The sequence below is a fragment of the Brevibacterium pityocampae genome (genome assembly GCF_039541555.1).
GTDB classification, from domain to species: Bacteria; Actinomycetota; Actinomycetes; order Actinomycetales; family Brevibacteriaceae; genus Brevibacterium; species Brevibacterium pityocampae.
Map to the genome: position 1 here is coordinate 1 of NZ_BAABGL010000015.1, position 187,157 is coordinate 187,157.

Here is a 187,157-nt window from a genome sequence, read left to right on the forward strand (position 1 = left end):
CGCGGCCGAGGCCCACACTCGAGTTGCAGACCCCGGCCGACATGTTCGAAAAGCTCCTGATGCGTTAGAAGCTTGACACCACCTGAACAGATCCTTCAGAAATTGCACTCTCACCCCGGCTGCGGCAACTGGTGCCGCGGCAGGGGAGTGGTGGGGGTGCGTTCTTCCTGCGAAAGGAGTTCCGATGTCCGGACAGCTGACCAAGCGGCGGTTCGCCGCCTTCCTCCGCGGGGTCAACGTCGGCGGTGCACACCGCCTTCCCATGGCCGAGGTTCGTGCCGTGCTCGGCGAGCTCGGCGCCTCCGACGTGGCCACGTACATCCAGTCGGGGAACATCGTCTTCACCGCGGAGGCCGGTGCGGGTGATGACCCTGCGGGCGACGATCCTGCGGGAGCAGGTCTGACAGCCGGCGGCGGCGAGCACGACGGTGACAGCGGCACCGATGCCACCGCGGCCGAGGCGTGGGCCGTGCGCATCGCCACCGCCCTCGAACAGCGCGTGGGCTTCCCGGTCCCGGTCGCGGTGCGCTCCGCCGAGGTGCTCGCCGCCGCCCGGCAGGCCTGCCCCTATGCGCCGGACGACCCGCGGTTCTGCCACCTGATCCTCCTCGAGTCCGCGCCGTCGGCCGGTGTGATGGACGAGATCCGGGCTCTCACCTCGGGCACGGACACCGAGGTGGCGGTGGAGGGGACGACGGCCTACCTCCTTACCCCGGGCGGGTTGGCGGCGTCGAAGCCGGCGGCGGCGATCAGCCGGCGCCTCGGCGGGACGGCCCGCAATCTGCACACGGTCGACGCGGTCATCGAGCGGTTGTGAGCGGGGCGGAGCGCACGCGAACTGCGGAGTATCCCGTTCGGAGCGCTCAATTGCGCGCTCGGTTCCGGATACCGCGCAGTTCGCGCACTGCTCCGCGGCGAAGTGCATCTGGAGGCGGCGCATCCGCGCTCAGTGCATCTCTTGCAGGACCCGCTGCAGCGCACTGACTGTGCGAAAAACGGCGTTTCCGCTCTCAGGAACCTTCGAAAATTGAGGTCTCAGGGGCGGATGGTGATGGTGATCTTGGCGGCTCCCTCGCCGTGGGCGCGGGTCGCCTCGAGCGCACGAGGCACGTCCTCGAGCCCCATCCGCACCTGCGTCATGTGGTCGACCCTGACTGCGCCGGTGCGGATCGCCTCGAGCGCCTCGTGGAAGCACCACTGACCGGGTTCGCCCTGCGCGTTGGAGAACCATTCGACGGTGACCGACTTGCGGAACGCCGCCATCGTCGGGAAGGTCCCCTCCCAGGTCTCGGGGTAGCCGAAGGCCCCCACGACACCGCGGTGACGCGCGAGCTCGACGGCCTGCGCGCGTGTGGCGTCGAGCCCGGCGGCCTCGACGACGAGGTCGACACCCTCCGGATGCGCCCCGGCGACGAGAGCGTCGAGCTCATCGGCGTGGACGGCCCGCGCCCCGAGCTCGCGCCCGAACCCGATCCGCGCGGCATCGACGTCGGAGGCGTACACCTCGACTCCGCGGGCCCGGAGCAGCTGGGTGAAGAACTGGCCGGCGGAGCCGAGGCCGAGCACCGCGGCGGTCCGCGTGCCCTCACGCCAGTACTTGGCGAGCGCGGCGATCGTGCAGCCGAGCTGCTGGGCCATGAGGGCCCGCTCGAGCACGTCGTCCTCTCGCAGCGGGATGACGGAGCCGGCGTCGATCGCCTGGTACTGAGCGAAGCATCCGCCGAGGCGCCCGCTCGGCACCGTGATGACGCGCATGCCTGGGGAGAGCGCGCCCGGGGTGGTCTCGCCGTCCGCGCCTGCGAGGTGGACGTCTGCGCCCACCGCGACGATCGTGCCCGCGCCCTCGTGTCCCGGGTAGCCCGGTGCGTCGAGCATCTCCGGGCGGTGGAAGCCGTCGAGCGCGAGGTGCACGTCGGATCCGCACACGGAGGCGTACGCCATCTCGACGAGCACCTGTCCGGGTCCCGGCACGGGCACCGGGAAGTCGGCGACCCCGTAGCTCAGGCCCCGGCCCTCCAGCCCCGTCCCGGAACGGGCGGGCACGGGCTGCTCGGCCGCGAGGTTCTCATCGAGTGTGAGGCGCGCCGCCCGCATCGTCGCCGGCAGCGGCTGCGCGGCAGTCACTGCTTCGCCTCGATCCACAGCCCCTCCGCGCGCACCCGCACCTCGCCGTGGCAGGTGACCTCGCCCTCGAGGAAGCGCTTGCGGCCCTCCTGCCGGACGACTCGGCCGGTGACCACGAGCGGCTCACCCACCGGGGTCGCCGCGTCGTACTGCACGTTGAGGTAGCGGGTGTAGGCGCGCGGCGCATCCCCGGAGTTCGCCGCATTGCCGAGCACGTGGTCGAGCATGAGCGCGACGACCCCGCCGTGCACCCGACCGGGAGGGCCCTGGTACTGCAGCGGCAGCGTGAGCGAGCAGCGGGACTCCTCGCCGTCCCAGCGGATGTCCATCGGCGGGGCGATCGGATTCCGCGCCGAGGACGCCGGGGTGATGTCGTGCTCGATGTGGCTGCGCTGCGGGTGCGGGTCGTCGAGGGTGACCGCCGCCGGGTCGGCCGCCGCGGCCGCGAGCTTCTCCGCGATGAACGCGGTGTGCTCGGCGAGGCGGGCGTCGTCGGTCTCCGAGACGAGCGTGTGGATGAGCTCGCGGGTGAGTCGGGCGGTGTGTTCGGCGAAGTGCGATGCGGTCATGATCCTCATCCGGGTCGAGGGCGGGGTCTGGGCTGGTCGGGGGTTGGTCGGGTCGGCCAGTGTCGGTCTGTCCGGTCCGACCCGTCCCGGCAGGTCCGGCCGGACCGACCGGGCCGAGGGCGGGTCTTGTGTCCGGCCGGGTTTCCTACTAACGTTTCTGAACAAGCGTTCGGTAAGATTGATTGTAGTCCTCAACCGCCGGTCCACAAGGGTGTGCCGGCGACGCGCTCGGTCGGTCCGTCCGGACGCCCGGCCGACGCGGCAGTTCTCCGATCACGAGGAAGTGATGTGCATGTACCCAGGCAAGTGGGCGGCGACGACCCCCGACAAGCCGGCCGTGATCATGGCCGACACCGGTGAGACCCTCACCTACGCCGAGCTCGAGGACCGCTCCCTGCGGCTCGCCAACCACTTCCGTGCGCTCGGTCTGCAGCCCGGGGACCACGTCGCGATGATCGCGGAGAACCGGATGGAGATCATCGAGGCGTACTGGGCGGCCCTGCGCAGCGGCACGTTCATCACCGTCGTCAACCAGCACCTCACGCCCGCGGAGAGCTCCTACATCATCCACGACTGCGACGCCTCCGTCGTCCTCGTCTCCACCGGGCTGAAGTCCGCGCACGAGCTCAACGAGGAGTGCGCCGACATCCCGCAGCGGATCGCCGTGGGCGGCCCGCTGCCGGGTGCGGAGGAGTACGAGGCGGTGCTCGCCGCCGCGAGCCCCGAGCGCCCGGACCACGAGCCGCGCGGCGACGACATGCTCTACTCCTCGGGCACCACCGGCCGGCCCAAGGGGATCCTGCCGACGCTCAAGGACCAGTCCGTCGAGGACGAGAACGTCCCGCTCATCCAGCTCTTCACCGCCCTCTACGGGTTCGGCGAGGACACCGTCTACCTGTCCCCGGCCCCGCTCTACCACGCCGCCCCGATCCGCTTCGTGATGACGACCCACGCCCGCGGCGGCACCGTGATCGTGATGCCGAAGTTCGACGCGGAGACCGCGCTCGGCCTCATCGAGGAGCACGGCGTCACCCACTCGCAGTGGGTGCCGACGATGTTCATCCGGATGCTCAAGCTGCCCGCCGAGGTGCGCGAGAAGTACGACGTGTCCAGCATGAGGGCCGCCATCCACGCCGCCGCGCCCTGCCCGATCGAGGTCAAGCGCGCGATGATCGAGTGGTGGGGCCCGGTGATCAACGAATACTACGCCGCCACGGAGTCCAACGGCATCACCGTGATCAACAGCGAGGAGTCCCTGCGCAAGCCCGGCTCCGTGGGCCGCGACGGCCTCATGGGCATCGCCCACATCTGCGGGCCCGACGGCGAGGAGCTGCCGCCCGGCGAGGTCGGCACGATCTACTTCGAGGCCGACCCGGACAAGGACCTCTTCGTCTACTACAAGGACGAGGCGAAGACCGCCGGCACCCGGCATCCCGTCCACGAGCACTGGACGACGATCGGCGACCTCGGCCACCTCGACGAGGACCGGTTCCTCTTCATGGCCGAGCGCAAGAGCTTCCTCATCATCACCGGCGGGGTGAACATCTACCCGCAGGAGGTCGAGAGCGAGCTCGCGCTCCACCCCGACGTCAAGGACGTCGCGGTGATCGCCGAACCGGACGAGGAGCTCGGCGAGATCGCCGTGGCCTACATCGAGGCCGAGGACCACGTGCGCCCCGGCGAGGATCTCGCCGAGCAGATCCGGATCCGGACCTGGCTGGCCGACCACGTCGCCCGCTACAAGATCCCGCGGAAGTTCTACTTCATCGACGAGATGCCCCGCACCCCCACCGGCAAGCTCGTCAAACGCAAGCTCACCGAGCAGGCGCCCGCCTAGCCGGACCCGCGGGCACCTCGGCGCCGGCAGCCCGGCCCGAGGCACCCACCCCCAACCTGACACCCCGCACCCGAACCCCGACAGAGAGAAGACAGACACATGAAGGCCATCCACGTCACCCGCCTCGACGGACCCGAGGCCGTCGAATTCGTCGACGCCGAGCGTCCCGTCCCCGGCCCCGGCGAGGTCCTCATCGAGGTCGCCGTCGCCGGCGTCACCTTCCCCGAACTGCTGCAGACCCGCGGCATGTACCAGGTGCGCCACGAGCTGCCGTTCGTGCTCGGCTCCGAGGCCGCGGGCACCGTCGTCGAGGTCGGTGAAGGCTCCCGCTTCGCCGTCGGCGACCGCGTCGCCGCGATCACCGGCAAGGGCACCTTCGCGGAGTACCTCGTCGCGGCCGACCAGCAGACCGTCAAGGTCCCGGACCCGGTCAGCCTCGCCCACGCCGCCGGGATGCCGATGAACCTCCTCACCGCCGACTTCTCGCTGCGCGTGCGCGGCAACGTCCAGCCCGGCCAGACGGTGCTCGTGCACGGGGCCGCCGGCGGACTCGGCTCGGCCGGCGTGCAGCTCGCGCTCGCGATGGGCCTCGAGGTCGTCGCCGTCGTGTCGACCGACGACAAGGCCGCGATGGTCAAGGAGCTCGGCGCGCACCACGTCGTCAAGGCCGAGGGCTTCAAGGACGCCGTCCTCGAGATCTTCCCCGACGGCGTCGACGTCGTCTACGACCCGGTGGGCGGCGACCGCTTCACCGACTCGCTGCGCTGCCTCAAGCGCTTCGGGCACCTCCAGGTGCTCGGCTTCACCGCCGGCGAGATCCCCACCGTCAAGGTCAACCGCCTGCTGCTGAAGAACATCTCCGTCGTGGGCGTGGCCTGGGGCGAGGCGACCCGCGGCAACCCGAACCTCATCGCCGAGCAGTGGGAGGTGATCTCCGAGCACGTCGCCGCCGGCCGCCTCAACCCGCACATCCACGCGACCTACCCGCTCGAGCAGGCGGGTGCGGCGATCTCCGAGCTCGACAACCGGGCCGTGCTCGGCAAGGTCCTCCTCGAGGTCAAGCCCGAGGCCTGAGCCGGCGACCCGCTCGGCGCCGGCATTCCGGCCCCCGGGCGGGTCCTCCCGGCCCGGCCCGGCCGAGCCCTCACCCGCACTCCACAGACGAAAGGTCCGATCATGGCCGATCAGCACGATCAGCACCTCAAGGTCACCGTCGACGACGGTGTCATGACCATTCAGTTCATCCGCCCGCAGGCGCTCAATGCGGTCACCCGCGAGGTCGCCGCCGCCCTCGAAGCGGCGGTCGACCGGGCCGCGACCGAGGCGCGCGCGGTCGTCATCACCGGCGACGAGCGCTCCTTCTGCTCCGGTGCCGACCTCGGCGGCGACTCCGCGGCCGGCGGTGAGCGCAAGGGCGTCGGCCTCGACATCATCAACGCGATCATCCGCAAGATCCGCGACCTCAAGGTCCCGACCATCGCCGCGGTGTCCGGTCCGGCCGCTGGCGTGGGCTGCTCCTTCGCGCTCATCTGCGACTACGTCGTGATGAGCGAGGACTCCTACCTCATGCTCGCCTTCACCAAGATCGGCCTCATGCCCGACGGGGGCGCGACCGCCCTCGTCGCCGCCTCGGCCGGGCGCCACCGCGCGCTGCGCATGGCGCTCACCGCGGAGAAGGTCAAGGCCGCCACCGCCCTCGACTGGGGACTGGCGACCGAGGTCGCTCCCGGTGGGACCTACCTCGAACGGGCGCGGGAGATCGCCGCCCGGTTCGCCACCGGCCCCACGCTGTCGCTCGGGGAGACCGAGTACGCCGTCAACCAGGTCGCGCTGTCCGAGCTCGACTCCGCCCTCGACCGCGAGGCCGAGGGCCAGTCGCGCCTGCAGGGCAGCGCCGACTTCGCCGAGGGCGTCGCCGCCTTCCGGGAGAAGCGCGCCGCGAAGTTCGAAGGGAAGTGACCGACGATGGCTGATTTCCTCAACCTCGAAGGTCACGTCGCCGTGGTCACCGGCGGCAACAACGGCATCGGCCTCGGGATGGCCCGCGGGCTCGCGCAGGCGGGCGCCTCGGTCGCGATCTGGGGCCGGAACACCGAGCGCAATGCCGCCGCGGAGTCCGAGCTCTCACAGCTCGCCCCCGTCAAGTCCTTCGCCTGCGACGTGTCCGACCCCGCCCAGGTCGAGGCCGCGATGGCGGGCACGATCGAGGCGTTCGGACGCGTCGACTCGCTCATTGCGAACGCGGGGATCGGCGGGAAGAAGGGGCCGTTCCACGAGATGACGATCGACGAGTTCCACGACGTCGCGGCGGTCAACGTCGACGGCGTGGTGTTGAGCTTCCAGGCCGCGATCAAGCAGATGATCGCTCAGGAGTCCGGCGGCTCGCTTGTCGCGGTGAGCTCGCTCGCCGGCATCGAGGGCGCGGCGACGAACGTCCACTACGGCGCGACCAAGGGCGCGGTGCTCGCGATCATGCGCGGTCTGGCGACCGAGTACGCGCGCTACGGCATCCGCACCAATGCGATCCTGCCCGGCTGGATCGCGACCGACATGACGAGCGCGGCGGTGGGCAACGACACCTTCACCGAGAAGGTCATCAAACGCGTGCCGATCCGCCGCTGGGGCACCCCGGAGGACTTCGCGGCCGCCGCGGTGTACCTCGCCGGGCCCGGCAGCGCCTACACCAACGGCCAGCAGTTCGTCATCGACGGCGGGTACTCGGTCTTCTGAGCGCGCGCCCGCGCCCCAGCAGCTGCGCTCCAGCACCTGAGCGCCACCCCACCCGAGCGAGAGGACGAGGATGTCCGAGTACACCCACATCACCTACGAGGTGAGCGAGCAGATCGCCACCATCACCATCGATTCCCCGCAGACCAAGAACGCGTTCACCGCGCTCATGGGCCAGGAGCTCATCGCGGCGTTCCGGAAGGCGGACGCCGACGACGGCGTCAAGGTCGTCGTGTTCACCGGCAAGGGGCGGTTCTTCTGCCCCGGCGCGGACCTGTCCGGCGGCGCGGACACCTTCGACTACGACGCGCGCGAATCCGCCGCGGTCGACGTCGCCGGTGACGGCGGGGAGACGATCGAGGGCGTGCGCCGCGACGGCGGAGGCCGGGTGTCGCTCGCGATCGCGGCGATGCGCAAGCCGGTGATCGTCGCGTTCAACGGCGCCGGCGTGGGCGTCGGCTCGACGATGACGCTGCCGTGCGACATCCGGATCGCGAGCGAGGACGCGAAGTTCGGCTTCGTGTTCGCCAAGCGCGGGATCATGCCCGAGGCGGCCTCGACGTGGTTCCTGCCGCGCGTCGTCGGCATCAACCGGGCACTCGAATGGGTGTACACCGGGCGCGTGTTCGGCCCGCAGGAGGCGCTCGAGGCGGGGCTCGTGTCCCGCGTGGTGCCTGCCGGCGAGCTCATGGACACGACCTACGCGGTCGCCCGGGAGCTCGTCGAGGGCTCCTCGGCGCTCACCATGGCCGCCGGTCGCAAGATGCTGTGGGGGATGCTCGGTGCGGATTCGCCGTGGGAGGCGCACCGCCTCGACTCGCGCGGGATCTACGAGCTCGGCCGGATGTCGGACGCGAAGGAGGGCGTGACCTCGTTCCTCGAGAAGCGTCCGCCGGAGTTCCCCGCCCGCATCCCCGCGGACTACCCCGAGTGGCTGCCCGACTTCCCGGGACCGCAGCCGGTGGAGTGACGCTCGCCGAGGTGCTGGTCGCCGAGGTGCGGGCCAGTGCCGAGAAGTGAGCCGGGATCGAGGTGTCGTCACGGTTCGAGTCGGGCCGGGGACCGCAGCGGCGATCCCCGGCCCGTTCTCGTCGCCGCGGGATATGTCAGGGTGCACGAACAGCCTCGCCGATGTGCACCTCGGCGGCGGTCGATGAGGAAATGTCAGCTGTTTGTCCGGAATTCGAGCGTGATGCCGATCACGCGATACGATTTCATTCGCACCACCGCACCACCGCACCACCGCACCACCGCACCACCGCACCACCGCACCACCGCACCACCAGCACCGCCAGACCCGCCAGACCCGGACACAGCGAAGTGAGAAGGAGCTCCGATGCTCAGAGGAATCCCGTCGACCATGGGTGACGACTACCCGTTGAACATCAGCTCCTTCCTCACGCACGCGGCGACGGTGTTCCCGGACACGGAGATCGTCCACCGCAGCATCGACGGCGCCTGGCACCGCACGGACTACGCGCAGATGCGCCGCCGCGTCGCGCAGCTCGCCCACGCCTTCGACGAGCTCGGGATCGGGGCGGGCACCATGGCCGGCGTGCTCGATTGGAACCAGCTGCGCCACTTCGAGCTCTACTTCGCCGTCCCCTCGGTGGGCGCGACGATGCTCCAGATGAACCTCCGCCTGGCCCCGGCCGACCTCGTCTACGTCGTCGAGCACTCGCAGGCGGAATGGGTGTTCGTCGACGAGTCACTCCTGCCGATTGCCGAGCAGCTCGCGCAGAAGGAGGAGGTCCGCTCCACCGTCAAGGGCTGGGTGGTGATGACGGACAAGCCGTCCTCGGAGATCTCCACCAGCCTGGAGAACGTCCACTTCTACGAGGACCTCATCGCCGACCGCCCGGAGGAGTACGACTGGCAGTTCGTCGAGGAGACGACCGCCTGCTACGCCGGCTACACCACCGGCACCACTGGTCGACCCAAGGGCATCTACTACTCCAACCGCTCGATGTACCTCCACACCCTGGGCATCATGAACGCCCTGAAGATGGGCTACACCGACACCGTCATGCCGGTCACCCCGATGTTCCACGTCGTGTCCTGGGGCATCCCGCAGGCCGCGGTCGCCGCCGGAGCGCGCGTCGTGCTGCCCGGCCGGTTCACCGCCGACAACATCGGCGACGTCGCCGAGGCGCTCATCAGCGAGGGCGTGACCGTCGCCAACGGTGCGCCGTCCCTGTTCGCGCCGATCCTCGAGTACATCAAGGCGCTGCCCGAGGCCCCCGACCTGTCCCGCGCCCGCCTGGTGTCCGGGGCCACCGAGCCGCCGCTGTCGCTCATGAAGGGCTTCTCCGACCTCACCGGCGCGCAGATCATCCACGCCTACGGAGCGAGCGAGACGAGCCCGGTGGTGTCCGCGAACTGGCAGATCAAGCCCGACCTCGGCGAGCTGTCCGAGGCGGAGCGCTGGGACCTCAAGCGCGCGCAGGGCCTGCCGGTCGCCGGCGTCGAGATGAAGATCGCCGACCCCACCGGCGTCGAGCTGCCGCGCGACGGCACGAGCGTCGGCGAGGTGTTCCTCCGCGGTCCGTGGATCACCACGAGCTACCATCAGCTCGCGGACAACGACGAACGGTTCCACGACGGCTGGTGGCGCTCCGGCGACGTCGGTGTCATCACTCCGGCGGGCTACCTCAAGCTCACCGACCGGCTCAAGGACGTCATCAAGTCCGGCGGCGAGTGGATCTCCTCGATCGACATGGAGAACGGGATCCTCGATCACCCGAACGTGCTCGAGGCCGCCGTCATCGGCGTGCCCGACGAGAAGTACCAGGAGCGACCGGTCGCCTACGTCGTCCCGCGGGACGGCCAGGACGTCACCCGCGAGGACATCGCCGAGGTGCTCGGCGAGCGCTTCGCCAAGTGGCAGCTGCCCGACCAGGTCATCATCGTCGAGGAGCTGCCGCGCACCTCGGTGGGCAAGCTCGACAAGAAGCTGCTCCGCGCGAACTGGAGCGAGTGATCGCGGTGGTGCGCAGGAGTGGACCGGTGCACGTGGACGGATCGGAGCAGGCGACATGAACGGCGACCCCGCGGGCGGGCCCCGCACCGAGCTCGAGTTCGTCGACACCGCCGAGGTGACCACGGCCGTCGTCAAGGCCGCCGGGTACCCGATGGCCGAGCTCCGCACACTGTTCGACACCGCGTTCTCCGGGCTGTTCCCGGTGCTCGGGCAGCGCGGCGTCCACCCGGCGGGCCCGGCGTTCGCGCTCTACCACCGGGCGCCCGACGACACCGTGGACATCGAGGTCGGCGTGCCGATCGAGGCCGACCTTGGCGAGCCCGCGGAGCTCGACGGCGACTTCGTCGTCGAGCAGTCGCGGATCCCGGCCGGGCGCGTCGCCGCGATCAGCCACCTCGGCGGCTACGAGGGCCTGGGGCAGGCGTGGGACGACTTCATGGCCGCGGTCGGGAGCAGCGGGGCGACCCCGCAGCTGCCGTTCTGGGAGGTCTACGTCACCGAGCCGAGCCCCGAGGCCGACCCCGCGACCATGCGCACGGACCTCTTCACCTTCGTGGAGTAGCGGGAAGCCGGTCAGGCAGAGCGCCCTCAGGCGCGGGGGCCGGCCTCCTCGGCGGTGCTGATCTCGTCCTCGGCGAGCGGGCCGTCGTCGGGGTGCGTGAAGAGGTAGACGCCGGTCTTGAGGAATCCGCTGACCTCCCAGCCGTCGCCCAGCAGACCCGTCGCCGCATCGCGCAGCGCCATCCGCCAGCGAGTGGCGAGCTCGGCGTCGTCGCCGCGCAGCGATTCGACGTCGGCGGGGATCCGCACCGCGGCGACCTCGGTGCTGCGAGGCACCTCGCTGAGCACCGGCTCGCCGGCCTCGCCCAGGTCGAGGGCGTAGACCGCGCGCTCGAGCGCCTCCTCGTCGAGCATCGACCGCTTGGACGGGCGGTCGAGCCGCCACGACACGAGGAGCCGGTCGGAGGCCTGGCCCTCGTTGACGCCGTCGCGCATCTGGCCGTAGAAGTCCTCGAAGTACTCGAGCGCGTTGACGCCCAGGCGGGTGAAGTTGAAGTACGCATTGCGGGAGATCAACGGGTCGAAGGTCCAGGTCATCTGCCGGATGCCGCGGTTGAGGCACCACAGCCGCTGGTGGAGCTTCATCGCCGCCCCGGTGCCGCGGCCCACCTGCTCGTGGCGCACGCCGGCGATGTGCGAGTGCATCATCTTGCCCAGCGGCTCGCCGAAGAAGCCGACGGTGACACCGATCATCGAGCCGTCCTCGGAATCGAAGGCCCCGGCCACGTAATTCCCGGAGTGGGAGAGCGCGATGAGCAGCCCCGGCTCGAGCTGCGTGGTGCCGGCGCGGCCGACGTTCCACACCTCGTCGAGGAGGAGGGACGCCTCGGCGGCCTCCTGCGCGGAGTGCAGTGCCCGCATGGTGATCCCGGCGGACTCCTGGGCGGCGGCAAGTTCGTCCTCGGCGATCGCGAGGACCTTCGAATCTACAGAGCTCATGGCCTCATTCTGCCACTCGTCGGCCGGTCGAGGTACCGCCCGGCCCGACGGCGGTTCCGACAACGGCTCGGTAGCGGACGGCGAGCGAGCGAGTACCCTGCTCGCATGAGCGATTCGGATCTCGATCTGACCAACGTCGACGTGCCCGCCGCCGGTGGCGCCCCGCCCTCCGGTGGATCCGATCAGCCCCCCGCCGGGAACCAGGCGGCCCGTGCCGGGCAGCCCCGGCTCGGCCCGGTGGCCGTGGTGGGCGCCGGCACGATCGGACTGTCATGGGCGCGGCTGTTCGCCTCCTGCGGGGCGCCCGTGCGGATCTTCGACCCGCGCCCCGACCTCGCCGAGGTGTGCGCCGGGATCGCTGACGAGGCACCCGAGTGCGAGGATCTGCTCATCGTGGCCAAGTGCCTCGGCGAGGCGGTCGACGGGGTGCGCCTGGTCCAGGAGAGCGGGCCGGAGGACTCGGCGGTCAAGATCCAGCTGTTCGCCGACCTCGCCGAGTACGCCCCGGACGAGGCGCTCCTCGTGTCCTCGTCCTCGGCGATCACCGCGTCCACGATCGCAGCCCGGATGACCGATGCCGACGCCGCCCGCGTGCTCGTCGCGCACCCCTTCAACCCGCCCCATGTCATGCCGCTCGTCGAGATCGTGCCGGGGGAGCGGACCGCACCGGAGTCGGTGGAGCGCGCACTCGCGATCTACCGGCGCTGCGGCAAGGAGCCCGTCGTGCTGCAGGCCGAGGCTGCCGGCTTCGTGGGGAACCGGCTGCAGAACGCGGTGCTGCGGGAGGCGGCCGGGCTCGTGCAGCGCGGTGTCGTGTCCCCGGCCGACGTCGACGCGGTGGTGCGGAACTCGCTCGGTCTGCGCTGGGCGGCCGTCGGCCCGTTCGAGGGCATGCACATGGGTGGCGGCGAGCAGGGGTTCCGCGGATTCATGGAGCACATCGGACCGTCGTTCGCCGCCATCGACATCCATGAGCCGGACATGTCGCCGGACGGGATGGCGCCGGTCGTCGAGCAGGTCGAGGAGGCCTACGGCCCGCACGCCTCGGCCGAGGCGATCCGGCGCCGGGACGCGATCCAGGCCGGCGTGCTCCGGGCGCGGGAGGAACTCGATGCGGGTCCTCCCCGCCGCTCCGGGCCCGGTGATCAGACCGCAGCGCGGAAGAAGTAGCTCGTGCGCTTCGCGATGAGGCCGGCGTCGTCGAAGTCGAAGAAGTCGGCGAACCCCTCGTGCGCCTCGGCGCCGGACTTGAGCACGCCGTCGAACCGGCCGCGGACGGCCGCCCGGTTGCCGTCGGTGATGATCTCGTCGAGCGTGTGCGCGCCGGACTCGATGACCCGCGCGCCGTGGTAGAACTCGCTGATCTGCGCGCCGGTGAGGGTGTCGTAGCCCGGCCGGTCGTAGGTGCCGTCGGGTGCGAACAGCGCCGCGGTGGCGGCCGGGTCCCCGGCATCGACGGTGTCGTAGTAGGTGCGGGCGAGCGCCTCGGCGGCGGCCATGTGAACTCCTTCGTCCGGATGCGGCGGGACTGCCGGCGCACGGTGCGCGCGAGCCGTCGTCAGCAGTCTACTCATCCGACTCGTCCCGCGATCGCTGTGACCTGTCTCACCAGGCGGGCGTCGGTGGCTTCGCGGTTGCCAGGCCTGGAATGCGGGGCATAGCGTGGGTAGAGGACCTTCAACGCAGAGGAGCGTGCACATGTCGCAGTACCAGGTCGTCAATCCTGCCACCGGCGAGGTGGTCGAGGAATACCCCACCGCCACCGATGCGCAGATCACCGATGCGCTCGAGCGCTCGCACCAGGCCTACGCCTCATGGCGTGAGACCCCGATCGAGGAGCGCACCAAGGTGCTGGCCCGCGTCGCGGAGATCTACAACGAGCGCTCCGAGGAGCTCGCGAAGATCATCCAGCTCGAGATGGGCAAGGCGGTTCCGGAGGGCCAGGGCGAGATCGCGCTCGTCGGCCTCATCTACAACTACTTCGCCGACAACGCGAAGGCCTTCATCGAGGAGGAGAAGCTCAAGGGCCCCAAGAACGCCGAGGCCTACATCCTCCGCCGTCCGGTCGGCTCGCTGCTCGGCATCATGCCGTGGAACTTCCCCTACTACCAGGTCGCCCGCTTCGCCGCTCCGAACCTGGCGCTGGGCAACACGATCATCCTCAAGCACGCGCCGCAGTGCCCCAAGTCCGCGGCCGTGATGGAGCAGATCTTCCAGGATGCCGGCCTCCCGGCGGACGCCTACATCAACGTCTACGCGACCAACGAGCAGGTCTCCGACGTCATCCTGCCCGACCCGCGCAACCAGGGCGTGTCCCTCACCGGCTCCGAGCGCGCCGGTTCGGCCGTCGCCGCGGCGGCGGGCAAGAACCTCAAAAAGGTCGTGCTCGAGCTCGGCGGATCCGATCCGTACATCCTGCTCGACTCGCCGGACCTCGACGCGACGGTGAAGACCTTCTTCGGCACCCGCATGGGCAACACCGGCCAGGCGTGCAACTCGCCCAAGCGCATGATCGTCATGGACGACATGTACGACGAGTTCGTCGAGAAGCTCACCGCCGTCGCCAAGGAGGCGACGCCGGAGGACCCGAGCGCGGAGGGCTCGAAGCTCTCGCCGCTGTCGAGCCTCGCGGCCAAGGAGCGCTTCATGGAGCAGGTCCAGGCCACGATCGCCGACGGTGCCACCATCCACGCCGGCGAGGGCGACTACGACACCCCCGGCGCCTTCGTGAAGCCGGTCGTGCTCACCGACGTCAAGCCCGGCAAGCGCGGCTACCACGAGGAGCTGTTCGGCCCGGCGTTCATGGTGTTCAAGGCATCGAGCGAGGAAGAGGCCATCGAGCTCGCCAACGACACCCCGTTCGGGCTCGGCTCTGCAGTGTTCTCCGCCGACGTCGACAAGGCCGCGAAGGTCGGTTCGCAGATCGACGCGGGCATGGTCTTCATCAACAGCCCCGAGCAGTCGCGTGAGTTCCTGCCCTTCGGCGGGGTCAAGCGCTCCGGCGTCGGCCGCGAGCTCGGACCGCTCGCGATGGACGAGTTCTGCAACAAGCAGCTGTTCTACAAGCAGCAGTGATCGCGCAGCTCCTCGCGCGGGCCTGATCGGGTGGACCGATCGGTTCGGGTGAGGTGCGAACCGCACCCGAGGCGCCCGCCGGCATCGTGCCGGCGGGCGCCTCGTGCGTGGGGCGGGAATGCCTGATCGCGGGGTGCTGGGCGCTGGGACATGCTGTGTCGCTGGGCGTGCTGGGGCGCCGGGCGTGCTGGGCAGCTGGGACATGTTGGGGCACCGGGCGTCGGGGCGCCGGGCGTGCTGGGCAGCTGGGACATGCACTACCGTGATGCCGTGACCCGAACCGCTGACTCGCCGGCCTGGACCGCTGGAGCCTCCCGATGACCGCGGGGGCGTGGGCCGTGCTGCTCGGCACCTGGGCGGTGGCGGTCGCCTCGCCCGGGCCGGACTTCGTCGCGGTGCTGCGCGGCTCGATGGCCGGCGGCACCGCGCGCGGACTCCGCGTGGCAGCAGGTGTGGTGGCCGGGATCGCGGTGTGGATCGCCGCCGCGCTCATCGGGATCGTCGCACTGATCTCCTCGCACCCGACGGTGTTCCTCGCGGTGCGCTGGGCGGGTGCGGTGTTCCTCGTGCTCTACGGCGGGTACATCCTCATCGCGCTCGTGCGAGCGCGGAAACAGAAGAGCGGTCACGTGGGGGACCCCGAGGCGGATCGTGCGCGGGATCGAGCCGGGAGTGCGAGCACCGGCTCGTCGGGCCCGGGCTCGGCATCCGAGTCGACAACCGGGTCGACGTCGGCTCAGGTGCCCACGTCGACTCAGGTGGCTGCCTCGGCTCAGGTGCCCACTTCGACTCAGGTGCCTGCCTCGGCTCCGGGAACCGCCCCCGCACCCGCCTCGGCCCCGGGAACAACCCCGGCTCCGGCACCCGCCCCCGCATCCACCTCGACTCCGGCGCGGTCGGGCTGGGCCGATGTGCGCCTCGGCTTCCTCACGAACACCGTGGGCAACCCGAAGGCCGTCGTGTTCTTCGGGGCGCTGTTCGCCGGCATCCTGCCCGCCGGGATCGAGGCGGGGGAGTCCGTGGCGGTGGGCCTGGCGATGGCGGGGATCGCGCTCGTGTTCTTCGCCGCGCTCGCCTTCGCCACCGGCCGGCCGCTCGTCATCCGCGCCTACGAGCGGGCGCAGACCCTGATCGACACGGTCGTGGGTCTCGTGTTCATCGTGCTCGGCCTCGCCCTCCTGCCGTGGGGCGGCGTGTGAGAGGGCCGGCCTCCACCATCGGACCGCGCCCGTAGACTCGCATCCATGAGCGCACCGCAGGAACCCCGTCAGACCGACGAGACGGCAGAGCCGGCTGCGACAGAGCCGGCTGCGACAGGGCCGGCCGGCAGCCCCGGTGCGGCACCGACCGAGCTGCCGGCCTCCGCAGGAGAACCTGCCCCGGGGTCGGTGAGCCGGCAGGTTGCCGATGAACCCGGCGGGCCGGTTGTCGGCGAGGACGGGAAGGCGCGGACGCCGTGGGCGTACGGGCACCCGCTGCTGCTCGACTACTACGACACCGAGTGGGGGCTGCCGGTCACCTCGGAGGCGGGGATGTTCGAACGGCTGAGCCTCGAGGGGTTCCAGGCGGGGCTGTCGTGGCTGACGATCCTCCGCAAGCGCCCGCGGTTCCGCGAGGTGTTCGCCGGCTTCGACGTCGACGCGGTCGCCGAGTTCGGGAGCGGGGACGTCGCGCGGCTGCTCGAGGACCCGGGAATCATCCGGCACCGCGGCAAGATCGAGGCCTGCATCCGGAATGCCCGCGCCACGATCGCACTCCGTGACGGAGGCGGTCTCGTGGCGTTCATCGAGTCATTCGCGCCGGGGACGACGCCGCAGCCGCGGACCTTGGCGGAGGTGCCCACGGTGAGCGCGGAGTCGACGGCGTTGTCGAAGGCGCTGAAGAAGCGCGGCTTCGCGTTCGTCGGTCCGACGACCATGTACGCGCTGTTCGAGGCGGTCGGGATCGTCGACACGCACCTGCTCGGTTCGCACCGACGAGGGGTGTCAGGGCGGTGGCCGGAGTGAACATCGGCGTGTCCGCGCTCGTCGTCGTGCACCCGGACGGGCAGCGCCTGCTCATGGTGCGGAAGTCCGGGACGACGTCCTTCATGCTGCCCGGCGGCAAGCCGGAGCCGGGAGAGACCGCAGTGCAGGCGATCGTGCGGGAGATCGCTGAGGAGCTCGGGCCCGCGCTCGACCCGGTCGATCTCGAGGAGCTCGGGACGTGGACGGCGCAGGCGGCGAACGAAGCGGGGTTCTCCGTCACCGGCACGGTGTTCCTCCACGACGGGATCCCGGACGGGCTCGACGTCGAGGACCCGCAGGTGCTCGAGGAGATCGAGGAGGCCGGCTGGTTCCCCTGGGACGCGCTGCCGGCGGACACCTCCGCGCGGCAGTTCGCTTCTCTCACCCGCGACCACGTGATCCCGCACCTGCGAAAACGGCTGCGCGCGCGATCGGTGCAGGCACCGCGGGATTCGACGCCGGGTTACTGGGCATCGGACCAGGCGTAGAGGGCGCGGTAGAGCTCGACGGGTGAGCAGCCGCAGGCATCGGCGAGGGTCATGAGCGTGGAGATGTAGTCGAGGTAGTCGATCCGGGCCGGGTTGTCCGAGTCGAGGTGACCGGCGGCGTGGAGTGCTCCCACGGCTCGGGCGTCCATGATTGTGAAGCGCTCGGGGTACACCGCGGACAGGAGCGAGCTGGCGAGCGGCACACCGACGCCGTCGAGGCTACGGAGGATGTCGATGCGGAACTTGTCCGGGGTGTCGTCGTCGAGCGCGACCGAGGTGATGAACCGGATGTCGTGCTTCGCGTGGTGCTCGAGGCGGTTGAGCACGGCGAGGCCCTTCCACTGACCCACGCGGAGGAAGCCCTTGCGCTTCATCCGGCCCTTCTTGCGGGCCTTCGGCCCGTCCTTCTCCAGGACGCGCTGCTCGATCCCAGTGATCTCGTAGCGCGGCGCGAACTCCGCGACGAAGGAGCTGTCGATGACGGGCGCGGCGGAGCCCCGTCCCGTGCTCGTCGCCGGCGCCGATGCGGATGCCGATGTCGACGAGCTCGGCTTCTCGGCTGCGACCGGTGCCGCGGTGGCCGGGGACTTCGATCTCGTCGGCGACTTTGACTTCGCAGGTGTCTGCGAGGGCGGGCCGGACTTCGTCTGCGACGACGTCGCTGACGGTGTGGAGGGGGTCGACTGCGCGGTCGACTCGGCGGTCGACTTCGCCGAGGACTTCGGCTTCTTCACCGACTTCTTCGCTGACGACTTCGGCTTCGCGCTCGTCGACTTCGCACCTGCCTTCGGGCTGGACTTGGCGGTAGCGGTCTTCTTCGCGCCGGCCTTCTTCGTTCCGGCCTTCTTCGCGCCGGTCTTCTTCGATGTCGAGGTCGATGTGTCCTTCTGGGTCGACTTCGCCTGCGAGGTCGTCGCCGATGAGGACGAGGCGGAACCCGACTTCGCCGATCCGGACGAGGCGGATGCAGAGGTGGGCTTCGCGGATGCGCTCGCGGTCGAGTCGGGGGTGTCAGACATGGATCAAGTCTACGCGGGCGTAGGAGCTGGTGGTCAGGCCGACGCTGGGCGAATCAGAGCATCCCGAATGCCGATGCCGCGACCGGCACCCCGAGCCCGAGGCCGCCGAGCACGGCCACGAGCAGGAAGGTGCGGATCTTCCGCGAGGGGCGCCTGCCGGCAGCGGCAGGAGTCGGCACCGAGGTGGAGCCGGGGATGACGGGAATGCCGTAGAGGTCGCGAGGGATGTCGCGCGATGTGGGGGAGTGCCGATAGTGCTGCACGGGGTCTCCTCGGTGTGGCGGCGGGTGCTGGGACCAGTCAACCCCTCGGCGCGCTTTCGAACGTGGCGAACCTGTGCCGGTTCCGACACACGGGCCGCATCGACCTGCCGATCCCGCCGACCTGCCGCTCGGGCTCGAACTCCCAGGCAGAAATCGTGCGCACATGGCAGCTCGAAGAGCCGACCGAGCATGAGTGACACCTCGACGAGCTGAGTAGGTCCTGGAATCAGCGCGCTGCTCCGCCCGAGTCCTGGGGTCGGCGAGTCGGACCGGCTGGGCACAAGTGTCAGCACTTCGGGCGGACTGACTGCCAGACTTGGCTCGCTGAGCTTCCATCAGCCCAGCACTGCATACCCGCCATCTCTGAATCACCACCAACACGCCAGCTCACGCACCCCCTGAAACCGTAATTTCCTGCGGTTTCGTTCACAGAAACCGCAGGAAATTGAGTGGTGAGTAGTGGGCCGTCGGGTCAGCTCGGGCGGGTGTCGGGGGAGACGGTCTTCGCCGGATCGGTGACTGCGAGGTTCCCGACGACCGCGTCGATGCGGGACAGGACCTCGGGCTCGAGCTTCACCCCGGCGGCGCCGACGTTGTCGGCCACCTGCTCCGGCTTCGACGCACCGACGAGCGCAGAGGCGACGTTGTCGTTCGCGAGCACCCACGCCACGGCGAGCTGCGCCATGGACAGCCCCAGATCCGCGGCGATCGGCTTGAGCTGTTCGACCCCGGCGAGCACCTCGTCGGTGAGATAGCGCTTGATGCTCTGGGCACCACCGCCCTTCTCGTCGGTCGCTCGCGATCCGGCGGGCAGCTCCCCGCCGGGAGCGTACTTGCCGGTGAGCACGCCCTGCGCGATCGGCGACCACACGATCTGGGAGATGCCGAGCTCCTCGCACGCGGGGATGACCTCGGCCTCGATGACGCGCCACAGCATGTTGTACTGCGGCTGCGAGGAGATCAGCTGCACGCCGAGGTCCTCCGCGAGCGCATGCCCGGCGCGGATCTGCTCCGCCGTCCATTCGCTCACCCCGATGTAGAGGGCCTTGCCCTGCCGGACCACGTCGGCGAAGGCCTGCATGGTCTCCTCGAGCGGGGTCTCGTAGTCGAAGCGGTGCGCCTGGTAGAGGTCGACGTAGTCGGTGCCCAGCCGCCTGAGCGAACCGTTGATCGACTCGAGGATGTGCTTGCGCGACAGGCCGGAGTCGTTGTGGCCGCGGGGCCCGGTGGGCCAGTAGACCTTGGTGAAGATCTCCAGGGACTCGCGCCGCTGCCCGGCGAGCGCGTCGCCGAGCACCTGCTCGGCACGGGTGTTGGCGTAGACGTCGGCGGTGTCGAAGGTGGTGATGCCGGCGTCGAGCGCGGCGTGCACGCACTGCGTGGCGATGTCGTTCTCCACCTGGGAGCCGTGGGTGAGCCAGTTACCGTAGGTGATCTCCGAGATCTTGAGACCGCTGTTGCCGAGATACCGGAATTCCATGTGTTCCTCCTGCTGGTGAGGGTGGGTGCTCACGGGTGCGCGAGCGCATGCGTGCCATGTGCGAGCCTACCGAGGCGACGGCACCGCGGAAAGGGTGCCGGGCCTCAGCCGTGGTCGGGGCGCAGGGCCAGAGTGACGCCGGTGCCGGTCCGGAATCCGGGGAAGAGTCCGGGCAGCGGCGGTGCCGTTCGGCCTCGGGCAGGCTTGCGCGCCGTTCACCCCGGCGACTCCTGCCGGTCATCGCCGCTCGTATACTCGCTCACTGTGGACACCTCACGAACCCTCACCCCGCAGATCACGCTCGAGGCGACGAGCGTGCGCCGGCCCGAGGTGCAGGCGCAGTACCAGCACGACGTGCTCGAGGAGAAGGCGATCTTCCCCGAGCGGCGGCCCTGCGCGATGGGGAAGATGATCCGCAAGGCGCGTGACGCCGGTCTCACCGATCCGAGCGAGCCGATCCTCGGCGAGAACATCTACCCTTACGCGCACTTCGCCGACCAGGAGGTGCTCCACCACCAGCTCCTCACCCCGAGCTACCACGTGCCCGACATCGACGACCTCCGCGAGATCGACCCGGTGGCGTGGGAGAAGTTCTACCTCGAGCAGGGCGAGCTGCGCCGGGCTGGGCGCGCAATCTTCATCCACGGCCTGGGATCCTCGGCGATGTCGGTCGCCGCCCACGTGCACGCCCACGTGTTCACGCTGGGCGCGAAGATCTCCGTCTTCGACTACGACCAGGAGGAGCAACGGGTGCGGATCCGCGCCGGCGACTGCTGGCTCGTCGACACCGAATCGGGAGAGCCGCTGCCTGCGCCCGAGCCCTGGGAGCCGGAGGCCAGCGTGTGCGACCACGTCTACCAGGACCGATTCGGCTGGGCCTGAACCGCGCTCCGTCCGAGGCGCCCCGCGTGAGCTGAGACGTGCCGTGCCGCCGTCGGTGCCCGCGGTCGAGCCGGGTGGAGGGGAGGCGTCCGAGACTGTGCCCGTCGCCTGAGCGCTGTGGCCGGGCTGGCCGGGAAGCACTCTGCGAAACGAGCGCATCGCTCATCTGTGTTCGATGGGGTGGTCCGGGCATACTGGGCTCATGTCGACTGATATCGAGATCGCGTCCCGCGCCGAGCTCAAGCCGATCGGTGAGATCGCCGCGTCGATCGGGCTGAGCTATGAGGACATCGTGCCCCATGGTCACCACGCGGCGAAGCTGCCGCTGGGCGTGCTCGCGACCGGGGCCGAGGCGGTCGCCGCTCCCGGCAGGCTCGTCCTCGTCACCGCGATGAGCCCGACGCCTGCCGGTGAGGGCAAGACGACGACGAGCATCGGGCTTGCCGATGCGTTCGGACACCTTGCGCGCGAGGAGAACTGGCCGGCGGTCGAGGGCAAGGCGCCGGCGGTGCTCGCGCTGCGTGAGCCGAGCCTCGGCCCGGTGTTCGGGATGAAGGGCGGAGCAGCCGGCGGCGGCTGGGCTCAGGTGCTGCCGATGGAGGACATCAATCTCCACTTCACCGGGGACTTCGCCGCGATCGCGCTCGCGAACAACCTCGCGTGCACGATGCTGGACAACCACATGCACTTCGGCAACGAGCTCGACATCGACCCGCGGCGCATCACGATCCGGCGCGTCGTCGATCTCAACGACCGTGCCCTGCGGCAGATCGCGATCGGGCTCGGCGGCTACAACGGTGGGATCCCGCGCGAGGACGCCTTCGACATCGTCGTCGCGAGCGAGGTCATGGCGATCTTCTGCCTGGCGACCTCGCTCGAGGACCTCAAGGAGCGCCTGGGCCGGATCGTCGTCGCGCGCACCCGTTCGAAGAAGGCTGTGACCGTCGACGACCTCGGCGCGGCCGGAGCGATGACTGCGCTGCTGCGCAATGCACTGCGACCGAATCTCGTGCAGACGATCGAGCATACGCCGGCGTTCATCCATGGCGGGCCGTTCGCGAACATCGCCCACGGCTGCAACAGTGTGCTCGCCACGGCCGCCGCTCGCCGGTTCGGCCAGTGGGCCGTGACAGAGGCGGGATTCGGCGCCGACCTGGGTGCGGAGAAGTTCCTCGATATCACCATGCGGGCCATGGACTCGTGGCCGGATGCGGCGGTGGTCGTCGCGACGGTGCGCGCGCTGAAGTATCACGGCGGGGTGCCGCGGGCCGACCTCGAGCTGGAGAACCTCGAGGCGCTCGAGGCGGGGCTGCCGAACCTCCGGCGGCACCTGTCGAACCTGAGCGAGGTGTTCGGCGTGGCCACGGTGGTGAGCATCAATCGGTTTCCCTCGGATACCGACGCCGAGGTGGACCGCCTCGTCGAGCTGCTCGCCGCCGAGGGGATCGCGGCGGTGCCGGCGACGCACTGGGCCGATGGCGGCGCGGGCGCGGTCGACCTGGCGCGGGCTGTCGTCGGCGCGGTGGAGGGTGGCGCTGCGGTAACCGGTGGCGCTGCGGCCGGGGGTGCTGCCGCCGGTGCCAGCACGGGTGCCTCTGCCGGTGCCGCGGGAGCCACTGAATCCGAATCGAATGCACCCACGTCGATTGCTCCCGCACCGAATGCTCCCACGCCGCAGTACTGCTACGACCTCGACGAGTCCCTGGAGGACAAGATCGAGGCGATCGCGGTGCGGACCTACGGGGCATTGGGCATCGAGATCCTCGCCGCCGTGCGGAAGAAGCTCGACATGTTCACCGAGGAGGGTTTCGGCGGGCTGCCGGTGTGCATCGCGAAGACGCAGTACTCGTTCTCGACGGATGCCGCGCAGCTGGGCGCGCCGACCGGCCACACGCTCACGGTGCGCGATGTCCGGCTGTCCGCAGGCGCGGGATTCGTCGTCGTCATCTGTGGTGAGATCATGACGATGCCGGGGCTTCCACGCAATCCGGCGGCGCTGAAGATCGATGTGGACGGCGACGGGCGGATCACCGGATTGTTCTGACACTGCCCGGGTGTCCCGACCGATGACGATGACGACATGAACGCACAGAGACGGAATCCACCGGGGTGCCTGGTGGCCTAGGGAGCCGTGGCCGTAGGCGGGATCATCGTGCTCCTCGTCGGGCCGCAATCTGGATCATGCTGGGGTCGTCGCCGATGTTCTACGACTCCGAAGATCCGTGGTTCGACAACCCGGTCACCTTCGACCTGGGTGGCGGCGCGGACGAGGACGGCGAATCCGACGGTGATTCCGACGGCGGGGATCCCGATGGTGACGGTTCAGGTGGTGAGGATTCCGAGGACCGCGGCCAGGGCACTGGTGATGGCGAGCAGAACCCCGGCGATGGCGACTCCGATGGTGAGGATGACAACGGTTGATGCGGTTGCACCGAAGCCACGGCTGACGAACCCGCCGCGGATCGACGTTTCCGCAGTCGTCTCCCAGGAAAACACGGGGTGGTCACGGATGGTGATCGTCGAACCCTGGGCAGGTCGGGGTTGCACCTCCCGCGCCGGGTCGGCCCGGTTCCCGGGCCACGGCATAATGGACCGCATGAATCGCCCCGAGCCGTCCCCCTCTTCGCGTCTGCGCCTGGCGGCCCGGGTCGCTCGATCCGCAGCCCGCGCCGGCTCCCGCCTCCTCGCCGAGCGCACCGCTGCGGCCCGGCTCCCCGCCGCCTACCGCCCGCAGCCCGCGGATACCTTCATCGCAGCCGCCCACCACGCCGGGGACGACGGCTCGCTCTACCAGCTCGAGCAGTGGCTGTGGCCCTTCGAGCGCCTCGCCGAAAGGCTGCGGGAGGAGACCGGGATCGCCGAGCCCTTCGGGATCCTCACCCGCTCGGCCCCCCATGCCCAGCGCCTCACCGAGCGCACGGACCTGCCAGTGCGCTACTCCAGGCACTCCTCCGGGCTCGACGCCTTCATGTCCGCGCCGGGTCTGCGGGTGGTCTACTACGCCAACCAGGCGACCCAGAACTTCCAGGCCCTGCGGTACCCGCGGCCGGCCCACGTCCATCTGAGCCACGGGGAGAGCGAGAAGATCTCGATGATCTCCAACCAGCTCAAGGCCTACGATCGCGTGTTCACCGCCGGGCCCGCGGCGCGGGCCCGGCTGCTCGGCACGCTCATCGAGCTGCCCGCCGAGCGCCTCGTCGACGTCGGCCGTCCCCAGCTCGACGCCCCGCGCGCGACGCCGGAAGACGTGCTCGCCTGCATCTTGGGCGGAGGCGATCACCCAGCCGCCGATCCCCGCCCGCTCGTGTTCCTCGCCCCCACCTGGGAGGGTGATTCCCCGGCGATGGCCTACGGCACACTCCCGGAGTCGGGGGAGGCGCTCGTGGAAGCGCTGCACGCGGCCGGGATGCGGGTGCTCTACCGGCCGCACCCGCGCATCGGCCGGATCGATCCGCGGTTCGCCCGAGCGCACGAGCGGGTCTCCGCGCTCGTCTCCGCCGCCCCAGGCTCGCGTGTCGACGACTCCCCGAACGTGGGCTGGCAGTTCGACGCCGCGGACGCGTGCATCGCGGAGATGTCCTCGGTCGCCTTCGACTGGCTCGCGACGGGCAAGCCGCTCGTCATGCTCCGCCCCGTCCATCCCGGGGCCGAGGTGCTCGCCGGCGGGCTGTTCGACCGGGTCCCCGCCGTGCGGCCGAACATGCCCGGTGCCGCCGCCGAGGTAGTGGCGGCGCTGTCCGTTGAGCTCACCGGGGGCACCGGCCGGGAGGAGCGCCTCGCCGCCGGTCGCCACTACCTGGGCGACACGAGCCCCGGTGCCCAGCAGGCGCGCTTCGAGGACCGCAGCCTCGAGCTCCTCCGCCTGCGGGACGCGCAGCTCGCAGACTCTTGAGGGGTGACCGCCCGGCCCCGCGGATCGGACGGTGTTCGGCCTCTCCCGGCGGCCCAGGGGAGGCCCCTGCCGCCCAGGTGAACGCACGATGACGAAACAGGGACTATACTGCGACCTATCCATGAACGTCTGAGCTCCCTCGACCGGCCGATGATGCCGGTGCGGAGCCAGTGGAACACCACCACCGCGGAGGCACGTATGCGCCGGGTCATCACCTACGGCACCTTCGACCTGCTCCACTACGGCCACATCCGGCTGCTCCAGCGCTGCAAGGAGCAGGGCGACTACCTCGTCGTCGCGCTGTCGACCGACGAATTCAACGCCGGCAAGGGCAAGGAGTCCTTCTTCTCCTACACCGACCGCAAGAACATGCTCGAGGCCATCCGCTACGTCGACCTCGTGATCCCGGAGGAGACCTGGGACCAGAAGGAGGCCGACGTCGACCGATTCCACATCGACACCTTCGTCATGGGCGACGACTGGACGGGCGAGTTCGACTTCCTCAAGGGCCGCTGCGAGGTCGTGTACCTGCCGCGCACCCCGGAGATCTCCACGACACGGATCAAGAACGACCTCGCGAGCCAGCCGCGCTGATCGATGGCGGCAGTACAACGGACGGGAGAGGGGGACGCGATGACCATGCAGCAGGAGCGCAGCACAGCCGCACCCCGCCCTGCCCGTCCCACGCTCGAACAGCTCCGCGCCGTCGCCCAGCCCCCCGAGGTCCGCAGCCGGAAGAACGCCGAGCACTGGACCGCTCAGCTGTACCTGCGCCACATCTCGATCTACTGCACCGCACTCCTCGTGCGGACCCGGATCTCCGCCAACGGCGTCACCGCGCTCATGATCCTCGCCGGCTGGTGCATCGCCGCCTCCCTGCTCATCCCGGGGCTCTGGGGTGCGGTGCTCGCCCTCGTGTTCTCCCAGGTGCAGCTCTACCTCGACTGCTGCGACGGCGAGGTGGCCCGCTGGCGCGGCACCTCGGGCGCATCCGGGGTCTTCCTCGACAAGGTCGGTCATTACACCACCGAGGGTCTCGTCGCGCTCGCGCTCGGCGTCCGCGCCGTCGGAGAGCTCGGCCTGCTGCGCACCGATCCCGGCACCGCCTACCCGTACCTGCTCGCCGGCGCCCTGCTCGCCTCCCTCGTCCTCTTCAACAAGGCGCTCAACGACATGGTGCACGTGTCCCGCGCCTTCGCCGACTTCGGCCGCCTCGCCGACACCGCGCAGGCCACCGCCGTGGACGGGGGAGTCCTCGGTGCGGCCCGGCGCGCGGTGCGGTTCGTCCCGTTCCACCGGATCTACCACTCCGTCGAGCTCTCGATGCTCGCCGTCGTGGCCGCCCTCGTCACCGCCGGCGCCGCGGTCGTGGGTGTCACCGGGCCCGTACCCGTCGTCGGCGACCCCGGCCTGCTCGGCGAGCGGTGGCTCGTGCTCCTGCTCGTGCCGCTGTGTCTGCTGTCGGTGATCGGCCACTTCGTGGCGATCATGGCCTCGAGGAGGCTGCGCGCATGAGTCCTGATAGCGCCTATCCGCTGTCCCCGGACGACCTCGGGGGCTCGCGCACCTCGCGCCAGCACGACATCGCCCGTGCGCGGCGGGCGCGCGAGCGCGCGGTGCGCGGAACCCACGAGGCCCCGGGCGCGACCCCGCGCCGCACCCCGGTGCTGCGGCCCCCGCGTTCGCGGAAGTACCGCTTCGGGGTCGTCATCCTCACCCAGGGCAAGCGCCGCGGCGAGCTGTGCCGTGCCGTCGACTCCGTGCTCGCCCAGCGCGGCGTCGAGCTCGACGTCGTGTGCGTGGGCAACGGCTGGAAGCCCACCGGGCTGCCCGACGGCGTCAAGACCCTCGAGCTGCCGGAGAACATCGGGATTCCCGCCGGGCGCAACGAGGGCGTGCCGCACGTGTCCGGTGAGTTCATCTTCTTCCTCGACGACGACGCCTGGCTGTCCGACGACACGACGTTGATGAAGATGGCCCAGCTCATGCGGACGAAGCCGGGGATCGGCCTGATCCAGCCCCGCGTCCTCGACCCGGATGCCGCCACCGCGCCGCGCCGCTGGATCCCGCGCCTCTACAAGCGCTCCGCCGCGCACTCCTCCAACGTGTTCTCCGTGTGGGAGGGCGCGGTGTGCCTGCAGCGTGCCGCCTTCGACAAGGCCGGCGGCTGGCCGGCCCCCTTCTGGTACGCGCACGAGGGCATCGAACTCGCCTGGCGGATCTGGGACGCCGGCTACCAGGTCTGGTACATGGGGGACGTCTCCGTCGCCCACCCCGTCATCGATCAGCGCCGCCACGACGAGTACTTCTACATGAACGCCCGGAACCGGGTGTGGCTGGCCCGCCGTAACCTCCCATGGCCGATCGGCCTGGCGTACGTGGGCTCCTGGACGGTGATGCAGACGCTCGCCTGGTCCGGCAAGCCCGATCGGCTGCGCCCGTGGTTCGAGGGCTGGCGGGACGGCTGGAAGGACGACCCCTGGGCCGAGGGCGAAGCGCGCACCAAGCTCACCGGCATGGGCGTGATGAGAATGGCCATGCACGGCCGTCCGCCGATCGTCTGACGAGGAAGGACCCACCATGACTGCGACCACGCGGTTCAAGCGTGCGCTCCGCGTGCTGCTCGGCTCCGAGGCCGAAGCCGAGGCCCTCGGTGCGGCTCCGCGCACCCTCGCGGGATCCGGGGCAAGCGACCCGGCCGGCGCGGGTGTCGCCGATGCCGACGCCCCGACCCCGGGCGAGAAGCGGATCATCGAGCTGCTCACCGATATCAAGGGGGAGCTGCGCGGGCACCGGCGCAACCTCGAGTCGCTGCGGATCGCGACGACCGCCCCGGTGCTCCATGAGGTCGCCGGCGTCCTCGCCGACATCCAGCTCACGGCACCGGAGACGCTGCGCCGGCTGGCCGAGAGGAAGGCGAGCATGGCGCGGTTCGGCGACGGCGAGCTGCGCCTCATGACCCGTTCGGAGTTCAACCTCGGCTTCCAGACGAACAGCGGCCGGCTCCAGGCCGCGCTCCGCCGCACCCTCGTCCCGCAGCCCGAGGACGGCGATCTCCTCATCGCACTGCCGCACCTGTTCCGCGACGCCCACTGGTCGGGGGTGTGGGCGGAGCTGTGGCCGGACGTCCGCGCGCTGCTCGACCCGGCGACGACCTACGGCAACGCCCACATCACCCGCCCGAACTTCTTCCGCACCCACGGGCAGGCCGGGGTGGAGATGTGGCGCGAGGTGTGGCGCGACTCCTCCGTCGCGGTCATCACCGGCATCGGAGCCCGGTTCGACGTCATCCCCGAACTGTTCGACAGCGCCGCGTCCGTCGAACGGATCGACGCCCCGGCCACCGACGCCTTCGATGCCCTGCCCTCCCTCATCGAGGCCGCCGAGGCGTCCGATGCCGACATCTTCCTCCTCGCCCTCGGGCCGAGCGCCACCGTGCTCGCCCGTGAGCTGGCCGCCCGGGGCCGGCGCGCACTCGACGTCGGCCACATCTCCGCGAGCCACCGCACAGTGTTCGCCGGTGCCGGCCGGCCCGAGCACCAGACCGGCGGCTGAGCCGACACCGCACCTCGCCGCGACCGGACGCACTGCGCCGCCGCCCGTACAGCCCGCACCGCCCGCACCACTGACCGCACCCGTCGTCGACAAGGATCCCTCCGCACACCATGAGCCGCACCGCAGCCGTCCTCCGCCGCATCCGCCGTCAACCACCGCCGGTCCGGCTCAAGCAGCGGCTCACGGTGTCGCAGACGGGCGGCGAGCTCGAACTCGCGCTCCGGCTGGAACCGGGAGTCGCGGCGAGCGGCCTGTGGTTCCTCGTCGACGAGGAGCACTGGGTGTCCGCCGGCGAGGTCGTCGCAGGGGCGGACGGGGAGCACCGGGGGACCGCCCGGCTCGGCGCGCTCGCCGAGTCAGGGATCGCGTTCCGCACCGCGGAGGAGCAGGCGGAGCACGGGAACCACTCCGCGCGACTGTTCGTCGGGATCCGCGGTCGCAACGAGCGGGTGCCGCGCGCAGCTCTGGAGCGCAGCGCCGAGCGTGAGGACCTCGAGCCCGCCGAGGAGGTCACCGGCCGGGTGCCGGTGGGCCGCTTCGCCTCCACCGAGCTCGGCCGGCTGCGCCCGGTCGAGGAGGCCGGCCACCGCCTCCACCCCTATGTCAGCCGCCGCGGGAACCTCGTCGTCGCGATCGATCGCGAGGTCGTTCCCTATGCGCGCGTCCACATCGACCGGATCTCCGTGGGCGGGCGCCGTTTCCGGCTCGACGGCCGGATCTACAGCCGCCACTCGGAGCTCGAGCGCGCGGTGCTCGTGCTCAACGGGCGCGTGACCGGTACCCGCCTGCGCGTCCCCGCGGTCCTCACTCCCGACCTCGCTGGGGCGCGCGCGGCGTTCGGCCTGCGCCGCTGGGCCGTCACGGCGCAGGCACCGCTCGACACACTGTTCGACGACCCCGAGCTCGTCGACGACACCTTCGACGCCTGGCTCGAGTCCGAGGTCGCCGGGGCCGCCGAGATCCACCGCTCCCGGGTGGGCCGCAACCGGTACCTCGTGCGCCTGCGCGCGCGACCGGGCGAGGCGTGGATCGGACCCCGCCGCGTGTCGATCGTGCCGTACTTCACCGTCAAGGCCCGCAACCTGTCCTTCGCCGTCGAGGTGTTCGACCGCCAGGCGTTCGCAGCGCTCCGCCGGCCCGAGGGACGCCTCCGGCGAGCACTGCCGCACCCCGCCCCGGCACCCTCACCTGCCACGGCGACATCGGACGAGCGGGGTGCGCGCACCTCGGCCCCGGCCTCCGCCCGGTCCGAGCGCCGCCCGGAGGCGGGCGAGCGGCGCCCGGTCTGGCTCGTCGGGGAGATGCCGTTCCGCGCGCAGGACACCGGGCTCGCCTTCTTCCGGCACGTCGCCGACACCCACCCGGAGATCGACGTCCGCTACGTCATCGACCCGCGCTCGCCCGAGCGCGCCAACCTCGCCGGCTACGAGGACCGGATCGTCGACCACCGCTCCGCCGAGCACGTCCGGCTCACGCTCGCCGCCGAGAGGATCATCGGCTCCCACCACCCCGACTACCTCTACCCGAGCCGGCGCCCCGACTTCGTCCGTCGGATCAGCGCGGTGCGGGTGTTCCTCCAGCACGGGGTCATGGGGATGAAATGGATGACCCCGACCTACGGGCGCTCCGCCCCGGGCTTCGACACCGACCTCTTCATCGCGAGCTCGGAGCGGGAGAAGCGTATGCTCGTCGAGGACTTCGGGTACGCGCCGGACGACATCGCGGTGACCGGGCTGTCGCGCTTCGACACCCTGTTCGACGACTCGCGGCCGGTCCGCCCGCAGCAGGTGCTCATCCTCCCGACCTGGCGCGACTGGCTCACCACGCCCGAGGCCGTGAGCACCTCGGAGTTCACCGCAGCGTGGCGCTCCCTCCTGTCCTCGCCCCGGCTCGCCGAGCTCAAGGAGCGCTACGGGCTCGACATCGTGTTCGGCCTGCACCCGAACATGCGGCAGTTCATCGGGGAGTTCGCGGACCTGCCGGTGCGGGTGTTCGTCCAGGGCGAGGTGCGGGTCCAGGACCTGCTGCGCGAGAGCGGGATGATGATCACCGACTACTCGAGCGCCGGCCTCGATTTCAGCTTCCTCCACCGCACGCTCGTCTACTACCAGTTCGACCGCGAGCGGTTCTTCCGCGGCACCCGCTCGCACTTCGACCTCGAGACCGAGCTCCCGGGCCCGGTCCGCTTCGACGAGGCCGCGGTGCTCGAGGAGATCGAGCGCCACTACGCCTCCGGCGGGGTGACCGACCCGGAGTACATCGCCCGCGCCGACGCGCTCGTCGCCCACCGGGACCGCGGCAGCTCGGAGCGGATCGTCGAGGCGGTGCGTGCAGCCACCCGGACGCGGACCCCTCGCGACCTCCTCCGCCATGAGGCCGTGCAGGCCGGCTGGCGCCGGATCAGGCGGAGCCGCGCGTACTTCCCGCTCATGCGGCGGATGTTCCGGCTGGCCCAGCAGCTGCCCGTCGACGACGAGCTCATCGTGTTCGAGAGCGGGGTCGGCCGCCAGTACGCGGACAGCCCGCGCGCGATCTACGAGGAGCTCGTGCGGCGCGGCGACACCCGCCGGAAGGTGTGGATCCACCGCGGCCCGATCCCGGTCACCGATGCGCACACGACCGTCGTCGAGCGCCTGTCCCCGGCGTACTTCTGGCACCTCGCCCGCGCCCGCTACTGGGTGAACAACCAGAACTTCCCGTTCTACATCACCCGCCGGAGGAACGGCGTCTACCTGCAGACCTGGCACGGCACCCCGCTCAAGCGCATGCAGCACGACCTCGATGCGGTCGTCGGCCGCGACGAGGACTACCTGTCACGGGTGAGTCGGGCGACCGCCCAGTGGACGCACCTCGTGTCCCCGAGCCCGTACGCGAGCGCCGCGTTCGCCTCCGCGTTCCGGCACCGGGCGGAGGTGCTCGAGCTCGGCTATCCGCGCAACGACGTGCTCCGCGCACCCGACCGGGACGCGATCCGGGCCTCGGTGCGCGAGCGCCTGGGCATCCCGGAGGACCGGACCGTCGTGCTCTACGCGCCGACCTTCCGGGACGACGCGAACGTCGGCGGGAACCGCTTCGACTTCGCCCTCGAGCTCGACCCGGTCCGGTTCGCCGCGGAGCTCGGCGCGGACTTCACGCTGCTCCTGCGGATGCACGTCGTCGTCCGGCATGCGGCGGAGATCCCGGAGGACGCCGCCGAGGCGGTGCTCGACGTGTCGTCGTACCCCGACATCCAGGAGCTGTTCCTCGCCGCAGACGTCCTCGTCACCGACTACTCCTCGGTGTTCTTCGACTACTCGATCCTGCGCCGGCCGATGGTGTTCTACGCCTACGACCTCGAGCGCTACCGCGACGACCTGCGCGGCTTCTACCTCGACTACGAGGCCGAGGTGCCCGGCCCGGTGGTGCGGACCGAGGACGAGCTCTACGCCGCCCTGCGTCGGATCGGCGCGGAGCTCGCGACCGGGGGCGGGGAGTCGGCGGAGCGCGCGGCGGAGTTCGCGCGGCGCTTCGCACCCCACGACGACGGCCGGGCCGCCGCACGGGTCGCCGACGCGGTGTTCGGCGCGGTGCCGCCGGCCGTCGAGGCGGTGCCCGAGGACGCGGTCCCGGAGGAAGCGGCGTCTGCAGAATCCGCGTCCGACCCGGTGTCGGCCGATGCCCCGCCGTCCGATGCCGCGCTGTCCGACGCGTCGGTTGCCGGGGCCGAGGCCCCCGCCGCCGGCGAGGAGTGATCCGCTCGGCCCGCGAGCAGGGCCGCGGGGTCGATCACAGCGGGTCGATCAGAACGCGGGGATGACCTCGCCCTTGGGCCAGGTCTCCTCGATGAAGGACCGCACCGAGTCGTCGTGGGCGATCTCGTTGAGCTTTTGGATCGCCTCGTTCTCCTCGTCCCCGGCGCGCACCACCAGCACGTTCTGGTACGGGTTGCCCTCGGGCGACTCGACGAGCAGGCCGTCCTCCTTCGAGGACAGGCCGGCGTTGAGCGCGTTGTTGCCGTTGATCACCGAGGCATCGGTGTCGGCCAGAGTGCGGGCGAGCTGCGCGGCCTCGGCCTCGACGAACTCGAGGTTCTTCGGGTTCTCCGCGACGTCGTGGATCGTCGCGGTGATCGGGTCGACGCCGTCGGCCAGCTCGATCAACCCGTTGTCGGCGAGCAGCTTGAGCGCACGCCCCTGGTTCGCCGGGTCGTTGTTGATGCCGATCGTCGCGCCGTCGGGCAGCTCCGCGACGTCGGTGTGCTTCTCCGAGTAGAGCGCGAACGGCTCGATGTGGAGGCCCTGCTCGAAGTTGTAGAGCTCGTAGCCCTGGTTCTCCCGCTCGGAGTCGAGGAAAGGCAGGTGCTGGAAGTAGTTCGCGTCGAGCTCGCCGTCGACGAGCGCCCGGTTGGGAAGCGAGTAGTCGGTGAACTCCTTGATCTCGAGGTCGAGGCCGGCGTCGGCGGCGAGGTTCTCGTCGATGTAGCGCCAGATGTCGCCGTGCGGGGTGACCGAGGTGCCGATGGTCAGCGTTGTGACGCCGTTCGACTCGGTGCCGACCTCGTCGGCGCCGCCGCCGGTGAGGCCGCAGCCTGTGAGGGCGAGGACGGTGGTCGCGGCGAGTGCTGCGTATGTGAGCTTCATGGGTCTCCTTGGATGAGGACGGGGTGGATGAGGACGGTGGAGCGGGAGGACGGTGCGCCTCAGCGGTGGTCGACGAGGCGGGCGAGGCGGTCGCCGACGAGCTGGATGATCCCGACGAATGCGACGAGGAGCACCACGCAGGCAAGCATGACGTCGGCCTGGTAGCGGTTGTAGCCGTAGGAGATTGCGAGGTCACCCAGGCCGCCGCCGCCCACCGCACCGGCCATCGCCGTGTAGTTGACGAGCGCGACCGCGGTCACCGTGGCGCCGCTGATGAGCGCCGGCAGCGCCTCGGGGACGAGCACCTGGCGGATGATCTGCCCGCGTGACGCCCCCATCATCTGGGCGGCCTCGACCTTGCCGCTCGCCACCTCGTGGAGGGCGATCTCGACGAGCCGGGCGTAGAACGGGATCGCGCTGATGGTGAGCGCGACGACCGCCGCCTGCCAGCCGAGCGCGGTGCCCACGACGAACCGGGTGAACGGGATGAGCGCGATGATGAGGATGATGAACGGAATCGAGCGCCCGATGTTGACGATCGCGCCGAGCACCTGGTGCACGACGACGTTGGGGGCCAGGGAATCCCGGGTGGTGACGAACAGCCAGATCCCCAGCGGCAGGCCCAGCAGGATCGCGATCGCGGTCGACCATGCGGTCATCGCGATCGTCTCCCCGAGCGAGGGGAGGAGCTCGACGGTGATCGCGGGGTTGTCGAACCAGGTCGGTGCGTTCATCGTGTTACCTCCGCGTGGATGCCTGCCGTGGCGAGGTCCGCGACGAGCGCCTGGGCGGCGCCGGGGTCGTCCACGGTGAACTGGAGCCGGCCCACCTGGGAGCCGGTGATGGTCTCGATCGCCCCGGAGTCCACACGCGCATCCACAGCGTGGCGGTCGACGATCTCGAGCAGCGCGCGCAGCGGCACGTCCGTCAGCAGCACCTCGATCACGGTGCCCTCGCCGGGCTGCCGGGGCGGCAGGGGGAGGAGCTCGCGGCCGAGTGGGGAATCGGTGTCCCGGATGACCTCGAGCAGGGTGCCGGTGCGGGCGATCCGGCCGTTCTCCAGCAGGGTCACCGAATCGCACACCTCGCGCACCACCGACATCTCGTGGGTGATGATGAGCACGGTGATGCCCAGGCGCTCGCGCAGCGAGCGGATGAGGCCGAGGATCTGCCGGGTGGTGCCGGAGTCGAGGGCGGAGGTGGGCTCGTCGCACAGCAGGATCTTGGGGTCCGCGGCGAGCGCCCGGGCGATCCCGACGCGCTGCTGCTGGCCGCCGGACAGCTGGGAGGGGTGGTTGCCGGCCCGGTCGGAGAGCCCGACGAGCTCGAGGAGCTCCCGGGCGCGCTCGCGGCGCTCCCGCTTGCCGACCCCGGCGATCTCGAGCGGGTGCTCGACGTTGCCCAGCGCGGTGCGCGAGTCGAGGAGGTTGGCGTGCTGGAACACCATGCCGATGCTCCGGCGGGCCCGGCGCAGCTCTTCGCCGCGGCGGCCGCTGATCTCCACGCCGTCGATCGCGACGGTTCCGGCGCTCGGCCTCTCCAGCCCGGTGAGGCAGCGGATGAGGGTCGACTTGCCGGCGCCGGAGCGGCCGACGATGCCGTGGATCTCGCCGGCGGGCACGGACAGGTCGATGTCCTCGAGTGCCACGACGCCGGCGAACTCCTTGCGCAGGCTGCGCAGTTCGATCACGGGGTTCTCCTGGGTCAGGTGTCGGGGTGGTCCGTGTGCCGCGTCCGTGTCGGCCCGGTGGGGGCAGGCGCCGCGAGGCGGGGACCGTCGTCCATGATGCGCCGCACGTGGGGGAGGCGAGGACCGGAATGACACGGAACGACGCATTCGGGGGCGAACGTCGGCTAGATCACACCGATGCCAGCGACCGAGATGGGATGACACGGGTCGGCCGGTCGGTCCCGGCGCGTCCGGACGCGGTACCGTGGAGACCTATGCAGGATGAAGAGGCCCGGAGCGCCGCTGAGGACTTGGCGGACACGGCTGGACGCAATGCCGCACGCTTCGGCCGATGGCGTCGCCTGCTCACCGAGATCCTCCAGTTCCTCGCAGTCGGCGGTGCTGCCTATCTCGTCGACGTGGGGCTCTCGAACCTCCTGGTCTACGGCTTCCTCGGATTCCCCGCCGTGCTCCACGACGGGCCGCTCAAGGCGAAGATCGTCTCCACGGTTGTGTCCGTCGGCGTCGCCTGGATCGGCAACAAATTCTGGACCTATGGCAAGCGGAGCACGGGTTCGTCGACGACCGGCCTGTGGTCGTTCCTCGTCGTCAACGCGCTCGGCATGGTCATCGTCATCGCACCGCTGGGCCTCACCTGGTACGTCCTCGGGCTGCGCGACCCCATCAGCTACAACATCTCGACGAACATCGTGGGCATCGGGCTGGCAATGGTGTTCCGGTTCTGGGCCTACCGCACCTTCGTCTTCCGCGATCGCCCACGGGTGGAGAAGCTCGATCTCGACACCAGCGCGGGCGTCGAGGCGCACTCTCACTGACCAGGGCTCTGCGGAGTCGGTGGCGGCCCGTGCAGTACGGAGCATGTCCGGCCTGCGGTGTCCGGAACGCGGCTTCTTCGACTAAGAGGTCCGCGAGCTCCCTGTGACTTCGGTTACGATTAGCCGAATATCGGTGCATGGCGATCAGGCACATGCCCGCCCCACCGAACTGCGGGCTCGTAACCCGCCGCGAGGAGATCTCATGCAGCGGTAGCTCGTCATCCCCCTGCTCATCACAGGCCTGGTGTTCGCGCCAGCCACCGCATCCGCGGCGACGGGCCTGCCGGAACTCGGCAGCACCGATCCCGGCGAACGCGGTACCCCTGAGGCCCCGGCCGAATCGGCCCCTCCGGAGAGCGGGTCGTCCTCGGAACCCTCGCCGGGTGCAGGCCCGCAGGAGGCGGAGGCCCGCACGGATTCTCGGGCCGTCGACGGCGATGACTCCTCGGTCATCGAACTCGACGGCGACGCCGGGGGAGGGGCGGGCGAAGACTCCGTCACCGTGATGGGAGCGGTGTGGGACGGTGCGCACACCCCGGATTCCATCAGCTACCGTACGCAGGACCCCGAAGGTGCGTGGAGTTCATGGGAGCAGTTCGAGGTAAGCGATGGTGCCGGCCCCGATGCCGGCACTTCGGAGTCCGGCGGCGCCACCGCCGGCACGGAACCGGTCGTGGTCGCCGAGGGCGTAGCCGTGGAGGTGAAGGTCGATGGTCCGGCCGACGCGGAGGTGAGCGTCGAGACCGTGACCACTCCCACCACGGGCGCAGACGAACAGATCGCGCAGAATTCGTCCTTCACCGGCGGAGCTTGGGACACCGGGATGGGTCTTGTGCCACGCAGTGAAGCTGCTGCCGCGGTGGTCGACAGCGATGCGCACCGCTTCGGCGCCGCCACGGTCGCGGTCAACGCCGGCCTGACATATGTCTCCCGTGCTGAATGGGGTGCGAACGAGAGCCTCAAGAAGTGCCGACCGGACACGACGTCCACGAACCGGGCGATGGTCGTGCACCACACCGCGGGTGCGACGAGCTATACCCGTGCTCAGGTGCCCGGCATCCTGCGCGGAATCCTGACTTACCACACGCAGAGCCGCGGCTGGTGCGACATGGGGTACAACATGCTCGTCGACCGCTACGGCACGATCTACGAGGGCCGATCCGGCGGGCTCGACCGGGCCGTCGTGGGAGCGCACGCCTCCGGCTTCAACTCCGGGACATTCGGGGTGTCGGTCATGGGCACCTACTCGTCGCCCGCTCCTGGGGCGGTAGTGAACGCCCTCGGCAGGGTCGGCGCATGGCAGGCGAACAAGTGGGGATGGGACCCGACCAGCCGGGTGACCCTGACCTCGGGAGGCAGCGACACCTCACGCTATCCGGCAGGTCGGAAGGTCACGCTGCCGCGGATCTTCGGTCATCGCGATACCTCCCATACGTCCTGCCCGGGTAACGGCCTCTACGGCCAGCTCCGCCAGGTGCGCACCAAGTCCCTTGCCGGGTTCACCCCGCCGACGAACGCCTCGGCCATCACGAAGTTCTACTACGCCAACACTGCGAAGACCGGCTCCCCGACCACGGACGAGCGGTGCGGCCTGAAGAACAAGGGGTGCTAACGGAAGTTCCAGAATGGCTCCGTCCACTGGAGCTCTGTATCAGGTGCTCACTTCACGAAGGCCGGCGGTCCGATCCAGCGGCAGTGGCGCGTCCAGTCGTACGAGCGCGGGAAATTGGGGTATCCCAAGAGTGAAGAGGAGCCATTCAAGTTCCGCTCCGGTGCGAATGTTCAATCTTTCATGAGCGGCATCATCTCTTACTCGGCGGGGACCGGCGCGTGGTCGATCTACGGTCCGATCGGAAGGGCTTGGAAGGCCGATGGATGGGAGCGCAGTGCGGCTAGGCTGCCGACCTCGAATCAGGATTGTGGCCTGATTCGTGGCGGGTGCTACCAGAAGTTCGAAGGCGGGTCGATGCACTGGACCCAGAGCACGGGTGCCCACTTCACTCAGGGGAGAATCCAACGTGCGTGGCGCACCCAGGGTTATGAGCGCGGTCGTCTGGGTTACCCGACGAGCGACGAATACAGTTCCGGTGCGAACAAGCGCCAGAACTACGAGGGCGGCTACATCCTCTGGTCCTCGAAGGCCGGGGCGCGGATCTTCTACTCCTGAGCCGACTGATCGGGGCGGTGTCGACGCATGCGCGAACTCTCGTCGGCACTACCCCGATCTGCCTCAAGAGTCGGTGATCCTCCTGCCGATCTGCCGGGCACGGTTGGCAACAGCGCGGTAGCCGCGCACCACCGGGTCCGGGGCCAAGGTTCGGAGTTCGGCTCGGATCCGGCGGAAGTCCTGCACCCGTGCGGCGGTACGGATGTCGGGCAGCTGGCGCTCGCGGGAGCGCACCGCCAGCAGCGCGATCGAATCCGCGAGCTCGGTGCTGGGCGGGTGGAAGTAGTTCGCGAGCAGCCACTCGCGATTCGGGAATCCGATATTCCCGGCCACCAGGTCCTGCAGGGTGCCGATCGCCCCGGAACCGGCGAACGCGAGGTTGAGCATCTCCTCGCCCACCCCGAAATCTCCGAGCACGAGCGTCGGCAGGCCGTGGTCGATCGCTTCGAGCGCCGCGGTCGACGAGACCGTGACGAGCGCCGTGCCGGGGGAGAGGAACGTCGACATCGCTCCGACGCCGACGGTGAGCTCGCCGGGCTGCATTCGCCCGTCGGCGACGAGCTCGTCGATGAGGGACATGTACGTGTGTTCCTCGCGATGCGTCTCCTGCTCACCCGGGCGCGAACGCACCTTGACGATGACTTCGCTCCCAGGGTGGCGTCTGCGGTACTCCGCGAGCGCCAGCAGGATCCGCACTCGGTCCTCTTTTCCGTGCGGCACCTTCGCTTGGGTGGCGAAGACGATCCGTTCCGGGGGACGACCGAGATCGGATGCAGGAGTCGGCGGTTCAGCGGACGCCAGCAGGGGCAACCGGTTGACGATCACCTCGGCGGGAATCCGAAGCTCCCGGGTGATGCGCAGGTACTCCTCGCGCTCTCGTGAAGAGTGGGTGATGAACGTATCGCCGATCCGCCGATAGCGCATCCCCTTCGACGTGGCTGGGAGACCCACTCCGGGGAGACCGGACACGAGCCCGGGCCGCCGGGGCAGCCGTGCGGCGCTCGCGTAGATCTGCTGCACCACGGGGCCGGTGGCCGCCGCCAGGACGACATCGGGGGTGAGATTCAGGAAACCGTCCGCGAGATCGCCGCGCTTGACCACAGGAATCGTGCGTCCTGCCCACGACGATCCGAGAAGAGCATTCCGAGTCTGCTCCGCGGTGGGCAGGATGGGAGTGTCGATCAACCAGAGATGGCTGTCGGCATCAGGTCCGAGCGCGTCCATCGTGCGTGCAGCCCACTTGAGATAGGACTCGCTGTCGCACATTGCGACGATAGTGAATCGATCCACGCGCTCATTGTACTGCCGTATGTTGAATGACCTGTTCAGAGCTCGGCGGAGGCCGTCGGGAGCCGCATCTGTCCACCACGACGACGGGATAGGTGTCACCTCGATCTGTGGGGAGTCCATGGTGAGCCGCAAGGTGCTCGCCGCCGTGGTCGGAAGGCTGAGGAGTCGTGCACCGCGCGGGGCAGATGCGAGCCGCAGCTCGACCGGCAGCCCGGGTGCAAGGACAGTGACCCCGGGCAGTGCTGCGATCCGTGCGAGATCCTCGGGCTTCTCTCTGCGGTGGGGGAGGTAGGCGCAGGTGCGGCCGGCCGTCGCCGTCTCCACCCAGGACATGTACGCGTCGTCATGGATCAGGCCGTCGACGGCCAGCGACGAGCCGAGCACGATCTCGCCGTGCAGATCCGGTGCAGGCAGATCCAACGATCGGAGACGTTCGAAATCGTGCCGGGCAACGGTTCCGCCGAGCGCGGTGAAAGCGGCGATGAGGTATCCGGGGAGCGGTAGGGCGGTGGTCCAGCTCATGCGGCCCGAGCGCAGCGCTGAACGCAGATTGAGCGCAGTGCTGTACGCCAGAGCCGCTCGAGTGGGAGACAGCTGCTGCCGCGCTCGGCGAAGCGGTGTGGGATAGGTCGTGGTGAGCAGACGAACTGCATGCTCAGTGGCCAAACCGTCATCGATGAGAGTGATGTGCTCCGGCCGCCCGAGGGATCCGTTCGCCAGCGCAGACTGGAACCGTCCCGAGCAGGGATCCCCGACGAGAAGACGCACAGGATGCCGCGCCCGGGTGACGGTGGCCTGGGGCGGTCGGGCAGGGACCTCCGGCCGGGCCATTGCTGTGCGCAAGGTCACCTCCGCGGGGAGCCACCTGGTCTCGAACGACTTGAGGAAGGATTGCATTCCACTCGCGTCGCCTCTCACCTGCAGTTCCATGAACTCACCCTCAGCGCGTGCTTCGAGTGCCGAGAGGAACTGCAGCGGTGACTCGATCCACGCGAACGACTGCATCGCTCCTGTCTCCTTCCTCGCCGTGGGGCGAATGCTCTTGGCCCGGTCGCCGGGCTGCACGCTTTCCATCGGTGTTCGGTCACATGGTCGGGCTGCTGCTGGTTCAGAAGCGGAGTGCCTTCCGTGCCTTCCGGTAGCTCCGCAGAACAGGTCGCGGTGCAGATGCGCGGATCTGCTGACGAAACCGTCGCAGTTTGTATATCTCAATCGCCCAGGGCACTGATCTCAGACGGCCTGCCGAGGCGAGTTTCGCGAGCCCGGACAGCTCTGCGTGGACTTCCTCGGTGCGCGGTTGGAAGTAGTTGTCGAGCAGCCACTCCTCACGGGCGAACTGAAACCTCCCGGCGGCCACGTCGAACAGTGATCCGATGATCCCGGACCCGATGAAAACCTTGTTCAGGTTGCGGAGGGTCACGCCGAAATCACCGATGATCAGAGTCGGCAGCCCGCGGTCCAAGGATTCGAGTGCGGCTGTAGAACTCACCGTGACGAGGGCGGTGCCCGGTTGCAGGAAGTCGGTCATCGGACCGGCCATGACGTCGATCGCGGATTCGGGGACCACCCCGTCGCAGACGAGTTCGTCGAGGATCTCGATGAAGCTGTGCTTCTCCCGGTGGGTCTCATGCTCTCCTGGGAGGCTGCGCACTTTGAGAATCGCGCGATGGTCAGGGTCTCGGCGGGCGAACTCTGCGAGCGCCAGGAGGATCTGTCGGCGCTGTCCCCTTTGGACGGGTACTTTCGCCTGGGTGGCGAAGACCACCGTCGTCACTGGGTGATCATGCTGCGACACGATGTGGGGGAGACCCGCGGACTTGAGCATCGGTAGGCGCGCCACAGCCTGTCTGGTGCCGATCCCTGCCCGTTCGGCGGCAATGGCGTACGCTTCCCGTTCGACCTCAGAATGCGCGATGAAGAGATCGCCGAGTCGGCGGTACTTCTGGCCTTTGACCGTGGCCGGCAGCCCCATCCCGGGCAGCCCCGAGACGAGGGCAGGTCGTTGCGGCCTCGAGGCTGCAACGGAGAAGATCCGTTCGACGACCGGGCCGGTCGCCGCGGCGAGGATGACGTTCGGCTGCGATTCGTCGAGTTCCTGTGTGAGCTGCTCGCCGTCGAGTACGCGCACGCGGCCGTGCGCCCACTGTGTTCCCGCGACCGCATGCTGAACCTGGGCGGCAGTCGGACGGATCGGCGAATCGATGAGCGCCACGTCCACGGAAGCGTCGGCGTGGTTGTCGGTGAGCGCCTGGAGCAGGTGCGCCGCCCACTTGAGGTAGGACTCACTGTCCGCAATGGCGAGAAGACGGATCGAGGACATGTTCTCCTTCAGGGTTCTGTCGGATTCACGACTGATCTCGGGGTTCCGGGAAGATCTGGTAGGGTCCCGGCCGATGAGCGAGGTGGGGGTGTCGGCGTCCGGTCTAGCCGGATTCGGCGGCCCCATCACTGCCGCCGGCCGAACAGTCGCCGTCCGATGGACGCGAGGGGGGACCGCTCGGCGCGCTGCGCGACGGAGTTCTCACTGGGCCGGTCGAGGCCGGCGTCGGTGGGCGGTCGCGGAGATGAAGCGCTGCTCAGCAGGTCACGAGCTTCTGGGGTGAAATATCGGGTGAGAATGTCATCGTCGGCTGCATCCGCAGCTGCCGTGGCAGCCGTTCTCAGTGCTCTTCGATCCTGCGGAGACATTGCGTAGACGACCGCATCGAGAATTTCCGAAGCGCCGGAGCGCTCGATGCCCGGACGTCCTGGATCCGTGCTCGGGCCGTACAGGATGTCGAGGACCGTCAATGGCACACGGTGCGCGTCATTCATCTGTGTCAGGCCGGACAGGAGTTTCCCGGCCTCGGGCGCATCGATCCGCCGAGCGCCGGCGGATCGCGCCTCCGCCAACCCCCGCCCTGTCATGCAGATGGTGATCTCAGGTTCTGCGATCCTGTTGAGGAATGACAGTGGAACCGACGGGGATGCCACGAACAGGTCCAGACCCCGTTCTTCCGCTCTGCTGTGCATGGTCGTGGCCGGGCCCGTCGATGAGGGCGGGTCGCAGAGGATCACCTCATCTGCGCCCGCGTCTGCGGCGTATGCGAGCATCCTGTCGAGCAGGGCGCGTTCTTCGGATTCGGTAGCCAGTTTCATGCCGATGAGGTCGGCTCGCTCGATCAGGGCTCGTCGGCGTCCCGGGCGGAGTGCCGGGACGACGTCGGCATCGGGGTTCTTGCGTACCGCCTCGTCGATCACCGTTCCTATCGAATCGATGCTCCTCACCTGCCATGCAGGCGATCCCCCGCGCGGCGTGCGCGGCTCGAGCCGGGGAACGAGATCCCACGTAATGCATGCCTGCACAGGTCGCGACAACGACCGGTTCTCAGCCGTGAGCGGGCCGTAGACCTCGGGACCGTTCATGTAGACGGTCAGCTGAGAGGAGGACCAGATGCGCGCGATCGTCTGCGCTGGTCGGTCGGAGAAGCTGTTGAGCACGAGCGCAGTGGGAGAACCGTCCAGTTGCCACGCGCGCTCGATCAAGCCTCGCAGTTGGGCAGCTCGGTTCTCGTCGTCGACGTTGAAGTGAGCTGGATGGGATGGCCAGCAGACGGCGTTCCAGTCGACGACCGCATCGAAGTGCGTGAGCATCGATTGCGCGAAAGGAGAATCCTGGAGCGGGACATTGAGCTCCGGGGCGTAGGTGCTGTCGTATGCCACCAGGACTTTCTCATCGTCGGGCGGAAGCGCAGAGCCGTTGCGCAGGAGCTCTGTCAGACAGACGAGGTCGTAGATTCCGGAAGCCAGATACAGAGTGGTCATCGGTCTGTCTTCGCGCTTTCGAGGATCGGAGAGATGGTGTCGAGCCGATCGCGACCGAAACGGAGGAGGGCCCGGTCGAGGACTTCCTCGCCGAACATCCCGATCGGGACGGGCGCGTCTTCGAACATCTTCGTGCGGAGGACGTCAGGCAGCTTCGCGACCCTCTTCTCAATATGGTTGTTCACCAATGCGAGGTAGGACCGCAGGGCCTTCGGATAGAACTCCTCCAGCTCAGGGTGCTCGATCAGGAGCTGGAAAATATGGGTGAAAGCCGGGATGAAGTCGAGCTGCCGATCATCGATGACGCTCACCAGGCTCGACTCCAGGTCTCGTCGGTGGAAGACATCTGGGCAATCGACTACAGCGAACGATTCCGCAGCAATGTGGTGGTGCCATGTCCAGGCGCGGTCCTCGCAGGTCCGGAGGTCCGGGCGCATGTGCAACAGGCCCTTCTCCTTCATCGCTCGCGAGTACAGACCGTTCCACACCTGCGGATAGTCGACCATGGTCCGAACTGTGAGCGGGTTGATGAAGTCCCGAGGGTCCAGTGCCTCGTAGCGCCGCCGCAGCGGAGCGGCGGAGAGCAACCGCTGGAACCCGCGAACACGGACGTAATCAGTCCGGATGAATTCCACGTCGAGGCGCGTGATCTCGTCGACCAGTGTTCGCAGCCGATCAGGGCCGAACCAGTCGTCGGAATCGAGGAACGCGATGTGCTCGCCACCGGCGATGTCGAGACCCTGATTGCGTGCGGTCGAGACACCGCGGGGCTCGGCATTGTCGATCACGGTGAGGTTCAGGCGCTCCGAGAACTCCGCGACGATCTCCGGTGTCCAGTCCGTGGACCCGTCATTGATGACGACGACCTCGAACGCGTCGGTGCCGATGGTTTGAATTTCAAGACTGTGGAGTGCCATTCCCAGCAGATTTCCGGCGTTCCTCTGCGGGACGATGACACTGACGAGCGGGTCGGTCATGTCAGCCCTTCTGCGCCAGGGCAGTGCCGAATGTCGCATCGGCACTGCCCTGGACCGGAGTGTTCATTTCACGACGCGCAGCGATTCGATCTTCGACTCCTCACCGGGCATGACGCGCTTCTTGCCGTCGCCCAGTGCGGTCTCCACGGTGCGGATGTCCGCCACGAGCCGGATGAACTCCTCGGGCTCCATCGAGGCCTTCTGGTCCGATCCCCACATCGAGGTGTCCAGGGTGATGTGGCGCTCGACGGTGACCGCGCCCAGGGCCACGGCGGCAACGGAGATCGCGGTGCCGATCTCGTGGCCCGAGTAGCCGACCGGCACGTTGTAGCGCTCACGCAGGGCCGGGATCGCCAGGAGGTTGACCTCCTCCGGGGGCAGCGGGTAGGTCGAGGTCGCGTGCATCATCACGAGGTTCTCGGTGCCGAGGGTCTCCACGGCCTTGTCGATCTGCTCGAGCGTCGACATGCCGGTGGACAGGATGACGGGCTTGCCGGTGGCCTTGACGGCCTCGAGCAGCGGGATGTCGGTGACCGAGGCGGAGGCGATCTTGAAGGTCACGGCGTCGAAGCGGTCGAGGAAGTTCACCGAGTCGATGTCCCACGGGGAGGCGAACCACTGGATCCCGAGCTCCCGGGCGTAGCGGTCGATCTCCGTGTACTCCTCGTCCTCGAACTCCACCCGGAACTTGTACTCGAGGTAGGTCATCTCGCCCCAGGGGGTGTCCCGCCGCTTGGACTTCTGGTCCTCCGGGACCGCGACGTCGGGGTTCCGCTTCTGGAACTTCACCGCCTGCGCGCCGGCCTTGGCAGCCACGTCCATGAGCTGCTTCGCGATCTCGACGTCGCCGTTGTGGTTGATGCCGATCTCACCGATCATGTAGACCGGCTGGCCGGGACCGACGAGGATGTCGCCGATGGCGACCGGCTTGATCTCGTTCACAGACATGAGACCTTCTTTCTGGTGGTTGAGCGGGCTGGGTGATTCGGGTGCTGGATCATTCAGTTGTCCGGGATAAGGTCGCATACTTCGCGCACCGCCCCGTGGCCTCCGCGTTGCGACAATACCAGCCGCGCGGCGAGGAGGACCTGCGGATGGGCATCGGCGACCGCGATCGGCCAGCCGACCACGGAGAACGCCTCGAGATCGTTGATGTCGTTGCCGACGTAGGCCACGCGGGAGGGGTCGAGGTCCTTCTCGCGCATCCATTCCAGGAGCACGTCGGCCTTGTTGTCGATGCCCTGCGCGACCTCCACGCGGAGCTTCTCCGCCCTCCGGGTGACGACGGGATTCCGCTCCTTGGACAGGATGAGGAACGGCAGGCCGCTGCGGACCAGGCGGCTCACGCCCATCCCGTCGCCGCGGTGCACGCGGACCATCTCGTCGCCGTGTTCGTTGACGTAGCCGGCATCATCGGTGTGGACCCCGTCGAAATCGGTGACGAGGGCGTCGACATCGAGGACGGTGGGCTGCCCGCCGGCCGCGGCGACCGCGCGGACGAGCGTGAGGTCGGCCATCGTGTCGATCTCACGCGCCTGCTCGAGCGGCACCTCTTCGATCTCGATGCGGCCGAAGAACCGGTGGCGGTGCTCCTGCAGGCCGGAGGTGCGCATGATGTAGAACGCGCCGGTCTCGTTGTAGTGGATCTTGCGGTCCTGCCGGCGCGGGCGGAACGCGGCATCGTGGCCGACGGCCTGCGCGTGGCCCTCGTCATCGAGCGTCCACAGGAAGCTGTGGTCCTCGACGGCGGAGAACACGACGTCCGCGGCATCGGCGGCGACGCGCTCGATCGCGTTGCCGATCGACTGCGGGTCGATGAATGGCGAGGTGCACTGGAGGAACGCGGTGATCGCGTACTGCTCCGGCAGCTGCTCGAGGGTGTAGAGGAGGGCGTCCTCGCTGCTCGCGAAGTCCCCGGAGATCTCGTCGGGGCGGCGCACCACCGTGGCGCCTGCACGCTCGGCCTCGGCGGCGATGCCGTCGTGATCGGTGGAGACCACGACGAGGTCGACGCCGGTCGCCTCGGAGGCGGCCTCGACGGCGCGGGCGAGGAGCGTCTTGCCGGCGACCTTCTGGAGGTTCTTGAGGGGGATGCCCTTCGATCCACCTCGGGCGGGGATGATCGCGACGGTGCGCGGGAGCTCATTCTGGACAGTCACAAGGCCTCCAGGATACCTGTTCGGGTGTCAGTCGGGTGTCCGGGAGGTGGACTGCAGGTGACGTCGCCGGGTCCCACCGGGGCCGGAGGGAGACGGCCGCGGAGTCGGAGTGGGGAGGGTCACACCCAGGTGGGGTTCCACATGCGGGCGCGCCAGGCGTCGTGGGGGATGAGCTGGCCGGTGTAGATCGGGTAGAACCACGCGAAGGCGAGGATCGCCGCGGCGACGATCCCGGCGACCGCGAGCCGGCGACCGAGCAGCCGCCCGTCCGGCCGGGACCGGTCTCCGGAGGTCTCGCCCCACAGCAGACCCAGGCAGTAGGCGACGGCGAGCACGACGAACGGCGCCATGACGATGGTGTAGAAGGTGAAGATCGTGCGGTCCTGGTAGAAGAACCATGGTCCCCAGGTGGCGGCGAGTCCGGCGAGGATGCCGCCGGCGCGCCAGTCGCGTCGCAGCAGCCAGGCGCCGAGCAGGATGATGATCGCGACCGGTGCGAGGCCCCAGATCACCGGGTTGCCGAGCGAGGTGATCGCCTGGGCGCACTTCTCCACCGTGCAGCCGGCCTCCCCGTTCTCCACCGATTCGTAGAAGAACGAGGTGGGCCGCCACTGGACGATCCAGCCCCAGGGGTTCGACATGTAGGGGTGCTCGGAGTCGAGGCCCACATGGAAGGTGTAGGCGGTGTAGTGGTAGTGGCCGAGGCCGGCGAGCCAGTCGGGGAGGAACGACCACCAGCCCTCGTTGTCCGCGGCCCACTCCCGGTCCCAGCCGCCGGGGTTGAGGATCCAGCCGAGCCAGCACAGTACGTAGACGACGAACGCCACGGGCACGAGGGAGAGGAACGCCGGCACCGCGTCCTTGACGAGGACGGCGCGCCACGGACGCGCGATGCCGGCCTGCCGGCGGGCGGCGACATCCCACAGCACGGTGAGGATCCCGAACACGGCGAGCGCGTAGAGACCGGACCACTTGACGCCCATCGCCAGGCCCAGGCTGACACCGGCGGCCAGCCGCCAGGGGCGCCAACCGAGCCCGGGGCCGTGCTGGGCGGAGACGAGCCAGCGGCGGGCGGCGGCGAGCTGGCCGGCGAGGCCGCGCAGCTTCCGGGGGGAGAGGAGGTGGAGCGGATCCGTGGCGGCGGGGGTGCCGCCGTGCCGGGCGTCTGCGCGGTCCGCAGATCCCGTCGAGGACTGTCGGCGGTGCGCGGCGAGGACCGCGGGGTGGTCCTTCATCCGTTCGGCGAGGCGGCGTCGGGCCCACGCCCGGTCGCGGACGAGGCACCCGAAGCCCAGGAGGATGAAGAACATGAGGAAGATGTCGAGCAGGCCGGTGCGCGAGTGCACGAAGTGCTCGCCGTCGACGGCGAGGAGCAGGCCGGCGATCGACCCGATCCACACCGAGGAGAACAGGAGGATCGCGATCCGGGCGAGGAGGAAGATCGAGAGCGCGCCGACGAGCGCGGCGCCGAACCGCCAGCCGAACGAGGAGTCGGCGCCGAACAGCTCGATGCCCGCGCCCAGGATCCACTTGCCCAGCGGCGGATGGACGACGTAGGAGGGGGAGTCGAGGATGATCGAGGTGTCGCCGGACTCGAACGCGGGGTTGGGCTCGTCCGGCCAGTCCTTCTCGTAGCCGAACCGGGTGAGCGAGTAGGCGTCCTTGACGTAGTAGGTCTCGTCGAACACGAGGCGGTGCGGGAAGTCGAGGCGGATGAACCGCATCACCCCGCCGAGCACTGCGAGCAGCGCCGGGATCAGCCACGCGAGCGGCCCGCGCGGGGAGCGCAGGGGCAGCAGGCGGGACTCGAGGGTGGAGAAGCTCACACGGCACAGTGTAGACAGGCGCGCGGCATCCGCCGGAGGCGCGGCGGTGCGCGAGCCGCTGGTCCGCGGTCCGGACGGCACCTACGCTGGGATACAACATCCCCTTCACGAAAGAAGCTGACGCGACGATGTCGTTCAACCCGCAGGACCCGTACGCTTCGCAGGATCCCTCCGCCGGCGGCGTGAGGCAGCCGTACCCCGGTCCCCCGCAGGATCCCTCCGCGGGCGGCCCGCCGCAGCCGTACCCCGGTGCGCAGCAATCCCCGTTCGGCGCTGCGCCGCAGCCGTATCCCGGCGCCGCCCAGCCGGATCCCTACCCGGCCGCACCATCGTCGTACCCCGGGCAGCCGGGAAGCACGCCTGGACCGCAGTACGGATGGCCGCAGTACGGGGCACCGCAGTACGCATCGCCGCAGTACGCTGCGGCTACGGGAGGCATCGCCGGGCAGCAGCAGTCGAACCCGCTTGCGCTGACCTCGCTGATCCTCGGCGGCGTCGCCGCGTTCCTCACGCTCGTCGGTCTCCTGATCGGGATCCTCATCATCCCGGCCTTCCTCGCCGGGGCAGGAGCGGTCGTCACCGGCCACATCGCGCGGTCCCAGATCTCGCGGACCGGTCAGAGCGGCAGCGGCTTGGCGCTCGCCGGCATGATCACCGGTTACGTGGTCGTCGGCTTCTGCGTGCTGTTCACCGTGATCGCGTTCATCATCGGGTTCGCCTACGGCTTCGCCGGAGCACTCTGAGCCGCTGCGAACGATCCGGAACGACTCGTCCTCGCCCCGGCTCCGGACAATCACCCGCAGCCCCCGGTTCCGGCCGCACCTCGGCTCCGGGTCCATGCGGGCGGGCGCCTGCGCCAGGATCGGCGCGAGTATGGCCGAACCGTGACATCCGCCGATTGCCGCGGGACCGGTGAAGTCCTACCGTTGATTGCAGACGCCCGCAGAGAAGAAGGTCACCACCATGTCGAGCCACGGCTACCACTCCGATCCCTACGCCACCTCCGGTGGCGGCCAGTACGACCCCTACGCCGTGCAGAGCGATCCGTACGCCGCAGACCCCTACGCTGCGCAGGCCGGCTACTCCGCGCCCCAGCACTACCCGGCCGGTGGCGGATACGTGCAGCCGCCCCCGACGAACACCATGGCGCTGCTGTCCCTCATCATGTCGCTCGTCGGCATCGCGACCGGCGGCATGACCTCGATCCTCGGCATCATCTTCGGCCACATCGGCCGCAAGCAGATCAAGCGCACCGGCGAGGGCGGCGACCAGATGGCGCTGTGGGGCCTCATCGTCGGCTACGTCGTGCTCGGCCTGTGGATCCTGTTCTGGATCGTCTACATCCTGATCATCGTCGGAATGTTCGGACTCGCCATCTGGGGCTCCCAGGCCACCACCTACTGACCCGACACCGTGAACCCATGACCCCCACCCCCACCGCGCCCGAGGTGCCCGCTCCCCATCCCGGGGAGGGGCGCCTCGTCCTCGTCGGCACCCCGATCGGCAACCTCGGCGACGCCTCGGAGCGGATGCGCGCCGAGATCGCCGCCGCTGACCTCATCGCCGCCGAGGACACCCGTCGCTTCCTCGGGGTCGCCGACCGGCTCGGGATCACCCACACGGGGTCGGTCGTCAGCCTGTTCGACCACAACGAGCAGGCGAAGGCCGGCGAGCTCGCCGATGCCGTGGCCCGAGGGCAGCGTGTCGTTCTCCTCACCGACGCCGGCATGCCCGCCGTGTCCGACCCCGGCTACCGCGTGGTGCGCGAGGTCGCCGAGCGCGGGCTGCCCGTCACCTCGGCCCCGGGCCCGTCCGCGGTGCTCACCGCGCTCGCCCTGTCCGGTCTGCCCTCGGACCGGTTCGCGTTCGAGGGGTTCCTGCCGCGCAAGGCCGGCGAGCGCGCCCGGGTGCTCTCCGCGCTCGCCCGCGAGGAGCGCACGCTCGTGCTGTTCGAGAGCCCCCACCGGATCGCCGATGCGCTGGCCGACATCGCTGCGGCGTTCGGCCCCGAGCGGCGGATGACGATCTCCCGCGAGCTCACCAAGACCTACGAGGAGGTGCTGCGCGGCACCGCGGCCGAGCTCCGCGAGCGCGCCGCCGACGGCCTGCGCGGGGAGCTCACCCTCGTCATCGCCGGGCACTCCGGGGAGGCCGAAGCGCCGGCGGACCACCTGGAGGAGATGCAGCGGCTCGTCGACGCCGGGATGCGCGCGAAGACCGCTGCTGCCGAGGTCGCCGCCCGCCACGGGATGTCGACCCGCGCGATGTACGAGGAGCACCTCCGGGCCAAGGGCTGAGCGCCCGCCGGCCGGGGCCCGAGCATACCGGCGCGGTCGGTAGACTGGGTGCCCATGAGCTTCTACATCACCACCGCCATCGCGTACCCGAACGGCACCCCGCACATCGGGCACGCCTACGAGTACATCGCCGCGGACACCATCGCACGGTTCCAACGGCTCGCCGGCGAGGACGTCTTCTTCATGACGGGCACCGACGAGCACGGCCTCAAGATGCAGCAGACGGCGCAGAAGCTCGGCGTGAGCACCCAGGAGCTCGCCGACACGAACTCCGCGGCGTTCAAGGCGCTCGATGACATGCTCGGCATCTCCTACGACCGCTTCATCCGCACCACCGACGCGGACCACACCGCCGCCAGCCAGGAGCTGTGGCGGCGGATGGAGGCCGCCGGCGACATCTACCTCGACTACTACTCCGGCTGGTACTCGGTGCGCGACGAGGCGTACTTCACCGAGGACGAGACCGAGCTCGTCGACGGCGTGCGGGTCGCGCAGTCCTCCGGCGCGGAGGTCACGTGGACGGAGGAGGAGTCCTACTTCTTCCGCCTGTCGAAGTACCAGGAGCCGCTCCTCGAGCTCTACCGCGAGTGCCCGGAGTTCGTCGGCCCCGAGGTGCGTCGCAACGAGGTCGCCTCCTTCGTCGCCTCCGGGCTCAAGGACCTGTCGATCTCGCGCACGACCTTCGACTGGGGCATCCCGGTGCCCGGCGATGAGAAGCACGTGATGTACGTGTGGGTCGACGCGCTCACCAACTACCTCACCGGTGCCGGCTTCCCCCACGACGCGGAGGCGTTCGAGCGCTGGTGGCCGGCCGACGTCCACATCATCGGCAAGGACATCGCCCGCTTCCACGCGATCTACTGGCCGGCGTTCCTCATGAGCGCCGGGATCGAACTGCCCCGCCGCGTGCACGTCCACGGCTTCCTCTTCAACAAGGGCGAGAAGATGTCGAAGTCCGTCGGCAACGTCGTCGACCCCTACGACCTCGTCGACGGCTACGGGCTCGACACCGTGCGCTTCTTCCTGCTCCGCGAGATCTCCTACGGCCAGGACGGCTCCTACTCCCACGACGGGATCGTCACCCGCAAGAACACCGACCTCGCCAACGAGTACGGCAACCTCGCGCAGCGCTCGCTGTCGATGGTCGCGAAGAACTGCGACGGCGCGGTGCCCACCCCGGGACCGCTCACCGCCGAGGACGAGGCGCTGCTCGCCGCCGCCCGCGGCGCCTACATGCAGGCCCGCGAGCACATCGGCACGCAGAGCCTCCACCTCTACCTCGAGGCGTGCTGGAAGGTGCTCGCGGCGGCGAACAAGTACTTCAGCGCGCAGGAGCCGTGGAAGCTCAAGAAGACCGACGAGGCGCGCATGGCCACCGTGCTGTGGGTGACCATCGAGGTCGTGCGGATCATCACCCTGCTCGTGCAGCCGGTGATGCCGCAGTCCACCGCGCAGCTTCTCGACCTGCTCGCGGTGCCGGCCGACGCCCGCGACTTCGCCGCCCTCGACACCCCGCTCGTCGCCGGTACCCCTTTGCCCAAGCCCGTGCCGGTGTTCCCCAAGTTCCAGGAGGACTGATGGCATCCCGCGCCGCCGGAGACTACCCCGAGGTGCCCGAACCGCTCCCGCACCCCGGCGTCGACACCCACACCCACCTCGACATCTGCACCGGGGCCCGCGGACCGATCAAGACCGGGGAGCCGGACCCGGAGGTCGAACCCGGCGACGACGAGGAGTTCCCGCCGCTGTCGTTCTTCCACGACACCGCGATGCAGGCCGGGATCACCCGGATCATGCAGATCGGCTGCGACATGCGCTCGGCGCGCTGGACCGCCGAGCTCGTCGCCGGCGAGGCCGCCGCCGGCCGGGACTGGATGCTCGGCGGAGTGGCGATCCACCCCAACGAGGCCCCGCGCCTGGCCGCGGTGGGCCTCCTCGAGGAGTCGCTCACCGAGATCGAATCGCTGACCGCCGGCCCGCGGATGCGGGTGGTGGGGGAGACCGGCCTCGACTACTTCCGCACCGAGGGCGAGGGCGTGATCGCGCAGCAGGAGTCGTTCCGCGCCCACATCGAGATCGCCAAGCGCCGGGGGCTCGCTCTGCAGATCCACGACCGCAACGCCCACGCCGACGTGCTGCGGATCCTCGCCGAAGAGGGCGCGCCGGATGTCACGGTGTTCCACTGCTTCTCCGGCGACGCCGCCTTCGCCCGGGAGTGCGCCGAGCGCGGCTACTACATGTCCTTCGCCGGGAACATCACTTTCAAGAACGCCGCGGACCTGCGGCACGCGGCGGCAGTGGTGCCCGCGCACCTGCTGCTGAGCGAGACCGATGCCCCGTTCCTCACCCCGCACCCGCACCGCGGCCGGCCGGGCGGGCCGTACCTCACCGCGGTGACGCTGCGGAAGCTCGCCGAGGTGCGCGAGACGCCGCTCGCCGAGCTCTGCGCGCAGATCACCGCCAACGCCGAGCAGGCCTTCGGCACCTGGGACCTGTGAGGCGGGCGCGCTGACTTCCTGCCGCTCCGGCGGCAGTGACAGGAAAACGGGGAGCAGGCAGCTGGGAGCGGATAGTCGGGAGCGGCCTGCGACACCCTTTCGTGACCCGCGCCGTGACGCGGTGCGAGGTCCACGTCGCGGCCCTGACCTCGGGCGTTGTCTCGCGCATGTAACAGGATTGCCATTTTGATAACGAACCGGTTACGCTTGGTGCAGTCTTTTTCCTGCCCTCAGACTCCCTCGGAGGAACACGCGTGCACTCGATTCTGCGCAATCGCAAGGTCCAGATCGCCGGCCAGGCCGTGGTCATCACGGCGCTCGTCGGCGGTGCCGGATCGTTCGTCGCGCTGAACAAGTCGGTCAACCTCACGGTCGACGGGCAGTCCGAGCAGGTGCGCACCTTCGGGTCGACCGTGGGCGACGTGCTCGCCGCGCAGGGCCTCGAGGTCGATGAGCGCGACGCCGTGCAGCCGGGTGCCGACACCCGGATCGAGCGCGACATGAACATCGTGCTCAACACCGCCAAGGACCTCGACCTCACCGTCGACGGCATCGCCCTCGACGAGTGGACCACTGCGAACACCGTCGGCCAGGCGCTGGCCGACCTGGGTGTCGAGGCCGAGGGCGCCGAGGTGTCCCTGCCGCTCGACGAGACCCTCACCGAGGACGGAGCCACCGTCGACGTCGTCACCCCCAAGGGTGTGACCGTGGTGGCCGACGGTGAGCAGAAGATCGTCGAGGCGACCGCCGCCACTGTGTCCGAAGTCCTCTCCGAGGCCGGCATCGAGGTGGCCGGCGAGGACATCGTTTCCGCGCCGCTCACCGCCCCGGTCACCGACGGGCAGGTGCTCGACGTGCTCCGCGTGAAGTCGGAGACCAAGTCCGTCGAGGAGAAGATCGAGAAGAAGACCACCGTCAAGGAGTCCGCATCGCTCGACCGCGGTGAGACCAAGGTCGAGGAGAAGGGCAAGGATGGCGTGCGCGAGGTCGTGTACGACATCCGCACCGTCGACGGCGCCGAGGTCAAGAAGGAGAAGGTCTCGGAGAAGGTCGTCGCCGAGCCCGTCGATGCGGTCGTCGTCAAGGGCACCCGAGCGCCCGAGCCCACACCGGCCCCCGAGCGGGATTCGAGCTCGGACTCGAAGAAGGACTCCCAGGACTCGACCGGCGGTTCGGAGAAGAAGAAGGACTCCCAGGACTCGACCGGCGGTTCGGAGAAGAAGAAGGATTCCTCGAAGAAGACGGACTCCGACGAGGGCGGCAACTCCGGCAAGAAGGCCCCGGACGTCGATGACGGCAGCGTGTGGGACCGCCTCGCGCAGTGCGAGTCCGGCGGCAACTGGTCGATCAACACCGGCAACAGCTACTACGGCGGCCTGCAGTTCAGCTCGCAGACCTGGAAGGGATTCGGCGGTGGGAAGTACGCCCCCAACGCCCACCAGGCCACCCGCGAGCAGCAGATCGACATCGCCAAGAAGGTCCAGAAGCAGCAGGGCTGGGGCGCCTGGCCGGCCTGCACCCGCAAACTCGGGATCCGCTGAGCGGACCCGGAACACTTCCCCGCAGCCCGGAGCTGCTGAGCGCCACGGCACGACTGCACCACCGAGCACAACAGCACCACCGAGCACCACCGCACCACTGAGCACGACGACGGAACACGAACGCACCGCCCGCGGGCACCTCGGCAGGGGCCGCGCGGAGCACGGAAGCGCGACCCGGTGAGCGATCCTCACCGAGCGCATCTGGAGGAGACACATGGACATGCTGCGCAACCGCAAGGTTCAGATCGCCGGACAGGCAGTGATCATCACCGCCCTCGTCGGCGGCACCGGTGCGTTCGTCGCGCTGAACAAGTCGGTCAACCTCACCGTCGACGGGCAGTCCGAGCAGGTGCGCACCTTCGGCTCCTCGGTGGGCGACGTGCTCGCCGCGCAGGGCCTCGAGGTCGATGAGCGCGACGCCGTGCAGCCGGGTGCCGACACCCGGATCGAGCGCGACATGAACATCGTGCTCAACACCGCCAAGGACCTCGACCTCACCATCGACGGCGTGCCCGTCGAGGAGTGGACCACCGCCAACACCGTCGGCCAGGCACTGGCCGACCTGGGTGTCGAGGCCGAGGGCGCCGAGGTGTCCCTGCCGCTCGACGAGACCCTCACCGAGGACGGCGCCGCGTTCGAGGTCGTCACCCCCAAGGGTGTGACCGTGGTGGCCGACGGCGAGCAGAAGGTCGTCAACGCCACGACGACGACCGTGTCCGAGGTGCTCGCCGAGGCCGGCGTCGAGGTCTCCGGTGAGGACATCGTGTCCGCGCCGCTCACCTCCCCGGTCACCGATGGGCAGGTGCTCGACGTGCTCCGCGTGAAGTCGGAGACGAAGGCGGTCGAGGAGAAGATCGAGAAGAAGACCACCGTCAAGGAATCCGCATCGCTCGACCGCGGTGAGACGAAGGTCGAGGAGAAGGGCAAGGACGGCGTCCGCGAGGTCGTCTACGACATCCGCACCGTCGACGGCGCCGAGGTCAAGAAGGAGAAGGTCTCGGAGAAGGTCGTCGCCGAGCCCGTCGACGCAGTCGTCGTCAAGGGCACCCGCGCGCCCGAGCCCACACCGGCCGAGGACTCCTCCACCGGCGGCGGCTCCGATTCCGGGTCGTCCGAAGACTCCGGCTCCAGCGGCTCCGGCTCCAGCGGCTCCGGCTCCGGGAATTCCGGCGGCACGATGAGCAAGCAGGAGATCATCGACATGCTCGGCGGCCCCGGCACCCGCTGGTACAAGATCGTCAAGTGCGAGTCGGAGTTCAACCCGCGTGCCGTCAACCAGCAGAACCGGGCGCACTTCGGGCTCTTCCAGTTCAAGCTCGCCACCTGGCAGTCGGTGGGCGGCAAGGGCAACCCGGTCGACGCCAGCCCGCAGGAGCAGTTCAAGCGCGCCAAGATCCTCCAGGAGAAGGCCGGCTGGGGACAGTGGGCCTGCGCCTGAGCGACTGACCCCGCGTCCGCGGTATGTGCTGCGGACTCCCGACTCCCTCGGCCCGGCACGCATGTGCCGGGCCGATAGTCTGTGCGCATGGTGGATCAGCAGGCACAGCGCGAACGGATGGGCGACACCGACCTCGACATCGAGGAGGAGCTGCTCGGCGAAGCGGCATTCACGGTGACCGAGGGCACCGAGCGTCTCAACCGGACGTGGATCGAGCTCGTCGTCACCGGGCTGTTCGGCGGCATCGACATCGGCCTCGGCATTCTCGCGATGATCCTCGTCAAGCAGGCCACCGATTCCGACATCCTCGCCGGGATGGCGTTCGGCGTCGGTCTGCTCGCGCTGAAGATGGCCCACTCGGAGCTCTTCACCGAGGAGTTCCTGCTGCCGATCAACGCGATCGTCGCCGGGCAGGGGACGTGGACCCAGCTGTTCCGGCTGTGGTCGGTCACCCTCGTGTGCAATCTGGCCGGCGGTTTCGTCTTCGCCTGGCTCACCGTGCTCGCGCTGCCGGACTACCACGACACCCTCATCGACACCGCCTACGGCTATCTCTACCCCGAATCCGTGGGGACGATGATCGGGCTCTCCCTGCTCGCCGGCGCGACGATCACGCTCTCGACGCGCATGCAGCAGGGGACCTCGAACGACGTCGTCGTCGCGCTCATCTGCATGATCTCCGGGCTGCTCGTGATCGGCCTCGGCATGCTCCACGGCGCGCTCAACGCGATCGTGATCTTCGGCGCGATGCTCGCCGGCGCATCCGTCACCGTGGGGGACTTCCTGTCGTGGTTCGTCGTCGTCATCCCTCTCAACATGCTCGGCGGGCTGCTGATCATCACCCTGCCGCGCCTGCTGCGCACCCGCCGCATCCTCTCCGCGGTGCGCCGCGGTGACCTCTCGCTCGAGGACCTCGAGAAGGAAGCGAGCTGAGGGGCCGGGCGGGGCTGCCCAGGGGCGGATCGAGCGGCCCGGAGATCCGGTAGGCCCGACCCGCCCAGCCGTCCGGTCAGCCGATCGAGCGGTCGCGGCCCTCCCAGTGCGGGGCGCGCAGCGCCTTCTTGTCGATCTTGCCGAACGGCGTCTGCGGCAGCTCGGCGACGAACTCGACGGTCTTGGGGCGGGCGTAGTTCGCGAGCTTGTCCCGGCTGAACTCGATGAGGGCGGCATCGGTGAGGGGCGCCTCGGGCACGGTGCGGGCGACGATGATGGCGTGGACGGCCTCGCCCCAGTCCGGGTGCGGGACCCCGATCACCGCGGCCTGCGCCACCTGCGGGTGGCCGGCGAGCACGTCCTCGACCTCGCGGGAGTAGACGTTGAAGCCGCCGGAGATGATCATGTCATTGCGGCGGTCCTTGAGGTAGACGTAGCCGTCGGCGTCCATCACGCCCATGTCGCCGGTGCGGACCCACCCGTCCCAGAACTTCTCCGCCGTGGCCTCCGGGTTGCCGACGTACTCGGTGAGCGCGAACGGCGTCTTCACCGTGATCTCGCCGAGCTCGCCGAGCGGCAGCTCCGCACCGGTGTCGTCGGTGACCTTGACGAAGGTGAAGAGCGTCGGGTTGCCGCACGAGGCGAGGAGGTGCGGGCGCGCGGGGTCGTGGTCGAGCTTGGACAGGCGGGTGCAGAACTGCGGCGCCTCGGTCTGGCCGAACAGCTGGATGAACACCTGACCGAAGATCCGCAGGCCGTGCTCCAGGCGGGTGGGCGACATCGGGGCGGCGCCGTAGACGATCGTGCGCAGGCGCAGATCGGGGAGCTCGTTGAGGGCGTCGATGATGTCGAGCACCCGATAGATCATCGTCGGGACCATGAAGGTCCAGGTGATGCCCTCCTCGATGAGGAGATCGACGACGCGCTGGGCGTCGAAGGCCGCGAGGATGCGCACGGTGGCGCCGCGGCCGATCCCGGCGAGCGCGAGGGCGCCGGCGGCGTGGGCGAGCGGGGACATGACGAGCATCTGCTCGCCGACGGCGATGTCCGCCTCGATCATCTGGATGTAGAACGCGGCGGCCGCCGAGCGGCGGGTGTGGGCGACCGCCTTGGGCCGACCGGTGGTGCCGCCGGTGAAGTTGAGCTGGGATCGGACGTCCGGGTCGGCCGGGATCTCGCCGGCCCGCGGGGTGTAGTCGGCTCCCGGGACCTCGGGGAAGGGGATCGCGCCGGGGATCGTGCGGCCGGCCGGATCGGAGAGCTGGACGATCCGCGGGCGGCCGGGGGTGGTGGTGCCGGCGGGGGCCTCGGGGTTGCTGGCGAGGCGCTCGGCGAGCGCGCTGCCGAGCTCGTAGTCGGTGATGACGACGGAGGCGCCGGCGAACTCGAGCTGGTAGAGCACGGTGTCGAGCGCGGACATGTAGTTCGCCGGGGTCTTCACCGCGCCGAGCCGGGCGACGGCGGTGTCGAAGACGATCCATTCGGCGCGGTTGCCCGCGTACATCGCGACGACGTCACCGGGGCCGACGCCGAGCTCGCGGAGCAGATCGATCGTGGCGTCCGACCAGGCCCAGATGTCGCGATAGGTGAACTCGCGGTCGTCCTCGCGGACGGCGGGGCGGGTGGCGTGGATCCGGAACGAGTGCTCGTAGATCTCGGCGGGCGTGGTGAACATGGGGCCTCCAAACGACTGTGTTCAGCGGTGACGGGTGGTGCGTGCGGCGGTGCGGGTGCTCGTGGACGGGGGCTCCGCCCGGCGGGCGAGCGCGAGCTGAGGCAACGTGCCCGGTGACCGGGCCGGCACCTCGGCGACAGAATCAGTGAATGATCGCTAGGGTGATTTTAGACCAGGTGTCAAGGGCGCGCACTATGGTGTCCACGCGCAGGAGAGCGGTTCGCGCCACCGGGTCCTCGGCTCCATCACGCTTCTCGCTGCCTCGCGGTTCTGCCTGCATCGCGGTTCTGCCTGCATCGCGCTTCTGGACGCATCACGACCTCCGAAGGGCCCATTCGCGGGCGGTGGGTGATAGAACTCCTGCCGGAACTGCAAACTCCCGCGAAAACAGGTCTGTTCGAGTGGGCGGCTGCAGGAATCGCGGGAGTCTCCAGCCCCAGACTCGTTCCGGTCGCGCTTTCAGGTCAGGCGTGCGACGGAGTCTGCAGTGCCGGCTGCAGCCTTGACGGGCAGGGCAAAGGCCCCCATCGTCTCAGGCCCCGCCGGCCCGACCGCAGGTCCTCGCGACCCTGTTCCCTGTGGGCCGACTCAAAATCCGACACTCGATCTGGCACTCGAGTTGACCGAGTGCCAACCCCGTCCTAGAGTCGAATTAGCACAGCACACCAGTGAGTGCTAACAGGACTCAGAAACGGCTCCGGCCACTCGGCACCCGCGACGACGAGAGGTCGACCGGACGTCCACCGGTCACGCGCGCACCGTGCGCGTGCCCGTCGGACGCCCCCGGATCTGAGAATTCGGAACGACTACACACGAAGGAGAGTGCCGAACATGTCGGTCTCCATCAAGCCGCTCGAAGATCGGCTCGTCATCCGTCAGGTCGAGGCCGAGCAGACCACTGCTTCCGGTCTCGTCATCCCCGACACCGCCAAGGAGAAGCCCCAGGAGGGCGAGGTCGTCGCTGTGGGCCCCGGCCGCGTCGCCGACAATGGCAACCGCGTCCCGCTCGACGTCAACGTCGGCGACAAGGTCATCTACTCCAAGTACGGCGGCACCGAGGTCAAGTACCAGGGCGAGGAGTACCTCGTCCTCTCGGCGCGCGACGTGCTCGCCGTCATCGGCTGAACCGCTTCCGACCGGATTCCATCCGCTCACCGGATTCCACCAATCTCTAAGGAAGTGACGTATGCCCAAGACTCTGCAGTTCGATGATGACGCCCGCAAGGCGCTCGAGCGCGGCGTGGACGTCCTCGCCAACACCGTCAAGGTGACGCTCGGCCCGCGCGGCCGCAACGTCGTGCTCGACAAGCAGTGGGGTGCGCCCACCATCACCAACGATGGTGTGACCATCGCCCGCGAGGTCGAGCTCGACGACCCGTACGAGAACCTCGGCGCCCAGCTCGCCAAGGAAGTCGCCACCAAGACCAACGACGTCGCCGGCGACGGCACCACCACCGCGACCGTGCTCGCCCAGGCCCTCGTCCACGAGGGACTGCGCAACGTGGCCGCCGGTGCCGCCCCCGGCCAGCTCAAGATCGGCATCGAGAAGGCCGTCGACGCCGTCGAGGAGCAGCTGAAGAAGATCGCCCGCGAGGTGGCCGACTCCCAGGAGATCGCCCACGTCGCAGCCCTGTCCGCCCAGTCGCAGGAGATCGGCGAGCTCATCGCCGAGGCCTTCGACAAGGTCGGCAAGGACGGCGTCATCACGATCGACGAGAGCCAGGCCTCCTCGGTCGAGCTCGAGTTCACCGAAGGCATGCAGTTCGACAAGGGCTTCCTGTCTCCGTACTTCGTGACCGACGCCGATCGTCAGGAAGCCGTCCTCAGCGATCCCTACATCCTCATCAACCAGGGTAAGATCTCGAACATCCAGGACCTGCTCCCGGTGCTCGAGAAGGTGCAGCAGGCCGGCAAGCCGCTGTTCATCGTGGCCGAGGACATCGAGGGCGAGGCCCTGTCCACCCTCGTGGTCAACAAGATCCGCGGCATCCTCAACGTCGCCGCGGTCAAGGCCCCGGGCTTCGGCGATCGTCGCAAGGCGATCCTCGAGGACCTCGCCGTCCTCACCGGCGGCCAGGTCATCACCGCGGACATGGGCATGAAGCTCGACCAGGTGACCCTGGATCAGCTCGGCAGCGCCCGCACCGTGACGATCACCAAGGACAACACCACCGTCATCGACGGTGCGGGGTCCGATGACGACGTCGCCGGCCGGGTCGCCCAGATCCGCGCCGAGGTGGCCAACACCGATTCCGACTGGGATCGGGAGAAGCTGCAGGAACGCCTGGCGAAGCTCGCCGGCGGAGTCGCCGTCATCAAGGTCGGCGCCGCCACCGAGGTGGAGCTCAAGGAGCGCAAGCACCGCGTCGAGGACGCCGTGTCCGCGACCCGTGCCGCCATCGAGGAGGGCGTCGTGGCAGGCGGAGGCTCCGCTCTCGTCCACGCCGTCAAGGCGATCGAGGGCACCGACCTCGGCCTGAGCGATGACGCCGCCACCGGTGTCGCCATCCTCCGCAAGGCCGTCGTCGAGCCGCTCCGCTGGATCGCCGAGAACGCCGGCCAGGACGGCTACGTCGTGGCCTCCAAGGTCGCCGAGCTCGAGTCCGGCCAGGGCTACAACGCCGCGACCGGCGAGTACGGCGACCTCATCGGCGCCGGCATCATCGACCCGGTCAAGGTGACCCGTTCGGCGCTGCGCAACGCGGCCTCGATCGCGGCCCTCGTGCTCACCACCGAGACCCTCGTGGTCGAGAAGAAGGAAGAGGAGGACGACGACTGATCGTCGCCCCCGACACCCTTCGGTGATCACCGCACGGTGATGCGCCTGCGGGCCCGGAACTGCGGTTCCGGGCCCGCAGTGCATTCACCGGCGGCCGGCGGGCGGTGGGCAAAGGCGACGGCCTGCGGCCGGTGGCTGCCGGCTGGTGGGCAAGGGCGGCGGTCGGCGGCGGGCGGCGGGCGGCGGCCGGCGGGCAAAGGCGGGTGCGCGGCAGAAGAGCGCCGGTCGGCGGCCGGCGGGCAAGGACGAGCCGTGTGCCTGGGCGGGCCGTGTGCATGGGCGGCAGGAGGGCGGCGTTTCCCGGTCACTCCGGCGCTATCGACTGCGCTCCGCCGCCACTTCGGTGCGGTTGCGGAGCTTCCGTGGTCACTCCAGTGCGGTTGGTTCGTTCCGTGGTCACTCCAGTGCGGTCGTGGAGCTTCCCTCGTCATCGTGGTGCGCTTACCGGCGGGTAATCGCACTGCAGTGCCTCACGAACCGGTTGTCCCCACGCACCGTCCGTCCCCACGAACCGGCTGCCTAAGTGCCCCACGCGCCAGGTGTCCCCCGAACCGACTGCCCCCGAACCGGTTGTCTCCATGACCCGGCTGCTTCCACACACCGGCGTGAGTGAACCGAGGCCTCGTGCGGCCCTATCCTCGGGATTCCGGCGTCAGGCGGCCCGGCTCACCGTGCCGCGCCGCCGCTCGAGCGCCGAGCGGATCAGCCGGATGATCGTCTCCGGGCGCGTGGACTGCGTGACCCGGATGTATTCCCAGCCGGCCTCCCGGAACACGCGCTCCCGCACGATATCGATGTCCCATTGGCGAGGGTCGGTCCGGTGATGCTCGCCTTCGTACTCGATGGCGATGCGCAGCTCCGGGTACGACAGGTCGGGGTGCAGGGTCTCGTCGTCGAACCGCACGGGGTGCGCCACCACCGGTTCCGGAAGCCCGGCTGCCACGATGAGTAGGCGGAGGTCGGTCTCCCGCGGAGAATCCACACCTGCCCGTGCAGAGGCGAGGGCGGTGCGGAGAGCTTCGCTGCCACGGAACCGAGGGGAGTCCTCGATCATCTTTCTGATGTCGTCCGGGTGAGCTGCCGGCGGGCCGTGCCATCTGCCGCAGATCGTATCGAGCACCGTGATGAGCTGACGAGGAGTGGACGAGGCGCTGATCCCGCGCAGCACCTCGGACTGCCGGGCCATCATCACTCCGCGGTGCACCGCTGTCGCCACGTCGCGAGGTCCGTGCCCCCGCACGCCCGCTCGGCGCATCCGCGACCTCGGCGTCGTCACGTCGATCGGGCCGCGGACGACATACGGGATGGGCCACCCGAGCAGGAACGCGGCGGTCGCGTGGGAGACCACGGCGTCCGGTCTCTGCAGCTGCAGCGCGCGAACGCGGGTGTGGATGTCGAGCCAGTGGTCGTCGACCCAGCTCGGCACCCGCAGAGGCTCGGTTTCGGAGGGGTGGATGTAGACGCCCGGGAACGGCTGGGCCGTGTCGCCGCGTCCGGACAATGCGTACTCGGACAGACCGAGGCGCTTCGCATCCTGCCGTCGTGCCAGCACCGGCATCCGAATGAGGATCTCCTTGTCATGTCTCATCTGTCCAGGGTGCGGCTCCGAGCCCTGCGTGTCCGGTGTGGCCTGCTGCCTGTGGATGGAGCGGTTCAGTTCCACAGCCCGGCAGTGCACCGGAACGGTCGCCTGTGACCAGCGGTCGGATGCAGCCGGCCGGCTCCGGCAGTGCCGCGCCCGGGCGCTTGGGTTACGCGGACGCCAGGGTACTGGAGCCGCGGGAGACCCGGGTGCGAGAGCTTCGTCGGTGGCAGGGCGCCAGGATGCTGGAGTTTCGGCTCGCGATGAGCGACTGCGCCTCGGGCTCCGGTGAGCTCTGCGGAATCACGGCAGCATCTGCGATCCTGGTGGCATGTGGATGGGATGGATCGAGATGGACCTCCGCCTGGGCGATGTGCATTCCCTCAAGGCCAAGCGCTCGGTCGTCCGGCCGATCATCGCCGAGGTGCGCAAGCGCTTCCAGGTCAGCGTCGCCGAGGTCGACCACCTCGACCTGCACCGGCGTGCGGCGATCGGGGCGGCGGTGGTGAGCGCAGATCACCAGCACACTGTCGAGATGCTCGATGCCGTCGAGCGCCTGGTCGCAGCCCGGCCCGAGATCGAGCTGCTTTCGGCCCGGCGCGGACTGCGCACGAGCGACGACGAGTAGCGGCAGGAGCCGAGCGCCGGAACCTCAACGCCAGGCGCCCAGTGCCGAGCGCCGGAACAGTCTCTGCATCCTCGCTCGAACCGCCCGGTCCTCGACCCCGCCGGTTCGAGGTGCAGCGCAGTGCGGATACTCGCGGGGAACCGCACTGGAGTGGCTGTGAAACCCGGGGTGCCGCACGGGATTGACCCCGGAACTGGCGAACCGCACTGGAGTGGCCGGCGAACTGCGAGCCAGTGAGTTGGCGTGCCGACCCGGCCGGAGACGCAGCGTTCGACCCGCTGATCCCTCCGGCCGGTTCGATCCGCTGGTCCCTCCGGCCGCCGACCCGGTCCTCCCCGCCCCCCCCCGGCGCCCCTCGGGCACCGGCCTGGTTCGGTGCTGTGATCGTGATTACACTGGTCCCACCTGCACCCACCGGGACATCGCCGTCCGCCGGGTGCACGCCTCGACCGAGGCGCGGATCCAGACCCCTGTGAGGTGCCGACGATGGCGAACCCGTCGAACGTGCTCCGAGCCCACGAACAGCTCGACACCGGAGAGCTGACCGCGGTCAGCGGCCTGCGTGAGATCGTGCGCTCCTCCTGGCAGCGCTCGCTCGAGCACCACCGCGACCCCGACCGCAGCCGCCCGGCCCATGCCCTCGACTCCCGAGCCCTGGCCGCGGCACGCAGCTCCCATCCGCTGCGCCTCGTGCTGCCGGTGTTCGAGCAGCTCCTCGCCGCCCCCGCCGCCGGCACCGGCCTGCTCGTCGCGATCGCCGACGAGCACGGCCGCATGCTGTGGGTGCTCGGCGATGACGACGCGCTGCGCCGCGCCTCGGGCATGGGGTTCGAGGCGGGGATGGACTGGTCGGAGGAGTCGATCGGCACGAGCGCCCCGGGCACCGCCCTGGTCACCGGGGAATCGGTGCAGATCACCGGGCCGGAGCACTTCGCCAGGTCCGTCCACCCGTGGAGCTGCACCGCGGTGCCGATCCGCGACCCGCGCACCCGCCGGCTGCTCGGCGTCGTCGACCTCACCGGCGACGAGAAGGCCGTCGCCCGGCACAGCCAGCCGCTCGTCGAGGCCGCCGTCGCCGCCGCCCAGGCCGAGATGCGGGCGCTGCTCCACGACAGCGCCCCGGCCTCGGCGCCCGCGGACGGTTCGGCACAGACATCGGCCCCTGCACCGGGGGCCGGGTGGGTGCCGAGGTCGGTGCCGGACCCCAGGCGGACGCAGCACGCGGGACCGGTGCGAGGTCCGCAGCCGGCGCAGGCCGGGGAGTCGGCAGGAGGCGCGAAGCCGGCACCGGACGCGGAACCGCCGGGGCTCCGGTTCGCGCCCAGCGCGCACGAGGCGCCTGTCGACCAAGTCCCACCCGGCGACCAGGCGGCACCCCGAGGCCGAGGTGCTGAGGGGGCGCCCCACCGCCGAGGCGCGCAGGACTCTCCCCGGACCGTCGCCGTGCTGCGGACGACCGGTCTGCAGGTGCCCCTCCTCGACGTCGCGGGCGGGCCGGTGCAGCTGCGCCAGCGCCATGCGGAGATACTCTCGATCCTCGCCCTCCACCCCGCCGGGGTGTCGAGCGCCGAGCTCGCCGCGCTGCTCGCCACCGACGGGGAGCCGCTGGCGGCAGTGACCCTGCGCGCGGAGATGACGCGCCTGCGCAAGGTGCTCGAGCGCTGGTGCCCCGAGCTGCCCCTGCTGTCCCGGCCCTACCGCCTGCCCGCGGGGATGAGCGCGGACTTCCTCCGCGTCACCCGGGCGATCGCCGCCGGGGAGCTCGACGCCGCCCTGGCCGATTACCGCGGCGAGCTGCTCCCGTGCTCGGACTCCGCCGCGATCGACTCCGAGCGCCACCGGCTCGCCGCGGCGCTGCGCAGCGCCGTCCTCGAATCGGGCACGCCGGAGCAGCTGTGGGAGTACCTCCAGCTCCCGGAAGCCGCCGCGGACGAGGAGGCCTGGCGACTGGGCCTGCGGATCCTGCCCGCCCGCTCACCCAAGCGCAGCCTCGTCGTGTCCCACCTCGAGGAGCTCCTCGCCGGAGCATGACCGGCCGGCGCGCACCTCGGCCCCGGCTCCCTGCCATGGTGCCCGTGCTCCGTCGGCGGGCGTGCGCACCGCTCCCACCTCGCCTGCAACCTTGAGGCAACCCCCGTCGCATTAGCGTGGACGCATCTCCCGGCAACGAGGCCGGACGAGTACACGATGACGACGAAGGAGTTGGCATGGTCGTATACGCACAGCCCGGCACCGAGGGTTCGAAGGTCACATTCAAGTCCCGCTACGACAACTGGATCGGCGGCGAATGGGTCGCCCCGGTCAAGGGGAACTACTTCGAGAACATCAGCCCGGTCACCGGCAAGCCGTTCTGCGAGGTCGCCCAATCCACCGCCGAGGACATCGAGGTCGCCCTCGATGCCGCGCACGGCGCCGCACCCGCCTGGGGGAGGACCTCGCCGGCGGAGCGCGCGGTGATCCTCACCCGGATCGCCGACCGCATCGAGGAGAACCTCGAGATGATCGCCGTCGCCGAGACCTGGGACAACGGCAAGGCGATCCGGGAGCCGCTCAACGCGGACCTGCCGCTCGCCGTCGACCACTTCCGGTACTTCGCCGGGGCGATCCGCGCGCAGGAGGGGACGCTGTCGCAGATCGACGAGGACACCGTCGCCTACCACTACCACGAGCCCTTGGGCGTCGTCGGCCAGATCATCCCGTGGAACTTCCCGATCCTCATGGCGGTGTGGAAGATCGCCCCCGCGCTCGCCGCCGGCAACGCGATCGTCCTCAAGCCCGCCGAGCAGACCCCGGCCTCGATCCTCGTGCTCGTCGAGCTCATCGGCGACCTGCTGCCCCGGGGCGTGCTCAACATCGTCAACGGATTCGGCGTCGAGTGCGGCAAGCCGCTCGCCTCGAACAAGCGGATCCGCAAGATCGCGTTCACCGGTGAGACGACCACCGGCCGCCTCATCATGCAGTACGCCTCGCAGAACCTCATCCCGGTCACCCTCGAGCTCGGCGGCAAGAGCCCGAACATCTTCTTCGCCGACGTCGCGCAGGAGAAGGACGCCTTCTACGACAAGGCGCTCGAGGGCTTCGCAATGTTCGGCCTCAACCAGGGCGAGGTGTGCACCTGCCCGTCCCGCGCGCTCGTCCAGAAGTCGATCTTCGACGACTTCGTCGCCGCCGGTATCGAGCGCGTCAAGTCCGTCAAGCAGGGCAACCCGCTCGACACCGACACCCAGGTGGGCGCGCAGGCCTCGAACGACCAGCTCGAGAAGATCAAGTCCTACCTCGACATCGGCAAGCAGGAGGGCGCGAAGGTGCTCGTCGGCGGTGAGCAGGCGCAGCTCGACGGCGACCTCGCCGACGGCTACTACGTCGCCCCGACGGTGTTCCAGGGCGACAACTCGATGCGGATCTTCCAGGAGGAGATCTTCGGCCCGGTCCTCGCGCTCACCTCGTTCGAGGACTACGACGAGGCAATCTCCGTGGCCAACGACACCCTCTACGGCCTCGGCGCCGGGGTGTGGAGCCGCAACGGCAACATCGCCTACCGGGCCGGCCGGGCGATCCAGGCCGGGCGCGTGTGGGTGAACAACTACCACAGCTACCCGGCGCACGCGGCGTTCGGCGGGTACAAGAGCTCGGGCATCGGCCGCGAGAACCACCTGATGATGCTCGACCACTACCAGCAGACGAAGAACCTGCTGGTGAGCTACTCGGACAACGCGCTCGGCTTCTTCTGAGCCGCGTCCGCCGAGCCTCCGGCCGGGCTGCGTGACGCCTGCGCGGCGCGGCCGGAGGGCACCGGTACCACCCCTCGGTCCCGGGCGCGTCCCCGGACCGCCCCCGGACGGGGCCACCCGTCCCACCCCGATCCACCTGTCCCCGGGCGGCTCCGCCGTCCCCGACGTGACCCCTTCCCATCCCTGAAGTGAACCGCTACGAGAAGGATTCAGTGACATGTCCACCATGAGAGCAGCAGTAGTCGAGCAGTTCGGCGACTCCATCACCGTCGATGAGGCCGTCGAGACCCCCACACCCGGACGCGGACAGGTGCTGGTGAAGCTCATCGCCAGCGGCGTCTGCCACACCGACCTCCACGCCCTCCACGGCGACTGGCCGGTCAAGCCCGAGCCACCCTTCATCCCCGGCCACGAGGGCGTGGGAGTCGTCGAGGCCGTCGGTGAGGGCGTGACCTCACTCGCGGTCGGCGACATGGTCGGCAACGCCTGGCTCGCCTCGGGCTGCGGGCAGTGCGAGTACTGCCGCACCGGCTGGGAGACCCTGTGCGAGCAGCAGACCAACGGCGGCTACTCCGTCGACGGCTCGTTCGGCGAGTACATGCTCGTCGAGGCGGACTACGCCGCGAAGATCCCCGAGGGCGCCGACCCCTACGAGATCGCCCCCGTGCTGTGCGCCGGCGTCACCGTCTACAAGGGCCTCAAGCGCACCGAGGTGCGGCCCGGCCAGTGGGTCGTGATCTCCGGGATCGGCGGCCTCGGGCACATCGCGGTGCAGTACGCGGTGGCGATGGGCATGCGCGTGATCGCCGTCGACGTCGCCGACGACAAGCTCGCGCTGGCGAAGAAGCACGGCGCGGAGATTACCGTCAACGCCTTCGCCGTCGACCCGGCCGAGGAGATCCAGTCGAAGACCGGGGGCGCGCACGGCGTGCTCGTCACCGCCGTCCACCCGGCGGCGTTCCGCCAGGCGATCGACATGACCCGCCGCGGCGGCACGATCGTGTTCAACGGGCTGCCCCCGGGCGAGTTCCCGGCGCCGATCTTCGACATCGTCCTCAAGGGACTGACGATCCGCGGCTCGATCGTCGGCACCCGCCAGGACATGGACGAGGCGCTCGCCTTCTACGCCGCCGGCAAGATCAAGCCGACGTACAGCAAGCGCCCGCTCGAGGACATCAACGCCGTCTTCGACGAGATGGAGCACGGCAAGATCGAGGGCCGCGTCGTCATCGAGTACTGACCCGCACCCCGGCCGAGGCGCCGGCCCGGCTCCTGCCGGCCGGCGCCTCGGCCCCGGGACACGTCAGGTGGTCACAGATCCACGATTCCGAGCCTACGGATCGTGGATCTGTGACCACCTGAGTGCGTTGAGGCGATCCCGTGCCCGAGGTGTCCGTGCCGTGCCCGAGGTGTCCGCGGCGGGGCCGACCGTGTCGGGCTGCCCGAGGTGCCCAAGGCTGGGTGCCCGCGCCGGGCTGGCGGCTCAGGCGGGGGAGCCGGAGAAGGCGGGTGCCGGGGTGGGGGTCGTCGCCTCGGTGTCGCCCGAATCGGTATCGCGCGACTCGCTTCCGCCCGCCCCGGCTGCTCCTGCTGCCCGATCACCGAAAGCGCCGCGGTAGCGGGCGGCCGGGTGGCGGTCGGGGAGCCGGTCGTGACCAAAGATCCGGCCGCGCAGCGTCGTCGCCTCGCCGTAGGAGGTCTTCGCCAGGCCGCGCTCCTGCAGCGTCGGCAGCAGGTGGTCGATGAAGTCGGTGTACGACTCCGGCAGGCGCCAGTTGACGACGTTGATGCCGTCCACCCCCGCCCGCTGCCACTCGGTCAGCCGGTCGGCGATCTGCTCCGGGGTGCCGACGAGCGACTGGCCGATCATCCGGTTCCGCGCGAGATCGCCGAGCACCGGCTCGCGGCCCGGGGTCGCCGCCCGCAGCCACTCGACGTGCCCGCGGCCGCCGTTGTTCGGGATGTCCTTGAGCGGGGTGTCGGCCGGCAGTCGCGTGCCGTCGGGCAGGACGCCGATCGAGGCGTGAGTCGCGTACCCGGTGTCCGAGGCGTAGTCGAGGAGGTCGCGGTTCTTCGCCTGCGCCTCGGCCTCGGTGCTGCCGATGACGAAGCTCATGCCCTGGAAGAACCGGATGTCGTCGCCGTGCCGGCCGTTCGCCACCGCCTGCTCGCGCGCCCCGTCGATGTGCTGCCGGGCGACATCCGGGTTCGGGGTGGCGATGAACACCGCCTCCGCGTGTCGGGCGGCGAACGCGATGCCGCGCGGGGAGCCGCCGGCCTGGAACAGCAGCGGCGTGCGCTGCGGGCTCGGCGCGGGCAGGTGCGGGCCCTCGACCCGGTAGCGCTCGCCGACATGGTGGATCTTGTGGATCCGGGCGGGGTCGGCGAACCGGCCGCCGGCCCGATCCTTGAGCAGCGCGCCCTCGTCCCAGGACCCCTCCCACAGCTTGTACACGACGTCGACGTACTCGTCGGCCCAGTCGTAGCGGGCGTCGTGCTCGACGAGTCCGGGCAGCCCGAAGTTCCGGGCGGCGTTCTCCTGCGTCGAGGTCACGATGTTCCAGGCGATGCGGCCCTTCGACAGATGATCGAGGGTAGAGATCTGGCGGGCGAAGTTGAACGGCGGGTTCTGCATGACGTTCGAGGTCGTCGCCAGCCCGATGTGCTCGGTCACGGCGGCGAGCGCGCTGAGCAGCACGGTCGGGTCGTTGCTCGGGATCTGCAGCCCCTCGTGGACGTTGTCGACGTAGGAGCCGTCGGCCGGCCCGTAGAGCCCGGACACGTCGGCGAAGAACATCGCGTCGAACAGTCCGCGCTCGAGCGTGCGCGCGAGGTCGAGCCACAGGTCGAGGCCCTGGTACTCGACCTGGCCGGCGTCCGGGTGGCGCCACTGGCCGTGCTGGATGTGCGAGGGGGTGTTCATGAGGAACGCGTTGAAGAGCAGCGGGCGGGTCATGGTGGACTCCTTCGTGGGTGTCGGTGGACGGCGGAAGACGGTGTCGGTGGGTGTGGGGTGGTCCGTGTGTGTCGGACGATCGGTGGGTCAGAAGGTCACAAGGTCAGGAGGCCAGTGGGCTCAGGAGGCCAGTGGGCTCAGGAGGTCAGTGGGGTCGGGCGGATGCCGGTGCCGTCGCGGCGGCGGCCGAGCGGTCGAGCGTGTGGAGGGACTCGACGAGCGTGCGGGTGTAGGGGTGCGCGGGGGCGTCGAAGATCTGCTCGGGCGTCCCGGACTCCACGACCCGGCCGTCCTTCATCACGAGCACCCGATCGCTCAGGTGGCTGATGACGCCGAGGTCGTGGGAGATGAAGAGGCAGCTCGTGCCGAGGTGCCGCCGCAGGTCCGCGAGCAGGTCGAGGATCTGGGCCTGCACGGACACGTCGAGCGCGGACACCGCCTCGTCGAGCACGAGGACATCCGGCTCCGGGGCGAGCGCCCGGGCGATCGACACCCGCTGGCGCTGCCCGCCGGACAGCGTGGCAGGATTCCGCCCGGCGACCTCCGGGGCGAGCCCGACGAGCCCGAGGAGTCGGAGCACCTCGGCATGCGGCCCGGCGCCGCTGCGCCCGGCCGGATCGGCGCCGGAATCCGCAGCACCCGACCCGGCTCCGCCCGAACCTGCAGCGTTCGAACCCGCAGAGTCCGAGCCGGAGGAGCGCACGGAGAGCGCGTCGCGGAGGATCCGTTCGACGCTCCAGCGCGGGTCGAAGGAGCTCAGCGGGTCCTGCTGGACGACGGAGATCCGGGAGCGCAGGGCCCGCCGCCTCCGCTCGGGGAGGGCCGACCAGTCGTGGCCGAGGAGGGTCACGGTGCCGGAGTCCGCGGACTCGAGGCCGAGCGCGATCCGAGCCGTGGTCGACTTCCCCGACCCGGATTCACCGACGATCCCGAGGACCTCGCCCCGGTGGAGCCGGAAGGACACGCCGTCGACCGCCCGGTGCACCCTCCCGCGGCGTCCGCGGAAGGTCCGGGTCAGCTCGCGCGCCTCGAGCACGATCTCCGTCGGGGTGCCCACCGGACCCTGAGCGCCCACCGGACCCTGAGCGCCCACCGGACCCGGGGCGCCCACCGGAGCCGAGGTGCGCTCCGGCCGGGCACCGATCGCCGCCCGGCCGGAGGCTCTCACGGAAGCGGCGTCCGCCTCGTCCGGCCCTGCGCTCAGGCGCCGGCCGCGGGTGGCCGCGCTCGGCACCGCCCGGATGAGCGCCCGGGTGTAGGGGTGCGCGGGCCGGGCGAGGACCTGCGCGGTGGGTCCCTGTTCGACGACGTGCCCGCCGCGCATGACGAGGACCTCGTCGGCGAGGTGCGCCACGACTGAGAGGTCGTGGCTGATGAGGATGATCGATTCCCCGGCCGCCTTCATCTGCTCGAACACCCTGAGCACCTGTGCCTGGACGGTGACGTCGAGCGCCGTTGTCGGCTCGTCGGCGATGAGCACCTGGGGGCCGAGTGCGATCGCCGAGGCGATGAGGGCGCGCTGCCGCAGCCCGCCGGACAGTTCCCCGGGACGCTGCCGGGCGCGGACCTCCGGGGTGGGGACGCCGGCGGCGGCGAGCAGCTCGACGGCGCGCCGGGCGCGGACCGCGCGCGGACCGACGCCGTGGAGGCGCAGCGCCTCGGCGATCTCCGCCCCGACCGGGCGCAGCGGGTCGAGGGAGACGAGCGCGTCCTGGAGGACGAAGCCGATCTCCGCGCCGCGGATCCGCTGCCAGGTGCGCTCGCCGGCGGTGAGCAGGTCGTGGTCGCCGAGGCGCAGGGCGCCGGCGCGGACCTCGGCGCCGTGGCCGGGGAGGCCGACGAGCGTGCGGGCGGTGACGCTCTTGCCGGAGCCGGATTCGCCGACGATCGCCACGCATCGCCCCGGGTGGAGTTCGAAGGACAGGCCGTGGACGATCTCCCGGAGCTCGCCGTCCCGGCGGAACCCGACGTGGAGGTTCTCCACCCTCAGCCGAGGCGCGCCGGTACCCGGGGCACCGCCGGGCGCGCCGGTGGCTGCGGCGGCAGGGGAGTGCTGGGCGCCGGCAGGCGCCTCGGCGCCGGTGCGGGCAGGGCCGGTGCCGGTGAGCCCATCGGGAGGGCCGCCGACCGGTGGGCCGGGGCGGACGCTGCCGGCCGGGCCGGACCCGCCACCGGTGGGGGTGGTGGTCGTGAGGAGTTCGGGGGTCATATCAGCGTCCTGTCTCGAGGCGGGTCTGGATGTGCTTGCCGAGCGTCGTCGCGGCGAGCGCGAGCACGGCGATGACGAGGCCCGGAACGACGACGAGCCAGCCGGCGGCGGTGAGATAGGCCCGCCCGGCGTCGAGCAGGGCACCCCACTCCGGCGACGGGGGTGCGACCCCGAGGCCGAGGAACGCGAGGCTCGAGGCCCACACGATCGACTGACCGATCGACATCGTGAAGATCCCGACGAGCGGGCGCAGCGCGTTCGGCAGGATGTGCGCCGCGACGACCCGCAGGCGCCGGTGGCCGAGCCCGGTGGCCGCCTCGACGTAGCCTGAGCTGCGGGCCGAGAGCAGCTGCCCGCGCACGATCCGCGCGTACCCCGGCGCGGTCCCCACCCCGACGGCGAGCACGAGGCTCAGCGGCGAGGGGCCGAGCGTGGCGATGAGGAGCAGCGCGAGGAGCAGGGTGGGGAAGGCGAAGAGGATCTCGATCGTGCGGTCGGCCGCGCCGGACAGGATCCGGCCGGTGAGCGCGGAGGCCGCGGCGAGCAGCACCGCGAGCGTGAGGCTCACCGCCGCCGCCCCGAGCCCGATGAGGAGCGACAGGCCGGTGCCGTGGACCACGCGGGTGTAGAGGTCGCGGCCGAGTTCGTCGGTGCCGAACCAGTGCGCGGCCGAGGGCGCCTGCAGGGTGGCGCCGAGGTCGAGCGACTCCGGGCTGCCCGGGGCGAGCAGGCCCGGCGCCACCGCGGCGAGCGCGAACATCGCGAGCGTCGCCGCGGCCGCGAGCGGGCCGAGGGGCAGGCGGGGCGAGCGCCCGGCCGGGGTCGTCGGGTGCGGGGCGGGCGCCCCGTCGCCGGGAGCCGGAGTGCCGGGTGTTGGAGCGCGGAGAGCCTGAGCGCCGGGAGCCGGAGCGCTGGGTGCCGAGGAGACACGCGCCGGACTGCCGACCGGCGTCGACGGGACGGGGGCAAGGGGTGGGGTGGTCATGCTTTCAACCTCGGATCGATGAGGGCGGCGAGCGCGTCGACCGCCAGGTTGACGAGGACGTAGAGGGCGGCGATGAGGACGATGATCCCGGTGGCGACAGGCAGGTCCTGGGCCTCGATCGCGGACACGAGGACCCGGCCGATGCCGTTGCGGTTGAACACCGACTCGACGATCACCGCCCCGGACACGGTGGCGCCGAGCGCCCAGCCGGACAGGGTGAGCGGCGGGATCGCGGCATGGCGCAGCACGTGCCGCAGCCGCACCCCGAGGTCGCCCATGCCGCGCACCCGGGCCGACAGCACGAACGGCCGGCTCAGCGCGAGCTCGAACTCCGCCCGCGTGGCCTGCCCGAGGAACCCGGCGAGCGGAATCGCCAGCGTGAGGGCGGGCAGGACGAGTGCCGCCGGCCCGCTGCCGCCCACCACCGGCACCCAGCCGAGCTCGAGGGCGAACACCAGGAGCAGGAGCACCCCGAGCCAGTACTGGGGCACGCTCGCGGCGAACACCTCGACCGTGGAGGCGAGACCGCGGACCCGCGGGGACCGGCCGGCGGTGAGCGCCACCCAGGCCACCATGAGGACCCAGGCGAGGGCGAGCGCGGTGAGCGAGAGCGCCACGGTCGCGCCGAGCTGTTCGGCGATCATGTCCCACACCGGCCGGTGCTGCTGGTAGGAGACGCCGAGGTCGCCGCGGAGCAGCCCGCCGAGGTAGGACAGGTACTGCTCGAACGGTGGGGCGTCGAAGCCGTACTCGGCGTTGACCGGGGCGAGCTCGGCCGGGGTGCGCTCCTGCGTCTGGCCGGTGCGGAGGTTGAGGATCACCGCCGCCCGGTCGCCGGGCTGCGCGAGCTGGGCGAGGAACGCCACGGTGACCGCGCCCCACATGACGAGGAGCGCCGCGGCGAGGCGTCCCGGCCAGCGGCCGAGGCGCCGCGTCCACGTGACGAGGCGGGCGGGCCCGGTGCGGGGCCGGGAGGGCCGGGAGCCGAGTCGGCCTGCGGCGGGGCCGGTGCCATCGGGCAGGGCGCCTCGGCGGCGGCCGGGGTCCGTGGTGCCTGCCGGGTGCGTGTCAGTCGACGAGGTGGGCGTCATGGAAGACCGGTCCTCCCTGTGAGTTCTCCTGGCGGATGCCGTCGACGTGCGGACCGACGGCGAGCGTGCTCAGCCGGTCGTACACGCCGATCGACAGCGCCCGGTCGGCGATGTACTCCTGAGCCTGCCGGTAGAGGGCGTCCTGCCCGTCGGGGTCGACGGCGGAGTTCGCCTCGCGGATCGTGGCCTCGAGCGCGGGGTCGTTGTAGAAGGCGGAGTTGGACGGGTTGGGCGAATCCGGGAGGTTCTGCCGCCAGTTGACGAGCAGGATGCCGGCGTTGACGGAGGTCCAGTAGCCGATGCTGACGTCGTAGTCCTCGGGCCCGGAGTAGGCGCCGGCGGCGGCCGCGCTCGGTGGGAAGGGGATGAGCTCGACCTCGAAGCCCACCTCTTCGGCGTACTGCTGGAGCCCCTGGATGATCGCCGCGCCGTCCTGGTTGATCGTGCGGTTGATCGCGTAGGGGAAGTCGATGTGGAGGCGCGCGCCGTCCTTGACGCGCACCCCGTCCGCGCCGACCTCCCAGCCGGCGTCGTCGAGGAGTTCCCGGGCGCGCTCGGGGTCGTAGGAGTAACGGGCCGCGGCCTCCTCGCTGTAGGCCGGGGTGGAGCGGCTCACCGGGCCGTTGCCCTCGTAGGGGATGACCCCGCGGCCCACGGCCTCGACGACGGATTCGCGGTCGAGGCTGTAGGCGAAGGCCTGCCGGACGCGCTCGTCGGCGAACGGCCCGCGGCTGGTGTTGAAGCTCAGCTGCTGGGGGCGGCCCGGGGTGACGTAGCGGTGGAGCTCGTAGCCCTCGGATTCGAGAGCGGACCATTCGAAGGCCTGGATGTCGTAGATCGCGTCGACCTCGCCGGAGCGCAGGGCCGCGGTGCGGGCAGTGGGGTCGGTGATGAAGCGCCAGTCTACGCGCGCCACCCGGGCCGGTCCCTGGACGGCGGCGTTCGCCGGCGCCCAGTCGTAGTCGTCGCGGCGGTCGAGCACGATGTTCTGTCCGCGGTTCCATGCGGCGACGGTGAACGGGCCGGAGCCGATCGGCTGCCGGCAGTTCTCCTCCGCGGTCCGCTCCGCCAGTGCGGCCGGCGACTGGAGACCGAAGTAGGGCTGGGTGAGGTTCTCCGCGAACCGGGGGTAGGGCTGGGAGAGCGCGACCTCCACCGTGGTGGCGTCGAGAGCACGGGCGGAGTCGACGTAGGGGCCGATCCACACCTGCGCGGTGCCGTTGCCGCCGGCGAGCCAGTAGTCGATGTTGTCGACGACCGCCTGCGCGTCGACCGGGGTGCCGTCGGAGAAGGTGGGCCCCTCCTGCAGGGTGAAGGTCCAGGTCAGGTGGTCGGCGGACTCGTGCCAGTCGGTGGCGAGCCAGGGGACCACCTGCCCGTCCTCGTCGAGGGAGACGAGGGCGTCGAGCACCTGGTGGGACAGGTAGCCCTGCTCGATCCAGCCGCCGTGCACGCAGGGCGGCTCCTGCTGGTGGCCGTAGACGAGCGTGCCGCCGGCGGAGTCGGCTGAGCCGGGGCCGGTGCCGGGCCGGGAGGCGGCGGCGAGCTCGGTGCCGGGTGCAGCGCAGCCGCCGAGCAGCGCGAGCATCGCGAGGCCGGCTCCGAGGAGCGCGGACGGTCTCGGTGTGCGCATGGGCTGACCTCCTGGTCGGTGGGGGCGGTGATGTCGGGTGGCCGGTGGGGTGCTGTCGTGCGATCGGTGGGGTGCTGTGCACTCCTGTGCTCGGTGTGAGCTGTGTCGCCACCGTAGGGAGGCGGCGGGGTCCGGTGGAGCGGACCGGGACGCAGAGCGACGCGGTGCGTCACACCGGCGTCATCCCTCGTCGCACAGTGACGCCGGATGACGGCATGCGTCGCCCTGACGACCGGCTGGGGCCGGCTGTGGCACGGCAGCCGGCGGACGCCTCGGCGGCGGGGCCGGGCAGGTGCGGGGCCGGGGGAGCCGGCGGGCGCCTCGGCGGCGGGCGCCGTCGATAGACTGCCCGCATGGCTGATTTCGTCGACCGCCGCTATGCCGCCGTCCGCTCCCTCGCCGCCGAATCCCTCATCACCGCAGAGCAGCCGGTCGTCGGGATCATCGACACCGAGGCGGTCGAAACCCAGATCGAAGCGCTGAGCTGGGCATTCAGTTCGATCCCGGACACGATCCACCTCGTGGCGTGCAAGGCCGTCACCCTCGTCCCGCTGCTGCGGTTCCTCGCCGACCGCGGGATGGGCGTCGAGGTCGCGAGCCCCGGGGAGTTCGCGATGGCCGAGGCCGCCGGCTTCCCACCGGAGCGGATCGTCCTCGACTCGCCGGCGAAGACCGTGCCGGAGATCCGTCACTGCCTGACCGTGGGCGCGGCAGTGAACATCGACTCCTACCAGGAGCTCGCCCGGATCGAGGAGCTGCGGGCGGAGATCGACACGCGCTCGGTGATCGGAGTTCGGGTCAACCCGGTCGTCGGCTCCGGGTCGATCGGCGAGATGAGCACCGCGACGACCACGACGAAGTTCGGCATCCCCCTCATCGACGAGGAATCCCGGCAGGCGCTCGTCGACACGATCGTCGCCCGCCCCTGGATCACCCAGCTCCACGTCCACTCCGGGTCGCAGGGCGTCGGGCTCGACCTCGCTGCGGAAGGCATCAGCCGGATCGTGTCGCTCGCCGAATCCGTCACGGAGGGCGCCGGGTTCCAGCAGATCACCCGGATCGACATCGGCGGCGGGCTGAGCGTGAACTTCGGCTCCGACGAGATCACCCCGACGTTCCACACCTACGCCGAGGTGCTCGAGCGCGCGGTGCCGGAGCTGTTCAGCGGCAGGTACACCGTGCTCACCGAGTTCGGCCGCTCGCTGCTCGCCAAGGCCGGGTCGATCGCCACCCGCATCGAGTACACGAAGAACGTCGGGCAGCGGGCGTTCGCGATCGGTCACGCGGGTGCGCAGACCGCGACCCGCACGGTCTTCATGCCGCAGGCCTGGCCGCTGCGGGTGAGCGCCTTCCACGCCGACGGCACACCCAGCCGGAACCCGAACCGGATCCAGGACCTCGCCGGGCCGTGCTGCTTCAGCGGCGACATGATCGGCCGCGAATTCGTGATCCCCGGCCTCGACCCCGGCGACATCGCGCTCATCCACGACACCGGTGCCTACTACTTCTCCACCCCCTTCGCCTACAACGCGCTGCCGCGCATCCCGGTCTACGCCTACACCTCGGACGGGTCGACGGCGAAGTTCACCTGCATCCGCCGTCAGCAGACCGTCGCCGAGCTCCTCGCCGAGGCGGGGGAGGACGTCCGCCTGTGAGGCGCGGTCAGGCTGCTTCGAAGGGACCGCCCGAGGTGCCGCCGTGCCGGTGAGCCCGCTGCCGCCGCGTCAGGGGATCTCCGCGAACCGGCTGCGCGCCCCCGGCGGCCACCAGACCCACACGCGGTCGGGCGATCCTGTGCCGGCGACTGTCGGGGAGTGGCTGCGCGCGGAGTTCCCGGACGCCTCCGCGGCGGACATCGCCGGGCTGCTCGCCCAGGATCCGCAGACGGTCTCGGACGCCGGGTGCCTGTGCGACGGGACCGGACGCCCGATCGCGGCGACGGATCCGGTGATCCCCGGCGGGTTCTACTGGTTCCACCGCCCGGTGCCGCCGGAGGCCCGGATCCCGTTCGAGATCGGCATCGTCCACTCGGACGCCGACCTCCTCGTCGTCGACAAGCCCCACTTCCTCGCGAGCACCCCGAACGGCCGGTTCGTCCGCGAGTGCGCCGTCACCCGGCTGCGGGTCGAGCGCGAGGAGCCCGACCTCGTGGCGATCCACCGCCTCGACCGCGTGACGGCCGGGCTGCTCGTGCTGTCCCGCCGGCCGGAGACCCGCGGCGCCTACCAGCGGCTGTTCCAGGACCGGCGGGTGCACAAGACGTACCGGGCGCTCGCCGAGCTGCCCGCCGGGTTCGGTTCCGGCGGCTGGGAGGCCGCGCGGCCCGGTGAGGAGTGCGTGCGTCGGGTCGAGCGGTGGAGCCGCCTGGAGAAAGAGCCGGGGACCCGGCAGATGCTCGAGGTGCCCGGCGAGCCGAACGCACACAGCACCATCGAGCACCTGGGCGCGGCAGGTCGCCTCGGCGATTTCCGACTCACCCCGCACACCGGGAGGACGCACCAGCTGCGGGTCCACATGAATGGCCTGGGCCTGCCGATCCTCGGCGACCCCGTGTACCCGGTGGACCTCGCGCCGGACCCCTACGACTTCTTCTCGCCCCTGCAGCTGCTCGCCGAGCGGCTCGCCTTCACCGACCCGCTCACCGGCGAGCCCCGCGAGTTCACGAGCCGGCTGGGTCTGAGCGGCTGGGGCTGACCGGCTGGGACCGACCCGCGGTGCAGCCGGGAGGGCTGCTGCGGGTGTCGGTGCAGATCCGCAACACCCTCGCCACACCACAGCCGGCCCCACACGGAATACTGGACGCATGACCGATCGCCACGGACCGCCCTCGCACCCGGACCCAACCCGACGTCCGCGGCAGGGTCGACCCGGGCCCGTGCCCGGTCGCAGTCCGGGCGTTCCCGGCTCGCACCCCTCTGTGCCGTTGCCCCCGCGGCCCCCGGGACCACCCGCGATCGCTCCGCCCCACGGATCTCCATCGCAGCAGCGCGGGTCGGGCCACCGCACTCCCTCGCCTCGGCGGCCTCCTGACCGGCGGGGCTCGGCGGACCGCATCCCGCTGCCCGCGCCGGCTCGCGAACCGGACGGTCACGGTGCGGGCAGAAGCGTGAAGCCCCGAGCACACGACGACACCCGGACCCCGGCCTGGGGTCACGACCTCGGCCGGAACGTCATCCTCTCCGTCATGGTGACCGCGCTCGCCGCCTTCATCGTCTTCGCCACCTCGTCGGGCCTCATGAAGGACAAGCAGTGGGAGGAGATCACCGAGGTCGGTCTGTTCGCGGCGATCATGACAGCGGTGTTCGGGTGGATGTTCCCGTTCCTCATGGCCGAGCACAAGCGCGAGGACTCCGGGTTCCGGAGCGAGGGGCTGTTCCCGCTCCTCCTCGTATCCGCTCTGCTCGGCACCGTCATCCTCACCGCCTCGAGCGTCCTGTGGCCGTGGATCGGGACCCTCCACCCGGAGACCGGGCAGCTCGCCGAGCTCGTCGGTCACCACCCGGTGGGCCTGTTCTACACCGCGGCGATGTACTTCACCGCCGCGATGATCTCCTGCGCGTTCTTCGTGCTCATGGCGACGGCGCCGTTCGCAGTCATGGTCCCCGCATCCGCACCCTGGCTCGGGATGGTCCTCACACTGCTCGGCTATTTCGGGCTCAGCGGCGGGTACATCGGCGTGGCGATCTGGCTCGGACTGCGCGAACCGAGTGCCGGGGGCCTCCTGTTCCTCGCGGTGTGCGTGCCGGTGAGCGTGCTCCTCTGCGCCGCCGGCATCGGACTCGTCCAGCGCCTGCGTCGCCGTCTCCCCGACACCGTGGTCAGATGGTGAACGGCCCGGCACCCCGACCACCCCGACCGCCGCATCCTCGCCGGCCGCTGCAGCACGGTGGTCCGCCGAGCCCTCCCCGAGTACCGGCCCACCGGCGACAGCCGGGTCCCGACCTCGGATACGGTGACCCCGCGCCGGTTCTTCGTGCTCCTCAGCGTGTTCCCGTTCCCGCACCCCGGGGCCTGGCTGGGCCTGCTCGGCTGGCTGGGTGTGAGCGGAGTGTTCGCCGTCATCGCGTTCGAGATCGGCCTGGGTCCGCCCACACACGGCCGTCTGCTCGTGCTCGCGGCGTGCGTGCCGGCGGCCGCGCTCGTCTGTGTGCGCGGCCCCGGCCTGGCCCAGGGCCTGCGGGTGCGGAGCTCTGCCGCGATGCCGTACCGGGCCTGAACCCGCCAGGAGTCAGCTCAGGCGCGCGAGCCGGTGCTCGAGCCCGAGCTTCACCGTCGGCCACTCGGCGGCGATGATCGAGTAGACCGCGGTGTCGCGCAGCACCCCGTTGAACAGCTGGTGCGAGCGCAGGACCCCGTCCTGCTTGGCACCGAGCTTGGCGATCGCCGCGCGCGACTGGAAGTTGTGGAAGTGCGTGCGGAACTCCACCGCGATGCAGTCGAGCTCCTCGAACGCACGGGAGAGCATGAGCAGCTTGGCCTCGGGATTGACCCGAGTGCCCTGCACCGCCGGCGACAGCCAGGTCGAACCGATCTCGAGGCGCCGGTTGGCCGCATCGATGTTCATATAGGTCGACATGCCCACCGGGGTGCCGCCGTCGAGCACGGTGAACGGCGCCATCGCGCCCTGCTCCTGCAGGCCCAGGCGCCGGTCGATCTCCGCCGGCATCGCCTCGGCGGTGGGCACCGAGGTGACCCAGGTCGAGGTGAGCTCGCCGGCCGCCCGGCTCAGCGCCTCGGCGTGGGCGGGGGTGAGCTGTGTGAGGGTGACGCGCTCGCCGGTGAGATCCGGGGCGGAGGCGAAGGCGCGGGCATCGGGCGAGGTCATGCTCGCAGTGTACGCGCGGACCGCCGCCCAGGGAAGGTCGCCCGACCCGGTCCCGAGGCGGCCCGCCGGGGGCGATGCCGAGGCGGGGGCGCCTCAGCCGATCATCGCACCGGCCATCCCGGTGAAGTAGGGGACGAGCCAGATCGCCCACACGATGAGCGAGAACCGGTGGAAGGTGGCGCGGGCCTGCTCGGTGCCGCGGATCATGACGACGATCGCCCAGATGAGGTGGACCGCCATAAGGACGAGCGCGAGGGCCCCGGTGATCGCCATGACCGAGGTGAGGATGCCGGCGGTCGAGCCGGAGAAGTCGGCGCCGCCGGAGGCCGCGATTCGCCGCATGAGCTCGGTACCGGTGACATCGCAGACGAGGCCGAGGGCGAACAGGACGACGTGGGACCAGCGGAGCTCCTTCTTGAGGTGCTCGGCCCAGACGCCGGCGGTGTAGAAGAGGAGGGCTGCGGTGATGAAGACGATAGCGGGTGTGAGCATGTCTCCATGCTCGTCCGCAGGCGGGGGCCGGCACATCAACCGGAAGGTTGATTCCCGGACGCTGCGACGGCGCGAAGAGGGCCGCCGCTGGGTCCCGGCGTGCGCCTCGGGAGCGGTCCGCGCGGCCGGGGCGCGTTCCCGCCGTGACGCGTGCGGGTGCCCAGCATCACAGCGGGCGGGCGCCTCGTGCTGTTCCCGGAATCGGAGGGACGGCATAGGATGGCCGATACCGAAGTCGAGCGCGTGGAAGAGGTCATTCATGGGTGATGTGGAAGAACACTTCAGGGCGGCCGGAGACCCGTTCTCCCTGACCGGACTCACATACGACGACGTGCTGCTGCTGCCCGGAGACACCGACGTCATCCCCTCCGAGGCCTCGACCCGCACCCGGCTCACCCGCGAGATCGACATCAACATCCCGCTCGTGTCCGCGGCGATGGACACCGTCACCGAATCCCGCATGGCGATCGCGATGGCGCGCATCGGCGGCATCGGCATCCTCCACCGCAACCTCAGCAAAGAGGACCAGGCCGACCAGGTCGACTACGTCAAGCGCAGCGAGTCGGGCATGATCACCGACCCGCTCACCATCACCGCCGACCGCACGCTCGCCGAGCTCGACGAGATCTGCGGCCAGTACCGGATCTCCGGGCTGCCCGTCGTCGACGAGAACGACGTGCTGCTCGGCATCGTCACCAACCGCGACCTGCGCTTCGTGCCGCGCCGCGACTACGCCACCGCCACGGTCGGCGAGACGATGACGAAGATGCCGCTCATCACCGCGCCCGTGGGCGTGCAGCCCGAGCGTGCGCTCGAGATCCTCGCCGAGCACAAGGTCGAGAAGCTCCCGCTCGTCGACGAGAACAACGTCATCCGCGGCCTCATCACCGTCAAGGACTTCGTCAAGAGTGAGGAGTACCCGCTCGCCACGAAGGACGACGAGGGTCGCCTGCGCGTGGGCGCGGCCGTCGGCTTCTACGGCGATGCGCTCGACCGGGCGGGCCTGCTGGCCGAGGCCGGCGTCGACGTGCTCGTCGTCGACACCGCCAACGGCCATGCGCGCGGCGTGACCGAGATGATCCGCACGCTGAAGTCCGACCCGGCGTTCTCCGCGGTCCAGGTGATCGGCGGCAACGTCGCCACCCGCGAGGGCGCCCAGGCGCTCATCGACGCCGGCGCGGACGCGATCAAGGTCGGGGTGGGCCCCGGCTCGATCTGCACGACCCGCGTGGTCGCCGGCGTCGGCGTGCCCCAGGTGACCGCGATCCACCTCGCCTACCAGGCCGCGGCCGAGGCGAACGTCCCGGTGATCGGCGACGGCGGCCTCCAGTACTCCGGCGACATCGGCAAGGCGCTCGTCGCCGGCGCCGAATCCGTCATGCTCGGCTCCCTGCTCGCCGGCTGCAACGAGAGCCCCGGTGAGCTCGTGCTCGTCAACGGCAAGCAGTACAAGGCCTACCGCGGCATGGGATCGCTCGGAGCAATGGCCCCGCGCAAGGGCAAGTCGTACTCGAAGGACCGCTACTTCCAGGCCGACGTCGCCACCGACACCGACCTCATCCCCGAGGGCGTCGAGGGTCGGGTCGCCTACCGCGGCGAGCTCAAGAACGTCGCCTACCAGCTCACCGGCGGCCTGCGGCAGACGATGTTCTACGTCGGCGCGCGGACCATCGACGATCTCCGCTCGAAGGGCCGGTTCGTCCGCCTGACCTCCGCCGGTCTCAAGGAGAGCCACCCGCACGACATCCAGATGACGGTCGAGGCGCCGAACTACACCGTGCGCTGACGCCCCCGTGGGCTGAGGTCCACCGGAACATGAATGGAAGCGGCCCCTGCACGCGCGTGCAGGGGCCGCTTTCGTGCGCCCAGGGGTGCGGTGGGGTCGGCCGTGCCGCAGGCAGGACGGCGCTCACCGGGCTGTGCTCATTGGAGAGTGCTCACCGGACCCTGCGGAACAGCGCCTCCTGCGCGACCGAGGCGACGAGGGTGCCGTCAGCGGTGGTCATGTCGCCGGTGTAGAGGCCGCGGCCGCGGGCGGCGGAGCGCGGCGCGAAGTCGGTGAGCACCCACTCGTTCATGTTCACCGGTCGGTGGAACCACAGGGAGTGGTCGAGGCTCGAGCCCGACTTGTACTCGTCGGTGTTGAAGGCGCCGAGCCCGCTCGAGATGTCCGACAGGTAGGCCAGAGCGCAGTAGTGCATGAGCGGGGAGTCGCCGAGGTCCTCGGTGCACCGGCCCCAGAACCGCACCGGGTAGTCGGTGACCTCGAAGGCCTGGTCGGTGCTGCGGCCCTCGAAGGAGAACATGCGGGGGATCGGAGTGGGCTCGCCCATCCGGATCTCCGTGCCCTGGGCGGCGGTCGTGCTCTGGAGGTCGGGGCTGTCGGTGCCGCTGGTGAACGAGGCCGACATGTTGAAGATGACCTTGCCGCCCTGGAGCGCGATGACGCGGCGGGCGGAGTAGGAGCGGCCGTCGCGGTCTCGGAACACTTGGAACACCGTGGGCTGGGCGGCGTTGCCGGGCCGCAGGAAGTAGCCGTGGAGGGAGTGCGGCGGGCGGCCGTCCTCGACGGTGAGTGCAGCGGCGAGCAGCGACTGCGCGGCGACCTGGCCGCCGTAGAGCGCGTAGGGCTCCTCGAAGACGTATCCGGCGCGGTAGATGTTCGTGTCGATCTCCTCGAGCTCCATCATCGCGGTGAAGGACCCCTCGAGGGGCTCGGCATTGCTGAACAGGACGTCGCTCATCGGTTCCTCTTTCTCGGTTCGGGCGGCTGGCCCGATTCTGGTTGTGCTTAACCAGTGAGACGGGTGCGCCTGGATGCGATCCTAACCGGCCCGGCCGCCCGGCCAGCGAGAGGTGCCAGAACTTGCTAGGGTGAGCGTCAGTGACATGGGGTGCTGAGCACCTGCGGACCGGCCCGAGCCGGACCGTGGGGAATCGGCTGAGATCACACCCATCGAACCTGATCTGGATAACTCTAGCGAAGGGATCGTCATGCAGACGCCTCATTCGAATGCCCTCGACATCGTCGCCGCACGGGCGCGCGTGCGCACCACCACGCCGCTCATCCAGTGCATCACCAATACCGTCGTGCAGCAGTTCACGGCGAACGTGCTGCTGGCGATCGGCGCCTCTCCGGCGATGCTCGACCACGAGGCCGACTCCGGCCAGTTCGCCTCGATCGCGTCGGGCATCAACATCAACTTCGGCACCGCCTCCTCCCACCAGTTCCTCGCCGCCGACGCCTCGATCGAGGTCGCGAACGCCGCCGGCACCCCCTGGGTCCTCGACCCGGTGAGCGTGGGCGGCGTCGAGTACCGCACGAGTCGCATCCGCGCCGCCGCCGCCCAGCACCCCACCGCCGTGCGCGGCAATGCCTCCGAGGTCGCCGCACTCGCGGGGATGGGCCTGGGTGGCCGCGGGGTCGACGCCACCGACGCCGTCGACGACGTCATCACCGCCGCCTCGGCGCTGTCGGCCACCACCGGAGGCGTCGTCGCGATCTCCGGCGAGGTCGACGCGATCGTCCTCGCCGAACCCGGCGCCGCACCGGGCGACGATGCAGGCACCGCGACAGTGGTCCGCGTCCACGGGGGGCACGGGCTCATGCCGCTCGTCATCGGCACCGGCTGCTCGCTCGGCGCCGTCACCGCCGCCTACCTCGCCGCCGCGAAGGCCGCCGGCCTGCCGATCACCGGCCCCACCGGGCTCGAGGCGGTCGTCGCCGCGCACGCCCACTTCGCCGCCGCCGGGCTCAAGGCCGGGCAGGTCGCGCAGGCACCGGGCAGCTTCGCCGTCGCCTTCCTCGACGCGCTCTACTCCGTCACCGACTCCGAGCTCGCCGCCGTCGAGATCACCGCCGCCGCAGTCGAGGTCCCCGCATGAGCGCGCCGGCCCCGCACCTGCCCGTCGGCACGGACCCGTCCCTCTACCTCGTCACCGACACCCGGCAGTGCACGGACGCCGGCCGGACCGTCGCGGCGACCGTCGCCGAGGCCGTCGCCGGGGGAGCAGGCATCATCCAGATCCGCGACAAGCACGCGAGCGACGCGGAGTTCCACGAGCTCACCCTCGAGGTCCTCGCCGCGATCGCCGAGGTGCGCGAGGCCGAGTCGATCACCCGCCCGATCCCGGTGTTCGTCAACGACCGGGTCGCCGTCGCCCGCGTGCTGCGTGCCGCCGGCCACGAGGTCCACGTCCACGTCGGCCAGTCCGACGAGCCGCCCGCCGAGGTGCGCGCGGCCCTCGGGACCGATGCGCTCATCGGGCTTTCGGCCGCGACGCCCGAGCAGTTCGCCGCGGCCCGGGAATCCGGGGCCGTCGACCTCCTCGGCGTCGGCCCGGTATACGACACGAGCACGAAGGCCGACGCCCCGGCCGGGATCGGACCCGCACGCCTGCGCACTCTCGTCGCCGAGGCCGGTCTGCCCTGCGTGGCGATCGGCGGGATCACCGCCGAGCGCACCCGCGAGCTCACCGACACCGGGGTGATCGGCGTGTGCGTCGTCTCCGCGATCTGCGCCGCACCGGATCCGCGCGTTGCGGCCCAGGAGATCCGCGTCGCGTTCGCACAGGGACGGGCCGCGGGAGACCCCGGGGCGGGCACCCCCGCCCGTTCCGCCGTTCCCGGCCGGCCCGCCGATTCCGGGCAGGAGGCCTGATGCGCCCGCCCGTCGCACTCACCATCGCCGGCACGGACCCCTCCGGCGGCGCCGGCATCCAGGCCGACCTCAAGACCTTCACCGCGCGCGGCGCCTACGGCACCTCCGTCGTCACCGCGCTCGTCGCGCAGAACACCCACGGGGTGAGCCGCGTGTACGGCATCGATGAGGACTTCGTCGCCGACCAGATCGCCTCGGTGTTCGACGACATGCCCGTCGACGCCGCGAAGATCGGCATGCTCGGCACCCGCGGCCTCGTCGAACTCATCAGCGAAGAGCTCCGCACCCGCCGGCCCGGCCGCCTCGTCGTCGACCCCGTCATGGTCGCCAAGTCCGGCCACCGGCTCCTCGATGCGGACGCCGTCGACGCCGTGCGCACCCTGCTGCTGCCGCTGGCCGACCTCATCACCCCCAATCTGCCCGAGGCCGCGCTCCTGCTCGGCGACGACGTGCCCGAAGCCGGGACACCGGAGCAGATGCGCGCCCAGGCCCGCGAGCTGCTGGACCGCGGGGCCCGCGCCGTGCTCCTCAAGGGCGGGCACCTGCCATCCGGTGAGCTCGTCGACATCCTCGCAGTCGGCACGGACACGGGCCCCGAGCTCACCGAATACACCCACCCGCGGCTCGACACGCCCCACACCCACGGCACCGGCTGCACGCTGTCGGCCGCCATCGCCGCCGGCCTCGCGCACGCCCACCACGGTGACTCCGCCGCACCGGCGGCGGACCACATGGCCGACGCCGTCGGGCCGGCGCTCGACTACCTGGGCCGGGCGATCGCCTCGGGCGCGGAATGGGACCTCGCCCACGACCCGGAGGGCTCTCACGGCCCCGTCGACCACCTCGTCGACCTCCGCACCTGATCCACTCCCACCCCGACACCCCGACATCACTCGCAGCCGACGCCCGCCACCGGCACCGCCGCCGGTGATGCCGCACACCATCAGGAGACGCACCGATGACCCGCACCTACCACTCCGGCCCGCACTCGCAGGAGGTCTGGGACTCCGCAGCCGACACCCTGCGCGCGATCGAGGACCTGCCGTTCCTCGCCGAGCTCGCCGCCGGCACGCTCGACGCCCGGGTGTTCACCCACTACATCCTCCAGGACGAGATCTACCTCGCCGGCTACGCGAAGGCGATGACGATCCTCGCCTCGAGGGCCGCCACCCAGGAGCAGACCCGCTTCTGGGCCGAGGCCGCCGGACTCGCCGTCCATGAGGAGCAGCTCATGCACGCCCAGCTGCTCGGCGCAGACCGCCTGGGCCCGCACGTCACCGCGCTCACCGACGGCACCGGCGTGCCCACCGCCTCGCCGACCACCCTGGGCTACACCTCCTACCTCATCGCACAGGCCGCGACCGCGCCCTACGAGGTCGGGGTCGCGGCCGTGCTCCCGTGCTTCTGGGTCTACGCCCACATGGGCAAGGTCCTCACTGCGCGCGTCGGGGAGGGGATGGGCGAGCACCCCTACCGGGAGTGGATCGAGACCTACGACTCCCCGGAGTTCGACTCCTCCGTCGACCGGGCCGTCGCGATCTACGAAGACCTGGCCCGGTCCGCCGGTCCCGAGGTGCGCGCTGCGATGGCCGCCGCGTTCCGCCAGGCGACCGTGTACGAATGGCACTTCTGGGCCGCCGCCCACGTCCGCGAGAGCTGGGATGCGCCCCGCTGCTGAGGGGTGCAGCGATCCCGCGGTCGCCGAGGGGCCCCGTCGCCACTCGGCGGCCGCGCACGCCTCCGTGTTCCCGAACGGTGACAGCGCGGTCACGTGTGCAACCCCGGGGTGCGACAGGGTGGAACCATGATCTGGATCGCCCGCATCACCGCCACCGCCGCACTGCTCATCCAGCTCGCCGCGGTCCCGCTCCCGGTGCTCCGCTACCCGAACCGCGACTTCGCCGGCAGCGACTTCGGCCTCGCCGAGGCGGCCGTCGCCTCGTCCGGCGGCCTCCTCCTCATCCCCGGGTTCCTCCTCACCGTGGCCTGCGCCGTCCTCGCGTGGTTCGGCCTGCGCTCCCGAGCCTGGGGGTGGCTCGCGGGGACCGCGAGCCTGATGCTCATCTTCGGCGCGATCTCCACGGTGTCGGCGGCGGACCAGTTCGTCATCATGTGGGACGGATTCGACGAGGAGCACGGCCTGCCGATCGGCGGCATGGAGGTCCCCGAGCCGAGCTGGGGCCTCGCGCTCATCGGGCTCGCCGCGGTCGCGCTCGCGATCGGCGCGATCATCCGCCTGCTCGCCCACCCGGGGAAGGCCGCCGGCCGGACCCCGCGGGGCCGGTCGGCCTCGACCTGAGCAGGCGCTGGAAGCCGTGTCCGGGCCCTGGGATACCCTGGAAGGGTGAGCAACGAAATCGAGATCGGCAGAGGCAAACGGGGCCGCAGGGCCTTCTCACTCGACGACATCGCCGTCGTCCCGGCACGGCGCACGCGTGACCCCAGGGACGTCTCCCTCGAGTGGCAGATCGACGCCTACCGCTTCGACCTCCCCTTCATCAGCGCCCCCATGGACTCGGTCGCCTCGCCGGCCACCGCGATCGCCCTCGGGCGGCTCGGCGGGCTCGGCGTGCTCGACCTCGAGGGCCTGTGGACCCGCTACGAGGACCCGCAGCCCCACCTCGACGAGATCGCCGCGCTCCCGGCGGACCGCGCCACCGCGCGCATGCAGGAGATCTACTCCGCCCCGATCCGCGCGGAGCTCATCACCGCCCGCCTCGCGGAGATCCGCGAGGCCGGGGTCACCGTCGCCGGCGCCCTGACCCCGCAGCGCACGCAGGAGTTCTGGCGCACCGTCGTCGACGCCGGGGTGGACCTCTTCGTCATCCGCGGCACCACGGTGTCCGCCGAGCACGTGTCGACGAACACCGAGCCGCTCGACCTCAAGCGCTTCATCTACGAGCTCGACGTCCCCGTGATCGTCGGCGGGGCCGCGACCTACACCGCCTCCCTCCACCTCATGCGCACCGGCGCGGCCGGCGTGCTCGTCGGGTTCGGCGGGGGAGCGGCGGCCACCACGCGCCGCACGCTCGGCATCCACGCCCCCATGGCCTCGGCGATCGCGGACGTCCACGCCGCCCGCCGCGACTACATGGACGAGTCCGGCGGCCGCTACGTCCACGTCATCGCCGACGGCGGCCTGGACACCTCGGGAGACATCGTCAAGGCCTTCGCGATGGGTGCCGACGCCGTCATGCTCGGCACCGCGCTCGCCCGCGCCGCGGAGGCGCCGGGCGGCGGATTCCACTGGGGTGCGGAGGCGCACCACTCCCAGCTGCCGCGCGGCCACCGCGTCGAGGTCGGCAGCGTCGCCCCGCTCGAACAGCTCCTGTTCGGCCCCGGCACCACCGCGAACGGCGAGGTCAACCTCGCCGGCGCCCTGCGTCGGGCGATGGCGACCACCGGCTACCTCGATCTCAAGGAGTTCCAGCGGGTCGACGTCGTCGTCTCCCCGTACCAGCCGCAATCGGAGATGTGACCGGTGCTGCGTCTGGCCCTGACCCCGCGCTGGCTGGGGTTCCTCGCCCTGGTGCTCGTGCTCGTCACGGCCTTCGTCGGCCTGTCCGCCTGGCAGGTCAACCGCGCGCAGCACAAGAACGAGGTCCTCTCCGCGCAGGACGTCGACGAGGTCAAGGACTTCAACTCCGTCATGGCCGCCCAAGTGCCGCTGCCGTCCTTCCGGCTCGACCAGCGGGTGGAGCTGAGCGGGCACTATCTGCCCGAGGCCCAGGTCGTCGTCCCGGACCGGCTGCTCGACGGCGCCGACGGCTTCTGGGTCGTCACGATGTTCGTCCCCGACGGCGCCCGGCTCGGTGAGGAGGCAGTCGTCGAAGGCGAGCCGGACAAGGACATCGCCGTCCCCGTGCTCCGCGGCTGGACCGCGGACGAGCAGACCGCCATGGAGTCCCGGGCGAGCTCCGGGGAGACGACGATCGTCGGCCGGATCGGTCCCGTCGACGCCCCGCAGGACACCCGGGACCTGCCCGCCGGCCAGGTGCGCACCGTCTCCACCTCGCAGCTCGTCAACGCCTTCGATGTCTACTCCTACTCCGGCATCGTGTTCCCCGAACAGGACACCGGCCCCGGTGCCTCCGCCGCCACCGGTGGCCTCGACCTCGTGACCCTGGAGAAGCAGGAGGACGGCGGCCTCGATCTGCAGAGCGCCGCCTATGCCGTCGAATGGCTCGTGTTCGCCGCCTTCGCCCTCTACATCTGGTGGCGGCTGCTCCGCGACGCCTACGTCACCCAGCGCGCTCGCGCCGCCGAGGCCGGGCCGGTGGAGTACGTCGTCGTCAAGGCCGCGGGCGAATCCGAGCTCCGCCCCGAACGCACCGCCGCCGCTTCGGGGCCTGCCGCACCCGGCCCCACCCATTCCGGCCGCGGTACTCCCACCGCACCGCACCCGAATCCGAAGGACACGACCCGTGGTGACTGACCCGCAAGACGCCCGCCCGGACTTCGACGAGGACGCCGTCTGGACCGTCAAGCGCTTCACCTCGGCGCGCAGCGCGCTGCGGTTCTACCGCGTGATGGCATTCATCACCGGCACGCTGCTCCTCGTCCTCACCGTGGAGATGATCTACAAGTACCTCATCGCCGCGGACCCGGAGACCGCGCTGATGTTCGGCGGCTTCAACCTCGCCGCGGCGATCGCGATCAGCCACGGCTGGTGCTACGTCGTCTACCTCATCTCCTGCTTCTGGCTCAACCAGCAGATGCGCTGGACCCTCGGTCGGCTCCTCGTGCTCGCGCTCGCCGGGGTGGTGCCGGTGATGTCCTTCATCGTCGAGCGCCGGGTCCACCGGCAGGCCGAGCAGGAGCTCGACGACGCCGTCGTCGTCGCTCCCCGCGGCGAATTCTGACCTCCCTGCCCCGGATAGGATGACCCCCATGACCCCCACTCCTCAGAGCACACCTGCGCCCGCGTCGGAGACCACCTCGCCCGGTGCGGCGGGCACGCCGGCCGTCACCGCGGTGCCGCCCGTCCTCGTCGTCGACTTCGGCGCTCAGTACGCCCAGCTCATCGCCCGCCGCATCCGCGAGGCCGGCCTCTATTCCGAGGTCATCCCGCACTCGGCGAGCGCGGCGGAGTTCGCCGCGCGCAAGCCGCTGGCCATCGTGCTGTCCGGCGGGCCCTCCTCGGTCAACGAGCCGGGTGCCCCGGCGCTCGACCTCGGCGTGTTCGACCTCGGCGTGCCGATCTTCGGCATCTGCTACGGCTTCCAGATCATGGCGACCTCGCTCGGCGGTGCGGTCGCGCGCACCGACAAGCGCGAGTACGGCTCCACCCCGCTGACCGTGACCCAGCCCGGTGCGCTGCTCGCCGGGCAGCCGGGGGAGCAGACCGTGTGGATGTCCCACGGCGACTCCGTGTCCCGCGCGCCGGAGGGATTCACCGTGCTCGCCACCACGCCGGGCACCGAGATCGCGGCCTTCGAGGACCGGGCGCGCCGGTGCGCAGGCGTCCAGTGGCACCCCGAGGTGCTCCACAGCGAGCACGGTCAGCAGGTGCTCGAGACCTTCCTCCGCGACATCGCCGGGCTCAGCACCGACTGGACCTCAGAGAGCGTCATCGCCGAGCAGGTCGCCCGGATCCGGGAGCAGGTGGGCGACAAGCAGGTGATCTGCGGACTGTCCGGCGGGGTCGACTCCGCGGTCGCCGCCGCGCTCGTGCACGAGGCCGTGGGCGACCAGCTCACCTGCGTGTTCGTCGACCACGGGCTGCTGCGCCAGGACGAGCGCAAGCAGGTCGAGGAGGACTACGTGCAGTCCACCGGCGTGCGGCTCGTCACCGTCGACGCCGTCGACACCTTCCTCGGTGCGCTCGCCGGGGTGAGCGACCCGGAGGAGAAGCGCAAGATCATCGGCCGGGAGTTCATCCGTGCCTTCGAGGGCGCGGCCGCGGACCTCGTCGCCGAGGCCGCCGAGGGCGCGGGGGAGGCCATCGAGTTCCTCGTCCAGGGCACCCTGTACCCCGATGTCGTCGAATCCGGCGGGGGCTCGGGCACGGCGAACATCAAGAGCCACCACAACGTCGGCGGCCTGCCCGACGACCTCACCTTCGCTCTCGTCGAACCGCTGCGTGCGCTGTTCAAGGACGAGGTGCGCGCGATCGGCCGCGAGCTCGGCCTGCCCGAGGTCATCGTCTCGCGCCAGCCCTTCCCGGGTCCCGGCCTGGCGATCCGGATCATCGGCGAGGTCACCGAGGAGCGCCTCGACATCCTCCGCCGCGCCGACGCGATCGCCCGCGCGGAACTCACCGCCGCCGGTCTCGACGCGGAGATCTGGCAGTGCCCGGTCGTGCTCCTCGCCGACGTCCGCTCCGTGGGCGTGCAGGGCGACGGCCGCACCTACGGCCATCCCGTGGTGCTGCGCCCGGTGTCGAGCGAGGACGCGATGACCGCGGACTGGACACGCGTGCCCTACGACACGCTCGCCCGGATCTCGAACCGGATCACCAACGAGGTCGACGAGATCAACCGCGTCGTCCTCGACGTCACCTCGAAGCCCCCGGGCACCATCGAGTGGGAGTGAGCGGACTCCGCTGAGCTGCGACCGGCGGCCGAGGCTCAGAACCTCCGGGGCCGAGCGGGAGCCCCGGGCGGCCGGTGGAAGGGCCGGGAGTGGCCGGAATACTCTCCTGAACACTGTTCAGGTACGCTGTTCCGAGACCAGCGTCCGAACAGGAGAACCTTCATGCCCGACACCACCACCGCACCCGCCCCGAGCTCCGGCACCGCCCAGCGCGGCTGGCGCGCCGCCGACCTCGCCCTCGTCGCGGTGTTCGCCGCGCTCGTCGCCGTGTTCGCCGCCCTGCCCCCGATCCCGGTCGGCGGCGCGGGCGTGCCGATCACCCTGCAGACCCTCGCGCTCGCCCTGTGCGGCCTGTGCCTGGGCCCGCTGCGCGGGTTCGCGGCGGCCTCGCTCTACGTCGTGCTCGGCCTCGTCGGACTGCCGATCTTCTCCGGGTTCTCCGGCGGCCTCGGCGTGCTCGCCGGACCGTCGGCCGGCTACATCGTCGCCTTCCCGTTCTTCGCCCTCGGCTGCGGGCTCGTCGCGAAGTTCGCGCTCGCCCGGCTGCGCGGCCCGAAGCTGTGGCTCGTCCTCAGCCTCGGCGCACTCCTCGTGAGCTTCCTCGTCGTCCACCCGCTCGGAATCCTCGGGATGTCGCTCAACCTCGGCGTCGGACTGCCGGAGGCGCTCGTCTTCGACATGCCGTTCTGGCCCGGGGACGTCGTGAAGAACCTCGTCGCCGGAGGGCTCGCCGCCACCGTGCACCGGGCCTTCCCGCAGCTCCTCGGACGCCGGTGATCGCACTCGACGCGGTGGGTGTCGGCGTCCGGGACACGGGCGCCGACTCCCGCACGCCGGTCCACCGGCAGATCCTCCACGACATCACCCTGCGCCTCGACGCGCCGGTGGTGAGCATCATCGGGGCGAACGGCTCCGGCAAGTCGACGCTGCTCCAGCTCCTCAACGGCCTCGTCCTGCCGGACACCGGCCGGGTGCGCGTCGACGGCCTCGACCCGGTGACCCACGGGCCCGAGGTGCGCCGCCGCGTGGGCTTCGTGTTCACCGACCCCGCCGCCCAGCTCGTCATGCCCACCGTCATCGAGGACGTCGAGCTCTCCCTGCGCCGCACCGTGCGCAGGCCCGGCCCGCGACGGGAGCGGGCGCTGGCCGTGCTCGCCGAGCTCGGGGTGGCCGAGCTCGCGCGGCGCAGCGTCTACGAGCTCTCCGGCGGTCAGCGGCAGCTCGTCGCGCTCGCCTCCGTCCTCGCCGTCGACCCGCAGATCCTCGTGCTCGACGAACCGACCACCCTGCTCGACCTGCGCAACCGCGAGCTGCTGCGCGACACCCTGCGCGGGCTCGTCGCCCGGCGCGGGATGCGCCTCGTCGTCTCCACCCACGACCTCGAGGTCGCCGCCGACGCCGCGCACACCGTGCTCATCGACGACGGCCGGGTCGCCGCCGAAGGGCCGCCCGCCGAGGTCATCGCCGAGTACCGCAGGCGCGCCGCGGGCGAGCGCGGAGTCCGTCCGTGAGACGCCGGCAGCAGTTCCTCGGCCGGTACCTGCCCGGCGACGGGTGGCTGCACCGCACCCCGGCCGGAGCGAAGTTCGCCGGCCTGGCCGCGCTCAGCCTCGTCGTGCTGCTCGCCCGCAGTCCGTGGGTGAGCCTCGCCTCGCTCGGCCTCGTGCTCCTTCTCGGGACGAGCGCGCGGATCCCGCTGCGGGAGCTCGTGTCGCCGGTGCGGCGGGTGTGGCTCATCGTCGCGTTCATCGTCGTGTTCCACCTCGTCTTCTCCGACCCCGTCACGGCGCTGCGGGTGGTGTCGACGATCCTCGCCTGCGTGCTCGCCGCGGGCCTCCTCATGCTCACCACCCCGGTGGCGGTCCTGCTCGCGGTGTTCGCCGCGCTCGCCCGGCCTCTGCGCCTCCTCGGCGTCGACCCCGACCGGGTGGCGCTCACCGCCGCCCTCATGGTCCGCAGCCTGGCCTACCTCGCCGACCTCACCGCGGTGACCGGGGACTCCGCGCGCGCCCGCGGCCTCGAGCGCAATCTGCGCGCCCGCACGGTGCCGGTGCTGCTCGGCGCGGTGAAGTACGCCACCGACACCGGCCGCGCGCTCGACGCCCGCGGCCTCGGCGACCCCGACCCCGAACGCCCCTGACGCACCAGACGCCCCTGAAGCACCAGACGCCCCTGACGCAGCCGAAGCCCATTCATCCGCAGCAGCCTCATCGACCTGCCGTTTCTGCTCGATCGCCACGTCGACCTGCCGTTTCTACTCGAGATCCGGGCCGCAGATCGAGCACAAGTGACAGCTCGATGGATGGGCCGAGCACACGTGACAGCTCGATGGGTTCGGTCGATGCGACGCTCAATCGATGTGGCGGAGGAAGCGCTCGGGGCCGTCGAGGAACAGCCGCCAGTCCTGCACGAGCCGCAGGTCGTCGTAGCTGCTCGCGTGCAGCCCCCACTCGCCGACCTCGTAGAGCCGTGCCCCGGGGAGCGCGGCGAGGATCGGCGAGTGCGTCGACAGGATCACCTGGGAGCCCGCGGCGACCGCTTCGCGCAGCACGCCGATGAGGGCGAGGCAGCTGGGCAGCGACAGCGCCGACTCCGGCTCGTCGAGGAGCCACAGCCCGGCGATCGACGCACGGCTGGTGATGTAGTCGAGGAACGACTCGCCGTGGCTCTGCTCGTGGAGTCCCGCGTCCCCGCCGCCGAGCGACTCGAGGTACGTGAAGTGGCTGTGCATGGTCTCCGCGCGGAGGAACACTCCGCGCTTCGAGGCGCCGGCGCCGCGCACGAGCTGGAGGTGCTCGGCCAGGGGCGACTCCGTGGGGCGGCTGGCGTGGCGGGCGGAGTGCGTGCCGCCCTCGGGGTTGAGCCCGAAGGCGCCGGCGATCGCCTCGACGAGCGTCGACTTGCCGGCCCCGTTGTCGCCGACGAGCACGGTCACGGGCCCGAGGTCGAGGCCCTCGTCGAGGAGCTGCCGCACCGGGGCGAGGGTCGCCGGCCACACCGTGCGCGCGAGCGGAGCGCGGCGGTGCTCCTCGATGCGGCGGACCGGCAGCCGGCTGAACTCCTCCATGCCCCCACTGTCGCACGCCGCACGGACGCACGCTGCACGAACGTGCACCGGAGGCGCCGGCCGCCGTGCAGACCCTGCGTACGGCCGTCGACCTGTCACTGCTGCTCGAGAACACCTCGAGGAATCGAGCGTGCGTGACAGTTCGACGGGGAGATCGAGCAGAGGCGACAGCTCGGCGCGGCTCCGACTCGACGGCCCGCGGCGGCTCGAGCTCAACCCACGCGCCTGCTCAACCAACGCGCCTGCTCAGTCCATGCTCCGGCTCAGCCCATGCTCCGGCTCAGCCCACGCGCTCCTGGGCCCAGCGGGGCGCACCGGAGTACGAGCGGCCGATGACCTGCGGCGCCGGGTTCTCGATCGCATGTGCGTAGTGGCCCACGAGCTGGGAGCACACGCTCTTCCACGTCCGGCCGAGCACCGTCGCCCGCGCGGTGGCTCCGAACGCCAACCGCTTCGACTCGTCGCCGGTGAGGTCGCGCACGTGGTCGCGCATCGCGGCGAGGTCGCCGGGCTCGTACAGCCAGCCGGTGCGCGAGAAGTCGACGAGGTCGAGCGGGCCGCCGCGGGCCGGCGCGACGACCGGCACGGCCGAGGCCATCGCCTCCTGGATCGTCTGGCAGAAGGTCTCGAGCTCGCCGGGGGACACCATGACGTCGAAGCCGGCGACGGCCTGGGCGAGTGCGTCCCCGCCGAGGAACCCGGTGAAGTGCGCCGCGGGCAGGAGCTGTTCGAGGCGGCGGCGCTGCGGTCCCTCGCCGACGACGACGAGCCGGATGCCGGGCAGGTCGGCGAGCGCGCGGAGGTCCTCGACCTGCTTCTCCGCGGCGAGCCGGCCGACGAACCCGACGATCTTCTCCCCGCCCGGCGCCATGCGGGCGCGCCACTGCGCGCACCGGTGCGTGGGGTCGAACCGGGTGGAGTCCACCCCGCGCGCCCACAGGCGGATGTTGTCGACGCCGTGGTCCTCGAGCTGGGCGACGGTGTAGGTCGACGGGGCGAGGGTGAGCGAGGAGTGCTGATGGATGTTGCGGACGTGGTTCCACAGCATCGCCTCGATCCCGCGCATGCCGTAGCGCGCGGCGTAGGCGGGCACCTCGGTCTGGTAGACCGCGACGGAAGGCAGCCCGAGGTCCTGGCAGGCGAGCGCGGCCCGCCAGCCGAGGACGAACGGCGAGGCGAGGTGCACGACATCGGGTTCGAAGTCCTCGAGCAGGCGGCGGATCCGGGGCACTCCGCCCGGCGCCACCCGGACCTTGCGGTACTTCGGCATCGCGAAGGACGGCACCCGCACCACACGGGCCCCGGCGACGGAGCGGGGGCGGTCATGGCGGGACCCGGGGGAGATGACGAGCACCTCGTCCCCGCGCTCGGCGAGGTGGTCGAGGACGCGCAGCAGACTGTGCGTGACCCCGTTCATCTGGGGCAGGAACGATTCAGCGGCGATAGCGACTCTCACATTCCCCGACCCTCGCAGGGCTCAGTGACCGGCAGCGCCCCCGCGGGTGACGCGTCGACCAATCCGAGACGACATCCTGGGGCCGAACCGACCTCCAGGTGGCCGGCGCATGCTGCGCAGATGGCCGAATGTCCTCCCCGTGCTGCCCGAACGACGTCCGGGAGGACAGGGAGTGAACCGGGGGTAAACTGGCGCTCGGCGGAGCAGAACGACCGGTCCGCCCGGGTCCGCAGGGTGACGACCGTGCGGCACCCGTCGAGCACGACCATGAGGAAGCACTGCAGTGGATTGGGTGATGATCACGGTCGCCGTCGCGGGTCTCGCGGCGGCGGGCTCGGTGCTGGTGCGGCTGCTGCTGCGGTACAACCAGCTCAGCCTCGCGGCCGACCTGTGCGCCGAGGGGCGCCGTCAGCTCACCGCCGACATCGCCGACCGGCACATCCTCATCCCGCCCTTCGTCGAGGCGACCCGCTCGCGCCTCGGGGACGTTCCCGCACTCGACGAGCTCACCACCGCGTTCGCGACCGCCCGCCGCAGCCTCGACGCCGGCGAGTGCGACCGGATCGGTGCCGCCGAGGAAGCCCTCACCGAGGCCACCGCCGGGCTGGCCGCAGCCGTGCACGCCGAGCTCCGCGGAACCGCCGCCCCGCCCCCGGGTTCGCAGGAGGAGTCCGTGACGGAGACCCTGCGCTACCTCTACAGCCAGATCATCGCGATCGAGGGCAGGATCGCTGCCGCCGCCCGCTACTACAATCGCAACGTGGACCGCTTTCACGAACGCCGCGCCCTCCCGCTGTCCGCCCCGCTCCGCGGCTTCTTCCGCCCCTGCGAGCCCATCCGCTACTCCGACCTCACCCTCGACCCGCTCGACTCCTCCGAGGACGCGCTGCGGGTGATCGACGAGGACTACCGGCCCGGTCGGCTCAGCGAGGAGCTGTGACCCGGTTCCGGGTCGAGCTCGGGTACCGCGGCACCGAATTCCACGGCTGGGCGACCCAGCCGGGCCTGCGCACGGTGCAGGGCAGCCTCGAGGCTGCGCTCGCCACCGTCTGCGGGGAGCCCGTCCGCACCGTCGTCGCCGGGCGCACCGATGCCGGGGTCCACGCCCGCCGCCAGACCGTCCACCTCGACCTCACGGACCCCGCGCTCGTGCGCCTCCGGGGCCGCTCCGACCGGCCCACCGGGGTCGCGCTCGCCAGCCGGCTGCGCGGCGCGCTGCGACACCTCGCCTGCCCCGACGTCGTCGTCCACACCGCGGCCGAGGTGCCCGCCGACTTCGATGCCCGGTTCGCCGCGACCTGGCGCGCCTACACCTACCGGCTGGCCGACGACCGCTCCTTCCACGACCCGCTCGCACTCGACACCACCGTCGCCCATCGCGGCACTCTCGACGAGGCCGCGATGGCCCGGGCGGCCGCGGAGCTGCTCGGCCTCCACGACTTCCTCCCGTTCTGCCGGCCGCGCCCGGACGCGACGACGGTGCGCACGCTCCTCGCCCTCGACCTGGCGCGCGACTCGGACGGGGTGATCGTCATCGGCCTGCGCGCCGACGCGTTCTGCCACCACATGGTGCGCGCGCTCGTCGGCGGACTCGTCAAGGTCGGCTCCGGGTCCTGGCCGGAGACCCGGCCGGCGGAGCTCCTCGCGCGAGCCGATGCCGGGCAGACCGACCTCGGCCCGATGTTCGTCATGCCCCCGCACGGCCTCGTCCTCGAGGAGGTCGGCTACCCGCCGGCCGAGGAATGGGCCGCCCGGGCCGAACGCACCCGCGCGCGTCGCACCTGACCGCCGGTTCTGCCCGGCCCACGTCTGCCGGTCCAGCGCTATGCGTGCCGACATCCGATCCTCCGTGTTTCATGTGCAATTCATACAGTTTTTCCGATCGCCCGGCCGGATGTGGGGCAGAGTGGATGCAGACCTGACGTTCGTTCGCCCGTGTGCCACCGCGCGGGCCGGATACCGGAAGCAGACACCACATGACCAGACGCATCACCGCTCGGCTCGCGGTCGGCACCGCCGCGGCCGCCGGCCTCGTCCTGCCGCTCGGAGCAGTCCCCGTGCTCGCAGAGGCACCCGCCGGCACGCAGATCCAGCTCCTCGGCATCACCGATTTCCACGGCCGCCTCGACAGCACCGGCGCGAACGTCGCCTCGGTCGTCGAGCGCGAGCGGGCCGCCCACGCGGACATCGGGACCGCGCTGCTGTCGACCGGCGACAACATCGGCGCCTCGACCTACGAGTCGTCCTCCCAGCAGGACACCCCGACGCTCGAGTTCCTCAACGCGATCGGCCTCGACGCGACCGCGACCGGCAACCACGAGTACGACCGCGGGATCGACGACCTCACCGGCCGCGTGAGCGACACCGCGGACTTCCCGCACCTCGCTGCGAACGTCTACACCGAGGGCACGCAGGACGTGGCCCCGGGCCTCGAGTCCCACACGATGCTCGACGTCGAGGGCGTGCGCGTGGCGGTCATCGGCGTCGTCACCGAGGACACCGAGTCCCTCGTCAGCCCCGACGGGATCGCCGGACTCGACTTCGGCGACCCGACCGCCGCCGTCGACCGCGTGGCCGGCGAGCTCGAGGAGCTGCCGGAGGCCGAGCGCCCCGACCTCACCGTCGTGCAGGCGCACCTCGGCCCGAGCGACACCTCGTCCCTCGATGCGGCCGTCGCCTCGAACTCCGAGTTCGGCACGCTCGCCACCGAGGGCCACGAGTCGGTCGACGCGATGTTCTTCGGCCACTCCCACACCGATTTCGCGTTCGAGGCGCCCGTGCCCGGCACCGAGCGCACCCGCCCGCTGCTCCAGTCCGGCTACTACGGCGAGGCGGTCGGACAGCTCGTCCTCACCTCGACCGGGGACGGCACCTGGACCGTCGACACGCAGGAGATCCTGCCCACCGAGGACGTCACCCACGACTCCCCGGTCGTCGATGAGGCCCAGCGGATCATCGACGAGGCCGTCGCGAAGTCGAAGGAGATCGGCTCCGAAGTCGCCGGCTCCATCACCGAGGACATCACCCGCGCCTTCACCGAGGAGGGCCGTGAGGACCGCGGTGCGGAGTCGACGCTCGGCAACCTCGTCGCCGACGCACTCGCCCAGGGCACCGGGTACTCGCAGCTCGCCCCGGCCGACTTCGGCATCACCAACCCCGGCGGCCTGCGGACCGACCTCAAATGCGACGATCAGTTCGGCAGCGAGGAGCGCTGCGAGGTCACCGTCGGCGAGCTCAACCAAGTGCTGCCCTTCGCCAACGACCACGGCGTCGTGACGCTCACGGGCGCAGACGTCATCGGCCTGTTCGAGGAGCAGTGGCAGCCCGAGGGCGCCTCGCGTCCGTTCCTCCACCTCGGCATCTCCGATGAGCTCGACGTGGTCTACGACTCCGAGGCGCCCCGCGGCGAGCGGGTGCTCTCGGTGCTGGTCGACGGCGAGGAGATCGATCCGAACGCGGAGTACCGCGTCGCGACGCTGAGCTTCCTCGCCGCCGGCGGCGACAACTTCACCTCGTTCGCCAACGGCACCTTCGAGCAGTCGGGACTCACCGACTTCGAGCTGTGGGAGCGCTACTTCAACGAGAACTCACCGATCGGCCCGGACACCGACGAGCGTCAGGCCGACGCCGCGCTCGACATCGTGCACAACGGCACCGCGGAGGTCGGCATCAGCTACTCCGATGACGACTCCGGTGAGTACGTCATCGAGTCGACGAACACCGAGGCTGTCGAAGGGCCGTTCCTCATCACCCTGTCCCTGCCCGAGGGCGTGACCGCCGACTTCGGCGAGCGCGCCGGCGAGCAGCCGAACACCGCGCTCGTCACCGAGCTCCCGGCGGGCGCGGAGATCCCGTTCTCGCTGAGCGGGGGAGAGCCGGGCGAGCACACCTTCACCGCACGGATCACCGCCGACCCGGCGTCGGAGTGGTGGGACGACAACCCGATGCCGCTCGTCCACTCGGCCGAGGCCGCCTACCGGGTGACCGAGGACGACGCCCCCGGTGACGACGACAACGGCAGCGACGACGGGAACGAGGACGACGGGAACGACGACGGGGGCGAGAGCCCGCGGCCGAGCGACCCGGCTCCCGGCCCCGGCGGCGACGACGACCGCGGTGACGGCGGCAACGGCGGCGACGACGGCCGCGGCGGTCAGGACGACGACGGTCGCGACGACCGCGCCGACGGATCGCTGCCCCGCACCGGATCCGAGATCGCCGGCGCGCTCGCCGCAGCGCTCGTGCTCCTCATCGCAGGATCGGCAGCCGTCGTGGCAGTGCGGAGGAAGACCGCACAGTGATCCGCACCGGCTGATCCGGCTCGGTTGATCCGGTCCGGCTGAACGGCACAGGCTGATCCAGCTGAACGGCCCGGCTGCACAGCGCAGGCCGACGGCCGCGTGCGTCAGCTGTACGCCGGCCACCGAACCGGGCACTGCAGTTCCGGCCCCCTCCCGACCCACACGGTCGGGAGGGGGCCGGAGTCGTTCGGCGATGGAGCTCGCCCGGACCGCCCGCGCGATCCGGCCCAACCCCCGAGCCTCGGCGCTGCTCACCTTGGCGATGCAGCCGTTCCTGCTCGGGGCGCTCACATGGCGATGCGGGTGTTTCTGCTCCGGGCGGCTGAATTCAGTCGCATCGGGGCCGACCGACCGGAGAGACAGGTGCAGTTTGCAGAAAGAGTTGCATCGGCGGGGGAAAGGCCGAGGTCAGTGCTCCTCGCGCCCGCCGGATCGTTCGGTGCGGATCGCTTCCGCCTCGGCCTGGCCGACGAGGTGGGCGAACGCGGGGATGATGAAGAGGATGCCGACGGCCGGCACGACGATGCCGGAGTCGTTGATCACCGTACCCACCGCCAGGAGCACCGCGAGCGAGGCCATCGCGGCGCGCATCATCGGATACCGCCGGTACAGCTCGGGCAGATGCGGGACGGAGACGCGGCGCGGGCTGAGGATCACCCAGAACACCCCGGCGATGATCACCGGCAGCAGCAGCGTCATCCAGCTCTGCGTGAGGATGTCGATGTTCATCCCGATCTTGCGCATGAGCACCGCGCCGGCCTCCCCGCTGAGGATCGAGTCGAAGAACCGGCCGAAGTGTGTGCGCTGCTCGGCCGGCCGCAGCCAGTCGAGCACGAGCACGAGCAGCATGGCGAGCCCGGCCGCCCCGGTGATGAGGAGCAGCCGCTTGATCGACAGGCGGACCCCGGCGGCGGCGAGGGCGAGCACCGCGAGGCCGATGATGAGCGTGGGCACGGAGCCGAACTTCGTCCCCAGACCGGGGGTGGCGAGCAGGATGCAGGCGGCGAGCGTCGTGACGAGCACCGTCGTCAGCCGCACCCAGCGATTGCCGATCGCCTGGCACACGACGCCGAGGAGGAACACGAGCGCGGTGCAGAACAGCGCGAGCGCGGAGTTGCCGATGCCGTAGAAGCGCGAGGCGATGAGCAGCGGCTCCCCGAGCAGCGTCGACATCTGCAGGGGCGATCCGGCGATGACGTCGGCGGCGAGGACGAGCACGGTGGCGGCGGCGATGACGGTGATCGGACCGAGCACCCGGTGCCGCCACGGCCCCAGCAGCCCGAGGAGCGTGAGCGCGAGCGCCCAGCCGGCGAGCGCGGCGAGCATCGCGACGTCCGGGCTCGTCGAGCGCTCCCAGGGGACGAGGTTGACGAGGTAGGTCGACACCGGCAGCGCCGCGAAGAACAGGCCCAGGCCGCGCAGCGGGCCCCGCACCCGATCCATGTCGCGCCGGCCCACGAGCACCGCGATGACGAGGAGCACAGCGAGGATCGACGCCATGACCGGGAAGAACCACACCGACAGTGCGGCCTGCGTGGCCACTGCGACCTGCCGGTCGAGCATCTGCTGGTACCGGGCGGGCGCCTCGGCGTCGGATCCGGTCTCCTCGAGCGGGGCACCGGCGAAGTTGCGCTCCGGCACGGCCGGGGCGTGGCGGACCAGGGTGGGGAGGATGTCGGTGGTCTGCACGAGGCCGGGCTGCTGGGTCGAGGTCGAGGTGAGCACACCGGAGTCGTGGAAGGGGCCGACGACGGCGGAGAACTGCATCGCGCTCGACTCGGACCAGCCGTCGGAGATCGAGGCGACGATGAGCGTGGGGGCGCCGTCGGCGGGGCGGGCACCGGGCTCGGGGGTGTGGGCGAGCGCCTCGCGCACCTCGCCGATCTGCGCATCGAGCGCGATGAGCGAGTACCCGGGCTCCTGGGTGTTGCCGAGGTCGAGCACAATGAGCGGGTGCTCCGCGGCGGATTCCCCGACCTGTGCGGCGAGGTCCTCGGATACCGGGGCGTAGGAATCGACCCGGCCGTCGGCGCCGGCGGCGGCGATCGCCGCGCCCGGGCCGATCGCGTGGACGTCCGCGATCGCCTCGTGCAGGGTGCCGAGCGGGGCGTCGTAGTTGTCCTGCTCGGCCTGGAGGCGGTAGACGGCCCAGTCGGGCACCCACGACTCGACGGGCTCGCCGGGGTCGCGGCAGATGCGGTGGGCCTCGTCGGCTGCGCGCCGCCCCGAGCCGATCGCCAGCCAGCCGTCGACCGGGCAGCTCGTCGAGCGGACGCTGCGCGGCGTCATCGTGCCGATCGCGCCGTCCTCGACGAGCGACCACAGGTGCGGGGTGAGGTACGGGTCGATCTGTTCGAAGGTCAGGCCGCTCACCCCGACGAACACCGTCGGTCCGGCGACGACCGGGGGGATCGCGTGCGCGGGCGTCCCACCGAGCGCGGACCCGGCCGATGCCGACCCCGGGACTCCGGCTGTCGAGGCAGCGGATCCCTGGGCCCCGGCTGCTGAGGCAGCGGCACCGATGGGCACCGAGGGCCCGGAGCTCGGGACGGCGGCCCACGGCATCCCGGTGACGAGCGCGCAGGTGGCGAGGAGGACGAGGAGCAGGCGACGGATCATGCGCGTCCCCCCGAGGCACCCTGCGAGCCGGAGCCCGAGGTGCCCCGCAGGCCGGCAGTGCCGGCGGCACCCGCCGGCCCGCCGCCCGCATCTTCGGCACCCGCGGGCCCGGCACCCGCAGGCCCGGCGCCCGCCGCGCGACGGGCCTCACCGGCCTGACCGTCCTCCCGGCCCCGGCCCGGCACGGTGTCGGCGCACAGCGCGAGGAGCAGCGGGAGGAACATCATCGCGCCGGTGGCCGGGACCGCGATGCCCGAATCGGTGATCGCCCCGCCCACCGCGAGTCCGACGGCGACGGCCAGGAAGCCGGCGTGCAGCGTGGGGTCCGCGAGCACCTCGGGAAGCCGCCCCGCCCAGGGCCGGGTGAGGCGGCGGGTGGGGGCGAACCGGGCGAGGTAGGCGAGGAAGAACAGGATCGCGACGACCGCGAGCGGCACGATGACCGCCAGCGCGGGGTTGATGACCATGATGTTGAGGTTCGCCGCGAGCTTCCGGCCGATCACCGTGAACAGCTGGCCGTCGAGAATCTGACCGAAGAAGGCGCCGAAGTGGGAGCGCGCCGCTGGGGGCCGCAGGTAGTCGAGGACGGCGATGCCGAGGATCGCGGCGAGCGACACCGCGCCGATGAGGGCGAGGCGCCACAGGTTGAGGCGGATCCCGAGGAGCAGCGCGAGGAGGACGAGGAAGCCGGCGAGCGTGGCGATCGTCCCGCCGAACTTCGCCCCCCACGCCGGATTGCCGAGCGTGGCGACCGAGGCGAGTCCGACGAGCGCGACGAGCGCGATCGCCCAGCCGCGCCGGCCGCGTGCGAGCAGCCGGCGGGAGACGATCGCCAGGCCGAGGAACACCGCGACGATGAAGAGCGCCGCGCCCTGGTTGCCGAGCCCGTAGAAGCGCCCGGCGACGATCGGGTTGTAGCCCATGAGCGCGTTGAACTGGAGCGCGGAGCCGAGCGCGATGTCGACGGCGAGCACGACCGCGGTGGTGACGGACACCGCGGCGACCCGCCCGGCGAAGGTGCGCCGCCACGGGCCGGCGACGGCGATCGCGAGGAGCGCGGCGGACCCGGCGAGCACCGCCAGGCCGAGCCCGGCGGCCGGTGATCCGAAGCGCGCCCAGGGGAGCAGCCCGGCGAGGAACGAGCCCATGGGGATCACCGCGAGGCCGAGTCCCACCCAGCCGAGGATCCGGTGCACGCGCGCGCTGCCCGCTCGGCCCAGGCGTTCGTGGAGGGTGACGAGGAGCAGCCCTCCGAGAGCGAAGAACAGGAGGTAGTGGAGGACGTCGAGGAGCACGGAGAAGGTCTGCGCGTGCTCGTGGACCGTGGCCGCCTCCGCCGCCGAGGCGCGCAGGGTGTCGAGGCGCTCGGCCGCTGATCCCTCGCCGGGTGCGACGCTCCAGGCGGCGTCGGCGGCCTCCGGCGGGGCCGCCTGACCGGCCACCCGGGTGAGGGCGGCCGAGGCGACGTCGCTGAGCTGGGCGGTGCCGGACTGGCGGGTCGAGGAGCTCGTGAGGATGCCGGCCTCGTAGCTCGGGCCGGCGGCGAGCAGCGCGCGCAGCCGGGAGGGGCTCGAGGTGTCGCCCACCCCGGCGATGACGACGTCGGTGGTCTCGAGGTCGATGTCCTCGAGGTACATGCCGATCCGCTGGTCGATGCGCGCGAGCTGGCTCGCCCCGTCGAGCGCGGTCTCCTGCGGGATCCAGCCGGGGTCACCGACCGCGCCGACGTCGATGAGCGTGAGCACGCAGCCCTCGAGCGGGGTGCCGCCGGGCCCCCAGCGCTCGACCGTGCCCTCCGGCCCGGCGACGGCGTACCCGGCGCCGCGGCCGATCGCCTGCGTGCACCCGCCGGAGTCGCGCACCTGGGCCGCGAGCGCGCCGAGGTCGGCGGTGTAGCCGGAGGCGGCGTTGACGGTGGCGATGCGGTCGAACTCCGGGATCACCGCGTCCTCGACGGGCGCCTCGGGCTCGGTGAGGGCGAGCGGGTCCGGGGAGCTGGAGTCCTCCGCCGCGGCGAGGGCGTCGGCGGCCACCGGGGTGCGGATCTCCGGGCAGGCGGCCGCCGGCCGGGGCGGGACCCGGACGTAGTTCGTCGGCTGGGCCTTCGCCTCGGGCGCCAGCGTGGGCTCGGGCTCATCGGGCTCGACGACGGGGTAGCCGGCCGGTCCGGGCGGCGGAGGGAGCGGCTCGGCCTCCTCGGCGGCCACATCGGGCAGGTCGACGGCACCTGCGCGGGCGCCGGAGCCCAGGGTGAGCCAGCCCGAGGCGGGGCAGGTCGCGGCGGCGAGGCTGCGGACGCTGAGGTTGGCGAGCGCGGCGTCCTCGGCGAAGGCCGCGAGCTGCGGGGTCGCCTCGGGATCGATGTCGTCGAAGGTCAGGCCGGAGGCGCCGATGATGACGAGGGACTCAGCAGCAGGAGCGGCCGCGGGGCCGGACCCCGGCGTATCGGAGGCGGGGGAGGCGCCCTCGCTCGCGCCTGACCCCGGGGCGGCGCCCGAGGCCTGGGCCGCCCCGGGAGAGCCGAGGAGCGCGGCGGCGGCGATGAGCAGCGCGAGCAGCGTCGCGAGAAGTGCCCGCCGGGGTCGGGTGCCGACGCTCCGGCGGGCACCGGGGGAGCTCCTCGGCAGTGTCCGCATCACCTGTCGATTCTACCGAGACCCACCTGAGCATTTGCGCGGACGCGGCTGGCCGAGGTAGATTTGTCTGTCGTTGCGTACGTCCTCTCACGCTCCCCTCAGAAGCCTCTATTCGCGTTGCAGGCAGGTGGGGTCGGGTCAGCCGTGGTCGGTCGTACCGAGCACCGAAGAGCGGTGCGCATCTCCCGTGATCACGGCCTTGTGGAGATGCGAACCTGCCGCTGCTATCCATAGACGAAAAGAAGGCTACTTTGCGTACGTACACCCCCAAGCCCGGCGATGTTCAGCGCCAGTGGCACGTCATCGACGCCACTGACGTCGTCCTCGGTCGGCTTGCCTCGCAGACTGCGAAGCTGCTGCGCGGCAAGCACAAGGTGACTTTTGCACCGAATGTCGACTCGGGTGATTTCGTGATCATCATCAACGCCGACAAGGTTGCGCTGACCGGCGCGAAGCTCGAGAAGAAGCGCGCCTGGCGCCACTCGGGCTACCCGGGCGGCATCAAGAGCATCAGCTACTCCGAGCTCCTGGCCAAGGATCCCGAGCGCGCGGTCGAGAAGGCCGTGGCCGGCATGGTCCCCAAGACCCGCCTCGGTCGTGCCCAGATGCGGAAGCTCAAGGTCTACGCGGGTGCCGAGCACCCGCACGCCTCGCAGAATCCGCAGCCGTACGAGATCAGCCAGGTCGCGCAGTAAGCGCCCCGGCAGCAACGAACTTACCGAGGAGAACCGTGGCTGATACCACCAATGATGTCGAACTGACCGAATATTCCACCGAGACCCCGGCTTCGGCCGGTCTGGGCGAAGCCGTGGCCGGTGGCCGGGGCCAGTCCCTGACCGCCCCCGGTGCCGCCGTGGGTCGTCGCAAGCAGGCCATCGCCCGCGTCCGCCTGGTGCCCGGCACCGGCGAGTGGCTGATCAACGGCCGCGACCTGGAGACCTACTTCCCGAACAAGCTGCACCAGCAGCTCGTCAACGAGCCCTTCCGCCTGCTCGACCTCGAGGGCCGCTTCGACGTCCACGTGCGCATCAAGGGCGGCGGACCTTCGGGTCAGGCCGGTGCCGTGCGCCTGGGCATCGCTCGCTCGCTCAACGAGATCGACCGCGACAACAACCGCGCCGAGCTCAAGAAGGCCGGCTTCCTCACCCGTGACGCCCGCGTCCCGGAGCGCAAGAAGGCCGGACTCAAGAAGGCCCGCAAGGCGCCGCAGTTCTCGAAGCGCTGATCGCACTTCCGGTGTCTGCGCCCACCCCGGCCTGACCGCGCTCAAGCCCTCGGACCCCGCGTCCGAGGGCTTGAGTCGTATCCGGACCCGGTACCGGCAGCGATTCCCTCCGGCGCACGACCGGGCAGGTGCTCCACCGCCCGGCACCGCCCGGACCGGCGCTCCCGAGCCACCCGTATCCCGACCGACCACGAGGAACCCATGTCCCGTCTCTTCGGAACCGATGGTGTCCGCGGCCTCGCGAACACCGACATCACCGCCGCGCTCGCGCTCGACCTCGCCGAGGCCGGTGCGCGGGTGCTCGCCGGACCCGCCCGTGAGGGCGATCCGCGGCCCTTCGCGATCGTCGGGCGCGACACCCGCGCCTCAGGTGAGCTCCTTGCCTCGGCCGTGGCCGCCGGCATCGCCGCCGCCGGGGTCGACGTGCTGCTCGTCGGCGAGCTGCCCACCCCGGGTGTGGCGCACGTGGTGAAGAACTCCGGCGCGGACTTCGGTGTCGTCCTCTCCGCCTCGCACAACCCGATGCCGGACAACGGCATCAAATTCTTCGCCCGCGGGGGCACCAAGCTCGACGACGCGCTCGAGGACCGGATCACCGAGCTCCTCGGCCAGGACTGGGACCGCCCGACCGGTGCCGCGGTGGGCCGGATCTCCCGCTTCCCCGCCGCCGTCGACGAATACGTCGAATACCTCGTCGACCGACTCAACGGCGACCGCGAGGCGCCCCTGTCCGGGCTCACCGTCGTCGTCGACTGCGCCCACGGCGCGGCGAGCGTCGTCGGCCCGGCCGCGCTGCGCCAGGGCGGGGCCGAGGTCATCGTCACCGCCGCCGAGCCCGACGGCTACAACATCAACGACGGGGTGGGCTCGACCCACATCGCCGGCCTCGCCGAGGCCGTGACCGAGCACAACGCCGACCTCGGTGTGGCGTTCGACGGCGACGCCGACCGCTGCCTCGCCGTCGATGCGCTCGGCCGCGTGGTCGACGGCGACCAGATCATGGGCATCCTCGCCCTCGGCCTCCACGAGGACGGCACGCTGGCCCGCGACACCCTCGTCACCACGGTGATGTCGAACCTCGGGCTGCGCCTGGCGATGGAGAAGGCCGGGATCGCCACCGTGCAGACGAAGGTCGGGGACCGCTACGTGCTCGAGAAGATGCTCGCCGAGGGCCTCAACCTCGGCGGCGAGCAGTCCGGGCACCTGCTCATGCTCGACCACGGCACCACCGGCGACGGCGTGCAGACCGCCCTGCACCTCATGGACCGGATGGCCCGCACCCGCCGCTCGCTCGCGGACCTCGCCGCGGAGATCCCGCGCCTGCCGCAGGTGCTCATCAACGTCAAGGGCGTCGACAAGACGAACACCGACCACCCGGTCGTCGCCGCCGAGGTGTCCGCCGTCGAATCCGAGCTCGGGCGCACCGGCCGGGTGCTGCTGCGGGCCTCGGGCACCGAACCGCTCATCCGCGTCATGGTCGAGGCCGAGACCGAGGAGACCGCCCAGGCCCAGGCCGAACGGCTCGCCTCCGTGGTCCGCGACGAACTGGCACTCTGAGGGGCGCATGATGACGAGGACCCCGGCAGGCGCGTCCGATCCCGGCATGCCGGGTGACGGGGCCGGACGGACCGGGCGTCCGCTCGCCCGGCCGGCGCGCGTCGGCCGGATCGCAGGCGCCCTCACCGCCGTGGCGACCCTGCTCGTCGCCGGGCTCACGCTGCTCGTCGGACTCGCCGACGGCCTGCCGTTCGTGCTCGGCTGGTTCGCCGACGCCACGCTCCTCGTCCTCGTCATGGGCGGGATCGCGACGCTCGGGAACCTCCTCGTCGGCGCGCTCGCCTGGCGCTCGGAGACCTCCGCCGCGCAGCGTGACCGCAGGCCGGTGCGCACCTGGCCGCTCGTCGGCTTCGTCGCACTCACCATGCCGATCGTCGTCTACGTCGTCGCGGTGATCATCACTCAGCCGGTCTCGCTCGTCCTCCTCATCGGGCTGCTCCTCGTGTGCCTGCCCGCCGCGGCACTGCTGGCCGCCGTGGCCCGCCTGCTGCGCTGAGGCGCGGACCACCGGCGCGCGCCCGCCCGCGCAGGCGGCCGGGGCGGGACCACGCATCGGGTCACCGCGCGCCGCCGCTCCTCGCAGCGTGACCGGCCGCATGCTCAGCCGCGGGCTCAGTCATGTGGCCGGCTCAGCCGTTGAGCATCCCCGACATCGTCTCCCGCATCCGCCTGCTCGCCGCGTTGAGGCCGACGACGGTGACCGTCGTCCCGCGCTCCTCGTACTTCGCGGTGATCGAGTCGAGCGCGGCGATCGTCGAAGCGTCCCAGAGGTGGGAGCGGTGGAGATCGATGACGACGTGGGCGGGGTCCTCGGCGTAGTCGAACATCGTGTAGAGGTCGTTCGAGGAGGCGAAGAACAGCTCTCCCTCGACGGTGTACGTCGCCGTCGGGACCCCGTCGACCTCGGCGAGCTCCCGGTCGACGCGCACGAGGTGGGCCACCCGGTTGGCGAAGGCGATCATCGCGACGACCACGCCGAGCACCACCCCGATCGCGAGGTTGTGCGTCCACACGGTGGCGACGACGGTGACGAGCATGACCGCGGTCTCCGACTTCGGCATCCGGCGCAGGGTGCGCGGGTCGATCGAGTGCCAGTCGAAGGTCGCCCAGGACACGAAGACCATGATCGCGACGAGCGCGGCCATCGGGATGAGCGCGACGACGTCGCCGAGCACGACGACGAGGACGAGCAGGAAGACGCCGGCGCAGAACGTCGAGATCCGGGTGCGCGCACCGGAGGCGCGGACGTTGATCATCGTCTGCCCGATCATCGCGCAGCCGCCCATCCCGCCGAACAAGCCGGTGACGATGTTCGCCACGCCCTGGCCCCAGGACTCCCGGGTCTTGTCCGAGCGGGTGTCGGTGATGTCGTCGACGAGCTTCGCCGTCATGAGCGACTCCATGAGCCCGACGAGCGCCATCGCGAGCGCGTAGGGCGCGATGATCTGCAGGGTCTCGAGCGTGAGCGGCACCTCGGGGACGAACAGGGTCGGCAGCGAGTCGGGCAGCTCGCCCTTGTCGCCGACGTCCGGCACCTGCCAGCCGAAGGCGAGGACGAGCCCGGTGAGCACGACGATCGCGACGAGCGGTGCGGGCACGATCGAGGTGAGGCGCGGCAGGAGGAACACGATGGCGAGCGCGAGGGCGAACAGCGGGTAGACGAGCCAGGGGACGCCGATCAGCTCGGGCACCTGGGCGATGAAGATGAGGATCGCGAGCGCGTTGACGAAGCCGACCATGACCGAGCGCGGGATGAAGCGCATGAGGCGGGCGGCGCCGAGCACGGCGAGGAGGATCTGGAACACCCCGGCGAGCAGCACGCAGGCGATGAAGTAGTCCATCCCGTGCGCGGCGACGAGGGGTGCGATGACGAGGGCGACGGCGCCGGTGGCCGCGGAGATCATCGCCGGCCGGCCGCCGAGGATCGCGGTCGTCACCGCCATGGTGAAGGAGGCGAACAGGCCCACCCGCGGGTCGACCCCGGCGATGACGGAGAAGGCGATCGCCTCGGGGATGAGTGCGAGCGCGACGACGAGTCCGCCGAGCACCTCGGTCCGGAGCCAGGCCGGGCGGCGCAGGGTCGCGCGCACGCTCTGCCGCTCCTCCGGGGAGAACGCGGGGCGGGTCGGGGTGGCGGGCATGAGGCTCCTCGGGCACGGAAAGGGGTGAGCGGTGGGCCGCGGCGGGCAGGTGCCCGCGAGCGCGCTGTGCGCGGGCGGGACCCGGCGTCCACTCTATCCCCGCGCCCTCACCGCCCGGACACGGGATGCCGGGGCCGCGCCGGCACCCACCCGGGGCTCACTCCTGGGAGGCGAACTGGGTCTCGTAGAGCTCGGCGTAGCGGCCGTCGGCGGCGAGCAGCTGCTCGTGGGTGCCGCGCTCGGCGATCCGCCCGCCCTCGATGACGAGGATCTCGTCCGCGCTGCGGACGGTCGACAGCCGGTGGGCGATGACGAGCGCGGTGCGGCCCTCCATCGCCTCGGCGAGCGCCTGCTGGATCGCCGCCTCGTTCGTCGAGTCGAGCGCTGAGGTCGCCTCGTCGAGGACGACCACCGGGGGAGCGGCGAGGAGCAGCCGGGCGATGGTGAGGCGCTGGCGCTCGCCGCCGGACAGCCGGTAGCCGCGCTCGCCGATCACCGTGTCGATGCTGTCGGGGAGTTCGGCGATGACCTCCTCGAGTCGGGCGCGGCGGATCGCGTCGGCGAGCTCGGACTCGGTGGCGTCGGCCCGGGCCAGCAGCAGGTTGTCGCGGATCGACTCGTGGAACAGGTGGCCGTCCTGGGTCACCATGCCCACCGTGCGCTTGAGGGTGTCGAAGCTCAGGTCCCGGACGTCGGTCCCGCCGATGAGCACCGCGCCGCCGGTGACGTCGTAGAGGCGGGGCAGCAGCGAGGCGATCGTCGACTTGCCGGCCCCGGAGCTGCCGACGAGCGCCACCGTGGACCCCGGTGACACGGTGAAGTCGATCCCGTGGAGCACCTCGGTGCCGGCCCGGTGGTCGAGCACGGAGACGTCCTCGAGGCTGGCCAGCGACACCTCGGCGGCCGACGGGTAGGCGAAGCGGACGTCGCGGTAGGTCACGGCGACCGGGCCCGGGTCGAGCGACTGCGGCTCCGCCGCCTCGGTGAGCAGCGGCTCGAGGTCGAGCACCTCGAACACCCGCTCGAAGCTCACGATCGCGCTCATGATGTCCATCCGCGCGTTGGCGAGCATGGTGAGCGGGGTGTAGAGGCGGGTCAGCAGCATCGCGAGGGTGACGACCTGACCGGCGTTGAGGTTGCCGAGCACCGCCTGGATGCCGCCGAGGCCGTAGACGAGCGCGAGCGCGAGCGCGGACACGAGGGTGAGCGCGGTGACGAAGGTCGTCTGGAGCATCGCGGTGCGCACCCCGATGTCGCGCACCCGGCCGGCGCGGTCGGCGAACTCGCGGGACTCGGTGTCCGGCTTCCCGAACAGCTTGACGAGGGTGGCGCCGCCGGCGGAGAACCGCTCCGTCATGCGCGTCGACATCGCGGCGTTGTGGTTCGCCGCCTCGTGCTGGAGGAGGGCGAGCTTCCCGCCGAGCATCCGGGCGGGGACGAGGAAGATCGGCAGGAGGAGGACGGAGAGCAGGGTGACCTGCCAGGAGATCGTCACCATGACGCCGACGGTGAGGACGAGGGACACGACGTTCGACACGACTCCGGAGAGCGTGTTGGAGAAGGCGCGCTGGGCGCCGATGACGTCGGTGTTGAGGCGGGACACGAGTGCGCCGGTGCGGGTCCGGTTGAAGAACGCGATCGGCAGGGTCTGCACGTGGTCGAACACCGCAGTGCGGAGGTCGAAGATCAGGCCCTCGCCCACACGGGAGGACAGGTAGCGGTTGACGAGGCTGAGGCCGGCGTCGAGGATCGCCAGGCCGGCCATCGCGATCGCGATCCACATGATCACCGAGATCGGGCCGCCGCCGGTGATCGCGTTGACGACGTCGCCGGCGAGGATCGGGGTGATGACGCCGATGACGGAGACGAGGACGGACACTGCGAGGAAGCCGATGAGCTTGGCGCGGTGGCGAGAGGCGAAGCGGAAGATCCGGCGCACGGTGGCGCGCGAGATCTTCCCCGACCCCTTGGCCGAGGTCGAATGGGACCCGATGGTGCGGCGCATGATCATATGCGTCGAGGGCATGCTCATAGGAGCCTCCTGGGGTGCAGAGGGGAGTCGGTGGTGCCGGGGGTCGTGGTTCCGAGTGTCGCGGTTCCGGCGCTGGGAGGACCGAGGCCGGGAATGCCGGTGCCGAAAGTGCTGGTCCCGCGGCTGCCGGCTCCGGACGTGCTGGTGCCGGGGCTGATGGCTCCGAAGGTGCTGGTGCCGGGGGTGTGGCGCGCGGCCCGCCGGGCGGCGCGACCCGTGGCGGGACGGCCGGCGTGCGAGGCTGGACTCGCGGCGGGCCGAGCACGACATCGGTATCAACCGGCGGCTCCGCGGATTTGTTCCCCGGGCTGTGCTCGACTGCCCGGGCTGTGCTCGACTGCACTGTGCTCGATGGGGTTGCACTCGATGGAGTTGCACTCGTCAGCACTGCACACCTCGGCACTGCATACCTCGGCACTGTGCGTGTCGGTGCTGTGGGGTCGGTGCTGTGCACCGCGGCGGCAGGCGCTCCGGAACCGGGCACCAGAGAGGTGTCCGGCAGTCCACGCGCCGTCGTTCCGGTGCCGCTTCAGTGCGGATACCGGCGGGTATCCGCACTGAGGTGACCCCGCAGTCAGAGAACCGCACTGGATCGCGCCCGGACCGGGCAGACCGCACTAGGCTGCGCGTGGAACGGGGCGGCGGTCGTCGGACGGGGTGCCGCGGCTCGCGTGCGGGGGTGCTCAGAGCTTGCGGAGGCGGATCCGGCGGATCTCGTGGTCGGCGGCCTTGTGCATGATGAGGTCGGCGCGGCCGCGGCTGGGAAGCACGTTCTCCCGGAGGTTCGGGGCGTTGATCGAGCCCCAGATCTCCCCGGCGAGGGTCCGCCCCTCCTCCTCGCTCAGCCGGCTGTAGCGGTGGAAGTACGAGTCGGGGTCCTGGAACGCGCCGTGTTTGAGCTTCATGAAGCGCGCGATGTACCAGTCGCGGATGTCCGAGGTCCGTGCGTCGACGTAGATCGAGAAGTCGAAGTAGTCGCTCACCGACATGCCTACCCGGCCGTCGGGGCGGGGGCGCGCCGGCTGCAGGACGTTGAGGCCCTCGACGATGAGGACGTCGGGGGAGCGCACGGTGATCTGCGCGCCGGGCACGATGTCGTAGGTGTGGTGGGAGTAGACCGGTGCCCGCACCTCGGGCGCCCCGGACTTCACCGCGGACAGGAAGCGGAGCAGCGCGCGGCGGTCGTAGGACTCCGGGAAGCCCTTGCGGCCGCTGAGCCCGCGGCGCTCGAGCTCTGCGTTGGGGAACAGGAAGCCGTCGGTGGTGAGGAGCTCGACGCGCGGGGTGTCGGGCCAGCGGGCGAGCATCTCGCGCAGCACGCGCGCCGTCGTCGACTTGCCCACCGCCACGGAGCCGGCGACGCCGATGACGAACGGCGTGCGCCGCGGTGCCGGGTCCCGGCCATCGGCGCGGAGGGGGGCGAAGAACTCACGGGTCGCCTCGTGCTTCTGGCCTCGTGCGGAGACGTAGAGGTTGAGGAGGCGGGAGACCGGGAGGTAGATCGTGGCGACCTCGTCGAGGTCGATCGTCTCGCCGAGGCCGCGGAGCCGCTCGATGTCCTGAGCGGTGAGCGGCAGCGGCATGGTCTCCGCGAGCTTCGACCACGACTCCCGGTCGAACTCGCGGAACGGCGAGGCGAAGGATTCGAGGTCCGCGCGCGGGCGAGCGGTGTGGAGGCCCGCCAGCCGACGCGCCGGATCGAGGTCGGGGCTGTCGCCGCTGCGGGACCCGGCGGAGCGGTCGCTCGACTGCGCGGTGCGGTCCGGCTGCGCGGCACTGCCGGGCTGCACTGCAATGCCCGACTGCGAGGTGCGGTCCGGGTGACCGGCGCCGTCGAGTCGGTCGCCGCTGTCCGGCCGGTCGGTGTCGGCGGCGCGCTCGCCTGTGTCGGCGGCGCGCGCGGACCCGGCGGAGTGGCTGTCAGGCGCGGATTCGGTCTCCTGGGACATTGTGCCATTGTGTCACGGGCCACTCCGGTCCTCGCCGACAGGCCCACCTGTCGAACTCCGCGGTGCAGGGAAGCCGGCCTGCTCGCGCTCGCCGACCCTGAGCGACTGCGCGTACTCGCCGGCGCGATCCTGGCCGAGATCGTGCCGGCCGAGCAGGACCTCGCCGCCGCCTCGGCCCAGAACCCGGCCCAGGGGCACGCCGCCCCGGCCCCCGCCTTCCAGATCACCCCCCTCCACCGGTGTCCTCGTCGGGCAGGTCCGCGAACCCATCGCCTCCCAGCGGCTCATCGCCGGCGACCTCGACGCCCGACCGCGGAGGTCGTGCTCGGCGAGGCCACTGGCTGGGGCATGCGGCTCGGCGACGACCGCGCCGCCGCCCTGTCCCAGGCCGTGCTCCGCGGCGGGGACCGGACCGCGGACATCATCGAGCTCGCGCGCCGCTGACGACGCGCTGTGAGCGTGCTCATGCTCCATTCAGCGATGACTCGGTAGAGTACTCCCCATGTGCGGAATCGTAGGTTTTGTCTCGTCGTCCACCCCGGAGACCGCAGGGCACGGCGCCCTCGACGTGGTCATGGCCGGACTCACCCGGCTCGAGTACCGCGGATACGACTCCGCAGGAGTCGCCCTGGTGACCGCCGACCGCACGCTCGCGAGCGCCAAGAAGGCCGGCAAGCTCAGTGCCCTGCGCGAGGAGCTCGAGGCGCACCCGCTGCCCGAGGCGATGACCGGCATCGGTCACACCCGCTGGGCCACCCACGGCGGGCCCACCGACGCCAACGCCCACCCGCACCTCGCCGACGGCGGGAAGCTGGCGCTCATCCACAACGGCATCATCGAGAACTTCGCGAGCCTCAAGGCCGCGCTCCAGGACGAGGGCGTCGAGTTCGAATCGGAGACCGACACCGAGGTCGCAGCCCACCAGCTCGCCAAGAACTACCGCGCCTCCGGTGACCTCGCGCAGGCGATGCGCGACACCGCGAAGCAGCTCGAGGGCGCCTTCACGCTGCTCGCCGTGCACGCCGACCTGCCCGGCACCGTCGTCGCCGCGCGCCGCAACTCCCCGCTCGTCATCGGCCTGGGCGAGGGGGAGAACTTCCTCGGCTCCGACGTCGCCGCGTTCATCGACTACACCCGCAAGGCGCTCGAGATCGGCCAGGACGAGGTCGTCACCATCACCCCGGACTCCGTCCTCATCACCGACCTCGAGGGCAGCGAGGTCGCCGGCGAGCCCTTCGAGGTCGACTGGGACACCGCGGCCGCGGAGAAGGGCGGCTTCGCGTCCTTCATGGACAAGGAGATCCACGACCAGCCGCAGGCCGTCCACGACACCCTGCTCGGCCGGATGGACGCCTCCGGCAAGCTCGTGCTCGACGAGATGCACGTCGACGAGACCGTCCTCAAGTCGATCGACAAGATCGTCGTCATCGCCTGCGGCACCGCCGCCTACGCCGGCCAGGTCGCGAAGTACGCGATCGAGCACTGGTGCCGGATCCCCACCGAGGTCGAGCTCGCCCACGAGTTCCGGTACCGGGACCCCGTCGTCACCGAGAAGACCCTCGTCGTCGCCGTCTCCCAGTCCGGGGAGACCATGGACACGATCATGGCCGTGCGCCACGCCCGCGAGCAGGGTGCGAAGGTCATCGCGATCTGCAACACCTTCGGCTCGACGATCCCGCGCGAGTCCGACGCCGCTCTCTACACCCACGCCGGCCCTGAGATCGCGGTGGCCTCGACCAAGGCGTTCCTGTCACAGGTCGTCGCCTGCTACCTGCTCGGTCTCTACCTCGCGCAGCTGCGCGGCAACAAGTTCGCCGACGAGGTCGAGGTCATCCTCGAGGAGCTCCAGCAGATCCCGGCGAAGATCAGCGCTCTCCTCGAGCGGAAGCAGCAGGTCCTCGACCTCGCCCGGAGCCAGCAGGACACGCAGTCGGTGCTGTTCCTCGGCCGTCACGTCGGCTACCCGGTGGCGATGGAGGGCGCGCTCAAGCTCAAGGAGCTCGCCTACATCCACGCCGAGGGGTTCGCCGCCGGCGAGCTCAAGCACGGCCCGATCGCGCTCATCGACTCCGGTCAGCTCGTGTTCGTCGTGCTCCCGAGCCAGAAGGGCCGCGACTCGCTCCACGCCAAGGTCGTCTCCAACATCCAGGAGGTCCGGGCGCGCGGGGCGAACACCGTGGTCATCGCGGAGGAGGGCGACGAGGTCGCCGCCGACTACGCCTCCGAGGTGATCTACGTGCCGCAGACCACCACGCTGCTCGCGCCGCTGCTCACCACGGTGCCGCTGCAGATCTTCGCGATGGAGCTCGCCACCGCCAAGGGTCTCGACGTCGACCAGCCGCGCAACCTCGCGAAGTCCGTCACCGTCGAGTGACCCGAACCGGGCCCGCAGCGGCCCGCCTGGGGGAGTGAGCAGCAGGGGAGTGAGCATGGGGATCATCGGGATCGGCCTCGATCTGGCCGACGTGCCGCGCTTCGCCGAGCACATCGAGCGGGTGCCCGAGCTCCTCGACCGGCTCCTCACGCCTGCGGAACAGCTGAAGAAGAACGGCAAGCGGCGCACCCCGGAGTCGCTCGCCGCACGCTTCTCCGCGAAGGAGGCGCTCGTCAAGGCCCTCCAGCTGCCGCAGATCATCCCCTGGCACGAGGCCGAGGTGGTCTCCGCCTTCTCCGGTGCGCCGAGCTTCCGGCTCTCCGGCTGGGTGCTCGAGCACTTCCGGTCCCTCGGCGGGGAGCGCGTCCACCTCTCCATCACCCATGACGGGGAGCGGACCATGACCTTCGTCGTCGTCGAGGGCTCCGGCCCCGCGCTCGCCCCGCCCCCGGACCAGCCGCCGCCGCTGCTGCCGGGGTCGCCCGAGGCGCTCGCCGAGCTCGCCGCGGCGCGGGAGAGGGCGCGGGCGAGCCGGGATGCCCGCCGTGCCCAGCGCGAGGCCGCCCGCCGGAAGCACGCGTAGCTGCGGCCCGGAGCACCGGCTGCAGGGCGCGTCCGCCCCACCGACTACTCTGGAGCCATGACCGATACCGCCGCTCCCACCTCCGAGACGACCTCCTCCGGATCGATCGTCGGAACCTCCCTGCCCACGCACGAGTCCGCGCAAGCGCTGCTCCCCGAGCTGCGGGATCTGCGCCGGGATCTGCACCGGTCCCCGGAGATCGGGCTCGAGCTGCCGCAGACGCAGCGCCGGGTCGAGGAGGCGCTCGCGGGCCTCGACGTCGAGATCACCCGCGGCGAGGGCCTGAGCTCGCTCACCGTGGTGCTGCGCGGCGGTCGCCGTGACGCGGGCGGCGCCTCGCCCGTGGCCGTGCTCCTGCGCGGCGACATGGACGCCCTGCCCGTCGAGGAGGCGACCGGCTTCGACTTCGCCGCGACGAACGGCGCCATGCACGCATGCGGCCACGACCTCCACACCACCGGTCTCGTCGGCGCGGTCCGGCTCCTCCACGACATCCGCGACTCCCTCGCCGGTGACGTCGTGTTCATGTTCCAGCCCGGCGAGGAGGGCTGGGACGGCGCCGGGATGATGCTCGACGAGGGTGTGCTCGACGCCGCCGGGGTCCCGGTCGTCGCCGCCTACGGTGTCCACGTGTCCGCGGATCAGGAGATCGGCCGGCTGTACTCGAAGCCGGGTTCCTACATGGCCGCGTTCAGCCTGATGGACGTCGTCCTCCGCGGCAAGGGCGGGCACGCCTCGCGCCCGCACACCACCTACGACCCGATCCAGACCGGGGCCGCGATCATCGGACAGCTCCAGGAGTACGTCTCCCGCCGCTTCGACGTGTTCGACCCGATCGTCGTCACCGTCGGCAAGTTCACCGGCGGGACCGCGGCGAACGTCGTCCCCGACACCGCCTCGCTCGCCGTCGGCGTGCGGACCTTCTCGGAGACGACCACCACCCGCGCCGCCGCCGAGCTGCCCGCCCTCGTCCGTGAGCTCGCCGCCTCCCACGGGCTGAGCGCCGAGGTCGAGTACGACACCGTGCTGCCGCCGACGATCAACGACGAGGCGGAGAACGCGTTCTACCGCGAGACCTTCGCCGAGCTCTTCGGCGCCGACCGCGTCACCCTCGTCGAGCACCCCAAGGCCGGCTCCGAGGACTTCTCCCGCGTCCTCATGGCCGTCCCCGGATCGTACGGACACCTGGGTGCGGCGATGCCCGGCACCGTGCCCGAGGAGCAGGACTCCAACCACTCCCCGCGCGCCCGCCACAGCGAGGACGCGCTCGCCGACCACGCACTGTTCCTCGCCCGCCTCGCCGCCGCCCGGCTGGAGAGAGCCGCCGGAGACGACACCGCGCGGGACGGAGCTTTACTGGAGGGTGCTGCCCGGGACGGAGCTGCCGAGGTGCGGGGATGAGACTCGGCTATCCCGCAGCGGCGATCCGCGCCGCCGAGGCCCCGCTGCTCGACGCCGGCCGCGGACCGGTGCTCATGCGCACCGCCGCCGCCGGCCTCGCCGCGGTCTGCCGCCGCGATCTGATCGAGGCGCGCGGGTGCGTCACCGGCGCCCGCGTCGTCGTCCTCGCCGGAGCCGGCAACAACGGGGGAGACGCGCTGTTCGCCGGCGCGGACCTCAGCCGCCGCGGCGCCCGCGTCACCGTCGTCGACGTCCTCGGGCGCCTCCACCCCGAGGGAGCGGCCGCACTGCGTGCGGCAGGAGGCGACATCGAACCGCTCGGCGCCGAATCCGCGCCCCTGACCGCGCGGGCCGAGCTCGTCATCGACGGGATCCTCGGCACCGGTGCCTCGGGATCGCTGCGCGCACCGCTCGACACGTTCATCGCCGACTGGCAGGCCGCGGCCTCCGGCACCGGGAGCGCCCGGCGGCAGCGTGTCATCGCGGTCGACGTCCCCACCGGGGTCGACGCCACCACCGGAGCGGTCGGCGCCGTCCACGTGCGCGCCGATCGCACGGTGACCTTCGGCGGGCACAAGGCCGGACTGCTGCTGCCCGGCGGCGCCGACGCCGCGGGAGAGCTCGCCCTCGTCGACATCGGACTCGACCTCGCCCCGTTCCGTCCCACCGTCGAGGCGCCCGAGCCCGCCGACCTCGCCGTCGGCTGGCCGTTCCCGCAGCCGGACATGCACAAGTACACCCGCGGCGTCCTCGGCCTCGTCGCCGGATCCCACCGCTACCCCGGCGCAGGGCTGCTCACCACCGCTGCGGCCGTGTCCACCGGGCTCGGCATGCTCCGCCTGCTCGCCCCCGACGAGGTCACCGCGGCCGTGCTCGACCGCTGCCCCGAGGTCGTCACCGAACCGGGGCGGGTCCAGGCGTGGGCCGTCGGCCCGGGCGCCCCCGACACCCTCCTCATGCGCCGCGCCATCATCGAGGCGGAGAACCGGTCCCTGCCCCTCGTCATCGACGCCGGCGGCCTCGGACTCCTCACCCGCCCGCTCGAGACCACGTGCATCGTGACGCCGCACGCCGGTGAGCTCGTCGACCTCCTCGGCCGCCTCACCACCGGCGTGCCCACCCGCGCGGAGGTCGAAGCGGATCCGGTGACCCACGCCGTGAGGGCCGCGCAGGCGTTCGAAGGCGTCATCGCCCTCAAGGGGCGGCGCACGATCGTCGCCCGGCCCGACGGCAGCGTCGTCGCCCCGCCGCCGGGACCGGCGGCGCTCGCCACGGCCGGGTCCGGCGACGTGCTCACCGGGATCCTCGGTGCGCTGCTCGCCACTACCGCGGAACACCGCGTGGCCGAGCGCAGCGGTCCGTACGACCAGGCGGACTGGAGCGGCCCGGCCACCGACATCGCGATCCTCGCCGGGCTCGCGGTCACCGTGCACGGGCTCGCCGGCCACCGGACCACGCACGCCTCAGGGCTCCCGGCAGCCGTGGAGGACATCGTGCTCGGTCTCAAGGCCGGAAGTGCCGGCGCGGGAACCGGGCAGAACGACGGCCGGAGGGGCGAATGACCGCACCCGATGCTGCACCGTCGCCGGTCGGACCGCCGGTGGTCTCCTTCCCGGGGACAGTGGTGCAGGCGCGGATCGACACCGGAGCCATCACCCACAACGCGGCGACGATCGCGGCCCGGGTCGCCCCGGCGACCCTGCTCAGCGTCGTCAAGGCCGACGCCTACGGCCACGGCCTCGCCGCAGTCGTCGACGCCTGCCGCGCCGCCGGCGTCGCCGACTTCGGCGTGGCGACGGTGCCCGAGGCGCTCCAGCTCGCCGCCCTGCTCGGTGAGGATCCCGCGGTGCGGCGCGAGCGGATCCTGTGCTGGCTCTACGACGACCGCACGGACCTCACCGCCTGCGCGCGGGCGGGCATCGAGCTCGGGGTGTCGACCGCCGGCGCGCTGCGCCAGGTGATCCGCGCCGCCGAGGCCTCCGGACGCACCGTGCGGGTGCACCTCAAGATCGACACCGGGCTGGGCCGCAACGGCTTCACCCCCGAGGCATTCACCGCGTTCCTGCCCGAGCTCGCGGAGGCCGCCGCGCGTACCGCGGGCCCGGTCGAGGTCGTCGGCATCATGACCCACCTCGCGAACGCCGACGTCATCGGTGACCCGGAGACCGGGAACCAGCTCGCGGTCCTCGACCGGGCACGTGAGCAGCTCGTCTCCGTGCTCGAGTCCGCCGGTGGGGCGCTCGGCGACCCTGCCGCCCTGCTCGTCCATGCCGCGAACTCCCCGGCGGCGCTCTCGCTCGACCCCGTGCCGGGCGGGCTCGCCCGTGTCGGCCTGAGCACCTACGGCCTCAGCCCTTTCGAGGGACGGACCGCCGCCGAGCTCGACCTCCGGCCGGCGATGTCCCTCGTCTCCCGCGTGCTCGCCGTCAAGGATGTGCCTGCCGGGCACGGTGCGAGCTACGGCCTCACCTACACGTGCACTGAACCCACCCGGTTCGCCCTCGTCGCCGGCGGCTACGCCGACGGGATCCCGCGCGCGGCCTCGAACCGCGCGCAGGTGTCGATCCGCGGCCGCCGGTACCCCGTGGTCGGGCGGGTCGCGATGGACCAGATGATCCTCGACATCGGACCGGGGCCCGTCGAGATCGACGACGAGGTCGTCATCATCGGCGACGGCACCACGGGTCCCGGCGCCGAGGAGTGGGCCGCCTGGGCCGACACCGTGAACTACGAGATCGTCACCCGGATCGGCCCGCGCGTCGAGCGGGTCGTCATCGGCGCCGGACAGGACGCCACGTCGGCGGTGCGGCAGGGCGGGATCCCGTCATCTGCGGTCGCGGGCGTCGACGACCGGTTCCGGGGACGAGGGCACCGCGGATGAGGGCTGAGCTGCGCATCGCCGGCCTGGAGGAGATCGACGCGTTCGCCGCGCGCCTCGCCGCCGTCCTGCGTCCGGGCGACGTCATCATCCTCACCGGTGACCTCGGCGCCGGGAAGACGACCTTCACCCAGTTCCTCGCCGGGCACCTCGGCGTCCGTGGCCGGGTGTCCTCGCCGACCTTCGTCATCGCCCGCGAGCACGCCCCGGCCGGCGCGGGGCCGGGCCTCGTCCACGTCGACGCCTACCGCCTCGACGACTCCGCCGAGTTCGCCGACCTCGACCTCGGCGCCGACCTCGCGGAATCGGTCACCGTCATCGAATGGGGCCACGGGATCGCCGAGGAGCTCTCCGCCGAACGCCTCGAGATCACCCTCGTGCGCGCCTTCGAGGAGGACGGGGCCGGCACTGCCGGGCCCGACTCCACGGATACTGGTCCCGGTGATCCCGCTCCCGCTGCGCCTATCGCACCCGAGCCGCTCGAACTCGACCTCGCCGAGGAGGACGAGAGCCGGCTGCTCGTCCTCGAATCCACCGGTCCCGGCTGGGACGCCCGCCTGGCCCTCGTCGCCGAGCAGCCCGGGGAACCCGGCCCCGGAACGGAGACCCGATGATCATCCTCGCGCTCGACACCTCGGCCGCGGCGAGCGCCGCGCTCGTCGACGCGGAGACCGAGGAGGTGCTCGCCGAATGGACCGAGTTCTCCGCCCGGAAGCACGCCGAGCTCCTCGGGCCTGCGATCCGCACCCTCCTCGAGCGTCGGCCGGCCCCGGGCCGGGTGGTCGTCGGGGTGGGGCCCGGTCCCTTCACCGGTCTGCGCGCCGGGATCGCCACCGGGATCGGGTTCGCACTCGGCGCGGGCATCCCCGTCGACGGCCTGCCGAGCCACGACGCTCTCGCTCTGCGCGCCCTCCGCACCCATGCGCCGGTCTCCCCGGCCGGACCGGCGCCGCGGCTGCGCGTCGCCACCGACGCGCGCCGCAAGGAGGTCTACTGGACCGAGTACGCAGGACTCGACGCCGCAGGCGTGCCCGAGGTGCTCGCCGGTCCCGCCGTCAGCCTCCCCGCGGACCTGCACGTCGTTCCGGATCAGGGCGCTGCGCTCCGGTACGGCCGTGGGTTCCTCCTCTTCCCGGGGGAGCTCGGCGATCCCACCGGCACCGCACCGGCCGACCTCGAACCGACCGCCGGGGACCTCGGGATCGTCGCCGCCCGGATGATCGCCGCCGGGCGTCCGCTGCTCCCGCCGGTCCCGCTGTACCTCCGCGAGCCCGACGCCCAGCCCTCCGCGCGGCGCACGACGAGCCTCCGGTGATGCCGGAGCCCGGCACCGCGGAGGGAAGCGGCGCTCACCGGATCCGGCGGCTGCGCTGGTTCGACATCCCCGCCGTCGCCGCCCTCGACGCGGAGATCTTCGGCCCCGAAGCCTGGTCGACCGAGTACTACTGGGCGGCGGTGGCGACGCCCGGCCAGTCGTTCGTGGTCATCGAGGCACCCGGCGGAGATGCGCCGGGCTCCGACGACACGCGGCGTCAGGCAGACCCCGTGCCGGCGTCCTGGGACCCGGGTGCGATCCTCGGCTTCGCCGGGCTCGGCGTCTCCGGGCCGCAGGCCGATGTCCTCACCCTCGCCGCCCACCCGGCAGCCCGTGGCCGGGGGATCGGGCGCGCCCTGCTCACCCACCTCCTGGACGCCGCCCGAGAAGCCGGATGCGAGGTCATCTACCTCGACGTCCGCAGCGACAACACCGCAGCCCACGGCCTCTATACCGCGCACGGCTTCACCGAGCTCGACCGCCGCCCGGGCTATTACACCGGCGCCGACGCCGTCGTCATGCGCGCCTTCCTCTGACCCGGGGCACCCGGAGCGATCTCGAGAGCTCTGACGTCCATGGTCCGGAACGACCCCGGAGACCCGTGGGCCGACATGAGCGTCCCGCGGGGTGCCGGGATTCTGGGAGTGTCCGTCAGACCGCGAGATCTCGCAGGGTCGCTTGATAGCCTGGCGACATGGACCTCATTCCCCTCGCAGACACCGACCTCCGCGTCCATCCGCTCAACCTCGGCGGCAATCCGTTCGGCTGGGGCGCGGACCGGGAGCAGAGCTTCGCCGTCCTCGACGCCTACGCCGCCGCCGGCGGGAACTTCATCGACACCGCAGACATGTATTCGTGCTGGGTCGAGGGCAACTCCGGTGGAGAGAGCGAGTCGATCATCGGTGCGTGGATGGCCGAGCGCGGCAACCGCGACGACATGGTCATCGCCACGAAGGTCGGCATGCTCGAGGGCCGCGCCACCCTCGATCCCGCGAACATCCGCGCCTGCGTCGAGGACTCCCTCCGACGCCTGCGCACCGACCGGATCGACCTCTACTACGCCCACCAGGACGATCCGGATGCCGACCAGACGGCGGTCGCGGAGACCTTCGACGCGCTCGTGCGCGAGGGCAAGGTGCGCCACCTCGGCGCCTCGAACTTCTCCCTCGACCGTCTCCGGAGCGCTCAGGAGATCGCGCGGGCGAACGGCCTGGCCGAGTACCGCGTGATCCAGAACCGCTTCAACCTCGTGTCCCGCGACGACTACCCCCGCGAGTACGAGGAGCACCTCCGGGCCGATCGCATGGCGCTGCTGCCCTTCGCCTCGCTCGCCGGCGGATTCCTCACCGGCAAGCACATCCCCGGTGCGAAGGTCGACTCCGTGCGCGGCGGCGCCGTGGCGAAGTACGTCGACGACCAGCAGGCCGTCGACGCGCTCGGCGTGCTCCAGAGCGTCGCCTGCGACCACGTGACCAAGACGACCGCGGTCGCCCTCGCCTGGCTGCTCGCCCACGACACGATCCCCTCGGTGATCGCCTCGGCCCGGGTCCCCGAGCAGCTCGGCGACCTGCTCGCCGGCGCCGACCTCACCCTGAGTCCCGAGGAGATCGAACGGCTCGACGCCGCCTGGCCGGACGCCGGACGCGCGGCCGCACCTCGTGAGCAGAAGGACGGCGCACGATGATCGACGCCTCGCTCATCGTCTGGGAATCCGGCACCGACCTCGTCATCGACACCGAGGTCGACGCCTCGCCGGCCGAGGTCTGGCGCCGGATCGCGGACGCGGACGAGTGCGCCGAGTGGTTCGCGCCCTTCACCCGGGTCGATGACGACCGGGTGCGCTTCCGCCTCGACGACGGCGAGGACGTGGCCGGGCCGGACAGCCCTGGATCCAGCCCCGGATCGGGCACCCCCGGAACGGACCGCTCCGGGGTGGGCAGCACTGGATCGGGCACCCCTGGATCGGACAGCGCCGGAACGTACGGAGCGGATGAGGCTGGGCCCGCGGACCCGGAGGCCGGCGGCTCCCTCGAGGCCGAGGTGCTCAGCTGCGAGGAGGACTCCCACGTCCTCCTCGAGTTCGCCGCGCTCGGCCGGCTCGGGATCTCGCTGCGGCCCACGAACGACGGCACCCGCATCTCCCTGACCTGCACCTTCGCCACAGCGGAGGAGGCCGCCGAGATCCTGCCCGAGGTGGGACCGGTGTGGGAGACCCACCTGAGACTGCTCCGCGAGGCTGTGGGCGCCGGTGCCTCGGACGTCCCCGAGAGCGAGCTCACCGCCCGCTACGAGCAGCTCGCCGCCCAGGCACAGGACGATTCCGACAGCAATGATCCGGAGGACACCGACCGGCCGGGCGAGGAATCGACCGGCATCGACTACGGGAGCCACGACTTCGGCTCCCATGACCCGGGCGTCCCCGGAGCCCCGGAGCGCCGACCCGGCGGCGACGGACCCCATGATCGCTGACGGCCTGACCGGCGACCGTGCCCGCGGCGACAGTGCGCGCAACGACCGTGCCCGCGGCGACAGTGCGCGCAACGACAGTGCGCGCAACGACCGTGCGCACGGCGGCCGGGCCGCAGGCGGTGCCGCGACCGGCGACGACAGCGCCGCCCGCGCCGCCGCCGGGCCGCTCGTCCTCGGCATCGAATCCTCCTGCGACGAGACCGGGGTGGGGATCGTGCGCGGCCGCACGCTGCTGACGAACACCATCGCCTCGTCGATGGACGAGCACGTCCGCTACGGCGGGGTCGTCCCGGAGGTCGCAAGCCGCGCCCACGTGCAGGCGATCGGCCCTGCCGTGGCACAGGCGCTCGCCGAGGCGCAGGTGCGCATCGAGGACCTCGACGCGATCGCCGTCACGGCCGGCCCCGGGCTGTCCGGTGCCCTGCTCGTCGGGGTGTCCGCCGCGAAGGGGCTCGCCGCCGCCACCGGCCTTCCCCTCTACGGCATCAACCACCTCGCCGCGCACGTCGCCGTCGACCTCGTCGCCGAGGACTCGCCCGGCCTCCACACGCCGACGATCGCGCTCCTCGTGTCCGGCGGGCACACCGAGATCCTGCGGATCGGAGACATCGTCGACGACATCGAGCTGCTCGGCGCGACGATCGACGACGCCGCGGGCGAGGCGTTCGACAAGACCGCCCGGCTGCTCGGACTCGACTACCCGGGCGGACCGAACATCTCCCGCGCCGCGGCCGGAGCGCTCGACGGCACCGGCGTCCCCGGCGACCCGCAGGCAGTGCGGTTCCCGCGCGGGCTGTCCACTGCGCCGGACCTCCGCAATCCCGCGCGCCGGCACTCCTTCTCCTTCTCCGGGCTCAAGACCGCCGTGCTGCGCTTCGTCACCGCGCACGAGGCCGGGGCGGGTGACCGCGGGATCCGGCTCGCCGATGTCGCCGCGAGCTTCGAGGAGGCCGTCGTCGACGTGCTCGTCACCAAGACCCTGTTCGCCTGCGAGGACACCGGGATCGACCACGTGCTGCTCGGCGGGGGAGTCGCGGCGAACACCCGGCTCCGGGAGCGGCTGACCGAGCGCTGCGCCGCTGCCGGCGTCACCCTGCGCGTTCCGCCGCTGCGGCTGTGCACCGACAACGGCGCCATGGTCGCAGCGCTCGGCGCTGAGATCGCGTCCCGCAGCCTCGCCCCTTCGCCGTTCGACTTCGGCGTCACCTCATCCCTGGAGGCCCACGATGTCCTCATCGCCTGATGCGCCGCAGCCCGGCGCCCCGGATTCCGGCACCCCGCACCACGGTGTCCCCGCAGGCGGCCCCGTGCCGCCGCGCCGCCACCGCCGATCGGGCGACGGCTGGGTGGAGACGCCCGAGGGGAGGTTCTGGGGGAAGTTCGGCGCCGCCGGTCTGCTCATCCACGACCCCGAGCGCGGCGTGCTCCTGCAGCACCGGGTCGCGTGGTCGGCCGAGGGCGGGACGTGGGGCATCCCCGGGGGTGCGATCGATGCGGGGGAGACCGCGCTCGCCGGCGCGATCCGCGAATGCCACGAGGAGGCCGGGGTCCCCGCGCTCGACGGCACCGGGGTCGAGGTGCTCGACACCCATGTGCTCGAGAAGCAGGGCTGGAGCTACACCACGGTGATCGCGCAGGCGACGACCCGGCTCGAGGAGTTCGTCAACGACATCGAGAGCGTCGAGCTCGCGTGGGTCCCGCTCGACGAGGTCGAGGGCTACCTCCTCCACCCCGGATTCAAGAACGCCTGGCCCCACCTGCGCAGCGTGCTCGAGGAGAACCCGCCCGCAGGGGAGTGAGTCCGCGCTCCGTCAGGCGACCCGCACCTCCGTCCGATGGCCCTGCGCGCCGCACATGCGTCGAGTGGTCGAAGATCCACGATCCCGAGCCGGAGATCGAGGATCTCTGGCCACCTGAGCACCGCCGGACCTCAGTTCACTGCCGGCCGGCGGCACCGTTCACCTCTGCAGGGCCCAACGGACGTGCCGTTGGGAATTTCCCAACGGCACGGTAGGATGGAGCGATGGACACCCAGCTCATCGAGGTCGGACAACGGATCCGGTCCCATCTCCCTGCCGAGATGACGCAGCGCGGTCTCGCTGAGGCTGTCGGCATGAAGCCCGATGCGCTGTCGCGCGCGCTGAGCGCGCAGCGGGGATTCACCCTGTCCGAGATCACCCGCATCGCGCGCGCGCTCGACGCGGACCTCACCTGGCTGCTCACCGGTGCTCCGAACCCTCACCATCTGGAGTTCGCGGCGCGGCACGCATGGGATCCGCAGCGCAAGGAGCGGTCGAACCCGGGCGCGCGCGACGATGCGCAGATCCTCGACCGGATCGCCGATCTCTACCGGCGTGCATTTCCAGGCTCCGTGCCGGCCTCCGGAGCGATTCCGGCGGATCCGCAGGGGGTGCGCGCGAGTCTCGGCCCTGATTTCGTCCGCACGTTCGCAGAGAGCATCGAAGCGACGTTCGAGATCGACGTGATCCGCATGGCAGGACTGTCGACGGACTACTCGCTGCGGATCGGTGAGCGCGGGATCATCGTGCTCAATTCGAACCCCAGCTGGTTCCGCAGCAATTGGTCGTTGGCCCACGAACTGGCTCATCTGGCACTCGGCCACCACGACGGCTCCCGCCATCCGGTGAAGGCCCGGGAGAACGACGCGGACGCCTTCGCCGCCGAGCTGCTGCTTCCCGCTGAACAGATCCGCGCGCACGACTGGTCCGCGATGTCGGAGAGCGAGCTCACGCAGGTGCTGTGGACGCTCGGGGTGTCGACCAGGGCGCTTCTGACCCGGCTGCGCTTCCTCGAGGTCGCGGTATCGGCCGAGGCCGGCGCGGCCCTGGAGAGCAGCACCCCGGCGCTCCTCCGCGGGGCCCCGGACCCGCTCGACGGTGCGCGCCCGAACCGCCGTGCAGTGGCCGACCGACAGCAGCAGGCATCTTCCCAGCGCTTCCCTCTCGCGCTCGTTGAAGCACTCACCGCGCGGGTCGAATCCGGGGAGGCCGACCCCGGGGAGCTCGCCTTCGTGCTGGGCGTCGACATCGAGGACGTGCTCACGACCTTCGAGGTAGAGGAACCGGAGACCGAGGCCGAGGCGGTGGACCGACTGCTCGACGACCCGGCGCACAGGCGCAGCACGCCGGCACTCGGTGCCTGGCTCGAGTCGCGGCAGCAGGCATGACATCCGAGCGCCTCGAGTGGTCGACGATCACCGATCGGCGCTCCGCCGCTGTGCTCCAGTCATTCACCTGCACGGTCGAGCGACCGCGCACCCCGGCCGGTCGGCGGCTGCCGCATCCCGTGCCCTGGGAGTGGGAGGCGCAGGCGCTCTTGAGGAACGCGAGCCATCGGATGCGCGTGGGGGACGAGCTCGTCGTCGGTCGCGTCCCGGGCGAGGACGTCATCGCAACAGGGGCCTGGCTCGAGTTCCACGAACTCGAAGTCCACGAGGTCGGGATGCCGGCCGTCTACATCACCTCGAGCGGGGTGCACGTCGCGCACCGCGGCTGCGGCGGACACCTGGCAGACGAGCTCGTCGACCGGGCGATCCGGCGCTGTCGTGCAGTGATCGATCCGAGCGGAGCGCCGAGCGGGATCGTGCACGGCAAGGTGCACGTGCGGAACGTCTCCTGCGAGAACCTGCTGCTCCGGCACGGATTCGAGCCCGTGGGCCTGCCGCAGAGCACCTATCAGGAGTGGGCGCTGCTCGTCGATCGGGCATGAGAGCACAACCTGGTCAGGTGGCCGAACAACCAGGATCCCGAGCCGGAATTCGAGGATCTCCGACCATCTGAGCACCGCCGGACCTCAGCCGGCAGTTCCAGACGGACCTCGGCTCACCGCTGCAGGACGGACCGCTCGCCGGTGAACTCCTCGCACAGCTGCCGCGCCACCGAGCGCAGGTCGCCCGTCCGCTCGTACTCGGCGATCTGCCGCTGGTAGCTCGCACCCGCCTCGGCGAAGCGGAGCATCGCCTGGAGGTCGCTCGTGCAGCCCAGCCGCTCGGCGACCGGCGCCAGCCGCTCGACCTCCTCGGCGAGGACGGTGGTGACGACCCGCTCGCGCGCCTCGGCGTTCTCGATGATGATCGCGTCCATGCCGTAGCGGGCGGCCCGCCACTTGTTCTCGAAGTGGAACCAGTCCGGCATCGTCGGCAGGGTCTCCCCGCGGTCGAGCCGCTCCGACATGTCGTCGACGAGGCACTGGACGAACGCCGTCACTGCGCACACCTCGGCCAGGGTCGGCATGCCGTCGCACACGCGGACCTCGATCGTGCCCCAGCCGGGGGAGGGGCGGATGTCCCAGCGGATCTCGTTGACATGGTCGATGACACCGGTGGTGAGCATGTCGTCCACATAGCGCTCGTAACCCGCCCAGGTATCGAACTGATACGGCAGGCCGGCGGTGGGCAGCTGCTGGAACAGCATCGCCCGGTTCGAGGCGTACTCGGTGTTCTGCCCGTCCCAGAACGGGGAGGAGGCGCTCACCGCCTGGAGGTGCGGCACGTAGGCGAGCAGCGCGCTGAGGATCGGCAGCACCTTGTCGCGGTCGTCGATCCCCACGTGGGTGTGGACGCCGAAGATCAGCATGTGCCGCCCCCACCACTGGGTGCGGTTGATGAGCTCTGCGTAGCGCTCCTTGTCGGTGACCTGCTGATCGGCCCAACGGGAGAACGGGTGCGTGCCGGCGCTCATGAGCCCGATGCCGAGGGCGTCGGTGATGGTCCGCAGCCGGCCCACCGCGCTGCCGAGGTCCTCGCGGATCCCGTCGACTCCGCGGTGGACGCCGGAGACGATCTCGACGGTGTTGGTGAGCATCTCGCCGACCACCCGCGTGTCCAGACCCGGCACCTCGGCCACGGCGTCGAGCACCTCGCTCGCCCGGGGTACGAGGTCGAGGGTCGCGGGATCGACGAGGGCGAGCTCCCATTCCACCCCCAGCGTGGAGCGGTCGGAGCGAGCGAATTCAACCATGGGCGTCATCCTATGCCAGCACTTCGCCGTGTCCGCGCGCCGTCGTCATCGACGGTCGCACAGGAGCCGGACAGCCGTCGACGACCACCGCGCACGGTGCCCGAGGTGCTTCCGGGCGTCCTCCCACCCGCCGTGCCCGCGATGCCCAGGCGCAGTCGCTACCATGGCCGGATGCGCATCATCGCCCTCGTCGCCTGTGCGCTGCTCACCCTCACCGGATGCACCATGGGCAGCGCTCCCGCCGGCGCACCCGGAGGCCACTCCGACCCGAGCACCGTCGAACCGACCCCGGGAGCCGATGCGCCCGAGGAGATCGTCGAGGTCGCGGATTTCCGGGAGCCGGCCGCCGAGGTGGTCGCCGGGATGGACGACGAGGCGCTCGCCGGGGCCGTGGTCATCGGCTCCTTCGACGGCACGGATCCGTCCGCCGGGGCCGCGCTCGTGGCGGACAACGCGCTCGCCGGCGCGATCGTCATGGCCTACAACCTGCCGGAGAACCCGACTCCGGACGATGTCCGAGCGGTCACCGGCGCGATCACCGAGGCGAGCGCCGACCGCGAGGCGCCGGTGTTCCTCGGCGTCGACCAGGAGGGCGGGCCGGTGTCCCGGCTCGGCACCGCGGCCCTCGACATGCCCCCGCTCATGGCCTTCGGCGCAGCCGACGACCCGGCCCTGACCACCGCGGCGATCCAGGCGCAGGGCGAGGACCTCCGCGGCCTCGGGCTCACCGCCGACTTCGCCCCCACCGCCGACGTCACGATCGGCGCCCGGGACGCCGCGATCAACGTCCGCTCGGCCGGCGACGACCCCGCGCTCGTGTCCGGCACAGTCGAGGCGGCGATCCGGGGCTACTCCGATGCCGGCATCCTGTCCTCGGCCAAGCACTTCCCGGGCCACGGAGCGCTCACCGACGACTCGCACGACACCCTGCCGGTGTCGGAGAAGAGCATCGCGGACATGGACGAGCGCGATATCGCGCCGTTCCGCGCCGCGGTCGCCGCCGGCGTCCCGATGGTGATGATGGGCCACATCGGCCTGCCCGGCTCCGAGGACACCCCGGCCTCGGTCGACCCCGACGCCTATGCGGAGCTCCGCGAGGTGCTCGACTACGACGGTGTGGTCGTCACCGACGCGATGAATATGGGTGCGGTGCCCGCCGGTCCGCGCGGGGCCGAATCGGTCGAGGCGATCCGCGCCGGCGCCGACCTCGTCCTCCTCCCGCCGGACGCGCAGGCGTCGGTGGGTGCGCTGCGCGAGGCCCTCGACTCCGGCGACCTCGACCGGGAGCGGCTCGTCGAGGCGGCCGAGCGGGTCGTCGCGATGCAGCTGTGGCAGGAGCACGCCGCGGAGCTCGCCGTCACGGTCGACGACCACACCGCGCGCATCGATGCGCTCGCCGAGTCGGCGCTCACCGTGGTCGCCGGCGAATGCACGTTCGCCGAACCGGTCGAGGAGGTCGCCGTGGTGAGCGGCGAGCAGGCCGCGATCTCGGCCTTCACCGCGCAGGCCGAGGAGAACGGGCTGAGCATCGAGGCGAACGCGGACACGACGGTCGCCCTCGACGAGGGGGCCTCCGCCGACGTCGTCTACGGCACCCGCGGGCCGTGGCGGCTGGCGGGCAGCCGGGCGGACACCGTGCTCGCCGGCTACGACGACTACGACGCGGGGTTCGGCGCGCTCGCGCGGTACCTCACCGGGGAGACGGACGCGGGCGGCGCCCTGCCGGTGGAGGTCGACGGGGTCGAGGCGCCGGACTGCCGATAGCGGACGAGCTCAGCGCTCGGCGCCCGTGGCGACGGGGCGGTCCGGGTCGTTCGACCAGCCGGACCAGCTCGGCGGGAACAGCGCCGCCTCGACGCCGAGCATCGAGAGGACGAAGGCGTCGTGGCAGGCGGTGACGCCGGAGCCGCAGTACACGCCGACAGGGCTGCTCGGATCGGACCCGCCTGCATCCGCGCCGGCCGGATCTGTCCTGTCCGCGCCGGTGCCGCTCCTGTCCTCCCGGTCCGTGCCCGGGAGCACGCCGAGTTCGCGGTAGATCGCGCGCAGCTCGTCCTCGGGGCGGAAGAACCCGCCCTCCGTGTTGTCTGCAGCCGGTGCGTTCCGGGCCCCGGGGATGTGCCCGGCCTGCGGGTCGAGCGGTTCGGTCTCGCCGCGATAGCGCTCCGGTGCCCGCGCATCGAGGACGATGCCCGTCCGCGCGCGGTCGGCCACCTCATCGGCGTCGAGCACCGGGAGGGAACCGGGCGCGATGTCGAAAGCGCTCGGATCCGGCAGCTCGGGGATGTCCGTGCTCACGGGGCGGCCGGCGGCGCGCCAGGCGCCGAACCCGCCGTCGAGGAGCCGGACGTTGCCGACACCGGCCCAGCGCAGGAGCCACCAGGCGCGGGCCGCGCCGAGTCCGGCATTGTCGTCATAGACCACCACCGGCGTGCCTGCGTCGATGCCCCAGTGTCGCACCGTCTGCTCGAAGGTCGCCGCAGAGGGCAGCGGGTGGCGTCCGGCCGTGGGGCCGGCTGCGTTCCCTTCGGCCGGGTGAGCGGTGCGATGGTCGGCGAGCTCCTCGTCGAGGGACACGTAGTGCGCGCCGGGCACATGTCCGGCTGCGTAGTCGGCGCTGCCATCGGGCTGCTGCAGCGTCCACCGGACGTCGAGCAGGACCGGGGGAGCTGCGCTCATGAGCTCCTCGGCGAGTCGCTCGACGGTGATGAGATGGTCTTCGCGTGCCACGGCAGGTCTCCTCGGTCGGTCTCATGGGAAGTGCGGTGCAGTTCTGATGACGGTGCAGTGCTGACGACGATGAAGGACTGACAACGGCGTCGTACAGGCAGAAGCGTCGTTCGGACCGCACGACTGCCAGGATTCCGCACGCGCGCACCGAGCGCAATGGGGCCGGTGGACCCTGCGCGGAGGGATCGACGCGCCGATCGGCCAGCAGATCGTGATCGCCGCCTGTGCCGGCCGTGCGCAGCGGCCTCCGGATCCGATGCCCGCACCGGCCGTCCCCACGGGCCTGTGGAGCCGTGCGCATCGGCCGCCGGCCTCCGGATCTGCCGGCCTCATCTGCCGGCCTCCAGATCTGCCGGCTGCCGTGGGCGCCTGAGGACTGCGGATGCTTCAGAGCTTCGGCGCGACCGGATCGGTGAGCAGCACGACGTGGTGCTCGCCGATCCGCGTGAACACGAGCGTGGCGGGTTCGCCGGTGGGCAGCTTGAGGCGGCGGCGCACCTGTTCGGGGACGATGTCGGCGCCGCGCTTCTTGATGACCACGCGGCCGATGCCGCGGGCCACGAGCGCGGCGCGCAGCGGCTTGAGCCCGGCCGGCAGCACCTCGCGGATCCGGTAGGTCCGCACGAGCTTGGCCGCGGCTCCGGTCGGCACCCGGTCCCCGGTGAGGTAGGCGATCGGCCTCGAGATCCGGCGCGCGTCCAGCGGCTCGCACAGGGCGGTGACGAGCCCGGCGCGCACGAGTGCCCCATCGGGCTCGAAGAGGTAGGAGCCGAGGTCCCCGATCCCGTCCTCGTCGTCGACCGGCACCTCGGACTCGTGCACCTGGACCGGGCCCTGCGGGTGCAGCACGAGGGCGTTGCGCCCGGGGCGGAGCACGGCGTCCCCGGCGTAGAGCGCGACCTCGACGACGTCGCCGTCGTGGGACACCCACTGGGCCTCCCAGCCGTCGGGGACGAGCGCGTGGTCGAGCGCCGGCCCGAGCTTGATGCCGGCCGCCCTGACCCGGGACGCGGCGTCGAACGCCCAGGTGAGCGAGGGGGAGAACGCCTCGGGATCGGAGATCCGGCGGGTGGAGCCGTGCGCGTCCGTGGTGCCCTTCCCGGCACCGGCACCGGCACCTGCCGTGCCGCTGACCGACTTCCCACCGGACTTCCCACTGGACGTCCCACCGGCCTTCCCACCGGGCTTCCCGCCGGGCAGGACGCGGCGCGCCGGGTCGAGCCACAGCGCGTCGACGTGCTCGAGGTCGTGGTCCTCCGCCAGGCCGTGCGTCACCGTGACGGTGTCGAGGTGGCGGAGGTTGAAGGTCGCGATCGCAGCGGTGACCTCGTCGGCCTCGACCGCCTCGACGGCTTCGATGGTGCTGTCCATCCCGGCGAACGCCATGGTGTCCGCGCCGAGTCCGCAGCCGAGGTCGGCGAGCCGGGTCGGCTCGACGGCGAGCATCCGGCGGGCATGGTGGGCGGCGACCGGCAGCCGGGTCGCCTGGGCGAGACCATCGCGGGTGAAGAGCATGTCCGAGGCGAACGGCCCGAACTTCCCCTCCGCCTCGACCCGCAGGGCCGCCTGTGCGAGGAGCGCGGTGGCGGCCTCGGGTTCCAGGCCCTCCTTGCGCAGGCGCGCGGCGAGCGCGAGCTCGTCGGAGGGCCGGTAGTCGATCTCGGCGAGGCGGGCGAACACCTCGGGCTCGAGCAGGCGGGCCAGCGTGCGTGCATCCATCCCCTCAGCCTAGAGGACCGCGCCTGTCGGCCGAGGGCCTCTGCCCGAGTGCCCTCGGTCGCCGGTCTCCTGCGCTCGGCTGCGCCTCGGGACCGTTCGTCTAGGGTGGGAGACGTGACCACCTTGCTCAGCGCACGCGACATCCGGGCCATGGCCGCGGAGCTGCAGCTGCGACCCACGAAGCAGCGCGGCCAGAACTTCGTCATCGACCCCAACACCGTGCGCATGATCGTGTCCGCCGCCGGCCTGAGCGAACCGTGCACCGTCGCCGAGGTGGGCCCCGGCCTGGGTTCGCTCACGCTCGGCCTGCTCGATGCCGGCCACCATGTCATCGCCGTCGAGATCGACGAGCTCCTCGCCTCGCGGCTGCCGCGGACCGTCGCCGAGCGCTGCGGGGACGACGCCCCCTTCGACCTCGTCGTCGCCGATGCGCTGCGCGTCACCGAGCTGCCGGAGTCCCCGGAGCTCGGTCCGCCCGCCGCGCTCGTCGCGAACCTGCCCTACAACGTCGCCGTCCCCGTGCTGCTCCACTTCCTCGAGACCTTCCCGACGATCCGCACCGTGCTCGTCATGGTCCAGGCCGAGGTCGCCGACCGGCTCGCGGCCGAGCCCGGCTCCCGCACCTACGGCGTGCCGAGCGTCAAGGCGCGCTGGTACGGGACGGTGAGCCGCGCCGGCTCGATCGGCACGAACGTGTTCTGGCCGGCCCCCAACGTCGACTCCGGCCTCGTCCGGATCGAGCGCCACGCCGATGGCCGCCGCACCGGTGGAGATCCAGCAGGTGCAGATCCTGTTAGCGGGAATCCTGCAGGTGCAGATCCTGCAGGTGCAGATCCTGCCGGTGGAGACGGAGCCGGGGATCAGCGCGGGTCCGACGGAGCCCACCGCGGGGCACCGTCCCGCGAGTCGGTGTTCGCCGCGATCGACGCCGCCTTCGCGCAGCGCCGCAAGACCCTGCGCGCCGCGCTCTCCGGGTGGGCCGGCAGCCCCGCCCGGGCCGAGGAGATCCTGCGCGCGGCCGGGATCGACCCGCGGGCGCGCGGCGAGGTCCTCGACATCGACGACTACGTGGCACTCGCCGCGGCGAAGGAGACTGTGTGAGCCCCGATGTGAGCCCGAACCCGAATCCGGATACGGGACCCGGCCCGCCGTTCGGGTCGGCCGGCGGCCCGTTCGATGGCCCGTTCGATGGCTCGGTCGACGGTCCGGCCCCCGTGAGGGCGCGCGCCTACGGCAAGATCAACGCCTTCCTCTCCGTCGGTCCGCTTGAGGACGACGGCTACCACTCCCTCGTCACGGTGTTCCAGTCCCTCGACCTCGCGGAGACCGTCACCCTCATCCCCGCCGCGGAGCACTCGGTGACCCTGACCGGGCGGTACGCCGACACCACCGTGCCGCTCGACGCCTCGAACCTCGGGCTGGCGGCTGTCCTCGCCCTCGCCGAGGCGACCGGGGTCGAGGTGCCCGTCGAGGTCGCGATCGAGAAGAACGTGCCGGTGGCCGGAGGGATGGGCGGCGGCTCTGCTGATGCAGCGGCCGCCCTCGTCGCCTACGCCCACCTCGTCGGATGCACCGACAAGGAGCTCATCCACAGCGTCGCCCGCGAGCTCGGCGCGGACGTGCCCTTCGCGCTGCGCGGCGGCACCGCGCTCGGCACCGGCCGCGGCGACGAGCTGACCCCGGTGCTCGGGCGCGGCGAGTTCCACTGGGTGCTCGCCACCTCCACCGGTCGGCTGTCCACGCCCGAGGTGTACCGTCGCCTCGATGAGATCCGCGCCGCCCGCGGCGATGCGGGGCCGGTGACGTGCGGCGAGCACGCGGGGGCAGGCGACGGCGACAGGACCGGCGACGTCACCGGCGTGGGCGCCCACAGCGCCGTCGACCCCGCCGAGGTGCTCCGCGCACTCGGCACCGCGGATCCCGAGGCGCTCGCCGGAGTCCTCCACAACGACATGACCGAGGCCGCGATCGACCTCCTGCCCGGCATCGCCGACATCATGGAGACCGGAGTGCGGGCAGGAGCGCTGCGCGCCCTCGTGTCCGGCTCCGGCCCGACGGTCGGATTCCTCGCCCGTGATCACACGCACGCGCTCGAGATCGCCGTTCTCCTCGAGGCGAGCCGCGGCGTCCGCCAGGTCGTGCGCACCACCGGCCCGGCCGGCGGCGCCCACCTCGTCCCGCCGCCCGCCGCGGCGTGACAGCCTGGGGCGCGCGATATCCGGGCGCACGAGGATACGCGCGACGATGTGTACTCATCGGTAGGTTGGGATAGGTTCGGGGCCATGGACCGCACGCCTGACGACCGCACCGCCGGCGACCGCACCGCCGAGGGCGGCGATATCGAGATCCGCGGGCCCGAGACGACGGAGGACATCGGCTTCCCCGTCGGGCCCGATCGGATCTCCGGCACCGTCTGGCACCCGGTGGGCGCGCCGCGCGGGGTCATCATGATCCATCCCGCGACCGCGACCCCGCGCCGGTACTACCGCGCGTTCGCCTCCTGCATCGCCGCCTCCGGCATCATCGCCATGGCCTACGACTACCGGGGTACGGGGGAGTCCGGGGATCCGCGCGACCACCCCGGAATGCGGATGCGCGACTGGATGAGCGAGGACGTCCCCGCCGCCGCTGCCTGGTGCCGGGAGCGCTTCCCGGACCTGCCGCACGCAGCCGTCGGCCACAGCATCGGCGGCCACGCGATGGTGCTCGGCCACGGGCTCGAATCGGTGTCCCGCTTCGCCGTCGTGTCCGCGCACGTGGCGGCGACACAGCGGATCGCGAAGCGGCGCGAGCGGCTCCGCGTGGGTGCGCTGCTCACCGTCGTCGGCCCGGTGCTGTGCCGGACGCTCGGCTACATGCCCGGCAGGCGCCTCGGCCTCGGGGAGGACATCCCCGCCGGGGCGATGCTCGAATGGGGCCGCTGGACCCGGCTGCCCGGATACTTCTACGACGACCCCACGATGCATGCCCGGGAACGTGCCGGGGCGGTCGAGGCCGAGGTGCTCGCGATCGGTGCCGACGACGACCTGTGGGCCAGTCCCGACCAGATGGACGCGCTCCTCGCACCGCTGCACCGAGCGAGCGTCGAACGGCGCACCTATGCCCCCGCCGAGCTCGGCGTGCCGCGCCTGGGCCACCACGGGCTGCTGCGACGCGGCACCGGCGAGGCGATCTGGCCGGACCTCATCGACTGGCTCAGCCGGGACTTCTGAGTCGGGATTTCGGGGCTGGGGCTGCTGGGTGAGGACGGCCGAGTCGAGTTCACCGGGCCTGCGCGCTACCGGGTCGACCGGGAGGCCTGGGAGAGGTTCGGCGTCGCGGAGCAGGGGACCGCCCATCTCGAGGACGCCTGGTCCGTTGCTCTCGCCGCGCTGGAGTGAAGGCCGGCACTGGAGTGAGGGCCCATGCGGGAGTGAGCGCCCGCCCTGGGGACCGGGCCGGGGGAATGAGTGCCGGCCCGCGGGCCTCCTCTAAGCTTGAGGCGCCCCCACAGAAGGAGTCCCATGCACCTGCTCGGCTGCGAGTCCGTGAGCCTGTCGTACCCCAATCGCACGATCCTCGATGAGGTGACGCTGGGGATCAGCGCCGGCGACCGGATCGGGATCGTCGGCCGCAACGGCGACGGCAAGTCGACGCTCATGCGGATCCTCGCCGGCGTGCTCGACCCGGACTCCGGACGCGTGACGGCGCGCGGCGGCACCCGGGTGGGCTACCTCGAGCAGGCCGACGTCCTCGACCCGACGCTCGATGTGCGGACCTCCGTCGTCGGCGACGCGGAGGAGCACGAATGGGCCTCGCAGCCGGCGGTCCGCGACGTCATGACCGGGCTGCTGCGCGACATCGACCTCGGTGCCACGGTGGGCGAGCTGTCCGGCGGACAGCGTCGCCGCGTGGCGCTCGCCCGCCTGCTCGCCGGGGAGTGGGACATCATCATGCTCGACGAGCCGACGAACCACCTCGACATCACCGGTGTCCGCTGGCTCGCCGAGCACATCCGCCGCCGCTGGCCGGCCGGCCAGGGCGCGCTCCTCGTCGTCACCCACGACCGGTGGTTCCTCGACGAGGTCTCGACGATGACCTGGGAGGTCCACGACGCGACGGTCGACGCCTTCGAGGGCGGGTACGCCGCCTACGTCCTCCAGCGCGTCGAGCGGGACCGGCAGGCCGCCGCGGTCGAGGCCAAGCGGCAGAACCTCATGCGCAAGGAGCTCGCCTGGCTGCGACGCGGGGCGCCGGCGCGCACCTCGAAGCCGAAGTTCCGGATCGATGCGGCCAATGCGCTCATCGCCGCCGAGCCCCCGGTGCGCGACACCGTCGAGCTCGTGTCGATGGCGACCTCGCGGCTCGGCAAGGACGTGTTCGAGATGCACGACCTCGGCGTCGCATACCCGGACGCGGGCGGCGGTCCGGTCTCCGGTGGGGGCGAGCCATCTACCGGGGACGAAGCATCCGCCGGGAACGATGCGCCCGCCGGGGAACGTGCGTCCACCGGCGAACCCGGGCCCGCCGGGGAACATCCGTCCGCCGGGGAACCCGTGCTCTCCGGCCTCGACTGGATCATCGGACCCGGTGACCGCTACGGCCTGCTCGGGGCCAACGGCGCGGGCAAGTCGACCCTCGTCAAGGTGCTCACCGGGGAGATCGAGCCGACCGAGGGGCGGGTCAAGCGCGGCAAGACCGTGAAGGTCGCGGTCCTCGACCAGCAGCTCCGCGACCTCGACGCTCTCGCCGATGACCGGGTGCGGGAGATCCTCGCGCGGAAGCGCTCGACCTACCAGGCCGCCGGGGGCGAGCTCACGCCCAGCCAGCTGCTCGAGAAGCTCGGCCTCGGCACCGTGCTGCAGTCACGGGTCAAGGATCTGTCCGGCGGCCAGCAGCGCCGCCTCCAGCTCCTCCTCATCCTCCTCGACGAGCCCAACGTCCTCATCCTCGACGAGCCGACCAACGACATGGACACCGACATGCTCGCCGCGGTCGAGGACCTCCTCGACACCTGGCCGGGCACCCTCCTGGTGATCTCCCACGACCGGTACTTCATGGAGCGCGTCACCGACCACCAGTTCGCGGTGCGCAACCGCACGGTGCGCCACCTGCCCGGCGGCATCGACGAGTACCTCCGGCTCGACGCCGATCCGGCGCTGTCCGGTCGCCCGGACGGCGGCACGGGCAGCGGTGCCACGAACGGCGGTTCCCCGAACGGGGGCGCGGGTTCGGTGATGAGTGCGGTGGCGGGCGCCTCGGGCGGTTCCGCGGGAGCGACCTCGGGCAACGGGTCCGGAGGCAACGGGTCCGGAGGCGGTGGGTCCGGGCTCAGCGCGGCCGAGCGGCGGCGGCTCGGCAAGGAGGTGCAGGCGCTCGGCCGGCGCATCGACAAGCTCGATGCGAGCATCGAGGCGCTCGACGCCGAGCTCGCCGCGCACGACCAGAGCGACTTCACCGGGCTCGCCGAACTCACGGCGAAGCGCGGTGCTGCGGCCGAGGAGAAGGACGAGCTCGAGCTCGAATGGCTCGAGCTGTCCGAGGAGCTCGAGGCCTGAGCGCCTCGGACCCCGATGCCGCCGGCACGGGTTCCCGGGGCGCGGGTTCCTCAGGTGGAGTGTCCGCGGATGCCTGCACTGCGGTCGTCGGAGCTCGGCAGCGGGGTTCCCGTGCACAGGATTCCCGAAGATACTGCTGAGTAACATATGGGCATGACACGACGCCCTGGTGATTCCGCGCGTGCCGCCGCGACTGCCGCGCCCACGGACACCTCTCCCGAACCCACAGCTTCCGAATCCACAGCTCCCCACCCCGCCACAGCGCGGCGGCGGCTCCCGGCGCTCGACGTGCTCCGCGGCATCGCGATCCTCGGCACGCTGCTCACCAACATCTGGATCTTCTCCGGCTCGGGGGCGCGCCTCGACGATCCGGTCCCCTCTGCGGCCGGCCCGGCCTGAGCGGATCCCGTCGGCCCGCCCGGGTTCTTCGACACCACGATCAACTTCGTCACCGACGGGAAGTCCATCGGGCTGCTGACGATCATGTTCGGCATCGGACTCGAGATCCAGCGGCAGTCGGCGATCCGCCGCGGCACCGGCTGGCCCGGTCGATACCCGTGGCGCGCCGCCATCCTCGTGCTCGACGGCCTGCTCAACTACATCTTCATCTTCGAGTTCGACGTCCTCATGGGCTACGGGCTCACCGCGCTCGCGGTGTCGGCGATCATGATCACCGGCCCTCGGGCGCAGAAGATCTGGGTGTACGCCGGACTCGCCGCGCACGTGATGGCGATCCTCGCCGTCCAGCTGCTCATGTCCGGCCTGCCGTTCCTCATGGGGGTCGATCCCGACGACCCCGAGTCCCTCCGGGAGGCCGCCGGGCCGGCGGGACGCGCCGGTCTCGAGCAGGCCGGCGGCGGTGCCGACGCATCGGCGCTTGGGAGCACGGACAGCTACTGGGCGATGGTCCACGAGCGGGTGGTGGGCTTCATCGGCGGCCGTGGCGAGATTCCCGGATGTTCCTCATGGGATCGGACTGTTCCTCGTCGGTGCCCACCTCTTCCGTGCGGGGATCTTCGAGGAGCGAGGGCACCGGCTGCGGAAGCGGACGATGCTGCTCGCCTTCGGCATTGGTCTGCCGATCGACTGGGCGCTGCGGATCTTCGCCGCCGACCACGCCTCGGGCATCACCCGCTACATCACCTCGACCGCGGTCGCCTTCGGGCTGCTCGCCGCGGTCGCCGCCTTCTACGCCAACCGCACGCGGGCCGGGTGGATCGGCACGCCGCTCGCCGCGGTGGGGCGGATGGCGCTCACCTGCTACATCCTGCAGAACCTGCTCGCCTCGATCATCTTCTACGACTGGAGCTTCGGACTGGCCGCGCGGCTCGACGAGGGCTCCATGACGCTGTGGACGATGGTGGTCTACGTGCTGCTCTCGGCCTTCCTCATCGGGCTGAGCATGCTGTGGCTGAAGCACTTCGCGCGCGGGCCGGTCGAATGGCTGTGGGACCTCGGGTTCCGCGGCATCGGATCTCTGCTCGACCGGCGGCAGCAGCGGCGCGCAGAGCGCTCCCGGGCGGGCGAGCAGCACGAGCCGCGAGCTATCGGCTGATCCTCGGTGATTCCGGACCGTGTGCCGGGCCACTCTTCGCCGGACCCGCCTCCTGGCGGCCGGTGAAGCGGTCCATCGATGAGTAGACATGGAAGACGCGGTCGGCGACGAAGTCCCAGGCGCGGGTCGGCAGCACCCCGCGGTAGGCCATCGCGAGCTTGACCGTCCACGGCCGGTTCACCACCGGGGTGCCTGCGAGCATCCCGTTCCAGGCGGCGGCCGCCGCCTCTTCCGGGGTCATGATCGGGGTCAGGAGCGGCCCGCGGGCGCCCGCGAACATTCCGGTGGACACGTAGCTCGGGCAGAAGGTCGTCACCGCGATGTGCCGGTGGCCGGCCCGCGCGAGCTCGAGGCGCATCGACTCGCTCCACCCGATCGCCGCCCACTTCGAGGCGGCGTACACACTCATGTTCGGATTCGGCAGGGTGCCCGCGGCCGAGGCGATGGTCAGGATCCGCTTCGCGCGTCCCCGATCGGCCATCATCGCCGGCAGCACCTCCCGGGTCAGCCACATCGGGGCGAGCGAGTTGACCCGCATGGTGCCCTCGATGTCGCGCTCGGGATCGTGCTCCCAGAACGGCGCGCCGCGCACGATCCCGGCATTGTTGACGAGGATGTCCGGCGCGCCGAGGGTGCTCTCGACGGCGGCGACGCCGGCGCGGATCGCATCGAGGTCGGAGATGTCGACGACGAACGCACGGACCTCGGTGCCGGGCGCGGTCGAGAGCTCCCGGGCGAGCGCCTCGGCCCGGGGCCCGTCGATGTCCCACAGCGCCACAGCGCGCGCACCCTGGGCGACGGCCTTCCGGGCGTAGATCTCACCCATCCCGCGGGCGGCACCGGTGATGAGCACGCAGGCGCCGGCGACCACCTCGGCCCCGGGAGGTGAGGCGGCGTCGGTGCGGGTGCCGCGGGCGAGTGAGCGGCCGAAACGGCCGATCCTGCGCCGGGCGCGCGACTGCGGCTCAATCACCGAGCACCACGGCCACTCGGCGGCTCATGCGCTGCGGGCCGGTGTCTCGGTGTCGATCTGTTCGGCGACCCGCTCGTGGCATTCGGTGAGGACGGAGAGGAACTCAACCCTGGAGCGGGTCTCCGCATCGTCGAGATCGCCGTAGGCCTGGTCGTAGGCCGCGGTGAGGTGCCGGTAGTAGTCCATGACGAGTCGCGCGGAGTCCTCGGTGTAGTACACGGAGATGCGACGGCGATCCGCCGAGTCGCGCTCGCGCACGAGCAGACCGCGGGCCACGAGCCGCTCGAGGATCGAGGTGAGCGTCGAGGCCGACAGCGACAGCTGCTCGGAGATCGAGCCGGGTGTCGCGGTGCGGTCGGCACCGCGCGAGGCGACCACCGTCTGGAGCACCTGGAAGTCGATGAGGTTGAGCTGATGGGCGTGGGCGAACCGGGCGGACGCCGTGCGCACCGTCATCGCCTGCACCTGGTCGGCGTGGACGAGCGAGGCGATCCGGGCGTGGCGGGCGCGCTGTGCCGGGGGAAGCTCTGCGGTATCGGCTTCGAAGAGTTCGAGAAGGGGATCGGGGAGCATGTGGATCATGGTAGCCACGGACCGCAGATTGCGGTTTCATATCGGAATTCGAATCCGCTGTGAATCCCTCGGGTGCGGCAGATGAACGCGGGTAGTCTGAGCGGCGGCATCACCGCTGGCTCCGCCGGCACGCCCCATCGGGATTGCTGCGAGGGCGTCCGGGGCACCTGCGGCACTGTTCGAGCACCGTAACGGAGCAACCGGCACCGTGGCGCACCGCGCGGCACTGTGCAGCATCATGGGAGCATCCAGCTCCCTCCGGCTCCGCCTCATCGTTGGGAGATTCTCGTGAAGCGCACCTACCTGGCACCGGCCGCCGCGATGGCCGCCGCAACCGCACTCGTGCTGTCCGCCTGCGGACAGGCACCCGAGGAGTCCGCCGGAGGGGAGGGCGGCGACACCGATTTCAAAGCATGCCTCGTCTCCGACGCCGGCGGCTGGGACGACAAGTCCTTCAACCAGTCGGGCCGCGAGGGCCTCGACAGCGCCGTGGAGGAGTTCGGGATCGAGGAGGCGCTCGCCGAATCGCAGTCCGACTCCGACTTCGGACCGAACGTCGACAACATGGTCCAGCAGAACTGCAGCCTGACCTTCGGTGTCGGCTTCCTCCTCGAGGATGCGATCCAGGAGGCCGCGGAGGCCAACCCGGACCTGCACTTCGGCCTCATCGACTCGACCTTCGCCGACGCCGACGGCAACCCGGTCGAGCTCGAGAACGCCAAGCCGCTCGTCTTCAACACCGCCGAGGCGGCCTACCTGGCCGGCTACCTCGCAGCGGCGACCTCCGAGTCCAAGACCGTCGCGACCTTCGGCGGCATCCAGATCCCGTCCGTCACCGTGTTCATGGACGGCTTCGCCGACGGCGTCGACAAGTACAACGAGGAGGCCGGCGAGGACGAGCAGGTCACCCTGCTCGGCTGGGACAAGGAGGGCCAGGAGGGCTCGTTCTCCGGCGACTTCGAGAACCAGGGCCAGGGCCAGACCCTGACCGAGCAGTTCATCTCCCAGGACGCCGACATCATCATGCCGGTGGCCGGTCCCGTGGGACTCGGCGCCGCCGCCGCGGCCAAGGAGTCCGAGGGCACGAAGATCATCTGGGTCGACTCCGACGGATACGAGTCCACGGAGTACGGCGACATCATCCTCACCTCGGTGATGAAGCAGATCTCGCAGGCCGTCCACGACACCGTCGAACAGGCCATGAACGACGAGTTCGAGGCCGCGCCGTACGTCGGAGACCTGTCGAACGAGGGAGTCGGCCTGGCTCCGTACCACGACTTCGAGGGCGAGGTGCCCGAGGAGGTCAAGCAGAAGGTCGAGGAGCTCAAGCAGCAGATCATCGACGGCGAGATCACCGTCGAGTCGCCGAACGCCCCGCAGGCCTGAGCCGGCGGAGCTCGCAGCGGCGGGTTCGACCTGACGACCAGGGCGGGTACCGTGGTGATGAATGCCACGGTGCCCGCCGTGTTCGTGGCAGAAATCGGGTGCTGCAGTTCCGGGTACACGCCTTTGAAGTTGAGGGCACCGCAGTGAGTTCGCTGCCATGAGTTCGTGGCCGTGAGTTCGTGGCCGTGAGTCCGATGCGGCGAGCATGGACTGGCGGATGGACAGGTGGATGGACAGGCGGGACGTGCGGACTGCTGGTTCCGAGAACTGCCGCACATGAGAGAGACGCAGCGCACGAGCGCAGCCGGACGAGAGAGACGGTCCTCGGGGGCCTGCATGAGGAGACGCTGACGTGAAGCTCGAGCTTTCCGGGATCACCAAGCGGTTCGGGCCGCTGGTGGCCAACCGCGACATCGACCTCGTCGTCGAACCCGGTGAGATCCACGCCCTCCTGGGCGAGAACGGCGCGGGCAAGTCGACGCTGATGAACGTCATCTACGGCCTCTACCGGCCCGACGGCGGACAGATCCTCATCGACGACCGGCCCGTGACCTTCTCCGGCCCCGGCGACGCCGTGGCCGCCGGCATCGGCATGGTCCACCAGCACTTCATGCTCGTCCCGGTGTTCACCGTCGCCGAATCCCTGGCGCTCGGCTATGAGCCCACGAAGGGCATGGGTCTGCTCGATCTCGCCTCGGCCCGGGAGACGGTGCGCACGATCTCCGAGCGCTTCGGGTTCGACATCGACCCCGACGCGATCATCGAGGACCTGCCCGTCGGCGCCCAGCAGCGGGTGGAGATCATCAAGGCGCTCTCCCGCGACGCGGAGATCCTCATCCTCGACGAGCCCACCGCCGTGCTCACCCCGCAGGAGACCGACGAGCTCATCGAGATCATGAAGCAGCTGCGCGAACAGGGCACCTCGATCGTCTTCATCACCCACAAGCTCCGCGAGGTCCGCGCGGTGGCCGACAAGATCACCGTGATCCGCCGCGGAACCGTGGTGGGCGAGGCGTCCCCGGAGTCGAGCGAGTCCGAGCTCGCCGGGCTCATGGTCGGCCGCGACGTCCACCTCACCACCGACAAGGAGCCCGCCCGGACCCAGGACGAGACCTTCAGCGTCGAGGGCCTCACCGTGCTCGACAAAGCCGGGTTCGTCGTCGTCGACGATCTGAGCTTCGGGGTCCGGCAGGGGGAGATCCTCGCTGTCGCCGGCGTCCAGGGCAACGGCCAGACGGAGCTCGCCGAGGCGATCATCGGCCTGCGTGAACCGCACTCCGGCACGATCTCGCTCGACGGCCGCACGCTCGGCGGCGATTCCGTCAAGGCGCGCCTGGCCTCCGGGATCGGATTCGTGCCCGAAGACCGGTCGAGCGACGGCGTGATCGCCGGGTTCTCGATCCGGGAGAACATGATCCTCGACCAGTACGACCGCCCTCCCTATGCCAGCGGCCTGGCGCTCAAGCCCGCGGTGATCCGTGAGAAGGCGCTCGAGAAGGTCGAGGAGTTCGACATCCGGCTCACGAGCATCGACGACCCGATCTCCACCCTGTCCGGCGGCAACCAGCAGAAGGTCGTGCTCAGCCGGGAGCTCGGCCGTGAGCTCAGCCTGCTCGTCGCCAGCCAGCCCACCCGCGGACTCGACGTCGGATCGATCGAGTTCGTCCACAAGCGCATCATCGCCGAGCGCGACGCCGGCACCCCGTGCATCATCGTGTCGACCGAGCTCGACGAGGTGCTCAACCTCGCCGACCGGATCGCCGTGATGTACCGCGGGAGGATCGTCGGCATCGTGCCGGCCGACACCCCGCGCGACGCGCTCGGCCTCATGATGGCCGGTGTGCCCGAGGACGAGGCGCTCGCCCGCGTGGCCGACGGCTCGGCCGTGACGACCGTATCCCAGGCAGCCGAGGGAGATCTTCCATGACGAACGGCACGAACCCGAGCGAGGCTCCCGGAACGGAGACCTCGGTGACGGGGCAGGAGCAGCCGGCCGACACCTCGGCTGCGGGCGGCACCCTCGCCGCGGGCGGGACCCCGGCTGCGGGGGGAACCCCTGCGGCGAACTCGGTGCTGCGCGACATCATGTCCGGGTCCTGGCTCGTCTCCGTGCTGTCGGTGGTCGTGGCGCTTGCGCTCGGCGGCGTGCTCATCGCCGCAGCGGATCCCGACGTGCAGGCCACGCTCGGCTACTTCTTCGCCCGGCCCGGAGACTTCTTCATCGTGGCCTGGCAGACGGTGTCCGAGGCGTACATGGCGCTGCTGCGCGGCTCGATCTTCGACTGGGAGGCGCGCAGCCTGGTGCGGGCGGTGCGCCCGTTCACCGAGTCGCTCGTCGCCGCGACCCCGCTCATCCTCGCCGGCCTCGGCATCGCACTCGGCTTCCGCTCGGGCCTGTTCAACATCGGTGGCCAGGGCCAGGTGGTGCTCGGCGCGATGTTCGCCGGCTACTTCGGCTACGCGCTCGGCCTGCCACCGGTCATCCACTTCCTGTTCGCGCTCGTCATGGCCGCGGTCGGCGGGGCGATCTGGGCCGGCATCGCCGGTGTCCTCAAGGCGCGCACCGGCGCGAACGAGGTCATCGTCACGATCATGCTCAACTCGATCGCGGGCTACCTGCTGTCGTACCTGCTCACGCAGAGCTGGTTCAAGGCGACGAGCTCGGCGAACCCGGCCTCGCGTACGATATTCGACACCGCAGCGCTGCCGCCGCTGCTGCCCGATCCGTTCCGCCTCCACCTGGGATTCGTCGTCGCGATCCTCGCCACGCTGTTCGTGTGGTGGCTGCTCGAGCGCTCGACGCTCGGGTTCGAGTTCCGGGCCGTCGGCGAGAACCCGGACGCCGCCCGGACCGCGGGCATCTCCGTGAGCCGGGTGACGATCCTCGTGATGATCATCGCCGGCGCGCTCGCCGGCCTCGGCGGGGCCGCCCAGGTGCTCGGCACCGAGGGCAAGCTCACCGGGGGTGTGGCCGGCACCATCGGCTTCGACGCGATCACGGTGGCGCTGCTCGGCCGGTCCCGGCCGCTCGGCACGTTCCTCGCCGGCCTGCTGTTCGGCGCGTTCAAGGCCGGCGGCTACCTCATGCAGTCGCAGACCGGCACCCCGATCGACATCGTGCTCGTCGTGCAGTCGATCATCGTGCTGCTCATCGCGGCCCCGCCCCTCGTCCGTACGATCTTCCGACTCCCGACCCCGGCGAAGAAGGTGGCAGCATGAGCACCGTCGCACCCGACAGGACCCCGCAGCCCCGCGACCCGAGCTCCGGCCCGGGCGGCGCGGCGGCACCGGCAGCAGCACCCGTGAAGCAGCGGGCGTGGAAGTACCCCGTCGTCTACTCGGTGCTCGCCCTCGCCTCGCTCCTGGTGTTCGGCCTGCTCGCCGGCGGCGGCAAGCAGACGACGTTCACCTTCGCCTCGCGCAACGACTTCTTCACCATCCCGCCGCTCCCGGTGCCGTCGAAGGCGACCTGCGTGGCGCTCGGCCTCGTGCTCGTCGTCTTGGCGGCGGTGTCGATCTGGGCGACGTTCAACCGCCGGCGCCTCGGCGTGTGGTTCCCGCTCCTGTTCGGCATCGTGTTCGTGTTCGCGTTCCTCACCTGGTCCGCCGCCGGGGCGGGGCGGATGCCGGTGACGGCGCTCCTCGCCGGGGCGCTCGCGCTGTCGGTGCCGCTGATCTTCGGCGCGATGTGCGGTCTCGTAGGCGAACGCTCGGGCATCATCAACATCGCGATCGAGGGCCAGCTGCTCGCCGGCGCGTTCCTCGCAGCGGTCGTCGCCTCGGCGCTGCAGAACCCGTACGCGGGGCTGTTCGCCGCACCGATCGCGGGCGCTCTGGTGGCCGTGGTGCTGACGTTCTTCGCGGTGCGCTACTGGGTGGACCAGATCATCATCGGCGTCGTGCTCAACGTGCTCGTCGTCGGTGTGACGAGCTTCCTGTTCTCCACCGTGCTCACGCAGGATCCGGCGACGTGGAACGCGCGCCAGCAGCTGCCCAACCTGCCGATCCCGCTGCTGTCGGACATCCCGGTGATCGGGCCGGTGCTGTTCAACCAGAACATCCTCGTCTACCTCATGTACGTCGTCGTCGTCGCGCTGCAGATCTTCATCTTCCGCTCGAAGTGGGGGCTGCGGATGCGGGCGATCGGCGAGCACCCCAAGGCCGCGGACACCGTGGGCATCAACGTCAACCGCAACCGCGTGCTCAACACTCTGCTCGCCGGCGCGATCGCCGGTCTGGGCGGTGCGTTCTTCACCATCGGCTCCGGGCTGGCGTTCGGCAAGGAAATGTCAGCCGGGCAGGGGTACATCGCGCTCGCCGCGATGATCCTGGGCAAGTGGAACCCGATGGGCGCGCTGTTCGCAGCGCTCCTGTTCGGCTTCTCGAAGAACCTCGCGAACGTGCTGTCAGCGATCGGCACCCCGGTGCCCTCGCAGCTGCTGCTCATGCTGCCCTACGTCGTCACGGTGCTCGCCGTCGCCGGCTTCGTCGGCCGCGTCCGCGCACCCGCCGCCGAGGGCAAGCCGTACATCAGCCAGTGACTTGAGCTGGTGACTACAGCCAGTGACTTCAGCTGGTGACTACAGCCAATGACTTCAGCTGGTGGCTTCAGCCAATGACATCGAAGGAGGCATCTGATGCGTGAGTTCCCCGCCGAGGTGTGGGCCCGTCTGCAGGACGCGGCGCGCGACGCCGTCACCCGGGCGTACGTGCCGTACTCCGGCTACCCGGTGGGTGCGGCGGCACTCGTCGACGATGGGCGCGTGGTGACCGGCTGCAATGTCGAGAACGCGTCCTACGGCGTAGGGCTGTGCGCCGAGTGCGGGCTCGTGTCCGACCTCGCGCGCTCGGGGGGCGGACGGCTCGTCGCGTTCGCGTGCGTCGACGGCGCGGGGGAGAAGCTCGTGCCGTGCGGTCGCTGCCGCCAGCTCCTCTACGAGTTCGGCGGCCCGGACCTCGTGCTCGCGATGCCGAGCGGGCACCTGCCGATGTCCGCAGTGCTGCCCGAGGCTTTCGGTCCCGACCACCTCACGGACTACGAGCAGCGCCGGAAGTGACGTGCAGAGTGACGTGCAGGATGTGCGGTGCTGTGCTCGCGGAGGTATAGCGCGACGCATAGAAACCGGCGGGTGAGGTGCGATCCGAACCGGTGATGACCGCACTCGCAGACATCCTGCACGACTCGCGGCCAGGCGATGGGGCAGACTGGTGCCAGTGCCACCTCGGCCTCGGTGCCGCGGCCCCGTTCGGGGCACGAGGGTCTGTGACGCGGACCCACCCGAGGCCAGCCGGTCTCCGACCCGGGGCCGACCCGGAGACCGGACCATCACAGCCCGCCGACCATCACGATCTACCGGACACGCCGCTCACCGGCCGCCGCGGCTGCGGATCCGCCGGACCGACACCCGCCATGACCACGCACCACGGAAGGAAGCATGCCGAACTCCACCCCGCTCGAGGCCTTCGACGCCGTCGATGTTATTCGGGCCAAGCGCGACGACCAGGTGCTGAGCCCCGCTCAGATCGACTGGGTGATCGACGCCTACACCCGCGGCGTCGTCGCCGATGAGCAGATGTCCGCGCTCGCGATGGCGGTCTACCTCAACGGCATGACCGACGAGGAGATCAGCGCCTGGACCCACGCGATGATCGCCTCGGGGGAGACCATGGACTTCTCCGGGCTCGACCGCCCCACCGCCGACAAGCATTCCACCGGCGGGGTCGGCGACAAGATCACCCTGCCGCTCGCACCCCTCGTCGCCGTGTTCGGGGTGGCGGTGCCGCAGCTCTCCGGCCGCGGTCTCGGCCACACCGGCGGCACGCTCGACAAGCTCGAGGCGATCCCCGGCTGGCGCGCCGACCTGAGCAATGACGAGATGCTCGCGATGCTGCGCGATCCGGGAGCAGTGATCTGCGCGGCCGGCGCGGGTCTGGCTCCGGCCGACAAGAAGCTCTACGCCCTGCGCGACATCACCTCGACGGTGGAGGCGATCCCGCTCATCGCCTCGTCGATCATGTCGAAGAAGATCGCCGAGGGCACCGGTTCCCTCGTCCTCGACGTCAAAGTCGGTTCCGGGGCATTCATGAAGGATCACGCCTCGGCGAAGCGCCTGGCCGAGACCATGGTGACGCTCGGCCGCAACGCCGGGGTGCGGACGAGCGCGTTGCTCACCGACATGTCCACGCCGCTCGGTATGACGGTGGGCAACGCACTCGAGGTGCGAGAAGCCGTCGAGGTGCTCGCCGGCGGCGGGCCCGCCGATGTCGTCGACCTCACCGTGGCGCTCGCCGAGGAGATGCTCCGCCTGGCGGGGACGAACGATGTCGATGTGCGCGCCGCGCTCACGGACGGCCGCGCGATGGATGTGTGGAAGACGATGATCGAGCGCCAGGGCGGCGATCCGGATGCCGATCTGCCGCGGGCGCAGGAGACCTCGGAGGTGGTTGCCGAGTCCGACGGGGTCCTCATGGAGCTCGATGCGCTGGCCGTCGGGATGGCGTCGTGGCGCCTGGGAGCCGGACGCGCGAAGAAGGAGGACCCGGTGCAGGCCGGAGCCGGCATCGAGATCCACGTCAAGCCGGGCGAGGCCGTGCGCAAGGGGCAGCCGATCCTCACCCTCCATACCGACGAACCGGCCCGCTTCGCCCGCGCCGAGGAATCGCTCGCCGGGGCGATCGTCGTCGAACCGGCTGCGGAGGGTGCCGACGCCGCAGCCGCATCGATCGTCCTCGAGCGCATCGGCTGAGCGAACGGGCAGGGCGGATGAGTCGAGCGCATGAGCTGAGCGGACGGGCAGCAGGGCGCATGAGCAGGACGCATGAACAGGACGGACGGGCAGGGTTGATGAGCTGCAAGCTCCGTTGTGGGCGACAGGCGGATGCACCTGGCGGACGCCGCTCGTCGAGCGTCGCTCCGGTGAACGCCGGCTGTCGAACGCGTATTGCCGAACGTCTCCTGCCGAATGCCGGCTACCGAGTACAGCCTGTCGAAACTCTTCTGCCGAGTCCCGCCTGCCGAACGGCTCCTGCCGAACACCTGCTCGAGCTGGACGGTTCCTGACGAGTCCCGCCTGCTGAACGGCTCCTTCCGAACACCTGCTCGAGCTGGACGGCCCGAGCTTCACCCCATGAACTTCACCACTGAGAACCGAACCGAATGGAGAACACCATGACCTCTCGCGCTGATGCCGCCGCCCTCATCGACCACACGCTGCTCAAGCCGGAGAGCACGGCTGAGGACGTCGCCGCGCTCGTCGCCGAGGCCCGTGACCTCGGCGTTCTGGCAGTGTGCGTGTCGCCGAGCCGGCTGCCGCTCGCAGACACCGGTGACCTCGTGGTCGCGACGGTGTGCGGTTTCCCATCCGGTGCGCACGCGTCCGAGGTCAAAGCGGCAGAAGCGAAGCGGGCCGTGGCCGACGGTGCCGACGAGGTCGACATGGTGATCAACCTGGGCCTGGCGAAGGCCGGGGGCTTCGACGGGGTCGAGGCGGACATCCGGGCCGTCGTCGAGGCCTCCGGTGGAGCGCTCGTCAAGGTCATCATCGAGTCGGCGGCGCTCACTGACGAGGAGATCGTCGAGGCGTGCCGTCGGTCCGAGGCTGCGGGAGCCGACTTCGTCAAGACCTCGACCGGGTTCCATCCCGCCGGGGGCGCGAGCGCGCACGCCGTCGAACTCATGCGGAAGACCGTTGGGGACCGCCTGGGGGTCAAGGCCTCCGGAGGCATCCGCGATGCGGAAGCCGCCGAGGCGATGATCGCGGCGGGAGCCTCCCGGCTGGGTCTGTCCGGTTCGAGGGCGGTGCTCGACGGGCTGAAGTGACCCGCCGGAAGTCGGAGTGCACCCGCTCGAGTTCACCTGAACTCACCCGAGCTGCGCAGTGGTCGTGAGGTCGCAGGCGGGAGGGGCTCATCCGGGCCACTCATAGTCGTCGATCCAGGTCCATGGATCGTGCGCCTCGAAGTGGGCTGCGTGCTCGGATCCGACCGGGTCGGGCAGAGGACGGGTGACCGTCGTGTCCGCGCCGGACGCTCGCCACACCGTTCGGTCCACATGGGCATCGGCGAGGAGCCGGCCGCGGGTCTTCATGTCGTGATGGTGCTTGCACAGCGGCTGGAGGTTCTCGACCACCGTGAGTCCGCCGGATCCGGGAGCGTCGTGATCGAACGGAACCACATGGTCGATCTCGCAGTGCTGGGCGGACACATCGCAACCGGGTGCCGCGCACGTCCGCCAGCGTGACCTGGTGGTGCGGCGGAGAGCATCCGGGATGCGGTACTTCGTAGCGGCGATCGGCAGCACGGTGCCGTCGATGGGGTCGGTGAGCAGCCGCTCGAGGTGGGGAGCGCGAGCAACGATGTCCCGGGCGGTCTCCGCCGGGATCGGGCACGTACCGTCGAGCTCCGCGGGCAGGTTCGACTCGTCGACCGAGCTCCATTCGTCGAGCAGGGACATCACGGGCACGGTGACGGTGACCGCAGCCTGCCGGCGCAGCCATTCCTCATGTGTGGGGCACGTGAGGGTGACGGAGTGGATGTAGGCGTTCTCGGTCTCACCGAGGTCGGGGATCTCACTGAGCCCGCGCAATCGCTTCATCCGTCGAGTTCTCGAGGCCGTATGGCGGTGCGTGGGCGATCCCTCTGCCGTCGGCGGCGAGTGATCGGAGTCGTTCGGATCGCTCGACGACGGGGAACCATGCGATGGCGCATGGCTGGGCTGAGGGATGTCGGGCGCGCAATCAGCGGGTGCATCTCCGGAAAGCGCCGGACCGGTTCGGGAGCGGTCCGCAGACGCGGTGCCGGAACCAGAGGAGCCGGAACCAGAGGAGCTGGAACCCGGGGAGCTGGAACCAGAGGAGCCGGAACCAGAGGAGCTGGAACCCGGGGAGCTGGAACCCGGGGAGCTGGAACCAGAGGAGCCGGAACCAGAGGAGCTGGAACCCGGGGAGCCGGAACCAGAGGAGCCGGAACCTGCGGTGCCGGCGAACGTCGTCTCTGCCGACGTGGTGCTGGAATCCGTGGCGCCTGAACCCGAGGGACCCGAACCTGAGGGACCTGAACCCGACCTAGCTCCGAACGACTCACGTGTACACGACGACTCCTGAGACGTCGTGTCTGCAGAGGAAGAAGTGGTTGCGGGCGGGGTGATGTTCGGCGCCGGGCCATCGAGTTCGACGACGGTGACATCGACGGTCGGGGTGGCCCGCGTGATGATGTCGAACATGAGTTCGTGGAGCGCGCGAGCGTCGACGATCGCCTGGCGACTGCGGTCGAGGCCGAACGCATCGGCATGGTTGAGCGAGATCGCCTTCGCCATTGCGCGTGTGCGCTGGTACAGGGCATCGAGAGCGGTGACGGGCCCGGTGAGCGTGAGTCTGGCGGTCCCGTCGCGCCACCGGTCGATCCGCACCGTGCGGTGGCGCGCACGTTCCTTCTCGAGGTGGTCGCGCCCGGCGAGCAGCGCGGCCTGCCGGTCGAGGAGGATCCCCAGCCGATGCGGTGTGAGGTCGTGGGGCCGGCCGACTGCGTACTCATCGAGACGACGGACGAGCGCCAGCGGCAGATCGCGGGCCTTCTTCATCGTCGTGCGCAGCTTGGCCCACGTCGATTCGCCGAGGTGAACGGCATGCCGCATGAGCGGCAGTCCGAAATAGGCGAGGAGGCTGTCCGCGGCGGCGCTGGTCGCTTGCGCGGTCGTCATGCTCAGGCGCTGTGCGAGCGCGATATCGAACCCGTCCTTGAGCGCCGCACGCACTTCTGCCCGGAACGGTGATGACGCCTGTTGCGGTGATTCCGCACCCTGCGACGGCTCCGGAGACCATGCTGATTCCGAATGCTGCGCCGAGCCGGGAGTCCACGCTGATTCCGGGTGCACTTCCGATCCAGGTTGCTGCGGCGATCCCGGACCAGATCCGGTCGCTGCAGTGGCGTGGCGGCTGCGCCGATCGTCGGGCAGTCCGAACAGGGCACGGATCTCGTCCGGGTTGTGCGTAATCGCGAGGTATCCGAGCGAGGCCTGAGCGACGGCGACGAGTTCTTCGAGGGCGGCGACATCCCGAATGCGCGATACCTGCGCCACGCGCTCGTGGAGCCGGTCGAAGCGGACGGCCGATTCCGCGAACAAGGGTGCACCGCCTCGACGGTCTGCTGGGTTCCATGGGCAGGAGCCGTCGTCGTGCTGGGGAGCGTACGGAGAGCCGGAGTCGGTTCGAGTCCCATCAACATCGCGGGCACTCGTGAACGGGGCTGGATTCGCGAACTGGACAGGATTCCCGGCCGGGGCAGGACCCTCGAACATCGCGTCTCCGGCGAGCAGGGCTTCGAGCTCGCGGAGGTCCCCGGGGGCGGCGAAGCGAGCAGGGTCGGTAGAAACCGAATACTCGGAGGGTGGATCCATGGTGCCGGCGGCCGCGCACGCGGCGAAGAGACGGTAGTCGAACCCGTGGGCTGATCCGATCGCCATTGCTCCGTTCCTTTCGCTGTGTTCTAATCATAATAGATCACAGAGAGGAATGGAAGAGGTATACGCAATGATGCTCGAATACTTCCAGGGTGCGGTGAATGCGGTGATGAGCACAGCGGCGAGCGAGTGGCCGGACGCGCACAGGCACGGCGGGGGATCTCCGAACGAATCCGGGCACGCGGCTTCCTGCGGACTCGTCTCCCTGCCGGAGCGGCTCGACGGCACCCCGGATGTGGGAGAGTCCCAGGTGCGACAGAGCCCCACGTGCAACAGCGGCGCAGAGATGACCGGGCCGCAGGTATGCAGGAGTCCCCGGCGCGTCAGAGCCCGAGGTACTCCTGCACGGCGGTGACGAGCTCATCGAGCCCGGAACGGGCGTGCGCCACGGGGCCTGCATCGCCTTCGGCGCTGTCCCGGGTCCCACCGTTGCCGGTGACCTCGAGATAGCACTTGAGCTTGGGCTCGGTCCCGGAGGGGCGGATGATCACGCGGCCTCCGGAGGCGGTGAAGATCGCGACCCCGTCGGTCGGCGGCAGCGCGTCGAGTCCTTCGGCCATGTCGACCACGCGCGTCACGGGTGAGCCTGCGAGCACCTCGGGCGGGAACGTGCGGACCCGCTCCATTGCCTCGGCGATGAGCGCCGTGTCCTGCATGCGGAAGGTGACCGGGGCGGTGAGGAAGACGCCATCGCGCTGTCGGATCCGAGCGAGCTCCGCCTCCACCGTGGAACCCGCGCCGGCGAGTTCGGAGACCAGTCCGGCGAACACGATCGAGGCCGAGATGCCGTCCTTGTCGCGCACGGCCTGTGGGGCGACGCAGTACCCGAGTGCCTCCTCGTAGCCGAACACCAGTCCGGGCACCCGCGAGATCCACTTGAAACCGGTCAGGGTGTTGGCATGCGTGAGTCCGTGGGCAGCGGCGACGGCGCTGAGCGCCTGTGAACTCACGATCGAGTTCGCCAGCACCGCCGCGGCTCCACCCACGTCGACCCGCGAGGCGATCCGTTCGCCGAGCAGGAGTCCCACCTCGTCCCCGGTGAGCTGCCGGTACGTCCGCACAGCGGTCCCCGGAGCGTTCGGGGCCGCAGGTGAGGAATCTGCCGGCAGCGGCACCGGAGCCGTCGGGTCTCCGTGCGCTGGGCCCGGCGACGAGCCTGTGTGCTGTGCGTGCGCTGCGACCGGGATCGCGGCGCTGAACCGGTCGGCATCCGGGTCGTGGGCGATGATGAGGTCGGCGTCGACCTGCGCTGCGAGGTCGAGCGCCGCGTCGAGCGCACCGTGCTCCTCGGGGTTGGGGAACGCGACTGTCGGGAACTCGGGATCGGGGTCCGCCTGGGATCCGACGACGTGGACATCGCTGAAGCCGCAGCGTTCGAGGGCCCTCAGCGCGGTCTGCCCGCCGACACCGTGGAGCGATGTCATGACGATCCGCACCGGCGTCTGCCGGCGCTCACCGAGCGCGTCGATGTGCGCCAGGTACTCCTCGACGATCTCTTCCCCGGCCATCTCCCACCCGGACTCCGCGCGCGGCGTGCCGGCGACCGACGGGACCGCTGCGATCGCCTCGGCGATGAGGGCGTCGAAGGGCGGCACGATCTGCGCTCCGGCGCCCGCCCGGATGACCTCCGGGTCCTCTGTGCCGCTGAGCACCGCGGCCAGCGGCGCTTCGCCGAGGTACACCTTGTAGCCGTTGTCGGCCGGCGGGTTGTGGCTCGCAGTGACCATGACGCCGGCATCGGCGCCGAGGCGGTTGACGGCGAGTGCGAGCACGGGAGTGGGCAGCTGGGCGGGGAGCAGGATCGCGCGCCCGCCGGCCGCAGTCACCACGGCGGCGGTGTCGCGCGCGAAATCTGCGGAGCCGTGGCGGGCGTCGCAACCGATGACGACGGTGAAGCCCTCGCCCAGTGTGTCGCGGAGGAAGTGGGACACGCCGGCGGCAGCCCGGATCACCACGGCGCGGTTCATTCGGTTGGGTCCGGCGGCGATCGCGCCGCGCAGGCCGGCGGTGCCGAAGCTCAGCGGAGCGAGGAACCGGTCCTCGAGCTCGGCGCGGGCCTGGGTGGCGGCGTCGGGAGCACCTGGGCCCGGAGCACCTGGGCCCGGAACCTCGGCGGCCGGGTCAGCAGAATCCGAGGAGACGGGTTCCGAAGGAGCAGGCCCGTCTCCGGCCTCGGCCGTCGTCGTCCCCGCGGTCCCGACGGCCGCCTCGAGGAGGTCCTGCAGCTCGGCGCGCGTGACGGGGTCCGGGTCGTCGGCGATCCAGTCGCGCACCACCTGTGCGTCGAAGCCGCTGCTGAAGCGGTCGGCCACCCGCGCCATCTCAGGCATCACCGTCGGTCATGTGTGCGGCCTGCTCACGGGCGATCCGCTCGACGATCCGAGCGAGCAGATCGGAGATGCGCGGACCGGCGGCGTGCCCGGCCTCGATGACCTCGGCGTGGGACAGCGGTTCATCGGACACACCGGCCGCGAGGTTCGTCACGAGCGAGATGCCGAGGATCTCGAGTCCGGCCTCACGGGCGGCGATCGCCTCGAGCGCGGTCGACATGCCCACCAGGTCGGCGCCCATGATGCGCGCCATGCGCACCTCGGCCGGGGTCTCGTAGTGGGGGCCGCGGAACTGGGCGTACACGCCCTCGTCGAGGCTCGGGTCGATCTCACGGGCGACTCCGCGCAGGCGGGAGGAGTAGAGGTCGGTGAGGTCGACGAAGGTCGCGCCCTCGAGTGGGCTCGCCGCGGTGAGGTTGAGGTGGTCGGAGATGAGGACCGGGGTGCCGGGTGCCCAGTCGGGGTTGAGCCCGCCGCACCCGTTGGTGAGGACGAGAGTGGAGCAGCTGGCTGCGGCGGCGGTGCGCACTCCATGGGCGACGGCGCGGACGCCGCGGTCCTCGTAGAAGTGGGTGCGGGCGCCGAGCACGAGCGCGGTCTTCCCGGTGTCGCCCACCCGCACGCTGCGCAGCGTGCCGCCGTGGCCGGCGACGACGGGGGAGAGGAAGCCGGGGACCTCGGCGGCGGGGAGCTCGGAGATCGTCTCGCCGATGAGGTCGGCGGCCTGGCCCCACCCGGAGCCGAGCACGAGCGCGATGTCGTGGGCGTCGACCCCGGCGGCCTCATTGATGACGGCGGCGGCGCGGGCCGCGAGGGCGCTCGGCTCGGTGGCGTCGGACCCGGTGGCATCTGATCCGGCATCGTCGGGCCCGATGCCGGTGGACCCGATGTCTGTGCGCTCGGTGGGCGCGGAATCGCTAAGCTGAGATTCGGTCATGGGACGACACTACCGAAAGGTCGGCGGCCCACTGCTGATCCGCTCCACACCCGCCACGATGAAGGTGACTCGATGACGATCCGTCCGTTCGCGCCCGGCGACGACCTCGCCCTCAACGAGGTGTTCCACGACGCCTCGACCCCGGCCGGTCACGTGGTGCGCAATCTCTTCCGCGCCGACTCCGAATCCCCGGTCTCGCGCTGCGTCGTCGCTGAGCTCGACGCCTCCCGCACGGGAGAAGACTCCGCTTCGGGGACGAGCTCCGCGGAGGGGGCGGGCGACATCCTCGTCGGGGCCGCCGCGATCACCGAATCACCAGCCCACCCGGAGCGCGCCTGGGTGCATGTCGAGGTCGCGGAATCCGAGCGCCGCCGAGGTGTCGGCCGGGATCTGCTCGCCGCCGTGCGGGAGCGGGCCGCCGGCACCGCGCTCGCGGACCTGCCGCTGCGCGCCCGGGTGGAACCCGGCTCCGCAGGTGAGGCGGCGGCGCGGGCAATCGGGTTCGCGCCGCTGTTCACCACGCGCGTGGTCGAGGTGGCGCCGGGTGCGCTCGGCAGCCTGGGGGCGGACCGGCTCGAGGACTTCGAGGTCACGGCGACCGGTTCGGTGGCGCTGACCCGGGCGTTCGCCGAATGGTATGCGGGCGTCAACCGTGCGGATCCCGCGGCCGAGATGACGATCGGCCAGGTCAACACCCGGTTCCTCTCCGAGGCCGCCGGCGCCCACGGTGCCGCGCTGCTGCGCGCTGCGGGTTCCGGGAAGGCAGAATCGGGGAAGGCAGATTCGGGGAGGGATCGCGAGGTGACGACCTTCGCGGTGTCCTACGCCCAGCCGGAGAACGACACTGCCGTGGAAGCGAGGACTCCGGTCTCCGAGTCGCCGACTGCCGAGCTGCCGCCCACCGAGCTCACGCTCGGGTCGATGTACGACGCGCAGGCCGACGCAGTGGGCGATGGCGCCGCGGATGCCTCCGATGCCCCTGCTTTCCAGTCGGCACTCGGGGATGCGGCGGTGCTGCTCGCCCGGCTCAGCGTCGACACCCCGGTCGCACTCGAGGTGACGAGCGAGATGCCCGTCCTCAGCGCCCTCGTCGACGGCCTGCTCGAGGCGGGCCAGGCGCGGGTGCTGCAGACGTACGTGACCCTCGGGTCGGAGTGAGCTCGAGGACCGGCCGGTCCGGGTACGGAACACCCCGGTTCAGGTGCGGTCGAGCAGACGGGTGACATCGACGGGGATCGCGCGCTCTGCCGTGACGTACCAGCCGCGCGTCTGACCGCCGGGGCCCGCTGGGAGGTCGCGCAATCCGACCTCGGCGAGCTCCCCGGCGGTGCGGGCACCGATGACGAGCATCGGGCCGAGCCCCGGGACCCGTGCGAGCGGTGACGAGTAGCCCGGCGTGTGCTGGAGCGGCCAGCCGATGACGCATGCCGGAGCCCTCAGGGCTGTGGTGAGGTCCGATGGATCCGTGAGGTGCGCCTCGAGCACGGCGAGGAGCGTCTGCCTCACCTCGGCTGCGTGCCACGCCTGCTCCACACCGGTGACGAGCAACGGCGTCAGGGCCGCGGTGGTGCGCACACTGAGGACCGGACCGTCGATGTCCGGGATCCACGTCACGGTCTCTCCGCACGGTCCGACGCCGATCCCGACACCGCTGCTCGCGGCGCGGCCCGGCTCTGCGCCGATGATCCCAGCAGCCCCGGTCGCCGAACTCTCAGATCGATGCGGATCGGCACCGCTCGTACGGCGTCGTGCCGAGCGGTGCACCCAGTGGTCCACGTCGCTGTTGCGACCGAAGCCACCTGCATCGATCACCGACACCCGAACACGAGGCGAGCCACTGCGGATCGGCACTGCTCGATCGGCATCGCACCCGGCCCCGCGGCACTCCGTGTCGTCGCGGTGGTGTCCCTCCGCCCCGATCGAGGTGCCCGGTACAGGCGGAACGCGGTCAGAGCATGTGTGCGAGAGCTGGACATCGGCCCCCTGCGGGCCGGTTGAGGACGAAACGGGACCGAGGACGACTGCGCGCCCGGGAGGCCAGGCTCCGGAGAACCTCCGAGTCTGGAGTCCGAGGTGCGCGGTCTCCTGCGGATCGGCCGGCGGGAAGATCACACGCGTTCGGGCCCGCGCGGCGATGGGTGAATGGAGGATCCGCCGGCCGGCCGCGATGACGAACGCCGTCGGGGACCGCCCGGCACCCGACGTCAGCAGCGCTTCCAGGCGCGAGAGCCTGCGGGTGCCCTCGAGCGTCCGGAGCAGCGCATCGAAATCGTCGATGCAGATCATCCTGGGCCGCGGGTCGTCATCGGTCTCGAGGAGCCCCAGGAGGTACTCGACGGCCCACAGCTCGGCGTGATCGGCCACGATGAGCTCACCGGGCTCCGCGCCGTCTTCGTGGTTCCTGGTGTCGAGGATCTCCTCGACGGTCCGGTCGCAACGGCCCCGGGTGAGGAGCACGACGCGGCTGCCGGTGCTCACCGCTGCCGCAGCGAACGACTGCACCGCCGTGCTCGTGCCGCGACCGCGCCCGCCGGTGATGATCACGGATCCGTCCCGAACGGGATCCCATATCCAGCGCGCCGTCCGGTTCTCGTCCGGGAAGTCGAGGAGTCCGAGGTCGGTGGATGACAGCGCGGCATGCGATACGGGCATCGGCGGCAGGACGATCCGCCGCCGAGTGCGGCCGGTGGATCCGGCGATGAAGTGCTGCGAGACCGAGACGAGCGCAGGGACGGTGAGCGCGGCTCCCGCCGTCGGTCCGGGGGCGGGCAGCGCGGCGGAACCGGACATCGTGTCGCGCGGCGCCGGGCTGCGGGTCGTCGCCCGCCGGCCGAGCAGAGCAGTCCAATCCACCCTCGGCGGGGCCGGCGGGTGCTGAGCCGGGGACACGGTGACCTGCGCGGCCCTGAACAGCTCGGGCGGCCCCGTGCGGCTGAGGAGTGCAGCACCGGGGTCGTCGAGCCGCAGGTGCGCGGCGGCGTCGGTTCCGATCACCTCGATCGAGTCGGCGGAGTCGCGCACGCGCAGGGCGAGGCGCAGGGAGATGTTGGCCTTCATGCGTGAGGTGACGATGCCGGAGGGCCGTTGAGTGGCGAGGATGAGGTGGATGCCCAGGGAACGGCCGAGCGCGGTGAGCGATTCGATCATCTCCACTCCGGCGGGATTGTCCTGGATGAGAGCCTGGAACTCATCGATGACGACGACGATGCGGGGCAGCGCGGTGCGGTCGTCGGAGTGCTGGATCGCAGCGTTGAGGGCATCGATGTCGGGGCACCGCTGCTCGGCGAGCAGGGCCTCTCGTCGCAGGATCTCCGCCCGCAGACTTCGGAGCGCACGCATCGCCTGGGTCGGTTCGAGATTGTCGACGACGGCATCGACGTGGGCGAGCTCGGCGAACGGTGCGAACGCCGCTCCGCCCTTGAAGTCGATGAGGACGAAACGCAGTTCGTCCGGGGAGAGCACGGCGGACAGCGCGGCGACCCAGGTCTGGAGCAGCACCGACTTGCCGCTGCCGGTCGTCCCGGCCACGAGTGCATGCGGGCCGTCCTCGACGAGGTCGACGAGCAGGGCTCCGGTCGACGTGGATCCCAGCGGCACCCGCGTCGCCCCGGTGGGTGCCGATCCGGTGGATGATGGCCCACTGGGCACGGAACCTCCGGGTACGGAACCCCTGGGCACGGTACCGCTGCGTGCCGTATCTCTGCGTGCCGTGGAGTCGTGGACCGAGCCCCAAGCGCTTCTCCAGTCGCTGGGTGACGATCTGAGGCCGGCGCGGGAATCCGTCGACCCACGCGGACCGCGAATGAGGAATGTGTCGGCGATGGCCGGCCTCCCGCCGGCTCCTGAGGCGCCGGCCTCCGGATCCGATTGCTCGTGGCCATGGTCTGCAGAGAGCTCGGCAAGGAGTTCGTCGAGGGTGCGGGACGCGGGAACAGCTCCGGCCGGAGCCGCGGGCGGGGGAACGAGCTGGAGGAATCGCTCGGGGCGCAGGCGTCGCAGCTCGATGGCTCCGCCGAGCGGGACCGGGTGGCGGCGCGGACGCGGCGCATCGACCAGGGAGAGTTCGGCGGTCGACAGGGGAGTCGTGCAGTCGATCCGCCATCGCGGCACCACCTCACCAGGCGGTGTCGCACGAGAGGTGAACCGCCCGGACTCACCGAGGCTCGCCGTGGAAGCGGGGCAGCGGATGGACACGGTGATCTGGCCGTCGTCATCATCTCGGCGGTGCGGAACCGGAGCCGGGGCCGGAACCGGAGCGGGAACCGCAGGAAGCACAGGCGATTCTGTGCTGTCTAGCGATGTCATGCGGGCTTCGTCGAGCATCGCTGTGGGGGAGCCGGCTCGGGTGCCCGTTACGCGAGGTCGCCTCGCTCGGTCATCAGGCGCAAGGGGGTCCGTCGAGGATCCCGACGGCACCGCTGCAGGAATCCGTGGCGCCAACTCGATGGTGATGCCGGAACCGGCGACCCGATCTGCCGAGCCATCGGCTGCGGCCACGTCGACGCCGTACCCGGTGAGCTCGGGGAACACCTCGGCGACCGAGCTGTCGGCGAACGCCACCGGCAGTCTGAGGGCGCGGGCACTCGCGACGACGGCGCGTACGACATCGCCGACGACCTCCGGCACTCCGCTGACGTCGAGGTCGACTGCGCTCGGGTCGAACAGCAGCGCACAGTCCTCGAGGACGGGGTGCACCGATCCCCGGCCCACCGGGGGACTGCCGACTGAGCCAACGGCCGCCGAATCATCGCCCGCCGCATCTCTGCCTGTCGCTCCATGGTCCGCGCGGCGGCGACCCGCACGGTTTCGGCCCGGCACTGTGTTCTCCGCGCCCTTGCCGGCCGCATCACGGTCGAATGTCGTGTCCGCTTGGCGGTCGCGGGACCGTCGATCGACCTGTGAACCGACAGCCTCGGTGACGGCTCCCGTGGGCCCGTCGATCACGGCGACCGGCACCGAGAACCGGTCGAGGAGACGCGCGATCCCCGGCGGCGTGGACCGGCGATCAGTTCTGCGGTCGGCCCTGTCGACGCCGGGGAGACCGGCCAGGGTGTCAGGGCTCAGAGCCCGACCGTAACCGAGGACGACGAGCCCGGATTCCAGGGGCGTCGCTGCAGCGGTGCTGGTCGCAATGTCGATCCTCGCAGTCACCTCGGCCGCATGCTCGGTGAGCGCTCGGCGGAACTCCACGACGGATTCTGCCGATTCCCGCTTCCACCGGCGGGTCTCCATGCGCCAGCGCACGCCGGCGGTGAGCGGGCCGGACAGGGTGAACAGCAGGAACCACCACATTCCGGTGACGAGGACGAGGACGATTCCCAGGACGAGCGGCAGGATGTAGAAGGTCCACGAGGGCGTCTCAGGAAGTCGGACCTCCGGCGGCTCGGGTCCGTGCAGGGTCACCGGTCCCGGCGGAGACGGTGGGCCGGGGGGATGGATCGACACCCGGGTGCTGCCGAGTCGGAACGACTGCGGGCCTGCGGGGTCGACGGCGACGGTTCGTTCGACCCCGCCGCACGTGCCCAGCGTGATCCCGCCGGGGCCGTTTCCCATGAGCAGCGGGGTGCGGCTGAGGAAGGGGTCGGCAAGAGGGCGGTCGGCGTCGCACGTCCGCCCGAGGCTCCAGGTGCCGGGCGGGAGCGCGTGGGCGAACCCTGAATCGGGACCTGCCGAGTATTCCACGAGAGTGCCGCTGTTCCCGCCGGTGCCCGCCAGCCGGTCGCCTCGGCTTCCGGGTTCGGGATCGATGAGGGCTGCGGTGGCGCGTGCACACCAAGTCTGCCAGGTGTCGTCGAGGGTCGGCGGGTCGCCCGGGCACCCGCGCGGACGGCAGTCGGAGACGTCGATGGTGGTGGATGGGCGGGCGAAGGGCGTTGCCTCGGGGTTCGGATGCGCGGGCACGAAGTGTTCCTCTGCGGGCGGGTGGGTGCCGGCTCCCGATGTGCCGGGTGCGTGTGCGCCCGGCTCCGTCGCTTCGTCGACCGCGGCGAGCAGGGCCGAGAGCACGGCCCGTGCCGAATGCTCTCCGGGGGCAGCCACTCGAAGGATCCGGGCATCGAAACCGGTGAGCAGGTGGACGAGCAAGGAGGGCATGCGCCGAGGCTATGGTCGGGGTCCTGCAACGGCCAGGCCGAAGATGAGCCTGTGGACAGCGGCACGCTGTCCACAGCGGAATGACCCCGATGCGGCTCGGGCCGTCCACACTTTCGTACGCCGAGGTGGGCTCGAGCCGACGAGGTCGGTCGTCATCCCTCCCGGAGGGCGCCTCGGGCGCGAGCGGTGGCGGTCAGCTCGATACCGCGGGGCACGAACGGGGAGACGAGCGTGGGGCGATAGCGCGCGGAGAGCACGATCTCCACACTGCGGTCGTCCGGCGATTCGCCCTGGACGTCGAGACCGCGGAAGCGGGACGACACCTGCGCGCGGTCGAGGTAGCTCTCGGCTTCTCGCTGCACGGCTACATCGGTGAAGATGATCGCCGGGTCCGAACCGTAGTCCGGCTCGAACGAGTCGGCGGCCGCGAGCGCCGCCGAGTCCGCGAGCGCGTAGAGCTTGCGATGCGCGAGGTAGATGTCGGTGATCACGGCGCCGAGGATGACGAGGACGAGCGCGATCGTCGTGAATCCCACGGCCAGCGGCATGATCGAACCCTCATCGGAGCACAGCGCGGTCCCGAGCCGCTGCTTCCGCACTGCACCGGCGTGCCTGCGAACAGCCTGCCCGGATGTGCGCAGCCCACGGGAACGCAACCCGGAAAAGTTCCTCCACCGGCGCATTGCGATCACCGGTCCGCATCCACGGAGCTCGGCGACCCAGCGTTCGCGAACCCAGCTTTCGCGAACCCAGCACTGGGGGACCCAGCATTCGGTGACTCAGTGTTCGGTGACTCAGTGTTCGGAGACGCAGCGTTCGGAGACGCCGTATACGGGGACACGATGTCGGAGTGCGCGGCGCGCACGGTGACGTGCGGGGCCGAATCGCGGCCGAACAGTGCGGGCAGACCGAGGACCGGGACCCGGGTCTCGACGTGCGCGGTGACCGTCGAGCCGGCCTCGTCACAGGGTCCGCTGCATTCGAGGCGGATCGCCCAGCGCGCATCCTCGACACCGAAGTCCTCGAAATGGAGGCGCGCCATCGCCTCGGCCCGGGCGCCAGCGGAATCGGGGTAGCGCGCGGCGGCCCGGGCGGCATTGATCGCCGTCGTCTGGGTGGCGTAGGACCCGGCCTGCACCTGGCCGAGCGAGAGCACGAGGTAGACAAGGGGAATGAGGAGGACGACCGAGGCGAAGATGAACTCGATGGGCGCCGACCCGCGGTCGGATACCACTGCCGCACGGGTCCGGGGGAGTCGCTGTGTCGGCACGTCTCAGCCCTCGATGTCCTCGGCGATCGCGCGGCCGCTGAGCTCCCACACGCCCTGCGGTCCAAGGAGTCCGAGCACCGGGATCGGGGTCGTCACCGTGACGGTGACGATGTTCGTCCCGGAGACTGCGGACTCGGTGACCTCGACGTCCTGTGCATAGCCATCCCCGATCCCCGCGGTGATGAGGGCCCGGGCGAGGCGTGCGCCGTCGGCCGGCTCCTGGTCGGCGAGAGCAGCCTGGCGTGCCCCCGCGACGGCGGAGTCCGTCACCGTGTTGCGCACGTGCACGGCGATGCACAGCTGGAGCACCGAGACGAAGACCAGGCTCAGCAATCCGCTCACCATGACGAACTCCGCAACGGCGGAACCGGCATCGGGGCGCGCGGCCGAGCGGGAACCGCGACGGGGCTCGGGACGGGACTCCGGACCGAACTCGGGACGCACAGCGAGTCGGATCCCCGAACCGGCCCGGTGGCGTTCGCGGCAGGTGCCGGCAGGTCGGGGTATGCCGGGGGTTCGGGCCGAGCCGGCGGCCCGGGCTTTGCTGGCTGCTCGGGAACTGTCGACTGTTCGCGGAATGCCGGCTGTTCGGGAATTGCCGCTGCCCGGCCACCGCTGCCACCGGGTCAGTGGGCAGGAACTGAGGTTCTTCATGGTTCAGCCGGCGCTGCGGACCTTGTCCATGGAGTCCTGGAACATCGAGGTGAACGCTTCGCCGGCGAGCGCCCAGAGGGCGACCACGAGAGCGGCGGTCATCATCGTGATGAGAACCCAACCGGGCACGTCGCCGCGATCGCTGCGTGCCGCTCGGCGGGAGCCGGGCGCGCGATCATCGAGCGCGACGAGGGCAGTGAGGAACAGGAACAGACGGGTGAAGATCCTCGTGGTCATGGTGGGTACCTTTCTCAAGGGGGGACCGGTCTGCGGCGACCGGGTCTCAGATGGTCGGTTCTCGGGTGGCGCAGTTTCAGTTGCTCTGGGCTCAGTCGATCGGGTCGCGGGCGTGTGCAGAGGAACAGGTCACCTCATCCCGTGAGCTCGAGAACGGCGAGGGAGGGGAACACGGCGAACAGGACGGTGATCGGGAGGACGAAGAGGACAACCGGCACGAGCATCCCGACCTCCTTCTTCCCACTGAGCTCCATGAGGTGTCGGCGGCCCTCGTCCCGGACGTCGGCTGCCTGCGCCCGGAGCACCTCGGCGAGTGGGGTGCCGCGGGAGATCGCGACGGCGATGCCATCGACGAACTGGACGATGCTCGGGATGCTCGTGCGCTTGCCGAGGTTGTCGAGAGCCTCGACGAGCGGGGTGCCGGTCCGCGCCTCGGCGAGGGTGAGTCGGAGCTCCTCGCTGAGCTCCCCGGTCGTGCTCCGGCACGAGCGCTCGAGCGCGTCGACGGTGCCCTCGCCGGCGGTGATCGACAGGGCGAGGAGCTCGGCGATCGTCGGGAACTCGGCGAGGATCCGGGCCTCGCGCTGCTGGACGCGGCGGGTGAGAAGCCAGTCGTTGGCGAAGTGCCCACCCAACCCGCAGATGGCGACGATGAGGATGAAGGCCACGGGATTGAATCCGCGTCCGACGGCGACGACGGTCGCGAGCCCCGATCCGACGACCAGACCGGCCGCGACGAGGAGCAGCTGCAGCGCCCGGAACCGCTCGACCGTCTCGTTCCGGCCCAGTCGAGCGAGGCGGGCAGTGACGCTCGCGTCCACGGTCAGTCGCGATGACAGCCAGCGGCCGAGGCGCCGCACGGCGGAGCGGGCGACACCCCGGATCCCGGCGTCGGTGGGGACAGGGGGACCGTAGAGCTCGGCGACGCGGGGGCGGTCGCGCAGATAGGGGCCCACGCGGTCATCGAGGGTCGGCCTGCGGAACACGGGAAGATTGAGCACGAAGAACGCGAGCGACAGGCCGAGCACCAGGCCGGTGCCGATGACGGCTGCGGGATTGAAGGGGTTGAGGTGCTCCATCAGTCACCTCAGGACCCGCGGTTCGGCCGGGAGGCGACCGATCCGCTTCATCACGGTGTAGGCGGCCAGGGAGACGACGAGGCCGACGAGGAGCAGCGTCGCCCCTGCCGGCGTGTTGTATGCGGCGGTGGTCTGCGGGCGGCTGGCGAGGAGCGCGAGCACGACCCACGGCGCGGCGACGGCCAGACGTGCCCCGGTGACGGTCCAGCTCTGCCGCGCCTGGAGCTCCGCGCGGGTGCGGGAGTCGTCCCGGACGAACTGGCTCAGCGTCTTGAGCATGACCCCGAGATCGGTGCCGCCGACCTCACGGGTGACGGCGAGGGCGGCGACGATGCGGTCCGCCACGGGGTCCGCGCACGCGATCTTGAAGCGATCGAGCGAGAGGGCGAACGACCCGGTTGCCCGGTACTCCTGGGCGAACACGGTGAACAGCGGGCGCAGCTGTTCGGGGCCGCGGACGCTCAAGCCGCTGATGGCCTCCGGCAGCGACAGGCCGGCGCGGATCCCGGAATGGAGGTGGTCGATGGCCTCCGGCCACAGCGTGCGCCGCTCGACCTGGCGGGCGCGGGCCCGCTGGCGCACGATCATGAGCGGTGCGAGACCGGCGAACAGGCCGAAGCAGGCGCTGATGCTCACCGCACCCGTGAAGAGGTGGGCGAGGAGGAGCACCGCGCCGCCGGTGGCGAGGGAGACGACGAGGAGGTGACCGGGGGAGGCGCGCGGGAAGCCGGCGACGGTGAGCGCCTCGTCGAGCTCGACGAGGAACCGGGGCCGAGGAGTCGTGCGGGGTGGGGTGACCCACATCGACCACCAGATGAGGAACAGTCCGCAGCCGATGCCGAGTCCGCACAGCGCCGCCGCCAGCGAGGTGCTCATGCGGCTTCCAGGATGCTGTGGATGTCCTTGCCGACGGCGGCGAAGCGGTCGCCGAGGTGGGTGAAGCCGGGCCCGCGGACGAGCGCACCGTCGTGATCGGTGTGGAAGACGTTCTCGAGCTCGACGACCCCGGCCTCGAGTCCGCCGGGGATCGCGGCGATCTCCTCGACGCGTCGTTGCCCGTCACGGTCGAGGCGGAGGTGGACGACGAGGTCGATGCTGCCGGCGACGGTCGGGGTGACGAACGTCGAGCCGATGTTCGGCCCGGCGAGGAGCGGCAGGGTGCAGAGCTTGGTGACCGCGGAGCGGGCCGAGTTCGCGTGGATCGACCCCATTCCGGGCAGGCCGCTGTTCATCGCGACGAGCAGGTCGAAGCATTCGGCCTCGCGGACCTCGCCGACGATGAGGCGGCTGGGCCGCATCCGCAGCGCCTCCTTGACGAGCTGGCGGAGAGTGATCTCTCCCGTGCCCTCGAGGGAGGGCTGGCGGCATTGCATGGCCACCCAGTCGCGGGCGGGGACAGCGAGTTCGAACACCTCCTCGCAGGTGATGACGCGCTCGCGGGCCGGGATCGAGCCGGTGAGCGCATTGAGCATGGTGGTCTTGCCCGCCTGGGTCGCACCCGAGACCACGATGTTGGCCCCCGCGATCACTGCCGCGTCGAGGAAGGCGGCTGCATTGGCCGGCAGTGTGCCGTTGGCCACGAGGTCGTGCAGGCTGCGCGTGCGGGTGATGAACTTGCGGATGTTCACCGCTGGGTGCGTGCGCGTGATGTCGGGGAGGACGACGTGGAGTCGGGAACCGTCGGGGAGGGTGGCGTCGACGAAGGGGCTCGACAGGTCCACGCGCCGCCCGGAGGTGCGGAGCATGCGCTCGATGAGGTCGGTGACCTCGGCCTCGGTGAGCAGCGTCGGGGTGAGTTCGCTGATGCCGCGGCGGCTGATGAACACGCCCTGAGGTGCGTTGATCCAGATCTCCTCGACCTCGGGGTCGTCGAGGTATTTCTGGAGCACTCCGAACCCGGAGACCTCATCGAAGATCCGCCGCCCGGTCTCCTCGGGATTCGCCAGCAGGGGGAGTGAGCCGGCGAGGGTGCGCTCGTCGTAGTCGTGGATGACCTGGAGGACGAGCTCACGGGTCTGGGAGGGCTCGGTTCGCGGGTCGATGCCACGGGTCCGGATGAGATCGCGGACCTCGGCGGCGATGATGTCGGCGGCGTCCATGGGTGTCCTGTGGGGATCGGGCGCTGAAGCGGTCGGGTGGGGGATGCGTCCCGGATGGGTCGCCCGGGAGGGGGTGTTTCGAGAGGGGTACAGGACCCAAAGTAGACGACCGCAGGTCCCCGGACCAGCCCCGGAATCGAAATTGTGGATAACTGTCGAGTAGCTTTCGGGCGGTACTCCTGGGCGGCAGAAGCCGCACTCAGTGCGTTCATCAGGACCTGACCGAGTCCCGAATAATGGGACTTATATTCAGGGCTTTCTCAACCTGTGTCTCACTGGCCGGGACACGGGCGCGGAACTTTGCGACATTGCTCACACTCGACCTAGTGTTCGATCCACGTTCGGGATTCGGAATCTCCCATACTGTGAGAGCCGGATGGCGAATCCGAACCCACCGCAGTCAGTGCGACGACGATGCAGAGAGGCATGGTGACCGGTGTGATGCAGTCAACCCCTTCCGCCCAGCACACGGCTAGAGAAGCACATGCGCCCCGGCAGGAGCAGTCCGCAGCACCCGCCTCCGCTGCTCCAGCAACACCGGCAGATCCGCCCACTCGCGTCGAGATCCTCGACACCACGCTGCGCGACGGCTTGCAGATCGAGAAGTCGATCGTGCCGACCGAGGTCAAGATCGCACTCGGTCAGCAGCTCGCCTCCGCCGGCCTCACCCAGCTCGAGATCGGCGCCTTCGTCAACCCGAAGAAGGTGCCGCAGATGAGCGACACCGCCGAAGTGCTCGCCGGCCTCCAGCCGCTCGAGGAGATCGGGGTCGACCTCTACACCCTGGTGTTCAACCGGAAGGGCGCCGAGCGCGCGGCCGACGCCGGCGCGAAGAACGTCAAGCTCGTGATCTCCGCCTCCGAGGGCCACTCCCAGGCGAACTCCGACTCCTCGATCGCCCAGGCCGCCGACCGCCTGCTCGACGCGATCGACGCGCTCAAGCCCCACGGCATCCGCTTCGACATCGCCACCGCGGTGAGCTTCTTCTGCCCCTTCGACGGGATCACCGACGTCGAGAAGCTCCTGCCGATCCTCCGCACCTTCACCGACGCCGGCGCCCACGGCATCGGCCTCGCGGACACTGTCGGCAACTCGAACCCCGGGCTCCTCTCCCGCACGACGACCGCCGTGCTCGCCGAGTTCCCCGGCCACCCGGTCAATCTCCATCTCCACGACACGTACAACTTCGGGATGGCCAACGTGTACGCCGCCCTGCAGCTGGGCATCGCGCACTTCGACGCCGCGATGGGCGGCCTGGGCGGCTGCCCGTTCGCGCCCGGCGCGGCCGGCAACATCGGCACCGACGACCTCGTCCACCTGCTCCACCGGGAGGGTGTGGCCACCGGCGTCGACGTCGACCGCCTGGCCGCCATCCGCACCCCGCTCACCGCAGCCGTCGGCCACCCGCTCACCTCGAGCCTGTCCGGGATCCCGGCGACCCCGTCAGAACTGCTCGAACCGCTCCCCGCTCGGACCGCAGGCGGCGCGGCATGAATCTCTCTCTCGAAGGCATCCGCGTCATCGAGATCTCGCACATGGTCATGGGGCCGAGCTGCGGGATGATCCTCGGTGACCTCGGAGCAGAGGTCATCAAGGTCGAACCGCGCGGCGCCGGCGACAAGACCCGTTACCTGCCCGGTTCCGGGGCCGGCCTGTTCCCCACCTACAACCGCAACAAGAAGAGCTTCCAGGCCGACCTCGACGATCCGGCCGACCTCGAAGTCGTGCGCGAGCTCCTCGGCACCGCCGACGTCCTCGTCGAGAACTTCCGCACCGGCAAGATGGCCGGCTACGGGCTCGACCGCGCGACGCTCAAGGAGACCAACCCGGGCCTCGTCTACTGCTCGCTCAAGGGATTCCTCCCCGGACCCTACGGCGACCGCGCCGCGCTCGACGAGGTCGTGCAGATGCTCGGCGGGCTCGGCTACATGACCGGTCCTCCCGGCCGCCCGCTGCGCGCCGGTGCCTCGGTCAACGACATCATGGGCGGCATGTTCGGGGTGATCGGCATCCTCAACGCCCTCATGGTCCGCTCCCGCACCGGCGAAGGCGCCGAGGTGACGAGTTCGCTGTTCGAGAACAACGCGTTCCTCGTCGGCAGCCACATGGTGCAGAGCGAGGTCACCGGCCTCGAGGTCCAGCCGATGCCCAATCGCGAGGCCGCCTGGGCCGTCTACGACATCTTCCGCTCGGCCGAGGACCAGATGATCTTCGTCGCCGCAGTGAGCGACACCCAGTGGGCCGTGCTGTGCGAGGTGTTCGGGCTCACCGAGCTCGCCGCCGACCCCGCGCTCGCCTCCAATTCGGAGCGCGTCGCCCAGCGCGGTCGCATCCACACCGTTCTGCAAGACGCCCTGGCCGAACTGCCGATCGAGAGCATCGAACAGATGTGCGACGCCGCCGGCCTGCCCTACGCGAAGGTCAACGCACCCAGCGACCTCGCGGAGGACCCGCACCTGCTCCGGACCGGAGCCCTGGTGCCCACCCGGATCCCGGACGGCACCGAGGTGCTCGTCCCCCGGCTCCCGCTCACGGTCGACGGCGAGCTCCTCCCCAAACGGAGGGACGTGCCCGCCCCCGGCGAGCACACCGCGGAGATCCTCGCCTCGCTCGGCAGGTGATCCACCGGGTGACAGGCCGGTAATCCGCCGAGGTGCGAGCCGGCCGGCAGGGCCGGCACCGCACCTCACAGCTGTACACACCTATCGCATCTCCACAGCACCACCCGAACAGAAGGACTCGCAATGAAGTCGACGAAGATGTCACGCCTCACCATCGGCGCCGCGGCGCTCTCCAGCCTCGCGCTCGCCCTCGCCGGGTGCCAGTCCGGCGATGGATCCGGCGGCGGGGGAGGCAACTACCCCTCGAAGCCGATCAACGTCAACGCGCCCGCCGAGCCCGGCTCCGGCTGGGACACCACTGCGCGCGCCATGGCGCAGACGCTCGAGGAGGAAGGGATCGTCGACGTGCCGCTGCCCGTGCAGAACAAGCCCGGCGGCACCGGCTGCTCCTGGCTCACCGAGATGATCAACAACCACTCCGGCGCCGACGACCAGATCGCGATCTCCTCCCTGGCCAACCAGACGATGAACAATCGCGGCCTGTGCGAATACGGGCCGGTCGACGCCACGATGATCGCCACGCTCTACGTCGAGAACTTCATCGTCGTCGCTCCGCAGGACGGCGAGCTCACCGACATCGACGGACTCATCAGCGCTCTCGAGTCCGACCCGCAGGCCGTGCCGATCGCCGCCGCCGGCGACGACCGCCTGCCCTTCGCGCTGCTCGCCGACGCGGCCGGGATCAACCCGTCCGAGCTCAACTTCGTCGACTACGAAGGCGGCGGCGAGCAGACGACCGCGCTGCTCAACGGCGACGCCACGGTCGCGATCGCCGGCCTCAGCGAGTTCCGAGCCACCCTCGAATCCGGGGACCTCACGGGCGTCGTCTCCTTCGCCCCCGAGCCGCTCGCCGCGCCCTTCGACTCGGTCCCCACCGCCGTGGACTCCGGCTACGACGTCACTCTCGCCAACTGGCGCGGCGTGTACGGACCGGCCGACATGCCGGAGGAGGCCGTGACCTACTGGGAGGAGACCCTCCAGGAGATGGTCGAGTCGGAGTCCTGGCAGGAGACCGTCGAGAAGAACCAGTGGTCGCCGGAGTTCCTCACCGGTGACGAGATGGACACCTACATCACCGAGGCGAACGAGACCGTGGCCGAAGGCGTCGAGAAGACCGAGATCGGAAGCTGAGCATGACAGCAGCACACGGGTCGACCCCGGACCGGGGTCGTGAACGACGGGCGCCGAGGCGGATCGAGCGGTCCGACCTCGGGGCCGGGATCGTCGTGGCCGTCGTCGGCCTCGGCTTCTTCCTCGAGACGCTGCGGATCAAGCGCACCGGCGACGTCGTCGGGCCCGAGACCCTGCCGGCGATCGTCGGCATCGGTCTGATGATCCTCGGCGCGCTGCTCGCCGTGTCCGCCTTCCGGAAGCACCGGGCAACGCCCGATGAGCTCATGGAACGGTCGCTCGCCGGCAGTGCGGGCCCCGCCGCCGTCGACACGGAGGCCGACGACCGCCCGGCCGCGCAACCGGCGCCGGTGTCGACCCGGGTGCTGCTCAACTTCGCCGTCTTCTTCGGCTACCTCTTCATCTTCATCCCGGTCGGGTTCCTGCTCTCCACGGCAGTGTTCCTGTTCGCGATGACATGCCTGTACAACCGGCGCAGGTGGCTCCGGAACCTCATCTTCTCGGTGGTGTTCTCCACGGTCATCTACTTCGCCTTCAAGAATGGCCTCGGCGTGTACCTCCCGCCGGGGATCCTGGGCTAGGGAGGACCACCATGGATACCCTCAACCTCCTCGGCGGCGGATTCGCCGAAGCCGTCCAGCCCATGAGCCTGCTGTTCGCGCTGCTCGGCGTGCTGCTCGGCACTATCGTCGGCGTGCTTCCCGGCATCGGCCCGATCTCCGCGATCGCGATCCTCATCCCGGTGTCGTTCGGCATGGAGCCGGTCCACGGCCTCATCATGCTGTGCGGCATCTACTACGGATCGATGTACGGCGGCTCGATCACCGCCACCCTGATCAAGACCCCGGGCGAGGTGGCGAGCGCCGTCACCGCGATCGACGGCTACGAGATGGCCCGCCGCGGTCGTGCCCGTGCCGCCCTGGCGACCGCCGCGATCGGCTCGTTCGTCGCCGGCACCCTGGCGATCGTCGGACTGTCGTTCCTGTCGCCGGTCCTCGTGCAGGCCGCCCGGATCTTCGGCGCGAGCGAGTACTTCCTCCTCATGCTCATGGCGCTGCTCCTCGCCTCGTCGATGTCGACCGGCTCGCGGATCAAGTCGCTCGTGTCGATACTCATCGGGCTCGGGGTGGGCCTCATCGGCCTCGATTTCCAGACCGGCCTGCCGCGCCAGACCTTCGGGCTCGACGTGCTCCGCGACGGCATCGACTTCACGATCTTCGCGATGGCCCTGTTCGCCATCCCCGAGGCGATCCGACAGCTGTCGATCGCGTTCACCCCGGGCAGGGACGAGATCCAGAAGATCGAATCCGGCCCGTGGATGACGAAGGACGACTGGCGCCGGTCAGTCGCTCCTTGGGGCCGCGGCTCGGTGCTCGGCTTCATCATCGGTGTGCTGCCCGGCGTCGGCCCGTCGCTCGCGTCCTTCATGTCCTACATCATGGAGAAGCGGATATCGAAGACTCCCGAACGGTTCGGCAAGGGAGCGATCGAGGGCGTCGCGGGTCCGGAGGCGGCGAACAACGCCGGAGTGGGCGGAGCGATGATCCCGCTGTTCAGCCTCGGCATCCCGGGTTCGGCGACGACCGCGCTCCTGCTCTTCGTGTTCACCATGTACGGGCTGCAGCCGGGGCCGCTGCTGTTCCAGCAGGAGTCGACGCTCATCTGGACGATCATCGCGAGCATGTACATCGGCAACATCGCGCTCGTCGTCCTCAACCTCCCGCTCGTCGGCGTGTTCGTCAAACTCCTCAAGCTCCCGCCCGAGCTCCTGTTCGGCGCGATCCTCGTGCTCGTGTGCGTGGGCACCTACGCGATCAAGTTCAGCCTCACCGGCATGCTCATGCTCGGGGTGTTCGGCGCGATCGGCTACCTCATGGAGAAGTTCGGGTTCCCGCTCGCCCCGGCGATCCTCGCCCTCGTGCTCGTGCCGCTGCTCGAGGACAACTTCCGCCGGCTCCTGCAGATCTCCGGCGGCAGCCTCATGCCGCTCATCACCCGTCCGGTGTCGCTCGCGCTCGTCATCGCGATCGTGCTCGGCATCGTCGTCCCGATCATCCTGCGTGCGGTGCTCCGTCGGCGTGCGGCGGCCCGCACCTCGGTGACGGTGTGAGCGGGATCGGCTCTTCTCGATCCGCGCGGATCGGATCTCAGCGATGAGCGCGGTCGGCGTCATCGACAAGTGCGCGTCGATCCTCGCGCTCATCGCGGGGAACGCGCTCTCCGGCGCCGAGGTGTGCACCCGCCTGGGAATGTCGCGCTCCACCGGGTACCGGCTGCTCCAGGCGCTCGAGGAGCATCGGTTCATCGAGCGCGGTGCCTCCGGTGACTTCGTACTCGGGCCGTTCCCGACCAACCGGCCCACTGCCGACGTGCGCGAGGTGCTCACCGCGATCCGCAACGTCACCGGGGAATCGGTGCAGCTGTGGATGCGTCACGGCGAGCTGCGCGCCTGCGTGCTGTCGGTCGAATCGCTCAACGAGCTGCGGATCTCCAAGAGCGCGGGCTCCGCGCTCCCACTCGCCGACGGCGGGTCGGCCGCGCTCGCGTTGCTCGGCCCGGTCGACGGCCACGAGCTCTACCTCACCCAGCAGGCTCGGCGAGCGGGCACCGGCTCCGCGAGCGTCGCTTTCACCGCCGGGTCGGAGGCGCTCGCGGTATGTGTGTCGTTCCCGCTGGCCAGAATGCCTGCAGATGTCGAGGGTGACATCGCCCGCCACCTGCGGCAGGCCGCAGGGGTGCTCGGCGACACCCTGCCCGGCAGCGAGGCGCTGACGATCCTGCGCGCCGTCGCCGAGGCCTCGACCGTGCAGTAGGCGCTCCCTGCAGCTGCGGTTCGGCACAGCTGCGGTTCGGCACGGCTGCGGATCGTGGCTGCAGGGGTTGAGCGCATCGGGCGCTCGGCGCACCGCGTCCATGGACAACCGTGCGCCCGCGGAGGATCCGGCGGCGCCCGGCGGCGCCGGGACCCGCCCGTGCATGCACTACCCTGGAATCACTATGGCCACAGACTTTCCTTCCGAGATCGCTGCCCTGCAGCAGACCTTCGCCTCGATCCGCGAGGTGTCCGACGTCGACCAGCTGCGATCCGAGGTGAATGAGCTGACCGAGGCCGCCGCCGCGCCCGATCTGTGGGACGACCCGGAGGCCGCGCAGCAGGTCACCTCGAAGCTCTCCCACAAGCAGTCCACCCTGGAGAAGCTCGAGAGGTTCGACTCCCGGATCGAGGACGTCGAGCTCCTTGTGTCCATGGCCGAAGACGAGGACGACGCGGAGACCCTCGCGGAGGCGGAGGCGGAGATCGGCAAACTGCGCCGCGAGCTCGACGCGCTCGAGATCTCCACGCTCCTGTCCGGCGAGTACGACGAGCGGGCCGCCGTCATCACCGTGCGCTCCGGCGCCGGCGGCGACGACGCCACCGACTTCGCGCAGACGCTCGCCCGGATGTACGTGCGCTGGGCGGAGGCGAAGGACTACGGCGTGCAGGAGCTCGACACCTCCTATGCGGAGGGCGCGGGCGTGAAGTCCGCGACGATCCAGATCAACGCCCCCTACGCCTACGGCACGCTGTCCGTCGAGGCCGGGACCCACCGGCTCGTGCGGATCAGCCCCTTCGACAACCAGGGACGTCGGCAGACCTCGTTCGCCGCGGTCGAGGTGGTCCCGCTGATCGAGTCGAGCGACCACGTCGACATCGACGAGAACGACCTGCGGATCGACGTCTACCGGTCCTCCGGGCCGGGCGGCCAGTCGGTCAACACCACCGACTCCGCCGTGCGCATCACGCACGTGCCGACCGGAACGGTGGTGAGCATGCAGAACGAGAAGTCGCAGATCCAGAACAAGGCCGCCGCGATGCGCGTCCTCCAGTCGCGCCTCCTCCAGCTCAAGAAGCAGGAGGAGGCCGCCGAGCGCAAGGACCTCGCCGGCGACATCAAGGCGAGCTGGGGCGACCAGATGCGCTCCTACGTCACCCACCCCTACCAGATGGTCAAGGATCTGCGGACCGGCCATGAGGTCAACAACCCGCAGGCCGTGTTCGACGGCGACCTCGACGGGTTCCTCGAGGCCGGCATCCGGTGGCGCAAGGAGGGCCAGAAGGCCGCGGAGGCGGAGGCCGCCAACCCCTGATCCGCACCCGGGCCTGAAACCTGGCTCTGAAACGCACAGCGCCCCGGACCGACGATGTCGGTCCGGGGCGCTGCACCGTGCGAGGTGATCCCCTGCTGGGCTGGTCAGGGCGGGTTCAGCCGATCACTCGCTCGGGTGCTCCGTCTTCTCAACGGGGGAGGGCTTGGTGTCAGTGTCGGACTCGGCGGACTCCGTGTCGCGCTCGACCGGTGCGGTGTCGTCGCCGTCGATCGTGCCGTCGGAAAGCTCCGAGCGATCCGCCTTCTCCTCTGCGTGCGGGGTGGTGGAGTCGGTGATGCCCTGGTCATCGGAGTGATCCGGCGTGTGCGCGGCGTCGGCGTCGTCGCCCACCGTGTCCGAGGCGCCCGCCACTCCCGAGGAGCTCACATCGAGCCGCTCGTGGTCCTGCGGAGCATCCGGCCCGCCCGGCTCGGTCGCCTCGGGGTCGCCGGTCTCCGGTTCGGCCTCGACGGGTGCGCTATCCGGCTGCTCGTCGGTTGCCGAGCCGTCTGCCACAGGTTCGGCCGGCGTCTCGTTCGTCGCCGGGGCCTCGTCCTTCAGCGGGGTCTCCTCCTTCGCGTCTTCCGTATCCGGTTCCGGCGATGCGTCCGTCGCGCCGGCCGCGCTCGCAGTCTTCCCGGCAGGGGTCGACTCGCTACCGGGAGTATCCTCCTCGATCGAAGCCTGATCATCGGTCGCAGGCTCCTCGTCGGCCGGGGTCTCGTCCGATGCCGGTGTCTCCTCGACGACGACCTCGTCCTCGACGGCGGTCTCCTCGGCGGCAGACGTGTCGGTCGGTGCGTCGGCGGAAGCGGCGTCCGCGTCGGCAGTCTCCTCGACCGGGGTGGTCTCCTCTGCGGGAGTGAACTCGTCGTCCGGAGTGGATTCGTCGGCCGGGGCCTCCTCGACGACGGTGGTCTCTTCGACCACGGTCTCTTCGGCGGTGGGTGCGTCGGCAGGCGCCTCGTCGGCGGTTGTCTCCTCAGCCGGGGTCTCCTCGACAGTCGTCTCCTCTTCCACGACGACCTCCTCCTCGACGGGAGCCGGAGGGGTGTACTCGAGGTTGTAGTGGGCGTAGAGGGCGTACCCGGCGTCGTCGCTGAGCGTGGACCCGTGCATCGACGGCGCGGACTTGATGACCGACTTGGGATACGGCACCCAGACCCCCGATTCGGTGACGGTCGACCGATCGAGCGGGAGCAGCGGGTGCGAGCCGAACAGTCCGGTGTTGACCGACACCATGGTCGGTTCGCCGGCGGGATCGCGGTGGATGTCGGCGACGGTGCCGACCTTCCGGCTCCCCACCTCGAACACCGTGGCATCGGCCAGCGGGTCGCGGAGGACGACGTGTGCGGCCGAGGTGTCCGCCGACTCCGCCTCCTCGGTGCCGTTCGAGGTGTCCTGCTCCGGGCTCTTGTCACTCATGTGGGGCTCCTCTGATCTGCATCGTTCCCTGTCACCTGGTGTCTCCACTTTACGGTGACCGTGCGGCCTTGGGAACGGCGAGGTGGGTCGAACGGTGGTCTCACCTGCGGCCGGACGATCGACGCCGGGCGGGTCTCACCGGGCGATCAGCCGCCCACGGTGGTCCCACGCGGCGGCAGGGGAGCGCAGAGGGGCCGGTTCCGCAGCTGCGGAACCGGCCCCTCCGGCGAACTGACCCTGATCAGCGGGACCCGGTGGTGGTCACCGTGGTGATCCCCGGGCCCCGGTGGCGATCAGTGGCGGGCGTCGCCTCGGCCGTCGACATCACGCGCATCGGTGGCACGACCCTCGGTGCCGCGAGTATCGGCGTCGACGTCGATCTGCTCCTTGCGGACCTCGCCGGACACCGTCTCGGAATCGGTGACGGTGCGCTTGCCGACGTTGACCTTCTCCGTGGCGACGGTCTCCTTGTCGACCACCGGGCGCTCCTCGCGCAGGGTGATGGTCTCCTCGGCGCCGTCGGCGCGGCCGTCGATCGAGCCGGTGCGGGCCTCGGCGGAGTTCGGGTCGATCGATTCGCGCTCGACGACGAGCTCCTCGCGCTGGACCGGGACCTCGACCTGCTGGTTCTCCGACACGACGCGCTTGCGCAGACGGGCCTTGCCGGCCTCGCGCTGCTCGGTGCCGACCTTGAGGCGCTCCTCGTGGGCGACGACCTGCTTGCCCTCGGCGCCCTGTCCGGCAACGCGGTCGGCGTCACGGCGGTCGGCGTCACGGCCTGCGGTGCCGGCGGCTCCCGCTGCCCCGGCGGCGGCGCGGTTGACCGCATCGGTGCGGTCACGGCCGTCGCCGGCGACGCGGTCATCGCTCACGCGGCCGTCATCGTCGTAGGAGAGGCTGTAGTACTCGAAGATGCGACGCTCCTCGGCCGGGTCGAGGTGGCCGTCGGCGTCGATGTTCGGCGCGTCCTTGATGAAGTCCTTGGTGAAGGGGACCGTGAAGCCGTCCTCGGTGCGGGTGGCGGCGTTGAGGGGCACGAAGGTCTCGTTCGTGCCGAACAGTCCGGTCTTCACCGTGGCGAACTTCGCCTCGTCGGTCTGGTCGTCGAGGTAGACCTGACCGATCGAACCGACCTTCTTGCTGTCCTGGTCGTAGATATTGGCATTGGTGAGATCGTCGAGATCGAAGCGATCGTTCATTAAAATCATCGTCCTCTCGGTGGTGCGTGTTCGAGCGGCCCCGGAGGGCCCTTACCTCCTTCACTCTGGTCGAGTCGGGACCACAAGGCGAGTAAGCGGAGCTGAAACCTGAATAATCAAGGCGTCCTGTCAGACTGTGCACAAGGATCCTTGAGGATTCTGCGCCTCGCTCCGGGAATATAATCCGGCTCCCGCGGAATCTCGGGCCAGCCGCGTCGGCCGCGGCGCTCGGAAACCTCCCGGACGACCCGCCGACCCCGCCCTGTGACCCGCCGACCCCGGCACGCGGACCCCGCTCGTCGCCTCGCGCGGACCCCGCCGAGAGCGGCGAACGGCTCCTGCGATCCGGCGCGCCATCCGGCGGCCGCCGGCTCTGCCGACACGCCTGGACGGTTCGGCCGGAGGGTCCGCGGTTCCGGCCGCCGCGCTCCGTATAGTCGAGGTGGTCCCCGTCCTCCAGGCGATTGAGAAGAAACTGCGTGATCACCTTCGAATCGGTCACCAAGACCTATGATTCCAAGGCCGACCCTGCCCTGAACGACGTCTCCTTCACCGCCGAGGCGGGGGAGTTCGTGTTCCTCGTGGGCGCCTCGGGCTCGGGCAAGTCCACGGTGATCCGCCTCGTGCTCCGCGAGGAGGTGCCCACCCGGGGCCGGATCCGCGTGGCGGGGAGGTCGATCATCCGGATGCCCTCGTGGAAAGTGCCCTACCTGCGGCGCAGCATCGGCACCGTGTTCCAGGACTTCCGTCTGCTGCCGAACAAGACGGTCTTCGACAACGTCGCCTTCGCACTCCAGGTCATCGGCAAGTCGTCCGCGGCGATCTCCACCCTCGTCCCCGACGTCCTCGAGACCGTCGGGCTCGAGGGCAAGCACCGGCGCCTGCCGCACGAGCTCTCCGGCGGCGAGCAGCAGCGCGTCGCGATCGCCAGAGCCGTGGTCAACAAGCCCGGCATCCTCCTCGCCGACGAGCCCACCGGCAACCTCGACCCGGTGACGTCCACCGACATCATGGAGGTGCTCGAGCGCATCAACCGCAACGGCACCACGGTCCTCATGGCCACCCACGACGGCGACATCGTCAACCGCCTGGGCAAGCGCGTCATCGAGCTGCGCGGCGGAGTGATCGTGCGCGACGACGAGCAGGGCACGTACCAGGTGGGCGCATGAGACTGTCGTTCATCTTCTCCGAGGTCCTCGTCGGCCTCAAGCGCAACGTCTCGATGGTGCTCTCCGTCGTCCTCGTGACCTTCGTGTCCCTCCTGTTCGTCGGCTCCGCGATCCTCCTGCAGATGCAGATCAACGGGATGAAGGACTACTGGTACGACCGCGTGCAGGTCGCCCTGTTCCTGTGCCCGCCCGACTCCGAGGCGCCCACCTGCGCCGCCGGTGAGGCGACCACGGAGCAGAAGGACGCGATCCGCGCCGCGCTCGACGGGCAGGACCTCGCGCCCTATGTCGAGGAGGTCCACTTCGAGGACAGGGCGATGGCCCACCAGCTGTTCGAGGAGCAGTTCGAGGGCACCTCGCTCGCCGGCACGATCCCCGAGGACCAGATGCAGGAGTCGTTCCGCATCAAGCTCACCGACGCCGAACAGTACGAGATCATCGACGAGTACTTCTCCGCCACCCCCGGCGTGGAGGAGGTCGTCGACCAGAACCAGCTCCTCGACCAGCTGTTCTCGATCATGAATGTCGCCACCGCGATCGCGCTCGCCATCGCGGTCATCATGCTCCTGTGCGCCGTGCTCCTCATCGCCACCACCATCCGTCTGTCCGCCTACTCGCGGCGCCGGGAGACCGGGATCATGCGCCTCGTGGGCGCCTCGAACGCCTTCATCCAGATGCCCTTCATCCTCGAGGGCGTGATCGCAGCCGTCATCGGCGCGCTGCTCGCCGCGCTCGCACTCGGCCTCGTCGTGCAGTTCGGCGTGCAGGGGTGGCTCCAGGACCAGGCGGCGAGCTTCGAGCTGATCTCGCTCGGCGACGTCCTGCTCGTGGCCCCTGTGCTCGTCGTCATCGGCATCCTCATGGCCGGGGTGTCCTCCGTGCTCACCCTCCGCCGGTACATGAAGGTCTGACCGATGCGACCCATCCCGACCCCCACCAGAACCCGGCAGCGGACCCGGATGCTCCACCGCGGCCGGTTCCACGGCAGCGGCGCCCGCAGGGTCGTCCTCGCCCTCACCGCGGCGACGCTCGCCGTGCTCATGCCGGTCGCCGGCCTCGCGGCGAACCCGCAGGAGAAGAAGGATGCCGTCGACGAACGCGTCGAAGAGCTCACCCGCGAGTTCCAGGGACTCGATGAGAAGCTCGCGCGAGTCATCGCGGAGAAGGAGGCCGCCGAGGAGGCGATGCCGGCCGCGGAGGACGCGCTGTCGCAGGCCGAGGACGAGCTCGCCGAGGCGCAGCGCGAGGACGAGGAGCTCGCCGCACGCATGACCTCGGCGCAGAACGCGCAGGAGGACCTCCGCGCCGAGATCGACGCCGGCGAGCAGGAGCTCGCCGACAGCCAGGGCGCGGTCACCCGCATCGCCCGGCAGGCCTACCAGAACTCCGGCGTCACCTCCGACCTCGCGCTCCTCCTCCAGATGGCCTCGAGCGACACCGGGGCCCAGGGACTCGGGCGGGTCGACTCCGCCGTCCGCTCCCAGCAGCGCACGATCACCCGGCTGTCGGAGCAGCGCACGACGAACCGGAACAACCAGGACCGGCTCGATGCGATCGCCGTGGAGATCGAGGACCTCAAGGAGGAGGCGGCGGCGGCCGTCCTCACCAAGGCCGCGGCGGAGAACGACGCACGCCAGCGCAAGACCGACCTCGACTCCCTCATCGACACGAAGGACCGCGCCTCGCAGACCATCGAGGACAACCGGGCGAAGACCGAGGAGGAGCTCAAGAACCAGCAGGAGGAGCAGGAGCGGCTGGCCGAGGAGGTCGAGAAGTGGGAGCGCGAGGCCGAGGAGCGCGGCGAGACCCTGCCGGGCAACGGCGAGCTGCGCAACCCCGCGCCCGGCTACCCGGTGACCTCGCCGTTCGGCTACCGGATCCACCCGATCACCGGCTCGCGCCGCCTCCACACCGGCACCGACTTCGGCATCCCCTGCGGCGACCCGGTGCGTGCCTCCGGCGACGGCATCGTGGTCTCCTCGGGCTGGGCCGGCGGCTACGGGAACCGGGTGGTGATCTCGCACGGCAAGGTCGACGGGAAGACCATCGCATCCACCTACAGCCACAACACGCGCAACACTGTGCGCGCCGGTGACCGGGTGTCCCAGGGCGACGTCATCTCCCGCGCCGGCACCACCGGCTCCTCGACCGGCTGCCACCTCCACTTCGAGATCATGCAGAGCGGCGCCTACGTCAACCCGATGCCGTTCATCCAGTAGCGCGGCCCATCCGGCAGCGCGGCCCATCCGGCAGCGCCGTCCGTCCGGCGGCGCCGGTCGGCGCTCGGGCGACCTGTACACTGGTGGATCTGTGCCCACACCTCGGGCACGCGCGAGTTCCGCGCTCGCGGGGCGGCATCCGCGCCCAGCGCACGGCAGGCGACGATCGGTTCGGGAGGAGGACCATGGCCAAGGGAAGCCAGAAGAAGACCGGGAAGAACGCCAAGACCGGCGCGAAGACCGGCGGCAAGGACGCGATCACGACGATCGCCCGCAACCGCAAGGCGCGCCACGATTATCACATCGAGGACACCTATGAAGCCGGCCTGGTGCTCACCGGGACCGAGGTGAAGTCCCTCCGCGAGGGCCGCGCATCGCTCACCGACGGCTTCGGCCTGATCTTCCAGGGCGAGGCCTGGCTCGAGGGCATCTACATCCCCGAGTACGTGCAGGGCACGTGGACGAACCATGCTGCCCGCCGGCGGCGCAAGATGCTCCTCCACAAGGACGAGATCCTCAAGATCTCGCACAAGCTCAAGGAGTCCGGGCGCACGCTCGTGCCGCTCGAGCTCTACTTCGTCGGCTCGCGGGTCAAGGTCGAGATCGCCGTGGCGCTCGGCAAGAAGGACTGGGACAAGCGCCAGGCGCTGCGCGAGAAGCAGGACGCCCGCGAAGCCCAGCGCGCGATGTCGCTCCGCCGCCATATGTGACCCTCGCGCCACCCTGTGGGTATCGCTGTGGACCGAGATTCCTACCATCGAGTTGGACGCTTGTCCACACCGTTTCGGAATGATTTTAACTCGCCCCTGACCTGCGACGATGCATGTTATCCACAGATGGGTTCACCTGCTGTGCAGAACGTGTGATCAGCTGTGGACAACCGGTGGATCCCCAGACCCCTGCCCGGCATTCTGCCGCCTGCTGCCGGGGGTCTGCGGCCGGTGGCCTGTGGACCGACGCGCTGGACCGGAGCGGCCGTGCAGCCGCACGGTGACACGGCCGAACAGTTGTGACACAGTCGAACGGCGGGTGACGCGGCCCGGTGGCGGGCTCCGGCATGGTCTGTGCTCCGGCATGGTCTGTGCTTCGGTGCACGGTGCTCAGCCGTGGACGCCGACGAAGCGCAGGTTCGGGCGACACAGCGCAGGTTCGGACGGCGTGGTGCAGGTTCAGGCCGCTGCTCGGCACGGTCGGGAATGAAAGTGGACGCACGGCTGTTGTCGGGAGTAGCATCAAAGGTCCGGCTGGCAACTGAGCGGGTTCGCTTCCGCGCAGGCGCAGTCGGTTGGCAAGTGAATATGGGGATGATCGGTTTCGACGTTGGACATGGCGTCGGGAGAAGCGGGCCGAGAATGCAGAGTCAACTCGTTAATGTCCTCTGCAAAACAATAGGTGCTAAGTCTAACAACCGCACCGATTTCGCCCTCGCCGCCTGATAGCGCGAGCTGCGAATCCGTCAGCCTAGAGTTGCTTCCGCTCTAGTTCCTGGCGTCAGCTAGGGAGCCACTGCTGTCGGCACATGTTGGGGGTGTCGATGGGACTCTTACTCAACTCCGTTCGTTGGTCTACGTGTTCGTGCGATGACCAGGACCTAAGAAGCTGTTTCACGAACTGCGCCCGGAGAAGACCCGGTAATATGCCGACGGACGCGGGTTCGATTCCCGCCATCTCCACTTGTGGACTGCCCTCGGGGATCGCTGACGTCACGCGGACCTCGGGGGCTTTCTCCTGCCCGGATCTCGGGTCTCGGTTCGCGGACCTCGGGTCTCGGGCCTCGGGCCTCGGGTCTCGGGTCTCGGGTCTCGCAAGCGTGCACCATGTGTAGCGCATCGATGCTGCCGGTGCAGGGGTGCGGAGCCGCCCCAGCGGGGAAGCGGCACCCATCTCTCCTCGACCGGGGGATGCGAGTGTTCCTGCACCACGCGGTCGAATCTGCGTCCATGAGGCCCGGATGCGCTGGAATTCAATTGCATCGATGGGAATCACTCGCATTCGGCTCTCCGCGCACGATTTGCCGGGCCCGAGGCGCCGGCGGTGATCTGCTGAGTGCGTCTCGACTCGACGCATGCGCCACCGGGTCGGAGGCACAGCACACTTCTCCGCAACGCTGCGCACTGCTCCGCACTGCACTTCTCCGCCGCGCACTGCTCCGCGGCGTTCCGCCGTCCGTTTCCCGCGGCTCCGTACCCCCTTCTGCGGCGCCATACCCCTCCCGTACCCCCTCCCGCGGCCCCGTACCTCCCTCCCGCACGTCGCCGAAGGCGATCAGAGCGATCGCGCCGCCGGACCACGGGATCGCGGTGCGACCCGTGACAGTGCAGAGAACTGCGGAATCGCTCTGGTGGTGTCAAGCTTCTAACGCATCAGGAGCTTTTCGAACATGTCGGCCGGGGTCTGCAACTCGAGTGTGGGCCTCGGCCGCG

General features: G+C 70.7%; 158 protein-coding genes, 1 other RNA gene, 1 pseudogene and 1 riboswitch. Of the genes and pseudogenes, 107 read left to right on the forward strand and 53 right to left on the reverse strand.

The features are described 5' to 3' along the window. Nucleotides 1-184 precede the first annotated feature (184 nt). Nucleotides 185-817, forward strand: a complete 633-nt coding sequence (locus ABD883_RS09860) for a DUF1697 domain-containing protein (protein WP_345031749.1) — start codon at nucleotides 185-187, stop codon at nucleotides 815-817. A 218-nt stretch (nucleotides 818-1,035) separates the two neighbouring features. Here the strand turns inward: ABD883_RS09860 and ABD883_RS09865 are convergent, their stop codons facing one another. Further along, nucleotides 1,036-2,124, reverse strand: coding sequence for a zinc-binding dehydrogenase (locus tag ABD883_RS09865; protein WP_137318960.1), 1,089 nt, complete (start codon nucleotides 2,122-2,124; stop codon nucleotides 1,036-1,038). Continuing rightward, nucleotides 2,121-2,693: a PaaI family thioesterase gene (locus tag ABD883_RS09870; RefSeq protein WP_175406887.1), complete on the reverse strand. Its 573-nt coding sequence runs from the start codon at nucleotides 2,691-2,693 to the stop codon at nucleotides 2,121-2,123. Before ABD883_RS09870 ends, ABD883_RS09865 begins: the two co-directional genes overlap by 4 nt. Before the next feature lie 286 nt (nucleotides 2,694-2,979). Between ABD883_RS09870 and ABD883_RS09875 the strand changes: the two genes are divergently transcribed. The 7 genes from ABD883_RS09875 (at nucleotide 2,980) to ABD883_RS09905 (ending at nucleotide 10,799) form a co-directional block, all read left to right on the forward strand. Further along, the gene (locus tag ABD883_RS09875; RefSeq protein ID WP_345031752.1) at nucleotides 2,980-4,530 is read left to right on the forward strand and encodes an acyl-CoA synthetase; all 1,551 of its coding nucleotides are present in this window, start codon (nucleotides 2,980-2,982) and stop codon (nucleotides 4,528-4,530) included. A 99-nt stretch (nucleotides 4,531-4,629) separates the two neighbouring features. Further along, the gene (locus ABD883_RS09880) at nucleotides 4,630-5,604 is read left to right on the forward strand and encodes an NADPH:quinone oxidoreductase family protein (protein ID WP_247423237.1); all 975 of its coding nucleotides are present in this window, start codon (nucleotides 4,630-4,632) and stop codon (nucleotides 5,602-5,604) included. A gap of 102 nt (nucleotides 5,605-5,706) precedes the next feature. After that, a complete protein-coding gene (locus tag ABD883_RS09885; protein WP_247423235.1) occupies nucleotides 5,707-6,489 on the forward strand; it encodes an enoyl-CoA hydratase-related protein in 783 nt (260 codons plus the stop codon). Nucleotides 6,490-6,495: 6 nt separating this feature from the next. Then, nucleotides 6,496-7,260: an SDR family NAD(P)-dependent oxidoreductase gene (locus ABD883_RS09890; RefSeq protein WP_345031757.1), complete on the forward strand. Its 765-nt coding sequence runs from the start codon at nucleotides 6,496-6,498 to the stop codon at nucleotides 7,258-7,260. A 70-nt stretch (nucleotides 7,261-7,330) separates the two neighbouring features. After that, nucleotides 7,331-8,227 carry a crotonase/enoyl-CoA hydratase family protein gene (locus ABD883_RS09895; RefSeq protein ID WP_247423231.1) on the forward strand — a complete coding sequence of 299 codons (897 nt, stop codon included), beginning with the start codon at nucleotides 7,331-7,333 and terminating at the stop codon, nucleotides 8,225-8,227. Between the two features lie 366 nt (nucleotides 8,228-8,593). Further along, on the forward strand, nucleotides 8,594-10,237 hold the full coding sequence (locus tag ABD883_RS09900; protein WP_345031760.1) for a long-chain-fatty-acid--CoA ligase: 1,644 nt from the start codon (nucleotides 8,594-8,596) through the stop codon (nucleotides 10,235-10,237). Between the two features lie 55 nt (nucleotides 10,238-10,292). Further along, a complete protein-coding gene (locus tag ABD883_RS09905) occupies nucleotides 10,293-10,799 on the forward strand; it encodes a GyrI-like domain-containing protein (RefSeq protein WP_345031763.1) in 507 nt (168 codons plus the stop codon). 26 nt (nucleotides 10,800-10,825) lie between these two features. Here the strand turns inward: ABD883_RS09905 and ABD883_RS09910 are convergent, their stop codons facing one another. Further along, entirely contained in the window at nucleotides 10,826-11,737 is a 912-nt protein-coding gene (locus ABD883_RS09910) for a hypothetical protein (protein WP_345031765.1), read from the reverse strand. A gap of 105 nt (nucleotides 11,738-11,842) precedes the next feature. Here ABD883_RS09910 and ABD883_RS09915 point away from each other — a divergent pair, with 105 nt between their 5' ends. Further along, nucleotides 11,843-12,907 carry a 3-hydroxyacyl-CoA dehydrogenase NAD-binding domain-containing protein gene (locus tag ABD883_RS09915; RefSeq protein ID WP_345031767.1) on the forward strand — a complete coding sequence of 355 codons (1,065 nt, stop codon included), beginning with the start codon at nucleotides 11,843-11,845 and terminating at the stop codon, nucleotides 12,905-12,907. On the opposite strand, the gene ABD883_RS09920 is transcribed toward ABD883_RS09915, so the two are convergent. Then, nucleotides 12,883-13,236: a nuclear transport factor 2 family protein gene (locus ABD883_RS09920; RefSeq protein WP_345031769.1), complete on the reverse strand. Its 354-nt coding sequence runs from the start codon at nucleotides 13,234-13,236 to the stop codon at nucleotides 12,883-12,885. The genes ABD883_RS09915 and ABD883_RS09920 overlap by 25 nt on opposite strands. A gap of 199 nt (nucleotides 13,237-13,435) precedes the next feature. On the opposite strand from ABD883_RS09920, the gene ABD883_RS09925 reads away from it, so the two are divergent. The 4 genes from ABD883_RS09925 to ABD883_RS09940 all read left to right on the forward strand — a co-directional run bounded on the left by ABD883_RS09925 (nucleotide 13,436) and on the right by ABD883_RS09940 (nucleotide 17,306). After that, a complete protein-coding gene (locus ABD883_RS09925) occupies nucleotides 13,436-14,812 on the forward strand; it encodes an NAD-dependent succinate-semialdehyde dehydrogenase (RefSeq protein ID WP_345031771.1) in 1,377 nt (458 codons plus the stop codon). A gap of 317 nt (nucleotides 14,813-15,129) precedes the next feature. Continuing rightward, on the forward strand, nucleotides 15,130-16,011 hold the full coding sequence (locus ABD883_RS09930; protein WP_345031773.1) for a LysE family translocator: 882 nt from the start codon (nucleotides 15,130-15,132) through the stop codon (nucleotides 16,009-16,011). 189 nt (nucleotides 16,012-16,200) lie between these two features. After that, on the forward strand, nucleotides 16,201-16,818 hold the full coding sequence (locus tag ABD883_RS09935) for a DNA-3-methyladenine glycosylase I (protein WP_345032003.1): 618 nt from the start codon (nucleotides 16,201-16,203) through the stop codon (nucleotides 16,816-16,818). Further along, nucleotides 16,806-17,306 (forward strand): NUDIX hydrolase, encoded by a 501-nt coding sequence (locus ABD883_RS09940; RefSeq protein ID WP_345031775.1) that lies wholly within the window; start codon nucleotides 16,806-16,808, stop codon nucleotides 17,304-17,306. Before ABD883_RS09935 ends, ABD883_RS09940 begins: the two co-directional genes overlap by 13 nt. Here ABD883_RS09940 and ABD883_RS09945 read toward each other — a convergent pair. The 3 genes from ABD883_RS09945 to ABD883_RS09955 form a co-directional block, all read right to left on the reverse strand. Next, nucleotides 17,282-18,325 (reverse strand): hypothetical protein, encoded by a 1,044-nt coding sequence (locus ABD883_RS09945; RefSeq protein ID WP_345031777.1) that lies wholly within the window; start codon nucleotides 18,323-18,325, stop codon nucleotides 17,282-17,284. The two genes, ABD883_RS09940 and ABD883_RS09945, sit on opposite strands and share 25 nt — an antisense overlap. Before the next feature lie 53 nt (nucleotides 18,326-18,378). Continuing rightward, nucleotides 18,379-18,588: a hypothetical protein gene (locus tag ABD883_RS09950; RefSeq protein WP_247423218.1), complete on the reverse strand. Its 210-nt coding sequence runs from the start codon at nucleotides 18,586-18,588 to the stop codon at nucleotides 18,379-18,381. Nucleotides 18,589-19,060: 472 nt separating this feature from the next. Continuing rightward, a complete protein-coding gene (locus tag ABD883_RS09955) occupies nucleotides 19,061-20,068 on the reverse strand; it encodes an aldo/keto reductase family protein (RefSeq protein ID WP_247423216.1) in 1,008 nt (335 codons plus the stop codon). A gap of 264 nt (nucleotides 20,069-20,332) precedes the next feature. Between ABD883_RS09955 and ABD883_RS09960 the strand changes: the two genes are divergently transcribed. The 9 genes from ABD883_RS09960 (at nucleotide 20,333) to ABD883_RS10000 (ending at nucleotide 32,128) form a co-directional block, all read left to right on the forward strand. Beyond that, nucleotides 20,333-20,950, forward strand: a complete 618-nt coding sequence (locus ABD883_RS09960; RefSeq protein WP_247423214.1) for an HIT family protein — start codon at nucleotides 20,333-20,335, stop codon at nucleotides 20,948-20,950. Between the two features lie 202 nt (nucleotides 20,951-21,152). Next, a complete protein-coding gene (locus ABD883_RS09965) occupies nucleotides 21,153-22,994 on the forward strand; it encodes a formate--tetrahydrofolate ligase (protein WP_345031780.1) in 1,842 nt (613 codons plus the stop codon). 137 nt (nucleotides 22,995-23,131) lie between these two features. Further along, nucleotides 23,132-23,371, forward strand: coding sequence for a hypothetical protein (locus ABD883_RS09970; RefSeq protein WP_247423210.1), 240 nt, complete (start codon nucleotides 23,132-23,134; stop codon nucleotides 23,369-23,371). A 175-nt stretch (nucleotides 23,372-23,546) separates the two neighbouring features. Beyond that, nucleotides 23,547-24,842 carry a CDP-glycerol glycerophosphotransferase family protein gene (locus tag ABD883_RS09975; protein ID WP_345031782.1) on the forward strand — a complete coding sequence of 432 codons (1,296 nt, stop codon included), beginning with the start codon at nucleotides 23,547-23,549 and terminating at the stop codon, nucleotides 24,840-24,842. A 198-nt stretch (nucleotides 24,843-25,040) separates the two neighbouring features. Further along, complete coding sequence (tagD, locus tag ABD883_RS09980) at nucleotides 25,041-25,436, forward strand: glycerol-3-phosphate cytidylyltransferase (protein ID WP_295688297.1); 396 nt, start codon at nucleotides 25,041-25,043, stop codon at nucleotides 25,434-25,436. A 45-nt stretch (nucleotides 25,437-25,481) separates the two neighbouring features. Further along, nucleotides 25,482-26,357 carry a CDP-alcohol phosphatidyltransferase family protein gene (locus ABD883_RS09985; RefSeq protein ID WP_345032006.1) on the forward strand — a complete coding sequence of 292 codons (876 nt, stop codon included), beginning with the start codon at nucleotides 25,482-25,484 and terminating at the stop codon, nucleotides 26,355-26,357. Next, nucleotides 26,354-27,406: a glycosyltransferase family 2 protein gene (locus ABD883_RS09990; RefSeq protein ID WP_345031785.1), complete on the forward strand. Its 1,053-nt coding sequence runs from the start codon at nucleotides 26,354-26,356 to the stop codon at nucleotides 27,404-27,406. Before ABD883_RS09985 ends, ABD883_RS09990 begins: the two co-directional genes overlap by 4 nt. Nucleotides 27,407-27,422: 16 nt before the next feature. Beyond that, on the forward strand, nucleotides 27,423-28,397 hold the full coding sequence (locus tag ABD883_RS09995; protein ID WP_345031787.1) for a GT-D fold domain-containing glycosyltransferase: 975 nt from the start codon (nucleotides 27,423-27,425) through the stop codon (nucleotides 28,395-28,397). A 110-nt stretch (nucleotides 28,398-28,507) separates the two neighbouring features. Further along, on the forward strand, nucleotides 28,508-32,128 hold the full coding sequence (locus ABD883_RS10000) for a CDP-glycerol glycerophosphotransferase family protein (protein WP_345031789.1): 3,621 nt from the start codon (nucleotides 28,508-28,510) through the stop codon (nucleotides 32,126-32,128). A gap of 48 nt (nucleotides 32,129-32,176) precedes the next feature. Here ABD883_RS10000 and ABD883_RS10005 read toward each other — a convergent pair whose 3' ends face one another. From ABD883_RS10005 to ABD883_RS10015, 3 genes are read right to left on the reverse strand one after another with little or no spacing between them, the layout of a single operon-like run. Further along, the gene (locus tag ABD883_RS10005; protein ID WP_345031791.1) at nucleotides 32,177-33,016 is read right to left on the reverse strand and encodes a MetQ/NlpA family ABC transporter substrate-binding protein; all 840 of its coding nucleotides are present in this window, start codon (nucleotides 33,014-33,016) and stop codon (nucleotides 32,177-32,179) included. A gap of 59 nt (nucleotides 33,017-33,075) precedes the next feature. Continuing rightward, a complete protein-coding gene (locus tag ABD883_RS10010; RefSeq protein ID WP_247423196.1) occupies nucleotides 33,076-33,750 on the reverse strand; it encodes a methionine ABC transporter permease in 675 nt (224 codons plus the stop codon). After that, entirely contained in the window at nucleotides 33,747-34,706 is a 960-nt protein-coding gene (locus ABD883_RS10015) for a methionine ABC transporter ATP-binding protein (protein WP_345031794.1), read from the reverse strand. Before ABD883_RS10015 ends, ABD883_RS10010 begins: the two co-directional genes overlap by 4 nt. 254 nt (nucleotides 34,707-34,960) lie before the next feature. Between ABD883_RS10015 and ABD883_RS10020 the strand changes: the two genes are divergently transcribed. The 4 genes and pseudogenes from ABD883_RS10020 to ABD883_RS13800 all read left to right on the forward strand — a co-directional run bounded on the left by ABD883_RS10020 (nucleotide 34,961) and on the right by ABD883_RS13800 (nucleotide 37,688). After that, on the forward strand, nucleotides 34,961-35,521 hold the full coding sequence (locus ABD883_RS10020; protein ID WP_137318989.1) for a GtrA family protein: 561 nt from the start codon (nucleotides 34,961-34,963) through the stop codon (nucleotides 35,519-35,521). A 244-nt stretch (nucleotides 35,522-35,765) separates the two neighbouring features. Beyond that, nucleotides 35,766-37,133 carry an N-acetylmuramoyl-L-alanine amidase gene (locus ABD883_RS10025; RefSeq protein ID WP_345031796.1) on the forward strand — a complete coding sequence of 456 codons (1,368 nt, stop codon included), beginning with the start codon at nucleotides 35,766-35,768 and terminating at the stop codon, nucleotides 37,131-37,133. Between the two features lie 15 nt (nucleotides 37,134-37,148). Beyond that, a pseudogene (locus tag ABD883_RS13795) lies at nucleotides 37,149-37,559 on the forward strand (LGFP repeat-containing protein); the annotation flags it as partial. A gap of 15 nt (nucleotides 37,560-37,574) precedes the next feature. Next, entirely contained in the window at nucleotides 37,575-37,688 is a 114-nt protein-coding gene (locus ABD883_RS13800; protein ID WP_425548437.1) for a hypothetical protein, read from the forward strand. 63 nt (nucleotides 37,689-37,751) lie between these two features. Here the strand turns inward: ABD883_RS13800 and ABD883_RS10035 are convergent, their stop codons facing one another. The 7 genes from ABD883_RS10035 to ABD883_RS10065 form a co-directional block, all read right to left on the reverse strand. Then, entirely contained in the window at nucleotides 37,752-39,983 is a 2,232-nt protein-coding gene (locus ABD883_RS10035) for a DUF6716 putative glycosyltransferase (RefSeq protein WP_345031799.1), read from the reverse strand. A gap of 103 nt (nucleotides 39,984-40,086) precedes the next feature. Continuing rightward, nucleotides 40,087-41,298: a DUF6716 putative glycosyltransferase gene (locus tag ABD883_RS10040; RefSeq protein WP_345031801.1), complete on the reverse strand. Its 1,212-nt coding sequence runs from the start codon at nucleotides 41,296-41,298 to the stop codon at nucleotides 40,087-40,089. A gap of 125 nt (nucleotides 41,299-41,423) precedes the next feature. Then, nucleotides 41,424-42,782: a hypothetical protein gene (locus ABD883_RS10045; protein ID WP_345031804.1), complete on the reverse strand. Its 1,359-nt coding sequence runs from the start codon at nucleotides 42,780-42,782 to the stop codon at nucleotides 41,424-41,426. Continuing rightward, nucleotides 42,779-43,759: a glycosyltransferase family 2 protein gene (locus ABD883_RS10050; RefSeq protein ID WP_175406891.1), complete on the reverse strand. Its 981-nt coding sequence runs from the start codon at nucleotides 43,757-43,759 to the stop codon at nucleotides 42,779-42,781. The genes ABD883_RS10045 and ABD883_RS10050 overlap by 4 nt, the downstream gene beginning before the upstream one ends. A gap of 63 nt (nucleotides 43,760-43,822) precedes the next feature. Further along, nucleotides 43,823-44,707, reverse strand: a complete 885-nt coding sequence (locus tag ABD883_RS10055) for an N-acetylneuraminate synthase family protein (RefSeq protein WP_345031809.1) — start codon at nucleotides 44,705-44,707, stop codon at nucleotides 43,823-43,825. A gap of 53 nt (nucleotides 44,708-44,760) precedes the next feature. Then, the gene (locus tag ABD883_RS10060; RefSeq protein WP_345031811.1) at nucleotides 44,761-45,918 is read right to left on the reverse strand and encodes a cytidylyltransferase domain-containing protein; all 1,158 of its coding nucleotides are present in this window, start codon (nucleotides 45,916-45,918) and stop codon (nucleotides 44,761-44,763) included. 119 nt (nucleotides 45,919-46,037) lie between these two features. Beyond that, on the reverse strand, nucleotides 46,038-47,744 hold the full coding sequence (locus tag ABD883_RS10065; protein WP_345031814.1) for a dolichyl-phosphate-mannose--protein mannosyltransferase: 1,707 nt from the start codon (nucleotides 47,742-47,744) through the stop codon (nucleotides 46,038-46,040). Between the two features lie 182 nt (nucleotides 47,745-47,926). Between ABD883_RS10065 and ABD883_RS10070 the strand changes: the two genes are divergently transcribed. The 8 genes from ABD883_RS10070 to ABD883_RS10105 all read left to right on the forward strand — a co-directional run bounded on the left by ABD883_RS10070 (nucleotide 47,927) and on the right by ABD883_RS10105 (nucleotide 56,451). After that, nucleotides 47,927-48,487, forward strand: a complete 561-nt coding sequence (locus tag ABD883_RS10070) for a DUF4190 domain-containing protein (RefSeq protein WP_345031817.1) — start codon at nucleotides 47,927-47,929, stop codon at nucleotides 48,485-48,487. Between the two features lie 187 nt (nucleotides 48,488-48,674). After that, nucleotides 48,675-49,148, forward strand: coding sequence for a DUF4190 domain-containing protein (locus ABD883_RS10075; RefSeq protein ID WP_345031819.1), 474 nt, complete (start codon nucleotides 48,675-48,677; stop codon nucleotides 49,146-49,148). A 17-nt stretch (nucleotides 49,149-49,165) separates the two neighbouring features. Further along, a complete protein-coding gene (gene rsmI / locus ABD883_RS10080; RefSeq protein ID WP_345031821.1) occupies nucleotides 49,166-50,041 on the forward strand; it encodes a 16S rRNA (cytidine(1402)-2'-O)-methyltransferase in 876 nt (291 codons plus the stop codon). A 54-nt stretch (nucleotides 50,042-50,095) separates the two neighbouring features. Continuing rightward, nucleotides 50,096-51,619: a methionine--tRNA ligase gene (gene metG, locus ABD883_RS10085; RefSeq protein WP_345031824.1), complete on the forward strand. Its 1,524-nt coding sequence runs from the start codon at nucleotides 50,096-50,098 to the stop codon at nucleotides 51,617-51,619. After that, entirely contained in the window at nucleotides 51,619-52,539 is a 921-nt protein-coding gene (locus ABD883_RS10090; protein ID WP_345031826.1) for a TatD family hydrolase, read from the forward strand. The genes metG and ABD883_RS10090 overlap by 1 nt, the downstream gene beginning before the upstream one ends. Nucleotides 52,540-52,793: 254 nt before the next feature. Further along, nucleotides 52,794-54,080, forward strand: a complete 1,287-nt coding sequence (locus tag ABD883_RS10095; RefSeq protein WP_345031828.1) for a resuscitation-promoting factor — start codon at nucleotides 52,794-52,796, stop codon at nucleotides 54,078-54,080. A gap of 214 nt (nucleotides 54,081-54,294) precedes the next feature. Beyond that, nucleotides 54,295-55,518, forward strand: a complete 1,224-nt coding sequence (locus tag ABD883_RS10100) for a ubiquitin-like domain-containing protein (protein ID WP_345031831.1) — start codon at nucleotides 54,295-54,297, stop codon at nucleotides 55,516-55,518. 90 nt (nucleotides 55,519-55,608) lie between these two features. Next, nucleotides 55,609-56,451 (forward strand): formate/nitrite transporter family protein, encoded by an 843-nt coding sequence (locus ABD883_RS10105; protein ID WP_425548438.1) that lies wholly within the window; start codon nucleotides 55,609-55,611, stop codon nucleotides 56,449-56,451. A 76-nt stretch (nucleotides 56,452-56,527) separates the two neighbouring features. On the opposite strand, the gene ABD883_RS10110 is transcribed toward ABD883_RS10105, so the two are convergent. Beyond that, nucleotides 56,528-58,126, reverse strand: a complete 1,599-nt coding sequence (locus ABD883_RS10110) for an AMP-binding protein (protein ID WP_345031837.1) — start codon at nucleotides 58,124-58,126, stop codon at nucleotides 56,528-56,530. Nucleotides 58,127-58,957: 831 nt separating this feature from the next. Between ABD883_RS10110 and groES the strand changes: the two genes are divergently transcribed. Both groES and groL read left to right on the forward strand, forming a co-directional pair. Beyond that, nucleotides 58,958-59,251, forward strand: coding sequence for a co-chaperone GroES (groES, locus tag ABD883_RS10115; protein WP_247423169.1), 294 nt, complete (start codon nucleotides 58,958-58,960; stop codon nucleotides 59,249-59,251). 61 nt (nucleotides 59,252-59,312) lie between these two features. Further along, on the forward strand, nucleotides 59,313-60,905 hold the full coding sequence (groL, locus tag ABD883_RS10120) for a chaperonin GroEL (protein ID WP_247423168.1): 1,593 nt from the start codon (nucleotides 59,313-59,315) through the stop codon (nucleotides 60,903-60,905). A 652-nt stretch (nucleotides 60,906-61,557) separates the two neighbouring features. Here groL and ABD883_RS10125 read toward each other — a convergent pair. Beyond that, on the reverse strand, nucleotides 61,558-62,493 hold the full coding sequence (locus ABD883_RS10125) for a hypothetical protein (protein WP_345031842.1): 936 nt from the start codon (nucleotides 62,491-62,493) through the stop codon (nucleotides 61,558-61,560). A gap of 325 nt (nucleotides 62,494-62,818) precedes the next feature. On the opposite strand from ABD883_RS10125, the gene ABD883_RS10130 reads away from it, so the two are divergent. The 4 genes from ABD883_RS10130 to adhP all read left to right on the forward strand — a co-directional run bounded on the left by ABD883_RS10130 (nucleotide 62,819) and on the right by adhP (nucleotide 68,086). After that, nucleotides 62,819-63,115 (forward strand): DUF503 domain-containing protein, encoded by a 297-nt coding sequence (locus ABD883_RS10130; RefSeq protein ID WP_345031844.1) that lies wholly within the window; start codon nucleotides 62,819-62,821, stop codon nucleotides 63,113-63,115. Between the two features lie 486 nt (nucleotides 63,116-63,601). Then, a complete protein-coding gene (locus ABD883_RS10135) occupies nucleotides 63,602-65,146 on the forward strand; it encodes a transcriptional regulator (RefSeq protein WP_345031847.1) in 1,545 nt (514 codons plus the stop codon). A gap of 176 nt (nucleotides 65,147-65,322) precedes the next feature. After that, a complete protein-coding gene (gene exaC / locus ABD883_RS10140) occupies nucleotides 65,323-66,846 on the forward strand; it encodes an acetaldehyde dehydrogenase ExaC (protein ID WP_247423159.1) in 1,524 nt (507 codons plus the stop codon). A gap of 217 nt (nucleotides 66,847-67,063) precedes the next feature. After that, complete coding sequence (gene adhP, locus ABD883_RS10145; RefSeq protein ID WP_345031850.1) at nucleotides 67,064-68,086, forward strand: alcohol dehydrogenase AdhP; 1,023 nt, start codon at nucleotides 67,064-67,066, stop codon at nucleotides 68,084-68,086. A 243-nt stretch (nucleotides 68,087-68,329) separates the two neighbouring features. On the opposite strand, the gene ABD883_RS10150 is transcribed toward adhP, so the two are convergent. From ABD883_RS10150 to ABD883_RS10170, 5 genes are all read right to left on the reverse strand, one after another. Then, complete coding sequence (locus ABD883_RS10150) at nucleotides 68,330-69,802, reverse strand: LLM class flavin-dependent oxidoreductase (RefSeq protein ID WP_247423149.1); 1,473 nt, start codon at nucleotides 69,800-69,802, stop codon at nucleotides 68,330-68,332. Nucleotides 69,803-69,947: 145 nt separating this feature from the next. After that, nucleotides 69,948-72,011, reverse strand: a complete 2,064-nt coding sequence (locus ABD883_RS10155; RefSeq protein WP_345031854.1) for a dipeptide ABC transporter ATP-binding protein — start codon at nucleotides 72,009-72,011, stop codon at nucleotides 69,948-69,950. Between the two features lies 1 nt (nucleotide 72,012). Beyond that, on the reverse strand, nucleotides 72,013-72,996 hold the full coding sequence (locus tag ABD883_RS10160; protein WP_345031856.1) for an ABC transporter permease subunit: 984 nt from the start codon (nucleotides 72,994-72,996) through the stop codon (nucleotides 72,013-72,015). After that, nucleotides 72,993-74,087, reverse strand: coding sequence for an ABC transporter permease (locus ABD883_RS10165; RefSeq protein ID WP_345031858.1), 1,095 nt, complete (start codon nucleotides 74,085-74,087; stop codon nucleotides 72,993-72,995). The genes ABD883_RS10160 and ABD883_RS10165 overlap by 4 nt, the downstream gene beginning before the upstream one ends. Beyond that, the gene (locus ABD883_RS10170; RefSeq protein ID WP_345031860.1) at nucleotides 74,065-75,720 is read right to left on the reverse strand and encodes an ABC transporter substrate-binding protein; all 1,656 of its coding nucleotides are present in this window, start codon (nucleotides 75,718-75,720) and stop codon (nucleotides 74,065-74,067) included. Before ABD883_RS10170 ends, ABD883_RS10165 begins: the two co-directional genes overlap by 23 nt. A gap of 353 nt (nucleotides 75,721-76,073) precedes the next feature. Between ABD883_RS10170 and ABD883_RS10175 the strand changes: the two genes are divergently transcribed. The 4 genes from ABD883_RS10175 to ABD883_RS10190 all read left to right on the forward strand — a co-directional run bounded on the left by ABD883_RS10175 (nucleotide 76,074) and on the right by ABD883_RS10190 (nucleotide 79,936). Further along, the gene (locus tag ABD883_RS10175) at nucleotides 76,074-77,375 is read left to right on the forward strand and encodes a type III PLP-dependent enzyme domain-containing protein (protein ID WP_247423140.1); all 1,302 of its coding nucleotides are present in this window, start codon (nucleotides 76,074-76,076) and stop codon (nucleotides 77,373-77,375) included. A 43-nt stretch (nucleotides 77,376-77,418) separates the two neighbouring features. Next, nucleotides 77,419-78,414 (forward strand): pseudouridine synthase, encoded by a 996-nt coding sequence (locus ABD883_RS10180; protein WP_425548434.1) that lies wholly within the window; start codon nucleotides 77,419-77,421, stop codon nucleotides 78,412-78,414. 412 nt (nucleotides 78,415-78,826) lie between these two features. Further along, complete coding sequence (locus ABD883_RS10185) at nucleotides 78,827-79,549, forward strand: hypothetical protein (RefSeq protein ID WP_247423137.1); 723 nt, start codon at nucleotides 78,827-78,829, stop codon at nucleotides 79,547-79,549. A gap of 57 nt (nucleotides 79,550-79,606) precedes the next feature. After that, the gene (locus ABD883_RS10190) at nucleotides 79,607-79,936 is read left to right on the forward strand and encodes a hypothetical protein (protein WP_295690298.1); all 330 of its coding nucleotides are present in this window, start codon (nucleotides 79,607-79,609) and stop codon (nucleotides 79,934-79,936) included. 12 nt (nucleotides 79,937-79,948) lie between these two features. On the opposite strand, the gene ABD883_RS10195 is transcribed toward ABD883_RS10190, so the two are convergent. Beyond that, nucleotides 79,949-80,545, reverse strand: coding sequence for a GNAT family N-acetyltransferase (locus tag ABD883_RS10195; protein WP_247423133.1), 597 nt, complete (start codon nucleotides 80,543-80,545; stop codon nucleotides 79,949-79,951). A gap of 93 nt (nucleotides 80,546-80,638) precedes the next feature. Beyond that, nucleotides 80,639-81,037 carry an HsmA family protein gene (locus ABD883_RS10200; protein ID WP_247423131.1) on the reverse strand — a complete coding sequence of 133 codons (399 nt, stop codon included), beginning with the start codon at nucleotides 81,035-81,037 and terminating at the stop codon, nucleotides 80,639-80,641. 259 nt (nucleotides 81,038-81,296) lie between these two features. Here ABD883_RS10200 and guaB point away from each other — a divergent pair, with 259 nt between their 5' ends. Next, nucleotides 81,297-82,823: an IMP dehydrogenase gene (gene guaB, locus ABD883_RS10205; protein ID WP_295690295.1), complete on the forward strand. Its 1,527-nt coding sequence runs from the start codon at nucleotides 81,297-81,299 to the stop codon at nucleotides 82,821-82,823. Between the two features lie 151 nt (nucleotides 82,824-82,974). Here guaB and ABD883_RS10210 read toward each other — a convergent pair whose 3' ends face one another. Continuing rightward, nucleotides 82,975-83,781, reverse strand: coding sequence for an acyl-CoA thioesterase (locus ABD883_RS10210; protein ID WP_345031871.1), 807 nt, complete (start codon nucleotides 83,779-83,781; stop codon nucleotides 82,975-82,977). Between the two features lie 136 nt (nucleotides 83,782-83,917). Further along, nucleotides 83,918-84,044: riboswitch (TPP riboswitch) on the forward strand. Between ABD883_RS10210 and thiM the strand changes: the two genes are divergently transcribed. The 12 genes from thiM (at nucleotide 84,032) to ABD883_RS10270 (ending at nucleotide 94,372) form a co-directional block, all read left to right on the forward strand. Next, a complete protein-coding gene (gene thiM / locus ABD883_RS10215; RefSeq protein WP_345031873.1) occupies nucleotides 84,032-84,922 on the forward strand; it encodes a hydroxyethylthiazole kinase in 891 nt (296 codons plus the stop codon). It overlaps the preceding riboswitch by 13 nt. Further along, nucleotides 84,919-85,698 carry a thiamine phosphate synthase gene (thiE, locus tag ABD883_RS10220; RefSeq protein WP_345031876.1) on the forward strand — a complete coding sequence of 260 codons (780 nt, stop codon included), beginning with the start codon at nucleotides 84,919-84,921 and terminating at the stop codon, nucleotides 85,696-85,698. The genes thiM and thiE overlap by 4 nt, the downstream gene beginning before the upstream one ends. Further along, nucleotides 85,698-86,561 (forward strand): bifunctional hydroxymethylpyrimidine kinase/phosphomethylpyrimidine kinase, encoded by an 864-nt coding sequence (gene thiD / locus ABD883_RS10225; protein WP_345031878.1) that lies wholly within the window; start codon nucleotides 85,698-85,700, stop codon nucleotides 86,559-86,561. The genes thiE and thiD overlap by 1 nt, the downstream gene beginning before the upstream one ends. Before the next feature lie 95 nt (nucleotides 86,562-86,656). Continuing rightward, nucleotides 86,657-87,376, forward strand: a complete 720-nt coding sequence (locus ABD883_RS10230; RefSeq protein ID WP_247423120.1) for a TenA family protein — start codon at nucleotides 86,657-86,659, stop codon at nucleotides 87,374-87,376. Nucleotides 87,377-87,502: 126 nt separating this feature from the next. After that, a complete protein-coding gene (locus tag ABD883_RS10235; RefSeq protein ID WP_345031880.1) occupies nucleotides 87,503-87,997 on the forward strand; it encodes a hypothetical protein in 495 nt (164 codons plus the stop codon). A 45-nt stretch (nucleotides 87,998-88,042) separates the two neighbouring features. Continuing rightward, nucleotides 88,043-89,176 carry a GuaB3 family IMP dehydrogenase-related protein gene (locus ABD883_RS10240; RefSeq protein WP_265808312.1) on the forward strand — a complete coding sequence of 378 codons (1,134 nt, stop codon included), beginning with the start codon at nucleotides 88,043-88,045 and terminating at the stop codon, nucleotides 89,174-89,176. Between the two features lie 3 nt (nucleotides 89,177-89,179). Next, nucleotides 89,180-90,133 (forward strand): SURF1 family protein, encoded by a 954-nt coding sequence (locus ABD883_RS10245; RefSeq protein WP_247423112.1) that lies wholly within the window; start codon nucleotides 89,180-89,182, stop codon nucleotides 90,131-90,133. After that, the gene (locus ABD883_RS10250; protein WP_247423110.1) at nucleotides 90,126-90,560 is read left to right on the forward strand and encodes a DUF3817 domain-containing protein; all 435 of its coding nucleotides are present in this window, start codon (nucleotides 90,126-90,128) and stop codon (nucleotides 90,558-90,560) included. The genes ABD883_RS10245 and ABD883_RS10250 overlap by 8 nt, the downstream gene beginning before the upstream one ends. A 19-nt stretch (nucleotides 90,561-90,579) precedes the next feature. After that, the gene (gene guaA, locus ABD883_RS10255) at nucleotides 90,580-92,232 is read left to right on the forward strand and encodes a glutamine-hydrolyzing GMP synthase (RefSeq protein ID WP_345031885.1); all 1,653 of its coding nucleotides are present in this window, start codon (nucleotides 90,580-90,582) and stop codon (nucleotides 92,230-92,232) included. 162 nt (nucleotides 92,233-92,394) lie between these two features. Next, complete coding sequence (locus ABD883_RS10260; RefSeq protein WP_265808311.1) at nucleotides 92,395-93,009, forward strand: biotin transporter BioY; 615 nt, start codon at nucleotides 92,395-92,397, stop codon at nucleotides 93,007-93,009. Continuing rightward, on the forward strand, nucleotides 93,006-93,743 hold the full coding sequence (locus ABD883_RS10265) for an energy-coupling factor ABC transporter ATP-binding protein (protein WP_345031887.1): 738 nt from the start codon (nucleotides 93,006-93,008) through the stop codon (nucleotides 93,741-93,743). Before ABD883_RS10260 ends, ABD883_RS10265 begins: the two co-directional genes overlap by 4 nt. Beyond that, nucleotides 93,740-94,372 (forward strand): energy-coupling factor transporter transmembrane component T family protein, encoded by a 633-nt coding sequence (locus ABD883_RS10270; RefSeq protein WP_345031889.1) that lies wholly within the window; start codon nucleotides 93,740-93,742, stop codon nucleotides 94,370-94,372. The genes ABD883_RS10265 and ABD883_RS10270 overlap by 4 nt, the downstream gene beginning before the upstream one ends. A gap of 210 nt (nucleotides 94,373-94,582) precedes the next feature. Here the strand turns inward: ABD883_RS10270 and ABD883_RS10275 are convergent, their stop codons facing one another. Beyond that, nucleotides 94,583-95,299: an AAA family ATPase gene (locus ABD883_RS10275; protein WP_345031891.1), complete on the reverse strand. Its 717-nt coding sequence runs from the start codon at nucleotides 95,297-95,299 to the stop codon at nucleotides 94,583-94,585. A gap of 280 nt (nucleotides 95,300-95,579) precedes the next feature. Then, nucleotides 95,580-96,755: a glycosyltransferase family 4 protein gene (locus tag ABD883_RS10280; protein ID WP_247423099.1), complete on the reverse strand. Its 1,176-nt coding sequence runs from the start codon at nucleotides 96,753-96,755 to the stop codon at nucleotides 95,580-95,582. 295 nt (nucleotides 96,756-97,050) lie between these two features. Here ABD883_RS10280 and ABD883_RS10285 point away from each other — a divergent pair, with 295 nt between their 5' ends. The 3 genes from ABD883_RS10285 to ABD883_RS10295 all read left to right on the forward strand — a co-directional run bounded on the left by ABD883_RS10285 (nucleotide 97,051) and on the right by ABD883_RS10295 (nucleotide 101,056). Beyond that, entirely contained in the window at nucleotides 97,051-97,695 is a 645-nt protein-coding gene (locus ABD883_RS10285; RefSeq protein ID WP_345031895.1) for a LemA family protein, read from the forward strand. Further along, nucleotides 97,692-98,540, forward strand: coding sequence for a tRNA pseudouridine(38-40) synthase TruA (gene truA, locus ABD883_RS10290; protein WP_345031897.1), 849 nt, complete (start codon nucleotides 97,692-97,694; stop codon nucleotides 98,538-98,540). The genes ABD883_RS10285 and truA overlap by 4 nt, the downstream gene beginning before the upstream one ends. A 191-nt stretch (nucleotides 98,541-98,731) precedes the next feature. Next, a complete protein-coding gene (locus ABD883_RS10295; RefSeq protein ID WP_345031899.1) occupies nucleotides 98,732-101,056 on the forward strand; it encodes a bifunctional metallophosphatase/5'-nucleotidase in 2,325 nt (774 codons plus the stop codon). 408 nt (nucleotides 101,057-101,464) lie between these two features. On the opposite strand, the gene ABD883_RS10300 is transcribed toward ABD883_RS10295, so the two are convergent. Both ABD883_RS10300 and ABD883_RS10305 read right to left on the reverse strand, forming a co-directional pair. Beyond that, complete coding sequence (locus ABD883_RS10300; RefSeq protein ID WP_345031901.1) at nucleotides 101,465-103,675, reverse strand: hypothetical protein; 2,211 nt, start codon at nucleotides 103,673-103,675, stop codon at nucleotides 101,465-101,467. After that, nucleotides 103,672-106,311, reverse strand: coding sequence for a hypothetical protein (locus ABD883_RS10305; protein ID WP_345031903.1), 2,640 nt, complete (start codon nucleotides 106,309-106,311; stop codon nucleotides 103,672-103,674). Before ABD883_RS10305 ends, ABD883_RS10300 begins: the two co-directional genes overlap by 4 nt. A gap of 251 nt (nucleotides 106,312-106,562) precedes the next feature. Between ABD883_RS10305 and rplM the strand changes: the two genes are divergently transcribed. From rplM to ABD883_RS10325, 4 genes are all read left to right on the forward strand, one after another. Continuing rightward, nucleotides 106,563-107,006 (forward strand): 50S ribosomal protein L13, encoded by a 444-nt coding sequence (gene rplM, locus ABD883_RS10310; protein ID WP_137319025.1) that lies wholly within the window; start codon nucleotides 106,563-106,565, stop codon nucleotides 107,004-107,006. A 35-nt stretch (nucleotides 107,007-107,041) separates the two neighbouring features. Next, nucleotides 107,042-107,536, forward strand: a complete 495-nt coding sequence (rpsI, locus tag ABD883_RS10315) for a 30S ribosomal protein S9 (RefSeq protein WP_137319026.1) — start codon at nucleotides 107,042-107,044, stop codon at nucleotides 107,534-107,536. A 201-nt stretch (nucleotides 107,537-107,737) separates the two neighbouring features. Further along, a complete protein-coding gene (glmM, locus tag ABD883_RS10320) occupies nucleotides 107,738-109,093 on the forward strand; it encodes a phosphoglucosamine mutase (RefSeq protein WP_137319027.1) in 1,356 nt (451 codons plus the stop codon). 7 nt (nucleotides 109,094-109,100) lie between these two features. Beyond that, nucleotides 109,101-109,589 (forward strand): hypothetical protein, encoded by a 489-nt coding sequence (locus ABD883_RS10325; RefSeq protein ID WP_345031908.1) that lies wholly within the window; start codon nucleotides 109,101-109,103, stop codon nucleotides 109,587-109,589. 133 nt (nucleotides 109,590-109,722) lie between these two features. Here the strand turns inward: ABD883_RS10325 and ABD883_RS10330 are convergent, their stop codons facing one another. From ABD883_RS10330 to coaA, 3 genes are all read right to left on the reverse strand, one after another. Beyond that, nucleotides 109,723-111,234 carry a SulP family inorganic anion transporter gene (locus ABD883_RS10330; protein WP_345031911.1) on the reverse strand — a complete coding sequence of 504 codons (1,512 nt, stop codon included), beginning with the start codon at nucleotides 111,232-111,234 and terminating at the stop codon, nucleotides 109,723-109,725. A 157-nt stretch (nucleotides 111,235-111,391) separates the two neighbouring features. Next, nucleotides 111,392-113,266, reverse strand: coding sequence for an ABC transporter ATP-binding protein (locus ABD883_RS10335; protein WP_345031915.1), 1,875 nt, complete (start codon nucleotides 113,264-113,266; stop codon nucleotides 111,392-111,394). 683 nt (nucleotides 113,267-113,949) lie between these two features. Further along, nucleotides 113,950-114,951 (reverse strand): type I pantothenate kinase, encoded by a 1,002-nt coding sequence (gene coaA / locus ABD883_RS10340; RefSeq protein WP_254668964.1) that lies wholly within the window; start codon nucleotides 114,949-114,951, stop codon nucleotides 113,950-113,952. Between the two features lie 585 nt (nucleotides 114,952-115,536). On the opposite strand from coaA, the gene ABD883_RS10345 reads away from it, so the two are divergent. From ABD883_RS10345 to ABD883_RS10415, 15 genes are all read left to right on the forward strand, one after another. After that, on the forward strand, nucleotides 115,537-115,659 hold the full coding sequence (locus ABD883_RS10345; protein ID WP_282599068.1) for a hypothetical protein: 123 nt from the start codon (nucleotides 115,537-115,539) through the stop codon (nucleotides 115,657-115,659). A gap of 58 nt (nucleotides 115,660-115,717) precedes the next feature. Continuing rightward, complete coding sequence (gene glmS, locus ABD883_RS10350) at nucleotides 115,718-117,589, forward strand: glutamine--fructose-6-phosphate transaminase (isomerizing) (protein WP_345031920.1); 1,872 nt, start codon at nucleotides 115,718-115,720, stop codon at nucleotides 117,587-117,589. A 55-nt stretch (nucleotides 117,590-117,644) separates the two neighbouring features. Then, nucleotides 117,645-118,172, forward strand: coding sequence for a holo-ACP synthase (locus tag ABD883_RS10355; RefSeq protein WP_137319033.1), 528 nt, complete (start codon nucleotides 117,645-117,647; stop codon nucleotides 118,170-118,172). Between the two features lie 57 nt (nucleotides 118,173-118,229). Continuing rightward, nucleotides 118,230-119,573, forward strand: a complete 1,344-nt coding sequence (locus tag ABD883_RS10360) for a M20 metallopeptidase family protein (RefSeq protein WP_345031926.1) — start codon at nucleotides 118,230-118,232, stop codon at nucleotides 119,571-119,573. Next, nucleotides 119,570-121,135: an NAD(P)H-hydrate dehydratase gene (locus ABD883_RS10365; RefSeq protein WP_345031929.1), complete on the forward strand. Its 1,566-nt coding sequence runs from the start codon at nucleotides 119,570-119,572 to the stop codon at nucleotides 121,133-121,135. Before ABD883_RS10360 ends, ABD883_RS10365 begins: the two co-directional genes overlap by 4 nt. Further along, nucleotides 121,132-122,454, forward strand: coding sequence for an alanine racemase (gene alr / locus ABD883_RS10370; RefSeq protein WP_345031931.1), 1,323 nt, complete (start codon nucleotides 121,132-121,134; stop codon nucleotides 122,452-122,454). The genes ABD883_RS10365 and alr overlap by 4 nt, the downstream gene beginning before the upstream one ends. After that, nucleotides 122,451-123,065, forward strand: coding sequence for a tRNA (adenosine(37)-N6)-threonylcarbamoyltransferase complex ATPase subunit type 1 TsaE (gene tsaE / locus ABD883_RS10375; protein WP_345031933.1), 615 nt, complete (start codon nucleotides 122,451-122,453; stop codon nucleotides 123,063-123,065). Before alr ends, tsaE begins: the two co-directional genes overlap by 4 nt. Continuing rightward, complete coding sequence (gene tsaB / locus ABD883_RS10380; protein WP_137319038.1) at nucleotides 123,062-123,766, forward strand: tRNA (adenosine(37)-N6)-threonylcarbamoyltransferase complex dimerization subunit type 1 TsaB; 705 nt, start codon at nucleotides 123,062-123,064, stop codon at nucleotides 123,764-123,766. The genes tsaE and tsaB overlap by 4 nt, the downstream gene beginning before the upstream one ends. After that, nucleotides 123,766-124,302, forward strand: a complete 537-nt coding sequence (locus ABD883_RS10385; protein WP_345031937.1) for a GNAT family N-acetyltransferase — start codon at nucleotides 123,766-123,768, stop codon at nucleotides 124,300-124,302. Before tsaB ends, ABD883_RS10385 begins: the two co-directional genes overlap by 1 nt. 158 nt (nucleotides 124,303-124,460) lie before the next feature. Next, nucleotides 124,461-125,450 (forward strand): aldo/keto reductase, encoded by a 990-nt coding sequence (locus ABD883_RS10390; protein ID WP_265808292.1) that lies wholly within the window; start codon nucleotides 124,461-124,463, stop codon nucleotides 125,448-125,450. Continuing rightward, nucleotides 125,447-126,235, forward strand: coding sequence for an SRPBCC family protein (locus tag ABD883_RS10395; protein WP_137319041.1), 789 nt, complete (start codon nucleotides 125,447-125,449; stop codon nucleotides 126,233-126,235). Before ABD883_RS10390 ends, ABD883_RS10395 begins: the two co-directional genes overlap by 4 nt. Then, on the forward strand, nucleotides 126,225-127,478 hold the full coding sequence (gene tsaD / locus ABD883_RS10400; RefSeq protein ID WP_345031945.1) for a tRNA (adenosine(37)-N6)-threonylcarbamoyltransferase complex transferase subunit TsaD: 1,254 nt from the start codon (nucleotides 126,225-126,227) through the stop codon (nucleotides 127,476-127,478). Before ABD883_RS10395 ends, tsaD begins: the two co-directional genes overlap by 11 nt. Continuing rightward, nucleotides 127,462-128,034: an NUDIX domain-containing protein gene (locus tag ABD883_RS10405; protein ID WP_137319043.1), complete on the forward strand. Its 573-nt coding sequence runs from the start codon at nucleotides 127,462-127,464 to the stop codon at nucleotides 128,032-128,034. The genes tsaD and ABD883_RS10405 overlap by 17 nt, the downstream gene beginning before the upstream one ends. 224 nt (nucleotides 128,035-128,258) lie before the next feature. Then, entirely contained in the window at nucleotides 128,259-129,422 is a 1,164-nt protein-coding gene (locus tag ABD883_RS10410) for a helix-turn-helix domain-containing protein (protein WP_345031949.1), read from the forward strand. Further along, nucleotides 129,419-129,964, forward strand: a complete 546-nt coding sequence (locus ABD883_RS10415; protein WP_345031952.1) for an N-acetyltransferase — start codon at nucleotides 129,419-129,421, stop codon at nucleotides 129,962-129,964. Before ABD883_RS10410 ends, ABD883_RS10415 begins: the two co-directional genes overlap by 4 nt. A gap of 113 nt (nucleotides 129,965-130,077) precedes the next feature. On the opposite strand, the gene ABD883_RS10420 is transcribed toward ABD883_RS10415, so the two are convergent. Then, complete coding sequence (locus tag ABD883_RS10420) at nucleotides 130,078-131,214, reverse strand: glutamate--cysteine ligase (protein WP_137319046.1); 1,137 nt, start codon at nucleotides 131,212-131,214, stop codon at nucleotides 130,078-130,080. A gap of 171 nt (nucleotides 131,215-131,385) precedes the next feature. On the opposite strand from ABD883_RS10420, the gene ABD883_RS10425 reads away from it, so the two are divergent. Then, the gene (locus tag ABD883_RS10425) at nucleotides 131,386-132,978 is read left to right on the forward strand and encodes a glycoside hydrolase family 3 N-terminal domain-containing protein (RefSeq protein WP_247423047.1); all 1,593 of its coding nucleotides are present in this window, start codon (nucleotides 131,386-131,388) and stop codon (nucleotides 132,976-132,978) included. A 9-nt stretch (nucleotides 132,979-132,987) separates the two neighbouring features. On the opposite strand, the gene ABD883_RS10430 is transcribed toward ABD883_RS10425, so the two are convergent. Together ABD883_RS10430 and ABD883_RS10435 are read right to left on the reverse strand one after the other, a co-directional pair. After that, nucleotides 132,988-133,944 carry a sulfurtransferase gene (locus ABD883_RS10430; RefSeq protein ID WP_247423045.1) on the reverse strand — a complete coding sequence of 319 codons (957 nt, stop codon included), beginning with the start codon at nucleotides 133,942-133,944 and terminating at the stop codon, nucleotides 132,988-132,990. Nucleotides 133,945-134,331: 387 nt separating this feature from the next. After that, on the reverse strand, nucleotides 134,332-135,663 hold the full coding sequence (locus tag ABD883_RS10435) for a THUMP-like domain-containing protein (RefSeq protein ID WP_247423041.1): 1,332 nt from the start codon (nucleotides 135,661-135,663) through the stop codon (nucleotides 134,332-134,334). Nucleotides 135,664-135,777: 114 nt separating this feature from the next. Here ABD883_RS10435 and rsmA point away from each other — a divergent pair, with 114 nt between their 5' ends. From rsmA to ABD883_RS10460, 5 genes are all read left to right on the forward strand, one after another. Beyond that, nucleotides 135,778-136,764, forward strand: a complete 987-nt coding sequence (rsmA, locus tag ABD883_RS10440) for a 16S rRNA (adenine(1518)-N(6)/adenine(1519)-N(6))-dimethyltransferase RsmA (protein WP_425548435.1) — start codon at nucleotides 135,778-135,780, stop codon at nucleotides 136,762-136,764. Then, nucleotides 136,761-137,861, forward strand: coding sequence for a 4-(cytidine 5'-diphospho)-2-C-methyl-D-erythritol kinase (locus ABD883_RS10445; RefSeq protein ID WP_247423039.1), 1,101 nt, complete (start codon nucleotides 136,761-136,763; stop codon nucleotides 137,859-137,861). Before rsmA ends, ABD883_RS10445 begins: the two co-directional genes overlap by 4 nt. A gap of 84 nt (nucleotides 137,862-137,945) precedes the next feature. Continuing rightward, entirely contained in the window at nucleotides 137,946-138,875 is a 930-nt protein-coding gene (locus tag ABD883_RS10450) for an alpha/beta hydrolase family protein (protein WP_247423037.1), read from the forward strand. 291 nt (nucleotides 138,876-139,166) lie between these two features. Further along, nucleotides 139,167-141,200, forward strand: coding sequence for an ABC-F family ATP-binding cassette domain-containing protein (locus ABD883_RS10455; RefSeq protein ID WP_247423036.1), 2,034 nt, complete (start codon nucleotides 139,167-139,169; stop codon nucleotides 141,198-141,200). Nucleotides 141,201-141,353: 153 nt separating this feature from the next. Further along, nucleotides 141,354-141,599: a hypothetical protein gene (locus ABD883_RS10460; RefSeq protein ID WP_247423033.1), complete on the forward strand. Its 246-nt coding sequence runs from the start codon at nucleotides 141,354-141,356 to the stop codon at nucleotides 141,597-141,599. Nucleotides 141,600-141,832: 233 nt separating this feature from the next. On the opposite strand, the gene ABD883_RS10465 is transcribed toward ABD883_RS10460, so the two are convergent. Further along, on the reverse strand, nucleotides 141,833-141,955 hold the full coding sequence (locus tag ABD883_RS10465) for a hypothetical protein (RefSeq protein ID WP_345031962.1): 123 nt from the start codon (nucleotides 141,953-141,955) through the stop codon (nucleotides 141,833-141,835). A gap of 185 nt (nucleotides 141,956-142,140) precedes the next feature. On the opposite strand from ABD883_RS10465, the gene ABD883_RS10470 reads away from it, so the two are divergent. Further along, nucleotides 142,141-142,755, forward strand: coding sequence for a DUF418 domain-containing protein (locus tag ABD883_RS10470; protein WP_345031965.1), 615 nt, complete (start codon nucleotides 142,141-142,143; stop codon nucleotides 142,753-142,755). Here the strand turns inward: ABD883_RS10470 and ABD883_RS10475 are convergent. Both ABD883_RS10475 and ABD883_RS10480 read right to left on the reverse strand, forming a co-directional pair. Next, complete coding sequence (locus tag ABD883_RS10475; RefSeq protein WP_425548436.1) at nucleotides 142,745-143,728, reverse strand: SDR family NAD(P)-dependent oxidoreductase; 984 nt, start codon at nucleotides 143,726-143,728, stop codon at nucleotides 142,745-142,747. The two genes, ABD883_RS10470 and ABD883_RS10475, sit on opposite strands and share 11 nt — an antisense overlap. A 24-nt stretch (nucleotides 143,729-143,752) precedes the next feature. Then, nucleotides 143,753-144,301 carry a MarR family winged helix-turn-helix transcriptional regulator gene (locus tag ABD883_RS10480; RefSeq protein WP_175406898.1) on the reverse strand — a complete coding sequence of 183 codons (549 nt, stop codon included), beginning with the start codon at nucleotides 144,299-144,301 and terminating at the stop codon, nucleotides 143,753-143,755. 288 nt (nucleotides 144,302-144,589) lie between these two features. On the opposite strand from ABD883_RS10480, the gene ABD883_RS10485 reads away from it, so the two are divergent. From ABD883_RS10485 to deoC, 7 genes are all read left to right on the forward strand, one after another. Then, the gene (locus ABD883_RS10485; RefSeq protein ID WP_247423029.1) at nucleotides 144,590-145,687 is read left to right on the forward strand and encodes a BMP family lipoprotein; all 1,098 of its coding nucleotides are present in this window, start codon (nucleotides 144,590-144,592) and stop codon (nucleotides 145,685-145,687) included. Between the two features lie 352 nt (nucleotides 145,688-146,039). Continuing rightward, the gene (locus tag ABD883_RS10490; protein WP_345031969.1) at nucleotides 146,040-147,614 is read left to right on the forward strand and encodes an ABC transporter ATP-binding protein; all 1,575 of its coding nucleotides are present in this window, start codon (nucleotides 146,040-146,042) and stop codon (nucleotides 147,612-147,614) included. Then, on the forward strand, nucleotides 147,611-148,906 hold the full coding sequence (locus tag ABD883_RS10495) for an ABC transporter permease (RefSeq protein WP_345031971.1): 1,296 nt from the start codon (nucleotides 147,611-147,613) through the stop codon (nucleotides 148,904-148,906). Before ABD883_RS10490 ends, ABD883_RS10495 begins: the two co-directional genes overlap by 4 nt. Further along, complete coding sequence (locus tag ABD883_RS10500) at nucleotides 148,903-150,228, forward strand: ABC transporter permease (protein WP_345031974.1); 1,326 nt, start codon at nucleotides 148,903-148,905, stop codon at nucleotides 150,226-150,228. Before ABD883_RS10495 ends, ABD883_RS10500 begins: the two co-directional genes overlap by 4 nt. 96 nt (nucleotides 150,229-150,324) lie before the next feature. Continuing rightward, entirely contained in the window at nucleotides 150,325-150,744 is a 420-nt protein-coding gene (locus tag ABD883_RS10505) for a cytidine deaminase (RefSeq protein ID WP_137319058.1), read from the forward strand. A 378-nt stretch (nucleotides 150,745-151,122) separates the two neighbouring features. Further along, complete coding sequence (locus ABD883_RS10510; RefSeq protein ID WP_137319059.1) at nucleotides 151,123-152,433, forward strand: thymidine phosphorylase; 1,311 nt, start codon at nucleotides 151,123-151,125, stop codon at nucleotides 152,431-152,433. A gap of 422 nt (nucleotides 152,434-152,855) precedes the next feature. Next, a complete protein-coding gene (deoC, locus tag ABD883_RS10515) occupies nucleotides 152,856-153,506 on the forward strand; it encodes a deoxyribose-phosphate aldolase (protein WP_295686574.1) in 651 nt (216 codons plus the stop codon). An 87-nt stretch (nucleotides 153,507-153,593) separates the two neighbouring features. Here deoC and ABD883_RS10520 read toward each other — a convergent pair whose 3' ends face one another. Continuing rightward, nucleotides 153,594-154,280 (reverse strand): HNH endonuclease signature motif containing protein, encoded by a 687-nt coding sequence (locus tag ABD883_RS10520; protein ID WP_137319061.1) that lies wholly within the window; start codon nucleotides 154,278-154,280, stop codon nucleotides 153,594-153,596. Nucleotides 154,281-154,913: 633 nt separating this feature from the next. On the opposite strand from ABD883_RS10520, the gene ABD883_RS10525 reads away from it, so the two are divergent. Continuing rightward, on the forward strand, nucleotides 154,914-155,456 hold the full coding sequence (locus ABD883_RS10525) for a hypothetical protein (protein WP_345031980.1): 543 nt from the start codon (nucleotides 154,914-154,916) through the stop codon (nucleotides 155,454-155,456). A 1,010-nt stretch (nucleotides 155,457-156,466) separates the two neighbouring features. Here the strand turns inward: ABD883_RS10525 and ABD883_RS10530 are convergent. Continuing rightward, nucleotides 156,467-158,464 carry a phospho-sugar mutase gene (locus ABD883_RS10530; protein WP_295686702.1) on the reverse strand — a complete coding sequence of 666 codons (1,998 nt, stop codon included), beginning with the start codon at nucleotides 158,462-158,464 and terminating at the stop codon, nucleotides 156,467-156,469. 1 nt (nucleotide 158,465) lies between these two features. Next, nucleotides 158,466-159,410 (reverse strand): purine-nucleoside phosphorylase, encoded by a 945-nt coding sequence (locus ABD883_RS10535; protein ID WP_295686565.1) that lies wholly within the window; start codon nucleotides 159,408-159,410, stop codon nucleotides 158,466-158,468. Between the two features lie 72 nt (nucleotides 159,411-159,482). Here ABD883_RS10535 and ABD883_RS10540 point away from each other — a divergent pair, with 72 nt between their 5' ends. Next, nucleotides 159,483-160,568: a GNAT family N-acetyltransferase gene (locus tag ABD883_RS10540; RefSeq protein WP_295686563.1), complete on the forward strand. Its 1,086-nt coding sequence runs from the start codon at nucleotides 159,483-159,485 to the stop codon at nucleotides 160,566-160,568. 39 nt (nucleotides 160,569-160,607) lie between these two features. On the opposite strand, the gene ABD883_RS10545 is transcribed toward ABD883_RS10540, so the two are convergent. From ABD883_RS10545 to ABD883_RS10580, 8 genes are all read right to left on the reverse strand, one after another. After that, a complete protein-coding gene (locus ABD883_RS10545) occupies nucleotides 160,608-165,503 on the reverse strand; it encodes an FtsK/SpoIIIE domain-containing protein (RefSeq protein ID WP_295686559.1) in 4,896 nt (1,631 codons plus the stop codon). Nucleotides 165,504-165,655: 152 nt separating this feature from the next. After that, nucleotides 165,656-166,102 carry a pilus assembly protein TadG-related protein gene (locus ABD883_RS10550; RefSeq protein WP_295686556.1) on the reverse strand — a complete coding sequence of 149 codons (447 nt, stop codon included), beginning with the start codon at nucleotides 166,100-166,102 and terminating at the stop codon, nucleotides 165,656-165,658. A gap of 89 nt (nucleotides 166,103-166,191) precedes the next feature. Then, a complete protein-coding gene (locus ABD883_RS10555) occupies nucleotides 166,192-166,737 on the reverse strand; it encodes a hypothetical protein (protein ID WP_247423002.1) in 546 nt (181 codons plus the stop codon). 39 nt (nucleotides 166,738-166,776) lie between these two features. Further along, a complete protein-coding gene (locus tag ABD883_RS10560) occupies nucleotides 166,777-167,217 on the reverse strand; it encodes a TadE family protein (RefSeq protein WP_295686548.1) in 441 nt (146 codons plus the stop codon). 213 nt (nucleotides 167,218-167,430) lie between these two features. Beyond that, entirely contained in the window at nucleotides 167,431-167,664 is a 234-nt protein-coding gene (locus tag ABD883_RS10565; protein ID WP_247422998.1) for a hypothetical protein, read from the reverse strand. Nucleotides 167,665-167,798: 134 nt separating this feature from the next. Beyond that, nucleotides 167,799-168,743 carry a type II secretion system F family protein gene (locus ABD883_RS10570; protein ID WP_137319068.1) on the reverse strand — a complete coding sequence of 315 codons (945 nt, stop codon included), beginning with the start codon at nucleotides 168,741-168,743 and terminating at the stop codon, nucleotides 167,799-167,801. A 3-nt stretch (nucleotides 168,744-168,746) separates the two neighbouring features. Beyond that, on the reverse strand, nucleotides 168,747-169,619 hold the full coding sequence (locus ABD883_RS10575) for a type II secretion system F family protein (RefSeq protein ID WP_247422997.1): 873 nt from the start codon (nucleotides 169,617-169,619) through the stop codon (nucleotides 168,747-168,749). After that, nucleotides 169,616-170,842 (reverse strand): TadA family conjugal transfer-associated ATPase, encoded by a 1,227-nt coding sequence (locus ABD883_RS10580; protein WP_137319070.1) that lies wholly within the window; start codon nucleotides 170,840-170,842, stop codon nucleotides 169,616-169,618. The genes ABD883_RS10575 and ABD883_RS10580 overlap by 4 nt, the downstream gene beginning before the upstream one ends. A gap of 441 nt (nucleotides 170,843-171,283) precedes the next feature. On the opposite strand from ABD883_RS10580, the gene ABD883_RS10585 reads away from it, so the two are divergent. From ABD883_RS10585 to prfB, 7 genes are all read left to right on the forward strand, one after another. Beyond that, entirely contained in the window at nucleotides 171,284-172,336 is a 1,053-nt protein-coding gene (locus tag ABD883_RS10585) for a hydroxymethylglutaryl-CoA lyase (protein WP_295686538.1), read from the forward strand. Continuing rightward, nucleotides 172,333-173,463, forward strand: a complete 1,131-nt coding sequence (locus ABD883_RS10590; RefSeq protein WP_295686536.1) for a CaiB/BaiF CoA transferase family protein — start codon at nucleotides 172,333-172,335, stop codon at nucleotides 173,461-173,463. The genes ABD883_RS10585 and ABD883_RS10590 overlap by 4 nt, the downstream gene beginning before the upstream one ends. A 123-nt stretch (nucleotides 173,464-173,586) precedes the next feature. After that, nucleotides 173,587-174,594 carry a tripartite tricarboxylate transporter substrate binding protein gene (locus ABD883_RS10595; protein WP_295686533.1) on the forward strand — a complete coding sequence of 336 codons (1,008 nt, stop codon included), beginning with the start codon at nucleotides 173,587-173,589 and terminating at the stop codon, nucleotides 174,592-174,594. Nucleotides 174,595-174,596: 2 nt separating this feature from the next. Continuing rightward, nucleotides 174,597-175,175: a tripartite tricarboxylate transporter TctB family protein gene (locus ABD883_RS10600; RefSeq protein WP_295686530.1), complete on the forward strand. Its 579-nt coding sequence runs from the start codon at nucleotides 174,597-174,599 to the stop codon at nucleotides 175,173-175,175. Between the two features lie 11 nt (nucleotides 175,176-175,186). Then, nucleotides 175,187-176,704, forward strand: a complete 1,518-nt coding sequence (locus ABD883_RS10605; RefSeq protein WP_295686527.1) for a tripartite tricarboxylate transporter permease — start codon at nucleotides 175,187-175,189, stop codon at nucleotides 176,702-176,704. A gap of 43 nt (nucleotides 176,705-176,747) precedes the next feature. Then, nucleotides 176,748-177,407: a helix-turn-helix domain-containing protein gene (locus tag ABD883_RS10610; RefSeq protein WP_295686525.1), complete on the forward strand. Its 660-nt coding sequence runs from the start codon at nucleotides 176,748-176,750 to the stop codon at nucleotides 177,405-177,407. Between the two features lie 184 nt (nucleotides 177,408-177,591). Continuing rightward, nucleotides 177,592-178,722 (forward strand): peptide chain release factor 2, encoded by a 1,131-nt coding sequence (gene prfB, locus ABD883_RS10615; protein ID WP_137319071.1) that lies wholly within the window; start codon nucleotides 177,592-177,594, stop codon nucleotides 178,720-178,722. A 123-nt stretch (nucleotides 178,723-178,845) separates the two neighbouring features. On the opposite strand, the gene ABD883_RS10620 is transcribed toward prfB, so the two are convergent. Next, a complete protein-coding gene (locus ABD883_RS10620; RefSeq protein ID WP_295686517.1) occupies nucleotides 178,846-180,147 on the reverse strand; it encodes a hypothetical protein in 1,302 nt (433 codons plus the stop codon). 293 nt (nucleotides 180,148-180,440) lie between these two features. Continuing rightward, a complete protein-coding gene (locus ABD883_RS10625) occupies nucleotides 180,441-181,346 on the reverse strand; it encodes a PRC and DUF2382 domain-containing protein (RefSeq protein ID WP_345031998.1) in 906 nt (301 codons plus the stop codon). Nucleotides 181,347-181,825: 479 nt separating this feature from the next. On the opposite strand from ABD883_RS10625, the gene ftsE reads away from it, so the two are divergent. The 5 genes from ftsE (at nucleotide 181,826) to ssrA (ending at nucleotide 186,410) form a co-directional block, all read left to right on the forward strand. Next, entirely contained in the window at nucleotides 181,826-182,515 is a 690-nt protein-coding gene (gene ftsE / locus ABD883_RS10630; RefSeq protein WP_137319074.1) for a cell division ATP-binding protein FtsE, read from the forward strand. Then, on the forward strand, nucleotides 182,512-183,426 hold the full coding sequence (gene ftsX / locus ABD883_RS10635) for a permease-like cell division protein FtsX (protein WP_247422987.1): 915 nt from the start codon (nucleotides 182,512-182,514) through the stop codon (nucleotides 183,424-183,426). The genes ftsE and ftsX overlap by 4 nt, the downstream gene beginning before the upstream one ends. Before the next feature lie 3 nt (nucleotides 183,427-183,429). Continuing rightward, on the forward strand, nucleotides 183,430-184,734 hold the full coding sequence (locus ABD883_RS10640) for a M23 family metallopeptidase (RefSeq protein WP_295686504.1): 1,305 nt from the start codon (nucleotides 183,430-183,432) through the stop codon (nucleotides 184,732-184,734). Nucleotides 184,735-184,919: 185 nt separating this feature from the next. Continuing rightward, nucleotides 184,920-185,444, forward strand: a complete 525-nt coding sequence (gene smpB / locus ABD883_RS10645) for an SsrA-binding protein SmpB (protein ID WP_295686502.1) — start codon at nucleotides 184,920-184,922, stop codon at nucleotides 185,442-185,444. 590 nt (nucleotides 185,445-186,034) lie between these two features. Beyond that, nucleotides 186,035-186,410: a transfer-messenger RNA gene (ssrA, locus tag ABD883_RS10650) on the forward strand. The last annotated feature ends 747 nt before the right edge of the window (nucleotides 186,411-187,157 follow it).

Bases quoted from the DNA above. Each gene is read 5' to 3' on its own strand.
- ABD883_RS09860 (WP_345031749.1), top strand. From the start codon at position 185: ATGTCCGGACAGCTGACCAAGCGGCGGTTCGCCGCCTTCCTCCGCGGG.
- ABD883_RS09870 (WP_175406887.1), bottom strand. From the start codon at position 2,693: ATGACCGCATCGCACTTCGCCGAACACACCGCCCGACTCACCCGCGAG.
- ABD883_RS09875 (WP_345031752.1), top strand. From the start codon at position 2,980: ATGTGCATGTACCCAGGCAAGTGGGCGGCGACGACCCCCGACAAGCCG.
- ABD883_RS09880 (WP_247423237.1), top strand. From the start codon at position 4,630: ATGAAGGCCATCCACGTCACCCGCCTCGACGGACCCGAGGCCGTCGAA.
- ABD883_RS09885 (WP_247423235.1), top strand. From the start codon at position 5,707: ATGGCCGATCAGCACGATCAGCACCTCAAGGTCACCGTCGACGACGGT.
- ABD883_RS09890 (WP_345031757.1), top strand. From the start codon at position 6,496: ATGGCTGATTTCCTCAACCTCGAAGGTCACGTCGCCGTGGTCACCGGC.
- ABD883_RS09895 (WP_247423231.1), top strand. From the start codon at position 7,331: ATGTCCGAGTACACCCACATCACCTACGAGGTGAGCGAGCAGATCGCC.
- ABD883_RS09900 (WP_345031760.1), top strand. From the start codon at position 8,594: ATGCTCAGAGGAATCCCGTCGACCATGGGTGACGACTACCCGTTGAAC.
- ABD883_RS09905 (WP_345031763.1), top strand. From the start codon at position 10,293: ATGAACGGCGACCCCGCGGGCGGGCCCCGCACCGAGCTCGAGTTCGTC.
- ABD883_RS09910 (WP_345031765.1), bottom strand. From the start codon at position 11,737: ATGAGCTCTGTAGATTCGAAGGTCCTCGCGATCGCCGAGGACGAACTT.
- ABD883_RS09915 (WP_345031767.1), top strand. From the start codon at position 11,843: ATGAGCGATTCGGATCTCGATCTGACCAACGTCGACGTGCCCGCCGCC.
- ABD883_RS09920 (WP_345031769.1), bottom strand. From the start codon at position 13,236: ATGGCCGCCGCCGAGGCGCTCGCCCGCACCTACTACGACACCGTCGAT.
- ABD883_RS09925 (WP_345031771.1), top strand. From the start codon at position 13,436: ATGTCGCAGTACCAGGTCGTCAATCCTGCCACCGGCGAGGTGGTCGAG.
- ABD883_RS09930 (WP_345031773.1), top strand. From the start codon at position 15,130: ATGACCGCGGGGGCGTGGGCCGTGCTGCTCGGCACCTGGGCGGTGGCG.
- ABD883_RS09945 (WP_345031777.1), bottom strand. From the start codon at position 18,325: ATGTCTGACACCCCCGACTCGACCGCGAGCGCATCCGCGAAGCCCACC.
- ABD883_RS09955 (WP_247423216.1), bottom strand. From the start codon at position 20,068: ATGGAATTCCGGTATCTCGGCAACAGCGGTCTCAAGATCTCGGAGATC.
- ABD883_RS09965 (WP_345031780.1), top strand. From the start codon at position 21,153: ATGTCGACTGATATCGAGATCGCGTCCCGCGCCGAGCTCAAGCCGATC.
- ABD883_RS09970 (WP_247423210.1), top strand. From the start codon at position 23,132: ATGCTGGGGTCGTCGCCGATGTTCTACGACTCCGAAGATCCGTGGTTC.
- ABD883_RS09975 (WP_345031782.1), top strand. From the start codon at position 23,547: ATGAATCGCCCCGAGCCGTCCCCCTCTTCGCGTCTGCGCCTGGCGGCC.
- tagD (WP_295688297.1), top strand. From the start codon at position 25,041: ATGCGCCGGGTCATCACCTACGGCACCTTCGACCTGCTCCACTACGGC.
- ABD883_RS09985 (WP_345032006.1), top strand. From the start codon at position 25,482: ATGCAGCAGGAGCGCAGCACAGCCGCACCCCGCCCTGCCCGTCCCACG.
- ABD883_RS09990 (WP_345031785.1), top strand. From the start codon at position 26,354: ATGAGTCCTGATAGCGCCTATCCGCTGTCCCCGGACGACCTCGGGGGC.
- ABD883_RS09995 (WP_345031787.1), top strand. From the start codon at position 27,423: ATGACTGCGACCACGCGGTTCAAGCGTGCGCTCCGCGTGCTGCTCGGC.
- ABD883_RS10000 (WP_345031789.1), top strand. From the start codon at position 28,508: ATGAGCCGCACCGCAGCCGTCCTCCGCCGCATCCGCCGTCAACCACCG.
- ABD883_RS10005 (WP_345031791.1), bottom strand. From the start codon at position 33,016: ATGAAGCTCACATACGCAGCACTCGCCGCGACCACCGTCCTCGCCCTC.
- ABD883_RS10010 (WP_247423196.1), bottom strand. From the start codon at position 33,750: ATGAACGCACCGACCTGGTTCGACAACCCCGCGATCACCGTCGAGCTC.
- ABD883_RS10020 (WP_137318989.1), top strand. From the start codon at position 34,961: ATGCAGGATGAAGAGGCCCGGAGCGCCGCTGAGGACTTGGCGGACACG.
- ABD883_RS10035 (WP_345031799.1), bottom strand. From the start codon at position 39,983: ATGCAGTCGTTCGCGTGGATCGAGTCACCGCTGCAGTTCCTCTCGGCA.
- ABD883_RS10040 (WP_345031801.1), bottom strand. From the start codon at position 41,298: ATGTCCTCGATCCGTCTTCTCGCCATTGCGGACAGTGAGTCCTACCTC.
- ABD883_RS10045 (WP_345031804.1), bottom strand. From the start codon at position 42,782: ATGACCACTCTGTATCTGGCTTCCGGAATCTACGACCTCGTCTGTCTG.
- ABD883_RS10050 (WP_175406891.1), bottom strand. From the start codon at position 43,759: ATGACCGACCCGCTCGTCAGTGTCATCGTCCCGCAGAGGAACGCCGGA.
- ABD883_RS10055 (WP_345031809.1), bottom strand. From the start codon at position 44,707: ATGTCTGTGAACGAGATCAAGCCGGTCGCCATCGGCGACATCCTCGTC.
- rsmI (WP_345031821.1), top strand. From the start codon at position 49,166: ATGACCCCCACCCCCACCGCGCCCGAGGTGCCCGCTCCCCATCCCGGG.
- metG (WP_345031824.1), top strand. From the start codon at position 50,096: ATGAGCTTCTACATCACCACCGCCATCGCGTACCCGAACGGCACCCCG.
- ABD883_RS10090 (WP_345031826.1), top strand. From the start codon at position 51,619: ATGGCATCCCGCGCCGCCGGAGACTACCCCGAGGTGCCCGAACCGCTC.
- ABD883_RS10100 (WP_345031831.1), top strand. From the start codon at position 54,295: ATGGACATGCTGCGCAACCGCAAGGTTCAGATCGCCGGACAGGCAGTG.
- ABD883_RS10110 (WP_345031837.1), bottom strand. From the start codon at position 58,126: ATGTTCACCACGCCCGCCGAGATCTACGAGCACTCGTTCCGGATCCAC.
- groES (WP_247423169.1), top strand. From the start codon at position 58,958: ATGTCGGTCTCCATCAAGCCGCTCGAAGATCGGCTCGTCATCCGTCAG.
- groL (WP_247423168.1), top strand. From the start codon at position 59,313: ATGCCCAAGACTCTGCAGTTCGATGATGACGCCCGCAAGGCGCTCGAG.
- ABD883_RS10125 (WP_345031842.1), bottom strand. From the start codon at position 62,493: ATGAGACATGACAAGGAGATCCTCATTCGGATGCCGGTGCTGGCACGA.
- ABD883_RS10130 (WP_345031844.1), top strand. From the start codon at position 62,819: ATGTGGATGGGATGGATCGAGATGGACCTCCGCCTGGGCGATGTGCAT.
- ABD883_RS10135 (WP_345031847.1), top strand. From the start codon at position 63,602: ATGGCGAACCCGTCGAACGTGCTCCGAGCCCACGAACAGCTCGACACC.
- exaC (WP_247423159.1), top strand. From the start codon at position 65,323: ATGGTCGTATACGCACAGCCCGGCACCGAGGGTTCGAAGGTCACATTC.
- adhP (WP_345031850.1), top strand. From the start codon at position 67,064: ATGTCCACCATGAGAGCAGCAGTAGTCGAGCAGTTCGGCGACTCCATC.
- ABD883_RS10150 (WP_247423149.1), bottom strand. From the start codon at position 69,802: ATGACCCGCCCGCTGCTCTTCAACGCGTTCCTCATGAACACCCCCTCG.
- ABD883_RS10155 (WP_345031854.1), bottom strand. From the start codon at position 72,011: ATGACCCCCGAACTCCTCACGACCACCACCCCCACCGGTGGCGGGTCC.
- ABD883_RS10160 (WP_345031856.1), bottom strand. From the start codon at position 72,996: ATGACCACCCCACCCCTTGCCCCCGTCCCGTCGACGCCGGTCGGCAGT.
- ABD883_RS10165 (WP_345031858.1), bottom strand. From the start codon at position 74,087: ATGACGCCCACCTCGTCGACTGACACGCACCCGGCAGGCACCACGGAC.
- ABD883_RS10170 (WP_345031860.1), bottom strand. From the start codon at position 75,720: ATGCGCACACCGAGACCGTCCGCGCTCCTCGGAGCCGGCCTCGCGATG.
- ABD883_RS10175 (WP_247423140.1), top strand. From the start codon at position 76,074: ATGGCTGATTTCGTCGACCGCCGCTATGCCGCCGTCCGCTCCCTCGCC.
- ABD883_RS10195 (WP_247423133.1), bottom strand. From the start codon at position 80,545: ATGACCTCGCCCGATGCCCGCGCCTTCGCCTCCGCCCCGGATCTCACC.
- ABD883_RS10200 (WP_247423131.1), bottom strand. From the start codon at position 81,037: ATGCTCACACCCGCTATCGTCTTCATCACCGCAGCCCTCCTCTTCTAC.
- guaB (WP_295690295.1), top strand. From the start codon at position 81,297: ATGGGTGATGTGGAAGAACACTTCAGGGCGGCCGGAGACCCGTTCTCC.
- ABD883_RS10210 (WP_345031871.1), bottom strand. From the start codon at position 83,781: ATGAGCGACGTCCTGTTCAGCAATGCCGAGCCCCTCGAGGGGTCCTTC.
- thiM (WP_345031873.1), top strand. From the start codon at position 84,032: ATGCAGACGCCTCATTCGAATGCCCTCGACATCGTCGCCGCACGGGCG.
- thiE (WP_345031876.1), top strand. From the start codon at position 84,919: ATGAGCGCGCCGGCCCCGCACCTGCCCGTCGGCACGGACCCGTCCCTC.
- thiD (WP_345031878.1), top strand. From the start codon at position 85,698: ATGCGCCCGCCCGTCGCACTCACCATCGCCGGCACGGACCCCTCCGGC.
- ABD883_RS10230 (WP_247423120.1), top strand. From the start codon at position 86,657: ATGACCCGCACCTACCACTCCGGCCCGCACTCGCAGGAGGTCTGGGAC.
- ABD883_RS10235 (WP_345031880.1), top strand. From the start codon at position 87,503: ATGATCTGGATCGCCCGCATCACCGCCACCGCCGCACTGCTCATCCAG.
- guaA (WP_345031885.1), top strand. From the start codon at position 90,580: ATGACCCCCATGACCCCCACTCCTCAGAGCACACCTGCGCCCGCGTCG.
- ABD883_RS10260 (WP_265808311.1), top strand. From the start codon at position 92,395: ATGCCCGACACCACCACCGCACCCGCCCCGAGCTCCGGCACCGCCCAG.
- ABD883_RS10275 (WP_345031891.1), bottom strand. From the start codon at position 95,299: ATGGAGGAGTTCAGCCGGCTGCCGGTCCGCCGCATCGAGGAGCACCGC.
- ABD883_RS10285 (WP_345031895.1), top strand. From the start codon at position 97,051: ATGATCACGGTCGCCGTCGCGGGTCTCGCGGCGGCGGGCTCGGTGCTG.
- ABD883_RS10295 (WP_345031899.1), top strand. From the start codon at position 98,732: ATGACCAGACGCATCACCGCTCGGCTCGCGGTCGGCACCGCCGCGGCC.
- ABD883_RS10300 (WP_345031901.1), bottom strand. From the start codon at position 103,675: ATGATCCGTCGCCTGCTCCTCGTCCTCCTCGCCACCTGCGCGCTCGTC.
- ABD883_RS10305 (WP_345031903.1), bottom strand. From the start codon at position 106,311: ATGCGGACACTGCCGAGGAGCTCCCCCGGTGCCCGCCGGAGCGTCGGC.
- glmM (WP_137319027.1), top strand. From the start codon at position 107,738: ATGTCCCGTCTCTTCGGAACCGATGGTGTCCGCGGCCTCGCGAACACC.
- ABD883_RS10325 (WP_345031908.1), top strand. From the start codon at position 109,101: ATGATGACGAGGACCCCGGCAGGCGCGTCCGATCCCGGCATGCCGGGT.
- ABD883_RS10330 (WP_345031911.1), bottom strand. From the start codon at position 111,234: ATGCCCGCCACCCCGACCCGCCCCGCGTTCTCCCCGGAGGAGCGGCAG.
- ABD883_RS10335 (WP_345031915.1), bottom strand. From the start codon at position 113,266: ATGAGCATGCCCTCGACGCATATGATCATGCGCCGCACCATCGGGTCC.
- glmS (WP_345031920.1), top strand. From the start codon at position 115,718: ATGTGCGGAATCGTAGGTTTTGTCTCGTCGTCCACCCCGGAGACCGCA.
- ABD883_RS10355 (WP_137319033.1), top strand. From the start codon at position 117,645: ATGGGGATCATCGGGATCGGCCTCGATCTGGCCGACGTGCCGCGCTTC.
- ABD883_RS10360 (WP_345031926.1), top strand. From the start codon at position 118,230: ATGACCGATACCGCCGCTCCCACCTCCGAGACGACCTCCTCCGGATCG.
- ABD883_RS10365 (WP_345031929.1), top strand. From the start codon at position 119,570: ATGAGACTCGGCTATCCCGCAGCGGCGATCCGCGCCGCCGAGGCCCCG.
- alr (WP_345031931.1), top strand. From the start codon at position 121,132: ATGACCGCACCCGATGCTGCACCGTCGCCGGTCGGACCGCCGGTGGTC.
- tsaE (WP_345031933.1), top strand. From the start codon at position 122,451: ATGAGGGCTGAGCTGCGCATCGCCGGCCTGGAGGAGATCGACGCGTTC.
- tsaB (WP_137319038.1), top strand. From the start codon at position 123,062: ATGATCATCCTCGCGCTCGACACCTCGGCCGCGGCGAGCGCCGCGCTC.
- ABD883_RS10385 (WP_345031937.1), top strand. From the start codon at position 123,766: ATGCCGGAGCCCGGCACCGCGGAGGGAAGCGGCGCTCACCGGATCCGG.
- ABD883_RS10390 (WP_265808292.1), top strand. From the start codon at position 124,461: ATGGACCTCATTCCCCTCGCAGACACCGACCTCCGCGTCCATCCGCTC.
- ABD883_RS10395 (WP_137319041.1), top strand. From the start codon at position 125,447: ATGATCGACGCCTCGCTCATCGTCTGGGAATCCGGCACCGACCTCGTC.
- tsaD (WP_345031945.1), top strand. From the start codon at position 126,225: ATGATCGCTGACGGCCTGACCGGCGACCGTGCCCGCGGCGACAGTGCG.
- ABD883_RS10405 (WP_137319043.1), top strand. From the start codon at position 127,462: ATGTCCTCATCGCCTGATGCGCCGCAGCCCGGCGCCCCGGATTCCGGC.
- ABD883_RS10410 (WP_345031949.1), top strand. From the start codon at position 128,259: ATGGACACCCAGCTCATCGAGGTCGGACAACGGATCCGGTCCCATCTC.
- ABD883_RS10415 (WP_345031952.1), top strand. From the start codon at position 129,419: ATGACATCCGAGCGCCTCGAGTGGTCGACGATCACCGATCGGCGCTCC.
- ABD883_RS10420 (WP_137319046.1), bottom strand. From the start codon at position 131,214: ATGGTTGAATTCGCTCGCTCCGACCGCTCCACGCTGGGGGTGGAATGG.
- ABD883_RS10425 (WP_247423047.1), top strand. From the start codon at position 131,386: ATGCGCATCATCGCCCTCGTCGCCTGTGCGCTGCTCACCCTCACCGGA.
- ABD883_RS10435 (WP_247423041.1), bottom strand. From the start codon at position 135,663: ATGGATGCACGCACGCTGGCCCGCCTGCTCGAGCCCGAGGTGTTCGCC.
- ABD883_RS10450 (WP_247423037.1), top strand. From the start codon at position 137,946: ATGGACCGCACGCCTGACGACCGCACCGCCGGCGACCGCACCGCCGAG.
- ABD883_RS10455 (WP_247423036.1), top strand. From the start codon at position 139,167: ATGCACCTGCTCGGCTGCGAGTCCGTGAGCCTGTCGTACCCCAATCGC.
- ABD883_RS10460 (WP_247423033.1), top strand. From the start codon at position 141,354: ATGACACGACGCCCTGGTGATTCCGCGCGTGCCGCCGCGACTGCCGCG.
- ABD883_RS10465 (WP_345031962.1), bottom strand. From the start codon at position 141,955: ATGAGCAGCTGGACGGCGAGGATCGCCATCACGTGCGCGGCGAGTCCG.
- ABD883_RS10480 (WP_175406898.1), bottom strand. From the start codon at position 144,301: ATGCTCCCCGATCCCCTTCTCGAACTCTTCGAAGCCGATACCGCAGAG.
- ABD883_RS10495 (WP_345031971.1), top strand. From the start codon at position 147,611: ATGACGAACGGCACGAACCCGAGCGAGGCTCCCGGAACGGAGACCTCG.
- ABD883_RS10500 (WP_345031974.1), top strand. From the start codon at position 148,903: ATGAGCACCGTCGCACCCGACAGGACCCCGCAGCCCCGCGACCCGAGC.
- ABD883_RS10505 (WP_137319058.1), top strand. From the start codon at position 150,325: ATGCGTGAGTTCCCCGCCGAGGTGTGGGCCCGTCTGCAGGACGCGGCG.
- ABD883_RS10510 (WP_137319059.1), top strand. From the start codon at position 151,123: ATGCCGAACTCCACCCCGCTCGAGGCCTTCGACGCCGTCGATGTTATT.
- deoC (WP_295686574.1), top strand. From the start codon at position 152,856: ATGACCTCTCGCGCTGATGCCGCCGCCCTCATCGACCACACGCTGCTC.
- ABD883_RS10520 (WP_137319061.1), bottom strand. From the start codon at position 154,280: ATGAAGCGATTGCGCGGGCTCAGTGAGATCCCCGACCTCGGTGAGACC.
- ABD883_RS10530 (WP_295686702.1), bottom strand. From the start codon at position 158,464: ATGGCGCGGGTGGCCGACCGCTTCAGCAGCGGCTTCGACGCACAGGTG.
- ABD883_RS10535 (WP_295686565.1), bottom strand. From the start codon at position 159,410: ATGACCGAATCTCAGCTTAGCGATTCCGCGCCCACCGAGCGCACAGAC.
- ABD883_RS10540 (WP_295686563.1), top strand. From the start codon at position 159,483: ATGACGATCCGTCCGTTCGCGCCCGGCGACGACCTCGCCCTCAACGAG.
- ABD883_RS10545 (WP_295686559.1), bottom strand. From the start codon at position 165,503: ATGCCCTCCTTGCTCGTCCACCTGCTCACCGGTTTCGATGCCCGGATC.
- ABD883_RS10565 (WP_247422998.1), bottom strand. From the start codon at position 167,664: ATGACCACGAGGATCTTCACCCGTCTGTTCCTGTTCCTCACTGCCCTC.
- ABD883_RS10570 (WP_137319068.1), bottom strand. From the start codon at position 168,743: ATGGAGCACCTCAACCCCTTCAATCCCGCAGCCGTCATCGGCACCGGC.
- ABD883_RS10575 (WP_247422997.1), bottom strand. From the start codon at position 169,619: ATGAGCACCTCGCTGGCGGCGGCGCTGTGCGGACTCGGCATCGGCTGC.
- ABD883_RS10580 (WP_137319070.1), bottom strand. From the start codon at position 170,842: ATGGACGCCGCCGACATCATCGCCGCCGAGGTCCGCGATCTCATCCGG.
- ABD883_RS10585 (WP_295686538.1), top strand. From the start codon at position 171,284: ATGCAGTCAACCCCTTCCGCCCAGCACACGGCTAGAGAAGCACATGCG.
- ABD883_RS10590 (WP_295686536.1), top strand. From the start codon at position 172,333: ATGAATCTCTCTCTCGAAGGCATCCGCGTCATCGAGATCTCGCACATG.
- ABD883_RS10595 (WP_295686533.1), top strand. From the start codon at position 173,587: ATGAAGTCGACGAAGATGTCACGCCTCACCATCGGCGCCGCGGCGCTC.
- ABD883_RS10600 (WP_295686530.1), top strand. From the start codon at position 174,597: ATGACAGCAGCACACGGGTCGACCCCGGACCGGGGTCGTGAACGACGG.
- ABD883_RS10605 (WP_295686527.1), top strand. From the start codon at position 175,187: ATGGATACCCTCAACCTCCTCGGCGGCGGATTCGCCGAAGCCGTCCAG.
- ABD883_RS10610 (WP_295686525.1), top strand. From the start codon at position 176,748: ATGAGCGCGGTCGGCGTCATCGACAAGTGCGCGTCGATCCTCGCGCTC.
- prfB (WP_137319071.1), top strand. From the start codon at position 177,592: ATGGCCACAGACTTTCCTTCCGAGATCGCTGCCCTGCAGCAGACCTTC.
- ABD883_RS10620 (WP_295686517.1), bottom strand. From the start codon at position 180,147: ATGAGTGACAAGAGCCCGGAGCAGGACACCTCGAACGGCACCGAGGAG.
- ABD883_RS10625 (WP_345031998.1), bottom strand. From the start codon at position 181,346: ATGAACGATCGCTTCGATCTCGACGATCTCACCAATGCCAATATCTAC.
- ftsX (WP_247422987.1), top strand. From the start codon at position 182,512: ATGAGACTGTCGTTCATCTTCTCCGAGGTCCTCGTCGGCCTCAAGCGC.
- ABD883_RS10640 (WP_295686504.1), top strand. From the start codon at position 183,430: ATGCGACCCATCCCGACCCCCACCAGAACCCGGCAGCGGACCCGGATG.
- smpB (WP_295686502.1), top strand. From the start codon at position 184,920: ATGGCCAAGGGAAGCCAGAAGAAGACCGGGAAGAACGCCAAGACCGGC.